Raw genomic sequence first — 183,023 nt, 5'->3', positions numbered from 1 at the left:
CTCGTTGTACTTCCCATTGTAGCACGTGTGTAGCCCAGGTCATAAGGGGCATGATGATTTGACGTCATCCCCACCTTCCTCCGGTTTGTCACCGGCAGTCTCGCTAGAGTGCCCAACTGAATGATGGCAACTAACAATAAGGGTTGCGCTCGTTGCGGGACTTAACCCAACATCTCACGACACGAGCTGACGACAACCATGCACCACCTGTCACTTTGCCCCCGAAGGGGAAGCTCTATCTCTAGAGTGGTCAAAGGATGTCAAGACCTGGTAAGGTTCTTCGCGTTGCTTCGAATTAAACCACATGCTCCACCGCTTGTGCGGGCCCCCGTCAATTCCTTTGAGTTTCAACCTTGCGGTCGTACTCCCCAGGCGGAGTGCTTAATGCGTTTGCTGCAGCACTGAAGGGCGGAAACCCTCCAACACTTAGCACTCATCGTTTACGGCGTGGACTACCAGGGTATCTAATCCTGTTCGCTCCCCACGCTTTCGAGCCTCAGCGTCAGTTACAGACCAGAGAGCCGCCTTCGCCACTGGTGTTCCTCCATATATCTACGCATTTCACCGCTACACATGGAATTCCACTCTCCTCTTCTGCACTCAAGTCTCCCAGTTTCCAATGACCCTCCCCGGTTGAGCCGGGGGCTTTCACATCAGACTTAAGAAACCGCCTGCGCTCGCTTTACGCCCAATAAATCCGGACAACGCTTGCCACCTACGTATTACCGCGGCTGCTGGCACGTAGTTAGCCGTGGCTTTCTGGTTAGATACCGTCAAGGGATGAACGTTCTACTCTCATCCTTGTTCTTCTCTAACAACAGAGTTTTACGATCCGAAAACCTTCTTCACTCACGCGGCGTTGCTCGGTCAGACTTTCGTCCATTGCCGAAGATTCCCTACTGCTGCCTCCCGTAGGAGTCTGGGCCGTGTCTCAGTCCCAGTGTGGCCGATCACCCTCTCAGGTCGGCTATGCATCGTTGCCTTGGTGAGCCGTTACCTCACCAACTAGCTAATGCACCGCGGGTCCATCCATCAGTGACGCAAAAGCGCCTTTCAACTTTCTTCCATGCGGAAAATAGTGTTATACGGTATTAGCACCTGTTTCCAAGTGTTATCCCCTTCTGATGGGCAGGTTACCCACGTGTTACTCACCCGTTCGCCACTCTTTTTCTTTCGGTGGAGCAAGCTCCGGTGAAAGAAAAAGCGTTCGACTTGCATGTATTAGGCACGCCGCCAGCGTTCGTCCTGAGCCAGGATCAAACTCTCATAATGATTTGTTTGAACGATCCAAAGGATCGTTAAGCTCATAAATTAAAACTTTTGCTAGCTATTGCTTGCATGTATTTGCTTCATAAAATGAAGCGTCCTACACATTGGTTCGTTTGCTTGCTTTGTTCAGTTTTCAAAGGTCTACGTTGTTGTGTTAGCAACTTTTATATCATATCAGAGTGACAAGTGATTGTCAACACTTTTTATAAAAGTTTTTTCGCTTGTTGTTTTTCAACAACGTTGCGGCTGCCTTAGCAACTTAATCATCATAACAAATGATTTGTTATTTGTCAACAACTTTTTTTAATTAATTTGTTGTCATATCAACAACGATTAATCTTTTTAAATTTGCGACTTCGTTATAATATCATCTGTATTCTTGTGCGTCAAGCTTTTTTTTCAAAAAAGTTTTTTGACCATCAAGGTCATTTGGCACATGTAATAATATACCAACTAAACAGCTATCGGTCAATCATTTTCTATTTATTTTTTTGATATTTCCCAAAGCCGTTCAATCGAAATCATATGGTATCTATCGTTCGCTATTTACGCGTTTTCTTTCCAATTTTTCTTATATAAACGGCGCTCTTTTTTAATTCACAATAGAAAAAAACCGTCCCTCATTTGAAAAGGCAACGGCTTTTTGCATATTTATCGCATGGTTGGGAATAATAAGACATCCCGAATGGATTGGGCATCTGTCAACAGCATCACTAGGCGATCAATACCGATTCCTAATCCACCTGTTGGCGGCATACCATATTCTAACGCTTCTAAGAAGTCTTCGTCCACCCCATGGGCTTCATCATTTCCTGCTTCGCGTTCTTTTTCTTGTGCTTCGAACCGTTCTCTTTGATCGATTGGGTCATTCAACTCTGTAAATGCATTGGCAAACTCTCTTCCAACGATAAACAGTTCGAAACGATCTGTAAAGCGGCCATCTTCAGGATTTTTCTTCGCTAACGGAGAAACTTCTACTGGGTGGCCGAAGACAAATGTTGGTTGCTGCAATGTTTCTTCCACGAATGTCTCGAAAAATTCATTAATGATATGGCCGACAGACATTGCTTTGGTAATTTCTACATCATGGGTTTTTGCCAATTGACGTGCTTCTTCAATGGTCATCGGTTGCCAGAAATCAACACCCGTTTGATTCTTGATGGCGTCTACCATATGGATGCGGGCAAAATCGCTAGCTAAATCAACGGTTTGTCCATCATATTGAATCGTTGCTGTCTGCAATACTTTTTCAGCAGCATGACGGATGATACCTTCAGTTAAATCCATCACATCTTTAAAATCAGTATAGGCAGTATACGCTTCTAACATGGTAAACTCAGGATTATGCGTTGTATCAATTCCTTCGTTTCTGAAGACACGGCCAATTTCATAGACTTTTTCCATACCGCCGACAATCAACCGTTTCAAATGTAATTCTAACGCGATTCGCAAGTATAAATCGATATCTAATGCGTTATGATGCGTAATAAACGGACGTGCAGCTGCACCACCTGCTTGATTATGCAAGACTGGTGTTTCAACTTCAATATAGCCATGACCATCTAAGTACCGACGAATTTCACTGATGATCAAGCTCCGTTTCATAAATCGGTCAAAGCTTTCTTTGTTGCTGATCAAGTCAAGATAACGTTGACGATAGCGTTGTTCGATGTTTGTCAGTCCATGGTATTTATCTGGCAAAGGACGCAATGCTTTTGATAAGATCACGATTTCTTTGGCTTTCACTGTTACTTCTCCCGTGTCAGTTTTCATGATTTCACCTGAGACGCCAAAAAAATCACCTAAATCGGCATGTTTGAACACTTCATATGGTTCATCGCCCACTTGATCTTTGCGTACATAGATTTGGATTTGGCCTTCGCGGTCTTGTAAATGCGCAAAACCAGCTTTCCCTTTTCCACGTTTGGTTACAATCCTGCCTGCTATGCTGGCAGAAAGATTCATTTCAGCTAATTCTTCTTTGGTACGTTGATCAAACAACGCATGTAACTCGGCAGAATTATGGGTGCGGTCAAATCGCTTCCCAAAAGGATCGATACCTTCTTCCCGTAATTTGTCCATCTTTTCACGGCGAACCAGCATTTGATCATTTAATTCTTCTTGTGTTTGTCGTTCCTCTGTCACGAGTTTTCCTCCATTCTTAACTTGCGCTTCCTTCTTATAATGCCAATGAACATCTAAAAAATCAAGCCGAACTTTTGAATCAGCTTGATTTATTGCGTATTTAGGAAGGATTTGCTGCTTCTTGCACTTCTGTTTTCTCAACAAAAGCGTCTAACAAATCAAAGATCGTTTGTTTCTCTTCTGCTTGATTGATTGCTGCTTTCACTTTCGCTGCTCTCGAAATGCCTTTTAAGTAATACGCAGCATGTTGTCGAAATTCTCTAGCGGCAATTGCTTCCCCTTTTAAATCGACAAGACGATCAAGATGTAGTTTAGCGGTCGTGATTTTTTCCCTTGCAGTCGGTTCGGGCAAGAGCACACCTGTTTCTAAATAATGCTTGGTTCGATGGATCATCCAGGGATTTCCTAAGGCAGCTCGACCGATCATGACTGCATCTGCACCGACTTCTTCCAACATACGCTTGGCATCTTCTGGCGTTTTGACATCACCGTTGCCCATAAAAGGAATCGTCAATTGTTCTTTGACCTTTTTCAAGATATCCCAATCGGCTGCCCCTTCATACATTTGGACTCTGGTACGACCATGCATGCCGATAGCTGCGGCTCCAGCGGCTTCCGCTGCTAAAGCATTCTCTACCGCAAACACATGCGCATCGTCCCAGCCGATCCGCATCTTGACTGTAACAGGTTTATCAATAGCACTGGAAACAGCATGGACCATTTCATATACTTTATCAGGATCAAGCAGCCATTTAGCCCCCGCTTCTGCTTTGATGATTTTGTTTACAGGGCACCCCATATTGATATCAATAATATCCGCTGTGGTATTCTCAGCAACAAATTGAGCCGCTTCAACTAAAGAGGCTTTATTGCCGCCAAAAATCTGGATACTCAATGGATGCTCCGTTTCATCGATGAATAGCATCTCTAAGGTCTTCTTGTTCCGTAATTGAATGCCTTTGTCGCTAATCATTTCGCAGACAACCAATCCGGCCCCAAACTCTTTGACTGTCACACGAAAGGCAGCATTTGTGATGCCCGCCATCGGCGCAACAACGACGCGATTGGGAATATCAACTGCACCAATCGACCATGTATGAGAATCTTTCAATTATGCAATCGCCTCTTTCTTTAATTCAGCTAGTTCATTCTCGTCAAAATGATATTTGTTGCCGCAAAATGAACAAACGGCTTCAGCACCATGGTCTTCATCAATCATGGCTTGGATTTCTTTTGCCCCTAAGGTAATGATGGCTGTTGCAAATTTATCCTTGTTGCAATCGCAATGAAATTGGACTGGCATGGTATCTAAAATTTCTACGCCAGCATCAGGCATAAGGGTTGCCAAAATCTCTTCTGGTGTTTGACCCTCATCGATCAAGGTCGATACCCTTGGCAGTTCTTTCAAGCGCGCTTCAATGGCAGCAATGATTTCTTCACTAGCACCAGGCATGATTTGCAACATGAAGCCACCCGCAGCCCGAATCGTATCATCCGTTTCAACCAAGACACTCAAGCCAACAGCAGAAGGTACTTGCTCAGATACAGCTAAATAGTAAGTGAAATCTTCCCCTAATTCTCCTGAAACGATCGGTGTTTGCCCAGAAAATGGTTCTTTCAAGCCCAAATCTTTGATGACGGTGAAAATTCCTTGATCACCGACCGCACCGCGAACATCGATTTTGCCAGCTGCATTCAACGGCAAACTGATCTGCGGATTTTTTATGTATCCTTTTACGTCCCCATGACCATTGCTATCAACAATGATGGCTCCGGCAGGACCATTTCCTTGAATTTTCACAGTTAGCTTGTCGTCCCCTTTTAAGGTACTGCCCAATAGCAGCCCCCCCACCATACTGCGACCGAGAGCAGCAGATGCTGTGTGCCAAGTTTGGTGACGTCTTTGTGCTTCAGCAACAGTTTCCGTGGCGGACACTGCATAAGCCCGAACAAACCCGTCGTAAGCTAACGCTTTAACTAAGTAATCTTTCATGATATATCTCCTTTTTTGTTCATTAGTGAATCATACTAGGAAGTGCCTTTTTTTTCAACTGTCTGTTATCGATTTAAGAAAAGTCTCGTTTATACGAAAGAAAAAGCACCGAGTCTCCTCGATGCTTTCCATTGATTACGCTTTGTCATCCGGCTCATTTGAATCAGACGCTTGGGTGTCTTCGCTATTACGGCGGACATCCTCAAGCTGTTGATCAAAATCTTTGGCTTCATGATGATCACTTGCTTTATCTGCAGCTTGTTTTTCGGCGTCTTTTTCTTCTAACGCACGTTTCGCTTCTTCAAAAGTTTGTGCTTTTTCACTTGGGTATTCTGAATCTTCAGTGCCTTCAGGCATTTTGCCTTCTTCAAACAATGACTTGATTGCTTTGGCATCTAATGTTTCATGTTGCAAGAGTTTTTCAGCGATCAATTTGTGTTGTGCGCGATGTTCTTCAATGATTTCATGGGCTTTTTGGTGTGCATCCATTAAAATCTTGCGTACTTCTTGATCGATTTCATAGGCAACTTGCTCAGAATAAGCTTTCGTTTGACCATAGTCACGGCCGACAAATACTTGATGATTGCCTTCGTATTGTACCGGACCCAATTTGTCACTCATACCATACTCAGTTACCATGCTTCTTGCTAAACCTGTCGCTTGTTCAAAGTCATTTGATGCACCTGTAGACTGAACACCGAAAATAATTTCTTCAGCGGTACGTCCACCGAGCAATCCAACGATTTGTTCAAACATGTCTTCTTTGGTCATTAAGAATTGATCTTCTTTTGGCAAAGCAATCATGTACCCGCCCGCACGTCCCCGAGGGATGATCGTTACTTTATGCACGACCCGTGCACGACTCAAGACCAAACCAACGATCGTGTGTCCCGCTTCATGGTATGCCACCATTTCACGTTCCCGTTTATTGATGACACGGTCTTTCTTCGCAGGTCCCGCAATCACACGGTCTTCTGCTTCATCGATATCTGAGGCATCGATTTTTTTCTTATTGCGACGCGCAGCTACGAGCGCTGCTTCGTTCAAGACATTCTCTAAATCCGCACCAGCAAAACCTGGTGTTTGTTGCGCAACGACTTTCAAATCAACATCATCTGATAGTGGTTTGTTCCGTGCATGGACACGTAAAATCGCTTCACGGCCTTTGACATCGGGACGTCCAACTAAAATTTGACGGTCAAAACGACCTGGGCGCAACAACGCTGGGTCTAACACATCGGAACGGTTTGTAGCGGCAATAACGATGACACCTTCATTGCCATCGAAACCATCCATTTCAACCAACAATTGGTTCAATGTTTGTTCACGTTCATCATGGCCGCCACCCATACCGGCACCACGTTGACGTCCGACAGCATCGATTTCATCGATAAAGATGATAGCTGGCGCATTTTTCTTGGCAGTTTCAAACAAGTCGCGGACACGGCTGGCACCGACACCGACGAACATTTCAACGAAATCTGAACCAGAAATCGAATAGAATGGCACGCCTGCTTCTCCGGCTACTGCTTTTGCTAGTAATGTTTTACCTGTTCCTGGAGGTCCTTCAAGTAAGACACCTGCTGGGATCCGCGCACCTAATTCTACGAATCGACGCGGATCTTTCAAGAATTCAACGACTTCTACTAATTCTTGTTTTTCTTCTTCTGCACCGGCCACGTCAGAGAAACGAACGCGGTTGGCTTTTTTGTCGGCTTCTTTGGCTTTTGACTTACCGAAGTTCATCACACGACCGCCACCGCCGCCACCGCCGCCGCCTTGTTGGCTCATCATCATATAAAAGAAGAAGATAATGATCACGATTGGCAAGAAGCTGATCAATAGAGATAACCAAATACCGCTATTGGATTCTTCCTCGATGGTTGTTTTGACTCCTTCAGCAGAAGCAAGACTTGTGACCTCGCTCAATGTGGAATCATTTGGCAAAATGATGGTTGTGAAACGAGAGGAGCTTGATGAAGAACTGCCGCCTAGAACAGATAAACTGTTGTCATTGCTGATTGTTTGTTCTTCATTGTATTCTCCCACAATGCGGTAGACGCCATTGGCGGGTTGAACAGTAAATTGTTTGACTTTCCCATCCTTTAACTGTTCTGTAAATGTGGAATACTCGATTGTTGGTGTTTGCTGGCTGCCATTTCCGAAAATGAAATAGACGACCATGACCATCGCCAACAAGACTAGTACATAATATAAGGTATTTTTTACCATACCGTTATTTTTCTTATTCATGCGTACCTCCCTGGCTATTTTGTTTTATCAATCCTGACCATTTGATTGTATCACAATTGATTTAGAACAGTCACTAATTTGACTGATAAACACTTGGTTTTAATACGCCAACGTAAGGCAAGTTGCGATATTGTTCTGCGTAATCCAATCCATACCCAACAACAAATTCATTCGGCACATCAAATCCGATATAATCGGCTTCAATATCCACCACCCGGCCTTCAGGCTTGTCCAACAATGTCACGATTTTGACTGACTTGGCTTTGCGGTATTTGAAGAGATCTACCAAGTAAGCCAATGTACGGCCACTGTCGATAATGTCTTCAACGATCAGTAAATCTCGTCCTTCAACATTGGTGTCCAAATCTTTGACGATTTTGACTTCCCCTGAAGAAATCATGGCATTGCCGTAACTGGACACATCCATGAAATCAAGTTCCAAGTAACAATCCATTTCTCGAACGATGTCTGCCATAAATGGCACTGCACCTTTCAGCACACCAACAACTAATGGGTTCTTGTCAGCATAAGCTGTCGTTAATTCCTGACCCAATTCAACACAACGATTTTTGATTTCATCACGTGTAATCAAAACTTTTTCGATATCTTTATCTAGCATAAAGTTCTCCTTCCAACTCTTACTCCTGATATTTATAAAGAAGTATGTAGTGTATTTTATCAGTTTCCGCTGCAATACTCAAATAGGAAAATACATAAGGCAAAAGGGCTACGATCTCTTGTTTTGGTGTGGTGACGACCCAGCTTTTTTCCCGTTGTTCATTTGGCACCTTGCGATCGATAAAAAAGCGACTGACTTTTTTACGCAAGTTTGCTTGCAACTGAACACGGTCCCCCGGTTTGCGTTTTCGAACAAGCAGCTCAGAAGCATAGTCTATCGGTAATTCTTGCGAAAACTCTGACCAATTTGTGATTTTTTTGGGAATTTCGACATCGTCACTAGAAAAATACCCGATCCATTCCGTTTCGGACAGGAACACACCGGTACCTTGCGGCAATCGGATTTCTTTCGACATGGAAAAAGGACCAGCCTGCGGCGCAGCGATGATTTGTTCTAGGTACAATAAATCATAGCTGCGCCGAATCACCCAATGGCCACCGAGGTCTAGCTGCCATTGCCCTTTCTGGGAATCTAACAATCGAATGATCTGCTGCAGCTGCGTGTGTTTCAACTGCGCGTGCTCATCGGTATTGGCTTGCTGTAGCAAGCCCGCAAAAAAATAATAACGGGCAGCTTCTGACAATGGTGGCAATTCCTTTAGTGACATCCGCCATTGGCCTTCATGTTTCGCGACATAGCGTGCCACCCACTCATGCTGCAGTTCATCAATCAATTGCTTGCCGTAGATCATTTCTTCAGACAATTGCTGGAAATGCTGGACCGTTTGGGCATTTTCCCTTTTGAGTACCGGCAGTACTTGGTGCCTGATGCGATTGCGCAAATAGATATCCTGCAGATTCGTTTCATCTTCAAAGGACGGGATTTGATGGACTGCGGCAAACCGCTGAATCTCCTCTTTGGTGAGCGTTAACAACGGCCTGACAAGCACGCCGCTACCAAAGGGTTGTTGCGATCTGATCCCAAATGCATTGCTTAGACTGCCGTCACGCATCATTTTCATCAGCATTGTTTCTACTTGGTCATCGCCATGGTGGGCTGTCAACAAAATCGGATAGTCGTGCAAGTCCATTATCTGCGCAAAAAATGCATAGCGGAATGTTCGTGCGGCCGCCTCGACACCTCGGTCAGGCACGGTTTCCCAGCGACTTTCATAAAAAGAAATCCCACGGTCTGCACAATACTGTCTAAGAAAGCGTGCTTCTTCTTTCGATGCTTCTCTGAGTTGATGATCGACATGAGCAACAGCGAAGGGTTTCTCTGCTGAATCGGCAAACATGTTCTCCATGGCTGTTAAAAGAACCATCGAATCGACCCCTGTGGATACAGCAATCAAATAGCGTGCTTCTTTGCCTGCTGACGCGATCGCCAGCTGACGTCTGACTGTTTCAATCACCATCACTTGCTCTCCCTTCTAACATACTGCAAGAAAGAAAGCTGAAACAAAACAATCTAATGGTTTTGTCCCAGCTTTCGACTAACTTGCTATTCACCTTTTAGTTGCGTCGACCGCCACGGCCGCCGCGTTTTCCTTCAGTGTTGCGGCGTAGTGAAGAAAGACGATCATCACTATCTTTAAGAAAAGAACTCATCAATGAATCGAAGTCTTGTTTATTTGTACTTGCAGGTTGATTGCGTGAAAAAGATTTCTTCGGATTTGGCCGATTGAATTCTTTTTTCGGGTACTCGCGTTTTTCCTCAGGTTTGTCTTCAGCTTTACGGATCGACAAACCAATTTTCCCATCATTGCCAATGGCTGTCACTAAAACGGTGACTTCGTCGCCAACTGTTAATACATCATGAATATCTTTTACAAAGCCATTTGATACTTCGCTGATATGTACCAAACCAGTTTTCCCCTCACCCAAATCAATGAACGCACCAAAATTTGTAATACCAGACACTTTGCCCTTTAGTTTCGCTCCAACTTCGATTGACATATAAAAAATGTTCCTCCTAATTTTAACCCATTTGAAATTCATTCAAACTACTCGTTGCGAGTAGGTATAACCGATCTAATCTTGTGATGCTGTCGTTGACTCGGTGCTATCCCCAGTTGAATCCGCGGTTGTTTCTGTTTCATTGCTATCTGGCAAGACAGGATAGATCTTCTCGTCGTCTTTGGAATAAAACAGTCGGCTGCGGGCTAATTTAGCCACGTATTCATCATCCTTCAACAAGGCTACATCTCGTGCCAAAGCTGCCGTTTCTTTTTCAGCAGCTTCTTGTTTTGCGACTGTTTCTGCCTTATATTCATTCAATTTTTGCAATCGCAATTGATCATTGAATAGTTGAATACCCGCAATGGCAAAGAGCACCAACGCCGCAATGAAAAAAACGGCGAGTCGACGCCGGCGAAAAATAACTTGTCGCCGTTCTTTTTCAAACTGTGCAAATTTCTCTTTCGCATAATCGGTCTGCAACAGTTCTATTTTGTTTTTATCTTTTGACAATTGAACTCGCTCCCGTCGCTACGCTTGTTTTTTACATTATACCAACATACCCATGGCTTGTCTAACTGAAAATGCCGTAAAAATCAAGCATTTTCTGAGATTCTTTCTTCTGAAATGATCTCATACATTTTGGCAGCGTCATCTTTTTTGGTTGACTCATGCAATTCTCTGACTTTGATCTCCAACACTTTATTGCCAAATTGGATCCGCACGGCATCGCCAACTCGGACATCGGTACTCGATTTTGCCAACTTACCATTGATTTGGATACGTCCTTTGTCCGCTACTTCTTTGGCTACGGAACGACGTTTGATGATTCTTGAAATTTTAAGAAACTTATCTAATCTCATGTTTTCCACCTTTTCTCAATATTTTTTTACCAAATGGCACCAATAGCCATTCTCTAATCGTTAACAATTTGATTCTAATGGCTGTCAGGATAAATGTCCCTCCACCGATGACTACACCGCCAATACAGAAGAAAAAAGCATGTACACGGTGTGCCACAGGACCGTTACTCAAGATAGTGGTAAAGGCATAATATGCAAATAAGACACTGGCCATTGCGGCTAAACAAACACATAACTTCTTGCCATAATTCCCTTCAAACCAAAAGCGGTTCAAATCACTGGCCTGTCCTTGCTGTTCTGACCAGACAAAACATACCAGCGTTGTCCCTAATCCCAGCAAGGTGCTGAGACTTGCTCCTACTGTGCCAAAATAAATCGTTAGCGGCCACATGGACACAGCTTTAACCACAAATCCTGCAGCTGCAGCAATCAACCCAAAACGATAGGTATTGCGACTTTGTTGAATACTTTGATACGCCTGAATTGCTGCCATCAACGCAACAGATAACACAAAGAAGACCAATGTCGTATTGCCTGACCCATCCTTAAATAAAGCAAAATTGATATAGGGCAGCAAAATGGCCAACCCGACAGCTGAAGCCGAAGCGATACCGATCGTTAAGCGCAAATACATTTTTGCTGATTTCTCAAAAAGCCCTTGATTTTTGACAGTCAAATATTTCGTCAATGTTGGCAAAAATGTTGAACTCAGTGCCATAGCAATCACCAACCCCAACTGAACCAGCGGTTGACCACGGTCATAGATTCCCTTCGCAATCCGTGCGCTTTGCGCGGGCATTCCTCCTGCATCCAGTGCATTCGTCAACAAAAAAGAATCAATCAGCTGAAATAAAATCAAGAACCCACTGTAGACCGTCAGCAAACCGCCTTCCAACAAGAAGCGTTGTCGCAGTTGACCATCGCTTTGCCTCGTGTCTTTGCTTCTTTTCAGTGAAACCGTTTTGCCGTTGATTTGCCGACTATAATAGCTTAAAATCCGCCAAGCTGCAAGCCCACCGATCAATGCACCGGCCATGGCCATGGTACCCGTTTGATAAATCGTCCAGCCAAAACGCTGAAAACACAGAGCCGCAAGCAATATCACACCTACCCGCAGCAATTGCTCTACGACTTGGGAAACAGCCGTCGGTACCATTTGCAGATTGCCTTGAAAGATTCCCCGATAAAACGTCAACGGCGGTACAAACAAGAAAGTAAAGGAAACCACCCGGATCAGACTAGCCAATTGCGGATCGCCCATCACTTGTGCGATTGGTCCGGCAAAGACAAAGGTACCAAGCCATAACCCCAACGCGGTCCACATCACATAAGGAATCATCGTTTGCAATTTTTCTCTACGTTTCAGAGGATCGTTTTCTTCAGCGACGATTCGAGAAATAAATTGCGGCAGACCCGATAAGGCCAAGGTCATGGCCAATCCATAGATTGGATAGACTTGCTGATAGACATAGAACCCTTCATCCCCCACCAAATTTTGAAAAGGAACCCGGTAGATGGCACTTAAAATTTTTGCAATAAAGGAAGCAATCGTGAGAATAAATGCCCCTTCCATCGTGCGTTTCAGTTGTGATTTCGGCATCTCAACGGTTCCTTTCCTTTAGTTTGCGGATTGATACTTTTGTTCTCGCAAAGCTTTGACAAAATCTTGCACTTCTAATAACCACGCACTTTCTTTCAATGTTGGAGAAAGTTGCAGTTTGATCGTCATTTGTTCACGCTCCACACCCATCGTGGCTTTTAGCTTTGTGGCTTTCAACGCTTCAAATAATTGTTCTACAGAATATTGTTTGGTCCCAACTTTGCTTAAGGTAAAGTGAATCGATTGTTGTTGCTTGCGGATGCTATCCAGCAATGCGCGATCACCATTCATCTTAATCTCACCGACAGTCAGCAAGTGAACAACTTCTGTCGGATATTCACCAAAACGATCCAAGAGATCATCTTGTAATTCATCCACTGCTTCTTGGGTATCCAATTCGCGAATCCGTTTATAGATTTCAATTTTTTGCCGCTCATCTTCAATGTAGGTGCTCGGTAAGTAGGCATCGATGCCAAGATCGATCTCAACAGTTGTCTTTTCGGTTTGGGCATTCTTGCCTTGCTTGCGGGAAACAGCTTCTGACAGCATTTGTGAATACATATCAAAACCAACGGCATCAATGAAGCCATGTTGCTGTGCGCCAAGCAAATTACCCGCACCACGAATTGATAAATCACGCATTGCGATTTTGAATCCTGAACCCAGTTCAGTAAAATCTTTGATGGCTTGCAGCCGCTTCTCGCTGACTTCATTCAAGACTTTTTGCTGTTCATACATAAAGTACGCATAGGCGACACGATTGCTTCGCCCAACACGCCCTCTTAATTGGTACAAGGTGGAAAGGCCCATGTAATCGGCATTTTCAACAAACAATGTATTGGCATTCGGAATGTCCACGCCTGTTTCAATGATCGTGGTCGTGACCAAGACATCAAATTGTCCTTCAATAAAATCAAACAACGTATTTTCCAGTTGGATCTCTGTCATTTGGCCATGGGCATAGGCGATTCTGGCTTCCGGCACCAAAGCTTGAAGTTCTTCGACTTTTCTCTCGATCGTATCAACACGATTATACAGATAAAAGACTTGCCCTCCTCGAGCAATTTCCCGTTGGATTGCTTCACGAACAGCGCCTGGATTCATTTCCATCACATAGGTTTGGATCGGATAGCGGTTTTCTGGAGGTGTCTCGATTACCGATAAATCTCGTACACCCAACATAGACATGTGCAAGGTCCGAGGAATCGGTGTAGCTGTCAAAGTCAAAACATCGACTTGAGAACGCAATTGTTTCAGACGCTCTTTATGTTTGACACCAAAGCGTTGTTCTTCATCGATCACCAATAGTCCTAAATCAGCGAATACGACGTCTTTAGACAACAATCGATGCGTGCCAACTAAAATATCCACTTGTCCTTTTTTCACCTGTTCAATCGTTTCATTTTGCTGCTTCTTCGTCCGAAAACGGCTCAAAACCCCTACATTGACTGGGAAGCCTTCAAAGCGATCCACCATGGTTTCATAATGTTGTTGGGCCAAAATCGTTGTTGGCACAAGGAAGGCTACCTGCTTGCTTTCTTTGATGGCTTTGAAGGCAGCACGTAACGCAACCTCTGTTTTCCCGAACCCAACATCACCGACCAACAAGCGGTCCATCGGTTTTTCTTTCTCCATATCTCGCTTGATTTCTGCGGTACTTCGCAACTGATCATCGGTTTCTGAATAGGGAAAGGCATCTTCGAATTCTCTTTGATAGGCGTCATCCGGTTGGAAAGCAAAGCCTTTCTCTGATTCTCGCTTGGCATACAGCAAAATCAAATCATCGGCAATATCTTCAATTTTTGCGGTCACTTTGCGTTTGGTTTTGGCCCACTCACTGCCGCCGAGTTTATTGATTTTGGGTGTTTTCGATTCTGATGCCACGTATTTTTGGATCAGATTCAGCTGAGTGACGGGAATGAAGAGCTTGTCTTCATTTTGGTAAAGGATCGTCATATAGTCTTGGTGGACGCCATCGACTTCTAACGTTTCCATGCCTATATATTTCCCAATCCCGTGGTTCGCATGAACGACATAGTCACCAGTTTTTAGTTCATTATAACTCTTTAAGCGTTCCGCGTTGGTGACATTTTGGCGACGGGTCCGCTTTTTGTTCATTTTTTGGAAAATCTCTTTTTCGGTCACAACGACCAATTTGTCTTGGGGCATCTCGAAACCGCTTTGTAAGGTTTCGATGACGATCTGTGTTCGCCCAGTAAACAATCGATCTTGCGCAGTCTGAACCGCATAAATATCATGATCCCGCAGATCTTGCTCTAACTTTTTGGCCCGTTCTTGATCACTGACTAGAAAAATCACCGTTTGCTGTTGTTTCTCCCAACGGTCGACTTCCACTTTCAACAAGCCCATTTGGCTGAAAAATTGCTGCATTGGTCGATATTGGAATTGATGAATCGCTTGGAAACGAGTATTTCCCATCCCTTTTTGGAACAAAGAGAAGAAACTCGTTACAAAGGTTTCTTTTTGGATCAATTGATGCACATCGATACCAAAATGTTGCTCTGAAAAGACCCGCAATTCAGCGAGTTTTTGGGTATGCCATTCCGCTTCTTCCCGTTCGATTTCACGATTGGTTTCCATGATCCGGGCATAGTCATCAATCATCAGTAGCGCATCGTTGGCAAAGTAATCCAAAATACTTGTTTCTTTATTATACAAAAGATCCGCGTAATAGCGCGCGTTTTCACCAGGAATGCCCGCTTGCCATTCAGCAGCCAACTGACCAAAGTAATCTTGGAGGAAACTGCGATCAACTGCTTCTTTTGTGACAGCCAATCTTTTAGTCAACAGTTCTTGAATGCGGGTTTGACCGGTAGCCAGATCTTCTGCTGAAAATACCAATTCTGATGTCGGTAAAATCGTCACCTGATCAAGAGTTTCCACAGAACGCTGTGTTTCCACGTTGAAAGAACGCATCGAGTCGATTTCTACATCGAATAACTCGATCCGTATTGGGTAGGCTGCGCTTATTGGATAAATATCTAAGATACTGCCGCGGATGCTGAACTCTCCGGGTTTACCGATCATGGATTGCCGTTCATATCCCATCAGCACCAATTGCTGCGGCAAAGCTTCTAGTTCGATCTCATCACCGACTTGCCACTGGAATTGATTGGCCTGCCAAGTAACCTTGGTAGGTAAATATTTCCTCAATGCGGCTACTGGCAATACATAAATACCCGCTTTGCCTTGGGCGACCGCGTTTAAGGCCGTCACTCTTTCTTCACGGGCTTCTGGCGAAGAAAACGCCATTTCAGCAGACAAGACTTCATCTACAGGAAACACGTAGACGTCTTCAACCACATTGCGCAAATCTTCTGCTACTTGATTGGTATAGTATAAATTCGGTGTCACCACGATGACTTGTTTCTGAAACGACTGATAGGCTCCGGCGATTGCTACTGTTTTGGCAGACCCTGCCAAGCCAGTCAGCAATTGGCGCGGTGCGCCATTTTTCAGCTCGGTATGCCAAGCCGCCACAGTCGGTAGTTTATTGATTAATTCGATAACGTCCATTTTGGCCTCCTTAATTAAATCGATTCATTGTGGCAATAAAGTCGCCATTGGTCAAGTAATCGATACTAGCTTCAACTGCTTTGTCGATACTGCCAAGAACAATTGGCAAGTCCTCTTTGCCAAAAGGGCTAAGCACATGATCAACCACTGTCCGTCCAGGCAATGGGCGATCGATACCAACTTTGATTCGATCAAACACCGTCGTATTCAAATGGGCAATGATACTCTTGATGCCATTGTGTCCGCCAGCACTGCCTTTTTGACGTAAGCGGATTTTGCCCAATGCCAAGTCGAGGTCATCATAAACGACGACCAATTCCTCAGGGTAGACACCAAAATAGGTCATCAACGGCCCGACTGCCCGTCCTGATTCGTTCATAAATGTTTGGGGTTTGACCAATAAAATCTTTTCGCCATTCAAAAAAAAGGATGCTACCTCTGCCTCAAATGCAGAACCTTTAAAAGAGGCTTGATGCATCTGTGCTATAGCATCCACTACCATAAAACCAATATTATGTTTTGTTTGTTCATATTTTCTGCCGGGATTTCCCAGACCAACGATCATTTTCATATGTGCGTACACTCCATTGCTTAGATTCATATGTAAAGTTTATTTAGTTCATTTTATAATTTTTTTGCGACAAACACAAAATACTGGGCATACAATGATGCCCAGCTGTCTTAACGACTTCATTATAACACGAAATTGACTGTTATGGTTACGCTCTCTTGCTCACTTTTTATCTTTCTTAACAAATCTTAATGAAAGCTTGATATAGCTAGATTTTGACCTAATAACAAAGAAAGCATTTACAACTGAGACAGTAATATTTTGTGTAACATTGTTGTGCAAATCACATGACAAATGTTGTTGGAAGTGTTAGGATATTAGCGTGTAAAACAATAAGTGGAAGGAATGATACACAGATGACTGCAAAAACAAACAAAAAAGATCACCAGAAGGTAATTCTTGTTGGAGACGGTGCGGTTGGTTCTAGTTACGCATTTGCGTTAGTGACACAAAACATTGCGCAAGAAGTCGGAATCATTGATATAAATACAGCAAAAACAGAAGGCGACGCAATTGACTTGTCACACGCTTTGGCATTTACTTCCCCTAAAAAAATCTATGCGGCTTCCTATGCTGATGCCCACGACGCAGATTTAGTCGTTATCACAGCTGGTGCACCTCAAAAACCAGGTGAAACGCGTTTAGATTTAGTTCATAAAAATTTAAAAATCAATCGTGAAGTTGTTACGCAAATCGTTGACTCAGGTTTCAATGGTATTTTCTTAGTTGCCGCAAACCCAGTAGATATCTTGACCTATTCAACTTGGAAATTCTCAGGTTTCCCTAAAGAACGTGTCATCGGTTCTGGTACTTCACTAGACTCAGCTCGTTTCCGTCAAGCATTGGCTGAACTAGTTGATGTAGATGCGCGTAATGTCCATGCCTATATCTTGGGTGAACACGGCGACTCAGAATTCCCAGTTTGGTCACATGCCAACGTAGCTGGTTTGCAAATTTATGAATGGGTCAAAAATAACCCTGACATCGATGAAGAAGCCATGGTCAATTTGTTCTTTAGTGTCCGTGACGCAGCATACACGATCATTGAGAAAAAAGGTGCAACATTCTACGGTATCGCTGTTGCGTTAGCACGTATCACTCGTGCCATCCTAGATGATGAAAATGCAGTCTTGCCATTGTCTGTTTATATGAACGGCGAATATGGCTTGAAAGATATTTATATTGGTGCACCTGCCGTTATCAATGCCCAAGGGATTCAAAAAGTCATCGAAATTCCATTGACTGATGCTGAAAAAGATCGGATGGCTGCTTCTGCAAAACAATTGCAAGATATTCTTGATGAAGCATTTGCGAAGCTAGACGCAGAAGAAAAAGCATAAATCATTTCATAGATGATGTTGAAAAAACACGGGAGATGCTGCGCACCTCTCGTGTTTTTCACTATCTCACTGTCCAAACTACTTACTTTAAGATAGTTTAAGAATTCTCTATTTTTCAAGAAACTTTCATTAGTGTAGTTCGTTTTCAATCTGGAATATGGTATCATTTAAACGTTCTTATTATTTATTATGCCATTGAAAAAAAGGAGTAATCGAATGACGCGTTCGAACAAACATAGCAATACAAACAGCAAAACGAAGAAGATCATTCTGATCGTCTTCGCAGCCTTACTCGTAGTGATTGCTGGTGGTTATACCTACCGAAGTACATATTATGCAGATCGATTCTTACCCAATACCAAAATAGACGGAATTGATATCAGTGATAAAACCATCGCAGAAGCCAATACACTTTTGCATGACCGGTATTCTCAAGAAGATTTTACGATCAAAGACGGCGATAGCGAATGGAAAACTGTTAATCTGGCTCAATTTGGTTTGCAAACAGACTTTACAGATGAATTGCAATCATTGAAAAATGATCAAAATCAATGGAGCTGGGGTATCGCTTACGTATCTGCAGCTGAAGAAACCGACTTAGACAACGTGTCAGTTGACCAAGATACCTTGACTGCTGAAACAGAAAAAATTCAGACTGAATTAGAAACCTTGAATGAAGACCGTACCAAGTCAGCAGATGCAACCTTAGAAAAAGGCGAAGACGGTTTTTCTATCAAACCAGAAGTTGTCGGCGATGCCATTGATGTTAATCAGGCCATTGCGGATTTGCAAGAAGCCATTGTTGCCGGTGAAAAAGAATTAGACTTAACAGCTTACGAAACCAAGCCAACTGTCACTTCAGATGATGCAGATTTGACCAAAGAAATGGATGCTTTGAATAAGATTGCCAAGGTTACAGCAACCTACTCCATCAATGGATCAACCTTCCAGATCCCAACGGATACCATCATGGATTGGTTGTCGTATAAAGATGGCGAAACAACGGTCGATGAAGACAAAGTACGTGCGTATGTCAGCGACCTTGGCGGCAAATACAATACCAGCACCAACTCTTCCACATTTAACAGCACCAAACAAGGTGAAGTCAGTGTTCCCGCTGGCACGCTGAGTTGGACGATCCAAACGGACACAGAAACGGCGGCCTTGATCGATGCATTGAAAACAGGCGAAGATTTCACTCGTTCCCCTGTGGTCCAAGGAAGCGCGGATGCAAGTTCTCCCTTATTCGGAGATACCTACATTGAAGTCGATTTAAAAAATCAACATATGTGGTATTACAAAGACGGTGAAGTCGTCTTAGAAACAGATATCATTTCTGGGAAGCCAAAGACGCCTACCCCAACTGGTGTCTTCTATGTCTGGAAAAAAGAAGAAGATGCAACATTGACCGGGGAAGACTATGCCTCTCCTGTTGACTATTGGATGCCGATCGATTGGTCAGGCGTTGGGATCCACGATTCCGACTGGCAAACTGAATACGGCGGCGATCTATGGAAGACCCGCGGCTCTCACGGATGTGTCAATACACCACCAGGCGTAATGAAAGAACTTTACAGCAAAGTAGAAGTTGGTACGCCTGTTATCGTGATTTAAAGAAAAATATAATTCAATATAAAAACTATCAGTAACTGTATAGTGATACCAAAAAATTAGACTTTTATGGAGTGGGAGAAATCCACTCCATTTTTTGTACGGTAAAACTAACTATTTGACTGAATTTTGAGGAATTCCAGAAAATTGAATAAAATTCAGCATGTTCAGTTTCTGTTTGATAAAACTCCATCGTATTTAACGTGAATGGACAGAATAGTTCTGATTTTGACACCTTCTCAATGAATCTTTTACTTCAAGATAATCTTTAACGACTTTCAGTGTAAACTTAAAACTATATTTGCCATAAAAATAGCGACTTCCAAAAGTTAGATTTTGGTCTAACGTTTGGAAGTCACTTTACAGACAGCATTTGTCCCGTCGGATATTTTTTAGAATACTACTAATGATAAATTAACGCAAAAAATATTATATAGAATTCTCTAGGGAATAGTCACAATTTCACTATTTGGGGCTACAGGTGCCGTTGTCAACCTTCCGGCATAATTATAGTCACCACTTAATCCTAGCCACCCGTTCGACCTTGATACTGCAAGTATCCTCTCCATTGATACCCATTACGCCATTGTGTGTGCCAAACCTGAGATCCTTGATGTGACTTATAGTTAACAGAAAAATAATCAATCGTCATTCGAGCTTGAATTTCTTCATATAGATTTTCTTCTATACTTACATCATTCGAAATATCATTACTAGCTATTGTTTCAGCATTGATATTTAATCCTCCATAAAACAATCCTCCTAAAGTTAAAATACTAAACGTCATCAATGTGAATTTCTTCAATAAAAACACTTACTTTGCTTATTTTCGACAAAATTGTCAACTAAATAATACCACAGCAGGTAAGCGTTTGCAATAATCAGAAAACTTTAAAATCATATGTGAAAAATATTTTCCCGACAATCCTATCTTCCGAAATAACTCCAAATTCTCTACTGTCTATAGAATTCAAGCGATTATCTCCTAACACAAAGAAACTTTTTTGAGGAACTTCAAGTTCTATTGATTCTTTATCATTCAAAAAATCAGTATTTTCAGGATAAGTTATGAGATATTCTTCTTCTAATAATTTGTTATTAATCTTTATTTCATTATTCGTAAACACCAATTTATCTCCTGGTGTACCTATAATTCTTTTAACATATATCTTTTGATCGTATTCAAAAATTATGATATCCCCTCTACTAAGATTAGAACTAATTTTTAAAGCAAATGCTCGATTTCCAGAATTTAGAGTTGGCTGCATAGAACTTCCTTCAACTTTAACTGGTGTTATAAATAAAATTCTAAGGATGACAAAGATCAATAACATAATATTCTACTATATTTTCATGTATCAACTCCTTTCTTGGCTTTCTATTTGAAAAAAATTTTATCATATGAATCTAATTATATCTGAAACCCCAACTATTAAAACATTTTATCAAATTTTTTTGAATTTTGACTTGAAATCGTTATCGCTAAAACAGCAACCAAGATCACGGATACCAGCCAAATCGTATGATGAAACAGGATGGTTCCCAGTAAGCTGCTCAAGACCGCACCGACGAAAAAGCCACCGATGATCAAGGCGATCGAAATGATTTTTGGTGTCACTGTCGTGTCTTTTTTGAACAAACGCAGATACAGATAATCTGCAAGTGACCGCAGATTCCCCGTTGTCATCGTAGTGGCGTATGGCATACCAGCTAATTTGCGATAGGCCGCATACTGGATCGCGGCGAAAAAAGACAAGCCCGCATCTACCGTCACATTGGGTAAACGCTGAGCAAAACAGCCTAAGATGAATATCCCAATCGCTTCAAAGATCAAGGCCGCATTTTGCCAAACGATCCAGCCCCCCGTTGGAAAGTGATGTTGCAAATAATTGGTCACCACAATACCAAACAAGAATAGCGTGATTGGCGGCAAATAATGCATGGCTTGCGAAAAGTTGCCCGTCGATAAATTGATGCCCAATAAGATGACATTTCCTGATTGCATGCTGGCAAATACTTCCCCATGAAAGAGATAGGTATATGCATCTAAGAAGCCGCCTGCCATGGCCAAAAGGATACCCACTGGCAAACTTTCATGGACCACCACTGTGGCTGCCTGTTTTGTTGAATTGCTCATTTGTTTTTGCATAAATCGTCGCCTCTACTCTTTTTCACAGTTTGATCGTAATCACTAGTACCTATCTTACCGTTTACGTTTTTTTTGGCGCCATAGACACACGAGCCAACAAATCAAAACAGCTGTCAATGCACCGGCAGAATCTAACATCACGTCTTGAAATAAAGGTGTTCGTCCACCTGTCAACATTTGGTGGTACTCATCGATCCCTGCATAGCCGGTGGCCGCCAGCCATGCAAAGAATGCAGCCAACCAAAACGGCACCTTGCGATAGACCAAGACAAAAAACAGACTCCCGCTCAATAAAAAATAAGTGAAAAAATGAGCGCCTTTACGGATAAAAAATTCAACAAAAGAAAAATAACCTCTCGCATCAATACTGACTTCTGATCCAGCATATGAAAAAGAAATGCCTGACAACCACTCTTTAAAGGGTTCATCCTTTAGCAGGCGGGACAATAGACCTATCTGTGATTGCTGCTCATAGGTCTGAGAAGAACTAATGAATAGCACCGCAATCACGGCTAAGGCCACAAAAAAATAGAAGTTTGAATCTTTCAGTAACTTTTTCATTGTTTTCACTCCTCATTTTCTTATCTTACCATTTCCAATGATTGATGCAACCACTTTTCTTGAGTTATGCTATACTTGAATAGGTTTAACATATTAAAGGGGGTTTGATAGGGATGACCTATTCAATCAATTGGAATCTTGAAACGATTTTTCCAGGAGGCAGCCAATCCAAAGAACTTCAAGAACGGATGGCCCTTCTAACAGAACAAATCAACAACTATCGGACAGCTGTCGATGCATGGACACCCGGTGGTGCTGATACAGCAGCTGGTTTAGCCAACTTACTGGATGCATCAGCAACGATCAGCCAAGGCTTTTCTCAGTGCGGAAGTTTTATCAACGCGTTGCTGTCAGCCAATGTCAACGACAATCAAGCCAAGCTATTGTCTGGCGATTTGTATGCAAAATTACCAGCATTACAAGCTGCGCAAACTGTTTTTTCTAAGAAATTGACAGAAATTTCTGAGGATCATTGGCAAGCATTGCTGTCAGCGCCTGCTTTAGCACCAGTGGCCTTTCGCTTAAGTGAGATCCGGCGCGATGGCAAAGAATTACTGTCAGAAGCTGAAGAAACAATCATCAACACCCTTAGTCTTGATGGCGTGAATGCATGGAGTCAACACTATGATACGATTGTGGCAGGAATTGAGATTCCCTTTACGCAAAAAGATGGATCAACAATCACCTTGTCTGCTGGTCAAGCCTTCAACAAAATGATGGGCGATCCTGATGCTGAAGTCCGAGCCCAATTATTCGATACCTGGGAAAAAACCTGGGCAGCAAAAGAAGATCTATTCGCAGATACCTTAAATCATTTGGATGGGTTTCGACTATCGACATTCAAATTGCATGGTGTGACTGACTATTTGAAAGAACCTTTAGACTATAACCGTCTGCAAAAAGAAACGTTAGATGCTATGTGGGGGACGATCCAAAAAAATAAACAACCGATCGTCGACTTCTTGACCCGTAAAGCCAATCTTTTCGGCAAAGAAAAAATGGCTTGGCAAGACCAAGATGCACCGATCATCTTAGGTGATATGGAAGAAAGAACGTATTCTTTTGATGAAGCGGCTGATTTTATCTTGACCAATTTCCGCAAATTCAGTCCAAAAATGGCGGACTTCGCGCAAAAAGCCTTCGAGAACAGCTGGATCGAGGCTGAAGATCGGCCAGGAAAACGGCCTGGCGGTTACTGTACCAGCTTGCCTGAAACCAAAGAGTCGCGTATCTTTATGACTTATAGCAATTCCGTCAACGAAGTCGCGACGCTGGCCCATGAATTAGGTCATGCTTTCCACAGCAGCGTCTTATGGGAATTGCCAGAATTGAATCGCAATTATGCAATGAACGTGGCTGAAACTGCCAGCACATTTGCTGAATTGATCGTAGCGGATGCCACGCTGAAAGAAGCCACCACCAAAGAAGAAAAAATCAATTTGCTCGATGCCAAGATGCAAAATGCGATTGCGATGTTCATGAACATCCATGCCCGCTTTATCTTCGAAAACAGCTTCTATCAAGCCCGGCAAGAAGGGTTGGTGTCACCTGCTCAAATCACCGAGATGATGACAGCGGCCCAAAAAGAAAGTTATGCTGACGGACTATCCAGCTATCACCCTCACTTCTGGGCTGCAAAACTGCATTTCTTTATTGATGACGTGCCATTTTATAACTTCCCTTATACCTTTGGCTATTTGTTTAGTATGGGAATCTATGCTTTCGCCAATCAAAAAGGCGCTAGTTTCGAAGAAGAGTATATCGCGCTTTTACAAGACACTGCTTCAATGACTACAGAAGACTTGGCCCAAAAACACTTGGGTGTCGATTTGACGCAACCAGATTTTTGGCAAGCAGGTATTGATATGGTCTTGCAAGATATCAACAACTTCATGGAATTAACAGAAGAATATGTATAAAAAAAACGTTGCAGATCAGCCTGCAACGTTTTTTTTTTTAGGTATTCAGTAATGTTAAGCCGATCGTCAAATACCCCGCATATAAACACCAAATCAAATAAGGCACAAACAAATAGAGGGCTTTTTTGTCAACGCGGGCAAAGAGGACCATGCAGACAATCACGGACAAAATCAGCAAAATGATCACGACTGTTCCAGCCCAATATGCCTGCCAGCCAAAAAAGACGATACTCCACAAAAAATTCAATACTTGTTGGATACCAAAAAAGAGATAGGCTTGTTTCTTGAAGAGCGGATTGACTTTTGCGGTAATCAAGAAATACAACGCCGTCCCCATAAAGGCATATAAAATAGTCCAAACGATCCCAATAATACTACCAGGGGGTGCTAAAAATGGTTTATCCATCTGCCCATAGACACCTGCAATATCCCCTGCAAATAGACTAGAAATCATACCAGTTGCTTCGATGCCAATCACGCAGACGAGCCAGAGAATCACTTTCATCTTGTTCACTCCTTCCTTTTATTTAATGGTACCATTGAAGGGTGTAAAAGAGGGCTCTTCATGCTTACAATGCATTCTCAGCCTTGCGGCGGGCACGGTCGATATATTTGTATAACGCACCAAAACGTCCACGATACCCTTTTTGCCAAGGCTTTTCTTTGCCGCAGAAATGCAACAATGCAGTATGCTCAATCACCCAGTCCAACCGCCATTCACCGAAACTGATTGTTTCATAGGTCCGATTTTTGCGCACATCATAATTATAGATGTGATCTGGTACGGCAAGGATCCGGTCACCATATAAGCCGTTCAAAATATCTTGATCCGGTAAAAACAAATTCAACTGATTCTTTTTGATAAATGCTGCAATTTCCGCTTCTTTGACTTCGGTTCTTAATTGCTGCAAATTCATCAGCAAGACACCAGAATTGAAATAACCCTCCGATTCATAATTACCTAAGCGAACCTTGTTCAATACGTTGGTGACTTCTGTCAATTTGGCATGGCTGGCAGCTGCATAAAGCGCCTCGCCTAATGGCAATTCATAAAGGGGCGTCAAATCATTGATGCACAGAATATCTGCATCCAAATACAAAATCCGCTCTAATGACTTTGGCAAATAATTTTGGGCCAACAAACGATAATAGATGGATTCGGGATAACGATCACTAACGGGGGCCTCTTTGAAGATTGACCCCGAGCCAATGACCACTGGATGATACTGCATATCAAATTGTTTGCAGAAAAACTGCAATTCTTCCGTTTTGAGCAGTGCTTGCTCTTGTAAGACGTAAACATTGATTGCTCTTTTGGGGGTATGTTGTCTAATGGAATACAACGTCGTTTTTAATTGTTCACTAAATCGATCATCAATCGCAAAAAGCAAATGCATTGTTTGACCACTCCACTTCTAAAGACGAAATAACTGATCATAATCAGCCAAATTTCTTTTTCTGTTTCTATTTTTATTTTTAGTATACCCGATTCCTTCGATTTTGATAAAAGATACAAACAGCAAAAAAGATGACAGCAGCTACATCATGTAACGATTGGCCTTAGCAGCAACCTTACGGGTGTCTCTTATCTGTCATCTTCTATTTAATTAAAATCCATTCTGATCGGCGACTTCTTTAAACCAGTGACCCGATTTTTTGATTGTTCGCTTGGCATCATTTGCCAAGTCGACAGAGATAAAGCCGTAGCGGTTTTTATAGGCATTGGTCCATGACCAGTTGTCCATACACGTCCACATATGATACCCTACACAATTGGTGCCTTCTTGAATGGCTTGATGCACGTACTTCAAATGGTCGCTGACAAACGCAATCCGATAATCGTCTTCGATCACCCCTTGATCGTTGATAAAGCGCCCTTCTCCTTCAACACCCATGCCGTTTTCGGAAATATAGCATTTGATATTGCCATAATTTTCCCGCGTATTCGTCAAGATATCATAAATACCTTTTTCATAAATTTCCCATCCGCGATAGGGATTCATTTTTTTGCCCGGCATATCATAGGTGTCAAAATAGTCGTCCGGCATTGGCCCGTGGCTATGATCCATTGCTGATTCTTTGGCTTTGATTCGTCGTGGCTGATAGTAATTGATCCCTAATAAGTCAACTGTATTCTCTTTGATCGTTGTCAGATCTTCTGCTTGCATATCTGGGCACATATCTAATTCCTTGATGATCGTTACCAACTCTTCTGGAAACGTGCCTTTGACAGCAGGATCCAAGAAGGAACGGTTAAAGAAGGCATCCGCAATAGCAGCTGCTTTCACATCTTCAGGATTATTGGCATCCCGCGGATAGCTTGGCGTTAAGTTCAAAATGATGCCAATCTCCCCACCAAGATCCATTTGATGATAGGCAGCAATTGCTTGTGCACTGGCCAAATTTTCGTGGAAACCAACTTGAACAGCCTGTTTCATATTGATTTCATTTGGATAGTGGAATTGATACAAGTAGCCGCCTTCCACTGGCACGATTGGTTCATTATGGGTAAACCATTTTTTGACACGATCCCCAAATAAAGTAAAACAAGTTTTGGCAAATACTACATACGCATCGACAGTCTCGCGGTTCAACCAGCCGCCTTTTTCTTGTAATGCCATGGGCATATCGAAATGATACAAGTTCATGAATGGTTCGATGCCATTGGCGATCAATTCATCAATATAGTCATTATAAAAAGCAACGGCGCTTTGATTGACTTCCCCTGTGCCTTCTGGAATCAAACGACTCCATTGGATAGACGTACGAAATGAATTGTGCCCAGTCGCTTTCATCAATTGAATATCTTCTCGATAACGTTTGTACACCTGTGAGGTATCACTAGGTCCCACACCATCGAAAAATTTCCCTGGTTCTTCTTGATACCAATGGTCCCAAATACTAGGCCCTTTGCCATCCCCTTCATATGTGCCTTCTGTTTGTGGGCCACTAGCCGCTGACCCCCACCAAAAATCTTTTGGAAATTGATATTCCATGATCGTCACTCCTCATTTTTCTTTGTTAAGCTAAGCATAAAGGAAGCCTTTACAAAAATCAATCCTTTTTTCATAAAATGTATAGACATTTAAAATAAAACGTGATACATTGTCTATGTAATCGATTGCAACAAGACATTTTAAGGAGTGGTAGTAATGAATGGTTTTATGGATAAACTTTCTGAAAAGATTTTGCCGCTAGCCAATGCGTTAGGACAAAACCGCTATTTGACAGTATTAAGAGATGCATTTATGCTGTCTTTTCCGATCACCATGTTCGGATCGATCGTTGTAGTATTAAACAATCTACCTTTTTTCAGTGATGCAACAAAAGGAACATTAGGTACACTATTTGGTAATGGACAAAATGCAACAATGAGTATTATGACCGTCTTTGTCACCTTCGGTATTGGCTATTATTTATCGAAATCTTATGATGTTGAGGGCATCTTTGGCGGTGCTGTTTCATTTGCTAGTTTCTTGATTTTGACCCCTTTCTTTATGACAACTGAATCTGGTGAAACCATTTCTGGTGTCTTATCATTGGATCGCTTAGGTGCAAAAGGCATGTTTATCGGGATGCTGGCTGCTTTTCTTGCAGCGGAAATCTACTGCCGCATTACCAAACGCGGTTGGCAAATCAAGATGCCTGATGGTGTCCCACCTGCAGTGTCTAAATCATTTGCAGCGTTGATTCCAGCCATTATCACATTGACTGTTTTCTTAGTGATCAATGCAATCATGACGGGCGTGTTCAATGCCAACCTTCATGATGTTGTGTATGAAGTGATCCAAAAACCATTGACTGGTTTAGGCAGCAGCTTGCCTGCCACTTTATTGGCACTCTTCTTCGTTCAATTCTTATGGTTCTTTGGTCTTCATGGCCAAATCATCGTCAATTCTGTGATGGATCCGATTTGGAATACATTGATGTTAGATAACTTGGAAGCGTATCAAAATGGGGATGCTTTGCCTCATATCGTTACTAAACCATTTATGGAAACCTTCACTGTTGGACTAGGTGGATCAGGTATGACCTTGGCAGTAGTGATTTTGATGGCTTTTGTTCTAAAGAAAAAACAATACCGCGATGTAGGCCGTTTGGCGTTAGCACCTGGTATTTTCAATGTCAATGAGCCAGCGATCTTTGGTATGCCGATCGTATTGAATGCTACGATTCTGATTCCTTGGGTTGTCGCACCGTTAGTTGTGACAACACTGAACTACTTGGTAATGGCTGCTGGGTTGGTACCTGCACCAACTGGTGTTTCTGTCCCATGGACAGTTCCGGTTGTCTTTAGTGGCGTCCTTGCAACCAATTCATGGTTAGGTGGCTTACTGCAAGTGATTGATGTTGTCATCGTTGGTATGATCTGGTATCCATTCTTACGCGTATTGGATCGTCAAGTTGAGCCAAGTATTGAGCAATAGTCTCCCACGAAATTGATGATTTTTCTGATCAACTGTCGACTACTTTCACTTAGTCGGCAGTTTTTTATTTGTGGTAAAAAATCGACGATTGTCGAAACTACTTTTTTCAGCTATACTTCTCTCGAGGTGATTAGATGTCAAAATACCAAGAAATTGCTGCTGTTTTGCGAAACAGAATCAAAAATAAAACCTATCCGCCTGATAGTTTACTGCCCAATCAGATTGATTTAGTGGCAGAATTTGGTGTCAGCCGCATGACGATCAAAAAGGCGATTGGCATCTTAGCAATGGAAGGGCTTGTCTATGCACAGCGGGGATCTGGAACCAAAGTGCTGAATCATCCATTTGTCGATAAAGATACCACCACGCTGACGATCTATGAAGGATTGTCCAAAGAGATGGCCAAAGCTGGGAGAAAATTGACCAGTGACGTAATCGATTTTCAAGTAGCTTTTCCCAACAAAACAATTCAAGAAAAACTCATGTTGAAAGAAGAACAACCTATCTATTCGATTGTTCGGTTACGAATCCTCGAAGATCAACCATTTATTTTAGAGCACACCTATATGCCGGTGCATCTCGTACCGAATCTGAAGCGCAGCCATTTGGAAACATCCATCTATGACTATGTAAAAGGCGACTTAGGGGTGCAGTTTGCAGGCGCTTATCGGACGATTTCTGCTGATAAAAGTTCAGCTCTCGACCAAAAGTATCTGCACTGTCACGATGACGATCCTGTACTTGAGATCCAACAAATCATTTATCAAAAAGATGGTCAACCGATCGAGTTTTCCCGCAGCCGTAATCGCTATGATATGCGGGCCTATTCTTTCTTGGATATCCAAAACTAAAGAACGTTCTCGCCGCTGTATATAATCCGCGACGAAAACGTTCTTTCATTATACCCTTGATAGACGCGGAAATGTTAGCAAATCATCCACTGTCACAATGTCTGGTAGTTGGTATGCATTGGCTGGGAACGGTTCTTCCAGCAACTTGACAGCAGTGAAAGCCGCAACCTCTGCAGTCATCTTTGCTTCTTCTTCACCATACAGAATCATATTGTGGGGATCGTTTACACGCCCATCCGAGACTTTGACCACAAACTGCTGACTGCCAAACAAGCCTTTTTGCATCAACCAAACCAACCCCTACCAGACGACGGCTCTTATCAGGTGTAGGTAATTGGCTGACGGCCATTAAAAAATCACTATTGGCACTAATATCTACATAATCGATCCCTGCTTCCTGGCAATTGCGTACAAAGTGGGTTTGATTTTGATCTAGACAAACGATCACCATATCAATGTCTGTCAACTGTGGGAATGTATTTTCTTTTGTGATGTCTACTTGACGAGTGGCCAAGGCAGGGGTAAATGTCTGCGCAAAAGTGGCCATTTTTTCTAGATTCCTGCCCATTAAGACGACTGGATACCCTCGATCTACTAACATGTTGACAATCACTTGGCCTACTTGGCCATGGCCACCTACAACGGCAATCTGCTTCATTTATTTTTTCTCTTTTTGTTGTGATTCATCGTTTACCAAAGCAAAATAGGTAAAAAAAAAAAACAGACCTTCGACCATTGGCTGAAGGTCTGAACATGGTTCATTATTTACTGCGAATAGCAATCAAGCTTTGACGGGCTTGAATCGTTTTAAGCGCAATGCATTGAGCAATACAGAAACAGAGCTAAAGCTCATCGCTGCACCTGCAATCATTGGATTCAATAACGGGCCGCCAAACAGGTGCAGCAGGCCCATCGCTACGGGTATGCCCATGACATTATAGGCAAAGGCCCAAAAGAGATTTTCTTTGATATTCTTGATGGTTGCACGGCTTAATTCGATGGCTGCTGGCACATCCATCAAGTCGCTACGCATCAAGACGATATCTGCTGACTCGATCGCCACATCGGTACCCGAACCAATCGCAATACCCACATCTGCTTGTGCAAGAGCCGGGGCATCATTGATCCCATCGCCAACCATCGCTACTTTCTGACCTGTTTGCTGCAATTGGACGACTTGTTGCGCTTTATCTTCCGGCAAAACATCACTGATGACTTGATCGATACCCACTTGTTTGGCTATGGCTGCAGCCGTTTTGGCATTGTCTCCTGTGATCATCGCGACTGTTAATCCCATCGTATGCAAACGGTCGATTGCTTGCTGACTGCTTGCTTTGATCGTATCTGCCACAGCAATTAGACCAATTGCTGCACCACCTCGTGCAACATACATGGGTGTTTTGCCATTTTCTGCTAACTGCATCGCTTGCACTGATAAGTCGTCCACAGAAATGGCTTTTTGCTGCAACCACTTTTGGTTGCCCAATACTATGTCTTCCCCTGTAATGATTCCTTGGATCCCATGTCCAGGGATTGCTTCAAATTCTGAGACAGGCAATAACTGCAATTGTTGCGTGTTTGCTGCTGCCACAATGGCTTCTCCTAAGGGATGCTCCGATCCTTTTTCAACGGATGCCGCAATCTGTAACAGTTCGGATGCTGTATGACCTGAGACCGGTAATATGTCTGTTACCGCCGGCTTGCCTTCTGTGATCGTTCCTGTTTTGTCAAAGACGATCGTTGTGACGCTTCTCGCCGTTTCCAGCGCATCCCCGCTTTTGATCAGAACACCGTTTTCCGCTCCTTTGCCAGTGCCAACCATGATTGCCGTTGGTGTGGCTAAACCCAGTGCGCAAGGACAAGCAATCACTAATACAGAAATTGTGATCGTTAACGAGAAGATCCATGATTCTTGCCCTAGGAAAAACCAAGCCAAACCAGCGAAAAGCGCTAAACCAATCACGATTGGGACAAAGACGCCGGATACTTTATCCGCCATACGGGCAATGGGGGCCTTTGATCCTTGGGCATTTTCAACAAGCTGAATGATTTGTGCCAATGTTGAATCATTGCCAACAGTGGTGGCTTGATATTGAAAACTGCCATTCTTATTGATACTGGCTCCAATGACTTTGTCTCCTGCTTGTTTCTCAACAGGCAGACTCTCACCTGTGATCATCGATTCATCGATTGCGGATTTGCCAGTGGTGATCACGCCATCTACAGGGATCTTTTCTCCCGGACGGACAACCAGTAAGTCTCCCGCGACAACTTCTGCAATGGGTATTTCCATTTCTTGCGCATTCTGACCAGTTCCCCGCAGGACTCGGGCTGTTTTCGGCGCAAGGTCCATCAGTTTTTTGATTGCTTCTGATGTTTTGCCTTTAGAAATGGCCTCCAAATATTTTCCTAACGTAATCAAAGTCAAGATCACCGCCGCGGATTCATAATAGAGATGCATGGCATAATGCGTGGTACCCAGATAAACCATGATCGTGCCATATAGACTATACAGGAAAGCTGCACTCGTTCCTAAGGCCACCAATGAATCCATATTCGGATGGCCTTTGCTTAACGCTTTGAAGCCAGTCTTATAAAACGGGCTGCCTACTATCATTACAGGCATCACCAATAAAAGCTGCATTGTCACAAATGTTGCTGAATTGGTCATTGGTGCCAAAAATCCGGGTACGGGCAAGCCAACCATTTCCCCCATTGCCAAATAGAACAATGGTACAGTAAAGATCGCTGATAGCCAAAAGCGGCGCCACAGTTGCTGCAGCTGGCTTGTTTGATCATCTTGCGTTGCTTCCTTGGCAGTTTGTGCTTCATACCCAGCATCCTTCACAGCGGCTAGGATCTCTTGTGGATTCATGGTTTGATCGTATTCCACTGTCAGCTTTTCTGTTGCTAAATTAACAGCAGCAGATTGAATACCCGGTACACGTCGAACCGCTTTTTCAACTGTTTGGACACAAGATGCACAGGTCATCCCTTTGATGAGGAATACTGCCTCTTGCTGTGAACCTATCATTTGGTACCCAGCATCTGCGATGGCTTGTGCCAACTGCTCTTCCTGAACTTGTTGTTCATCGTAGCGGATATGTAATTTTTCCGTCGCTACATTCACACTGGCTGTTTCCACACCTTTCAGCTTACGCGCTGTTTTCTCTACCGTTTGGGCACATGAAGCGCAAGTCATCCCTTTGATTGCATAATTGGTGTCAATCAAGATGATCTCCTCCTTTAAACATATTTATTTTCGTTTCGTTTACAAATGTAATCATCTACTCTTACTTTACCTTTATCGTTTACACTTGTCAACGATTATTCACCAAAAAAGCACGCTCACGAAGAACGTGCATTGTATTTGATTAAACATGTACCTTGATCAAGATCAAGCGTTTTGTCCATTTTCTTTGATCAGTGATTGGTACCAATAAAAACTATCTTTTTTGATTCGATCTAATGTACCATCTTGTTTTTCATCTTGATCAACATAGACAAAGCCATATCGTTTTTGATAGCCATTCAACCAGCTCAATAAGTCAGTAAATGACCATGTGCAATAGCCTAATACCTCTGCGCCATCCGTGATGGCTTCTTTGATGGCATGGACATGTCCGGCTAAATAATCGATCCGATATTGATCATGAACTTGTTTATCTGCAGTCAATTGATCGTATTCACCTAACCCATTTTCTGTGATGATGACAGGAATGCGGTATCGACTCGTGATTCGGCGCAATGCCACCCGTAAGCCTTGCGGATCAATCTCCCAATCCCAGTTCGTGCGTTCAACAAAGGGATTCTCCACTTTTTTGAACATACCCGGTGTACCTGTCTCTTCACTGCTGCCTTTTTTACCGGTGGTATTCATTTTACCAGCACCTACGCCGTCTAATGGATTGAAGGCATTTGTAGATGTTTGGTAGTAGTTGATGCCCAGAAAATCAGGTTTTGCAGAACGAAGCAAGTCCAGATCGCCTTCTTCGATGGTTGGTGCGATCCCTTGCTCTTGCAGATAGGTGAAGGCCGCTTTTGGATACTCTCCCCAAAGATAGACATCTAACCAATAATGCGCCATCAAGTCTTCAGCGTTCTCAGCCGCTAAAATATTTTTGGGATCACTGTTGATTGGATAATTCGGAGAATACGCAAAGCTTGGTCCGATTTTACCCGGTATCGCCAGTTCATGAAAGGTATTGATGACCGTCGCATTGGCAAGATTGGCAATGTGATTGACTTGGTACATCCGTTTTGGATCGGTCACTCCTGGCGGATGTACCGCTAGCAGATAGCCTAATGAAGTAAAGATATTTTGCTCATTCAGACTAACCCAATACTTCACTTTGCCGTGAAATGCTTCAAATAAAACCGTTGCATAATTATTGAAATCAGCAATGATTTCCCGTGATTCCCATCCGCCATAAGCTTCTTGCAAAGCTTTCGGCAAATCCCAGTGATACAACGTGACCATTGGTTCGATTCCTGCAGCCAGTAATTCATCGATCAATGCCAAATAAAAATCTAGTCCAGCTTGGTTGACTTTCCCACGGCCCTCAGGGAAGATCCGTGTCCAAGCGACTGAGAAGCGATACGTCTTCAATCCTTGTTCTTTCATCAGTGCGACATCTTCTTTGAAACGATGATAATGATCGACAGCGACATCACCATTGGTCCCTTCGAAGGTTTTTCCGGGAATCCGTACAAAATCATCCCAGACGGAAGCGCCTTTGCCATCTGTTTGCCAAGCACCTTCTACTTGATACGCAGCCGAAGCTGAACCCCATAAAAAGTCTTCGGGGAAATGTTTCAATTGTTTGTGATCCATTGTTTGCCCTACTTTCCGATTGATGATAACCCTTACTTGGTAAGTATACCGATTAATCATTGATTTGTCTTGGTTTATCCAAACAAAGACCACAAATCCCTCGAAAAAGTCTAGACAAATGGATCCTTGCGTCTATTGTTCGAATTGCGCTTGATACAGTCCAGCATATTTTCCGCCTTTGTTAAGTAGCGTGTCATGGGTTCCTTGCTCAACGATATTGCCTTCTTCCACCACCAAAATCAAGTCGGCATGGCGAATCGTTGACAATCGGTGGGCAATCACAAAGGAAGTTTTGCCTTTCATCAACGCTGTCATTGCAGCTTGGATCCGCAACTCTGTTTGGGTATCCACATTAGATGTTGCTTCATCTAAAATCAACAGATCCGCGTCTAACAACATCGCCCGCGCAATCGTCAGCAATTGTTTTTGTCCTTGAGAAATACCGGTACCGTCTTCTGAAATCACAGTTTGATAGTGATGGGGCAATTTTTCAATAAAGTCATGGATATGGGCTGCTTTTGCCGCGGCTTGGACTTGTGCCAGCGTGGCATCGGTTCTGCCGTATGCCAAGTTGTCAAAAATCGTCCCCGTAAATAACCACGTGTCCTGTAAGACCATCGCATAACTGCGGCGCAAGCTCTCACGGGAAGCTTGCCGAATATCATGACCGTCCAAACGGATCTCTCCGCTATCAGGATCATAAAACCGCATCAGCAGGTTCACGATCGTGGTTTTGCCTGCCCCAGTTGGCCCAACGATCGCGACCAAACTGCCTGGTGCTACTTCTACTGTTACATCCCGGATGATCGGCCGATCTGGTTGATAACCGAAAGACACATGGTCAAAGGAAACTTGTCCCGTTACATGATGAAACGAATACGCATCAGGGACGTCTGATACTTCCGGCGCTTCATCTAACAAGCGAAAGATGCGTTCTGCGGCAGCTAATGCCGATTGCAGATCACTAAAAATATTTGCCAACTCATTGATTGGTCCAGAGAACTTGCGGGAATATAACACAAATGACGACACATTCCCTAATGTTAAACGACCATACAAAAAGAGCAAAGCCCCAAAGATACTAATCAACGACAAGGAAATATTATTGATAAAATTGATCGAAGGTCCCGTCATACTGCCATAGTACTCCGCATTGTAATAGGCATCGACAGCTGCTTGATTTTTTTCATCAAAGCGTTCAATGGTTGCTTCTTCTTGGTTGTACAACTTGATGGTTTGCTGACCTGAGATAATCTCTTCCACAAAGCCATTTAACTCGCCTAATTTCCGTGAACGGCGACTGAACAACGGTTGAAATTTCCCCATCAAGAAACGAGTCAACATGATTGAAGCAGGTACTGTGACGACAAATATCAATACAAGCAGTGGTGAAATCAGAAGCATCATCACGAATGAGCCAATGATCGTGACCAAACTGCTTAATACTTGAATGGCATCGCTGGCCAACGAGGTATTGATGGTATCGACATCATAACTGACACGACTGATGATATCCCCTGTCGCAACCCGATCAAAATAACCAACTGGCAATTCAGTGATTTTGTCAAAAATATGTTTGCGCATCGTTGCCACGACCCGCTGGCTCAACCGAATCATCAGTAAAGAAATGATATAACTCAAGATTGAGGATGCGAGATAAAAGACCAGCATCAGCCCACAGTAAAAGAAGACTTTTTCAAACAAGACTTTCCCCGGCCCAAACTGGATTGCATCAATCGCATAGCCCGAAAGTAATGGACCAACCAGCGCAAATAGATTACTCGCCATCATCAAGAACGCGGCAAAAAACAAAAGCCCTTTACTGTCATATAGATATCCCCATAAACGCAGCAATGTTTGTTTGCTATTCTTTGGTTTTTCTGCTGCTTTGCGATTAGCCATTGACGACACCCCCTGTTTGACCTTGATAAATTTCGCGATAAATCTGATTGGTTGCCAACAAGGAAGCATGGGTCCCAAAGCCATTCATCATCCCGTCCTCCAGCACCAGAATCTTATCCGCATGCTGGATCGAACTGATACGCTGCGCAATCAAAATCGTGGTGGTTTGTTGGAACGCTTCTTTTAACACACGTCGTAATCGGGCATCGGTTTGATAATCTAATGCACTGGCTGAATCATCTAAAACCAATATCTCCGGATCGCCAGCCAATGCGCGGGAAAGCAAGACCCGCTGTTTTTGACCGCCGCTGAGATTGCTGCCTTTGGCATGCAGTTGATGAGCAAAGCGTTCCGGCAACGTCGCAATAAATTCTTTGGCTTGCGCCCGCGCTGCGGCTTCTTCCAGTTCTTCCTTCGTAAAACGTCGGCCAAAGGCAATATTTTCAGCAATTGATTCCGCAAATAGAATATCTTTTTGCAAAACGATGCCAAAGAGTTGATGCAATGTTTCAGCGGGAATCGTACGGATGTCACGACCGCTGATGCGAATCTGGCCATTAGAAGGATCATAGAGCCGCAGCAATAATTTCACGATCGTCGACTTACCGCTGCCCGTTGCGCCAATGATTCCTAGCGTTTCACCGGGCAACAAAGAAAAATCGATATCCTTTAGCACTTGATTGCCATTGGGGTAGGTGAATGACACATGATCAAACACGATATGGGCCGCTTCCTCTTTGATTGGCCCATCAATGACCTTCATATGCTCCGGCAAGCGCAAAACTGCTTGGATACGATCCGCTGAAGCCAATCCTTTCGACACGATCACAAAAATCCTCGTGATACTCAGCATTGCATTTAAAATAATTGTAAAATAAGTCAAAAAAGCAATGATCACACCTGATTGGGTCAACCCTTGATTAACGCGAAAGGCGCTGACGACGATCACCAATGTCAAGCCAATGTTCAAAAAAAGGTCCATCAATGGCGGCGTCGCAGCCATGGTCCGATTGGCATGTGTTTCAGCAGCAACGACGTCTTGATTGACTTGCGCAAAGCGTGCCTTCTCCACATCTGCTTTCGACAATGCTTTGATCACTCTGGCACCAGTCACATTTTCCCGCACTGTCCGCACCAGTAAATCGACTTGTTGCTGCAAGGCAGCAAACAACGGAATACCCCGTTTGGAGATCAATACAGCCGCCATCAATGTGAAGGGCAAGATGCCAACTAAGACCAGGGTCAACACTGGGTCAAGGGTAGCTGTGATCATGATGCCGCCAAGCAACAAGATAGGCGCCCGAATACCTAATCGCTGACTCATCCCGATTGTTTGATGAATGTTGTAGGTATCTGTGGTCAGACGAGATACCAAGGAAGGTACACCAATTGATTCGATTTGCGGAATCGATAAGTAACTCACCTTAGCAAACAAATCATGGCGGACCCCTCCAGTGGTATCTCGGGCAACACTAGATGCCATTCGATTGGCGACAATGTTGGTCACCACCGCAACCACAGAGCATAGCAGCATAACTCCGCCCCAGAGGAAAATCTGATCCACTTTTTTTGTAGGGATCACAGTATCTATGATGTAAGCCAAGATCCAAGGTAAAAGCAGATCCATCAATGAGCCGAAAAACTTGATGCTAACCCCCAATGATATCCGGCCAATATACGGTTTGATATAATCCTTGAGCAGATTCATTTTTCCACCTCGGCTTTTTCTAAGAGCTGTTGCGATTTTTCTTTGACAACTGCCAATTGTGCCAGTAATTGTTTTTGTTCTGCATCGGAGAAATCAGCCATGACTTGGGCATTCCAGCTTTGCAGCATCTCTTGAATAGCCGGTATCAAGGCAAGTGTCTTATCCGTGGGATAGACGGACAGTTGGCGACGATCCTCTAGACTCGTCTGTCGGATCACAAAGCCTTTCTCTTCTAAAACAGCCAATTGGCGCGCGACATTGCTTTTGTTAACAAAAATCAGTTTCGCTAATGCTTCTTGACTGATGCCAGGATTGCGGTAAATATTCAATAAATACGTATGATGCATCGCCCCTAAGTCATATTTTCTTAGTTCTTGTTCACGATACAATGTTGCGAGTCGAGCAATATGATTGATTGAACGAATGATGGCTTCCATTGAACAACTTCCTTCCAACTATTTTCTTGCTTTCTAGTATAAAGAAAAATCGTTGCGAGCGCAACGATTGGGTTTTTTCTAACCTATGACAGCCATCATAGGTTAGAAAAAACCTCTGCAGCAAGCCGCAGAGGTTCGATGATCTTAGACAATCCTTCGCTATTTATTTTTCTGGCAGTGCCACCACCAACCAGCATAACCGATCGGTAAAAGCAGCCAAGCGGCCATCGTGAGCCATAACGCACCATCAAAGTACCAAGGGGCATCATAATCAACCACCAAGACGTTTGCGCCAATTCTTTGCTGCAGGGTCACCACACCGATCGTGCTTAATTGAATATCATCGCGTGTTAAAGACGTCTGATTCAGCGTCAACTCCGTATAGCGGTAATTGATGATCGGTACTTGTACCCAATCAGCACTATCTCCTTGCCAGCGCAAGGTGAGTTTGCCATCTTCTACTGATTTGACGACCGTATTGTTGCCTTCTATGATTTGTTTCCCATACGCATCATACTTGTTCTCTGTTGTTTCTTGATAGATAGGGACATAATCTGGTGTTGACCGTTGGTATAGATCCAACGCCAATGATTTATCGGTTGAAAAATAAGCAGCTTTCAGCTCCGCTGCAGAATCAGTGCCTAAATAGGTATGGTTCCGCAAAGTCACTGCCGCTTCATCAGAGCGCCAATCCAGCATTTTGTTTGTGGTCTGGATCAGCACTTGACCGCTGCTAAGAACGACCAACGCAATCACCCAGATTGGTTTTACCAACTGCTGGCCACGGTAATAAGGGGCAAGCAGACACAACCCCGCAATGATCAAAACAGTTGCTGGCACAAAGAATCGGAAGGGAAACTGGATCAGATTGATCAAACCATTGTCTAAACTACCCAACCATGTCCAAGGAATAAAGTTCGTGGCCAACACAAAGAAAATCGCCGCTACCCAAGTCAGCAACTTCATGTCACCAGCCAGTTTTGGCCAAACCTTCAATTCTCCGCAGAAAAACAAGCCGCAGACAAGCGGCAACAAGATTGGCGTTGACCACCAGTAGCTGCTCGTGCCAGTAATGGTATTGTTTTGCATATTGTGATTGATAAATGGCGCCAATAATTGATTATGCAAGTAGAGATCTGCCATCCCCAGCCAAATGTTGGCGGTCAAAAGCAAGAAGAGCCCGATCGCCCCTGACAATTTCCATAGCAATTGTTTTTTTGCTTGCGCTCCTTCTCCGCCAAAGAATGCCCGGAGAAAGAAAGGCACATACATCAAGACCAGCATGATACTTGAGAAAACATGGATCTGAAATAAGACGGCCACGGATACCCCGACAGCGAAGGGCCGCAACTTCTTTTCTTGTCCCAATGCAATCAAGGGAATCAAACATAATGGCAAGACAGCTGCACCCCAGGCCGAAAACCCTTGCCGTTCGATCCAATATTGGACCGAATACGTCGACATATAAAAAACACCCATCGCTGTTGCCAGCCACCCATTGACGTTCAGTTTCCGCAATAAACCGAACATCGACAACCCAGACAATAGATACAACAAGCCATTAGACAGGAGTTGATACTGATACCAAGAATGGCTCAACAAGACCAGCAATCCTTGGAAATAGGCAAAGAATGGTCCATATAAGGCATTGACGATCCTACCCGATTGCTGAAACCCATAAATCGACAAAAAATATTGAAAATTGCCTTCTTTGATCTGCTGACTCGTCTCATAAAAGCGATTAAAGTGGAACACGACATCAGAACCTAGAATCATGCCTCTGCCAATGATTTGCGGCAACAAAAAAACGATGCTCATTGCTATCAAAATGCCCACTTGACACATCAGTGGACGCTGGTTTACATTTCTCACAAAAAAACCTCCCTGCACCTTTTCAGTACGCTCATAGAAAGAGTACCAGATAGTCGCAAGAAGGTAAAAAATGATACTTAGTGAAAAGGGATACATGGGGAAAATTTAATATTTTGTAGATTATTTATCATTTTGATGACTGCCCCCAGCTTTTATTGGGTAATGGTTTGCCAACTTTCCAGTAATTCAGCCAGTAATCCAGCCACATGTTCCGTCGGCTTAGGATCTTTCTGAATATTGGCTTGCACCAATTCATCATACATGAAGCGATATAATTGATCCAATTCGGCCGCAATCGCGCCGCCCTGTTCGGTATCCAATGAATAACGCAGTTCTAATATAATATTCTGGGCTTTGGTCAATTGCTGATGGGCTTGGGCAGGTTGTCGATCATTGATCGCCATCTGGGCCAATTTAACATGTTTGACTGCCGCCTGCAGCAGCATTTCAATCAACTTATTGGGCGAGGCGCTCATCACTTGGTTTTGTAAATAATTGTTTTGCATTTGCTGATAATTCATCTTGTCATCCTCACTTATAAATCAAATTCCACGAAAGCTGCGCCCTCTTCTTGTTGTAAATAGGTTTTGACTAAATTGTTCGGCCGGTTCAAACGGGCCAGTTCTTGTTTGATCACTTGCTGTTGTGCCTTGAGTTGTGTCAAAAAATCTTGATAGGCCATCATCACTTGCCGAGCCAAAGCTACTGTCTCAGGACTATGGACTTGCGTATCTTTCATCGCCGCAATGATTGATTGATTTTGGGCCATCAACATCGAAGCTTCTTCAACTGATCCTTGCCATTGGACAAAACCAGTCAAAATTTGGGTCAAACGCGTATCAATAGAAACAAACGGTTCCATGAAAAACTCCTTTCTAACAGTAGATAGCATGTAGATGATTACGAACTAGAGGTGGTCGAGAATTGACTCGTCAAATAGCTCAACTGACTTTCCGCCTCCATCATGACTGTATCTAATTTGGTAAACATCGTGACGTAACGCTCTTTTTTCATGGCTAAAATATCATCAAAGCGCTCGATTTGTTTGTTCAAGTCTTTGATCGTTGAATCATAGGTCGCCGATTTTGTCGCAATCACACCTTTATTGGTAGATGTATTGACGACATAGCTATTGGCCAATTCTTTCAAAGCCAATGTATAGCCACTTTCAGTTGTCGAAGACGTGCCGTCTGCTGCCGTGGTCTTGGTTGATCCATAGAAGAAAGATTTGACTGCCGCAGGATCTGCAGCAATGGCTTCTTTTAATTTGGTCGTGTTTAAACCAAGAGTCCCTTCATTATCAACATTGGAAATCCCCAATTTATTTGGCGTCAAAGTCGACCCACTGACGGAAGGGATCGTGATCAAGTTTCTTAATTGCGCTTGCAACCTTGTCAATGCACTATCACCGACTAATGCGCCTGTCGTATTGTCTTCACTGCTGGGATCACCGACGGCTAGTTTTTCGCCAATGAAGCTCATTAAACTGTTGTATTGATCGACCAGTCCTTGAACGGCATCCACGATTTTAGCGGTGTCATTTGTTAGCGACAACGTGACATGTTCATCGCTTTTTTTGGCCAATGTCAAGGTGACACCGTCAATGACATCGGTCACACTATTGCTGTCACGAGAAATGGCCAAACCGTCTAACTCGAACAATGCCGGCTGGCCTTGGGTGGTGGTGGCAGTGGCGCCAATCCCTAATCCTTCAACCGCATCCCCGTCCACCAAAAAGGTTTTGTCGCCCATTTTGCTGTTGGTCAAAATCAACCGATTATCAACGATACTCGCTGCAATCGACGTGGTCTTGGTTTGTTCATTGATTTTTGCCGCGACTTCTTTTAAGGTATTTTCGCTGGTGATAGCAATCGTGGCGGAAATGGCTTGTCCCTTGTCATCTACTTCAGCACTGGTTAGCGTCAATTGTCCACTAATATTGAGTGCTGTCGTACTGCTGTCAGCCACTTTACTCCCTGTGACCTTTGTCGCACTTGCCAATTGATTGACCTTCAAATCATACGTGCCTTCTGGCGCATCTGTTGTTCCTGCAATAGAGGTGATACTGCTATTGGAAGTCGTGACTTTCTTGGTTTGATAGGCATCAACTTTTTGCAACGCTTCAACCTTGGTCAGAAAGTTGGTCAAGCGGGTACTGATATCACTCCAGGCTGTTTTTTGGGCAGTGATGGTCGTGATCTTATTTTGTGCGCGGGTTTTATTGACGGAATCAGCTGCCAATAAACTCTCGATATCATCTGATGTGATGCCTGAATAACTGCCTAGTGTGGTACTGATCCCTGAACTACTGGTGACACTTGCCATGTTTTCATCCCTTTCGATCGACAGCAATGCCCATGTCATCCCAGATCTTGCCGATAACATCTAACATATTGGCTGGCGGTATTTCTTTGATGACTTCTTCCGTTCGCATATCAATGAGCCGAACCATGGTGCGGCCGGTCCGTTCATGGACTTCGTAAGCCAATTTCATGTCTTTGCCTAATAATTTATGATTGACAGTTTCTACCGAAGCCTTGATGGCCGCTTGGTCTTTGGCGGAGAAGTAGTGGATTTCAGTTTCCTTCTGCTTTTCTTCACTATAATCGCTAGCGGTCTGCACTTGATTGCCTTTGATCGGTTCAATGGGGGTAACAGGGGTGACTTTGGTTACGCCCTCTACAGAAAGGGGATCGATTGTCATGCGACATACCTCTTTTCTCATTTAAGTGGACAGATAATATAGGTGTTCTATGTAAACAAGAACTGTCCTTCCCCGAGACAGTTCTTGTAGGTAAATCGTGAAAAGATCTTATCCTTGTAACAAGCTCAATACGCTGTTAGGCATAGAGTTTGCTTGTGCCAGCATAGATGTTGCTGCTTGAGAAAGGATATTGCTCTTCGTAAAGCTCATCATTTCTTGTGCCATATCTACGTCGCGGATGCGTGAGTTGGCTTCAGAGATATTTTCTTGAGTTGTACTTAAATTGTTAACAGTATGCTCCAGTCTGTTTTGAGCCGCACCAATCGCAGCTCGTTGATCTGAAACTTTTGAAATTGCATCATCAATTTTTGTGATTGCACTATCTTTAGAGATAGCTTCTTTACCTTCTTTCGTTGATGCTAAAGCATCAATAGCGGATTGATAATCTGCTTTTGCTTTTACAGCTGCCTCTTTTACTTCATCACTAGCATCTGCTTTAGCTGCCGCACTATTAGCATCACTTAAAGTCGTTGCTAAAGCTTGAATATCATCATCTTCGGAAACTAATTTAGAGAATTCAGATCCTTCTTCATATTTATCAGCTTGTAATAAACTCACATTTTTTACGCCCAAAGTTGATGAATCCATATTTCCAATTTTTACACTCATCGTTTGATTGGCATTTGCGCCAATTTGAAATGTAAATGTTTGCGGAGATCCATCTGCATCACCAGTTAGAAGACTCTTTGTGTTAAATTCTGTTGTCGTACTAATACGATCAATTTCATCTGATAATGCTGTATACTCTTCTGTGACTGCATTACGATCATCGTCAGTCAATGTACTATTGGCGCTTTGCACTGCCAAGTCACGCATACGGCCTAAGATGCTGTGGGTTTCGTTTAAGGCACCTTCAGCAGTTTGGATCAATGAAATACCGTCTTGGGCATTGCTTTTGGCTTGTGTCAAACCACCGATTTGGCCTTTCATTTTTTCTGAAATTGCTAATCCAGCTGCATCATCGCCAGCTTTGTTGATTCGTAAGCCTGAAGATAATTTAGATAGAGATGCACTTTTTGATGCATTGGCGCTGGTTAAGCTTGAGTACGTATTTAATGCTGAAACATTCGTATTGATTCTCATGTATAGTTCCTCCTAAATGGTTTTATTCGCTAAGGTTTCCCTCTGATACTGATTATCGGCAGAAGCAGGCGGAGGTTAAGTCTTTTTTCGAAAAAAATAAAAAACTTTCACCAAAAGTGAAAGCCCATTGTTGCGTAGTTAATTCATATAATCCAAAATCGACAGCTGCATGATTTTGGTGCCCATTGCTAGCGTTGCTTGATAGGCGGTCATTTGATTCTGGTACTCCATGTACTTCTCGGCGACATCGACATCTTGCTTATTGGATAAGGTTTCAGTCAAATTCAACTGTTCGGTTTCATTGCGATCAGCTGCTGCTGACAACCGATTATACAAGGTACCGATCTGCGCCCGCACATTGACGATATTGTTGGCATAGGTATCATGGGCAGCCAATAGATCCCCGCTTAATGCATCCTTGTCGTCACTGCGTAACGCAGACAATAAATCATTGAAATAGGTACTGAGATTTTCAGGATCCGTCGCCGTGCCGGTCTCATTCAGCAAACGACTGCCATCTGCCAAAAGATTGACGGATACGCCGCTGGCGATTTCTCGCGGCAAATCTTGGCTGGTCCCATTATATTTGATACCAACAATGGCATCATTTTCCTTGATTACTTCAAAAGGCGCGGTGGTGGTATTGGTACCGCTGAAGAGATAACGGCCATCAAAATTGGTGTTCAATGACTCGACGATGCCACTGATTTCTTGTTCGATCTCAGATTGATTGGCTTTTAATTCATCGCTGCCGGCCGTGGCATTCGCTGAAGATTGGATCAATGAGCGAATCCGCAACATAGAAGTACTGACACTGTCTAATGTTGAATCCTGTGCTTGGGTCCATGAAATACTATCGGCGATCGTGTTGCTGTACGTCTCATTTTTGCTCAATGAGACGGTCAGATCCATGATTTTTGATACCAGCAAAGGATTGTCTGATGACTTGCTGACTTCCTTCATACTAGAAATCTGGTTGAGGGTCGTTTGGACTTTGGAGGCGTTGGTACCGAGATTACGCATAAAATCACTATATGTAATATTGTTTGAAATCCGCATAGTATTACACTCCTGTCCGGTTGATCAAGGTATCCAACATTTCCGACACCACTGAGATGATGCGGGCATTGGCTTGGAATCCTTGTTGAAAACGAATCACATCTGACATTTCTTCATTGATCGATACGCCAGAGACGGATTGATTTTTGTATTCTAATTGATTCAGTAAAGACAATTGCGCACTAGCTGTGTTATCGGCTTGCTGCTTGGAAATACCATTTTTGGTCACAATACTATTGAAATAGCTATTGGCAGTCATGCCAGATGTCGCATTGCTAAACTGCAGTGTCGTTGGATCAAAAGAAGCCACTGTCGTTTCAGATAGCGGAAAATCCAACTTTGTCGTACTTAATTTTGCCATGGCAGCAGCTCTGGTTCCATCCCCTGCTGCGTCTGTCATACCGGCCTTGACCAAGCTAGGATTGTCTAATAATGTTTGGCTGACACTGATTGTCGTCGCGGTCCCGGTGTCATCGGTACCTAGGTCAAACAAGCCACTGGTACTTGAAGTACCGCCAGTAAAGACCATATTCATTGCTTTGGCAATGGTTGTCGTGAATTGATTCAATTCATTAAGACGGGTACTGATTTCTGCAGCTGATGCCTGTAATCCGCCAATCGCACCTTCCTTGATGGCTAATTCACTGTAGGCCGATCCAGTGTCGGTAGTCTCACTCAATAAGACAGTCCCTACTGGGTAAGTGCCGCTGATGGTTTCCGAAGGGTTCAATGGATTGCCGTCTTTAGACACCAGCGCGCCGGCATCAGATTGCCCAACGACCACACTTAATGTGTTGCGGGTATCGGCATTCAAAATCGTTTGTCCACTGATAGAGACAAACCCGCGACCGTAAGCATCCGTCGTCGTTTCAATACCAGCTAAACCAGAGAGGTCTTTCAATAAACTGTCGCGGGTATCCAATAAGTCATTGGGCGTTCCCCCACTCGTCGTCAATCCATAAATCTGTTCATTCAGTGATTGCAATTCTTTGACTTTTTCGTTGAAATCTAAAACTGATTTTCCGATGGTATCTGTCGTATCGCTTTGCAATTGGGTCATATGGGTCGCCATTTGATTGACCGTATCGGCAAAGGTACTGCTGTTTTCTAACACTAACGTTTTGGCTGTATCCAATTCTGGATTGTTTGCCAATGCCGTCCATGAATCGAACATGGTGGTCAATTGACTAGACAAGCCGTTATCTGAAGGCTCATTCATGACACTTTCTAATTGGCCTAAAATATCCGCTTTTTGTTCATAATATGTATAGGTTGAATTGGCATTTCGTACTTGACCGATCACAAAGTCATCCACGATCCGCACCACACTGCCGACCTTGACACCCATGCCCAGACTACCGACACCGGCGATATTGTAAGAAGCTTCCGCTTGCAGATTGACCCTTTGGCGAGAATAGCCATCGGTATTTGTATTGGCAATATTGTGGCTGGTAGTTTGTAATGCTGCCTGATTGGCGGTCATTCCGCGGGTAGCAGTCCCTAAGGAACCAAATAATCCTGTCATCCTTTTACTCCTTACATGTCTTGATCAATGATCGCTGTGGTAACACTGGGTTTCGTTTGGTATTTTGAATACGTATTGGCTGGCGTTTTGATATTGGCTTTGACCGCCTCCATCAACACCGTTTGAAAACTGATGGCTTGTTCCGTCAGCAAAAGGTTTTCCTGCTGTTGGATCTGAATATCGGCAACCAAGGCTTGAATCGCTGTCGTGATTTCCCCTTCATATCCGGAGAAAATGGCCATAAAGGTTGATTTTTTCTCAACAAGCGCCGGTAACTGGGCCGCTTGGTTTTTGATCAAGATATCTTTTTCCTTTTTTAACAATCGGAAAAATTGCTGCAAATGGCGTTCAAATTCGCGACTTGTCATCTAATCGACCTGCTTTTCATGCGCCAGCATTTTGTCAGCGATGGTTTCAGCAGATACTTGATACGTGCCTGCTTTAATGGCTTGTTTTAATTCAGCCACGCGGGTACTGCGGCTGGCTTCTTGGCTCGTACTTTTTTGCATAGCTTGGGCTGTTTCGGATAATTGAACATCGACAGTCTTTTTGACTTCTGCGGCGGCTGGTTTGCTTTGTTTGACAGCCTCTCTTTGAATGGCTTTGTCAGCGTAATCGGCATAACCTCTTTCGATTTTCATAGATATTCCTCCGTTCTCGTTCTTCTACCCTATACTATCGGATAAAACACAAAAAAGTTAAACCATTTTGTTTTACTTTTTTGTGTTTTATGCAATTTAATGTAAATTATGGATCCGTTGTTTTTGGGAAAGGATGTTGGTGATTCTGACACCAAAGTTTTCGTTGATGACTACGACCTCGCCAGTCGCAATCAATTTGCCATTCAATAAAATCTCTAACGGCTCATCTGTCAACTTGTCCAGCTCAATCACTGAACCAGTATTAAAGGACAAAATTTCTTTGATTGATTTTTTGCTGCGACCTAAAATGACGCTTAAATCTAATGGAACATCCAAAATTAGATCCAAGTTATCCCCTTCATTGACAGCTTTTGTCGATAACGTTTGAAAGGCAGGTTTGCTGACCTCTACTTGGGCTTTTTCAGCTGTTGCTTCTGGCGTTGGGACAGTTTCAGGCGTTGTGTTTACTTGAATTGGTGTTTCACGTGTAACAACCGTTGCTTTGTCAGACAACATTGCATCGGCGATATCATTGACCACATGATCCGTAAAAATCTGCATGATCTCACTTTCAATCAGGCCTTCTACTCGTAAGGAGAATGAAATACAATAAATCTCTTCTGCAGCATCAATTGCGTCATAGTCAATATTGGCTGGTGTTTCCCATAATTTAACGATTGGCGGCAAGATATCGACTTTGCGGCTGATCATTGTGGCCATAGAAGTTGAGGCTGTCCCGATCATTTGATTCATCGCTTCTGCTACGGCACTCAATTCTAATTCTGTAAATTGGGTATTGGTTGTTTCGCCCGTACCGCCCATCATCAAATCAGCGATCACGATTGCGTCTTTGACTTCAAGAAGCATCAAGTTACTGCCTAGCAATCCTTCTTTGAATTCAACGGTCGTTGCAACTTTCGGTGCGGTCAAATCTTGCAATACTTCGCCAAATTTGATTTTGGCGACTCTCGGTGTGGTGATACTGACACGACGGTCTAAGATCGAGGACAAGGTGGTGGCCGCTTGCGACATCGAAATATTGCCGACTTCACCGATGATATCAACTTTTACTTGTTCTTCAAGACCGGTGGGTTGTGCTGGCGCGCTTTGGCTCAACAAGGCATCGATCTCTGCTTGGGTCAAACTTTCACTCATTATTCTTGCTCCTCTTCTAACTTGTCTAATAGTTCAATCGCCAAACGTTCATTTTGCTGACCAGGTTTGGCCCGGAAAAACGGTTTGCCGTCGATATATGTATCTAATGGCTCACTGATTTTTTTGTTTAATTGGATCACATCGCCGGCTTCTAGATGGATAAACTCTGACAGATTCATCTGCGCATGCCCCAAAAGGACTTCAAGATTCAATCCCACACCATTTAAACTCCGCTGCAACTCGCGACTGTCTTCTTGACTGACTGGCTGGTTGCTGTCGAACCAATTGCGAAAACTCAACTTATCGATAATGCCTTCGAAAAAGACATACGGTACACACAAGTTGATAAAGTGTTTCATTGGCTTTTTGTCAATAAGGACTGATGGAAAAAATCTAAGGGTAACCAAAACAGATATCTAATAAATCTGTTTTGGTTTTTTTGTTATTTCACTTCAATTAAATGATTGATCAAATAAATCCGTATTCTCATGTTCTCAAATGATTTGAATCCGTAGGATACTCTTTTCAATGTTTTGATATGTGTATTTTTCGCTTCGATTTTACCATTAGAATAAGGATAAATCATTGCATTACGTATGCCTTCTTCATATTTAAGTAAGTTTTGTAGTTTCTTCCTAAATTCTTCGTCTAAACTTTCAGGGAGGTGTTCCAGTAATTAAAAAAATAGACTATGATCCTTATCTCTAAAGGCATCTGCTAAATCGTGAAATGCTTCATACGCTTCCCTAAGGGAAGAAGAAAACGTAAGGAGTCTATCGATCATCATTGTCTCTGTAAGAAGTGGAAACTTAGGTGCACGAAAACTACGCCAAGACTTATATTCTGAGTGATTTATATTCTGTCTATTTTTTGTTAGGGAACGCCAATTTACTTTAAGCTTCTGTGCTTCATTTTTAAATCCTTTCTTCTGCAGCACCTTCATTGTTTTTACACGAAAGTCTTGAAATGCTTTATTCATGTGTTTAACGATATGAAATCGATCAATAAAGATTTTGGCATTTGGAAGTACTGTTTTTGTGAGTTGAAAATACGCAGCGTTCATATCTGTTACTAAAAATTTCACTTGATCATTGTTCGTACACTTTTCAAAATAGGCTGTTAATCGCGGTAACTTACGTGTAGGTAAAATATCAATCAACTGTCCACTTTCTCCATCTGCGCAAATAAAACTCATTTTGTCTTCAGATGAAGCATGTGACCGAAATTCATCAACCATCAATACTTCGGGAAGAATCTTTTTAGAATTGCTGGGTACATAGCTTTTTAGACTCCTTAGTATTCGAATAACCGTAGATAAAGAAACACTGCAATGCTTAGCAATGAAACTCAAAGAAACTTTATCTGTTAGAAAAGAAATGATTTTGTATCTTAAATGACTAGCAATGGAATGTTTTGGAAGAACAAAATAAGATTGTGCAGTCCAATATGTTCTGCAGTTTTTACATTTGTATCGCTGCTTTTTTAAATGCATAACCCTCGGCATATGATTAAATTCGTCAAAACGTATGGTAGTCATCTTTTTCCCGTTTTTTACAATGACTGTCTTACCAAATCCGTCTTTCACAGTAGATCCGCATGACCTACAGGCTTGTGGGCAAGGAGATAGTGTTGCATTTATTACTATGCGTTGCTTTTTGTTTACGGTCTCGTAAGAGACATCTGTAATCTCCAAATTTTTATCTGTAATTCTCAACAATTTTTTGATAGAATCATTCATATAGCATATCGTCCTCTCAGTTGTTTATTTTGTCGTGATTTAATCATACTAGAGAACGATATGTTTTTTAATATCTAAAATGAAAATAGGACTGGTGAATCATTTTTTGATTCATCAGTCCTTTAAAGTATAGAGCCATTATTATAACCCTTTGATGATTTCTTTTTCCTCATCGGTCAACGAGAAATCAAAAATAGCTAAGTTATCTGCTTGATGTTCAGCCGAATGTGATTTAGGAATGACAACCACGCCGCGTTCGATTTGGTATCGCAATACCACTTGACTCCAAGACTTTTGATGATGGTCGCCGATTTTCGTCAACTGTTCTTTTGCTGAATCAGAGATTCTAGAAAGTGGACCCCAAGCTTCAGGAACAACCTGCTTCTCCAACGAATAGCCGATGATACCGTCATTCCATTTACCCGGATGTGATTCAATTTGATTGACTGCAGGTTTGATCCGACTGTGATCTAACAAATAGCTTAACTCTTTTTCTTGAAAATTCGATACACCGATGGCTTTGATGATACCGCGGTCTACATAAGCTTCTAAGACAGCCCAGACAGCAGCGATTTCCTCCACATTATCCCAAGGATGATGGATCAAGTATAAGTCGATCGTTTCGGTCTGCAAAGCAGACAAACTTGACTCAACTGCTGATTTGACCGATGCAGCATCTTTTGTATATTCTGGCGTGCCAGGTATTTTCGATGTGAGGAAAAATTCACTGCGGTCGATCCCGCTCTCCAGAATCGCTTTCCCCACGACAGCTTCATTTCGATATGCGATGGCCGTATCGAAATGTCGATAGCCTGCTTTGATCGCCGCTGCTAATTCAGTCGTATCGCCGTTGATCGTTCCTTGGTAATCTTTGTTTTCTTTGCCAAAGGTATTTGTGCCGCTGCCAATCACCGGAATATCAATACCAGTATTCAATTCAATTGTTTTCATGATGCATCCTCCTTGTCCTTGATTATGTACAGTCTATCAAAAAAGTACCCAGATGATAACCGAGAACACTTTTGTTAACATATGTGCTTATTTTTTTACGCTTGTATTGCATTTATAGCTAATCAACACTATACTAAATAGTATAGCACATTAGAGGAAGAGGGTGACACATTGGAATTGACACCACGCCAAATGAAAATGATCGAGATCGTGAAGGAACACCAACCCATCAGCGGTGAGGCAATTGCCAAACAATTTGGTCTGAGTCGCGCGACATTGCGGAATGATTTGTCTATTTTAACAATGACCGGTCTATTGGATGCGCGACCAAAAGTGGGTTACTTTTACACGGGGCAACCGGTTGAACCATTGTTATTTGATAAACTGTATCATATCAACGTATCCGAAATCATGATTCCACCATTGATGATTCTGCAAACTATTTCGGTCTATGAGGCAGTGACGACCTTATTTATGTATGATGTTGGCTCGCTATATGTCAAAAATGAGGCAGATGAATTGATTGGCGTTCTTTCACGGAAAGATTTACTGCGCTTTTCAATCAGTGCAACAGCGCCCGAAAAGACACCTGTCGCCATGATCATGACGAGAATGCCAAACATTATCACCATCACACCCAAGGAAACGATTTTGACAGCAGGGACACTTCTCAGCAGGCATGAGATTGATACACTGCCCGTCATCGATCCCGAACAACCAAAGAAAGTTATCGGAAAAGTGACCAAGACACGTATCATGGACTTCTTTATTCAAGCTGGTCATGACAGTGAACATCCATCATTTTAAAAAGGAGCAAACACATGGAACATATTCGGTTGTATTTGATTTCAGACTCAGTTGGCGAAACGGCACAAAAATTGATTGCTGCAGTTTCCGCCCAATTTCCAACGATTGATTTATCTGACATTCAATTGTTTCCATTTACCAAAGATGAAGACAACTTGACTGAGATACTCAAGGACGCATTACTTGAGAAAGCCATCGTCGTCACTACATTAGTCAACAAAGAGCTCGTAGCTTATGTCCAATCATTTGCACAGCGTACTGGCTTGCAGTACGTGGATCTGATGTCACCTTTGACCCATTTGATCGAAACAAGTGTCGGGATTCCTGCAGTGCAAGAACCTGGTGCCCTCCATCGTTTGAATCAAGCCTACTTTAGCCGCGTTGCAGCAATGGAATTCGCAGTTAAGTATGATGACGGCAAAGACCCCCGTGGCTTTCTTGAAGCGGATCTGGTTTTACTAGGTGTGTCACGGACGTCAAAAACACCATTGAGTCTCTACTTGGCCAATCGTGGATATAAGACAGCCAATCTGCCGCTGATTCCGGAAGTTGCTTTGCCTAAAGAGATCCATGACCTCGATTCTAGGAAAATGGTTGGCTTGACGACGCACGCTGAAAGTTTGGCAGCCATTCGCCGTTCACGAATCGTATCACTTGGTTTGAAAGAAGATACCCTTTACACAGATCTAGATCGAATCAAAACTGAACTTTCTTATGCAGAAGAATGGTTCCAAAAACTGGCGATTCCAATCATCAATGTCAGCCAACGATCGATTGAGGAAAGTGCCTTATGGATCGAAGAAGGCTTAAAAGGTATATCCTATGACTGAAGCAGATAGACTGGAAAGTTTGACAGAGATTATCAATTTGGCTGCCATTCAACAACTACCCAAAGCAACCGAACACTTTGTCAGCGATCTGCATGGCGAGTACGAGGCTTTTGACCATATACTGCGTAATGGTTCCGGCAGTATCCGCGAAAAAATCGTCACATTGTTCGTCGACAGTTTATCAGCTGCTGAGCAAACTGAGTTGTGCTTTTTGATTTACTATCCTGAAGAGCTATTAATGGAAAAGCATTTAGATGCACAGGACTGGCAAACACTGATGGAGCAATTGGTGGCAGTCGCCCGATATACATCCAGCAAGTACACCCGTTCAAAGGTCCGTAAAGCGTTGCCGCCTGCATTTGCCTATATTTTGGAAGAACTGCTGTACCAATACGACGCTGATTTCAACAAAGAGGCTTACTACAATGCTATTTTTGAGCAGATCATTGCATTAGATACTGCACCGCTCTTTTGTAAAGAATTGGCATTTTTGATTCAGCGTTTTGTCGTTGATCATTTGCATGTCCTAGGTGATATCTACGACCGTGGGCCCGCACCAGACAAAATCATCGACCGTTTAATGGCTTTTCCTTCTCTTGATATTCAGTTAGGCAACCATGATATTTTATGGATCGGCAGCTTTTGCGGATCTCTGCCTTGCTTAGCCAATGTACTGCGGATTGCAGCTCGTTATGGCAATTTACATTTGCTGCAAGATAGCTATGCCATCGATTTGTCTCGTGCAGTTGCGTTTAGCCGCAAGTATTATACAGAAAACCAAGCTTTCTATCCGCGACACGCCGTTGATGCCTTATCTGCCGAACAAAAAGAAGAAGCCATGCTGCTACAACAAGCCTTTGCGATCATTCAGTTTAAACTAGAAGCAGCAGTCATTCAAAGGCGACCAGAATTTGCTATGGACGATCGCTTGTTGCTCCATCTAGTAGATGCCGATCGCCAGACCCTGCATATCGATAAAGAGTATCCTTTAATCAACGCGTGCTTTCACACTGTGGATCCAAACGACCCTTATCGTCTGACCAAAGAAGAAGAAATGATTATCAACGACTTGATGGCACAATGCCAAGCATCCATTCGTTTGAAACAACATCTGCAGTTTTTAACAGAAAAAGGAACACTATTTCACCAATCAAACGGGAACCTCCTATTTCACGGCTGTATGCCTTGTCAGGAAAACGGTGATTTTATGGCTTTTATCTTTGGCGGAACAAGCTATCAGGGGAAAGAATTAATGCTTTTTTTCCAAGACTGTTTGACAGCAAGCTTCGCAGCCCCCCACATTCAAGATGACTTGGCGACTGACATGATTTGGTACTTGTGGTGCGGAGAAGGTTCATCATTATTTGGCAAAAAAGCCATGAAAACTTTTGAGCGCTATTTCATTGCCGATCCTATGACCCACCGGGAGCAAAAAAATGCCTACTATACCTTGCGGGAAGAGGAAGATTTTTGTTGTCGCCTGCTAGAAGCGTTCGGATTACCCGCAACTGGTCATATCATCAATGGCCATACACCAGTCAAAGTCCGAAAAGGGGAAACACCCATCAAAGCCAATGGCAAGCTATTGGTGATCGACGGCGGATTGTCTCGTTCCTATCAGTCTGTCACTGGTATCGCCGGCTATACTTTGTTGTCAAACTCTTTTGGCATGACACTTGCTGCCCATCAATCCTTCACAAATCGCAAAAAAGCCATCGACGCGCGCATCGATATCGTGAGCCATAAAAGATTGGTGGTCCGTCAAAGTGAAAGGATCTTAGTTGCACAAACAGATATAGGTGCCCGATTACAAAAGGAAAGCAGCGCTTTGATTGATCAAATCAAATAGCAGTACCACCAACAATCATCCTGTTAGTGGTACTGCTATTATCATGTTTGCCAGTGCTTCCCTTACAATTCTTTAGAGCTGTGAAACGCCTTCAGTTTTTCTAAAGCCTGTAAAACAAAAATCAATATCAAAATCGCCAAAGCCAATAACAGTGTATCCAGTCCTTTTCCCTGCGCCAATAACAATTCTCTTAAAATCGCTGTAATGCTGATCAAAATCAGATAACGCACCGGTATATGGTGTCCTTCCTTTACATACCGCAACAACATCAAAATGATTTCTAATAAAATAAAGAGTGTAGCGATCTCTTCAATCAGCAAAGAAAGATCGCTGACTTCGCTCAATGGAATCACATGGAGCACAATTTTATAAATAGCTTCTGCCATAACGACTAAAACGAGTAATACCAACAACCCTAGCATTATGTCAACGATCACACTGATCATTTTTTCAAAATGTTTGAAATACCTTCCCATACGACGCCTCCTTTCAGGTTATTATAGCGAAAAATACGTGATTTTCTTCCAGATATGCTTAAGAATCACTCATTTTTTTCCATCAAAAAAACACCTGACCTGCATACTTCTTTGTATTGACTTGATTCAAAGATAGAAGGAATCACCGGACAAGGTGCTTTTTTATTTATTTACATTCACTACAGTCTCATGCTGATTCTTTGCGTTTGAAGAGACAGATTCGTTTTGATTGTCAATGGCTACATCAGAATTACCCGTGTTTTCCTCGACTGCTTCTTCACTGCTAGAAGAGCTTGTGGAAGGTTCTACACTAGAGCTGCTGGAAGAACTAGACTGAGATGTGGTTTCCTGCGTTTCTGATGTACTAGATGAACTGCTGGATGTACTCGTAGAAGTGGATGACTCACTCTCTGGTACAGAAACACTGCTAGAAGGTATGACACTGCTCTCTTCTTGAGATATTGATGTGCTCTCTTCATTCGTAGAGACACTGACCGACTCAGACGACTGCTCATAAGAGGAAGTATCTTCACTCTGCGTATTCGTATGGATTTCACTATAGGTACTGACACTCGCTTCATAATAAATACTGCTGGAGCCCGTTGTATCAACAGTCGTGCTGCTGGCTGTTTGAACAGGCGCTTCCGAAGAACTACTGGAGGAGTTACGCACGAAAGGTGCTGCTACGAACGCATTTGCATCTTGATTGATGGCCATACTTAAAAAGACGGCAACGCCGCAACTTACAAGCGCCGATTGTAAATGCAATTTAAATTTCATCGTATGCCCCGCCTCTCTCCATTTTGATGGCTAGAACTTCATGCAACAATTTGTCTTCTACATATCATTATACAAAAAAAGCCCCTCGTCAACAAATTAAGTTTTGTTGTCAAATATGTCACAAACTCTTTGATGGACCTGTTCAAGAAAAAAAACAAGTATCTGAAGCCAGGTAACGGCTACTAGATACTTGCATAATCGGCTTATTTCTGGCTGATGGACAGCGATTGATTACAAATTGCGTAAATGGTTGGGATCATGAATCGGCGCTTCGATATCACTATCGCCTAAACGCGGCGTTGGTTCCACTGATTCATCAGGAAATGCTGTTTCTCCCGGAAGTGGTGTATCGATCGTTGCTGCTTCATGCTCTGTTACTTTATCCATTGGACGATAGTCGTGGACCCCTACAACAAGTTTACCTTGTTCAATATCGCTGCGATACCCAAATAACGGATCATCCTCATCATCACCAAATGCGTGATCACCGAAAGAAAATGCATCTTTGATTTTTTCCCAAAGCGATCGGTCATTGTCATCAGCAGTTGTTGTTTCAACGTCTACATCAGGTATCGTATCCAAGTCAAATTGATCGATCACTGTCTTGTTTGCAAATACCACAATATCGTCTTTACTGTATCCTTCAGCTGCTAATTGTTCAATCACCGGCAATACTTCTGTGCGCGTATCGTAACTACCAATAATCGTTAGGTTTCTCTTTGTCATTTGAAATCCTCCTTATTATACTTACGTTTCGCTCAATATGATGTAGTAGTTTACAGTTGAATCATCAACTGCGCTACACCTCTATTGTAACGCAGGATAATAGGATGGAACAAATGATTTGATTGCGCTTACTCATCGTTCATTCAACAAGTGATCACCTCAGCTTACGTGTTACTGATGCAACAACAGCCATTCAGTATAAGCAAAGACAAGCGGTCCGATTCCTTTGGCATCATTTTCAACAGCTGGCTCGGAAATATAATAAGCGAAAGAGCCATCCCTTTCCTTGTAGGCTCCTTTTCCTGGCATGCCACCCAATCCTGCAACCAAACAGATGTCCTTTAGAGAAAAACCTTCATGTGTTTCAATTAGTTTCCGCGCATGCAAGCTAGTCAGGATTTGTTCTCCGCGTACCCCATATTCTTTTGACAGTAAGCCCGTCCGATAGCCTTTCATCATCACATACGCCAGTGCTGCTGAACCACTTGTTTCCAAATAATTCCCCGGCCGCTTGCCGGCATCGGTCACTTGAAAGAATAAGTGAGATGCTTGGTCTTGAAAAGGAAGCAATGCTTCTAATAATGAACGTAAATATACTTGTAATTGCTCTTGTTCCTTTTTCCATGTCCCAGTCTGTTTAAGGAAAGCGGCTGTATCGACTAAAGCCATCGCAAACCAGCCTATCGACCTTGTCCAAAAGTGCGGACTGCAACCTGTTCGATCATCCGCCCAAAAAGCCAACTTGCTGCAATCATATCCATGATAGTAAAGCCCCGTCGCGCTATCTCTCATTCTTGCTGCCACCGTTTCGAATTGCAGCATCGCTTCACCGATCGCTGGCTGCTTTTGATAGCGTACTTCATACATCACGGAGAAAGGCTGGACCATATATAAACCATCTAGCCAAACTTGTTGCGGATAAATCAATTTATGCCACAAACTGCCTTCTGATGTCCTAGGCTGTAATTGAACTTGTCGATAGAGATTCTCGATGGCCTTACGATACTTCTCCTTTTTGGTGATGTCATACAGTTGAAACAAGACTTTGCCTTCATTGATGGCATCGCTATTGTACGTACTTTCTTTAAACCCTAGCGGATGACCTGCTTCATCAATATAAAAATCAATAAAGTGTTCCATAAAATTCAGATATTTTTCATCCTTAGTCACTTGATACATTTTCTGTACAGCCAACATCATACAGCCATCGATATAACTCCATGACAATGGTTGATCTTCCAGTAGTGCCTCTTGATTCCAAATGGGTGCCTGTGGTGACGACTGGTCTAACAACTGATCGAAATAAAGTGCTATTTTTTCCAAGCGGATTCTCCTTTTCTAGGAAAGCTGAACAAGTTTGGTGTGGGTTGATTCTTCATGTCCGCCTGCTTTCCCAAAAAATAACGGAACACAAATAAAGAAACAACTCATCACTTTACATAAAATTTCTCGTTGGATGATCACCGCCACGGACACATCTTTTCGGTAAGGATCCGTCGACACGATGGCTAAATGAAAGAATGCTTTCCCCAGTGTTTGGTGATTTTGCATAAAGGGATACTGTAAGCCAAAATACAATGCGCCCATCAGAACAATCGCGATGCATACTGCCGCAAAATCATTCGGTACAAGATGACTATAGAGGGGCAGCACAAAAACAAATATCAAATAAATCGTGATGATACCCATCACAAAATCAATCAACTGCGCACAAATCCGTTTGAACATCATCCTCTTTTCCCTCACTATTCTTTACTGCCTGTCGATGCGACACCATCCACAAAATAGCGTGAACCCATAAAGAAAATTGCAATCATTGGCAACAGACCCAAACAAGATGCAGCAAATACGCGTCCATAGGATACCATCGCTTCACCATCCAACAACTGTTTAAGGGCGACGGAAAGAACGGTCTTGTCGGAACTATTCAGATAGATCAACGGTCCTTGAAAATCATTCATCCCCCACATGAAACTAAGCAATGCGACTGTAATCAGGATTGGCTTGATCACAGGAATAATGATCTTAAAAAGAATTTGTAATTCATTACAGCCATCCATGACCGCTGCTTCATCCAATTCTTTCGGAATCGTCCGCATGAACTGAATGATCATGAAGACAAAGAAGGAAGAACTCGCAAAAATATCCGCAACATATAAACTAGCAAAGGTATCAAGGAGCCCTACCTCACGATACAACAGATACAACGGAATCCTAAAGGCCAGTTCCGGCATCAACAATGTCACAATGACCGCGCCAAAAACAAACTTTTTCCCTTTAAATGATTTGCGGGCAATCACGTAGGCTGTGATCACACAAGAAAGAACGGTAAAAATTGTTTTGGGAATCAGAAACTTTAACGTATTACCAAAAAAGAACCAGATTGAGCGATCTCGTGTCAGTTGCCACGCATCGGCAAAATTCGAAGTGACGACCCGATCTTTGGGCGGGAAGATACTTAAACTGCCAAAAATATCTCTATTTTCTTTAAATGCAGAGCCAATCATCCATAGCAATGGATAAATCAAGATGATCCCTACCAACACTAACAAACCATACCGAATGATTTCATTGACACGCCTGCGGGATTTACTCATCTCCATCTCTATTCCCCCTAATCATTGTAGAATACCCATCGGTTGGATGATTTAAAAATAATCACCGTGAAGATACCGATAATAACAAGCAATATCCAAGTCAACGCACTCGCATACCCGTAATTCCCATTTTGGAATGCTTGATCATAAATATACAGGTTTAAAAAGTAAGTGGTTTTGTTTGGTCCGCCTTTGGTGATCAGATAGGCGGAATTGAACTCTTGAAAGGCCTTAACCAATACATTGACCGCATTAAATAGAATCACAGGTGTAATAATTGGCACAGTAATACTGAACAATTGGCGAATTTTGGACGCCCCATCCATTTCAGCTGCTTCATATACTGTTTTGGATACCCCTTGCAAAGCAGATAAAAAGATCAACATCGTTGAACCAAATTGCCATGTTTTCAAAATAATCAATGTAAAAATAGCAAACTGCGGATCTTTGGTCCAATTGATTGCGACATCACCACCGAACGTGAATACACTTAAAACAGTATTGACAGGACCATTCACATCAAACAGCATCGACCATAAAATGGATACTGCAACATTTCCCCCCAGAATCGAGGGAATATAATAAGCGGTACGAAAAAAATTAACGCCTTTTAGTTTAAAATTCAAAATGGCTGCAACGGCAAAGGAAACAAGTACAACAGCTGGTGTGCCAATCAATACATATTTGATCGTTGCAAAAAAACTGGCTGTAAAGGTATCATCTTTGGTAAATATCTCAATATAATTTTGTAAGCCAATGAATGTTGGATCACCTAATATAGGATACTCCAACAAACTATAATAAAAGGACACTATGATCGGATAGACTTTAAACACTAAAAAGCCAAAGATCCATGGCAATAGCATCAAATAGATCGTCCAGTTTGTTTTCTTTAGTGACTTCAACATGTTCCTTCCCTCTTTTCATTTTTGTTCGTTCAAAATCACGCACTTTGTGATTCTCACAAGGATCCATAGAATAAAAAAAGGAACGACTTCAGGAAAACGTCTTCGTTCCTTTTTTGTGCCTACTCTTGATAATATTTATCAAGCGCCGCCTGTTGTTTATCAATAAATTGTTGGGCCGCTTCATCTGCGTCAAACTTGCCTGTACGGTATGCTTCATAAACTGTATACCGTTCACCACGAACATTTTCATCTTCAAAATAAGGATCTAATACAGTCTGCTCATACTGATCCAATTTTTCATACCCTTGCGCAACTGCGCCTTCAACCAACTCATTGTCTACTTGATAGTCGTAAGTGACACTATTGCTTGAAATACCTAGTGCATCACCTGAAGCTTTCACAGCTGCTTCATTGGTAAAAAGGAATTCAATAAATGTTGCTGCAGCTTCCGGATGCTTGGTATTGCGAGAGATGGCGTAGCCAAAATTCGGTTTCACATAAATGTTCGGTTGGGTATCTGCATCTATTTGTAAGAAATCGCCAACGACCATTTCATCCATTGCATCCCCGCCCTTATAAGAAGCAGTCCATTTAGCAAGTGAGTTCGCCCATTCATAGACGGAACCTGCATTGCCTTCGACCCATTGCGGATTTGATTCAGTATCGATTGGGCTTGTTTGCGCAAAGTTAGGCAATGCCCCGGCATCTTCCAATGCTTTATATTTTTCTAAGACAGCTTTGACTTCATCAACGGTATAGTTGACAGTACCCTCCGTTTGCATGATTTTTCCGGTATAGTTGTATAGCATTTGAGCAATAAACAAATCTAATGAGAACTCGCCAACGTTCATATAGGCATATTGATTGTCCTCTCCAGTCGCAGTGTTGTCTTTTGCGATCACTTCAGCTGCTGCCAGCAAGTCGTCATAGGTCAACGGCAAATCTAACCCATTTGACTGATACAACTCCTGGTTCATTAGGGGTACACGACCTGTCATCCCGTGAGGAACTGCGGCTTGCTCTCCGTCCACTTGCATGGATTCTAGGTATGAACGCTCCCAATTGCCCAACGTAAGATAGTCGTTTACTTCGTTAAGATCCAAAAAGATATTTTTCCCTTTCCCAAAAGAAAACAACCAATTATAGTTGACCTGCATCACATCAGCTTCTGTTTTCCCAGATAGTTGCGTCAACGTTTTTTCTTGCCAACCATCCCATGCACCGTATTCAACTTGAACCGTGATATTCGGGTGTTCCTCTTGGAAAAGATCGACCACGTCTTGCATTGCATCATGCCGGTTGTCAGCCCCCCACCATGAAAACTTGATGGTCACCTCCTCTTCCAATGGATCACTCGCTGTATCACTTTCCCTTGTGCCACTTGTTGTGTCATTGCCAGACCCGCAGCCTGCAAACAACACCGTGCTGAAAAGACCGACAACGATTACTTTAAGATGCTTTTTCTTCACTTTTGTTTCCTCCTTCACTTTATGCACACGTTATCATTTTTAACGAAATGTATTCGCTTACTTGATTCTAACGAATAATATTTCTCCCAACAATAGGTGAGAAATATTTGCACAAATATGTGATAGTTTTCGGCCATTTTTATACTATTTTGATTTTAAATCCACAGCAAAAGTGCTTTTTTTCACAAGTCAAAGATTGTTCTTTTCTCGTAAACTTTTCTTATAATTGCTTTTCTTTTTGCGATATTGTAAAGGAGAGGTTTCTGTATATTTATTAAACACACGATTAAAATAAGTAATATGATGAAAGCCCGTCAAGATAGCAATATTGGTCAAACTTATGTCGGTATCTTCTAGTAAACGCTGTGCTTCCTTGACACGATAGATATTGGCATACTCTGTGATCGTATATCCTGTTGCATTCTTGAATAACCTGCAAAGATGAGACTGATCAATATGAAAATCTTCTGCTATCTGCTGGACGGATAGACGTGTGGCCAGATGGCCGCGAATATATTGTTTGATTTGATCGATTCGTATATCTGATACTTGACCCGCTGTTTTCAGCGGCCCAACAACGAGCTTGCGCTCTTGCATACGTTGGATCATTAAACATAATTCTATCAATTTTACACCAACGAACTGTTGATAACCTTGTTTTTTTTCTATTACTTCCTCTGCTATATTCTTGAATAGTTGATGCATCGTTTCTTGTTGATCGAATGGTATTTGTATCAATCCATGATAGTCTTCGAAAAAAGCAACCAAATCATTGCCTAAATAATTGGAAACCGCTTTAAATTTATCAGCTTCTAAAAGCAGAAGTATCCGATCGTGATAAAGATGCTTATGTGAATAGGTATGATGAATACTTTGGGGCTTGATCAATACCAAAGACCCGGCTTGCGCATGGTACTCTTCCTCATCTATGAAGAACGACCGATGCCCTTCAATATAATATTGTATTTCGCACTCAGGATGCCAATGATGGATCATGTCATACTTGTGTGCACGAACAGCCCGATCCGTAGCCAGCCCATCCATCATGCCTCGATAAATGATTTTCTTCAATAGTCTTCACCCCTTACACTTTTTCTATAGTTTGACGAAAAAAAAGCGCTTAGTCAATGACTAATACGCTCTTTTGGCTCTATTGTATAGTGTGTTCTCACTCTTTTTGTAAAACGCATCGCTTATTTCGCTACGACCAATTTCTGTCCTACATAAATGACATTGCTGCTTAATTTATTCCAAGAAGTGATCGTGCTGATACTGGTGCCATATTTTTGTGCCAATGCCCATAAACTATCGCCAGATTTTACTGTGTGATAAGTCGTATTTGAACTACTGGAGGTACTTGATGTGTTTGTAGAACTTGATACAGTCGAAAGATACGCACCGCTGACCCAGCCTTTGCCTGACACATAATACCATTTATTTGTTCCATTGACTGTTGTACCGGTCTTAGTGGCTGTGGCAGTCACTGTTGTCCCTTTACTCAAAGAACCGGTAATCGAACTGCTCGTTGACGCATCCGAACGAATATTCAGCGTATCAGTGGTTTTCATTTTTTGATTGATTGTTGATGATGCACTCGATGAGCTAGACGCATTTGAAGAGGAACTGACACTCGTGACATACGCGCCACTGATCCACCCTTTGCCTGACACGTAATACCATGTCTTACTGCCATTGACTGACGTCCCTGTTTTGGTTGCTGTAACAGTCACCGTCGCACCCTTCGTTACTGCCGCAACAACACTACTGCTCGTTGAGGCATCCGAGCGAACATTCAATGCAGCTGTGGTTTTCATTTTTTGATTGATTGTTGTATTGCTGCTTGAATTATTACTTGAACTATTACTTGAGCTGTTATTTGACGTATTCGTTGTGACTTCTGTCAGATAAGCGCCACTGACCCAGCCTTTGCCAGATACATAGTACCAATTTTTGTTGCCATTGACTGATGTACCCGTTTTGGTCGCTGTTGCCGTCACTGTCGTCCCTGAAGATAGTGACCCAACCACCGTACTGCTGGTTGAGGCATCCGAACGAATATTCATTGCAGCTGTAGTCTTCATCTGTTTATTGATCGTTGTCCCACTGCTCGTATTAGTGCTCGAGCCGCTATTACTACTTGAGGTATCGCTGCTGATCTTGGTGACATATGCACCGCTGACCCAGCCTTTGCCTGAAATTTTATACCAAGTCGTATTGCCATTCACTGCAGTTCCTGTCTTGGAAGCTGTGACACTGACGGTTGTATTTGCCGCCACAGACCCAGTAATCGTTGCACTCGTTGATGCATCTTGACGTATATTCATCGCAGCCGTCGTCTTCATTTGTTGACTGATTGCTGTTTCATCTGAAGATACACTATCGTTGCTTTCATTACTATCGTTATTGCTGCTTGTGTCATATTGCGTCAGATTATACGTAGAGATCAAATTATTTAATTTGCTTGCGTATGATGTATCCGTAGCATACCGACCTTGTAGCCATGCAGTTGCTTGCGTATAAGAAGTCGTATTGCTTTTCCACGCACCGCTGTAATAATAATTGCCACTAGAAAAACTTGTGGTTCTCAATACATATGCATTGTCTTGGAAAGACTCCTTCAATGAAGGATACTTGCGGAATTTTGCACTGATGACATAATAATTGCCTGAACCATCATCTTCATATGTGTTCATCGTCACTGATTCACCGTTGTAACTACCTTTGATGCCAAACATATTATTGGCCGTAGTTGTCAGTGTCGAGGTACCCCACCCCGATTCTAAGATCGCTTGTGCCATCATCACAGAGGCATACAAATCATTAGCGGCAGCTACTTCGGTTGCATGACTACTGATTTGATTGATAAAGCCTGTAGTATCAATCGCTGTTCTTGCTAGTAATGCGCGACTGATCGTTGGGATAGACGTTGTTTCCGTCGTGTCTGCTGTCTCACTAGTTGCCGTATCTTCTGTGATTGTCGATTCACTGGTTTCAGTTGATTCTACTGTCTCAGACACACTGGTCTCCGCTTCAGTTCCAATCGTTGCTGTCGTATCTGATTGCACATTTGTTTCAGCAACTGCCGTTGAATCAGTTGTTGAATCATCCGTTGTCGCTGCTGTACTTTGTGCAGCGATTTCTGCTTGAGTATCCGTCGTTTCCGTTATGGACGTTTCGGCTGCATGTCCTAATGCCGGGATTAATGTTGACCCCGCAACGAGCGTAGTCGCCATCGTGATACTTTTTTGGGTATATTGTGTGCGTTTAAGGCGTTGCTCTAGCCGGCGCCGTTCTTTACGTAATGTCATTTAATCCCTCCGAAAATCCACTTTTTAATCTTTTTTATTGTAACATGAATTATTAAAAAAGGGGGGATTAATACGAACAAATAATGAACCAATTGTAATACATTCTCATAGAACAGCCATTTTTACATTCAAAAAAAAGGACCTGTACGTGATTCGTACGGGTCCTTCTTTCAACTCAATGGTAAAAATCAAATCGACCTTTCGCCAATACTTCTTTGACGCCGCCAGTTTGATATAATGAGCGATCCATAATGGCTTTTTTGACAAATGAAGCTGGATAACCTTTGACAGCCATTTTTCCAACGAGTCCAAAGGCATGGGTGTTGCCGATCGATGCCACAGAGCCTAGTGATTCAAAGTGGAAATCAATGGGTTGTTCTCCGTTCATTTGGCGTAAGATATTTTTCGCCGCATGTTGTCCCATCTTTAAGGCAATCTGAGCAGTGGTAGGATAGGGACGATTGGTTGCTGGATCTAAGACAGCAGACACATCGCCAACAACGTACACATGATCATGTTCTGGATCTGTCAATGTTTGGTTGACCATTACACGACCTCTTCGTGCAGAGAATGCTGAGTCCGCCATCACATGACTGCCGCTAACCCCTGTCGTCCAAATAATCGTTTTGGCACTTAAGGCTTCTGTCGCACCAGATTCTACATCTGTTTGGTAAATCACTACGCCTGGTTTGATTTCTTTGATTGGTTTGCCCGTCAAGAAGTTGACGCCCCACTTCACCAAGTTGCTGATACCATAATCAGATAATTTTTCTTCAAACATCGGCAACAAGCGTGTCACGGCTTCTACACAATATAGTTTGATTTCTTCTGGTTTAACACCTGCTGCTTTCGCAAAGGTTTTGCGGTTTTCGACCAATGAACCCAGTAACTCAATGCCGGTAAAACCTGCGCCACAGACTACGATTTTTAGTAAGTCTGGATTTTTGGTTTGTTTGTAGTCTTGCATTTGTTTCAATAAATGATGATAGATTGCTTCTGCTGAATCAACATCCACCATTTCTAATGCATGTTCTTCAACACCTGGGATGCCGAAAGATTCTGATTCAAAGCCTAAAGCTACGATCAAATAATCATAGGTACTTGTTGTTTGGTCTTTGAAGGTGATCACTTGTTGGTCACGGTCAATCGTTGCGACTTCTTTTTGGACAAATGTCGTTTTATTTGTCTTCACAACATCCATAATAGGATAACTGATACGATCGCGGGGTTGCGTGCCCGCTGCGACTTCATGGAGATCCGTTGCTTCATAATGATAATCGTTTTTGTCGATCAGTGTGATATGAAAATCTCCTTTTGCTCCTTGTAGTACGTGTAAGGCACGCAAACCAGCGTATCCTGCGCCTAAAATGACAACTTCCTTCATGTTTCTTTACTTCCTTTCTTTCTATCACAAAATTATAAAATCAAACCTAGAGCAAACGTGATCACTTGCACTGAGGCACCGACCGCTAAGATCCGAACCGCACAAATGAAGGTTTCTCTTTTGATTTGTTTTTCCATTAATCGTTTTGTCTGTTTCCAGACAAAAGGTGCCACCAAGAAGGTCAAAACCATTGACCAGGGGGCAATAGCCAAAATAGCAGAGACAGCAATAGCGACAAAAGCAAGGATATTCATCGCCGCAAACAGCCGTAATGCCAGAGGTTTACCAAGATAATGTACCAATGTATAGCGATTGTTCTTTTCATCTTCATCCAAATCACAGATATTGTTGGCCAACATCAGATTGGCGATCCACAATGTATTGGGTAAAGAGACCAAGAAAATACTGCCGATGGTAGCGGTATTCCATTCGAAGACCTGATAAGCGTTTAAATACACACAGATCAAAGAAATCATAAAGCCCATGGTAAAGCCTGAGAAGAATTCACCTAATGGCAAACTTGACAATGGCCGTGGACCTGAGGAGTAAAAGATACCAACCAAGTAACAATACAACCCCATCCAAAACAACGGCCAGCCAACAACGATCGCTAAGCCGATCCCCATCAACGCTGAAACAGTGATCATCGTTACCATCAACCAAAAAACCAGTTTGACGGATAATTGTTCCCGACCAATGATATTGGTTTTTTCTTTATAGTCATGGACTTCTGTTGCATGGTGATAATCATTGTAATTGTCTAAAATATCGACTGCCATATTGAAAATCAGCATCGCCGCAAAGTACAACAAGACATACCCTAAATGAATCGACTGATAATTATACCAGCTATAGCAAATACCGATAAAAAAGGGCAAAATACTCGCCGTTTTTGCTTTAAATTCTACAAGTTCTAAAAATACTGAGAGAGTCACAAATTCACCTCCTTTAAAAAGTGCATTAAACTAGTCAACCGTCGCGCTTTAAGCTAGAATAAGGGCTGAATGACTGTTAGAAAGGGTTATACTATGTTTGACTTTTGGATCGATTATCCGACGATCGATGAACGATTGAAAACCGTTTGTTCGATCATTGAAGAACGTGTCACTGTACGTAACAAAGAAATACAAGATGTTTTGATCGACTTTACTTATTCAGGTGGAAAAATGCTACGGCCCGCACTCTTTTTATTGTTTGCTGACTTAGGCGATCCCCATTATAAAAAAACCGACCAACTAACGAAAATTGCTGCCTCTTTAGAAATTTTGCATATGGCCACTTTGATCCATGACGACATCATTGACGACTCCCCATTGCGGCGCGGTCGCACCACTGTCCAAGCAAAATATGGAAAAGACATTGCTGTCTACACGGGTGACCTTTTGTTCACCCAATTTTTTGAGTTACTGATTGACAGCATGAACGGATCACCGTTCCTTATGACCAATGCGCAAGCCATGAAGCGCCTGCTTTTAGGAGAACTGGATCAAATGCATACCCGCTACAACGTCAATGAAACCGTTGAAGAGTATTTACAAAGTATCAACGGCAAGACAGCCGAATTGTTTTGGCTCGCTTGTCTGGAAGGCGCCCATTTTGGCGGTCTCTCCGAAGCAGATCAACAGCTTGCTGGCGAGATTGGCCGTGACATCGGGATTGCGTTTCAAGTCTTTGATGATATCTTAGACTATACATCTGATAGCGGGACATTGAAGAAGCCAGTATTGGAAGACCTTGCACAGGGTGTTTACACGTTGCCTTTGTTGTTTGCCAAAGCGCAAGCACCAGAAGCTTTTGCCCCTTATCTCAACAAAAAAGACACATTATCTGTTGAAGAGGCCAAAGAAGTTGCTGCCCTCGTTCACACCTATGACGGCGTCCAAAAGGCTACCGATTTTGCGATTGGCTACACGCAAGAAGCGCTTGCTGCAATCGATCAACTCCCAGATACACCTAGTAGAAAAAAAATCCGCTCATTAACAGAATTGCTATTGCAGCGCGACTACTGATCAAGGATGCGTCCATCTTCACGATGGACGCTATTTTTTTTAGATCCGACCTTGATCAATCGCTAGTAATTGTTGGAAATGGGCATTTTCAGCGGCAAGTTTCGCGGGTGATCCGCTCATGGTCAGCTGGCCATCTTCAATGAAAATGACCCGATCCATCATCGAAATCCCTTGTAAATGATGCGTGATCCAAATAATTGTTTTGTGATCCAAAACTTGAAAGAAGGTTTCTAATACCCCTTGTTCGGTAATAGGATCCAAGCCAACTGTTGGTTCATCCAATAAAATAATTGGTGTATCTTTTAATAAGATACGCGCCAGAGCCAATCGATGCCGTTCGCCACCAGAAAAACGCAACCCCGCTTCATCGACCATTGTTGCCAATCCATCCGGCAAAGAAGATACCATGTCCTTCAATCCTACTTGATCTAACACTTGCCACACATCTTCTTCAGAAGCAGCCTCATTCCCGATCCGCAAATTATTCAAAATCGTAGTATGGAATAAGTATGGGCTTTGATTGATGACGCCGATTACCTCACTGATACCATCACCAAAATCAGCAACAGGCTGCCCATTGATCAAAATGCTGCCTTCTGTCGGTATCAAATCCCCCCGCAGCAATGAGGCAAAGGTACTTTTCCCCGAGCCACTGCGACCCAGAATCGCTAATTTTTGATGGCCAGCAATCGTCAAGTCTAGCCCATGAAGCACTTCTTTTCCCTCAGGATAATGGAAATGCACATCTTTGACGGTCAATTCCACTGGGCCTTCTGGCTTCACAGCATTTGCTGCAAGAATCGCAGCTTGTTCTTCGGGCAGTGCATTGAAACGATCGATGGAATCTTTATAGACATTGGTTTCCTGCGCCGCACTCGGCAGGGGTGCAAAGGCATCGATCAATGGAAAGACACACAACACAAAGGCCGCAATCCAGTTGGCCAATCCGCCATACACACCTGGGAAACGGCTGCTTGCCCAAACAAGCAATGCCACAGCAATCACGCCAAAGGTGCCTTGTAAAAGAAAGTCGCGACGGCGGTCAAACTGTTTGATTTTCTCGTCTATTGTACGCAAGTCAGCTTCTAATGCTTTATGCCCCGCCACATATTCTGTCCCTCGTTGGGAAAAGACCCAGTCGGAGACACCCAAGACATTGTCTGTCAGTGTGGTATATAAATGGTTTTTCATTTGTTTCTGCTTTTCTTGTCGTGCCCCATTGACCACAACAGACCACAATGGCAGCACAACGACCACGATACCTAGTAATAGCAGCATCACTATCGCAAACCACCAAGAAAAATACCCCAATCCGATGATCAAAAAGACATAAAGGATCCATGCAATCACCGTCGGAAAAATCGTCCGCAAGTATAGATTTTGGATATGGTTGATGTCCTCAGCCAATAATCCTAAAATGTCTCCGGTACGATGCGCTTGTTTAAAGAATATCGCATCCTTTTCCACAACATTGTAGAGCTTTAAGCGCAAATTTGAAGTCATACGCAAGACCCAGCTGTGACTCGTCAATCGTTCTAAATAGCGGAAGACCGGACGCCCAATCCCAAAAGCCCGTGTCAATACGATAGGGATATAGACCAACAAGATATTTTCAGGAATAGAAGCGGAACGACTGATCAAAAAACCAGAATTGAACATTAAGGCGCCACCACAGAAAAAGGTCAGAAAGCCTAGGAACAACGCCAAAGCCAATACATTTTTGTATTTCGTTAAAAACGGTTTGACCCATGCATCGGTTTTTAATGACTGGAATAAACCAATTTTATTCAATTTGTTCCCTCCTCATCCCACGAACCAAGTCAGTAAACGCGCCTTGTTTCGCTTGTAATTCTGCCAATGTACCACGTTCCACGATTTGTCCTTGATCCATGACAATAATCTCATCCATCTCTTCCATCCAATGCAAGCGGTGCGTAGCAAAGAAGACCAAGTGATTCTCCATCAGCGGCAACATCCGCGCTTTCAACGCCACTTCTGTTTCAATATCTAAATGCGCTGTAGGTTCATCAAAGAGCAAAATTTTCCGCTCTTGATCCAAAAAGGCCCGAGCCAATGCAATCCGCTGCGCTTGACCGCCACTCAAATGCCGCTCTCCTTCACCAAGCATCGTAGCCAACCCTTGCGGTAATTCATCCACCAAGGCCGTCAATCCTGCCACTTCAATAGCGGCTAAAACCTGTTCTTTCGTTGCAGTCGGCTGATAGAAGGCCACATTTTCTTGCAGCGTCATCCGATAAATATACGGATTTTGCGGAATATAAATCAATTGTTCTTGCCACTGCGCTTGGCGCAATGCTGTTATCTCTGTCCCATCAATCGCGATCTCACCAGACTTCGGTACAAAAAAGCCGCTCAATAGATTGATCAACGTCGATTTCCCTGAACCACTCAGTCCGATGATGCCGATTTTTTTAAAACCAGTCACGGACAAATCGATGTCCGCGAGGGCTGTTTTCTCTTCATAATCAAAAGAAACCCCAGATAAAGTCAAATTGGTTTGCTCTTGCCAACGAGGAACAGAAGCTGCTTCAATAGCTGCTTCTGGTTGGTTCAAAATCTCAGTGACTGCTGTCATCGCATTTTTACCATCTAACGTTGCATGGTAGTCACTTGAAAAGTCACGGATCGGCAAGAAATACTCAGGTGCCAGAATCAAAATCGTCAACGAAGGAAACAAGAAAATCCCTTCATTGATCAACCGAAGTCCCAGCAAAACAGCAACGACTGCAATCGATAATGTGGTAAAGAAATCCAACGCAAAGGTTGATAAAATCCCAACTTTCAACGAAGCCATCGTCGCTTTTCGGAACCGTTCACTAGAAGCAAAAATGCTCTTCCCATATTTCTGGCTGACCCCAAACAACTTCAATGTATCGATGCCTCTCAAGGTATCAATGAAGTGATTGGACAACAGCTGAAACGTGCGATACTGTTTTTCGGCTTTGCTTTGGGCTGCATAACCCAGAATGATCATAAAAATAATGATCAATGGAAAGACTAAGAGCAAAACCACGCCGGATGCCCAATCAAGATAGAATACCAACGCCAAAATCACCCATGGAATGATTGACATATTCATGATTTTTGCCAGAATCAATTGCAGATAATTCTCTACTTGGTTGATTCCTTCCAAAAGCATGGTGGTGATATTTCCTGTTCCTTGCTGTTGCGCAATTTGTGGTCCTACACGAAAGAGCTTCTCAAGGAGTTGATCTCGCAAAGCCGCCGCTTGTTGGTAACTATAGGTATCCAATTTTTGTGCCCGCACATAGATCACACCTTGTCGTGCAATAAACGAACAAAAGAACAGTAGAATCCAGCCCCACTGTTCCTTTAAAGGATGTCCTTCCCATAAGCCAGTAATGGCACTTGCCAATCCATAGGCCTGTCCGATAATAAAGAGAGCTTGCAGGAAAGATAATCCTGCGAGCAATCCCAATAATTGTTTCATTCCAGGGAGTTTCATGATCTGTTTGTCAATCATTTATATCCCTCCAACGCCCCCGTATGCTTGATCCGTTTCCGGAAAACATAATAACTCCAAGCGGTATACGCCAAGACAAAAGGCAAAATCGTTAATGATAAATAACTCATGATCTTCAAGGTATATCGACTGGATGATGCATCAGCAATCAGCAAATCATAACTTGAATCCAATGAACTGATCAGCACCCTTGGGAACAGTCCCGTGAAAATCAAGACCACCAATGCAATCAATGTGAAGCCGCTGGCTAAAAAGGCGGTCATTTCCATGCCTTTAAAAACACCGACATTCGCTAAGACCGTCAATAAGACGATAACGATCAACAAACCCAATGTCGTCGCAAAGTGAAGGTCAAAGAAATCTGTTTGGTAATATAACATAACCGCAAATACCACCAAGCCGACATACAAAATACCATAAAAAATGCTTGCATAATTACGCGCCCGTGCGCGAATTGGTCCTTCTGTTTTCAAGGCAATGTAGTTCAAGCCATGCAAATAGCACAGTAACGTCATCGCAATACCGCCAACGACAGAAAACGGATTGACATAATCAGTAAAGGTCGCCATCATATTGCCGTCCGCATCTAATGGCATTCCTTGGATCAACGCAACAAACATCAATCCGAAGAAAAACGGCACCATCGTACTGCCAATCGTCAACGTCCAATTCCAGATATTCTTCCGCTCTTTCGGGAAGTTGGCCCGAAACTCGAAAGACACACCACGAATGATCAGACCCACTAGAATCAACAATAAAATCAAGTAGAAACCACTAAACAAAGAGGCATACCAATACGGAAACGAGGCGAACATCGCCCCACCAGCTGTCAGTAACCACACTTCATTGCCATCCCAGACTGGCCCAATCGTTTGAACGATTTGATCTTTCTCGTCTTCATTGTGCGCCAACGTTTGTACAGACATCCCGACACCAAAGTCAAATCCCTCTAAGAAAAAGAAACCTGAGAATAAAATCCCAATCAACGTAAACCACAATAATTGTAAACCGGTCATTCTTGGAACGCCTCCTTGTCAAATGGATCTTCATAATCATTCTGGCTGATTTCGCCAAAGGCGTCTTTTTCAGGACCATGGTTCATCTCACGTCTGACTAAGTAGATCATAGCTGCACCCATCACACTAAACAGTAAGAAGTATACGGTGTTTGAGATCATCAATGACGTAGCAGAAACATTTGGTGACACACTATCCTCAATCGTGAACAAGCCATATACAGTCCAAGGATAACGACCCAATTCAGTAATCAACCAACCAGCCGTATTGGCCATAAATGGTGTGAATAAGGTAAGACCTGTCACCCAAAGCATCCAACGTTTGTCAAAGAGCCACGGTTTTTTCTTGCGGGTGAAGAAAAGACCCAAGCCAGAAACCAGCAGCATCAACGCACCGAATCCAGCCATCACACGGAAACTCCAGAATAAGGTATTGACCGGTGGGTAATAATTACGTTCCCCGTACCGGGTAATCAAATCTTGATTAACGGTATCCATCCCATCGATGGATCCAAATGGTTCATTAAAAGCCAAGATACTCAACATATATGGAATCGACACGCCAAATACTTGATAGTGTTCCGCTTCATTTGCCCAAGCAACCACGGTCCATGCAGCTGGACTGCCAGTATCTTCATAGGCACCTTCCATCGCCGCAAATTTCATTGGTTGTTCTTCTACTAAATATTTCATTTGTTCATCCCCTGCAAGCAACACAGTGAATGAGCCGAATAAGGCAACGGCAAAACCGATACGCATAGATTTCTTGAAGAAATCACGATCGATATCCTCCTCTTTTTTCAATAAACGAAACGCGGATAATCCAGCCACAATGATTCCGCCCATAGCGATCGCCGCAGTGATTACGTGGAGAAATTCATACCAAACTTGCGGATTGGCCAATAACGCACCGAAATCGGTCATTTCTGCCCGACCATTGTTCAGCGTGTAGCCAACTGGATGCTGCATAAAGCTATTGGCCGCTAAAATCCAAAATGCAGAAAGCATCGATCCTAAGGTAACCAGCCAAAAGAAAGTCGCATGCAGCTTCGGACTGACACGATCCCACGTAAAGATCCATAATCCCAAGAAAGTTGACTCCAAAAAGAACGCCAACAATGCTTCCAATGCCAGGGGGGCCCCGAAAATATCCCCAACAAATCGTGAATAATCTGACCAATTCATTCCAAATTGGAACTCTTGGATGATCCCGGTCACTACACCGACAGCAAAACTCAAGAGAAAAATATTGCCCCAAAACTTCGTCATGCGTTTATATTTTTCATCTTTTTTGATTACATATAATGTTTCCATAATTGCCACAACGACGCCCGTTCCAATTGAGAACGGCACAAAAAAGTAGTGAAAAATCGTCGTCATTGCGAACTGGATCCGTGCTAATGTCACAATATCCATTTTACATCCTCCTATTTCTAACCAAACAAATAATAATAATTCCAATGAAAGAAAAATTCCAATTACGAATATACTCCTCCCATGCTAAAAAAAGAAGCAACTTGCTTGCTATTATTGATTTTTAATCACTTCCTTTCTGATTCTTAAACATAAGGCGGTTTCATAGGCATGTCAATCGTTTTCTCACAAAAAAACCTACTATTTATGTTTCTATTTTAGCATCAATAATTGGTAAATACCAATTATTGACACTTTGTCACTTCTACCCTATTTAACACTCTTTTTACTCAGAAAGCAACGGGTCATTTAATAAAATTCCAGGGAAATTATCATTCAGTACCAATTGCTTCAATTCTTGGTATTCTGCCAACTTGCCTGTCAGGCCCAACATTTCCAAAAAGTTCAATGTTTGATCCATACAAGCTTCTGCGCGGTCCTCTTTCTTTAACCAAGCCACCCATCCTTCATAAAAGGGCAAAAAGACTGCCTCTTGAATATGTTCCTCCCTTGACACTCGCTTACGCCAAAGACGCAATGTTTTTTCCGCGTAGTCGGTTTTTTTGAAGAAGCAAAAAACTGAAAATACCGTCGCGAATGTTTCATATAGAATGTCTTGATTGCCTGATAGTTTGGAAAATTGATCACTCTTTTTCATTGCCAATTGTAAGCACCGCCACAGTAAGGGTGCTTCCATAGAAACTGATACTCTTGCAAATAATCGTAATTCATACACACCCCACGTATCGGTATTGAGTAGATATTGTCTGGCGCCAAATAAACAATCACTATACTTTTCATATGCTGCCAACGTCGGCAATCCACTTAAGATATCTTGCTTCATCAAAAAGTCAAAACGGAACAACTGCAATAAATGATCCAGTTCTAAAGAGTAGTGTTGTTGATGATATAGTAGTAATTTTTGATACTTTGCTTCTAATGCTTCTAATTCCTCTAAACGACTAACTGGTCCCATTGCAACGACATACGAGCGGATTTCTGCCTGTTTTATCGAATGTGTTTGTCCCGTTTGCAACAATTGAAATTCATCAAATCTAACTTCTAATTTGTCTAATAACAAATGAAACCGCTCGCAAGATATCGTGGTTTTCTCATTCTCAAATTGCGACAGCAAGGACAAAGACAACTGTTCATCCACTAGTTCCTTCAATAATAATCCTTTACTCTTACGGATTGCTTTGATCGTTGCACCATAACTTTTCATCTGATCCACCTTCTTTTTCAATATATTGAAATTTGAACATCCTCTATCCAATTCAGCGGTATGCTCTAATTATCTTATAGAAACGAGGAAGACGCTATGGTTATCAACAAAAAGCAAGAAATGCTTCACGTGAAACATCTAAAAAAAGCATATAAAGACAAAGAAGTCTTACTAGATGTCAATGTAACGATCCACGCCGGGAAAATTTTTGTTCTCTTGGGTGCAAATGGGGCCGGCAAAACGACCTTAGTCAACATACTGACCACGATTACACCTTTCGACAACGGCACTGTTTGGATCAATGGTTGCGACCCAAAAAAGGATACTGCAGCGATCCGAGAACAAATCAGTTTGACCGGGCAGTTCTCGGCCGTGGACGCAGAATTAACAGGCAGAGAAAATTTACAAATGATCGCAGACCTGCGTCATATCGACCATAAAAAAGCCACGATTGATGACCTCTTGCGCCGGTTTGATCTGGAAGAAGCCAGTTCACGACTAGTGAAACAATACTCTGGCGGCATGCGTCGTCGACTAGATATCGCCATGAGCTTTATTGGCAGCCCCACCCTCTTATTCCTAGATGAGCCCACCACCGGATTGGACCCGCAAAATCGGTTGGCTACGTGGGAAATGATCAAAGAATTGGCCAATCAAGGACGCACGATTTTTTTGACCACCCAATATCTTGAAGAAGCCGAATTTCTAGCAGACAAAATCGCGATTTTACACGAAGGCAGAATTATCGTAGAAGGGACACCGCAACAAATCAAAGCATTGTCGCCAACCAATCAGATGACCGTCACTCTCTTGGATAAACAATCCCTTGATGTGGTGACCAATTATCTGAAGGATCATGCTGTGTCCATTGATGAAGCCAATCTTGCAATCAGCTTTCCCATCAATGCCAGCTTCAAAGAAGCATTTATGCTCCTGCAGCAAATCGATCAATTGCCCGTCACCATCACAAGTTTTAATCAAACGAGTGCAACTTTAGAAGATATCTTCTTATCCCTTGTAAAAGGAGGAACCTCATGAAAACACTTAGCGAAACCAACACATTGTTCAAACGCAACCTACTCCTGTCTATTCGTAATATGGAGGCGTTATTCAGCGGCATTTTGACCCCGGCTATTTTGATGATTCTGTTCGTTTATGTCTTTGGTGGTGCTATGGATGTCGGCAATACCGATTATGTGGACTTTGTCGTACCTGGGGTCTTGGTCCAATGCATCGCGCAAAGCGCATCCGCTGTGGGTGTCATGGTCAATCAAGATTTACAGACCGGAATGGTCACCCGTTTGATTACCTTGAATATCGCCAAATCAGCCTACTTGAATGGGCATGTTTTGGCTGCTGCCTTACGCAGTTTCTTGAGTACATTGGTGGTTTTACTCGTTGCATTAGTGATCGGCTTTCGACCGCAAGCCAGCGTGATTGAATGGTGTATCGCCCTCTTGTTGATTTTTTGCTTCACAATTGCGTTTACTTGGCTGTCTGTATTATTCGGTATGATTGCCAAAAGTCCTGAAACAGCCGCTATGTTCACAGTTCTGACGACGTTGTTGCCCTATCTAAGTTCGGGTTTTGTCCCTACTGACAGCATGCCCAACGCATTGGCTCTTTTTGCTGAATATCAACCAATGTCGCCAATCATCCACTCTATCCGTGCATTGATGCTGCAACAACCGCCCGCCCCATTACTGCAAGCTTTCTTATGGTGCGCCGTTATCACATTGGCCAGCTGGTTCATGGCAACTGCTGCCTATCAACGTAGGGTGCGTAGAGGATAAGTGTGGGGTAAGTTATATGCGCATAACTGCATTTGAACTGCATTCAAACTTTCATTTTTATCTCAATATTTTTTTGTCTATAGAACGACCAGTGGAAAAAACGACATTTCTAACCCTATTGAATGAAATATCGAAAGTTTTTCCATGCAAGCATTCATTTCTACAGTAAAAACAGGACCCAGTTAAACAAATTGTTTAACTGGGTCCTGTTTCATTTTTGAATAGATTATATCCAGATCAATCTTATCTACCCAAGAACAAATAGTGCCATCTTTTGCATCTATAATTAATCCAGCTTCTCACCGTTTGTTGCAATCACTTCTTTGTACCAATCAAATGATTTTTTCTTAGAACGATCCATCGTTCCGTTGCCTTCATCATCAAAATCGACATAGATAAAACCATAGCGCTTACTCATTTCTCCTGTTGATGCACTCACGAGATCAATACAACCCCATGGTGTATAGCCAATCAAGTCAACACCGTCTTCGATTGCTTCCCCCATTGCTTCAATGTGGCGACGTAAATAGTCAATCCGATAGTCATCTTCGATCACACCATCTTCATTGAAGGTATCGATAGCCCCCAAGCCATTTTCTACAATAAATAAAGGTTTTTGATAACGATCGTATAATTCATTTAGTGCAATCCGTAATCCCTCAGGATCGATTTGCCAGCCCCATTCACTCGCTTCTAAGAATGGATTGCGGACACCACCTAGCAAGTTGCCTTGTACTTCATCCACTTCTTCAGTCGTCACATCAACAGCCGAAGACATATAATAGCTGAATCCAACGTAATCGACCGTATATTGTGCGATCAATGCCAAATCCTCTTCGGTAATATCCAGATTTTTGCGATCCACACCATACTCTTTATACAGGCGATCCGTAAATGCTGGATATTTACCACGGACTTGAACATCCGCACAATAATAATTAAATGCTTGGTTATGGATCAACGTCGCCGTTTGATTGATTGGATTGGCATCAATACTATACGTCGTTGCATAAATGATCATACAGCCAATTTGGATATCAGGATTTAATTCATGCCCGATCTTCACTGCTTTGCTACTTGCCACAAATTGATTATGCCAAGCTTGAACCACATTCGTAAAATTATCCGCACCTGTACTGTTGACCATTCCTTGGCTCAATGCGGAAAAATGGAACGCTGAATTGATTTCATTAAACGTCATCCAGTATTTTACTTTACTGTGGAATCGTTCTAACACGACCTTCGCAAAACGCTCATAGAATGCAATCAACGCACGATTTTTCCATCCGCCGTATGCTTTTGCCAAATGCAATGGCATTTCATAGTGAGAAATCGTGATCACAGGCTCAATATCATATTTCAGACATTCATCGATCAATGCATCGTAAAAAGCTAGTCCTGCTTCATTAGGTGTTGTTTCATCTCCTTGCGGAAAAATCCGTGTCCAAGCAATAGAGAAACGATAACTTTTGAAGCCCATTTCTGCAAATAGCGCAATATCTTCTTTAAAACGATCATAATGATCGATTCCACGATGATTGGGATAAGTATACGCAGCTTCATCGATCGTCCAGTCAAAGGTATCACTACCTAAGATGGCTAAACGCTGCTTGCCTCCTGGCATTGCGTCTGCAACAGATAGCCCTTTGCCATCTCGATCAAACGCACCTTCTAATTGATTGGCAGCCGTCGCGCCGCCCCATAAGAAATTCTCTGGAAATTTTGTCATCTTCGATACTCCTTCACTTATCTTATTTTGTTCCGACAATGCTTCAATATCTATGCAGCACTATCATTTCAACCGCAGAAACACCCAGAAAAAAATAAAAAACCTAAATAAGAGCCGCTACCAAGAGCGTTATCTTATTTAGGTTTTGCCTGATCGAGTCAGTAACAATCCAACGTGGGTTTTCTTGGGTTAACTATACCATGATGTGGGTGGATTGTCATCTTAAAATCGCTTACTTTCCTTAGAATTCTGACGCTTTTTGTTTAGACTTTAACTGAAATTATGCCAGAATCAAATAGTCTCTGCTGATGCTTTGATTGTTTCAGCTCGATCAGATTGTGCTTCTGCTTCAGCGGCTGCTTCTGATTTCAATTTTTCTTTGTCTAAGATTTTAACAAACGGTATATATAATACACAACCTGCTAAGACACATACTACTTGCAAGACAGCGATTTGCCAGCCGCCCGCCAAAAATCCATTCAAGAAGATTGGTGTGCCAAATGGTACTTGTACACCGCTCAAGCGAGGTGCGATTCCACTCCAAATAGCGAGATAAGCAATAAACGCTTGAACCAATGGTGTTAAAATAAATGGAATGGCCATAATTGGGTTCAAAATCAAAGGCAGACCAAAGATCATTGGCTCATTGATTGTGAATAGACCTGGTACAGCGCTTAGATTTGCCACAGTTCTGGATTGTTTAGATTTGGCAATCAACAGAATAACAATTACCAATGATAAAGTTCCGCCCGCACCGCCAATTCCAGCGAATAAATCATAGAAAGATTTGCTCAAGATATTTGGCAACTCCGAACGTGCCACTCCAGACGCCAACGCGTCCATGTTTTCAACGTCCATTGGCAAGTATAATGCTGTGATAAAACTACCTACAACTAATGAGCCATGAATCCCGAAGAACCAAAGAACCATTTGAATCAAGATAATGAACAATAGGGAACCAACACTTGAAGATAAACTTTGCAACGGTAAAGCTAAAATTTGATAAATAAAATCAGAAAATGAGCCATAAGCCGTAAAACTAAATGCCCAGCTAACAATAATTGCGATAAATCCTGTGATAATAGCTGGAATCAAACCAGCAAACGTATCCGTTACAAATTGCGGAACACCGGCAGGCATTTTGATTGCAATATTCTTTTCTAGAATCAAGCAATAAATTCTTGCAAATACCAACCCGCAAATCATGGCCGTAAATAATCCTTGTGCACCCAACTTACTCATGTCTAAAGTTGTGGTTTCTTCTAAAGTCACTAAAGGTGTCATCATCAAAAAGGCAAACAACGAAACAATTCCTGCTGGCACAGCGGATTGTTTAAACTCTGTTGCCAATCGGTGCCCTACTAAAAAGGCAGCATAGACTGAAATGACACCAACAGTCATACTATAACCTACTGAAAAATAGCCACCAATATTGATAGATGTAATAAAGTTGGTCCATCCCTGTATAGGCAATACTGCCAGCAGCAAAGCAATTGAACCAATGATATTGATTGGCAATGTTGCCATCAATCCGTTTGAGATTGCTTTTAAATAGCGATTATTAGAGATTTTATCTGCAAAAACTAAGACATTATCCATATATTTTTCCATTTTTTTCACTCCTTATTTTCTATGATCAACAGGACATCTTCTTGGCATGTATGTGGTTTAAATACAGTGGTTGTTTCTGTAACACTATAATTTGGTTTAAAGAATCTTCTTTCTTTTAAATCAATGAGTGTCACGTTGCTTATTGGTATATTACGCAAACGAATGGTGGTATTACTAGGTAGATAAAGCAATGTATACACTTGATCTACTGTTTGTGCCATACGAATGTGGTCATTTGCATCAACCAAATGTTGCTGACATGGGATCAATTGTTCAATTGCTAATAATTCAAATAACTGCTTGATAAAACCATAATCATTGGCCCCAGGAAATTGTAATGCTTCTGACCATATCATCGGGCTGTCGAATGCTTCTCCAATATCTTCAGCAAAAGCCGCTTCTTGTGTTTGCCAACTCCAAATGCCATGAGCGCCATAAGTAATCCCGGCTGATCCGCCTGATAAGATCGATTGCCACGCCGCTTTTCGAACATCCTTTTGCCCAAAACGGCCATATACTTGTCTAGCAAAACCCATTTGCTCATAACAAGGCTCTGAATTGATGATCGGTAGTTGTGGCTCCAACTGATAAAAATGTTCTGCTAATGTATAAGGCATATCTAAGAATGAACTATTGTGCCCTGATTGATATAAGAATACATCTAAATGCGGTAAGATCAATGTTGGAATCTCCTTGAATCTTCCTTTGATATGAATCGTTTTTAATGTCTCTGGTGAGTTTTTTTCAAAATAATCAAACGCTTCCAAATAAGTATCGATTGTTTCTTGGGTTGGGAAATCTGTATCCCCTCCAATAAAATATAATGGCTGAAATACATCAAATGTATCAATAACTTGTTGATAATAAATTTGTCGTTTCGCTTGCGGAATGACATTGATACTGCCATCAAGCTCACTTGCCCATGTGCCCGCAACATAATTAGACCATAATACAACAAGTGCCAATGTGAATCCTTTTTCATCTGCTATGCGGCAAAGCCGTTGTGCTCTTTCAAAATAGTCATTATTTGTCTGACCAAAATCAAATTTCTTTCCTTCAACCGGGTAAGGCAATAAATCGAATGCCCCTTTACTGCGATCCCATTGTGGAAGAATATTAATTTGAATGGTATTAAACCCCTGCTCTTTACGCTTATCCAAATACGTGATCCACTCGTTTTCTTGGATACTCGTAAATGTACTCCAACAGGTATCTGCAAGATAGAAGAAATGGCGGCCATCTCTTAATAAGGTGCGCTTATTTTGACTAACGGTTAATTTCAATTGATAGTTCCCCTTTCTTATGATTACGCCTTACTCAGGCGAATCAATATACGTACGAAGCCAGCCTTCACATAATGTAAACCATTGTGCTACGTGTGGATCCAAGTGGCTTGCCTTTCTGGCAGTCGTACGATCCCCTAGTGCCAATCCATGCTCTCCTTTTTCAAAGATATGCATTTCAAAAGGGCGTTTTTTTTCTCTTAATTTAACCCCAAGTTTCAAGGAATGGTCAACATCGACCAATACATCTTCTGTGGTGTGCCAAATGAACATCGGGGGCGTCCATTCATCTACATAGTGCAAAACATTCATTTGCTGAATCATTGTATCTGTAGGCTCTTTAGCCCCGAAGAACCGTTCATTTGCTGTCAACGGATGCGCAATCACCGATGCGGCAAATCCTAACTCGTCGGGTGCAAAAGCTTTTTCTTGATAGACAAGTGGGTACCCTGCAATCGCTAAATCAACTTTAATGTCTTCACTCTTTATGCCTAACTTTGAAGCAAGTAAAGGATCATGCCATCTAGTCGCCAGTTGCAAGGCCAAATGACCTCCTGCAGAAAACCCGCAAACAATGATCTTCGTTTCATCAACAAGCCATTCATTCGCGTGTGCGCGAATGTATTGAACAGTTTGTGCTGCCTCTACTAATGCATGCTGCGGCACATTCTTTACCTGGTCCCCAGTTGTATACCAGAGAACAACACTATTTAGCCCTATACTGTTGAATTTTAGCGCAATAGCTTCTGCTTCACGATCGCTTGTGAACGCATAACCTCCTCCTGGGCAAACAATGACTATCGGTCTTTTCTTTCCCACGTTGAACTCTTTCGATTGATGTAGCAGATACGTATCGACATATGCCGTATCATTGATCCGAAATCCTGTTGTATCCATGATCCCCCTCCTTACTCACCTTCCAAAGCTATCGACAAATCAATTAACCGTTTCCATTTTTCATATTTCAAACGAATCGTCGCCTGATCGGCTTTCGGTTGGATCCGTTTTTGTTGCCAATGATGCGCTTGTTGCTGTGGTTTAGCCATTGACATAGTCCCAATCGCCGAAAATTCTTCCACTTCGCTAACGACGACTTCTTTGTGCAGCAAGGTGGCCAATAACGTCATTAATCCAGTATTCTTTGACATGCCGCCGTCAATCATGACCTGATTGATCATACGTCCAGATACTTCTTCCATCACATCGATCACGGCTTTGATTTGGAAAATTGTGCTTTCTAGAACTGCCCGCAATAAATCGTTTTGAGTTGACGTTCGCTTCATTCCCAAAAAACTGGCTGTCATTTGATTGTTCCAAAATGGTGCCCCCATCCCTTGTAATGCAGGAATGAAATAAATGGCTTCATCACTGTCTTGATCCAATATTTGGTCGCAAATAGCTGTCACATCCTGCAATGGTGCAATATGTTCACTAAACCAGTTGATAGCATCGCCGCAAGAGCGGATGATTCCTTCTAATGCAAAAGCTTGGTCATGTGCTGTTTGCCAAGCCGTGGTGGTCAAGATACGTTGATCTCGCAACTGATTCTGCTGTTGCACTTGCATCATGATCGAACAACCTGTGCCCATCGTGATTTTGACATCACCGATATCGGTGCATTCTTCCCCAAATAACGCAGCTTGCGAATCAGCCATAACTCCTTTGATTGGTATGCCTCGGTAATACCCAAAACTGGCATCTGCTGGATTCAGCATAGGCAAATCAGCCAAATCAATGCCGAATAAGTCAATCAACTCCATATCCCAATCCAATGTTGAAATATTATACAACAATGTACGGCAAGCATTGCTTGCTTCTGTCGCGAACACTTTGCCTTCAGTCAAATGCCACAAGAGCCAACTATCCATGGTGCCGATCGCCAAATCACCACTCCCAGATTTTTCTTTGATTGCTGTAATCTCGTTGACTAACCATTTTATTTTGGTGCCTGAAAAATAGGGATCAATTTTCAAACCTGTTTTTTGATTGATCATTGGTTCAAGCCCCTTGGCAAGCATTGATTCACAAATCGCAGCACTGCGATTACATTGCCAAACAATCGCATTGTATAGCGGTTTCCCCGTAGTGCGGTCCCATGCTATAATCGTTTCTCTTTGATTGGTGATCGATAGTGCAGCAACCTCAGCTGGTGTAATCGCTTGTTCTGAAAAAACATCCGCTAAAAGCGCTTGCACATTATGCCAAATATCAAGGGGGTCATGTTCGACCCACCCGACTTTTGGATAAATCTGCTGATGTTTCTTGTCTTTTCGATAACGTATTTTGCCATTTTCAAATAAAAGCAATTTGGTACCAGACGTACTTTGATCTAAAACAATGTGGTAAGGTTTATCCATCTCACCCTCCAATAAACGTTTTTGCTGTTTTGGCAATCGACGCACCATCTAAGCCATAGTGGGCAAATAATTCCGGACCAGAACCTGTAATCAATGCTTCATCAGGAAAGGCCACGATTTTTTGGCGGATTCCTGTTTCTGCTGCCAACACTTCCGCAACTGCGGCGCCTAGCCCATTATACAGACTGTGTTCTTCTACTGTGACCACAATACCTGTCTTCTTAGCGACACGTAATACGGCTTCACTGTCGAAAGGTTTCAAAGAATGAACGTTCAGTACTGTTGCTTTGATTCCTTCCTCAGCAAGTATCTCAGCGGCATCCAGTGCTTGTCTGACAGTTTCTCCCGTTGCAATCAAAGTGATATCCTCGCCAGACCGCATTTCCACAGCTTTTCCAATTTCAAATGGATAATCAGCAGAAGCATAGCAGTCTTCTACAGGATTTCTCCCCAAACGGATGTAGGCGGGTACGTCTGATTGTGCCAGTGCTTTGAACATTTGGATGGTTTCAAAGCGATCAGCTGGCAGCAAAACCTGTAAATTAGGAATAGCACGGGCAACTGCGATATCTTGCAAGGAATGATGACTCATCCCTAATGCGCCATAACTAACACCACCGCTGATACCAACCAATTTAACGTTTTTGTTTGAATACGCAACGTCGACTTTGATTTGTTCAATGCTCCGCATACTTAAGAAACAAGCAGGAGATGCCACAAATGGACGCTTGCCCATATGTGCCAAACCAGCAGCAATACTGACAATATTTTGTTCCGCAATGCCTACCTCAACGATTTGTTTGGGCAATGTACGAGCAAAATCAGCCAATGAAGCTGAACCTCGAGAATCGCTGGTCAACACAGTAATCGCTTGATTTTTTGTACCTTCTTCAATGAGTATCTCACACATTGCTTGACGGTTTGCTACATTATTCTTCCCCATTACGTAAGACCTCCATCTGCGCCTCAATTTCTGATAGTGCTTGCGCCAGTTGTTCTGCCGTCGGTACTTTATGATGCCAATGGGCTTGATTCTCCGCTTCCGAGTAGCCTTTGCCTTTAATTGTTTTTGCAATCACCATTTTGGGTGTATCTTTTTTATTGGGTTGCGACAAAACCTCGACCAAAGCAATCATGTCATTGCCGTCAACCACATGTACATCCCAGCCAAACGACCGCCATTTGTCATCTAATGGTTCTACCGACATCACATCCTCCGATGCGCCAGTAATTTGCAGCCCATTACGGTCAATGATTGCCGTCAAATTATCAAGTTTGTAATTCGCAGCTGCCATTGCACCTTCCCATACAGACCCTTCAGCGAGTTCTCCATCTCCCAATAACGTATACGTGTGATAAGGACGCTGATCAAGCTTCCCAGCTAACGCAATCCCAACAGAAACTGGCAACCCATGTCCTAAAGAACCGGTATTCATTTCAACGCCCGCAACTTTATTGTTGGGGTGACCAATCAAGCGTGAATTGAGTTGAGAAAATGTCTGAAGTTCTTCTTTTGTCAAAAAACCTTTGTCTGCCAAAACAGTCCACAATACTTCAGCCGCATGTCCTTTGCTTTGAATGTATTGGTCACGATCGATCATATCAGGTTTTGTTGCATCAATGTGCATCACTTGATAATACAACGCAACGAGGATATCTGTACAAGACAAGTCAGAACCGGTATGCCCTGTTTTGGCATGATAGATCAATGACAAAACTTCTTTACGAATCTCCAATGCTTTTAATTTTAACGCAGTGATTTCCATAGTTAATCCCCTCTCAAATACGCTTTAACATCCTCTTCGATTGGATCATAGAAGTCAGGTTGAACGCCCAAATATTTACATGCTTCATATAAAATTGGTACAACATTTTTTCTAACTGCAGCCACATGATGGATATAAGGTCCTTCAACTAATTTGAACTCTAAGCGATTTAAATTATCAAATTCCAGGTACAAATACGTTCCTTGGTTATAAGGCCCATCAATCCCTTTTCCGGTACCCATTAGTAATGAATATTCCCCATTGTCCCCATCAAATCGACACAACGTATATTCATCCTTAATGGCACGAAACGCCACCGAACCAGGATAATCAAACACAAAATGGCGTTGTGGTAAAATCGGCTTCGTTTCTGCTGTTGAATAAGCAAAGACACCTAAGTGCTGCAGCAATTCACCGTTTTCATTTTCAGGATGCCGGCAATTCACATCTGCGAAAATCGCTCGATGCTCCCCTAATGAAGCCGCTTCGATCAATAACTCTGAAATTGCACCATGGACATCGGTTTCACAAACAAATGGGAGTCCTTCTTCTTGCAATAAAGACAATGAAGCATAGGGCAAAATACCAATCTCATCTTGCAACGCTGTCCAACATTGAATGACACCGGCATTACAGCCATAAGTCTGACACAAACTTTGCAAAGCAACCTTTAAGGCTGCAACCATCTCTAGGTCTTTTGCAGAAATTTGCACTTCCGTATTGGCTTCAAAATAGTTGATGACCGCTTGTACGTCTTCTGCTCGTGTCTCTTTGATCTTTTCAATTTCTTGGACCAATTCTTTGATTGGGACTGGCGATAAAGAAATATTGAATCTTTCCAACAATTCTCCTTCATTGCAAATCACTGTCCAAAAATCAAATGGTCGTGGTCCGACTTGCAAAATACGGGTTTGTTTAAAGGTTTTGACAACATTGCAGACTTTAATGAAATCTTGCAAGCCACGAGCAAATTCTGGTGAATCAATATCAGAATTTTTTACGTAGGTAAATGGTACTTTGAATCGACGTAACACTTTACCAATCGCGAATAGTCCACATTGGGTATCTCGCAAACGGGATCCATCTGCTGCTGGCGTTTCATCTTTTGGCCCCCACAATAAAACAGGGACATCCAACTTTTTGGCTAGACGGGCGCAGGCATATTCGGTGCCGAAATTTTCATTGGCAATAAACAAACCATCTATTTTTGCGGCTTTGAACTTTTCAGCGATTTGTTCAACGCCCTCATCATCATAAAGCAGACCATCCTCATTGATGTTCAAAATATCAACATAATCAATCGCTAATTCATCCATTTTTTCACGAGTTAAATTCGCATATTCAATGGCTGCTTCTGCACTAAAAAGATTTCTGCGTGTAGGGGCGAAACCAATTTTTACTTTATCCATAAAACCTCTCCTATTTTTATTTATTTAGCTAAATATTTATTTCTTTTACAATTCGTTCTAAGTGTCGAAATCTGAATTCTTCTTCTGTCAATAACACAATTTTTTTATCTGGAAAAGCGGCGGTTACTTTTTCCAGATTGAATCGGGTATGAGGCGCCAACAGTAAATAATCGCATCCTTTTCCCGACATGAAGATTTCTGAAAACGGGGCGGAATGAATCGCTACCGCCTTCTGATCACCTACCTGCTCTTTTAATGCTTGTATAAGAAGCGCAGTAGATAATCCAGTTGTACAAAAAAGACCAATCGTTGTCATCCAGACACTCCTTAAAATGTAATCCCTTACTTTTTACACACTTACTATATCACAAGCTAAATATTTTGCAAGACTTTTAGATAAATATTTTTGTTTAAAAACTAAAAAAGACTAAACACTTTTTACATGTTTAGTCTTTTTTTATTTGAATGCTCTCTCGTTCAACGATAGTTGTACCCAAAAGCATTTTGATATGATTGGTGTCTTCCGTTGTGATTTTCTCTATTAACCGCCGAACCGCTTGCCTGCCAAGATACACTTTGTCTACTTTGACAGTCGTTAAAGGCGGGCTGCAAAACTCAGCCAGTGGAATATCATCAAAGCCAACAATGGTCACTTGATTAGAACTCTGGATTTCTTTGATTGCTTTCATCGCACCAATGGCAATGTTGTCATTGACCGCAAAAAAAGCGCTAGGCAATGGGCGATTGTCTGCAACCATTGATTCCAAGTATATTTTCATATCTTGGTATGAACCTTCTAACGTCGGTTCAACGAGTGCTTCAGTTTCTTCATAGTGGATCAAGTCATGATCTTGGATGGCCTGAAGAAATCCTTGCTTACGTTCTCGAAAATTATTGATTTGAAATGTCGAATTGATAATCCCAATATCGCGATGACCTTTGGCAATCATTTTTTCTACGATTTGATAGGCACTGTCTCGATTATTGATTGCAACAAAATCAAAGTCTTGTGCATTAAACACCGTATCTAAAATAACAAGAGGAACACCAATATCTCGAAACGCATCTAAATCTGCTTTTTCCAATTCCGTCCCTAAAAGCAGCAATCCATCTGCCATTTCTGGGCGAATCGTATCCATGGGTTCTTCATTCAATGCCAATGTTGTATGGGAAATCACCAACTCATATCCTAAGGTACTGCATTCCATTTCGATTCCACGAATCAATTCAGAAAAGAACGGTGTATCCCCTACTACATTCCCTTGCTTATTCATAATGACAAACTTTATTTTTTGATTCTCAGTTTTCTTGATTTCCCGTTGATCAAAATAGCCCATGTCTCTCGCAATTTTCAATATTGCTTGCCGTTTTTGTTCGCTGATTCCTTTGCGATTATTGATAGCATTGGAAACTGTACCACTAGATACACCAGCTTGACGGGCGATATCGGAGATAACAACCTTCATATATCCACCACTTTCTCATGTCAGTTCACATAAATTATAGCAAAGTAAACCCTTTTTTACTACAAAAAAGCTAAAACAAACTAAATAATTTAGCTTGTTTTAGCTTTTGCTATCTTAGCCTTCTACTTCCGACGCATTTTCACCCATATCATAAAATGCAGCGGTGCAAGAAGCGTCTCTTCTGCCATACGTGCTTCAGGCCCTGCCGCAGTTGTATCTGCAACAAGACACCAGTGATCATTCTCGTTCGTCTCAGGTAAATTCAATTGCCACGCTTGTTCACTGCTATTTGCAGCCACTATCATTGATTGCCATGGATGCGTTGAATCATCATTCGGGATTTCATAAGCAATCACATTCTCAGCATTCGTAGTCAAAAAGGTCATTCTCATTGCAGAAGCTGTGGTCTGATCACGCAATGGCGCATAGTTTTGGCGTATTTGCCATAATCCGCGATAGATAGCTCGCAATTCTTTGAATTCTTTTGCCCGTTGCCAATCCAATTGATTGATTCGAAGCGACGAACGGAAAGAATTTTCATCGCCTTCTTTGGTACGGCCAAATTCTTCACCTGCTTGTGTTAAGACCGCTCCTTGACTTGTAAATAGTAGGGCTGCGGCTAATTTGTTACGGGCAAGAAGCATGTCGTCTTTCCCATAAACACGTTGTTTATTTTCAGGGGTCATTGTCGCCACCAATTTATCCCAAAGTGTCAAATTGTCATGAACTGATGCATAGGCGATCACTTGCTGCGGTGATTTGGCCCAACGATTGTCTGCATGATGGTCATCATAACGCGGGCTGCCTTGAATTGCAGTCGCTAAATCATGAAGATAGAAGGTTTCTTTTGCTTGAGGACGACCGTTCATTCCTTGAATGAAGGCACCATCCGTTTCTTCAAACACATCCCCTTTGATACTGTCTCGCAAATCATCGCTAAATACAGCAATACGTTCATCTAATGCCCAAACATTACTTTTATTGGCGGGAATATTTGGGGCCATGATTTGATTGCTGCCAGCATCCCAAGGTTCGCCATATAGAATCACATGTTCAAATCCTTCCTCATCCAAACGCTGGCGTAGTTGATTCATGGTATCTACATCATGAAGACCCATCAAATCAAAACGAAAGCCATCGATATGGTACTCTTTGGCCCAAAATAGAACAGAATCATGGATAAACTTACGCATCATTTTGCGTTCAGAAGCAGTTTCATTGCCACACGCCGAACCATCTGCGAAATCTCCTGCGTTATTTTGTCGGTAATAATAGTCAGGCACTGTCAAATTAAACCACGATTGCTCCGTAATCGCTGTATGGTTAAAAACAACATCCATCACAACGCCGATATTTTCTTGATGCAGTGCTTGAATCATTTGTTTGCATTCACGAATACGCGCAGCGGGATCAAACGGGTCAGAAGCATATTTGCCTTCAGGGACGTTATAATTTTTGGGATCATAGCCCCAGTTATAGGTTTCGGCGGTTTCGTCATTGTCATAATCAAATATTGGTAATAAGTGTACATAATTAATGCCCAATTCTTTCAGATAAGCCATGCCCGTAGGTTGTTGTGTATCATTGACAAGATGCGTGTGCTTCTCAGTAAATGCCAAATATTTGCCACGATTCTCGCTTGAAATACCACTATCCGGATCACTGCTGAAATCTTCTACATGTAATTCCCAAATGTAGGCATCTGTGGATGCAGCAGGCACTGTATAGCTTGTATCTTGCCATCCCTCCGGATGAATCTTACTTACATCAAGAATCGCACCGCGATTTCCGTTGACTCCGACTGCTTTTGCATATAAGTCAACAGATTCCACCGTTTCATCGCCTCGGGTGATTCCATATGTATAAAATAACCCTTCGACATCTTCGTTCGTCGTTACAGACCAACAATTATCTGCTTGTGTCATCGGTAATGTCATTATTTGGTCAGCATTACCTGCCTCACCGCTTTGATAAATCTTCACTTCCATCGCATCCGCTTCAGGTGACCAACATTTGAAGGTTGTCTGATCCTTTTGAAACGTAATGCCTAAATCATTGCCTTGATACGTATGTTCTTCTAAAAAACCGATTCGTTTATCAATTTGAATTTTCTTTACTCCATAAATACCTGTATGTGCCAATATATTCTCTCCATCCTGCCTCTATTCATATCTTAGATCTTTCCTTATTCTACCTTCTCATATTTCCTAAAAAAAGCCAACAGTAAACCACACCGCACGTACATCCAACCACTTATGCCGAAAAAACAAGCACTATATAATCCAAAAACAAATAGATTGGGTGATAATAACATCAATAAAAGCGGCAGTAATGTGACACTATGCAGCAAAATTGACCTAAAAGGATGCATGATCAATAGCTTGATATCATTGATTAAGATCAATCGCAAACGATTGTTATACCGCGCGAAAGAAAAAAATGTACATTGGAAAAGATGCGCACAAATAAGGGTACTGATACTTAATCCAATGATCCAACCATTGAACAATTGATCCATTTGTATATAATACAGCCAATTCACGCCTAATAGCCAAACAAATAATACCAACCCGATCCATACCAAGTTGCTTTTGACAAATGACTGTCGAAATACATGAAAAAAACTAGGCACAATTGCTACTTCTTTTCCTTGAATCAATTGAATAAGGACATGAAATCCGGCAGTTTGAGCGGCACCAATCGTGACGATTGGTATACTACTCAGCAAAAGCAGCGCATTTAAAATAAGCAATTGCCCAAATTTACCCAATATTCGCGCGAACCACCGATCAGAATGAAAAAAATAAATCATTGTCATTTACTCCTTTACTGAACCAACAACAATCCCTTGAACAAAGTATTTTTGCAACAGTGGATAAATAATCAACAACGGCACAACAGCAACAACTATTTTTGCAGCATTTAAATTCCGATCCGATACAGCAAGTAAGCTTTGCAATTGTTCGGAAGTTAGATTTCCTGCTCGTTGCATCGTTTCAGCGATATTGACTGACAGCGATTGAATGTAGGTCATCAAAGGATAATTTTCGGTTTTTGTCATATATATCAAACCGCTGAAAAAATCATTCCAACTCCCTACGATACTAAACAAAGATACTGTAGCCAAACATGGTAACGACATAGGAATATAAATACGTGTTAAAATTTGCAACGGATTGGCCCCATCAATGCGGGCAGACTCCTCCAACGATTTTGGAATACCGCGAAAAAAATTCATGACTAAAATCACACTGCCGATTGGTACCGCACTTGGCAAAATCAAAGCCCATATCGTATTTAGCAAACCTAAATTCCGCACAACCAGATAGGTAGGTATCATGCCACCGCTAAACAACATTGCAAATACCATGAAGCCCATCAACACGCGACGCAGACGAAACACTTTTTTTGTTTTAGATAGTGGATAAGCCATGGTAACGATCATCACTATATTTAGCAACAGCGAAACAACTACCCGAAACACAGAAATGTTAAAAGAACGCCAAAATTGCTGATCACCCATAATCCGTTCATACGCCGCAAATGTCAAATCGATTGGCCACAAACCAACTTTGTTGGCTGCTACAGCTTGACTACTGCTCAGAGATATTGCCACCACATTCATCATCGGAATCAAGCATGAGAGCGCCAATAAAATGACAATCACGTATATGATACCGTGACGTAAACTGAATTTTTCTTTCATTTGTTTTTTTCCTTTCCTAGAACATCACTCGATCGGTTTTCTTTTCAGCAATCTTGTTTGAGGTATAAATCAATATCAGACCAATAACAGACTTGACCAATCCAACTGCAGTACCCAGACTATAATCTCGACCAATCAACCCAATCCGATAAACATAGGTATCGATAATATCCCCACTTTGGTAGACGACTGGAGAATATAAATTGTAGATTTGATCGAATCCAGCATTCAGAATATTCGGCAAGGATAAAATAGTCATCAAAAGGATAAATGGCAGCATCCCTGGCAAAGTCACATGCCAGACTTTTTTTGACCAACGCGCACCATCCATTGTGGCGGCTTCATATAAACCAGGATCAATCGCTGTAATTGCCGCCAAATAGACAATTGAACTATAGCCAAAACTCTTCCAGACATCTGTACCTATCAGTAACTGAGGAAACAATTGATTACTTCCTAGAAAATTCAAAGGCTCCATTCCGAAATTTTGTAAGATTTGATTGACCGTTCCATCTAGACTAAACAAATTGACAACGACTGAAGCTAAAATTACCCAAGATAAAAAATGCGGGAGATAAACAATCGTTTGAATGGAACTCTTTAGCCACTTTATACGTACTTCATTCAATAATATCGCAAATATAATCGGAACAATGGTATTAAAAATAATTTTCCAAAAAGCGATAAAAATCGTATTTTTTGTCACTAGAAAAATATCAGGCAGACTAAACAAGTAACGAAAATGTTCCAACCCCACAAATTCAGACCCCAACACACCTTTGGCCGGTACATAGTCTTGAAATGCCATCAATAAACCGAACATCGGCCCATAGGAAAAAATCAAAATAAATAGAATTCCGGGAATAATCATTCCTAGAAAGAACAACTGGTCTTTGGCAAATATATGTTTCTTTTTCTGTCTAGCGACTTTCTTCGCTGAAAGTTCCATTTCTTCACTCCTTTGACTTTGACGAAATGATTGGAACCAAAAAACCGATCAAATACTGGAAATCAGTCGCACAGCGCGTTCTATCGATTTCTTTGATCGGAAGTTTGGCACCAGATTAGTTGACGTTACATGAATGCCCTAATCACGGGCATCTACAACCTCTTGCATTTCTGCTAGAATCGCGGCTCCCCCTTGGTTGTTCCAAGTGTCGACATAGGTTTCAAAATTGTCCAGTGATTCTTCGCCAGTAATAAACTTGATAAAGGTTTCTTCTTCAAGTTTCCCCACTTGGGCCCCGTTTCTCTCATTGGCCTCAATGGTATCAAAGCGCGGCGGTTTTACTTCATTCAAGAGACCTTGTTCCCTCACGCCCCCCATCACATTGTTAACTGCCAAATACCTAGAAGCAAATCGAGTCCAATCAACTGGATCTGTATCCTCCGGTGACTCTAATGTCTGCTTGATTTTTTCTGCATTGTCTTTGATAAAGAAATTAGAAATATCCTCTATATCTGTTTTTCCCAAAGCTGCATTAGAGGCCTCTACTGCATCATCGATTTCACTATACGCATTCAAAAATACGACATTCCAAGGGCGAGCTGTGCCATCAACATCGATTTTGGCATACTCATAAATTTCTGGGAAATCAGCTTCAATATCATCTGAATTCGGTACTTCCCCGTATATCAAGTTGATCATTTCCATAATTTTTTCTGGTTCAGAGAATCCTTTGCGTACTACGATATATTGCCCCGTTCCTCGGTTGGCGATTGCATTGACCCTACCGTCTCCATTTTCATTTTCAACAGCATATGGAACAAACTCTGCATTAGGATCATTTTGTTTGGCTTGTACCAAGCCCCAATCAGGCATATGCCAAGGACCGAAAATCACACCAGATTCACCGTTGACCATCATTGCATGTATATCGTCATAGGTACGTGTACCAAATTGTGGATCCATGAAACCTTCATCTTGCCATTCTTTTAGCAATGTCAAAGCTTGTTTCATTTCTGGCGTATTTGACCCATAGAACATCTGTCCTTGCTCATCTTGCAAGTATGATTTTGGATAAGCCCCAAAAGCATTCATAATCGCTGTTCCTGTATATGCTGTCCCGCCATGACCTGGTGAAGACAGCCAAAATGCGAGTGGTAAACCTAATGCTTTACCCGTATTTCCAGGATCATTTTCCTGAAACGCAATCGCTACCTCTTTGATTTCATCTAAAGTAATTGCTTGATTGCCATCTTTGTCTAATTCGATTCCTAGCTGATCCAACCAGTCTTGTCGCAACCAAACTAAATTCGGTCCAAAGTCATCGCTGGTTGAAGGAATTGCCATTAATCGATCATCAAAAGTTGCTGCTTCTAATTGAATACCATCAAAAGAATCATAAATATCTTTCAAAAAATCATCCGCATATTCATCAAATACTTCAGTTAAATCCTCTACTAAATCATTATTGACTAATTCTTCTAATTCATCCCGGCTTCCAACAATCATGGTATCTGGTAACTCACCCGAAGCGATGGCTAAAGACACTTGCCGATCGTAATCTTCTCCATGTGCTTCAAAGGCACTTTCCATTTCAATCCCTAACCGTTCTTTGATTAATCGTGTATAGGCGTTGTCTCCATAAGTATCTCCCTCTGGAAGCTTAGCATTTGGTGCCGTTTGCCGACCAATAGTGATGATGATGTCCCCGTCTTCATTCGTTTTGGCTTCTTCTGATCCGCACCCAGCTAATAGCAGTGCTGAAGAACATAAAGCAGCAAAAGTTGCAATTCTTCTTTTCATTATTTTCCCTCCTTGTTTTTTTGATTCTTCATTATTATACGCAAACGATTTCATTGATGATATAGCACGATTTTCAGATTTATAGCACAATATCGAGAAAGAATAAACCGTTTACAAATATACTGTGTATTTTCTCTGATTTATCCATTATTATGAAATAAAGAAATCAATCTATCCGTTAAGATGAAGAAAAGGAGGACATATGCATGTATCGCTTACTTATCGTAGATGACAGCTTTGATCAAAGAGAGGTGATTAAATTCTTTGTCGCACAGAGGGCTGAAAAATGGCTGATTCATGAAGCCAAACATGGTCGAGAAGGGTGGCTGATGTTTCAAAAAGAACCATATGACCTCGTCATTACGGATGTAAAAATGCCTTTTATGGATGGCCATGAACTCGCCCACTTAATAAAAAACAACAAGCCAGAAACGCCACTGTTGTTTATTAGCGGCTATGAGGACTTTCATTTCGTCAAAAAAGCTTTGCAGCTGCAAGCAGTCGATTATCTACTAAAACCACTCGATCCAGATACATTTAAAGTCCAAATAGAGAAAATATTGTCCATTGTCCACACACAAAAAAGCCAACAAGAACAAAACCAGTTACATGATCGTCGATACTTAAAAGAAACGTTGACAAAGATTTTTTTGGGCCTTCCTTGGGGTAATTTATCAGCTGAAGAGCAATCGATTGCGCAATTTTTTTTAAATGACAATGATCAGTTTACGATTCTTCCTCTGCCCAAGGATACGAACAATCAAGTCCATTTTTTGGCGTCCTTGATTCATGAAGAACCAGATATTGGTTTCATACCCATACATCCGACTCATCTCATATTTTTTGATTCAACACGTTCAATCAAAGAGTCGCTTCTCAAAAAAAAGATCCATACGCTTTTTTGGAACCATTTTCAGATGCACCCTACATTTGTGACGAGTGCACCTATTCAGCATCCATTCGCGGTTTATTCTATTTATCAATCATTATTGTCGTCTTACAAACATTCTTTTTACCCTAACGAAAAGAAACAAACCTGTTTATTGCTGCCAGACCATCACTATATTGTCAAAACTGGTATTCCCTTGAAAATCAGGACCTATATGCAGCAAGGTGATATAAACAAAATGACTCAACTGATTCGAATGGTCTATGCGTCCTTTGAAGCAAGCAGCAGTGAATCCCCCACAACTGCCAAATTTTATTTTGCTACACTTTATCAAACACTCGTTGAAGATGCACATGGCTTGGTGGAAGTTACTTCTCTAAGCCAGGAATTAAATCGGATTTTGGAAGCAGATAGTTTAGAAGCAGCTATGATAGTTGTTGAAGAACTTTTGCAATTTATCAAAGAAAATGTCAATCTGACCGAGGATGGTCACTCAAGCGGCTATATCCGCCAAGTCAAACATTTTATTTTCTCCAATTTCCATCAAGAGCTTAGCTTGGAAATTTTGGCGAAAGAGGTTAATATCAACCCCAATTATTTAAGTGCACTTTTTAGTAAATATGAGGGGATGGGGCTCACAAAGTACATTAAATCCTACCGAATTATGCAAGCCCAGAAAAAACTAAAAAACAGTTCATACAGTATCCAGTCAATTTCAAAACAAGTAGGATTTAATCACTACTCTTATTTTTGTAAAACTTTTCGGGAAATCGTTGGGATGACCCCTGATGCTTATCGGAAGAAAGGACTTTAAATGCTATTCAAAACAAAGCAACTCTTCAAAAATGTGCACTTTCAAAAGAAAATCATTTTGATTTCTCTTCTTTCCAGTATTATTCCATTGATTCTCTTGACTATCATAGGCGTATTTGTCATCCAGTTTTTTATACAACAGCAGGAAAAAAGTGCTTATGAAGATAATGTAACAAGTATTCGGTATCAATTAGAAACAAAGATTAACAGTTATCAAGATAGTTTGCTGTTTTTAGCAAATAATGCAAGTCTGATTCAAGAACTGTCGAAGCAACGTTTTTCAAATTATAGTCAATATGATTTATACAAAAATACAGTGGTACCTTTATTTCAAAGTGTCACGTTCCAAAAAAATGATATCCAAAAGATTACGCTATTTACATCGCTTGATTTATACGACCATGGAGAGTATGTGAAACAAATCAATGAAGAAAGTATTGTACATTTATTTGATCAGCAGAAAACAACTGATGTACGTAGTTATTTTGATGAAGATAATCAGTTGTTATATTTTTATACAACTATCTTTTTGAAAGGCAATTCCATTGATACACAAAATTTTCTCGTTTTAACGATTGAACCAAGCACGCTTTTCACTCATCTGAATGCAATATCAAATGAACCCTATGACTTGTTGATCTATTCTGAGTCCGATCATCTAGTTTATCAATTTGAACGTCTGACTCAACAAGAAGCACGACAGAGCAACCAGTTGATTAAACCTGCGGCATTAGACACCGACCCGATTATCCTGAATAACCAGTGGCGGGTTGTGTTTGTAAAAACCGCACAAACAGTTTTTAGCAGTACATTTTATTTGATCACTGCTGCAAGCGTGCTTTTTTTGATTGTATTGATTTTTCTCATCATATCCAGTTGGTGGTTAGCTAAAACCGTTGTTCATCCGGTGAACGCGCTAACCAAACAAATGGCCTCATTCTCTATGGAACATTTAAAAATTAAAGATTTTTATGAATCAACAGATGAAATTGGTCAACTTTATACAAACTTTCAGCAAATGCTTGATCAGATTCACAAATTGATCAATGAAGTTTATCAAGCTGAAATCAAGCAAAGGAAATACGAGCTACGTGCTTTACAGGCACAGATCAATCCACATTTTTTTTATAATTCATTGGCTTTGATCAGTAATACTGCAATGATTCATCGACAACCAGAAATTAGTGAGATGGCCCATCTCCTCTCCCATTTCTATCGACTTAGCTTAAATCAAGGGAATAGCCGCTTAACGGTCCAGAAAGAATTGGCGCTTACAATCACGTATGCCAAAATTCAACAAAAGATGCATCATCACTCTTTTGATCTGCAAGTATCTATTGATGAACGAACCAAGGAGTATGACATGATCAATTTATTACTGCAGCCCTTTGTTGAAAATGCAATTTTCCATGGAATCGACCATATAGAAGATGACCGACGTGGTGTTTTGACCATCCGCAGCTACTGCTCAGATCACCATTTGCTATTTGAAGTTCATGATAATGGTCCAGGGATGTCGCCAGAACAGCTGAAATCGATCACAGAAAAAACGAACACACATTATGGGATCCATAATGTGTGTCAGAGAATTGCTTTGTATTATGGTGTTGAAAATGCATTAAAAATCACCTCATCACCCGAAAATGGAACACGGGTCCGACTGAAACTGCCCTTTTATTTACCAAAGGTACCAAATGATCAGTTTCCAAAATGAAGCAAAGCAAACAAACGTTATCGAAATATTCTGAACCTTACACCCGCAATTACTCTACTACTCATCCCACATAATCAATCCAGCATCAATCAATGACTGTGGGATAATATCTTTATACGCTGTTTTGGGATCCACGATTCTGCGGTACCAATAGTCCTGAGTGTCTTGCATAAATGACGGCAGATCCATCATGTCGACTTTTTTTGGATACGTCAAAATAAGTCCCACAAAAAAAATCAATGCTTCATCATGGATTTTACGTATATCCTTGCATGATGCGTTTGCAAACACCTCAGATTGATTGATCGATTCAACAAAATAATGATACGAATGGTCTTGGACACAGTGTCCACAACCGATATTTTCCAAAAATAATGCGTAAAACAAATATTGATTCCGACAAGCAAATGCATAATAGTTAAACCAATAACTATACAAAGCATCGACATTCCCCATAGCGGGATTGGTTGTTTTATGGATATCCAAGAAGACATCAGCCACCATCGCTTCTTTAAATTGTTGCATACTTGAAAAGTTCAAATAAATGGGTTGCGTCGATGTACCCGCGTATGCAGCGATTCCTCTAACTGTAATTTTTTTGGTATAATGCTCGGAAATATATTTTTTAAGGCACAAAATCAAGTAGTTTTTTGTAATATTTGCTTTTCTCATTGTTATTTACTTCCTTTCTTTACAGTCATGGACACGATTCTTTCTCACCTCCTCATACAAATCGAGTCGACTGACTATACTGTTTTCTTCCGCCTCTTCCTCACTTGACCTTAAGGGACATCTATCTGTTTTTATCTAACACAATGATTCGTTACTACTACTTTATCAAAAAAGGGAACAGTATCCTATATAAAAATGTCATTTAAAATAAAATATTTTAATTATCATGAATTAATTTTAACTTAAAACAAAAATCTAGTCGGTTCTCATTCCTAAGACTGATTTTTGGCACAATGGGTTGTTCCTCGATACTATGTATTGTATAGTATGGGTATGAAACGGAGGGAAAGCTGTGGATGCACAATTAAAAAAAGGGTTGTTGGAGATCTGTGTGTTGGCTTTTTTACAAAGAGGTGATTCGTATGGGTACGAGATGGTCAAAAATATCTCTCCCTTATTGCCTATTTCTGAATCAACCCTCTATCCTATTCTGAAGCGTTTGGAAACAAGCCAGTCGGTTCACACTTATACAAAAAATCATCAAGGTCGCACAAGAAAGTATTATCAAATCACACCGCAAGGCAACGAACGAATCACTGAATTTCTAACCACAGACTGGCCGCAATTGACAATGATTCAACGGTTTATCAAAGGAGGCGTTTAAATGGAGAGAGTGCAATTTATTAAAGAATTGGCTGCGGAGCTATCTTACAAAACCAAGCCTAGTGAAATACATCAGCTGATCGATTACTACGATGAAATGATCGATGATTTGATAGAAGAAGGATTATCGGAAGAAGAAGCTGTGACGCGATTAGGTAACCCAAAAGATTTAATCAAAGCGCTGCAAACAGAAGAAGAAATCGTGGTCGAGATCCCTCGGCGTTTCCATCCCCTGCTATATGTGATACTGATTTTGGGGTTTCCATTGTGGGGAAGCTTATTACTGGCTGCTATTTTGTTGATGCTAAGTGTACTGCTAGTATTATGGTGTGGTCCACTAACCACCGGACTCATGGGCATAGCAACACTACTAGGGGGGATTGCTAGTGTTGTTTTAAGTCCTTTATTAACTGCAGATGGCCTCTTCCTTCTATTCTCACAATTAGGTGCAGGGCTCTTCTTGTTTGGTTTTGGGCTACTATGTTTGTTAGCAACTTATCGAATGAGCCATTTATTTTCACGCTTATCAATGGCTTGTCTGCTATGGCCTAAACAATTATTGACCAATTACAGAAAGAAGGGCATATAAATGATAACCATTAACAAAAAGTTTCTAGTCTCCGTCAGTCTTGCGTTTATGTTTCTTGGTTTAGTCGTAGGCTTGATTGGTTTTGCCATGAGCGGTTATTCGGTTCAATCCTATCATTTAGATGAACGGCGCTGGTATCAATTGGTAAGTTTCTATACAGAATAAGCAGAAAAGTTCAACTATTTCACCAGGTTGTGAAATAGTTGAACTTTTCTTTTTTTGTGCTGCATATTATTATAAATGTACATCCTGTATCCTATTTCATAGGGTAACCGAAAAAACCCATACCATCCTATGGGTTTTTTTTGTGTATCTTTGAACAACATGAACAGACGCAATCAGCGCATACTTTCATCTCATTACTAGTCTTGCACAGGTTGCGCTTCTTGGATAGTCCCGATTGGAAATAGTCCACGGAAAATCCCGCGAATGATTGGTCCTGCGACAAAAAGTTGCAATGGCAATGCAACTATCACATTTTTTCCGATATTGATCAGCCAATTGATTACGAGTGAATGACTTGGATTGCCATGCATGATGGCACCAAATAATGACATAAAGAAGACCATCCCTGCAATCATCAGTGAAGAGATCAAACCGATTTTCTTCCAAGTGGCAGAATCAGGGGTCAAATATTTAAACGCAAAACCTTTTGCTGGTCCTGATACGATGAACCAATCAAGAATAAATGCAATACAAAGTGCCAATGGCAACTCATTCCAAGCCAATTGGAACGCTTCTATGGATACACCTACTTGGAACATGAGATTATAAACACTCATAAAGTACACCATGAAAAAACACATCAAGGTGGTATAAATCAAACTTTCTTTTTTGTTGATGGGCATAAAAAACTTCCTTTCTTTTTGTGTTACTCGATCATTCTAGCAGAATAAAAATTTTCGTGTAAGCAAAAAATTGTAAATTTTCAAAGAAGTTTTTCATCGCTTTTCAAGCGTACCCCTTGACACTGTTCCTCTGAATCAGTAAAATAGCTATTAGATTAAATCGTACAGATAACAAGCGGTCACGCTTGTCGAGAGAGAGGCGGTTTCTATGTAAATAGAAACGGTCTCTTTTTCTGCGAATTTTTAGAGGTGAATGTATGGAAAACAACAAAAAACTCGTGGGGGCTATCCTCGCAACCGGATTGATGTCATTTGCTGGTGTTTTGATAGAAACAGCTATGAACGTGACCTTTCCTACCTTGATTCAACAATTTGGCATCACGACTTCGGACGTCCAGTGGGTCACAACGATTTATTTATTGGTGATTTCGATCATCGTCCCTATTTCGACTTTTCTTCTGAAGAGGTTTCAATTAAGAACCTTATTCTTAGCCGCCAATATGTTCTTTCTGGCAGGATTGGTGATTGACTTTTTGTCGCCGACTTTTGCCATTTTATTGCTGGGCCGTTTGTTCCAAGGTGCCAGTACCGGTATTGCGCTGCCCTTGATGTTTCACATCATTTTGACTTACTCCCCGTATGAAAAACGAGGTGCAACGATTGGATTGGGCAACTTGACCACATCGATCGCTCCTGCGATTGGGCCGACGTATGGCGGGTTGCTGACAGCCCATTGGTCTTGGAATGCCATATTTTTATTTTTGATTCCGGTGATAGTGATTTCGCTGTTTCTTGGATTATCATCGATCCCCAAAAATACGGCACCGAAAAATGCCACCTTAGATGTACTCAGTGTGCTGTCCATCGTGATGCTCTTCAGCGGATTCTTGCTTTTCCTGAATCAATTGGGCACAATCGCTAGTCTGGTACCGCTGGTTGTGGGCTTCATGGGACTGGGATTGTTCTGGCAACGGGCCAAAGGACCGCATCCTTTGATTCGCTTAGACGTCTTAAAAAATCGAAGCTTCTGCCTCTTTTTATTTGGGTTTCTTGTGTGTCAGTTTCTGCTCTTAGGCGTATCTTTCGTCTTGCCGAATTTTGTTCAAATCGTTTTAGGTAAAGATGCCTTTACAGCTGGTTTGATTATGCTGCCAGGGGCTGCGATCGGTGCAATATTGGCGCCAATTGCCGGACGTTTATTGGACAAAGTTGGTCCTAAAAAACCGATTTTACTGGGTATGGTACTCATCGTCATCGGTTGGTTGGCTTTGGCACTTTTACTCCGCAGTATATTTATTTGGGGATTAGTAGCCGGTCACATATTTTACATGATTGGCATCGGCTTATCCTATAGCAATATGATGACGACTGGGTTAAATAAATTAACACCGGAATCGTATGCGGATGGCAATGCGATTTTCAATACACTGCAACAATTTTCTGGTGCAGTTGCCACGGCCATTGTTGCGACGATCATTAATCTAGCACAAAGCAACGCTGGTTATTTGCAAGGTACGATCATTGGTTCTCAAATCGCTATGTTTGTGCTTTGGGCATTGGTCTTACTCATTCTTTTCTTTATGCTTCACTACTTCTTTCGACCAAAAACCATGACAAAATAAAAAAGTGTGTCGCTGGCTTCAATAGGAAGAAGCCAACGACGCACTTTTTTGTATCCATTTAATTTAATGTAGCAGACCCAATTTGATCTTTTGCTTGAACAGTACCGGTTTTTGCGAGTGAAAGTTGATTGACCTTCTCTGCATTGGTGAAGACTGTTAAAATATCCGTCTGTTTACCAGCTGCTGTGACTGCATCTAGATTCATGACAGCTATTTTTGTGTCAGGTGTCACTGTGTCGCCTTCAGCTACTGTGATCTCAAAAGGCGCGCCTTTTAATTCCACTGTATCTAAGCCCATGTGAACGAGTACTTCAGCGCCGCCAGGCGTTAGAATACCAATCGCATGCTTGGTTTCAAAAATACTGGAGATTGTTCCGGCTACCGGTGCATAAACCGTGCCATCTGTTGGTTGAACAGCAAAGCCATCACCCATCATTTTTTGTGAAAAAACTGGATCTGATACTTCAGTGATTGCGATCACTTGACCGTCTGCTGGTGCATAGAGTGTTTCTTCAGTTGCAGAAACAGCTGATGGTGTTGCAACAGTTGCTTCAGTAGTTGCTGTTTCAGATACATTACCAGCATCTACAAGCGCCAAATCTGGTTCTAATTTATTCAAAAACTTCACTTTTCTCAAAATAAGTGTAAAGACAAAGGTAATGACAATCGTTAACGCCATTGATAAGAAGACCATTGGATAATTTTCGATTTTAAATGATAAGAATCCAGGTAGACCGCCTACCCCAATACCTAATGCACGGGTATTCGTTGCTGTGATCAGCATACCACCAAAAGCTGAACCAATCATTGCTGCAACGAAAGGATACACATACTTCAGGTTGATCCCGAACATTGCAGGTTCTGTTACCCCCATATATGCTGAGATTGTTGCTGGAACAGATACTTGTTCCTCTTTTTTATTGCCGCGATGTAAGAACCAAATCGCAAAAACAGCTGTTCCTTGTGCAATGTTTGATAGCATGATCATCGGCCATAAGTTGGTTGACCCGAAATCAGCAACCAATTGGGAATCAATAGCTAAGGTTGTATGATGTAAACCAGTGATTACTAACGGCGCATATAAGCCGCCGAAAATAAAGCCAAACAACCAGTTAAGCGGTGATGTTAATCCGGCATTCACGACCCAAGAAATGCCTGATCCAATTTGCCAACCGATCGGACCTAAGACCATATGAGCCGCTAAAATAGTTGGTAATAAAGAGAACAAAGGAACAAAAATCATTGATACAGCTTCTGGAATCCATTTACGGAAGAATCGTTCAAGATAAACCAATAAGAAACCGGCCAACATAGCTGGTATAACTTGTGCTTGGTAACCTATTTTTTCAATTGTAAAGAATCCGAAGTCCCACGTATAATTTTGGAGAATGTCTGCAGCACTTGTTGAACTAACAGAGTAAGCATTTAATAATTGCGGTGAAACCAATGTAATACCTAAAACAATACCTAATATTTGTGTGGTACCCATTTTCCGTGTGATACTCCAAGTAATCCCTACTGGTAAGAAGTGGAAGATTGCTTCACAAGGCAACCATAAAAATCCATTGACGCCATTCCAAAATGTAGATGCTTGTGTGATGGTTTGGTCACCTAAAAAGCCTAATGGTACGCCTTCTAAAAAGTTCCGCAAACCAAGCATGAGCCCCCCAACAATGATTGCTGGCAATAGTGGCGTGAAAATCTCTGCTAATGTACCGATAGCACGTTGAACGAGATTTTGGTTGTTCTTTGCGATTGACTTGCTTTGCTCTTTTGAAACGCCTTCAATTCCAGAAACAGCTGTGAAATCATTGTAAAAAGAGGACACATCGTTGCCTATGATTACTTGAAACTGCCCAGCATTGGTAAACATTCCCTTTACACTTGCAATGTCATCGATTGCCTTTTCATCTGCTTTTGACTGATCATTCAAGACAAAACGCATCCGAGTGGCACAGTGTGTGACTGCCGCGATATTTTCTTTACCGCCGACATACGTTAATAGCTTTTCAGCATCATCGTGATACTTACCCATCCTAATAAACCCCTTTCATATACACTTGTATATATATGTTTTAATATCGAGATAATCATAACTGGATATTTTATATTTTGCAAGCGTTTCACGCCGTTTTTTTTAAAATAAAAAATAGAATAGATGAACTACTCCCTATATTCAGCATAATAAAGCCTAAATAATACTATTCATTTTATTATTTATTTAAAATGAACAGAAAAAAAATAAAAAAACAGTCAAGATAAATTGTAAAAGCTTACAAAATAAGATATAATCATTTTGCATGTATAGACAAGTTTAAAGGAGGATATCTACTGTGAATATCATTACATTGTCCGATGCGCAGTGGTTGCTGCAAGAGGCTGATGACAAAGCAACTTCTTTTGCAGGACCGTTATTAGAAAGAGTACAGGCACTTACATCCTATTTAAAGGACACACAATCTGGCGGCATTCTATCAGAAACAGTTGTATTTACCAATGAAGAAGGCACGTTTTCCCTTGATCAATGGTTGACCGAAAAATTAAATCAGCCTTTTGTCTGTGGTACAAAAGAGACATTTGAGGAGAAAAGTGCTGCCATTCCTTGGACACTAGAGTATTACGGGTATACACCGGGCAAAGACGAGTATTCTGTTGAATCATTGCTCACTGTTGGAAATGGTTATATTGGGTTGCGCGGTACTACACCTGAAATGGCGATCAGCGAAGAAAATTACCCTGGTTTATATATTGCTAGCTTGTATAATACTGCAGCTTCAGAAGTTGCTGGTCATACGATCCACAATGAAGATTTTGTCAATGCGCCGAATCTCCAAAAAATGTATATTGCAATCGATGGCGAAGTGATTGATATTGCCCATAATCAAATCGACTCTTTCAAACGAACATTGGATTTGCGGACGGGTTTATTCCAATCAACCGTTGATATCGAGACCAGCAAACAAAAGCGGATCAGAATCGAAACAAAAAAAATCGCAAACATGCAGGATGTGCATCAGTATAGTATCATGTACACCTTTACGCCGTTGAATTTTTCTGGCGCTATCACATTGATCAGTGAAGCAGATGGCGCTGTCTACAACTATAACGTGGCGCGTTACCGCAGTTTGACCAATCAGCACTTGCAAGTGATTACGACAGATGCTGAGGCAACAAAAGCTCATCTGGTCGCAGAAACCACAAACTCACGTATCACAGTCGTCCAGTCTTCTGAACTATTTGCAGACGATATTTCCCTATCAGAGATGACGTCTGACGTATCAGAATCGTCTGTAAAACAGTCCTTGCTCCTGTCTGTTGAAGAAGGACATACGTATCAATTTGAAAAAACTGTCACAGTTGCAGCTTATCGCCCAGACGAAGAACAACCCGCGACCACATGGAATGAGTTGCAACTTCCACGCTTTGATGCAATGTATCAAGAATCGCAACAAGCGTGGCGCACATTATGGCAAGACGCAGCAATTGAGGTTTCAGGAGATTTGATGTCGCAAAAAATGCTGAATCTGCACACGTATCATGTGTTGGTTTCTGCTTCACCAAATGCCTATCAAGAGTCACTTGATGCCAGCATCACCGCACGGGGCCTGCATGGTGAAGCTTACCGTGGTCATATTTTTTGGGACGAGTTGTTTATTCTGCCATTTTACATTGTGCATTTCCCAGATACAGCGAAAGAAATCTTACGTTATCGCTATCGTCGCCTAGCAGCAGCCAAAGCAGATGCCAAAAAAGCCGGTTATCAAGGTGCAATGTTCCCATGGCAATCAGGTCTAGACGGCAGTGAACAATCTCAAGAATTACATTTGAATCCAATCAGTGGTGAATGGAAAGAAGACCATAGCCGTTTGCAGCGTCATGTTTCGTTGGCTATCGCTTACAACGTCTGGCAATATTGGCACAATACCAAAGACAAACAATTTATGGCGGATTACGGCTTAGAATTGATGTTAGAAATTGCGCATTTCTGGCAAAGTGCAGCAACGTGGGATAGCCAAGCACAGCGCTATTTCATCGATAAAGTCATGGGACCTGATGAATTCCACGAAAATTACCCCGATAGCGAAACCGGTGGCTTGAAAAACAATGCATATACCAATATGATGGTTGTATGGTTGTTTGAAGAAATCGATCATTTGCAAGCAGCGATCGATGCCGAAACCTTTCAGACGATTCTACAAAAAACTGAAATGACTGCAACAGATTTAGACACAATGGCTGCTATCCGTACGAAACTAGGTTTAGAGATTGATTCTGAAGGGATTATCGCTCAATTCGAAGGCTATTTCCAACTGGAAGATCTAGATTGGGACCATTATAAAGAAACATACGGCAATATTTATCGGATGGACCGTATTTTAAATGCGGAAGGCAAGAGTGCAGATTCTTATAAAGTAGCCAAACAAGCAGATAGTTTGATGATTTTTTATAATTTCTCTAAACAACAAGTCAATCAAATTTTGACTGATTTGGATTATGAATTACCAACTGATTATGTGGAAAAAAATCTCAACTATTATTTACAACGAACTTCTCATGGTTCTACACTTTCTCGCATCGTCCATGCCCAATTGGCTGCTATGGTAGACAATCAAGAATTGGCTTGGTCATTGTACCAAGAAGCGCTATCTTCCGACTATCGTGACATACAAGGTGGAACGACAGCAGAGGGCATCCATGCTGGTGTGATGGCTGCAACATTGTTTATTCCTTTAACGACATTTGCTGGTATCGATATCAGAGAACAATTGGTCCAAATCACACCTAACTTGCCAAAAGCTTGGGAAGCATTGGCTTTCTCATTGCGCGTCCGAAATGTACATTACCAGATCAATGTTACACATGAAACATTGACAATTACAGTGGATCGCCCTGAAACGATTCTTATCAAAGGTATTGAATATCATTTAGTACCAAATGAACCACAAACAATTACTTACTAAAAGGAGTGCTACAGATGAAAAAAGGTTTTGTATTTGATTTAGATGGTGTCATCACCGATACGGCCAAATATCACTATATTGCTTGGAAAGAATTGGCTGCTGAAATCGGCATCGACATCGACTTAAAGTTTAATGAACAACTCAAAGGAATCAGCCGCATGGATTCTTTAGAACGTATTCTATCTCTAGGAAACAAAAATGATGCTTATACTGAAATCGAAAAAGAAGCATTGGCAACCAAAAAAAATACCCAATATGTACAACTGCTGCAAAGTCTAACGCCAGATGATCTATTGCCTGGTGTCAAAGAATTCTTAGACCAAGCGAAAGAAAAAAACATTCCTTGCGGGATTGCTTCAGCATCTAAAAATGCACCATTTATTCTTGATAAGCTTGGCGTGATGTCAGATTTTGATGCGATCGTAGATCCAGCCACACTAAAAAAAGGCAAACCAGATCCAGAGATTTTTGTTCAAGCAGCGCTTGCATTAGGTATTGATCCTGCTGAAGCAATTGGTTTTGAGGATGCGCAAGCGGGTATTGATGGAATCAAAGCTGCTGGGATGTATGCAGTAGGTGTGTACTCTGGAGAAGAACTTCACGGAGCTGATATCATTGTCGAAAAACTGACAGAGTTGAACATTGACGAATTGCTATCAAAATAGCAGATTGCTTTTCCAAAAATGCCTCGCTATAATAACTTGTGAGGAGGCTGTCGAATGAATAAGTTCAAAGAAATATTTTTAGATTTAGAACAAAAAATCGTGGCCAAAGAATATCCCCCCCATACGTTGTTGCCAAGTGAAAATCAACTGATTCAAACGTATGGTGTATCTCGGGAAACAGTTCGTAAAGCATTAAATCTCTTGAGGAATGCCGGCTATATTCAAAAAAAACAAGGCAAAGGTTCCATTGTTTTGGACCTTAACCGTTTTGATTTCCCTATTTCTGGTCTAACGAGTTTTAGAGAGTTGCAAGAAACCCAGCGCATCCCTAGTGAAACCAAAGTGGTGGAAATCCGGAAAATAGCAGTATCACCCAAACTGCATGAGATTACAGAATGGCCAGTTGCTGCTGAATCTTGGAAACTAGTGCGCCAACGAAAAATCGATGGTGAAGTGGTTATTTTGGATAAAGACTACTTAGATGCCTCGATTATTCAAACTTTGCCGGAGAAACGGGCACAAGTGTCGATATACGATTATTTCGAAAATGATCTAGGGTTAGAGATTGCTTATGCGCAAAAGGAAATTACGGTCGATCCAGTAAATAAAGAATTGCGTGATTTAATGGATCTGCATCCAGATGATCAACACGTAGTCACAGTCCGCAGCTTGGTTTATTTAGAAGATACGCGTTGCTTCGAGTATACAGAATCGATTCATCGCTTAGACAAATTCCGATTTGTTGATTTCGCGCGACGCAGAAAGATTTGATCAAGCAAATCCCTCAAATAAAAGAAGGAAGATCCTTTAAAGGGACCTTCCTTCTTTTCATAAAAAAATGCTAGGCACGATGCCTAGCATTTTTTTATTTCGCGTAATCTGTTGCCCGGGTTTCTCGGATAACAGTTACTTTGATATGGCCTGGATAATCCAGATCATCTTCAATTTTCTTACGAATATCACGTACCAATCGAACAGCGTCTAAGTCGGAAATCTGTTCAGGTTTGACCATTACCCGTACTTCACGTCCTGCTTGGACCGCAAAGCTGGAATCAACACCTTTGAAACTGTTGGCGATATTTTCTAAGTTTTGCAGACGACGGATATAATTTTCTAATGATTCGCTACGTGCACCTGGTCGAGCTGCAGATAGTGCGTCTGCGGCAGCTACCAAGACTGAAATGACCGAAGTGGCTTCGACATCGCCGTGGTGAGATGCGATCGCATTGATCACTGTTGCATTCTCTTTGTATTTGGCTGCTAACTCAGCGCCAATCTCAACGTGGGAACCTTCGATCTCATGATCCAGTGCTTTACCGATATCATGCAACAAACCGGCCCGTTTGGCCAACTGGATATCTTCACCTAATTCAGCAGCTAAAACACCACTTAGTTTTGCTACTTCAATCGAGTGGTTCAAAACATTTTGTCCGTAACTGGTACGGAAACGCAAGCGACCCAAAATCTTGATCAAATCAGGATGCAATGTGTGGGCGCCAACTTCAAATGCAGCTTGTTCGCCGAATTCGCGAATATTTTCATCCATTTCTTTCCGTGATTTTTCAACCATTTCTTCGATACGTGCCGGATGGATACGACCGTCTTGAATCAATTTCTCAAGGGTCATCCGGGCAATTTCACGACGAATTGGATCGAAACCAGAAAGAACGACTGCTTCTGGTGTATCATCGATGATCAAGTCAATCCCCGTCAATGTTTCCAAAGTACGGATATTCCGTCCTTCTCGTCCAATGATACGCCCTTTCATTTCATCATTTGGCAATGAAACGACAGAAACGGTTGTTTCTGAGACTTGATCAGCTGCACAACGTTGGATAGCAAGTGATAACAGATTTTTCGCTTTTCGATCTGCTTCCTCTTTGGCACGTTGCTCTGCTTCTTTGACCATGATCGTCAACTCATGATTGAGTTCTTCTTCTGTTGATTTCATGATCAGTTCTTTTGCATCATCTCTAGACAAAGCAGCGATTCGTTCAAGTTCTTGCTGTTGTCCATCGATTAAGTTTTCTACTTCTTTTTCTCGCTCGTCAATTAATTGTTGTTTCTCACTAAGTCTGCCTTCTTTATCTTCAAGTGAGCGTTCTCGTTTTTCCAAAGAATCATCCTTGCGATCAAGGACTTGTTCTCTTTGGAGTATCCGATTTTCCTGTGATTTTAAATCAAGTTTGCTTTCTTTCAACTCACTTTCAATTTCTGACCGATACTTCTGATTTTCTTCCTTAGCTTCTAACAATGCTTCTTTTTTTAGAGTTTCTGCTTCTTTCTTAGCGCTTTCGATAATCCCAGTTGCTGAATTCTGTGCACCGTTGATTTCTTTCTCATGACGAGATTTCGTCACAAAAACTCCTAATCCAAGACCGACAATTAAACCGATGATAGCGAGGAGAATGTAAAGTAGTTCCAATGAATCCACCTCCATACTATCTTTTTAAATATTTTGTAGTTTTGATAAGTAAATGATAACAAAATTATCAATAGTCTACCGCTATGTGGAAAACCACATAAGTTTATTCTAATGTTTGAACACAAGAGTGTCAACTTTTAAATGATATGCAACGTGCTTTATACATCGCTTTTTACAAAGACAATAACCGTTTGTTTTAAGGAACTGATAACCAAAAAGCCAAACAACAAAGTTGTTTGGCTCGTTTTTATTTGAAGATTATTCATCTAATGGCAATTCATCTTGCCCTTCTTCGATCTCAATCGTTTCACCCGTACCGATACCATAGGCATCTCGAACCCGTGTAGAAACTTCTTGCATCATTTCTGGATGTTCACGCATATAGTTTTTGGCGTTTTCACGACCTTGTCCAATACGATCCCCTTTATAAGCATACCAAGCACCGCTCTTGTCTACGATATCTTTCTCCACTGCCATATCCAACAATTCACCTTCTTGAGAAATACCTAAACCGTACATCATATCTACTTCAGCGACTTTGAATGGTGGCGCCACTTTATTTTTGACTACTTTGATTTTTGTGCGGTTCCCGATGATATCAGTACCTGATTTCAATTGTTCTGCACGACGTACTTCTAAACGAATCGTCGCGTAGAATTTCAACGCCCGACCACCAGGCGTTACTTCTGGGTTACCGAACATGATACCGACTTTTTCACGAATTTGGTTGATAAAAATCGCAATCGTTTTGGTTTTGTTGATCGATCCAGATAGTTTACGCAATGCTTGTGACATCAAACGCGCTTGCAAGCCGACATGGGCATCACCCATTTCGCCATCGATCTCTGCGCGTGGTACTAACGCAGCGACTGAGTCGATCACGACAATATCAACAGCGCCACTGGAAACCAGTGCATCAGCGATTTCTAATCCTTGTTCACCTGTATCAGGTTGTGATAGAAGCAAATCATCGATGTTCACGCCTAGTTTTTGTGCATATTGTGGATCTAATGCATGCTCTGCATCGATAAAGGCTGCAGTTCCGCCATTTTTTTGGACTTCCGCAATGGCATGTAAAGCAACTGTTGTCTTACCTGAACTTTCTGGACCATAGACTTCAATGATCCGACCTCTTGGAAAGCCGCCTACACCTAATGCAACGTCCAACGCCAATGAACCACTTGGGATCGTAGAAATTTGCTGGTCTACTTTCTCACCAAGTTTCATCACGGCACCTTTACCATAGTTCTTCTCAATCTTCTTTAGCGCAGCATCTAAGGCTGCTTTACGATCATCTGCCAAACGGATAATCCCCCTTATATAGTCATCACTTTCGTGTGTCATTCATAAGATAATAATAGCCCTTCTCACATAAAATTGCAAGAAAAAACGAACAAACATTCGCATTACCTTAATAATTCCTTACGTATTAAATCTAAGCCCGCCATAACTGCACTATGCCGAATGTAGGCGCGGTCACGGCTAAAGGTATACACATCACTAGTCACCCCTGATTCGGAAGCTAACGCGATCCACACAGTCCCTTTTGGCTGACCTTCTAAAGGCTCAGGACCTGCAACCCCTGTAAAAGAAACCGCATAGTCCGTCCCTGCTGCTCGCCGTGCTTGTACAGCCATTGCTTCAGCACATGCACGGCTGACTGTGCCATGCTGCGTCAGCAACACTGGATCGATGTCTAAGAGTTTACTCTTCATTGCTGCTGAGTAAGTCACAAAGCCCCCTGGAAAGACCTCAGACACACCTGGAACCGTCCCTAAGGTAGATTGGAACAAACCAGCCGTCAAGCTTTCTGCCGCTGTGACCGTTTTTCCTTTTTGCTTCAATAGATCAACCACAACATTTACGAGTGCGTTTTGTTCTCCATACCCATAAAAGAATCTGCCGACGCGGTTTTGGATCACACTTTCCAATTGATCTAGCTGCTTGATGCCTTGTTTTGGATCCGATGTTTTCACAGTCAGACGCAACGTGACCTCATTGGGCTTCGCGTAAGGGGCTATGGTCGGATTGGTTTGTTCATTGATCAAATCGGCCAGCTCCGCAGCTAATGCAGATTCGCCAATCCCATAATAACGCAAGACACGAGAAATCAACTGTTCTTTTTGGGGGAAGGCACGTTTCAACAATGGATTGACTTGTTCTAATACCATTGTTTTCAACTCGCTTGGCGGACCAGGCAACAGCAAGTATGTATGGGTCTCATCTTGATAAAAAATGCCTACAGCTAAGCCATTGTTATTCGGCAGTGGGATTCCGTCTTTGAAGACGAGGGTTTGCCGCAAATTGTTCTCGGTCATGATACCCTTTCTCGTTTTAAAGAAGGCTTCTAATTGCGCATAACCTGCGGGATCTCTCACCAATTCTTGCCCTACGTGTTGAGCAGTGACCTGTTTGGTCAAATCATCTTCTGTTGGCCCTAAACCGCCGCATAATACAATCAACTCACTGCGCTTGTCGGCAGTGACCAATAACTCTGACAATCGCTCTGGATTATCTCCAACTACACTGTGGTAATAGACATCGATGCCTAGTGCGGCTAATTCCTCTGATAAGAACGTCGCATTGGTATTCACCACCTGTCCTAAAAGTAATTCTGTTCCGACTGCGATGATTTCTGCTTTCATGTTATTGCTCCTTCATATACAAGTACGCACTTGATTGTTTTAACTGACAAAAAAAGTCCAGAAAACTTCTGAACTTTACAATCTTACATTGAGCCTTTAAAGACATCTGTATTTTTGATGAAATAATCGACTCCTGAATAAATGGTGAAAATCAAACATAGATACAACATGATTTGATCCACTGGAATGCCGATCAATGCGAATGGCAAATTGTTGACGAATAAGAATATGATTGCCACCATTTGTGTGGCCGTTTTGATTTTACCTGGCCAAGCAGCAGCCATCACTTCACCGCTTTGTTCTACTAATAGCAAGCGCAGACCAGTTACCGCCAATTCGCGGCAAATAATGATCGATACGACCCATCCTGGTGCTTTGTCTAATTCAACAAGCATGATGAACGCAGTCATGACCAGCATCTTATCTGCTAAAGGATCGGCAAATTTACCAAAATTGGTCACTAAATTTCTTGAACGCGCAATTTTGCCATCCAACCAATCTGTGATACTTGCGGCAGCAAACAAAATCGCTGCGACTAGATGGGTGGTAGGCAACACAACATCTCCCACGGTCATAGTGCCTAAATCAATGGGCAATACCAAGACCAGAATAAATATCGGGATCATAAAAATACGTAAGACGGTTAATTGATTGGGTAAGTTCACGAAATAAACTCCTCTCTCCCGACTATTGTACGTAAAATCAGCCAAAGGTGCCACTGATTTTGCTTCATTGTCGGTTATATATACTTTTTTATTCTGCAGTATCTGCATAACTGATCGTCATATTGACAGTTTTTTGTAGTGATTCATATTGAGGATCAGTAAAATCGACCGTTTGGCCATTGGCTTCAATCGTTACATACTGGCTGGCTCCTAGAGTCAGAACCGCATTGTCGGCACCTTCAGGTAAAGTGGTAGTTTGGGTTTCACCAGCAGTCAATGTGTATTGGTAAACATAAGCACCATCTACTTGCACACCGATCCAGCAACGCCCATCGACACCGGTAAATGTCAATGTCAATGGTGCTTCGGCATCTTTGACATCGATCGTGATTGCAGATTGTGAAGAATTGCTGGCTGTCAAAGTCATCTCTTTTTCGGCAGAACTTTCAGTTGTCGATTCGACAGTACTGGAACTGCTTGCGGTACTACTGGTATTTTCTGTTGAGGAAGAATCAGATGCAGAATTCTCGACAACTAAAGAAGAACTGCCTTGGATCATGGGTGACGCATTGCGGTCTTGCCAAGCCATATACCCCACAATACTAATAATGGTCACAGCGACCAAACCCAATAATATCATCGGCAAATAACGAATGACAAAAGAGCTGTTCTTTTCTGCTACATGTTGTGCTTTGCGAGAACCACTGACTGTTTCCGGTTGCGGTCTTTTAGGTAATGGCGCTGACAATGTTTCTTTGCCGTCAAACACAGCCACCAACTTATCTCCATCTTCTCCAACCGCCGCAGCATATTGACGGATAAATGCCCGCACATAGAAAGTACCTGGCAATTGTGCAAATTGATCTGCTTCGATTGCTTCCAAATAGCGCTTTTGGATTTTGGTCATTTGCTGCAATTCAATCAATGACATATTTTTATCTAAACGGGCTTGCCGTAATTTCGTTCCAATCGTTGTTTCGTTGGCCACTCGCTCATCTACTCCAGTCTTTAATCATCTTAGTCAAAAAAGTTGTTGAATAGAATCCTATTCTTGCTTCCTTCTTGCTTACTAAATATAACATTTTTTTCTAGATTTTTTTTGAAAAACAAGAAAAAAAGTTTTTACTTCAATGCTTAAAGAATACCATAAAAGAAAACCCTTAGACCACGCTGCCTTTAACTCGCAAACAAAATTTAATACTTTTTCTAAAAATTGATGGTTATTCGTAATAAAAAGAATATCTTGACCCAAACTTGATTTGGCATTGATGCTGTTTTATGCCTTCCATCAACTTTCAGGTCAAAGATATTCAAAAATAACGCATATTCAACCCATCTCTATCCGATAGGTGTATTTGATTCTGATGGATACATATAAAAACGACTAAAGGAAGTTGGATCGATAAAAGAGGCTCCCGCTGCTTTGACATCTGCTAAAGTGATGGATTGAATCACTTCTGGCAAGTCAAAGAGTGTGGTATCACCAAATAGACTTTGTGTAAATTGGTTGGCGATAAATTCCAACGAATTCAACGATTGGAAATATTTCCCTAGCATTTTTTTCTTTAGTAAATCTAGATTTTCTTGGTTGATCTCTGGGTCTTCTGCAGCACGTAGCAAAATCTTTTCAACTTCTGCCAACATGTCTTGCGGCGTTTCTGAGTCGCCAGAAAAATCTGCAAAATAAAATCCTCGATCCAAATTCACTTCAAAGCCAAAGGTATCATCGATTGTGCCATCATCATATAAACGTAAATAATTGGCTGATGTAGTGCCGAAGAGCATTTGGAACAATAGATTCAATGCATTCTTGAAGCGCAACAACTCCCGCCCTTCAGTCGGCAGTTTGTCCATCGCGCCTTTGATCCCCAAGACACCCTTTGGACGCATGACTGGCATCTCCATCCGTGACTCTGGTCGAATATCCGCTATAGTCTCTGTCGGATATTGACGAATGATCTCTTTTGCTTCAGGAAATACTTTCTCTTTTTGATTCTCTTTAATCCAAGCCATTGTTTCTTCTGGGTCGATATTGCCTACGATAAATAAGACCATATTGCTCGGGTGATAAAATGTATTGTAGCAAAGATACAAATCCTCGGCGGTGATATCCGCAATACTTGCCACAGTACCAGCAATATCGATATGCAGTGGATGCTTTGGATAGAGATTTTTGATGATCCCAAAGAACTGTTGCCAGTTTGGATCATCATCATACATTTGGATTTCTTGTCCGATGATACCTTTTTCCTTTTCAACGGTTTCCTCTGTAAAATAAGGCGCTTGGACGAAATCAAGCAAAGTTAGTAAATTCTGCTTGATTTGATCTGTCGCTGAAAATAGATAACTGGTTTTGGTAAAGCTGGTAAAGGCATTTGCTGAGGCCCCTTGCTGACCAAATTTTTGGAAGACATCACCGTCTTCTTTTTCAAACAATTTGTGTTCAAGGAAATGGGCAATGCCGTCCGGAACTTGTGTCAGTTCATCTGGCTGATACCCAAAATGATTGTCAACAGAACCATAATTTGTGCTAAACAGCCCATATGTTTTATGAAAGTCGGCTTTTGGCAATAAAAATACCTTGAGGCCATTGTCTAATACTTCTTCATAAAGCGTTTCATTGATTTGTTGATAGACTTTTTTATTCATGCGCTGCCTCCTTATCTAAAAAGAATATTCCTTGCAAGTGCACGTGTTGTGCCAGGCGTTTAACATCAGCGATGCTGACATTTTCCAGACGCTGCATAAATGTGTCTTCGGTCATCTCAGAACCTGGTACCCATTGATTCAAGTAGGCGGTCTCGATCAATGCTTGCGGGTTATCCAATGATAGCAAATATTGATTTTTCAGCATAGCTTTTGTCTGCGCGAGTTCTTCGGCAGTGACCTCCCCTTGTTGCAAGCTTTGCAATTGTGCCTCGATCAATTTGAAGACTTGGTCGCGGTTTTGACCATCAATGCCTGTTTGGACGGATAGATAGCCACGGAATGTATCGATGCTGCTTGACGCATAGTAGGCTAAACTCGCTTTTTCTCGCACATTCATAAACAATTTAGAATGAGGAAATCCGCCAAAAAGACCATTGAAAACCATAAACGCGATCCGATCCGCTTGATCGTAATACACATCTGTGTGGTAGGCCAAATTTAATTTGGCTTGCGTGATCGGTTCTCTAATCATTTTTTCTCGTATTACATTTTCCGCTGGTTGTTGATAGAAGACAGCAGTTTCTTTGCTTGTCCGATCGGTAAAAGGCAGTTGTTCAAAGAGCGACTGAACCGCCTGTTCTTCTACATCGCCTATCACAAAAATATCGATTTGATCCTCATTGATCATGGCCTGATAGGTTTGATATAAATCAGCTGCCGTGACCTCGGTCAAATCTTCAGGTCTGCCAAAACTCGGATACTTTTGGTGGGGATCATTGGCGAAGTATAATTCTTGCAGTGCCAATGAAGCCAGCGCTTGTTTATCTTCCACCACACTCTTCATGTAGGAAATCAAATTGTTTTTTTCCGTGGTAAAGTGTTTTTCATCAAAGCGATTCCCTTGTGCATTGGGATGAAACAGTACTTGTTCAAGAAACGCTACGGCTTCTGAGAGCAGAGTAGTATCCGCTACGTATTTTCCGTTGACCAATGACATCGCAGCATTGACCTGGTGAAGATTGCCTCGTTTATTGACATTCATACCGAAGCTAGCTCCGTATAATTCAGCCAATTTACTGCTGAAGGCTGTTTGGGTCGGATACGCGAAACTCGTTGTTTCTAACAGACTCGTTAACAATGTGCGCTTGGCTGTCTGGGCGACATCTAATGGCGCAGTGAAACGGACGAACATCCGAATCGTTTTGTATTTTTGTGTTGGCAATACCGTCAAGCGGACGCCTTTTTTTAGTTCGATGGTCATATGACACCCCTTCTCATAACAAAGATTATCTTCTCAATTATAGCATAGCCCGTCTCATTTCTCCTTGAAACAAGGGATGTCTTTGATTCGCGAGCGTTTTTTTTTAACATTCCTCGCTTTTTCGCTATACTATGTATAGAGTTTAGGAGGGAAATGTTATGATCAAAGAATTTAAAGAATTTATTTTGCGTGGCAATGTCATCGATTTAGCGATAGGGGTTGTGATTGGGAGTGCCTTTACTGCTATCGTGACGAGTTTAGTTGAAGGATTGCTGACACCGCTCGTGACGTGGGTATTGTCTCTATTTGGCAGTGCAGATGCCTTTGCAGGTCTTGTTTTATCACCAAAGGAAAATGTTGTATTTGACTTTGGTCAAGTGATTAATGCTCTTATTACATTCTTGATTACAGCTTTTGTTTTATTCTTGATCGTCAAAGCAGTCAACAAATTACGCAACTTGCATCCTCAAGAAGAGGAAGAAGTAGCGCCAGAAATCACTGCTGAAGACTATTTAGAAGAAATTCGCGACTTATTAAAAGCACAGACAACTGGCACTTTGCCAAATGAACAATTGGATCAGTTATTTGATACCAAAACAGAGCAATAAACAAAAGAATCCTTTCCCACTAGAAGCGTTCTAGTTGGCGAAGGATTCTTTTTTCATGCGGATATGCAAGATACCATCTTCTTCATAGGGTGCACTGATTGATTCAAAGCCATACTGGCCATAATATCCCGCCAAATGCGCTTGTGCTTCGATACGGATCTCGCGCATTGGATAAAGGGTCTGAATCTGGTGCAAGATTGCTTGCAGCAAGCGATGGCCTTCTCCTTGACCGCGATACGCTGGTGCAACAAGCACACGCCCAAAATGGACGACCTCATCTTGTAAAAAGATACGGGCATAAGAGATGATCGTTTCTTGCTCATCGGCGGCCCATAAATGATAGGCTCTTTGATCGATGGCATCGATTTCTTGATAAGCACATGCTTGTTCTACTACAAAGACAGCGGTACGTACTTGTGCCAACCGGCAAAAAGTATCAGCTGACATTGCACTTAATTGTTTACATACAAACACATGTCATGCCCCCTTTCATTAAAAAACAAAAAAGAGTCAACAATCGTCAACTCTTCTGTCATTACACTGCTTCTGATAAAAATTCAATTTCAACTGTTCTTGTTAAGATATCGGAATAGCTGTAAGAAACGCGTTCAAATGAATTTTCATTTGGATCCAAATCTACGACAAAAACAGAAGGATATGTCTCTGTCAAAACACCGCGACGCTCGGTTTGACGCTTACGTCCAGTTTGAGCAACCAGCATAATCTCACTACCGATACGGCATTCTAAATCTTTCTTGATCGTTGCTAAAGTTGTTGGCATCGCATTCACCTCGAGTAACATCATACCACGAATGGCAGAAAATTTCAAGTTTACCACAAAATAAATGTCGTTTCAATAAGATTTTTATGAACCTTCCATAAAAAGCGTTATCATCTTTGATCTGCCACGATTGAAAGCGCTTTTTATCTTGTCGTAGGGAAGTTTTTCTTGCGCAGCAATTTGTTCAAGTTCTAATCCTTTGAGGAAATTCATTATAACCAATCCTTCAAGTTGGGAAAGTTCTTTCGGGTAACTTGGCAATGCATCATGAATGATCATTTGCGCTTCGATCTGTTCTTTTTGACGATTATTGTCTGTTAAAAAGTGTCCACCTTCATTGGCGATTTTCTCTTCCAATGAGCATGCATCCGCTTGCGCTTTGCGTTTTTGTGCTTGCTGGATACGCAACAGACTGCAGATACGATTTTCGAAGGAGCGCTTGAACAAGACACCGATCGTGGTTCCTTTATCAGGATCATACGCCTTGAGGCACTTATCAAATACGATGCGACCTTCTTGCAGCCAATCATCGAAATCGTAATCTCTCAAGTAGTATTTCTTATAAAGAATTTCTACCACTGGCTGGTATTGTCGAAACTTCTCTTCAAAATAATCCGAGTATTGCCTTTCTGTACTTGCCATTCATGTCACTCCTTTTGTATGTGTTTGAATACAAAAAGAGCGTAACATAAACGGTTCCCCTATCTTCTCATTTGCCAGTTCAATTTTGTCCCTAACTCAAATCATGCAATTTCTTATTCAGCTCTGCCAACTGCTCCGCTGTCCAAGGTGAGTTGCGTCGAAAGTCTTTAAAAGACAGATCTGTTTGATGCTGATGGATATCCTTTTCGGTCTTCTCGATACTTTTATAAAGTTCACGGGCAGATGTCCGTAAGGCACCTTGGGAAAAGATCACCCATTGTTCAGCCAAATCACTCGTTGCTACTGTCACTTGCGTCAAACGGTTGTTTAATTCACCGGCAACGCGCTCAATATAGCTATCTGCCGTTTCCCCTTCTTCGGTGAAAATCACCTCAAGTTGGTACTTCGTATAACTTTGCGTAACACCGGGCACCAGTTGCGCATCAAAGACAACGATTATTTTTAATCCTTCGTATTTTGAATAGTTGGATAAACGATGGAGCAACGCTTCTCTTGCATCTTCCAAACGATCTTGATTTTTTAACAACACAAGTTCCGGCCATGCACCGATCATATTATAGCCATCAACGATCAGCAGGGGATTCTTCATTAAGAAACCCCATTTCGACTCGTGTACGCTTGATACATCAACAATCCAGCAGCAACACTGGCATTCAAACTTTGGACATGCCCAGTCATCGGAATCGTCAACATTTGATCGACCTCTTTTTTGAGTCCTTCTCCCATGCCCCGGCCTTCGTTGCCAATGATCAGACCAACTGAACCTTGGGCATTCCACGTACGATAATCACTACCCGCCATATCAGTACCAAAAATCCAGAAACCGGCTTTTTTTAATTGTTGAATGGCTTGGGTCAGATTGGTTACTCGTGCCACTGGAACATGCTCAACTGCACCAGTAGATGTCTTGACGACAACCGGGGTAATACCGACTGCCCGATGTTTAGGAATAATAACACCATCAATCCCACTGGCATCTGCTGTTCTTAAAATAGACCCAAAATTGTGGGGATCTTCTAGATTATCCAAAATCAGATAAATCGGGTTTTCTTTGGTTTGTTCCAACAACTCATCAAGGGTCAAATATTGATAAGGTGTGATGGCCAATAACATCCCTTGATGCACGCCTTGATCGCTCATAAGATCCAATTTTTGTTTTGGTACCCATTTGACTGGGACAGCTTGTTCTCGAGCTGCTTCCTTCAAGGTATCGATTTTTTCACCGCGGGCATCTTCTGATAAGAATAATTTATTGCCTCGCCCTTCTTTTAAGGCTTCCGTTACGGCGTGGAAACCGAAGACGAAATTATCTTCAACCGCTTCTGTACTTGTTTCCTTTGGCCGATCGTTTCTAGGTTTAGCGTTTTTTTTGTTGGGGCGGTTTCTTTGTTGTTTTTCTCGCATCATCTTCTCCTACTTTCTTAATACACCAAGCTATCAGCTCGTCTAAGCGTTCCTTTTGTTCTGTCAGGTGCAAATACCCGATCAATGATTCAAAGCCTGTAGCAATGCGATAGGTGGTTATATCGGCATTTTTGGCTCCGGTATGACTCTTACTGTTGCGGCCGCGACGGTAAAAATCATATTCTTCTTCTGTTAGTATCTCATCGTCCAGCATTTTTTGGATCAATGCTGCTTGTGCTTTGGCAGAAACATAATGCGTGGCCATATGATGCAGCTGATTGGGTCTAGTTTGTCCTTGTGCCACTAAATAATCACGAATATAGACTTCGTAGATTGCATCACCCACATAGGCCAATGCCAAACCATTCAATTGTTTGTAATCTCTCATGCGTCTCTTCTCCATCTTGTTCCTTGCGCTGTATCTTCCAAAATGATTCCTTGTTCTTTCAACTCATCACGGATTTGATCACTGCGGGCAAAATCTTTGGCATGACGGGCAGCGATCCGTTCATTGATCAACGCTTCGATATCTTCATCTAGTAAGGTATCTGTCACAAAGTAGATACCAAAAACACTTAACCACGCACTGAATTTGGTGACTGCCGCCGCCAAAACAGCCAAATCAATCGTCGGATCTTCTGTGGCTAGATTGATCCATTTTGCCAGTTCATAAACGACAGTGATCCCATTGGCCGCATTGAAATCATCATCCATTTCTGTGATAAACCGCGCTTCAAAATCTGCCAAAACGGGCACTTCGCTGGTTTTTGCTTCATCGGTCCCACGATTTGCTAAGCGGAAACGGGCGTTTTCATAAGTGGTACGCAATTTTTGCAGATTGGTCTCTGCTTCTCTAACGGTCGTTTCACTGTATCTGATTGGTCGCCGGTATTGTGTTGTTGCCAAGAAAAAGCGCAATACTTGAGGGTCGACTTGTTGGATCATATCATGGACCGTCACGAAGTTTCCAAGAGATTTGCTCATTTTTTCCTCTTGTTCCCCAATCGTCACATAGCCATTGTGCATCCAGTAATGCGCAAACGTGTGACCGGTTTTGGCTTCGCTCTGGGCAATTTCATTTTCATGATGCGGGAAAGTCAAATCTTGCCCCCCACCGTGGATGTCAATGGTATCCCCTAAATGTTTGGTGGCCATCACTGAACATTCGATATGCCAGCCTGGTCGTCCCGGTCCCCACGGAGATGCCCAAGAAATCTCCCCTTCTTTCGCCGCTTTCCACAAGGCAAAATCTAAAGGATCTTCTTTGATTTGCTGCTCATCACCGGTACGTTGACTTGCACCTACCTCTAACTCATCGATAGACTGATCGCTCAATTGACCATACGTCGCAAACTTGCGGGTACGATAGTACACATCCCCCTGCACAGGATAAGCATAGCCTTTTTCAACTAGCGCAGCAATAAACGCAATGATATCGTCGATATGATCCATCACTCGTGGATTCATCGTAGCTGGTTTGACATTCAATGCGGCGGTATCTTCATTGAATGCGGCAATAAAGCGCTCTGCGACGGCGGGTGCCGTTGTTTCTAATTCTTTGGCTGCTCGAATGATTTTATCATCGACATCCGTAAAATTCATCAAATAATCCACTTCATACCCGCGATATTCAAAATAACGGCGGATCGTATCAAATGAAACGGTACTGCGGCCATTGCCGATATGGATATAGTTATAGACAGTTGGTCCGCACACGTACATCTTCACTTTATTAGGGACTAATGGCTGGAATTCTTCTTTTTGACGTGTCAGTGTATTATAAATTTTTATCATTATGGATAACCTTCTTTCCTTTGATTCGTGCGACTTGTGCAGGAATACCGACAGCCGTTGCATCTGCTGGGATATCAGTCAATACAACTGCACTCGCCCCGATTTTGGCCCGTTCACCAATAGTCACTGGCCCTAAAATCTGCGCATGGGCGGATATAAATGCCCCTTTTTTGATTGTTGGATGCCGCTTGCCGCGATCCTTGCCCGTACCGCCTAATGTCACGCCATGGAATAAGACGACATCATCTTCTACGATCGCTGTTTCACCAATCACAACACCCATGCCGTGATCAATAAACACCCCTTGGCCAATCTGTGCCCCAGGGTGAATCTCAATCCCTGTAAGCATACGCCAAAATTGGGCGGTCACTTTCGCAATGAAATACAAGTGATGGCGAAATAAAAAGTGCGCCCAGCGATGCCAGAATAGTGCATGAAATCCTGGATACGTCACCACGATCTCCAATGTTGAACGTGCAGAAGGATCATATTGTTTTGTTGCCGCGATTGCTTTTTTGAACCAAGTCATCTTTTCACCTGCTTTATGCGCGCTTTATGTACAAAAAAAACGTCTTTCAAATAAGTTTCCTTATCCAAAAGACGCTTTCCTGCGTGGTCCCACTTTTGTTTGCAGACAATAGCCTGCCTCAAAGCGGGTAACGTCCGCTAGGCCGTCTTTGACTTGCGCCAAAGCCACTCATAGGTGCATTTCCCATCCTTTTATGATCACTTGCACCACCCGTGATCTCTCTAAAATAAAAGCAACAGTACTTCGTCTATTCAATGTGTTTATAATACGTTATTTAAATGATCAAGGGCTTTTTCTTTCCCTAATAATTCAACAGTATCTGGTAATTCTGGTCCGTGGGTTTGACCTGAAACGGCTACACGGATCGGCATGAACAAGTTCTTGCCTTTGATGCCTGTTTCTTTTTGAATCTCTTTGATTGCTGCTTTGACAGCCGCCGCTTCAACAACTGGCAATGCACTCAATTTTTCTTTGAATGCTTGTAAGACAGTCGGTACTGTCTCACCTGCCAATACTTCTTTTGCTGCATCATCTAAAACAGGATGTTCTTCAAAGAATAAGTCAGATAAATCAACGATTTGCGCGGCATAGCTCATTTGTGGTTGATACAATGAAACGATTTTTTGCAGCCAATCTTGTTTATCAGCAGCAGTTGCTTCATCGATCCGACCAGCTTTGACTAGATAAGGCACACACATAGCTGTTAATTCTTCCAAGTCCATTTGTTTCATATATTGATTGTTGACCCATTCTAATTTCTTCGCATCAAATGCAGCCGGAGATTTGCTCAAGCGTTCTGGATCGAAGATTTTGATCAATTCTTCTTGAGAGAAGATTTCTTCTTCCCCAACTGGCGACCAGCCTAATAATGCAATGAAATTGAACATTGCTTCAGGTAAATAACCAAGTTCGCGGTATTGTTCGATAAATTGTAAGATCGATTCATCCCGTTTGCTTAATTTTTTCCCAGTTTCGCTGTTGATGATCAGTGTCATATGACCAAATTCTGGTGCTTGCCAACCAAATGCTTCGTAAATCATCAATTGTTTTGGTGTATTCGCAATATGATCGTCTCCACGCAACACATGAGTGATTTTCATATGGTGGTCGTCGACTGCAACGGCAAAGTTGTAAGTCGGCATGCCATCACGTTTTTGGATGACAAAATCACCACCAACATTGTCTGATTCAAAGACGATTTCACCTTTGACCATATCTTGGAATTTGTATTCAGTATTACGAGACACACGGAAGCGAATAACCGGCTCTAAGCCTTGCGCTTCTTTTTCAGCTTGTTCTTCAGGCGTCAAATTGGCACATGTGCCGCCATAATGTGGCATTTCACCACGGGCTCTTTGGCCTTCTCGTTCAGCTTCCAGCTCTTCTTCTGTACAATAGCATTTATAGGCACGGTTGCTTGCAAGCAATTGATCGATCAGCGGTTGATAAAGCTCTCCGCGTTCTGATTGACGGTAAGGGCCGTAAGCACCTGGTTCAGCAGGGGATTCATCCCAATCCATTCCTAGCCATTTCAGGTTTTCTAACTGGCTTTTTTCACCGTCTTCAATATTTCGTTTTTGATCCGTATCTTCGATGCGGATGATAAAATCACCATCGTTGTGACGGGCAAATAAATAGTTGAATAAAGCCGTCCGGGCATTGCCGATGTGTAGATGTCCTGTTGGACTTGGCGCGTAACGTACACGTACTTTCGTCATTGTTTTCCTCTTCCTTCATCTAATTTTCAAACAATAGCTATTGTTTGAACGCATATTGGTCTGTTTATCAAACATATCAAAAAAAACAGGACCCTCAGCTAGAATTGTACAATCAATAGGCAAAATAGTAAAGGCAACTGGCATATTTTACGCCAGTTGCCCTCAATTACTTCTCTGTCTTTGCTGTATCGTGGTTATCGATCCCGCGGCCTGAATGCGCCGGTTTTGCAAAAATCATTCGTCCTGCAGCCGTCTGCAAGGCACTCGTCACAACCACATCGATATGTTCATTCATGTAATGCTGCCCATCTTCAACGACTACCATGGTTCCATCATCAAGATACGCAACCCCTTGTTGCCGCTCTGTACCAGCTTTTACAACTAGGACGTGCATATTTTCTCCAGGAATCACAACCGGTTTGACTGCATTGGCCAGCGCATTGATATTCAAGACCGGTACATTTTGAAACTCAGAAACTTTATTCAAGTTATAGTCGTTGGTGACCACAACGCCATCCAACAGCTTGGCCAACTTGATTAGTTTGCTGTCCACTTCGGAAATATCTTCAAAGTCGCCTTCATACATCTCAACTTCGATGCCATCTTCTTTTTGCAGCGCGTTTAAAATATCCAAGCCTCGACGCCCGCGTACCCGTTTCAAGCTATCGCCAGAATCAGCGATATATTGTAACTCATAGAGGACAAAATTGGGAATCAGCAAAACACCTTCTAAAAAGCCAGTTTTTGCAATGTCATAAATACGTCCATCAATGATGACACTTGTATCTAATATTTTGTATTTATGAAAATGATCTGCGATTTTTCGTTCTAACATTTGTTGTTCTTCTTGGGTGTCTGTTTTCTTATTTTTCGGTGCAAAGACTTTCTTCCATTCTTCGATTCGTGTCGTACCGATTTGGAACCCTAGATACCCTAATAATGCCATGACTAAAATCGGTGCGATCCCATTGATAAAGGGAATATCCCAGTTATAAAAAGGAATCGATACGATGACACCAATCATCAAGCCGATAATGGCACCAATTGCGCCAAACAGCAAATAGGTCAAGCTCAATTCACTTAGTTTTTCTTCGATTTTACGAATACCAGCTGCAATATATTTGGCTAATAGCAAAGATAATAAAAAGAAAATAAGGGCTCCAAGCAAACTATTAGTAATATTATTGTTCAGCCATTGATTTCGGTCCTGCCCAATGGTCTGCCATGCAACAGGCATCAATGAGATCCCTAAACTTGCACCTGCCAGCACCATGAGTGCGGTAATGACTCGATTCTGCATATAATTTCCTCCATGCTCACATGTTTTTTACTTCAATTGCCTTTGAATTGGCCATTGTTTGCTGCTATTGAAAGGGAACATCGGCAAGAACCAATGAAGCCATGAAGCGGCTGATTCTTGCGAATATTCACATACATTCAACGAAAGACTTTACGTAGGGTTTCAGACAATGTGGACACACCTTCTACTACAATGCCTTTTGGCGGTTTCCAGCCAGTTAAATTGTTTTTTGGCAAATACACCTTGGTAAAGCCTAATTTTTGTACTTCTTTCACCCGCTGCTCAATGGCATTGACCCGACGAATCTCACCGGTCAAGCCGATTTCACCAATAAAGCATTCGGTCGGGCTTGTGCCTTTTTCTTTGTAACTAGAAGCGATACTGATTGCGATCGCCAAATCGATGGCTGGTTCATTCAATTTAACACCACCCGCCGCTTTTAGGTAGGCATCCTGGTTTTGTAAGAGCAAACCAGCACGTTTTTCCAATACAGCCATGATCAGTGACACGCGATTGAAATCTAAACCAGTCGTTGTACGCTTGGCATTGCCAAACATCGTTGGGGTGACTAAAGCTTGAATCTCGACCAATATTGGTCGACTGCCTTCCATCGCCACAACGATAGCAGACCCGGTTGCGCCTTCTAAGCGTTCTTCCAAAAAGACTTGTGATGGGTTGGCCACTTCTTTCAGCCCACCTTCTTCCATCTCGAAAATACCAATTTCATTGGTGGAACCAAAACGATTTTTGACCGCCCGCAAAATGCGGAAACTATGGTGTTTTTCACCTTCAAAATACAGCACTGTATCCACCATATGTTCTAACATCCGCGGTCCTGCGATCGATCCTTCTTTGGTCACATGTCCGACAATGAAAATTGCGATCCCATTGGTTTTGGCTAACTTCAACAATTCGGCTGTCGTTTCTCGTACCTGACTGACACTGCCCGCAACACTCGTGATATCTGGTTGTGTCATAGTTTGGATCGAATCGATGATTACATAATCAGGTCGGATCGTATCGATAGCTTTGCTGATTTCAGACATATCTGTTTCGGGATAGAGATAAAATTCGGTATCGATCGCACCCAAGCGTTCTGCCCGCATTTTGATTTGTTCCGCACTTTCTTCTCCAGAAACATAAAGGACCGTACCGCCAATAGCTGCCAATTGTTGCGACACTTGCAACAGCAATGTTGATTTCCCGATTCCTGGATCGCCGCCAATCAATATCAGAGAACCAGGCACTACACCGCCACCCAATACCCGATTCAGTTCTGCTAAACGGGTTTGGACCCGTGGTTCTTTCTTCGGGATGACATCTGCGATTTTCGTTGGCTGCATCCGTTGGCCAGTCAATGTGGTCCGAACTCTGCGATCGACGTTTTCTTGGATCACTTCTTCGACCATGGCATTCCAGCTGCCGCAATTGGGGCATTTGCCCAAATATTTAGGCGAACTATACCCGCAGTGTTGGCAGACAAACTGACTTTTTGCTTTTTTTGCCATTTATTTCCTCCCCAAATGATTGTGAATCAACGCGTTGCCTCTGATTATTGGTCAGAAGAGCCAAAGCCACCTGAGCGGCTGCTCGTCGTTACATCTTGATCTGCTTTTAAGAAAGACAAGAAAATACCTTGACCGATGCGTTCACCTTTTTTGATCACGACATCTTTAGGTCCAAAGTTGCTGAACTGAAACATAATGTGACCTTCATTATCAGCATTATTATAATAGTCGCTATCAATGATCCCGACACCATTTGTCAATAACAAAAAACGCTTCAATGGATTGCTGGAGCGATTGGTCAATTGCAAGTACTCGTCATCCCCCATATACGCTTTGATGCCTGTGGCTATAAGTGTTGGTTTGAAGTGCTTTTCATTTTCTTTGTCAAAGAGTGCTTTCACGCCATCAATGACGCCAGCTTTCCAGATGCTGGGAATCACTATATCTTCAGCTGCTTCAAAATCATAGCCGGCGGCATGATGTGTTGCCCGCTGCGGCAAGTTGATATTTTTTTCTTGATATGCAGTAATGATTTCAAATCCTCGTAATTTCATAACTTCCTCCAATAATAAAACATATAGTTATTTTAGCATAGGAAGGCTGATTTTCTGCATGTAAAACATAATTATCGCAAAGTCTTTACAAATTCTTCTTATCCAATCAATAAAATGTGAAAAAAGAGCATGACGAATCAGTCTTTTGCTAGTACAATAGTAAAAATATCAAAAAATGAGGCGGTGACCCATGCGGGAATCATTACAACACAAAAAGCGGATCGTCGTTAAAATCGGGACCAGCTCCTTGATTTATCCAAATGGCAATATCAATTTGTCGGGCATCGATGAACTGGCATTTGTCTTAACTGATCTGCAAAATCAAGGAAAAGAGATTATTCTGGTATCTTCCGGTGCAATTGGAGTCGGTATGAACAAATTGAACTTGAAAGAGCGTCCAAAAGAAATTCCAGAACAACAAGCAGTTGCTGCTGTCGGTCAATCTGAATTGATGACGATCTATAACCAGCGGTTCCAAACGTATAGTCAGCAAACAGCACAATTATTACTGACCCGTGATATCATTGAGTTCCCCCAAAGCCGAGAAAATGTTTGTAATACGCTTGAACAACTCATCGCCATGGGAATCATTCCAATCATCAATGAAAATGATACTGTTGCAGTCGACGAATTGGATCATTTGACCAAATTTGGTGACAATGATCAATTGTCTGCGATCGTTTCACAATTGACCCATGCGGATCTGCTGATCGTGCTGTCAGACATTGACGGCTTTTATTCTGCGAATCCCGTCAGTGATCCCTCAGCAATCTTGTATGATGAAATCAACAAGATTACACCAACACTCTTATCGCAAGCTACTGGAAAAGGCAGCCCTTACGGCACCGGGGGAATGACGAGTAAATTAAAAGCTGCCCAACGCATCTTGTCTAGCCAAGGGCAAATGATTCTTGCCAATGGCAAACACCCCAAAATCATCTTTGATGTATTGGCAGGAAACCAAATAGGCACTTACTTTTTTGAAATAGAGGAGGACAATAGATGATCGATTTAACGACAATTGGTGCAAACGCCCGAAGAAGTGCCCACGAATTGGGTCTGCTTTCAACCAAAAGCAAAAACGCGTTATTGTTGCACATGGCAGATGCGATTGAACACAACACCGATGCGATTCTTGCGGCGAACGAGCAAGACCTCGCGGCAGCAAAACTACAACCTATCAATCAGACAGTACTAGATCGTTTAACTTTGACTACTGCGCGTATTTTGGAAATGGCCAATGGGATGCGAGAAGTTGTCCAATTGCCTGATCCAATTGGGCGCGTTGATCAAATGTGGCGCAATGCCGATGATCTATTGATTGGTCAGCAAAGAGTACCTTTGGGTGTGATCGGTATCATTTATGAAGCCCGTCCGAACGTGACCACTGATGCAGCCAGTCTATGTTTTAAATCAGGCAATGCCGTGATTTTACGCGGCGGCAAAGAAGCCTTTCATTCCAACCAAGCGTTGGTCACTATTTTGCAGCAAGCTTTGACTGACAACGGTGCTTCTCCTGATGCTATACAATTCATTACCGATACTAATCATGAAACAGCTGCTGAAATGATGCGCTTGAATGCTTATATCGATGTCTTGATTCCTCGAGGCGGGGCTGGATTGATCAAACGGGTGAAGGAAACAGCCACCGTTCCTGTGATCGAAACGGGTACTGGTAATAACCATGTTTATGTCGATCAAGCTGCTCAAATCCCGATGGCTTTATCGATCGTGGGCAATGCCAAAACCCAACGTCCTTCAGTCTGCAATGCGATTGAAACGATTTTGGTCCACGAATCTGTCGCCGCGGACTTTTTGCCGCAATTGGCTGAAGCATTCGCAGATCAAGTTGAATTGCGGGCAGATGAGAAAGCCCGTGTCTTTTTGCCCCAAGCCAAAGCAGCTACTGAAGAAGATTGGGAAACAGAATTTCTAGATTATATTTTGGCGGTCAAAGTCGTTGCTTCACTTGATGAAGCCATTACACATATCAATCGTTACAATACAAAGCACTCGGAAGCAATCGTTACAGATGATTACTTTGCTTCGCAACGCTTTTTAAAAGAAGTCGATGCGGCAGCTGTATATGTCAATGCATCAACACGCTTTACGGATGGGTTCATGTTTGGCTTTGGTGCCGAAATCGGTATCTCTACACAGAAATTGCATGCAAGAGGACCTATGGGCCTTGAAGCATTGACCTCAACGAAATATGTGATCTACGGTGAAGGTCAGATTCGTCCATGATCTCCGTCTTTTCATTCACATAAAAGCCGCATCACGACCTTCATCGTGATGCGGCTTTTGACTATTTGATGGTATCCTCCGCTAAATCTTGAACAACAAATGTCAGTGGGTCAATAGCGAATAATATCTGTAATATCTGATTGGTTTGGGCAAAGGTTTGTGCCACAGTCAACTTTTTGGGACAAGTGATTGTTTGCTCGTCAGTCGCAAATAGCAGATTGCGGAACGTCTCGTTAAAGCGCACTTCTTGTGTTCCTTTACGATATATCAGCCCTTCCTCTTCTTCCAACCACAACTGTGTCTGCCACCCATTGATCTGGGCGATGGGCATGACCAAAGCCCCGCAGTCCAGCTGCTCTAGTGCGTATTCCCGACCATTGTCTAAAGCCATAGTAAAGGATTGTAGTTCAAAAGGAACACAGGCATTACAACCGCCTTCGGTCATCACTTGCTCGCTTTTTATGATTGCCTCCATAAGACTTACCTCCTTTGTTTTGTCATGTTTAGTTTATCACAAATCCTCTGGCTGATGACGGAGAAATAATTCCGCCTAAAGTACGATGTGTGAAGATTCATTTCTTGGTATGCTATGGATAAGTTAAAAAACCTTTAGGAGGCTCCATTATGAATACACAAAGTTTATTAGGCAAAATCGTTGCTGTCGTGGCCGTTTTGATTTTAGCATCAGCCGTTCTTTCCTTGGTTCTAGGCTTGATTGGCGGCTTGATCGGTTTGATTTTCCGTTTTGGGATTCCTTTACTGATTGCTATCTGGATCGTCCGTTGGTTGACTGCCGTTCGTCAACGCCCAAGAAAGTATTACCGTTGATCCCTTTAAATACAAAAACCAGTGGTATCTGCATCCCCCTTGCAGATACCACTGTTTTTGATTATCCTAACGCAACATCCAAAATCATCATCAAGATAAAGCCTAGCATAACACCAAAAACCGCAAAATGACGACGACTGGTCAGCGTTTGCTGTGCCTCCGGGATCAGTTCTTCCACAACCACATAAATCATGGCTCCTGCCGCAAATGCGAGGGCATAGGGCAAGACAGCGGACATACTGGTGACCAATAGGGCACCAATCACACCTGCGATCGGCTCTACGATTCCTGACGCCTGACCATAGACAAACGCCTTTTTACGACTTAGTCCTTCTTGCCTTAGCGGAATCGATACCGCTGCACCTTCTGGAAAGTTTTGGATACCGATACCGATTGCTACCGAGAGAGCGGCCAAAATAGCCGCTCTGGGATCATCTGCACTGGCGGCCGCCCCGAAAGCGACACCGACTGCCAACCCTTCTGGAATATTGTGCAAGGTAATTGAAAAGACGAGCAATATCGTTCGCTTGAGATGACTTGGCAGTCCTTCTGTTTCATGGTTCGGTCCAAAATGCATATGAGGCAATGTTTTGTCTGCTGCATATAAGAACAAACCACCCAAACCAAAACCAATACTGACGACAAGCCAAGGAATATCCCCATTTTCTTCGGCACGAGCAATCGCTGGATCAAGCAAAGACCAAAAACTAGCCGCGATCATCACCCCCGACGCAAAGCCCAACATTGTATTCAACACATTTTTATTGATATCTTTGAAGAAAAACACCAAAGCAGCCCCTAATGCGGTCATCGCATATGTAAATGCTGTACCTGCCAATGCCTGTTGCCAAGGGGCCAAACTGACGAGCCAATCAACCATTTTCCATCCTCCTTATAAACACTTCTTAGACATACTCTAGCACAGGAGCAGAATCGGTTCTAGTCTCAAGCCAAACCGTTGCCCCTTTTTTGCTTGCTTTGTTCGTGAATGCCGTTTTAATCCACATGTTTACTTGAAAGTTTCAACATTCATCGCTATAATGCTAGGAGACTCCATGTCAATCTATATAAAGTGAGGAAAAAAATTGATTACAGTAAGTGATGTAAGTTTGCATTTTTCAGACCGCAAACTATTTGACGATGTTAATATTAAATTTACGCCTGGTAATTGTTATGGTTTGATTGGTGCAAATGGTGCTGGAAAATCAACTTTTTTAAAAATATTATCTGGTGAGATCCAACCGTCAACAGGCAATGTTTCTTTAGGCCCTGATGAACGGATGGCTGTCTTAAAACAGAACCATTATGACTATGAAGACTACGCAGTGATTGAAACAGTCATCATGGGCCACAAACGTTTATATGAAGTCATGAAAGAAAAAGATGCCATTTACATGAAGGAAGATTTTACCGATGAAGATGGGATTCGTGCCGCTGAATTAGAAGGGGAATTCGCTGAACTGGATGGTTGGGAAGCAGAACCAGAAGCTGCGGTTCTTTTACAAGGATTGAATATCCCTGAAGAATTGCACCACGTACAGATGAAGGAATTGACAGCAGGTCAAAGAGTCAAAGTCTTGCTGGCACAAGCATTATTTGGTAAACCTGATGTTTTGCTGCTGGATGAACCTACCAATGGTTTAGATATCCAATCAATCAATTGGCTTGAAGAATTTTTGATCAACTTTGACAATACCGTTATCGTTGTCTCCCATGACCGTCACTTCCTAAACAAAGTATGTACCCACATGGCGGACTTAGATTTCGGTAAAATCAAGCTATTCGTCGGAAACTATGACTTTTGGTTAGAATCTAGCCAATTGGCTACAAAACTACAATCACAATCAAATGCAAAAAAAGAAGAACAAATCAAAGAGTTGCAAGACTTTATTGCACGATTCAGCGCCAACGCGTCTAAATCAAAGCAAGCAACGTCTCGTAAAAAAATGTTGGACAAAATCACACTTGATGATATCCAACCTTCCTCTCGCCGTTATCCTTTTGTTGGTTTCAAACCAGAAAGAGAAATCGGCAATGATCTCTTACAAGTAGACAATGTCAGTGTGACGATTGATGGCAAGAAAATTCTCGACAATATCTCTTTCACATTGAACAAAGACGATAAAGTCGCTTTTGTAGCCAATAGTGATATTACGACCACCACTTTATTCAAAGTGATTATGGGCGAGATCACTCCTGATACCGGTAGCGTACGTTGGGGTGTAACGACTCAACATGCTTATTTGGCAAAAGATACCTCCAACGAATTCAATACTGATATGCCAATCGTTGATTGGTTGCGCCAATACGCAGGTAAAGAAGAAGACGATAATACCTTCCTACGCAGCTTCTTAGGTCGTATGCTCTTCTCAGGTGATGAAGTGTTGAAACCAGTCAACGTCCTTTCCGGAGGCGAAAAAGTCCGTTGTATGCTATCTAAACTTATGTTATCGAAAGCCAATGTACTAGTCTTGGATGATCCAACCAATCACTTAGACTTAGAATCGATCACTGCCTTAAATGATGGGTTGATGGCCTTCACTGGCTCATTGTTGTTTGCTTCTCATGACCACCAATTTATCCAGACATTAGCAAATCGTATCATTGCGGTTTCTAGTAATGGTGTCGTCGATCGTGCGGAAACGACCTATGATGAATTCTTGGAAAATAAAGATGTGCAACAACGTGTCAAAGAACTAAACGAGTAAAACCAACAAAAAAGCCATTGCCTCCTGTTTTTTCAGGAATCGCAATGGCTTTTTTATCCTTCATTTGATATTACACACCAGCTATGCGCTGTGTCCCAAAAGAGAAGACCGCAAGACACCCGTATCCCGTATGACTCGAGATCGTAGGACCTAATGGATAATGATAAATATCAACATCCGGCATTTTTTCGCGCAAGCTTGCGATGACTTTTTCCGCCGCTTCATCGTCTCCAGCATTTGCCAAATAAACAGTCTTTGTTTGAGTTGCTTGCAAATTGGCAATCGTGCGTTCTACGATGTGTTGAATCGATTTGTTTCTGCCTCTCACCTTATCGACATTTCGCAATTTTCCGTCCGTATCAACAGTGATGATCGGTTTGACATTCAATAAACCGCCGATTGCCGCTGCAGTTTTAGAGATACGTCCTCCCCGTTCCAGTTGTTTCAAGTCATCCACTGTCACCCAAGAATCAATTTGCATTTTGTGTGCTTCGACCCATTGACTCACTTCCATCAATGACGCACCTTCCGCTTTACGTCGTGCCGCTTCAGCAACCAAAAATCCTTCACCTAAACTTGCTGATTTCGTGTCGATCAGAGAAATTTCAACTGTTTCGTATTCTTCTTTCAACAACGCTACGGCTTGGACCGCGCTTTGGAAAGAGCCGCTCATTCCAGATGAAAAGCCTAAATACAAAATAGGTGTCCCTGCTTCAACGTATGGACGGAAATATTCCATATAGCGGCCCACATTGATTTGCGACGTAGTTGGTTGCGCATGTTCCTTCAGTTTTGCTAAAAACCAATCCGTATCAAAGGATTGACCCATATCATCTGTATATTCTTTCCCCTCAAGTTCAATTACCATTGGAATAAATGCGACATCCAGTTCAGCCAGTCGTTCCGCAGGTAGGTCACAACAAGAATCAGTTATCATTTGAAACATGATTCCACCCCTTTCATATGATTTATTATAGCAAAAAAAGCACAAGACAAAAGCATTTCTCTTGCGATGAAGCAAATGAAACAAACGTTTTTTTGCTTATCTGACTAGATTCTTGCTTTGTCTTGTACTGTCCGTTCATTAAAACGGGTCTTTTTTAGATTTGTGCCCAAACACTTTCTAAAATATTGGTTTGATTGCGGTCTGGTCCAACTGAGAAAGTCGAAATACGGACACCCACTAATTCTGATACACGATGCACATAATTACGGGCATTTTCAGGTAAATCTGCCAACGTTTTGCACCCTGTTATGTCTTCAGACCAACCAGGCAATTCTTCATATACTGGCTTGCAGCGATTTAACTCTTTCAGACTTGCAGGGTAATGATAGATTTTCTCTCCGTCCAATTCATACGCAGTACAAATCTTAACTGTATCTAAGCCACTCAATACATCGATTGAATTCAGTGATAGGTTGGTGATGCCTGACACACGTTTTGAATGACGCATCACAACGGTATCGAACCAACCGACACGGCGGGGACGCCCAGTTGTCGTTCCATATTCACGACCGACTTCACGAATTTGTTGACCTGTTTCATCAAATAGCTCTGTTGGGAAAGGACCGTCCCCCACTCGAGAGGTATAAGCTTTACAAACACCAACTACTTTGTTGATTTTTGAAGGGCCAACGCCACTACCGATCGTCACGCCACCAGCAACTGGATTAGAAGATGTGACAAATGGATACGTTCCTTGGTCAATATCCAACATTACCCCCTGTGCCCCTTCAAACAATACCCGTTTGCCTGCATCTAAGGCATCATTTAAGATCACTGATGTATCTGTGACGTATTGCTTGATTTGTTGGCCGTAGGCATAATACTCTTCAAAGACATCATCAAAATCAATCGGTTCAGCATCGAACATTTTGACAAATTGACGATTCTTTTCTTCCAAATTGATGCGTAAGCGTTCTTCAAAAATCTCTTTATCCAATAAATCTGCGATTCGAATACCGACCCGCGCCGCTTTGTCCATATAGGCTGGTCCGATTCCTTTGATCGTCGTACCAATTTTGTTCTCACCTTTTGCATCTTCTTGCAACTGATCTAATTGGATATGATAAGGTAAAATAACATGTGCACGATCAGAAATCTTTAAATTTTTTGTTATTATATTATTTTCTTTCAAGTATGCTAACTCTTTTACAAGTGATTTAGGATTGACGACCACGCCATTTCCGATCACGCTGATTTTGTCTGCATAGAAAATTCCTGAAGGAATCAAATGCAATTTATAGGTCACACCGTCAAATTTAATCGTATGTCCCGCATTGTCGCCACCTTGATAACGTGCAATGACTTCCGCGTTTTCACTCAAAAAGTCTGTGATTTTTCCTTTACCTTCGTCGCCCCATTGTGTACCTACTACTACTACAGATGACATAAAATGACCTCTTTCTTTGTTTAATGCATTCCTTATGTATTGTAACAAGTTTCGCAACGGCTTTCAATCTAAAATCGAATATTCAATTGTATTTCTCATTTTTTAAGGTTAAAAAACGAACTATTTTTTATCCGACAAAAAAAATATCGTTTAAAAACGAATAAAAAAAGGCACAGCCTCTTTTAAAGGTGTACCCAATCTTGTGTAGCTTGCTCATTGAGCTTTAGTTGACTTGTCTCGTTGGTCTATAATGAGAACCATTGATCATCCAAAGTCTGTGCGCGGTGATACCGAAGAAAACTTGTTGTATTCTTTGATAAACAACAACTCAACCGTGCCACGGGCACCACTCCGGTTCTTCTCGATAATGACTTCTATGACATTGTTGTCTTGCTGCTCTTCTTGGTTATCATCTTCGCCTTCTTCACTGCGGTAATAATCATCTCGGTATAAAAAGGCTACGATATCCGCATCTTGCTCGATGGATCCTGATTCCCGGATATCACTCAACACAGGGCGTTTATCTTGTCTTTGTTCCACGCCCCGCGATAATTGAGAAAGTGCAATAACAGGTACTTTCAATTCTTTCGCCAATTTTTTGAGTTGGCGGGAAATCTCAGATACTTCTTGTTGCCGATTCTCACGACCCGTACCTTCAATCAACTGCAGATAGTCAATCAAAATCAAGCCAAGATTGCCTTTTTCTTGAGCCAATTTTCGGCAACGGGCACGTATTTCTGAAATTTTGATCCCCGGTGTATCATCGATATAGATACTGGCATTGGATAAACTCCCCATTGCCACGATCAAATTACGCCACTCTTCTTCTGACAATTGCCCAGTTCGCAAATGACCAGCTTCAATTGATCCTTCAGCACACAACATCCGATTGACTAACGATTCGGCCCCCATTTCCAAACTAAAAATAGCAACAGACCGATCTGTTTTAGTTCCCACATTTTGCGCGATATTCAACGCAAAAGCTGTTTTACCTACGGCGGGACGGGCAGCAAGAATAATCAATTCTTCTTTTTGCAAGCCTGCCGTCATTTTGTCTAATGCAGGGTAACCTGTTGGCAGTCCTGTGATTTCTTCATTATTTTGCGCCAGTTGATCAATATTTTCAATCGTCCGATTCAAGACATCTGCGATTGATTGGAAACCATTGCTGTTTCGCTTTTCTGATACTTCCAAAATACTTTTTTCTGCTTGATCAATGATGGATTGGACATCTTCGTCTTGTTCAAACCCTTGTGTGACGATCCTACTGGCAGTTTGGATTAAGTTACGCAAAGTAGCTTTATCATCAACGATTTTCGCATAATAAGCGATGCTGGCTGCGGAGGGTGACGCTTGACTGAGTTCAGTTAAGTACGTTAATCCGCCGACATCTTCCAGACTACTGCTCTTTTCGATCTCCGCTTTCAGCGTGATCAAATCGATGGCTTCACTGCGGTCATTCAATTGAATCATTGCTTGAAAAATAATTTGATGGCTTCGACGATAAAAATCTTGCGGTGCAATGACTTCCATTGCATCGATAATCGCTTCAGCATCTAAAAATATTGCACCCAGTACCGCTTGTTCCGCTTCTATATCTTGTGGAGGGACTTGGTTCTGCCACGCTTCATTCATACCTTTCGCTCCTCATCTAGTGTCCATTTATTCTACAAGATAACCCTATAAAGTACAAGGGACCTTTGTGACCTTCCCTGAAAAAGACCCAACATTTGACTGTTGGGTCTTTCCCTTATTCTTGGACCGTATGAACATTGATGGTCGCAGTTACTTGTGGATGGATCTTTACTGGTACTTGTGTGAAGCCTAATGCACGAATCGGTTGGTCTAACTCGATTTTGCGTTTATCCAATTTGATTTTGTATTGTTTATTCAATGCGTCAGCGATTTGTTTCGAAGGGATTGAGCCGAACAAACGACCATCTTCACCAGCTTTGGCTTGGATCTTGACCACTGTTTCTTCTTTTTCAAGAACTTCTTTCAACGCTTGTGCTTCAGCGAGGATTTCTGCATCTTGTTTCTCTTTGGCTTTTTGCTTGCCTTTTAATTCTGCCATACTTTCATTATTGGCCGGTTTGGCATAGTTGTTTTTGATCAGAAAATTTTGGGCGTAGCCATTCGGTACTTCTTTGATCTCGCCTTTTTTGCCTTTACCTTTTACATCTTGTAAGAAAATAACTTTCATCTTGGTCACTCCTTGTTATTGATCATGATTGATTAATTCATTGCGTAGTCGATGCTCCACCTCATCGATATTGCTTCCTTTGATTTGGGTTGCTGCGTTGGTAAAATGGCCACCACCCCCCAAGGCCTCCATCACCGTTTGGACATTGACCTTGCCCGTGCTGCGGGCACTGATCCCAATCAAGTCTCCTGGTTGTTTGGTGATCACGAAGGCAGCGTGGATGCCGTTGATAGACAATAATGTATCCGCAGCTTTGGCTACTGTCACACTATCATACACGCGATCTTCATCTGCTGCAGCGATTACGATATCTTCTTTAAAATGTTTGCTTCGTGATACCAATTCACTGATCATCAGATAAGAATCTAAATCTGTACTGAGCATATATTGAACCAAAGATGTGTCTGCACCTTGATTTTTTAGATAACCGGCTATATCAAAGGTACGGCCAGTCGTACGCACAGTAAAGTTTTTGGTATCCACATAGATACCAGCTAAAAGTGCGGTAGAGATAAACTTAGGCAATAATGACTTACGGGCTGCCCGGTATTGAATCAATTCTGCTACCAGTTCTGCTGCAGAAGAAGCAGTCGATTCAATGTAAGTCAGTAATGGTTTGTCAGGAAACTCATCTCCACGACGATGGTGATCGATCACAGCAATTTTTTCAAATGCGTCATAGACAGCTTGAGAAATCGACATCGATGGTTTATGATAATCCACCATAACTAAAACGCTATCGTCATTTGAAAGATCGATTGCTTCATCAGCGGAAATCACGAGTCGTTCAAGATCAGGATACTTCTTTAATTCCTCAAGGGCACGCTCAATATCCGCTGTGATTTCTTTAGGATTCAAGATGATATAACACTCTTTGTCGCTCATCATTGCCATATAGGCAACACCAAAGGCAGAGCCTAAGGCATCCATATCAGGATAACGGTGTCCCATGATAAATATCCGCTGATTCTCCGCAAAAATCTTTTTGAGCGCTGTACTCATTGCTCGAGAGCGAACACGCGTTCTCTTTGGTGTACCATCGGTATTCCCCCCAAAGAATTGCGGTTTGGCATCTTCGACTGCCTCTCTCAACACAACTTGGTCACCACCTCTGACTAAAGCCACATCGAGATTATTTTGGGCTTCTTCCCCGATCACCTCAAAAGACTCTTGACCATAAGCAATACCCATACTGATCGTCAATGGCAAATCATTTTTTTCAGCCACCTGTCGCACGCGGGTCAAAAATTGAAATTTGTCTTCTTTCATCCGATCAATATCAGAATCCTTCGCAACAAAAAGAAAACGCTCTGAATTGATACGTTTGTAAAAAACACTGTTTTCACTTGCCCAATCAGAAATCAGCGTTGTAATCAGCGAGTTCAAATAAGATACTTGCTTATCGTCTTTTTTTTCAATCAAATCATCATAGTTGTCAATTGAAATCAACCCAATTGCTGCCATTATTAAACCCCTCAATTTTTCTCCCAGTTTGTACTCTTTCGTTATCCTATTTTACCACAGTTTAAGAAATTAGGCGATGATGCAAAAAAATGTTTCACGTGAAACGTGAAATTCTGATTAGTAGCAATTTTATATATCTTGTTCGTTATATTTACGAACAATAAAATAACGCTCAACAAGTCAAATAATAGAAAAAAATGACAAACCTCTATATAGAAGCTTGTCATTTGCTGTCGATTTATTCTTCGCCTACGAATGGAAGTAATCCCATAATACGTGCGCGTTTGATTGCAATGGTAAGTTTGCGTTGGTTTTTCGCACCAGTACCAGTTACACGACGTGGTAAAATTTTGCCACGTTCTGAAATGAAACGTTTTAGTAATTCAATATCTTTATAGTCGATATGTTCGATATGGTTAGCTGCAATATAGTCTACTTTACGACGTTTGCGTCCGCCTCTTCTTTGTTGTGCCATCCTATTTCCCTCCTATCAATTTCTTAGAATGGTAAATCATCGTCTGAAATGTCGATTGATGCGTTTCCGAACGGATCAGAGTTGTCGCGATCAAAATTTGGCATTCCTGATGGTTGAGAGGATTGAGTTTGATTGGTTTGATTGTGACCAAATCCAGAAGAACTGTTAGAACTATTTGCGTTATACGTATTATTGCTATTCCCGTTATTATCCGTTTTTCTTTGCTCTGAAGCATTTCTAGACTCTAATAATTGGAAGTTATCAGCAACAACTTCTGTTACATACACACGTTGACCTTGCTGGTTATCATAAGAACGTGTTTGAATCCGTCCTGTAATACCTAGCAATGTACCTTTGCGCGCATAGTTTGCCATGGTTTCAGCTGGTTTTCTCCAGATAACACAGTTGATAAAATCAGCTTCGCGTTCACCACTTTGGTTGGTAAAATTACGATTTACCGCCAAAGTAAAGGTTGCGACACCCGTGCCATTAGATGTGTAACGTAAATCAGGATCTTTGGTTAATCTTCCTACTAGTACAACATTATTAATCAAAGTTCATCATCTCCTCATCGCTTTTGTTTCACGTGAAACAATATTATGCTTCTTCTTTGACAATCATGTGACGGATAATGTCATCATTGATTTTTGCAAGACGGTCAAATTCGTTGATTGCACTTGCAGTTGTTGAAGAAGAAACTTTAACGATGTGATAGATACCCTCACGGAATCCATCCATTTCATACGCTAGACGGCGTTTTTGCCAATCTTTAGACTCGATAACTTCAGCGCCGTTATCAGTTAAGATTGAATCAAAACGTGCGATCAATGCGGATTTAGCTTCTTCATCAATGTTTGGACGAATAATGTATAAAATTTCATATTTCGTATTTTCCATTGATTTTTCACCTCCCTGTGGACTTTGGCCCCTAGTTGACTAGGAGCAGAGAGAGTGGCCTGGTTAGACTACTCACAAATAATTATTATACACTTTTTACATCCAAGTTGCAAGTTGTTTTTATTGGTGGACGACCTTATCCCTTACATAATGAATTACGCCACAAAGTATGACTTGCATTAAAAAAAATCGATCTCACTGGAAATGAGATCGACTTTTATATTTCATCATCAAATGCGCTTATTCTTCACTCTCTGTTGGTGACTCTTGACTATCAACAAGCTCTTGAACAGCTTCTATGTCTGCAGCAGTGTCTGATACTTGATCAGTCGTCGCTTCTTCCATTTCTGGTTCAGGTTCAACAGTGGCCATCGTTACAACTTTGGCCTCATTTTCCATTTTCATCAAACGGACACCTAATGTTGAGCGACCTGTTTGTGAAACAGAGGATACATTGAATCTGATCAAGACACCTTTATTGGTGATGACCATGATATCTTCATCTCCGGACACCGTTGCCAAACCAGCCAATGGACCGTTTTTAGGCGTGATATTCGCCGTTTTGATTCCTTTACCGCCTCGACCTTTGATTGGATACTCAGAGCCCTTAGTGCGTTTGCCATAGCCGTTTTCTGTGATCACTAAGACTTCACTGTCTTCTTTGATCACGGCAGCACCGACAACATAATCTTCATCTCTGAGACGAATCCCTCGCACACCGGCAGCCGTTCTTCCCATATCACGGACCAATGCTTCTTGGAAAGTAACAGAGTAGCCTTTGTGGGTACCAATAATCACTTTGTCTTCCCCATGGGTTTCAATCACATTCACAAGTTCGTCGTTTTCCTTCAAACCGATTGCGATCAATCCGTTGGCGCGAATATTGGCAAAAGCGGTCACTGAGGTCCGCTTAACGATTCCTAAACGGGTAGTAAAGAAGAGATAGCGCCCTTCTTGTGGTCCGCCAGATGCTGAAATGATTGCTTCGATGCGTTCACTAGAATCAATCCCTAGCAGATTGATGACCGGAATTCCTTTGGCTGCTCGACCGTATTCTGGAATTTCATAGCCTTTTGCTTTATAGACTTTTCCTTTGTTGGTAAAAAATAGCAGTGTATCATGGGTCGAACAAGAGATCAACGTACGCACAAAGTCTTCATCATGGATGCCCATACCTTGAACACCACGTCCGCCGCGTCTTTGGGCACGAAATTCTGAATTGGCTACCCGTTTGATATAGCCATTGTTGGTTAAAGTGATCACGATTTCTTCTTCTTCGATCAAGTCTTCATCTTCAAGACTCAGTACTTCACCCACCAATAATTCTGTCCGTCGGGCATCCCCAAAGCGTTGTCCCAACTCTTGCAATTCTGTTTGGATGATTTCTAATACCCGTTGTGGATTGGCCAAAATATCTGTTAGATCAGCAATCAATGCCAACAAACCTTGGTATTCATTCTCGATTTTGTCCCGTTCCAAACCAGTCAAACGACGCAAACGCATATCTAAAATAGCTTGTGCCTGACGTTCAGATAATTCGAAACGCTCCATCATCGTTGTTTTAGCAATATCATCAGAAGCTGAAGCACGGATCAAAGCAATGATTTCATCGATATGATCCAAAGCAATCCGCAAGCCTTCCAAAATATGGGCCCGCGCTTCCGCTTTACTTTTGTCAAATTGTGTCCGTCGGGTCACCACTTCTTGTTGATGTTCGATATAATTCTCTAAAATACGTTTCAGACTGAGTATTTTAGGTACACCTTTTTCAATAGCCAGCATATTAAAGCCGAATGATGATTGTAAAGCAGTCATTTTGTACAAGTTATTCAAAATCACTGAAGCACTAACATCTCTGCGGACATCAATCACGATGCGCATCCCTTCACGGGAAGATTCATCTCGTAAGTCAGTGATTCCTTCAATTCGTTTGTCACGATGAAGTTCGGAGATCCGTTCGATCAATTTGGCTTTATTGACCATGTAAGGCAATTCTGTGACCAAGATTCGTTCTTTGCCATTTGGCATCTCAGTTACTTCGACTTTCCCACGGACAGTGATCGATCCTTTACCTGTTTCGTAGGCGCGACGAATACCTGATTTCCCCATAACGATCCCGCCAGTTGGAAAGTCGGGACCAGGCAGTACTTCCATCAATTCGCTCGTCGTCACTTCAGGATTCTCCATCAATAAATCAATGGCTGCAATGACTTCATTTAAGTTATGAGGTGGGATATTGGTAGCCATTCCCACCGCGATCCCTGTGGTTCCATTGACCAATAAATTCGGGAAACGTGCAGGCAAGACAGCTGGTTCCCGCTCTGTGTCATCATAGTTGCTTTGGAAATCAACGGTATCTTTATTGATATCTCGCAACATCTCCATCGCCAATTTACTCATACGGGCTTCGGTATACCGCATAGCAGCGGCACCGTCACCGTCGACAGAACCAAAGTTACCATGGCCGTCAACGAGCATATAACGGTAACTGAATGACTGTGCCATCCGTACCATTGATTCATAAATCGCGCTATCTCCATGGGGGTGATATTTACCCATTACGTCCCCAACGATCCGGGCAGATTTTTTGTGGGGTTTGTCTGGTGTCACACCCAATTCATTCATCCCGTATAAAATTCTGCGGTGCACGGGTTTTAAGCCGTCTCGTACATCTGGTAAAGCCCTTGCTACGATAACACTCATCGCATAGTCGATAAAGGACTCACGCATTTCACTCGTCAGGTTGACGTCATGAATATTTTGTTTTGCTTCACTCAAGCTGTTTCCTCCTCTGCGATTGACTAGATATCCAAGTTTTTCACGTAATGTGCGTTTTCTTCAATGAAGGCCCGTCGCGGTTCTACGCGATCACCCATCAACATTTCGAAAATTTGATCGGCTTCAATGGCATCATCAACACTGACACGCAGCATCATCCGATTATCTGGATCCATTGTAGTCTCCCATAATTGGTGATCATCCATTTCTCCCAGCCCTTTATATCGTTGGACTGTTGGTTTAGGTGTTGCTGGTAAAGAAGCAATCTTATCTTTCAAATCTTGCTCTGCGTTCTTTCCAGGTTGGATATAATGAATATTTTTCCCTTGTTTGACACCATATAAAGGTGGTTGAGCAATATATACATAGCCTGCTTCCACGATTGGACGCATGTAACGATAAAAGAGCGTCAATAACAAGGTACGGATATGGGCGCCATCGACATCGGCATCCGTCATGATAACCAATTTATGGTAACGCGCTTTTGAGACATCAAAATCAGCACCAAAACCTGTACCCATAGCAGTAAACAATGAACGGATTTCTTCATTGGCCAAAATCTTGTCCATGCTGGCTTTTTCGACATTCAATATCTTCCCGCGGATCGGTAAAATCGCTTGAAATTCCCGACTGCGACCTTGTTTTGCAGAACCGCCAGCTGAATCTCCTTCGACGATAAATAATTCGCATTTTTCAGGATCCTTGCTCGAACAATCGGCCAATTTACCTGGTAAATTACTGATTTCCAACGCACCTTTTCTTCGCGTCATTTCGCGGGCTCGTTTAGCTGCCTGCCGTGCTTTCGACGCCAATAACCCTTTTTCGACGACTTGACGGCCGACTGTTGGGTTTTCCATCAAGAATTTGGTGAAATGTTCTGAAAATAGACGATCTGTAACTGTCCGTACTTCAGAATTCCCTAATTTGGTTTTGGTTTGTCCTTCAAACTGCGGATCTGGATGCTTGATTGAAATGACAGCAGTCAAGCCTTCACGCACATCTTCCCCTGTCAGATTCTCATCATTTTCCTTCATCACTTTTGATTTGCGGGCATAATCATTGATTACCCGTGTCAAAGCTGTCTTAAAGCCAAACTCATGGGTCCCACCTTCATAGGTATGGATATTATTGGCAAAGCTCAACAAGTTGCTGTGGTAGCTATCTGTGTACTGCAAAGAAACCTCTACAGTGATGCCTTGTTGCTCCCCTTCAAGATAGATTGGTTCTGGGAACAAAGCCGTTTTGCTGGCATTCAAGTGTTCAACATAACTTTTGATCCCACCATCATAGTGGTATTCTTTCAACACAGGTTTTTCGCTGCGTTTGTCTTCAATCGATATTTTCAGTCCACGGTTCAAGAAAGCCAATTCTCTGACACGTGTCGCTAATTTGTCAAAATTGAACTCTGTAGTTTCCGTAAAGATCTCTGGATCTGGGAAAAAGTGCACAGTTGTCCCGTGACGATCTGTTTCACCAATGACTTTTAAATCATCTACCACTGCACCTCGGTGATATTCTTGGTAGTAAACTTTGCCTTCTTTGTAGACTTTTACATCTAGTGTGGTTGACAATGCGTTGACGACGGAAGACCCTACCCCGTGCAAACCACCGGATACTTTATATCCGCCACCGCCAAATTTACCGCCGGCATGCAAAATCGTAAAGACAGTTTCAACTGCTGGTCGACCGGTTTTGGCTTGAATCCCAACGGGAATACCCCGACCGTCATCGACAACGGTAATACTATTATCTGGTTCAATGATTACTTCAATACTGGTCGCAAAACCTGCCAATGCCTCATCGATTGAGTTATCAACGATTTCCCATACTAAGTGGTGTAATCCTTCAGAACTGGTCGATCCGATATACATCCCAGGACGTTTACGAACAGCTTCTAGGCCTTCAAGTACTTGGATCTGACTGGCATCATAGGCTTTGGCCCGTTCAACTAAGCTTTTTTCTTCTTCTGTCATTCAGTCTATTCTCCTTTGATATGTCCTTGCTCTACATAAAAAATCTCTGCTTCAACAGACATTTTGTCTTTTACATGATCTAATGTGGTGGTTGTCAGAAATGTCTGGACTTTACCTTCGATCGTCGACAATAAATGCAGCTGCCGAGAATCATCTAGTTCACTCATCACGTCATCTAACAACAATACTGGATATTCACCCGTTTCTTCTTTCATCAAGTCGATCTCGGCTAATTTCACGCTTAAAGCGGTGGTGCGTTGTTGTCCTTGGGAACCAAATGTCTGGACATTTCTTTCGTTGATCAAGAAATCTAAATCATCTCTATGAGGACCCACCAACGTCACTTGTCGAAATCGTTCACGGTCTTTGACTTGTGCCAATGCTTGCGTGAAGTATTGCTGGATAGCTGGTAAAGATTGAGCCGTTGCAGGCACATTCGATAAATAATCAATTCGCAAGATTTCTTTTTCTTGGCTGATTTTTTGATGAAGGGCATTCGCCCAGTATCCGAGGCGTTCAACAAATCGCTTTCTAGCTAAAATGATTTTGCTGCCAAAATCAATCAACTGTTCCGTCAACACCTCTAAATACACTTCATCGCTTTGTTTTTTTTCATACAGTTGTTTTAAGTATTGATTTCTTTGTTTCAAGACTGATTGATATTGGACAAGATCATACAAATAAATAGGGTCGATCTGTCCAATTTCCATATCAAGAAATTTGCGACGGACTTGGGGACTGCCTTTGACTAAAGACAAATCTTCTGGCGCAAATAAAATGACATTCAATTGTCCTATGTAACTACTCAATTTCTTTTGTTCAATATGGTTGACTTTGGTTTTGCGCCCTTTTTTGGACAAAAATAGTTCTAAAGGTATCGTAGAACGGCCTCTATCCACCAGTCCAGAAACATAAGCACCATCCGTTTCCCAGCGAATCAATTCTTGTTCGCTGGATGTCCGGTGACTTTTGGTCATAGCCAACACATAAATACTCTCAAGAATATTGGTTTTTCCTTGGGCATTTTCCCCTAAAAAAATAATCAGGTTTTTATTGAAGGATAGCTGCAATTCCTGATAGTTGCGATAGTTTTTGAGCTGCAACTCATTCAGCCGCATGATTATCTTCTTTCTTGGCCATAAAAAAAGTACCCTCATCAGGCAGCTCGATCATCATTCCCGCATATAATTTGCGGCCTCTTCTATTTTCAGGTTCGCCATCCACTAGAACGGTTTGCTCCGCTAAATACCATTTTGCTTGGCCGCCGCTGCCGATGACGTTGACTTCTTTCAACATTTGTCCAAGGGTCATGTATTCTGTTTCCAAAAAAATTTTCTTTTTCATAATTTCCCTCAATTCCGTCACAGAATGTGTACTTCTATTATACTCTTTTTTGCTTCAGAAAACAAATTCATCGGTATATTTTTGATTCTCAGAAGACTTACTCTTTTTAGATAAAAAGCAAGCGAAAATAGAAAAAGGGGCTTAAAAACGATTTTAAGCCCTTTAAACAGTTTTATTCATTTTCAACGTAAATTTCAGTGATTTTCAAAATCGGTGAAAATCAGTTGGTCCGAACAGGTGTGATCAATTGGATAAAGTTGCCCTTGCTTTCTGTTGGTTCTAAGGTGAATGGACGGATTGCTGAGATAAAGCGAATCACAATACTTGTATCACCGAAGGCCCGTAAAGCAGCTTTCATATAGTCAGGATTGAAAGAGATCTCTAAGGGATCCCCTGTTACGGATGCAAAGTTCAAGTCTTCTTCCACTTTACCGATTTCGGGAGAATTTCCGTATAAAACGACCGCTTCTTCAGAAATCGCCAAACGAACGATGTTGTTGCGCCCTTCATGAGAAAGCAATGATGCCCGCTCAATCGCTTGTAAAAGTTCAGGGACAGAAAATTCGATCTCGGTATTGAAACTTGAAGGAATCAAGCGGTTGGTATCAGGATAGGTGCCTTCTAGCAAGCGTGAATAAAATTTCATTGTTTTGGTCTGGAACAATACTTGATTATCCATAATGCTGATTTGGATGGCTTCTTCTTCATCTGTCAATGAACGAGAAAGCTCCGTTAAACTTTTTCCAGGAATCACAATATTGAACGTTGTATCTCCGCTGTCTAAAGGAATCACCCGTTGACTCAATCGATGAGAGTCCGTAGCGACAGCCAATAGTTTTTGATCTTCTAAAACAAAATGGACCCCAGTTAAGATTGGGCGACTTTCATGTTGTGAGACGGCAAAGACCGTTTCACTAACAATTTTATTCAGAATATGTCCAGGAATCTCGATTGCATTTTGGCTTTCGACAACTGGCAAATGTGGATAACTATCTGCATCTAACCCATTGACAGTAAAATTGGCTTTTCCAGAAGTGATAGCTACTTGATTATTTTCCAATACTTCTAACGTTAATGTACTTTCTGGTAAACGACGAACGATCTCACTGAAGAAACGGGCTTGTAAAACAATGGCACCTGTTTGTTCGATGTTCATTTGCGCTTTTTCATTATCAGCACTTAGAAATGTTTCAATCGAAATATCTGCATTGCTGCCAGTCAATGTCAATCCTTGTTCCGTTAATGTGATTTTGACACCAGTTAAGATAGGGATTGTCGTCTTTGTTGAAATAGCGCGTTGCACAGTTTGTAGTTCTTGCATGAATTCTGAGCGATTTAAAGTTAGTTTCATAACGGGACTCCTTTAATTTATAGTTATTAAATAAAAGTAATAGTAGTAATAGGCTTGTTAGTAATGTGGATAACTTTGGTTTAACGTGATACCACCAACGAAAACGCCTGTGAATAACTTGTGGAAAACTTTTGGCTTTTTATTTTTATTATCCACAGCTTAACTGAAGAGAATATGTTTGATTTCAGCAATCTCATTTTTGATCGTAGTATCCGTTTCAACGAGATGTTGGATTTTTTCATGCGCATGAATAACGGTCGTATGGTCCTTACCACCAAATTCCCCACCGATTTTCGGCAATGAACTGTCCGTGAGCTCTCTTGAAAGGAACATTGCAATTTGTCGTGGAACGACGATGCCCTTGACGCGTTTTTTGCCTTTTAAATCGGTCACATGAATATGATAGTATTTAGCGACTTCTTCTTGAATTTGTAAAATGGACACTTGAGTAGAACCATGGCTTGATTTCAATGCTTTAATGGCTTCAGCAGCTAAACTTGTTGTGATATCAGAATTTTGCATCGTCGCAAAAGCTTGTACTCTGACTAAGGCCCCCTCAAGTTCTCGAATATTGGAATCGATTTGTCCAGCGATATAACTCAATGTATCATCCGGGATCTCCAATCGCTCTGCTTCAGCTTTTTTGCGCAAAATAGCCGTTCTTGTTTCTAGATCTGGCGGCGTAATATCGACGGATAATCCCCAAGCAAAGCGGGAAACCAAGCGTTCTGGTAACGTAGGGATCTCATTAGGCAGACGGTCACTGGTCAATACGATCTGTTTATTGTTGCGGTACAACTCTTCAAATGTATTAAAGAACTCTTCTTGTGTTCCTTCTTTGTTGACAAGAAATTGGATATCATCAACCAGCAACAGGTCGACATTGCGATATTCATTGCGAAAATCTTCCATTTTGTTTTTTTGGATCGATGTGATGAAATCATTGGTAAAATTTTCACTACTGACATATTTTATTTTGGCTGTTGGTCGTTTTAACAGCATTTGATGACCGATCGCATGCATCAAATGGGTTTTACCTAAACCAACGCCTCCATAGAAGAAAAGTGGATTATAAATAGACCCAGGATCTTCAGCAACGACCAAGGCAGCAGCATGGGCCATTTGATTGCCTTTTCCGATGACAAAGGTATCAAATGTATATTTCTCGTTCAAAATGGTTTTAGGCGGCTGTTCGGGCGTGCTGTTTTTTTGCAAAGCCGCAGGTGTTTTTAGGGCTTCCGCTTCTTCGACAGTCACAAAACTAGGAATCAATTCTTCACCAGTTCTCATAAATCCCATTTCAACGATTTTGGCAGCTAGATTTTTTTCCCAATAAGATTTATGAAGATCGCTGGGTACTTCGATCAGCAGCTGATTTTTTTCAAAAGACAAGACATTGGCAGTTTCGATCCAAGCGCTGTAACTGGCTGGATTTAACTCTTCTTTAAAGGATCTTTGCAGATCTTGCCAAATAGAATCAGCAGATGGCATAAATTGTCCTCCCATAACTAAAAATAGATATAACTAAAATAGCACGGATTGCAAAAGTTTTCCACAGATTAAGTTAAAAAAGGTTAGAAAAAAATACTTTTCCACACCAGAGGATAAAAATAAAGGAGAGATGCACATATCCAAAAAAGGGTTTTCCACAGCATGGTTATTTCTGTTGATAAGTGAATTTTCCGAAAGGTTATCCACACGATAATACCCAATTGATACGTTGATAGCAAAGGGATTACTAGAAGTTATCAACAGCGAAAAAAAAGAATGTGGATAAGTTTTAGACACCATGTTTATTTGTGGAAAAGTGCAAAGGAACGTTGGGGAAAAAGTTTTCCACAAGATTGGATTATAAACAGCTAATACACGTCTTTTACGAAGATTGTGGATAAAAGAAGCCGAAATTAGCATAACTTGTTATTGACAAAGTAGTACTGGACTAGGTATACTATCAAAGTATGTCTGTGCGCATAAGCAAGCTGCTAATGGAGGTGGAAATATATGAAAAGAACGTATCAACCAAATAAACGTAAACGTCAAAAAGTTCACGGATTCCGTAAACGTATGAGTACTAAAAATGGACGTCGTGTTTTAGCTAGCCGTCGTCGTAAAGGCAGAAAGGTTATTTCTGCATAAGCCACTGTTTGCCAGTGGTTTTTTTTTATGCCGTTTTTGCGGAATTTAGTGCCTGACGAATCGCAAATATGGTATGATTGACGAGTGAGTGGTTACGTATCCAATGACGTAACAGAGCATAATCGAAAGAAGTGAAGGAACCGAGATGAGAAAATCTTATCGTGTAAAATCAGAGCAAGATTTTCAAAAAGTTTTCCAGTCAGGGAATTCTTTTGCAAATCGGAAATTCGTGGTCTATGTCTTACCTAAAGAGCAGCCGCATTTTAGGGTCGGCCTATCTGTTGGAAAGAAAGTCGGCAATGCTGTCAAACGAAATGATGTGAAAAGAAAAATTCGCGCGAGTTTGACCGAGATGAAACCGCGTATTTCACCAACAATCGATTTTATCGTTATTGCGCGACCAAGTACGGCAACTTGTTCGTCGAAGGAAATCTATTCGAACTTGGCGCATGTGTTGAAACTTGCGAAAATCATTCAGTAATAGAAAGGAATTAGTTACGTGAAAAAAGGAAAACGCGTCTTACTGCTATTGGGAGTTCTTTCATTAGTAGTTGTTTTATCTGCCTGTGGTGCAACAGGGGAAGTCAATGCACAAAGTACAGGGATCTGGGATCGTTATGTCGTCTATTATTTTGCAGAAGCAATCAAAGCATTATCATTTGGTAATGCCGGAATCGGGATCATTCTCTTTACGTTGATCATCCGAGTGATTTTGATGCCGTTGATGCATTTTCAAACAAAGAGCATGCGCAAAACCCAAGAATTGCAACCAAAAATCAAAGCGTTGCAACAACAATATGCGTCTAAAGACACTGAAACACAAAGCAAATTAAAAGAAGAAACCCAAAAGCTATATGCAGAACACAATGTCAATCCATATGCCGGGTGTTTGCCTTTATTGGTTCAAATGCCGATCTTGATGGCGTTATGGCAATCGATTTCTCGCGTCCCTGCTTTGCAGGAGGGGAAGTTTATGTGGTTGCAATTAGGCGATCATGACCCATACTTCATCTTACCGATCTTGGCAGCACTCTTTACTTTTGCTAGTACGTATTTATCTAGCATGAGCCAAGTGGAATCAAATGCGAGCTTGAAAATCATGAACTTTGCGATGCCAATGATGATTCTGTTGATGGGGATCAATATTGCCAGCGGGCTATCCTTGTACTGGGTCGTGTCAAATGCCTTCCAAGTGGTACAAACGCTGATCTTGAACAATCCATTCAAGATTCGTCAAGAACGTGAAGAAGCAGCCCGTAAAGAACGAGAACGGGAACGGGCATTGAGTAAAGCAATGAACCCTAAGAAAAAACGCAAAAAATAAAAAGGAGGCTGCACTGCAATGCCGATTTATGAAAGTCTTACAGTAGAAGAAGCGATTCAAGAAGGATTGCAAGTTCTTGGATTGACCAAAGATCAAGCAATGATCGATATACTTGATGAAGGTAAAAAAGGATTTTTGGGCATGGGAAAAAAACCTGCGCGGGTGTCAATTGAAAAAGCGTTCGTCCAACCTGAACCAATAACTGATCCAGAACCAGAAGCAGTCATTGAACAGACATCTGATACAGATGCTATCGTTGAGACAGTGACTGAAGGCCAAATCTCTGAGCAAGCACAACAAAAGACAGAGTTGTCCGATGATGAAGCTTTGGCTCAATTGGGACTCTATTTGACCAATATTTCAAACGCATTGCAGGCACCGGCTTTTGTCAAAACTGTACGTCAGGATGGCTTGATCGTATTTCAACTAGAGACAGACAAACAAGGTATCTTGATCGGTAAGCACGGCAAGACCTTGAATGCGTTACAATATTTGTCACAAGTTTATATTCATCGCATCGCCAAAAATAAACTGTCTGTCGTCATCAATGTAGGTGATTATCGGGAAAAACGACAAGCGATCCTTGAGCGTTTAGCCAGCCGGACCGCTGAAAAAGTCAAACGAACAGGCCGTCCGGTATTCTTAGAGCCGATGCCAGCCTTTGAGCGAAAACAGATCCATTCGGTGTTAAGCAAAGATACAGGTGTTCAGACACATTCTGAAGGGGACGAACCGTATCGCTATCTCGTTGTAGAACCAACAGCCAAAAAAATATAATTAAAAGCGGCAAAGGCTTGATTGAAGGCCTTTGCCGCTTTTCTTATTCAAAAGTGATTTGACAAGCGATTTGAAACCAAGTATTCTTGACACAAATCATTCTTATCAAAGTCAACATACGCTACGTAGGTCATACTTTGGTAATAAAAAAGAGTCCAGCCGCGGACTCTTTTTTTTGTTATCCGCCAATCGTCGATTGCGTAAATTGCACGACTGTTCCATAGGCAAAAATTTCTAGAAACGTTTTGTCGCCTTCAACGATTCGATCGTGCTCGAAATGACAGTTGATGACTGCATTCGCGCCATAACGATGGGCTGTTTCTTTCAAACGCAGCGTCACATCAGACATCAATTCACTAAGGTCAATACTTGTGTCAAAAAGATCCACTTCGATTTTATCCGCCGCGAAGACGATATCTCGTACGATATAAGGTCGATTGACATTTCCAGTTGATAAAATGATTTCTTTGATACGGGATGACGTATCTGTGTGTTTGGTCGTATCCATAAGCGTTCCCTCGTTTCATTCTTTTCTTATATTCTAGCTTTTTTTGCACTTATATGCAAAATTTAAAAGTTTTCCAAGAAACTTGCGATACAAAGGAAAATATGCTAATCTATTCACAGAATTTAATTGACAAGCAGTCAAAGTGCGAAGTCTACTCGTTGGGTTCAATCAACGGGTGGAGTGGGCACTTTTTTTTATGGAAAAAATAGGAGGCGCTAGAATATGGCGAATATTACGCAAGAATTTGACACGATTGCTGCGATTTCAACTCCACCAGGAGAAGGGGCAATCAGTATTGTCCGTTTAAGCGGCGACCAAGCCATTGCAATCGCTGATCGGATCTTTACCAGCAGCAAATCGCTGGCAGAAGTACCTAGTCACACCATCCATTACGGTCATATCGTAGACCCTGTGGAAGAACGCTTAATGGATGAAGTCATGCTATCTGTTATGAAACAGCCGCGGACCTTTACCAGAGAAGATGTTGTTGAAATCAATTGTCATGGTGGAATCGTTGTCGTCAATCAACTGTTGCAGTTGGTGTTGCGCCAAGGTGCTCGACTAGCAGAACCTGGTGAATTTACCAAACGTGCTTTCTTGAATGGTCGTGTCGATCTTTCTCAAGCGGAAGCCGTAATGGACTTGATTCGGGCCAAAACGGACAAAGCGATGAATTTGGCCATCAATCAATTGGATGGCAATCTATCACAGTTGATTCGTCAATTGAGACAAGATATCTTGCAAACGTTGGCGCAAGTAGAAGTCAATATCGATTATCCAGAATATGATGATGTTGAAGAATTAACAACGCGTCTGTTATTGGAAAAAGCCCAAATGGTCAAAGCGCAGATCGAAGGTTTACTATCGACCGCGCAACAAGGGAAAATTTTGCGCGAGGGGCTCAGTACCGCAATTATCGGTCGCCCCAATGTGGGTAAATCAAGTTTACTGAACCATTTGCTCAAAGAAGAAAAAGCGATTGTGACAGATATTGCTGGGACAACCCGCGATGTCATTGAAGAATATGTCAATGTACGTGGTGTGCCGCTGAAATTGATCGATACAGCAGGGATTCGGGACACAGAAGACATCGTTGAAAAAATTGGTGTTGAACGCAGCCGCAAAGCTTTGCAAGAAGCAGAATTGATTTTGTTGGTTCTTAACCAAAGTGAAGCTATCACGCCGCAAGATCAGCAGTTGTTAGCGTTGACGAAAGGGGCGCGACGGATCATTTTGTTGAACAAAACCGATTTGCCTGCCCAAATCTCGCCAGAAGAACTAGCAGCCTATAGCACAGATGAACCAGTGTTCTCAGTCTCTGTTTTGACCAATGAGGGATTAGAGCAATTGGAGCAAGCCATCGCGGATCTCTTTTTCGGTGGTAAAACCACCGAAAAGGATGCTTCTTATTTGTCTAATACCCGCCACATCGCATTATTGGAAAATGCTGCGCACTCTTTATCTGAAGTGATTGAAGGGATAGAAGCAGGGATGCCGGTAGATTTGGTACAGATCGATCTGACCCGTTGTTGGGATTATCTAGGAGAAGTAGTCGGAGATAGTGTGCAAGATGAGTTGATTACCCAATTGTTCAGTCAATTTTGTTTAGGAAAATAAAGTCGCCAACAGTGCGCAAAGGAGAAATACATGCAAGAATATCAAGCAGAAAATTATGATGTGATCGTTGTTGGTGCCGGTCATGCGGGCTCAGAAGCAGCACTAGCTGCCAGTCGAATGGGTGCCAAAACGTTGTTGCTGACAATCAATTTGGATATGGTTGCTTTCATGCCGTGTAATCCGTCGGTAGGGGGACCTGCCAAAGGCGTCGTTGTAAGAGAAATCGATGCTTTAGGCGGAGAGATGGGCAGAAACATCGACAAAACCTATATTCAAATGCGGATGCTCAATACTGGTAAAGGTCCAGCCGTTCGTGCATTGCGGGCCCAAGCAGACAAACATGCCTATGCTGCTGAAATGAAACATACCATTGAGCAAGAAGCCAATTTGACGCTGCGCCAAGGCATCGTTGAAAAATTATTGGTAGACAATGGACAATGCCATGGTGTTGTTACCTCCACTGGTGCGCGCTACGAAGCGGCTGCAGTTGTGATCACAGCCGGAACTGCTTTACGCGGGGAAATCATTATCGGTGAGTTGAAATATTCATCGGGTCCGAATAACTCCCAACCCTCTATCGGTTTGGCCGATCATTTGAAAGAGCTGGGCTTAGAAATTGCCCGTTTTAAAACAGGTACACCGCCACGGGTCAAATCAAGTACCATCAATTATGATGTGACGGAGATCCAACCGGGGGATGAACAACCCAACCATTTTAGTTACAGTACGCCAGATGAAAACTATAATCAAAACCAAGAACCTTGTTGGTTGACGTATACCAATGAAGGGACGCATCAAATCATTCAAAATAATCTGCACCGGGCACCAATGTTCACGGGAATCGTTGAAGGGGTAGGCGCAAGATATTGTCCATCTATCGAAGACAAAATCGTCCGTTTTGCTGATAAATCACGTCACCAATTGTTTTTGGAACCGGAAGGCTTGCATACAGAAGAAGTCTATGTACAAGGATTATCCACGTCAATGCCAGAAGATGTTCAAGTGCAAATGCTGCACTCAATTGCTGGGTTAGAACAAGTTGAAATGATGCGGACAGGCTATGCCATTGAATACGATGTTGTCGTACCTCATCAATTACGGCCAACACTTGAAACCAAAGTCATTGAAAACTTATTTACAGCCGGTCAAACCAACGGCACCAGCGGCTACGAAGAAGCAGCTGGTCAAGGACTGATTGCCGGCATCAATGCTGCGTTGAAGATCCAAGGCAAAGAACCCTTTATTATGAAACGCAGTGATGGGTATATCGGTGTCATGATCGATGATCTGGTTACCAAAGGGACCAATGAACCTTACCGTTTGTTGACATCAAGAGCGGAATACCGCTTGTTGCTGCGTCATGACAATGCAGATCTGCGGTTGACTGAAGTCGGTCATCAGATTGGTTTAGTCAAAGAAGCACAATACGCAAGTTATCTAGCTAAGAAAGATGCTGTTGAACAAGAAATGCTGCGATTGAAAAAAATTCGCATCAAACCAACACCGGCAATCCAAGCGTACTTGACGGAAAAAGGCACTGCGACTTTGAAAGATGGTGTCCTTGCCTATGATTTCTTACGGCGCCCAGAAGTGACTTATCAAGAGATGTTGGCTTTTATTGAAGCGAATGATGCATTGAAACCAAAAGAGATCGAACAAGTTGAGATCCAAATCAAATATGAAGGGTATATCAAAAAAGCCCTTGAAAAAGTCGATAAATTAAAACGGATGGAAGCCAAACGAATCCCAGAGATGATCGATTATACAGCAATCAATGGCTTAGCCACGGAAGCCAAACAAAAATTGCAAAAAATCCAACCTGAAACGATTGCCCAAGCCAGCCGCATCAGCGGGGTCAACCCAGCGGATATTAGTATTTTAATGGTCTACATCGAACAAGGAAAGATTGCGAAAGTTAAAGAATAACCAAAAACATGAAGACAAACCAAGATCGCGTAAGCAATCAATAGGGATGTCTTCATGTTTTTTTACTTATCGCGATAATCGATTTCTTGCTGCTTGGTGCCGTCTTGTTTATAAATCGTTAAAACAGACTGCTTGTTTTGGGCGATTTCTTTGCCTCTAGTCACTGCGTCGTCTTTATGATCGAACTGATCACTGGCGCGTTCGGCGCCTTTAGAACGGACTTCCCAATGGTCTTCTTGATATTGTACGGTTACAGCGGCATCCATTAACTTCTGCGCATTTTTGTTGATAGCATGTTTGTCATTTTTTTGCGGATTTTTTTCTTGGTGAAACGCCTTTTTTTCGTCAGCTGTTGCATCATCGAACCATTTCTCGGCTTGACTGGTGGCAATCGGGATGGCGCGGTCATCGTTATAGCCGTCTGCTAACAAGGCGTTGGCAATTGAAATGGCTTTCTTGCGGATCAGTGGATCGAGATTTTTCATTGAAACAGGATAATCATCTACATTCCATGGCATATCGGTTCCTCCTCGAATGATCATTTCTTTTATCTCTTAGTGTACTGGCTTCTGAAAAAAAGGGAAATGATATGCTTTCCCATACATTTGCAGCCCTTTCTTTTTCCATAAAACACGAAGAAGCATTTTCTTTTTGGTTATACAAGCGTTATATTTCCCAAAAAAATTCGAATGGTTTAGAATTTTAGTATAGAGTTAAGGAGGTCGTACAAATGAGTGAACCTATATTGACTGATCCACGGGATATTTATCACACTGACAAATTCAGCAAACAGGAACAAGATACGCCTGCTTTACAAGACGAGATGCTGCCGGAACCAGATTGTGGTGAAGAATCTTATGTTGGCACGCAGCAATTGGAAAATCGTCGTGTCTTGATCACTGGCGGTGATTCAGGGATTGGGCGTGCTGCAGCGATTGCATTTGCCCGAGAAGGTGCTGATATTGCATTGCATTTTTTCCCGGGTGAAGAAAAAGATGCCAAAGAAGTCGCCCACTATATTGAAGAAGCTGGGCGCAAAGTGATTTTGCTACCATATGATCTGCGAGATGAAAGTGCCCCGCAAGAAATCATTGATAAAGCAGTGGGTGCTTTAGGTGGTTTGGACACGCTCGTGTTAAATGCAGCGCAACAGATCACCCGCCCATCGATTGCCGAATTACCGATCGAACAAGTAAAAGATACCTTTATGGTCAATATTATTTCGATGTTTGCCTTGGTCAAAGCAGCAGAACCTCATTTACCTGCTGGCGGTGCAATCGTGACTACAACATCCGTTCAAGCTTTCAGTCCAAGTGCTCATCTGATGGATTATGCAGCTACGAAATCAGCGATTGCGAGTTTTACAGTTAGTTTGGCGAAACAGTTTGCTGAAAAAGGGATTCGTGTCAATGGTGTGGCGCCAGGTCCAATTTGGACACCATTGCAATTAGACCATGGTCAACCAGAGGATGCCTTACCAGAATTTGGTCAACAAGCCTTATTGAAACGGGCCGGTCAACCAGCAGAATTGGCACCAGTCTATGTCTTTTTGGCTTCAAACAAAGCTAGTTATGTAACTGCACAAATTTATGGTGTTACAGGTGGCGAAGCAATCAATTTGTAAACCACTATGAAATAACGTAAGCAAAGGAGGAGGTGTCATATGAGTAAAGGGTGGAAAATCGTATCGATCGTCATTTCATTGGTCTTTATTACTGTTTTATTGCCAATCGTTTTAATGAGTAATCCTTATATGCAATTACCTTTCGGTTTCGATCGAGATGGCAATGTAGTGTCTTATTTCTTCAACAATTTGTTTATGCGGCAATACATGTTTTGGGTAGCAGCAGTCTTGATCATCTTATTCTTGATAGTGATTCTTGTGATTTTGTTTTATCCGAAAACAAAAACGACCTTTGTTTTGAAAGAAGATAAAGGAACGTTGACCATCGACAAAAAAGCAATCGAAGGACTTGTTCGTACGAAAGTCAACGATAAAGAATTTGTTGAAGGACCAAAAGTATCTGTCAAAGCGACAAAAAATCGGCTATTGATCAAAATCAAAGGTAGATTAAAACGTACTTCGGCATTAGTTGGCAAGACCGAAAATTTAATGGCAGAGATTCAACAAGATGTCCAACGTGTGCTAGGTTCTAGCGAAAAAATCAAAGTTGAAGTCAATTATGCCAATTTTGAGCAAAAAGAAACCCCGGAAAATCCACGTGTAGAATAGGAGGGCTATCATGAACGAAATCCAACAATACAAAATCCCATTGATTTTCGGCGCGATTGGCCTGATCATCGCATTGTTATTTGTTACGATTGGCTTTTTTAAGACATTGCTGATCCTACTTTTAACAGGACTTGGATTCTTATTGGGATTATATGTACAACGTACCGGTATGTTAGATGAATTTCTAAACCGACAATAAATAGGAGGAATATTATATGAGTAATCGAAATGAATTAAACAACGAAAAACCAATCAGTGCACACCCAGATCCAGTCGTGCCGAATACAAATCATCAAGCAAATGATCATTCTGTACCGTTGACCGAAGCGCCAGATCCAGTGGTACCAGGTGCTGAACGAGCAGTCGATCCTAAGCCAAATGGACCTAAGCCAGGGGATCACCCTGCACCAGGCAACCCAAAACCAGGTCATGCAACAGTACCAACACCGCCAAAACCAGGTTTTGAAGGACCTACAGGTGAAGCACCAGTCAATGGCGCATTGACGTATGATGACAAAGTGATCCAAAAAATCATTGGAATCGCCTTGGAACACGTAGATGGATTGTTGACTGTTGACGGCGGCTTCTTTTCAAATATCGCTGAAAAATTGGTCAATACAGACAATGTGACTTCTGGTATCAGTACCGAAGTTGGGAAAAAACAAGTGGCAGTTGATTTAGATATCGTGGTTGAATATGGCCGCAATATTCCAGAGGTCGCTGAACAAGTCAAAGAAGTGATTGAAAGAGAAGTCTCTAATATGACACAACTAGAAGTGATTGAAGTCAATATCAACGTGGTTGATGTGAAAACCGTTGCGGAATATGAAGAAGACAGCGAAACAGTCCAAGACAAAGTATCTTCTGCAGCATCAAAAACAGGTGATTTTGCTTCACGTCAAACCGATAAAGCCAAACATGCGGCTGCTAGAACGTCTGACCGTATCGAAGAATACAATGAGCCACGTGTAAAATAAGCAATAGTTAAAAGGAGCATCGACTCGATCACGTCGATGCTCCTTTTTTTTTGCTGAAAAAAAGCCGACCAGTAAGTTTGGCAGCCTTACTGGTCGAGGAAAAATGAAAAAAGTTTTTTTGGATTGACATCACTATACTGCGGATAACTTAAAGTAAACTTAAAATCGCAATTAAGCCAATTTAAAAAAGCGTAAATTCTCTTTTTTCCCGTTGTCTGACCTTGCAACAAGGTACTTTTTGCGTTAAAGTAGGAATTAGTCTGTGAAACATTTTCTGTTTCACGAAATAGAAAGGATCCACTATGCAGCCTGAAGAATTTCAACACGCATTAGCCAAAAAAGGTATTGACTTAACACCAGCGCAAATGGAACAATTTTCTGCCTATTTTCATTGTTTGATCGAATGGAATCAAAAAATGAATTTGACCGCGATCACGGAAGAAAAAGACGTGTACTTAAAACATTTTTTTGATTCTGTCGCTTTAGCATTTGAAACTGATCTCACGACAAATAGTCATTTGTGTGATGTCGGATCAGGTGCTGGTTTTCCAAGTATCCCTTTGAAAATCGTTTTTCCTAAATTAGAGATCACGATTGTCGATTCATTGAACAAACGCATCACATTTTTGCAAAATCTAGTTGCGGCTCTCGGTCTGCAAGGCGTGCATTTGTACCATGATCGTGCCGAAACCTTTGGACAAAATTCGCAGTTTCGTGGGCAATTTGATTATGTGACGGCCCGCGCTGTTGCTAGATTGAATGTCTTAGCTGAATTATGTTTGCCATTGGTAAAAAAATCAGGCTATTTTTATGCCCTGAAAGCGGCCAAAAGTGAAGAAGAGTTTGTTGAAGCCAAACCAGCGATCTCACAACTTGGCGGCAAATTCATCACAGAAAAAAGTTTTTCATTGCCTGTCAGCGGTGATGAACGACATGTACTGATCATTCAAAAAACCAAAGAAACACCAAAGAAGTTTCCACGTAAACCAGGTACGCCAGCGAAACAACCAATCAAGTAGGAGGAAAATCAATGGCTCGTATTATATCAGTTGCAAACCAAAAAGGCGGTGTCGGCAAAACAACGACGACTGTCAATCTTGGTGCAAGTTTAGCGTTTGTCGGTAAAAAAGTCTTATTAGTCGATATCGATGCCCAAGGAAATGCCACCAGCGGTGTCGGTATCCGCAAACCAGACGTAGAAAAAGATATTTATGACGTCTTAGTCAATGAAACACCGATCGTCGAAGCAATTCTGCCAAGCAGCCGCGAAAATTTGGATATTGTTCCAGCTACGATCCAATTGGCAGGTGCCGAAATTGAGTTGACTTCGATGATGGCACGAGAATCACGCCTTAAATCAGCACTTAATGAAATCAATGAGCAATATGATTATATTTTCATTGATTGTCCGCCTTCATTGGGCCATTTAACAATCAATGCATTTACCGCCAGTGATTCGATTTTGATTCCTGTCCAATGCGAATATTATGCGTTAGAAGGGTTGAGCCAGTTGTTGAATACGGTTCGTTTAGTCCAAAAGCATTTCAATCCAGAATTAGAAATCGAAGGTGTCTTGTTAACGATGTATGATGCCCGGACCAATTTGGGTGCTGAAGTCGTTGAAGAAGTGCGTCGCTACTTCCAAGAAAAAGTGTATGAAACGATCATTCCACGGAATATACGTTTATCTGAAGCCCCTAGCCACGGACTGTCGATCATTGATTATGATCCACGTTCTAAAGGAGCGGAAGTGTACCAAACGTTAGCAAAGGAAGTGTTAGCACGTGAAGAATAAAGGCAAAGGATTGGGTCGCGGCATTGATGCCTTGTTTCAAGACCTGCAAGGATTAGAAGAAGTCGATATCAAGACCGAAAAAGTCGTTGAGCTTCCCTTGAATGAATTACGTCCGAATCCATATCAACCACGAAAAACCTTCGATGAACTTTCTTTGCAAGAATTGGCCAACTCGATTCAGCATGCAGGGGTCTTCCAACCAATCATTGTCCGTCAATCAACGGTCAAAGGCTATGAGATCATTGCAGGTGAACGTCGGTTTCGTGCGTCAAAATTAGCAGGAAAAGAAACGATTCCAGCGATTATCCGCAATTTTGATGAAGAAGCGATGATGCAAGTCGCCGTTTTGGAAAATCTGCAAAGAGAAGACTTGAATCCGTTAGAAGAAGCCGAAGCCTACGATATGTTGATGAAAAACCTCAAGTTGACACAAGCCGAAGTCGCTGAGCGTTTGGGCAAAAGCCGTCCATATATTGCGAACTACTTACGTTTGCTCACATTGCCTAAACTTGTCAAAGAAATGGTGCAAGACAATCGCTTATCTATGGGACAAGCCCGTACGTTGTTAGGATTGAAAAACAAAGATCAAATCTTGAAATTGGCCAACCGCTGTGTGAAAGAAAACTTTACGGTTCGTCAATTAGAGCAATTGGTCTCTGAAATGAATGATACCAAAAATGAAAAGAAAAAAGTGCCGCGCCTGATACGCGAGAAACCTTATTATTTGCGTGAAAGCGAAGACCGTTTAATGGATAAATTCGGCACGAATGTAGAGATTCGCGAAAAAGAAGGCAAAGGGAAAATCGAAATCGAGTATTTGTCTCAAAAAGATTTGACCCGTATATTAGATTTGTTGAATATTCAATTTGATGAAGCTTGAGGTGATAAAGAATGTATGATCTTGGGGATATTGTCGAAATGAAAAAACCACATGCCTGCAAGGCAAATCGGTGGGAAATCATCCGTATGGGTGCCGATATCAAAATCAAATGTACCAATTGCGGTCACATCGTGATGTTGACCCGACGTGATTTTGATAAAAAAATGAAAAAAATTCTAGAAAAAAAAGAGAAAGAGTGAAGTAAATTATGGCGTTAACAGCCGGAATCGTCGGTCTACCAAATGTAGGCAAATCGACTTTATTTAATGCAATCACGAAGGCAGGCGCAGAAGCCGCTAACTATCCCTTCGCAACGATCGATCCCAATGTAGGCATGGTGGAAGTACCAGATTGGCGCTTGCAGCGATTAACAGAATTGGTTCATCCTAAAAAAACAGTACCAACGACTTTTGAATTTACGGATATTGCCGGTATCGTACGTGGCGCGAGTAAAGGTGAAGGACTAGGGAATCAATTTTTGAGCCATATTCGCCAAGTAGACGCTATTTGTCACGTTGTTCGCTGTTTTGATGATGATAATATCACTCACGTGGAAGGTCGCGTAGATCCGTTAGCAGATATCGATACCATTAATTTAGAATTGGTGTTGGCTGATTTAGAATCTGTCAACAAACGATATACACGGGTGGCTAAAATCGCCAAAACCAAAGACAAGGATGCTGTGGCAGAATTGTCCGTATTAGACAAAATCAAACCCGTTTTAGAAGAAGGGATTTCTGCGCGTTCTATTGAATTTACGGAAGAAGAACAACGCATCGTCAAAAGCTTGTTCTTATTGACGACGAAGCCTGTGCTTTATGTGGCTAACGTTGCTGAAGATGATGTGGCAGATTATGACCACAACGACTACGTCAACAAAGTCAAAGAATTTGCCAATAGCGAAAATGCTGAAGTGATTGTGATCAGTGCGAGAGCTGAAGAAGAAATCGCTGAATTAGAAGAAGAAGATAAAGCTGATTTCTTGGAGGCTTTGGGTATCGAAGAATCTGGATTGGATCAATTGATTCGAGCAGCCTATGACTTATTAGGCCTAGCGACTTACTTTACGGCAGGAGAACAAGAAGTCCGGGCTTGGACATTCCGTAAAGGAATCAAAGCACCGCAAGCAGCTGGTATTATCCATACAGACTTCGAACGCGGCTTTATTCGCGCAGAAACAGTTTCCTTTGAAGACCTAGACCAATACGGCACAATGCAAGCCGCCAAAGAAGCAGGACGGGTTCGTTTGGAAGGAAAAGAATACATCGTGCAAGATGGCGATGTCATGTTGTTCCGTTTTAACGTATAAAGGGCTTTCTTCCTAAGGATTTTGTGGTAAAATGTCCATTGTGAAGAAAACGCGCAGAAGGGAGAATCAATTCATGGAACCAGAAACTCTGCGAAATTATGTTTCCGAAAATCGTGAATTTGAACAACAATTAACAAAACGTAATCAACAATATATTTTTGATTTAAAAAAATCATTAGAAGCCGCCAATCTTTCTGAAGAAGAAAAGACTGTAGCACTGCACGACATACTGCCAGTCCTAGTAAAAGAACAAAAGGGCGGGAAGACAGCTAGACAATTGTTTGGTACGGTGTCTGAACGAACAGAGGCGATCATTAACAAGCCGGTTGTACAGAAAGAATCAGGCCCGTTTCTGATGTGGTTAGACAATACCTTGCTGATCCTTGGTATCTTCGGGCTGATGTTAGGTGTTATGGGTATCTTTACCCGGGGACAAGCACAGCCATATGGCTTATTGACCTTGTTCTTGATGGCGATCTTGGCTGGTTGGGTCTTCTATTTGATGTACAAATACATGTATCAATATGAACGACCTGGTGCTGATAAGAGCAAACGACCTAAGATGTGGAAGATTATCTTGATATTGGTCGGTGCATTCTTATTATGGATCGTTGTGATTTCTCTATCAGCGATGATTCCGGCGCCATTCAATCCACAAGTTGATCCAGTGATTGAAGCGCTGATCGGTGCGGTTGCATTGGCAGCGAAGTATTACTTAAAACGCAAATATAATATTATCAGCAGTCTCTCTGTACCTAGAGGCTAATGAGCAGCCCCGTTGTTTCTCTTTTTATAAAAGAAAAGCAGCGGGGAATTTTTTTGCTTGACAATAGATCTAAAAGACCTATAATAAGCAAGTCGATATATCTAAAAGACTGATATAGATTGCAAAGGAGGTACCTATGTACGATTTATTATTATTAGGGTCACTCGTTGGTGGGGATAAAACCGGTTATAAGCTGCAAAAAATCGTTGGATCTGCATTACAACCTATGCGTAAGGTCTCAAGTGGGGTCTTGTATCCATCCTTGGAGAAGTTAGAAAAAGAAGGATTGATCACGTCAACAGAGCAGCAAGATGTCCGCAAAACCAAGTTATGGCACATTACAGCTGCTGGGACAGCACGTTTTGCCCAGCTGATGCAAGCAGATATTCCATCGGATGCGAAACGAAATGATATGATCCATTTCAAATTACGTTCATTGAATAGTGTGTCAATGCCAGTACAGCTGAAGATTTTGACTGAGTTTCAAAGCTTTATCGAAAGTGATCTTTTATTTTATCAACAAGCACAACAGGATATGCAGGCCCATCGCGTCGAATTTCCTGATATGGCGCCTCGCTTTGATGTCATCGTGTCAGCCTATGATTTAGATATCCAGTTGGCACAAACAAAGCTTTCGTGGATCAATCAACAGATTGAACAACGAACTGCCATTTAACTACAAGCAATTGAATTTATATATAGGAGTGTTGAATCATTATGGACAAAGCGTCAAAAAAATGGTTTTCATTGATTGCCTTATCATTAGGCGTCTTTATGGGTTTGTTAGATGTAACAGTTGTCAATGTGGCATTGCCCACGATGCAAAAAGCATTTGATGCCCCATTCACACAATTACAATGGGTGTTAAATGCCTATACATTGGTCTTTGCTGTTACATTGCTGATCGTATCTAAGTTAGGTGACATGTATGGGCGCAAAAAGATTTTCTTAGGCAGCTTAGTGATCTTTATCGCCGCGTCCGTTTTGAATGGGTTTGCCCCTTCTTTACTGATTTTGGATATTGGTCGTGGGATCCAAGCAGTTGGCGGTGCCGGGATGATGTCCTTGTCTATGGCACTGGTTGCATCAAACTTTGAAGGCAAGCAACGAGGACTGGCTCTAGGTATCTTGGGTTCTGTTATTGGCTTGTCTTCTGCTTCTGGCCCATTAGTTGGTGGTCTATTGGTGGATGCTTTTGGTTGGGAATCTATTTTCTTCATCAATTTGCCGATTGGGATTATTGCTGTATTGATGACTGTGCGCTTTGTAGATGAAACACCTAGTTATGGTCATGAACAAAAAATCGATGTGCTGGGGATGTTTCTTTCAACTGCAGCTTTATTCAGTGCCATCTATGGGCTGATCCAAAAAGAGACCAATATAGATTGGGCATGGACAGATTTCAGAGTTGGCGGCTGGTTGGTGTTGGCGATCGTTTTCTTGGTTCTATTTATTGTCACCGAAGCAAAAGTCAAAGAACCAATGATGAATTTAAAGATGTTCAAAAATATCAATTTTGTCGGTTCCGTCATCGTTGCTTTTGCATTGGGATCCGGTATTTATGCATTCAATACATATTTGACTGTTTTGATGCAAAACTACATTGGCTGGTCGGCATTTGACACAGGCGTGCGTCAGTTAGCGTTATCTGTTTGGTCATTGATTCTAGGTCCAGTTGTAGGTATCTTGGGCAATAAATTTGCCAAAAAATGGATGATTGCTGCTGGATTATTGATTAGCGGGGGCGGTTTCTTGTTCTTGATCGGTCAATTATCACCAACAATGGGTTATGCGCAACTATGGCCAACATTAGTGATGATCGGTATAGCCAACGGAATCGTCAATCCATTGCTGAATTCAGCTGGTCTAGAAGGTGTTGCTCCTCAAGAAATGGGTATGGCTTCAGGACTTTTAAATGTATTTCGTCAATTTGGTACGAGTTTTGGTGTGGTGATTTTAGGGCTAGTCGAAGCCAATCGCTATGCCGAAGTGGTCAATGCCAATGCAGACAATATGAATGTGCCAATCAAACTAACAGATAGCTTGATCAGTGCTGGTCCTTTTTCTGGCCATGAGATTGCTTTTTCTGATACAGTCAATCAAGCGCCTTTCGCAGCTGAATTGCAAAAGACCGTCATTCAAGCTTTTGATAGCGGATTGACCCATATCTGTTATGTTGCAGGTATTGTTGTCGTGATTGGTGCAATCGGGGCAGCCATCTGTATGAGAGAAAATAAGACGGCTGTGTAATCACAACCTAGAATAGTCAGTATTATTTTTGTAGGCAGTCAGACGCATCTGGCTGCCTTTTTGAGAAAACCAAAGCAGATTATGAGAATTCCTATTCTGATTCCTAACGATAAATAAGAAAGCTTTCTGAATGGTTGACTTATGAAAAGAATTTTGATATTTTTTTTAAAATACCTAAAAACTTTAAGGAGTGGTTACAAAAATGTCCAACTGGGAAACCAAATTTGTAAAAAAAGGGTTAACGTTCGATGATGTCCTATTGATTCCTGCAGAAAGTCACGTGTTGCCAAACGATGTGGATATGCGTGTGCAACTTGCCCCGAATATTACGTTGAATATACCAATCATAAGTGCCAGTATGGATACAGTAACTGATAGCAAGATGGCCATTTCAATGGCGCGCCAAGGCGGTCTTGGCGTAATTCACAAGAATATGAGTATTGCAGCACAAGCGGATGAAGTGCGTAAAGTCAAACGGTCAGAAAGCGGCGTGATCATTGATCCGTTTTTCTTAACACCAAGTCATCTCGTGGCGGATGCAGAACATTTGATGAGCAAATATCGAATCAGCGGTGTACCTATCGTGGAAACGATGGAAAATCGTACACTTGTCGGCATCATTACCAATCGTGATATGCGTTTTGTCACTGATTATACAATGTCTATCGCTGATGTTATGACGAAAGATCAATTGATCACCGCGCCAGTGGGTACTTCACTGAAGGATGCTGAAAAGATCCTGCAACAACACAAAATCGAAAAATTACCAATTGTTGATGAACAAGGACGTTTGAGTGGTTTGATCACCATCAAAGATATTGAAAAAGTAATCGAATTCCCCAATGCTGCCAAAGATACCCATGGCCGCCTTTTAGTAGCGGCGGCGGTAGGTGTTACTAGCGATACCTTTGAGCGTGCGCAAGCGTTGTTAGATGCAGGCGCTGATGCGATTGTGATCGATACAGCTCACGGTCATAGTGCAGGTGTTTTGCGTAAAATTTCTGAAATTCGCGGTCAATTTCCAGAAGCGACATTGATTGCCGGAAATGTCGCAACAGCAGAAGGAACCAAAGCCTTGTATGATGCGGGTGTTGATGTCGTGAAGGTTGGTATTGGTCCTGGATCGATTTGTACAACACGGGTCGTTGCGGGTGTCGGCGTACCGCAATTGACAGCTATCTATGATGCAGCATCTGTTGCACGTCAATACGGCAAGTCAATTATTGCAGATGGCGGAATCAAGTATTCTGGAGATATCGTGAAAGCATTAGCCGCTGGTGGTCATGCAGTGATGCTAGGCAGCATGTTAGCAGGTACGGATGAGTCTCCAGGTGAATTTGAAATTTATCAAGGTCGTCGCTTCAAGACATACCGTGGTATGGGATCACTAGGTGCAATGGAAAAAGGCTCAAGCGATCGCTATTTCCAAGGTGGTGTCAACGAAGCCAACAAATTAGTCCCTGAAGGTATTGAAGGACGCGTCGCTTATAAGGGCAGCGTATCTGATATTATCTTCCAACTGATTGGCGGATTGAAATCAGGTATGGGTTATGTAGGCGCCGCTAATCTGCAACAATTACGGGATGATGCCCAATTCATTCAAATGAGTGGAAACGGATTGAAAGAATCACATCCTCACGATGTGCAAATCACAAAAGAAGCACCAAATTATTCTGTGAAATCATAATTGTTTTCACGTGAAACATTAAAAAAGACATCTGTGCCTCACTTGAAGGCGGCAGATGTCTTTTTCTATTCGTTGGATTTTAACGCATCGATCATATTCACATGGGTCAATCTCACATGGGTGACAAACATAACAATGACGGTAAAGAGAATCGTCATTCCTCCTGCCAATGCATAAGCAGGCCAATTGATCACAAGGGGAAAGACCATATTCTCCATTGAGGCTTGCATGAGAATAAAGTCGGTCAAGAAGTATCCTACGGCATAGCCCGCCAAAATACCAAACAATGTAAAGACGATATTCTCCCGTACAATATACATCGTGACTTCCTTATTGTAGAAACCCAATACCTTGATAGTAGATAATTCACGAATCCGTTCTGACACATTGATATTTGTTAAGTTGTATAACACCACAAAGGCCAGTGCGCCAGACAATACGACTAAGATCAAAACAATCGAGTCTAAATTGCCCATTGATTCGTTTTGGGTATTGATTTGCGTAGAGAGGAAAGTTGTATTTTTGACACTATCGGTTTTTAACAATGTGGTAGAGAGAGTTTCTTCTTGTTTTTGGCTCATTGTATCGCTTTTGAGCAATAAGGTATTCGGTGTACTGGTTGAATCAGTCATCGCTTCATAGGTTTCTTGCGATAGGTATAGTGAATTACCTAAGTAGTTTTCGGCGATACCACTGATGTTCACCTCAAAAGATACTTGATCACTATTGTAGAAAGTCAGGGTATCTCCTACATGGATATCATAGAGTTCAGCATATTTCATTGTCAAAACCGCACCTTGATTAGTCAAAGATAACTCCTCACCATCAGGAGAGGTCAAATGAACATACTCTGCGAAAGCATCGTTATCAGCAGGAACCATCAAAGTCAGACTTTGTTTGCCTTGATTCTTTGGCCGAATCTCAATCGTTTCGCTGTTTACCGCTAATGTACTGTTCACTGCTGGATCATCAGCAAGGGTTGTTTCGGCTTTCTCTAACGTAGCGTCTTTGCTATCTGCCAGCGTCACGACTGCTTGATAATCGGTGATTGGTCCAAATTGTTTGCTGGTGACGGAGCCTAGGGAATCTTTCAAGCCAACCCCCGCGACCATCAATCCTGTACATCCAGCGATGCCGATGATCGCCATGACCATACGTGATTTGTAGCGGAAGATATTTCGAAAGCTGACTTTTTGATTAAAGCTTAAACGAGACCAGAGCGGGGTGATTCTTTCCAAGAAAATCCGTTTTCCTGGTTTTGGCGCCCGTACTTGCAACAATTGGGCTGGTTTTTCCCGTAATTCTTTGATCAAAACAAAAAGACAGGCACCAAGTGCTGCAATCAAAAAGGCGCCCGCGGCTAAAATAATGGGGGACCAAACATAATATACACGAATCCCATCCAATAAATAGCGATCACTCGATAGGAAATAAATCAAACGGGGCAGCAGTTCAGTTCCTAATACGGCTCCACTGACGATACCAATCGTGGAAGAGAGTAGGGCATAAATCAAATACTTGATTGAGATTTCCGCTTTTCCATAACCTAATGCTTTTAAGGTCCCAATCTCTTTCCGGTTTTCTTCCACCATTCTCGATAACGTTGTAAAGGTGATCAATGCAGCGATAAAGAAGAAGAAGACGGGGAAGACATTCGCAATAGCTGCGATTCGATCAGATAACCCACCATATTCTTGGAAACCAGGATTGTCCTTCCGTTGGTTATAGAGATAGGTTGGTTCTTCCAAGTCATCTAAGTCAGCGAGATTGTCTTGAATGGTTTGTTGTGCGTCGTCCAATGTTTCTTGTTGTTCGTCTAAAGTTTCTTGCTGCTGTGCCAATTCTGCCTTGCCTGCAGTGATTTGACTGTTGAGGGCGGCTTGTTGTGCTTGCGGTAATTGGCTTAAAGCCGCTTCTTGTTCATCAAGCTGTGCCTTTGCATCATCTAATTGCGTTTGGGCGTCATCCAGTTTTGCTTGATTGTCCGCTAGTTCGTCTTGCGCGGGTGTGATATCTTCCATGGCATCTGCTTTGATTTCAGCCAAGCGCGCTTGTGGACGATCGGCAAAGAGTGCTTCGATTGATTCTTGGTGGCTGTCCATCTTTTCAACGTATGCATCCCCGTAGGTTTCCAATGTTTGGACATCATCAAAGGCAAAATACAGGATCGATTTGACATCCATAGTAAAGTTGTTTTCCGGTACATATGCGAAGTAAGAGACCACACCGCTGCCGACATTGGCATAGCCGCGTTCGGCGACACTAATATAGATGGGTGAGTCTGCAAAACCAACGATTGTGTAGGTTTCATTCGACAAGTTATCCGTATCCTCGAATGTATAGGAATCACCTAGGTGATAGCCATAATTTTTGGCCTCAGTATCTAAAATGATTTCGTTCTTCTCTTCAGGTAAGCGTCCTTCTTTGACCAAAAGCTGGTTCAATGACTGTTCTTTATTGTAGGAGTTGACTTGAACGACTTCATCGCTGTTTACGGCTGCATAAAACTGATAGGCAGATTCGACAGCCGCATCCGCTTTTGCTGCAACATCAAGGTCTTCTTCAGTGAGACCCATCGTGGATGTGACTTGCAGATCCGCCAATTGTTGCCCATCTACGTAGGCGCTAGCTGAATGATTCAATATGGGTCCAGTCGCTTTCACACCGACAAAGAGAAAAGTACCGAGAAAAATAATCACGGTAATGGCAATGAAGCGTCCTTTTGATTGAGTGATTTCACGGAAACTGGCTTTTAAATAGGTTTTATTTTTCATCATTGCCTCCTACCAAACGATATCGTCGATAGAAATCGGCTCTTTATTTTCTTCAATTGATCGTACAGTAGCATCATTGATATGGATCACGCGATCAGCGATGGGTGCAATGGCACTGTTGTGGGTGATGATCAATACCGTATTTCCGTTTTCACGACTGGCATTTTGCAAGAGTTTCAGCACTTGCTTCCCAGTTTCAAAATCTAGAGCACCTGTTGGTTCATCACAGAGTAGCAATTTAGGATTCTTCGCCAATGCTCTGGCAATCGATACCCGTTGCTGCTCGCCACCAGAAAGTTGAGCGGGAAAATTGTTTTTGCGATTTTCTAAGCCCACTTGTGCAAGGACTTCATCAGGATCAAGGGCGTTAGGTGAAACTTCTGTCGCCAATTCAATATTTTCTTTGGCAGTCAGATTCGGTACCAAGTTATAAAATTGGAAAACGAATCCGACATCTTTGCGGCGGTATTCTGTCAATTGTTTGTCTGAGAACTGGGCGATGTCGACTTGGTCAATAATGATTTGTCCTTCGTCGGGGGAATCCATACCACCTAAAATATTTAAGACAGTTGATTTTCCGGCACCACTAGGACCCAAAATAACGACCAATTCGCCTTCTTCAATCGAAAAAGACAGGTGATCGTTCGCAGTGATTGTCGTCTCACCCATTTGGTATCTTTTACATTCGTTCTTTACTTCAACATAACTCATTCAATAGCCTCCATCTAATAAACACGTGTTGATTTAATCACATGGTGTTAGTATACTAGTAAAGAAAAGCGGGGGCAATCCTCAATGCTTATGTGAATGTTATGAAATAGACAAATAAAGAGAATGTGTTGGCTAGGAAGGAGTATCTAATGGCTGGAGTAGCGGGGAATCGCCGAACAATATATTCAAAAAATGTGATCAGACAAGCATTTCAAGAGTTACTATTAGAAAAAGAATTCGAAAAAATCACCATTAAAGAAATTGCAGAACGGGCAGATATCAATCGAGGAACTTTTTATAAATATTATAAGGATACAGCGGCGTTGCTTGAAGAAATCGAAACTGAATTGGTTCGTGAGATTTCAGGTAACTTGCAACAAGAAAGTCTTTCCCTTGATTTATGGTTATCAAAGTTGCTGACAATCCTATATGAAAATCCAAGTACGACTCATTTGATTTTGTTGAATAATAGCCATTTATTGAATCTGTTAATGACTGAGATCAAACCAGAAACATTCAAACGCTTTGCGCTTTATTTCAAAGAAGCGACGACCGAAGAATTAGAATTATGCTTGAGCTATTTCGTGTGTGGGTCGATTGGACTGATTGAACACTGGTTAAAAGCATTTCCTGAGATGGCGCCAGATGCTGTAGCAGCATTGCTGATTCAAATATTTACCACAAATGTGTATGAAAGAGAATAGAACAAACAAACGCCGAGATGTCGATCCTCGGCGTTTGTTTGTTCTATTCAACTAAGCGTTCATCCGACATACCGAAGTATTGATGCAGCGGTCTTTGTTCTCCATTCAATAATTGATCTACAGTGACGAACGTATAGCCTTCTTCTTTGAGCATTTTAATAATACCCGGCACAGCTTTTACAGATTCTGGATGAATATCATGAATCAAAATAATAGCACCATTAAATACATTCCGTTTAACGACAGCATTGATTTTGCCAGGGTCTTTTGATTTCCAGTCTTGAGAATCAATATCCCATTGAATGATTGGCATACCGATCGTTTCTGTACTTTGCTTGTCGATCGCGCCATAGGGTGGTCGTAAATTTCTTGGTAGTGTACCGGTCGCATCAAAAATTGCTTTGTCTGTTTTGAAGATTTCTTCTTTCAAGTCCTCGGTTGATAATGTGTTCAACTGAGGGTGAGAATAGGAATGACTAGCTATTTCATGTCCAGCTTCAGCAACTTTTTTCGCGGAATCAGGATATTGCGCCACCATTTGACCGAGCATGAAGAAGGTCGCTTTGACATCGTTTTGTTGCAAAATATCGAGTAAATCTAAAGTGGAGGAATTATTCGGTCCATCATCGAAAGTCAGTGCGACATACTTTTTATTTTGGTCCAATACGGGTAGAGCATCTTTGACGCTTTCTGGTTTTACCAAATCGGTATCAATAAATGCAGCGATATCTTTATAATCCAGTGTGATTTTGTCGACCCCAGTTTGGTTTTTGGGTAATTCAATCGTTAATTTTTCTGGCGCATAGGTCATTTTTGAATCAAAAGTGATGCGATCCATACTCAACACAGCATCAATGATTTTATCGGGATCATCTGCTTGATTTAGAATCTTTTGTTGAATCACTTGTTGGATGCCTAAAAGACTCCCTTGATCTGGAATCAAATCTTTCATAGTCAGAACAGCATTTGTTTTTTCAGAGACATAGATAGAAGACTCAGATAAGGTATCTGCATCTTGAAATTTTTCGGTTTCTCGGTTCCAAACGTAGCTGTCGGCCTGTAAAGAATAAACGGAGACCTTGGAAGACACAGCCTTCGATTTGATTTGAGCAATCGTGACGCGTTCCTTATCCGTGTGTTTTTTGTCTAGTTTTTCAACCAATGCTGTCAGCTTGCTAGTTGCATCATCAATAGGGAACTTACTGTCATCTTCTGGTCGATAGATCACTTCTTTGCGCGCACCTTTGGATAAGGACTGACTTTGGGTAGCAAGTCCATTCTGTGCTTGTTGCTGGGCAATGTCATCTAGCAAAGAGCTAGCCGCAGCTTCATACTTTGCTTGCGCAGCCTTTTCTTGCTGCTGTAATGTGTAGGTGATATAACCAGCCGTTGCAATAATCACAATGATCAATAATGCAACTAAGCTGAAAATATATTTTCCATAAAGTGTTTTCTTTTTTTTCGTCAAGTGATTCGACTTATCTGAGTGCACCTCAGTATTTATTTTATTTTCAGTAGGACTAGTTTGATTCTGACCCTTGGCTAAGTCAGTAGTTTTCTTGTGTAAATCACTCCGACGAGCATATGACTTTTTATCAGGCATTTGGCTTACTCCCTCCATCTAACATCATAAAGTAAACCAACCGTAACATAATTGTAATATTCTTTCAACGCTCCTGATTTCTTTCTTAGTGGAATTAAAGAAACGTTGCTTTTTTCTAATATAACATCTGAAAAAAACGATAGTTTTTTTATTGTTGATCAATGGGAGCGGATTTATTTATGGCTGTGCGTTGTCTATTAGAAAATCGTATAGAGTAATGGCGCAATCCATGTCAATAAAAAAACTATGGCTGCGCTTTTGGCAGTCATAGTTCAGATTTATGCTTTTTCGATTTTGGTTAAACCACCCATATAAGGTACGAGTACTTCAGGTATCGTTACACTGCCATCTTGGTTTTGATAATTTTCTAAGACGGCTGCTACAGTTCGTCCAACAGCTAGGCCAGAACCATTCAACGTGTGCATGTAGTGGATTTTTCCTTCTTGGTCACGGTAACGGATCATCGCACGACGGGCCTGGAAGTCTTCACAATTTGAACAAGAACTGATTTCACGATAGGTATCTTGTGCTGGAATCCAGACTTCTAAATCATAGGTCTTAGCCGCTGAGAAGCCCATATCACCAGTACATAAAGCCATGACGCGGTATGGTAAGTTCAATTTTTGCAAAATATCTTCTGCGTTACCGGTCATTTTTTCTAATTCCTCATAAGAATGTTGGGCATCACTAAATTTGACCATTTCTACTTTGTTGAATTGATGTAGGCGAATCAAGCCACGGGTATCTCGACCAGCACTGCCGGCTTCCGAACGGAATGAAGGGCTGAGCGCTGTAAAGTAGACGGGAAGTTGTTCGCCATTTAAAATCTCACCATTATAGTAGTTGGTCAGTGGCACTTCAGCAGTTGGAATCAATGTTAAGTCGGTATCTGCCAATTGGAAAACATCTTCTTTGAATTTTGGGAATTGACCAGTACCAAACATTGACTGGCTGTTGACGATGTAAGGAGTCATCATTTCCGTATAGCCATGCTCATAAACATGCTGATCGAGCATAAAGTTATACAATGCACGTTCTAAGCGGGCCCCTAGACCTTTGTAATAGACGAATCGGCTTCCTGAAACTTTGGCGCCGCGTTCAAAATCTAAAATGTTTAGCGCTTCAGCAATTTCCCAATGTGGTTTTGGTTCGAAATCATAGCTTTTGGGTGTTGACCAGCGTCTTACTTCCACATTATCGTCTTCATCTTTACCAACAGGCACTGATTCATTCGGTAGATTAGGTAATGTCGTAGCAATATGCTTGATTTCTTCATCGATTGTGTCAATCGCTTCATCTAATTGCTTGATTTGACTGCCCACTTCTTTCATTTGAGTGATTTTATCTGTCGCGTCTTCCTTGGCCCGTTTCAAAGCAGCTATTTCGCCAGATACGTCATTGCGTAATTTTTTTAATTCCTCTGTTTTGACCAATTGTTGTCGGCGTTGTTCATCGAGGGTCAAGAAGTGTTCAAGAATTTCTGCTTTTATACCTCGAGTTGCTAGTTTTTGCTGTACTTCTTCAAAGTTTTGGCGAATCATTTTTACATCTAACATGATTAATTCCTCCTTTTTTGTATACAAAAAATGGTTACTCCGATCCCTTGTTGCTTGGGACGAAATAACCATTCGCGGTGCCACCCAAGTTCAGCTTCAGCTGCCCTTGATACTCGTATCGTGAGTCGACGATTTTTCTTTCGAAAAATACACGTCAAAGAACTGGATTCTATCCGTTTGATCACTGATTTTCACCATCCATCAGCTCTCTGAAGAAAAAACGCATATACTAGGTTCTGTGTTTATATTATTTACCATAGCATAACGAAAAATAACTTTTTCGTCAACCATAGTTCTGTGTTGAGGACAGATTGTTGCGCGTCAACGGCAAGTGGATAATGAAGGAAGTCCACTCAGGTGTGGAGTTTGCATAGATATAGCCGCCATGTAAGGCAACGATACTTTGGGCGATCGCCAACCCTAAACCAGTACCTCCGGTTTCTTGAGAACGAGATTCCTCTACTCGATAAAAACGGTCAAAAAGGGAATCTAAAGCTTGTTTGGGAATCATTTGCCCATTGTTTTTGACGGTCAGAATTGCTTCAGTCCCAACTTTTTCGACTTCCATGCGTATCGTGTCTGCACCCTTACCATATTTCAGTGCATTAGAAAGCAGGTTGTTAAAGACGCGTACTAATTTTTCGGTATCGCCGTCCATTTCGATGTGATTAGGACGCGTATATGTTTCGATTTTGATTCCTTTGCGGGTTGCCTCCAATTCAAAGTCCGCAGCGAGTTGTTCAACAAATTGTGCCATGTCGAAGGAGACTAAGTTGATAGGCACACTTGGTTGGCGCACTTTGGTATACTCAAACAAATCGTCTACCAACGATTTCATTTGTTTGGCTTTCACATAGGCCGTATGGGTATATTTTAGTAGTTCTTCCTCAGAATGGTATTGACGATCTTCAATCAGTCCTAAATAACCAATGATCGATGTCAATGGTGTGCGAATGTCATGACTGACATTGGTAATCAATTCATCTTTGGATTGTTCAATTCTTCGTTCGTCTTGAATCGCAGCTACCGTACTATCAACGAGGACATTGATATTTGACACCACGCGATTCAGATCACCTCTTAATTCAAACGGAATTCGGTGGTCGTAATTGCCTTCAGCAATGTAATGCAACTCGCTGATGATGTGACGCAATTGCATTTGATGATACCTACGGATCAAACGCCAATACAAAACGATGACATCCAAAAAGAAAAACAAGGGCAGAATGAAATTACGACCGCTCCTAAAAATATCCGTATTGAAAGCATCTGTAAAGGCAGTCTTCGATTCATAGATAGCTTCGACCAAAAGAGGTGAGTTTTCTCGCACAGAAGTACCCACGACAATTATCGCGACATTTAATAGAAGTAAAAGGACAACGGTGATGATTCCTTCAGCAAAAAGTTCGCTGATTTCTTTGGAAGTCAGGGTAATACGCTTCTTCTTTTCAACGGGTTTACTTCGCATCTATTTTGTAGCCAACTCCCCACACTGTTTGAATGACTTTCTCACCATCAGTTGCTTCTTCAATCTTATCTCTTAAATGACTGACATGAACCATGACAGTTTTCGCAGAAACGACACTTTCTTGTTTCCACACCCGCTCAAAAATCTCATCTGCACTAAATACACGGTTGGGATGAGAAGCAAGCAAATACAAAATACCAAACTCCAGAGCAGTTAATTGAATCTCATTCCCATCAATCGTCTTCACTTCATGTGAATCACGATTGATGATCAGTGAGCTGACTTCTAATATTTCCGGTTGATTAGAAGGAGTTTGCATTTTCGTTCTTCTTAATAATGATTTTACGCGGGCCATTACTTCTAAAGGATTGAAAGGTTTAGTTACATAATCGTCTGCGCCAGCTACCAATCCACGAATCTTATCCATATCAGTTGTTTTTGCTGTTAACATAATAATAGGGATTTGGGATTCCTTACGCAGTTCTTTGACGACCTGCATACCGTCCATTTCGGGCATCATGATATCTAAAATCAGTAGTTCAATATCAGCGGTGGTTCGAATTTTGGATAAGGCTTCTTTCCCATCATACGCTTTGACCGCCTCATACCCTTCATTGTGTAAATAAATACTCAATAGTTCAACAATCTCTTTATCATCATCAGCTACCAATATCTTCATATGTATCCTCCTAGGAACAATATTCTTTTCTCCATTTTAGCAAATATTCAACAAAATGAACAAATTCAGACTTAAATTTATAAGAATGATAGGAATTAAAACAACTCAAAAAAGAAAACACGAACATTACGAGAGCAGAAGAGAAGATTCGCATTGATTAACGAACAAAAAGGATAAAATAATTGCGCATCAGCTTTGGAAACGCACTAACTAGAAACGTTGTTCTATCAAGCGTTTTAGGGTTGACGAATAGGATGAAAGTTGGTATATTATTACATGTGCCAAATAGCTACTGGCTTCAAAAAACTTTTTTGAAAAAAAGCTTGACGCACGAGAATACAGATGATATTATAACGAAGTCGCAAATTTAAAAAGATTAATCGTTGTTGATATGACAACAAATTAATTAAAAAAAGTTGTTGACAAATAACAAATCATTTGTTATGATGATTAAGTTGCTAAGGCAGCCGCAACGTTGTTGAAAAACAACAAGCGAAAAAAACTTTTATAAAAAGTGTTGACAATCACTTGTCACTCTGATATGATATAAAAGTTGCTAACACAACAACGTAGACCTTTGAAAACTGAACAAAGCAAGCAAACGAACCAATGTGTAGGACGCTTCATTTTATGAAGCAAATACATGCAAGCAATAGCTAGCAAAAGTTTTAATTTATGAGCTTAACGATCCTTTGGATCGTTCAAACAAATCATTATGAGAGTTTGATCCTGGCTCAGGACGAACGCTGGCGGCGTGCCTAATACATGCAAGTCGAACGCTTTTTCTTTCACCGGAGCTTGCTCCACCGAAAGAAAAAGAGTGGCGAACGGGTGAGTAACACGTGGGTAACCTGCCCATCAGAAGGGGATAACACTTGGAAACAGGTGCTAATACCGTATAACACTATTTTCCGCATGGAAGAAAGTTGAAAGGCGCTTTTGCGTCACTGATGGATGGACCCGCGGTGCATTAGCTAGTTGGTGAGGTAACGGCTCACCAAGGCAACGATGCATAGCCGACCTGAGAGGGTGATCGGCCACACTGGGACTGAGACACGGCCCAGACTCCTACGGGAGGCAGCAGTAGGGAATCTTCGGCAATGGACGAAAGTCTGACCGAGCAACGCCGCGTGAGTGAAGAAGGTTTTCGGATCGTAAAACTCTGTTGTTAGAGAAGAACAAGGATGAGAGTAGAACGTTCATCCCTTGACGGTATCTAACCAGAAAGCCACGGCTAACTACGTGCCAGCAGCCGCGGTAATACGTAGGTGGCAAGCGTTGTCCGGATTTATTGGGCGTAAAGCGAGCGCAGGCGGTTTCTTAAGTCTGATGTGAAAGCCCCCGGCTCAACCGGGGAGGGTCATTGGAAACTGGGAGACTTGAGTGCAGAAGAGGAGAGTGGAATTCCATGTGTAGCGGTGAAATGCGTAGATATATGGAGGAACACCAGTGGCGAAGGCGGCTCTCTGGTCTGTAACTGACGCTGAGGCTCGAAAGCGTGGGGAGCGAACAGGATTAGATACCCTGGTAGTCCACGCCGTAAACGATGAGTGCTAAGTGTTGGAGGGTTTCCGCCCTTCAGTGCTGCAGCAAACGCATTAAGCACTCCGCCTGGGGAGTACGACCGCAAGGTTGAAACTCAAAGGAATTGACGGGGGCCCGCACAAGCGGTGGAGCATGTGGTTTAATTCGAAGCAACGCGAAGAACCTTACCAGGTCTTGACATCCTTTGACCACTCTAGAGATAGAGCTTCCCCTTCGGGGGCAAAGTGACAGGTGGTGCATGGTTGTCGTCAGCTCGTGTCGTGAGATGTTGGGTTAAGTCCCGCAACGAGCGCAACCCTTATTGTTAGTTGCCATCATTCAGTTGGGCACTCTAGCGAGACTGCCGGTGACAAACCGGAGGAAGGTGGGGATGACGTCAAATCATCATGCCCCTTATGACCTGGGCTACACACGTGCTACAATGGGAAGTACAACGAGTCGCGAAGTCGCGAGGCTAAGCTAATCTCTTAAAGCTTCTCTCAGTTCGGATTGTAGGCTGCAACTCGCCTACATGAAGCCGGAATCGCTAGTAATCGCGGATCAGCACGCCGCGGTGAATACGTTCCCGGGCCTTGTACACACCGCCCGTCACACCACGAGAGTTTGTAACACCCGAAGTCGGTGAGGTAACCTTTTTGGAGCCAGCCGCCTAAGGTGGGATAGATGATTGGGGTGAAGTCGTAACAAGGTAGCCGTATCGGAAGGTGCGGCTGGATCACCTCCTTTCTAAGGAATATTTCGGAAGACTACACATCGTTTGCCTTTGTTCAGTTTTGAGAGGTTTACTCTCAAAATTAGTATTGTTCATTGAAAACTGGATATTGAAGAAATCAAAACAAGTAACACACACCGAGTTGAACAAAAAAGAGTTTTTTAATAAGTTCAACGCTTATTTTAGTCAAGTAACCTTCTATCGCTAGAAGAAGTGCTTGAAAAACCGACCGTAAGGTCAAAGGTTAAGTGAATAAGGGCGCACGGTGGATGCCTTGGCACTAGGAGCCGATGAAGGACGGGACTAACACCGATATGCTTTGGGGAGCTGTAAGTAAGCTATGATCCAGAGATTTCCGAATGGGGGAACCCAGCATCTTTTATAGGATGTTACGTCTGTGTGAATACATAGCACAGTCGAGGTAGACGCAGAGAACTGAAACATCTAAGTACCTGCAGGAAGAGAAAGAAAATTCGATTCCCTGAGTAGCGGCGAGCGAAACGGGAAAAGCCCAAACCAACAAGCTTGCTTGTTGGGGTTGTAGGACTCCGATATGGTAGTCCATTCAGATAGTCGAAATACTTGGAAAAGTATGTCAAAGAGGGTAAAAACCCCGTAGACGAAATTTGGATGACACCTAGGAGGATCCTGAGTACGGCGGAACACGAGGAATTCCGTCGGAATCCGGGAGGACCATCTCCCAAGGCTAAATACTCCCTAGTGACCGATAGTGAACCAGTACCGTGAGGGAAAGGTGAAAAGCACCCCGGAAGGGGAGTGAAATAGATCCTGAAACCGTGTGCCTACAACAAGTTAGAGCCCGTTAATGGGTGATAGCGTGCCTTTTGTAGAATGAACCGGCGAGTTACGATAGCATGCGAGGTTAAGTTGAAGAGACGGAGCCGTAGCGAAAGCGAGTCTGAATAGGGCGATTGAGTATGTTGTCGTAGACCCGAAACCATGTGATCTACCCATGTCCA

161 protein-coding genes, 2 rRNA genes, 2 pseudogenes and 4 other annotated features are annotated in these 183,023 nt (G+C 42.0%); of the genes and pseudogenes, 47 read left to right on the top strand and 118 right to left on the bottom strand.

Annotated features, from left to right (window positions below; genetic code table 11):
* Positions 1-18: 18 nt before the first annotated feature.
* Positions 19-311 (bottom strand) — a sequence feature (16S ribosomal RNA rRNA prediction is too short).
* A 60-nt stretch (positions 312-371) separates the two neighbouring features.
* Positions 372-1,264, bottom strand: a sequence feature (16S ribosomal RNA rRNA prediction is too short).
* A 656-nt stretch (positions 1,265-1,920) separates the two neighbouring features.
* The 12 genes from lysS to pth all read right to left on the bottom strand — a co-directional run bounded on the left by lysS (position 1,921) and on the right by pth (position 16,808).
* On the bottom strand, positions 1,921-3,414 hold the full coding sequence (gene lysS / locus A5886_RS00815) for a lysine--tRNA ligase (RefSeq protein ID WP_086273217.1): 1,494 nt from the start codon (positions 3,412-3,414) through the stop codon (positions 1,921-1,923).
* Between the two features lie 100 nt (positions 3,415-3,514).
* Positions 3,515-4,525: a tRNA dihydrouridine synthase DusB gene (dusB, locus tag A5886_RS00810; protein WP_086273216.1), complete on the bottom strand. Its 1,011-nt coding sequence runs from the start codon at positions 4,523-4,525 to the stop codon at positions 3,515-3,517.
* Entirely contained in the window at positions 4,526-5,407 is an 882-nt protein-coding gene (gene hslO, locus A5886_RS00805) for an Hsp33 family molecular chaperone HslO (RefSeq protein ID WP_086273215.1), read from the bottom strand. It lies immediately after the preceding gene.
* A gap of 135 nt (positions 5,408-5,542) precedes the next feature.
* Positions 5,543-7,660, bottom strand: a complete 2,118-nt coding sequence (gene ftsH, locus A5886_RS00800; protein ID WP_086273214.1) for an ATP-dependent zinc metalloprotease FtsH — start codon at positions 7,658-7,660, stop codon at positions 5,543-5,545.
* Positions 7,661-7,733: 73 nt separating this feature from the next.
* Positions 7,734-8,279: a hypoxanthine phosphoribosyltransferase gene (gene hpt, locus A5886_RS00795; RefSeq protein ID WP_086273213.1), complete on the bottom strand. Its 546-nt coding sequence runs from the start codon at positions 8,277-8,279 to the stop codon at positions 7,734-7,736.
* 19 nt (positions 8,280-8,298) lie between these two features.
* A complete protein-coding gene (tilS, locus tag A5886_RS00790) occupies positions 8,299-9,696 on the bottom strand; it encodes a tRNA lysidine(34) synthetase TilS (RefSeq protein WP_086273212.1) in 1,398 nt (465 codons plus the stop codon).
* 97 nt (positions 9,697-9,793) lie between these two features.
* Positions 9,794-10,237: a S1 domain-containing RNA-binding protein gene (locus tag A5886_RS00785; RefSeq protein WP_086273211.1), complete on the bottom strand. Its 444-nt coding sequence runs from the start codon at positions 10,235-10,237 to the stop codon at positions 9,794-9,796.
* A 75-nt stretch (positions 10,238-10,312) separates the two neighbouring features.
* The gene (locus tag A5886_RS00780) at positions 10,313-10,750 is read right to left on the bottom strand and encodes an FtsB family cell division protein (protein ID WP_086273210.1); all 438 of its coding nucleotides are present in this window, start codon (positions 10,748-10,750) and stop codon (positions 10,313-10,315) included.
* Positions 10,751-10,833: 83 nt separating this feature from the next.
* Positions 10,834-11,100, bottom strand: coding sequence for an RNA-binding S4 domain-containing protein (locus A5886_RS00775; protein ID WP_086273209.1), 267 nt, complete (start codon positions 11,098-11,100; stop codon positions 10,834-10,836).
* Positions 11,087-12,700 carry a polysaccharide biosynthesis protein gene (locus A5886_RS00770; protein WP_086273208.1) on the bottom strand — a complete coding sequence of 538 codons (1,614 nt, stop codon included), beginning with the start codon at positions 12,698-12,700 and terminating at the stop codon, positions 11,087-11,089. The genes A5886_RS00775 and A5886_RS00770 overlap by 14 nt, the downstream gene beginning before the upstream one ends.
* 18 nt (positions 12,701-12,718) lie before the next feature.
* Entirely contained in the window at positions 12,719-16,237 is a 3,519-nt protein-coding gene (gene mfd / locus A5886_RS00765; RefSeq protein WP_086273207.1) for a transcription-repair coupling factor, read from the bottom strand.
* Between the two features lie 10 nt (positions 16,238-16,247).
* A complete protein-coding gene (pth, locus tag A5886_RS00760; protein ID WP_086273206.1) occupies positions 16,248-16,808 on the bottom strand; it encodes an aminoacyl-tRNA hydrolase in 561 nt (186 codons plus the stop codon).
* Between the two features lie 356 nt (positions 16,809-17,164).
* On the opposite strand from pth, the gene A5886_RS00755 reads away from it, so the two are divergent.
* Together A5886_RS00755 and A5886_RS00750 are read left to right on the top strand one after the other, a co-directional pair.
* Positions 17,165-18,148: an L-lactate dehydrogenase gene (locus A5886_RS00755; protein ID WP_086273205.1), complete on the top strand. Its 984-nt coding sequence runs from the start codon at positions 17,165-17,167 to the stop codon at positions 18,146-18,148.
* 216 nt (positions 18,149-18,364) lie between these two features.
* On the top strand, positions 18,365-19,762 hold the full coding sequence (locus tag A5886_RS00750; RefSeq protein ID WP_086273204.1) for a L,D-transpeptidase family protein: 1,398 nt from the start codon (positions 18,365-18,367) through the stop codon (positions 19,760-19,762).
* 523 nt (positions 19,763-20,285) lie between these two features.
* On the opposite strand, the gene A5886_RS00745 is transcribed toward A5886_RS00750, so the two are convergent.
* From A5886_RS00745 to A5886_RS00730, 4 genes are all read right to left on the bottom strand, one after another.
* Positions 20,286-20,564 carry a hypothetical protein gene (locus A5886_RS00745; RefSeq protein ID WP_143353746.1) on the bottom strand — a complete coding sequence of 93 codons (279 nt, stop codon included), beginning with the start codon at positions 20,562-20,564 and terminating at the stop codon, positions 20,286-20,288.
* 76 nt (positions 20,565-20,640) lie between these two features.
* Positions 20,641-21,093: a signal peptidase I gene (gene lepB, locus A5886_RS00740; RefSeq protein ID WP_086273202.1), complete on the bottom strand. Its 453-nt coding sequence runs from the start codon at positions 21,091-21,093 to the stop codon at positions 20,641-20,643.
* Between the two features lie 98 nt (positions 21,094-21,191).
* Positions 21,192-21,908, bottom strand: coding sequence for a YoaK family protein (locus A5886_RS00735; RefSeq protein WP_086273201.1), 717 nt, complete (start codon positions 21,906-21,908; stop codon positions 21,192-21,194).
* Between the two features lie 54 nt (positions 21,909-21,962).
* Positions 21,963-22,469: a VanZ family protein gene (locus tag A5886_RS00730; protein WP_086273200.1), complete on the bottom strand. Its 507-nt coding sequence runs from the start codon at positions 22,467-22,469 to the stop codon at positions 21,963-21,965.
* Between the two features lie 113 nt (positions 22,470-22,582).
* Between A5886_RS00730 and A5886_RS00725 the strand changes: the two genes are divergently transcribed.
* On the top strand, positions 22,583-24,388 hold the full coding sequence (locus A5886_RS00725; RefSeq protein WP_086273199.1) for a M3 family oligoendopeptidase: 1,806 nt from the start codon (positions 22,583-22,585) through the stop codon (positions 24,386-24,388).
* A 37-nt stretch (positions 24,389-24,425) separates the two neighbouring features.
* On the opposite strand, the gene A5886_RS00720 is transcribed toward A5886_RS00725, so the two are convergent.
* The 3 genes from A5886_RS00720 to gmuD all read right to left on the bottom strand — a co-directional run bounded on the left by A5886_RS00720 (position 24,426) and on the right by gmuD (position 27,387).
* On the bottom strand, positions 24,426-24,893 hold the full coding sequence (locus tag A5886_RS00720) for a TspO/MBR family protein (RefSeq protein WP_086273198.1): 468 nt from the start codon (positions 24,891-24,893) through the stop codon (positions 24,426-24,428).
* Positions 24,894-24,957: 64 nt separating this feature from the next.
* Positions 24,958-25,785 carry a glycosyltransferase family 8 protein gene (locus A5886_RS00715; protein WP_086273197.1) on the bottom strand — a complete coding sequence of 276 codons (828 nt, stop codon included), beginning with the start codon at positions 25,783-25,785 and terminating at the stop codon, positions 24,958-24,960.
* Between the two features lie 210 nt (positions 25,786-25,995).
* Positions 25,996-27,387 (bottom strand): 6-phospho-beta-glucosidase GmuD, encoded by a 1,392-nt coding sequence (gene gmuD, locus A5886_RS00710; RefSeq protein ID WP_086275949.1) that lies wholly within the window; start codon positions 27,385-27,387, stop codon positions 25,996-25,998.
* Positions 27,388-27,540: 153 nt separating this feature from the next.
* Here gmuD and celB point away from each other — a divergent pair, with 153 nt between their 5' ends.
* Both celB and A5886_RS00700 read left to right on the top strand, forming a co-directional pair.
* Positions 27,541-28,815, top strand: a complete 1,275-nt coding sequence (celB, locus tag A5886_RS00705) for a PTS cellobiose transporter subunit IIC (RefSeq protein ID WP_086273196.1) — start codon at positions 27,541-27,543, stop codon at positions 28,813-28,815.
* Between the two features lie 134 nt (positions 28,816-28,949).
* The gene (locus A5886_RS00700) at positions 28,950-29,666 is read left to right on the top strand and encodes a GntR family transcriptional regulator (RefSeq protein WP_086273195.1); all 717 of its coding nucleotides are present in this window, start codon (positions 28,950-28,952) and stop codon (positions 29,664-29,666) included.
* A gap of 48 nt (positions 29,667-29,714) precedes the next feature.
* Here the strand turns inward: A5886_RS00700 and A5886_RS15990 are convergent, their stop codons facing one another.
* The 21 genes and pseudogenes from A5886_RS15990 to A5886_RS00600 form a co-directional block, all read right to left on the bottom strand.
* Positions 29,715-29,846: a hypothetical protein gene (locus tag A5886_RS15990; RefSeq protein ID WP_256926115.1), complete on the bottom strand. Its 132-nt coding sequence runs from the start codon at positions 29,844-29,846 to the stop codon at positions 29,715-29,717.
* A 13-nt stretch (positions 29,847-29,859) separates the two neighbouring features.
* A complete protein-coding gene (locus tag A5886_RS00695) occupies positions 29,860-30,324 on the bottom strand; it encodes a saccharopine dehydrogenase NADP-binding domain-containing protein (protein ID WP_256926114.1) in 465 nt (154 codons plus the stop codon).
* Positions 30,325-30,447: 123 nt separating this feature from the next.
* Positions 30,448-32,898 (bottom strand): heavy metal translocating P-type ATPase, encoded by a 2,451-nt coding sequence (locus A5886_RS00690; protein ID WP_086273194.1) that lies wholly within the window; start codon positions 32,896-32,898, stop codon positions 30,448-30,450.
* Between the two features lie 165 nt (positions 32,899-33,063).
* Positions 33,064-34,500: a glycoside hydrolase family 1 protein gene (locus A5886_RS00685; RefSeq protein ID WP_086273193.1), complete on the bottom strand. Its 1,437-nt coding sequence runs from the start codon at positions 34,498-34,500 to the stop codon at positions 33,064-33,066.
* 132 nt (positions 34,501-34,632) lie between these two features.
* The gene (locus A5886_RS00680; RefSeq protein ID WP_086273192.1) at positions 34,633-36,402 is read right to left on the bottom strand and encodes an ABC transporter ATP-binding protein; all 1,770 of its coding nucleotides are present in this window, start codon (positions 36,400-36,402) and stop codon (positions 34,633-34,635) included.
* Positions 36,395-38,110: an ABC transporter ATP-binding protein gene (locus A5886_RS00675; RefSeq protein WP_086273191.1), complete on the bottom strand. Its 1,716-nt coding sequence runs from the start codon at positions 38,108-38,110 to the stop codon at positions 36,395-36,397. The genes A5886_RS00680 and A5886_RS00675 overlap by 8 nt, the downstream gene beginning before the upstream one ends.
* Complete coding sequence (locus A5886_RS00670; RefSeq protein ID WP_086273190.1) at positions 38,107-38,547, bottom strand: MarR family winged helix-turn-helix transcriptional regulator; 441 nt, start codon at positions 38,545-38,547, stop codon at positions 38,107-38,109. The genes A5886_RS00675 and A5886_RS00670 overlap by 4 nt, the downstream gene beginning before the upstream one ends.
* Positions 38,548-38,706: 159 nt before the next feature.
* Positions 38,707-40,515, bottom strand: coding sequence for a putative glycosyltransferase family protein (locus A5886_RS00665; RefSeq protein WP_086273189.1), 1,809 nt, complete (start codon positions 40,513-40,515; stop codon positions 38,707-38,709).
* Positions 40,516-40,571: 56 nt separating this feature from the next.
* Positions 40,572-40,940 carry a flagellar export chaperone FliS gene (gene fliS / locus A5886_RS00660; protein WP_086273188.1) on the bottom strand — a complete coding sequence of 123 codons (369 nt, stop codon included), beginning with the start codon at positions 40,938-40,940 and terminating at the stop codon, positions 40,572-40,574.
* 14 nt (positions 40,941-40,954) lie between these two features.
* Entirely contained in the window at positions 40,955-41,281 is a 327-nt protein-coding gene (locus tag A5886_RS00655) for a hypothetical protein (protein ID WP_086273187.1), read from the bottom strand.
* A 38-nt stretch (positions 41,282-41,319) separates the two neighbouring features.
* A complete protein-coding gene (gene fliD / locus A5886_RS00650) occupies positions 41,320-42,744 on the bottom strand; it encodes a flagellar filament capping protein FliD (protein ID WP_086273186.1) in 1,425 nt (474 codons plus the stop codon).
* Positions 42,745-42,748: 4 nt separating this feature from the next.
* On the bottom strand, positions 42,749-43,123 hold the full coding sequence (locus tag A5886_RS00645; RefSeq protein WP_256926111.1) for a flagellar protein FlaG: 375 nt from the start codon (positions 43,121-43,123) through the stop codon (positions 42,749-42,751).
* A 108-nt stretch (positions 43,124-43,231) separates the two neighbouring features.
* Entirely contained in the window at positions 43,232-44,266 is a 1,035-nt protein-coding gene (locus tag A5886_RS00640; protein WP_086273184.1) for a flagellin N-terminal helical domain-containing protein, read from the bottom strand.
* Between the two features lie 138 nt (positions 44,267-44,404).
* Positions 44,405-45,325, bottom strand: coding sequence for a flagellar hook-associated protein FlgL (gene flgL, locus A5886_RS00635; protein ID WP_086273183.1), 921 nt, complete (start codon positions 45,323-45,325; stop codon positions 44,405-44,407).
* A gap of 4 nt (positions 45,326-45,329) precedes the next feature.
* Positions 45,330-46,850 (bottom strand): flagellar hook-associated protein FlgK, encoded by a 1,521-nt coding sequence (gene flgK, locus A5886_RS00630; RefSeq protein ID WP_086273182.1) that lies wholly within the window; start codon positions 46,848-46,850, stop codon positions 45,330-45,332.
* Positions 46,851-46,861: 11 nt separating this feature from the next.
* Positions 46,862-47,218: a hypothetical protein gene (locus A5886_RS00625; RefSeq protein ID WP_086273181.1), complete on the bottom strand. Its 357-nt coding sequence runs from the start codon at positions 47,216-47,218 to the stop codon at positions 46,862-46,864.
* Positions 47,219-47,491 carry a flagellar biosynthesis anti-sigma factor FlgM gene (gene flgM / locus A5886_RS00620; RefSeq protein WP_086273180.1) on the bottom strand — a complete coding sequence of 91 codons (273 nt, stop codon included), beginning with the start codon at positions 47,489-47,491 and terminating at the stop codon, positions 47,219-47,221.
* 96 nt (positions 47,492-47,587) lie between these two features.
* Complete coding sequence (gene fliY / locus A5886_RS00615; RefSeq protein WP_086273179.1) at positions 47,588-48,646, bottom strand: flagellar motor switch phosphatase FliY; 1,059 nt, start codon at positions 48,644-48,646, stop codon at positions 47,588-47,590.
* Positions 48,646-49,005: pseudogene (locus A5886_RS00610) on the bottom strand (FliM/FliN family flagellar motor switch protein); the annotation flags it as partial. The pseudogene A5886_RS00610 and the gene fliY, both read right to left, overlap by 1 nt.
* Positions 49,006-49,088: 83 nt before the next feature.
* Positions 49,089-50,384: pseudogene (locus tag A5886_RS00605) on the bottom strand (ISL3 family transposase).
* A gap of 141 nt (positions 50,385-50,525) precedes the next feature.
* Positions 50,526-51,335: an aldo/keto reductase family protein gene (locus A5886_RS00600; RefSeq protein WP_086273178.1), complete on the bottom strand. Its 810-nt coding sequence runs from the start codon at positions 51,333-51,335 to the stop codon at positions 50,526-50,528.
* A 171-nt stretch (positions 51,336-51,506) separates the two neighbouring features.
* On the opposite strand from A5886_RS00600, the gene A5886_RS00595 reads away from it, so the two are divergent.
* From A5886_RS00595 to A5886_RS00585, 3 genes are read left to right on the top strand one after another with little or no spacing between them, the layout of a single operon-like run.
* Positions 51,507-52,142: a helix-turn-helix transcriptional regulator gene (locus A5886_RS00595; RefSeq protein WP_086273177.1), complete on the top strand. Its 636-nt coding sequence runs from the start codon at positions 51,507-51,509 to the stop codon at positions 52,140-52,142.
* A gap of 14 nt (positions 52,143-52,156) precedes the next feature.
* Positions 52,157-52,972, top strand: a complete 816-nt coding sequence (locus A5886_RS00590) for a pyruvate, water dikinase regulatory protein (RefSeq protein WP_086273176.1) — start codon at positions 52,157-52,159, stop codon at positions 52,970-52,972.
* Positions 52,965-54,821 (top strand): fructose-1,6-bisphosphatase, encoded by a 1,857-nt coding sequence (locus tag A5886_RS00585; protein ID WP_086273175.1) that lies wholly within the window; start codon positions 52,965-52,967, stop codon positions 54,819-54,821. Before A5886_RS00590 ends, A5886_RS00585 begins: the two co-directional genes overlap by 8 nt.
* A 62-nt stretch (positions 54,822-54,883) precedes the next feature.
* On the opposite strand, the gene A5886_RS00580 is transcribed toward A5886_RS00585, so the two are convergent.
* From A5886_RS00580 to A5886_RS00525, 12 genes are all read right to left on the bottom strand, one after another.
* Positions 54,884-55,297 carry a phosphate-starvation-inducible PsiE family protein gene (locus tag A5886_RS00580; protein ID WP_086273174.1) on the bottom strand — a complete coding sequence of 138 codons (414 nt, stop codon included), beginning with the start codon at positions 55,295-55,297 and terminating at the stop codon, positions 54,884-54,886.
* Between the two features lie 162 nt (positions 55,298-55,459).
* Positions 55,460-56,077, bottom strand: a complete 618-nt coding sequence (locus A5886_RS00575; protein ID WP_086273173.1) for a hypothetical protein — start codon at positions 56,075-56,077, stop codon at positions 55,460-55,462.
* Between the two features lie 231 nt (positions 56,078-56,308).
* A complete protein-coding gene (locus tag A5886_RS00570; protein WP_086273172.1) occupies positions 56,309-56,803 on the bottom strand; it encodes a general stress protein in 495 nt (164 codons plus the stop codon).
* Positions 56,804-56,974: 171 nt separating this feature from the next.
* Complete coding sequence (locus A5886_RS00565; RefSeq protein WP_086273171.1) at positions 56,975-58,126, bottom strand: glycoside hydrolase family 88/105 protein; 1,152 nt, start codon at positions 58,124-58,126, stop codon at positions 56,975-56,977.
* A gap of 15 nt (positions 58,127-58,141) precedes the next feature.
* The gene (locus A5886_RS00560; RefSeq protein WP_086273170.1) at positions 58,142-58,534 is read right to left on the bottom strand and encodes an RDD family protein; all 393 of its coding nucleotides are present in this window, start codon (positions 58,532-58,534) and stop codon (positions 58,142-58,144) included.
* A gap of 14 nt (positions 58,535-58,548) precedes the next feature.
* Positions 58,549-59,406 (bottom strand): carbohydrate ABC transporter permease, encoded by an 858-nt coding sequence (locus A5886_RS00555; RefSeq protein ID WP_086273169.1) that lies wholly within the window; start codon positions 59,404-59,406, stop codon positions 58,549-58,551.
* An 11-nt stretch (positions 59,407-59,417) separates the two neighbouring features.
* Positions 59,418-60,308, bottom strand: a complete 891-nt coding sequence (locus tag A5886_RS00550) for a carbohydrate ABC transporter permease (RefSeq protein WP_179189943.1) — start codon at positions 60,306-60,308, stop codon at positions 59,418-59,420.
* Positions 60,309-60,427: 119 nt separating this feature from the next.
* Positions 60,428-61,777 (bottom strand): ABC transporter substrate-binding protein, encoded by a 1,350-nt coding sequence (locus A5886_RS00545; protein WP_086273168.1) that lies wholly within the window; start codon positions 61,775-61,777, stop codon positions 60,428-60,430.
* A gap of 189 nt (positions 61,778-61,966) precedes the next feature.
* The gene (locus A5886_RS00540; protein WP_086273167.1) at positions 61,967-62,848 is read right to left on the bottom strand and encodes a helix-turn-helix domain-containing protein; all 882 of its coding nucleotides are present in this window, start codon (positions 62,846-62,848) and stop codon (positions 61,967-61,969) included.
* 122 nt (positions 62,849-62,970) lie between these two features.
* Positions 62,971-65,085: an SH3 domain-containing protein gene (locus tag A5886_RS00535; protein ID WP_086273166.1), complete on the bottom strand. Its 2,115-nt coding sequence runs from the start codon at positions 65,083-65,085 to the stop codon at positions 62,971-62,973.
* 175 nt (positions 65,086-65,260) lie between these two features.
* Positions 65,261-66,469, bottom strand: a complete 1,209-nt coding sequence (locus tag A5886_RS00530) for an NAD(P)/FAD-dependent oxidoreductase (RefSeq protein ID WP_086273165.1) — start codon at positions 66,467-66,469, stop codon at positions 65,261-65,263.
* 32 nt (positions 66,470-66,501) lie between these two features.
* Positions 66,502-67,404 carry a prenyltransferase gene (locus tag A5886_RS00525; protein ID WP_086273164.1) on the bottom strand — a complete coding sequence of 301 codons (903 nt, stop codon included), beginning with the start codon at positions 67,402-67,404 and terminating at the stop codon, positions 66,502-66,504.
* A 93-nt stretch (positions 67,405-67,497) separates the two neighbouring features.
* Between A5886_RS00525 and A5886_RS00520 the strand changes: the two genes are divergently transcribed.
* Entirely contained in the window at positions 67,498-68,478 is a 981-nt protein-coding gene (locus A5886_RS00520; RefSeq protein WP_086273163.1) for a polyprenyl synthetase family protein, read from the top strand.
* A 39-nt stretch (positions 68,479-68,517) separates the two neighbouring features.
* Here the strand turns inward: A5886_RS00520 and cydC are convergent, their stop codons facing one another.
* The 5 genes from cydC to A5886_RS00495 form a co-directional block, all read right to left on the bottom strand.
* Positions 68,518-70,269 carry a thiol reductant ABC exporter subunit CydC gene (cydC, locus tag A5886_RS00515; protein WP_086273162.1) on the bottom strand — a complete coding sequence of 584 codons (1,752 nt, stop codon included), beginning with the start codon at positions 70,267-70,269 and terminating at the stop codon, positions 68,518-68,520.
* Complete coding sequence (cydD, locus tag A5886_RS00510) at positions 70,262-71,983, bottom strand: thiol reductant ABC exporter subunit CydD (protein WP_086273161.1); 1,722 nt, start codon at positions 71,981-71,983, stop codon at positions 70,262-70,264. Before cydD ends, cydC begins: the two co-directional genes overlap by 8 nt.
* Positions 71,980-72,999, bottom strand: coding sequence for a cytochrome d ubiquinol oxidase subunit II (gene cydB / locus A5886_RS00505; RefSeq protein ID WP_086273160.1), 1,020 nt, complete (start codon positions 72,997-72,999; stop codon positions 71,980-71,982). The genes cydD and cydB overlap by 4 nt, the downstream gene beginning before the upstream one ends.
* A complete protein-coding gene (locus A5886_RS00500) occupies positions 72,996-74,414 on the bottom strand; it encodes a cytochrome ubiquinol oxidase subunit I (protein WP_086273159.1) in 1,419 nt (472 codons plus the stop codon). The genes cydB and A5886_RS00500 overlap by 4 nt, the downstream gene beginning before the upstream one ends.
* A gap of 283 nt (positions 74,415-74,697) precedes the next feature.
* Positions 74,698-75,636, bottom strand: coding sequence for an Rgg/GadR/MutR family transcriptional regulator (locus A5886_RS00495; RefSeq protein ID WP_086273158.1), 939 nt, complete (start codon positions 75,634-75,636; stop codon positions 74,698-74,700).
* A 96-nt stretch (positions 75,637-75,732) separates the two neighbouring features.
* On the opposite strand from A5886_RS00495, the gene A5886_RS00490 reads away from it, so the two are divergent.
* Positions 75,733-76,674: an ABC transporter ATP-binding protein gene (locus tag A5886_RS00490; RefSeq protein WP_086273157.1), complete on the top strand. Its 942-nt coding sequence runs from the start codon at positions 75,733-75,735 to the stop codon at positions 76,672-76,674.
* Positions 76,671-77,429, top strand: coding sequence for an ABC transporter permease (locus A5886_RS00485; protein ID WP_086273156.1), 759 nt, complete (start codon positions 76,671-76,673; stop codon positions 77,427-77,429). The genes A5886_RS00490 and A5886_RS00485 overlap by 4 nt, the downstream gene beginning before the upstream one ends.
* A gap of 286 nt (positions 77,430-77,715) precedes the next feature.
* Here A5886_RS00485 and A5886_RS00480 read toward each other — a convergent pair whose 3' ends face one another.
* From A5886_RS00480 to A5886_RS00410, 15 genes are all read right to left on the bottom strand, one after another.
* A complete protein-coding gene (locus A5886_RS00480) occupies positions 77,716-79,158 on the bottom strand; it encodes a glycoside hydrolase family 1 protein (protein WP_086273155.1) in 1,443 nt (480 codons plus the stop codon).
* A 291-nt stretch (positions 79,159-79,449) separates the two neighbouring features.
* Positions 79,450-80,769, bottom strand: a complete 1,320-nt coding sequence (locus A5886_RS00475) for a PTS sugar transporter subunit IIC (RefSeq protein ID WP_086273154.1) — start codon at positions 80,767-80,769, stop codon at positions 79,450-79,452.
* Positions 80,770-80,774: 5 nt separating this feature from the next.
* Positions 80,775-82,052 carry a glycoside hydrolase family 140 protein gene (locus A5886_RS00470; RefSeq protein WP_086273153.1) on the bottom strand — a complete coding sequence of 426 codons (1,278 nt, stop codon included), beginning with the start codon at positions 82,050-82,052 and terminating at the stop codon, positions 80,775-80,777.
* A gap of 30 nt (positions 82,053-82,082) precedes the next feature.
* Positions 82,083-82,949, bottom strand: a complete 867-nt coding sequence (locus A5886_RS00465) for an alpha/beta hydrolase (protein ID WP_086273152.1) — start codon at positions 82,947-82,949, stop codon at positions 82,083-82,085.
* An 11-nt stretch (positions 82,950-82,960) separates the two neighbouring features.
* On the bottom strand, positions 82,961-84,409 hold the full coding sequence (locus A5886_RS00460) for an FGGY-family carbohydrate kinase (protein ID WP_086273151.1): 1,449 nt from the start codon (positions 84,407-84,409) through the stop codon (positions 82,961-82,963).
* Between the two features lies 1 nt (position 84,410).
* On the bottom strand, positions 84,411-85,352 hold the full coding sequence (locus A5886_RS00455; RefSeq protein ID WP_086273150.1) for a transketolase family protein: 942 nt from the start codon (positions 85,350-85,352) through the stop codon (positions 84,411-84,413).
* Positions 85,339-86,175 (bottom strand): transketolase, encoded by an 837-nt coding sequence (locus A5886_RS00450; RefSeq protein ID WP_086273149.1) that lies wholly within the window; start codon positions 86,173-86,175, stop codon positions 85,339-85,341. The genes A5886_RS00455 and A5886_RS00450 overlap by 14 nt, the downstream gene beginning before the upstream one ends.
* A gap of 2 nt (positions 86,176-86,177) precedes the next feature.
* Positions 86,178-87,584, bottom strand: coding sequence for an L-fucose/L-arabinose isomerase family protein (locus A5886_RS00445; RefSeq protein WP_086273148.1), 1,407 nt, complete (start codon positions 87,582-87,584; stop codon positions 86,178-86,180).
* 28 nt (positions 87,585-87,612) lie between these two features.
* Complete coding sequence (locus tag A5886_RS00440) at positions 87,613-87,900, bottom strand: PTS sugar transporter subunit IIB (RefSeq protein ID WP_086273147.1); 288 nt, start codon at positions 87,898-87,900, stop codon at positions 87,613-87,615.
* A 130-nt stretch (positions 87,901-88,030) separates the two neighbouring features.
* Entirely contained in the window at positions 88,031-89,050 is a 1,020-nt protein-coding gene (locus A5886_RS00435; protein ID WP_086273146.1) for a LacI family DNA-binding transcriptional regulator, read from the bottom strand.
* Between the two features lie 122 nt (positions 89,051-89,172).
* Positions 89,173-91,191, bottom strand: coding sequence for a type I pullulanase (gene pulA / locus A5886_RS00430; protein WP_086273145.1), 2,019 nt, complete (start codon positions 91,189-91,191; stop codon positions 89,173-89,175).
* A gap of 44 nt (positions 91,192-91,235) precedes the next feature.
* The gene (locus A5886_RS00425) at positions 91,236-91,862 is read right to left on the bottom strand and encodes a DUF624 domain-containing protein (protein WP_086273144.1); all 627 of its coding nucleotides are present in this window, start codon (positions 91,860-91,862) and stop codon (positions 91,236-91,238) included.
* Between the two features lie 6 nt (positions 91,863-91,868).
* The gene (locus tag A5886_RS00420) at positions 91,869-92,756 is read right to left on the bottom strand and encodes a carbohydrate ABC transporter permease (protein WP_086273143.1); all 888 of its coding nucleotides are present in this window, start codon (positions 92,754-92,756) and stop codon (positions 91,869-91,871) included.
* 16 nt (positions 92,757-92,772) lie between these two features.
* Positions 92,773-93,705, bottom strand: coding sequence for an ABC transporter permease (locus A5886_RS00415; RefSeq protein WP_086273142.1), 933 nt, complete (start codon positions 93,703-93,705; stop codon positions 92,773-92,775).
* Between the two features lie 138 nt (positions 93,706-93,843).
* Complete coding sequence (locus tag A5886_RS00410) at positions 93,844-95,505, bottom strand: extracellular solute-binding protein (protein WP_086273141.1); 1,662 nt, start codon at positions 95,503-95,505, stop codon at positions 93,844-93,846.
* Positions 95,506-95,711: 206 nt separating this feature from the next.
* On the opposite strand from A5886_RS00410, the gene A5886_RS00405 reads away from it, so the two are divergent.
* Both A5886_RS00405 and A5886_RS00400 read left to right on the top strand, forming a co-directional pair.
* Entirely contained in the window at positions 95,712-97,208 is a 1,497-nt protein-coding gene (locus A5886_RS00405; protein WP_086273140.1) for a response regulator transcription factor, read from the top strand.
* Positions 97,209-98,921: a sensor histidine kinase gene (locus A5886_RS00400; RefSeq protein WP_086273139.1), complete on the top strand. Its 1,713-nt coding sequence runs from the start codon at positions 97,209-97,211 to the stop codon at positions 98,919-98,921. It abuts the gene before it with no gap.
* Between the two features lie 57 nt (positions 98,922-98,978).
* Here A5886_RS00400 and A5886_RS00395 read toward each other — a convergent pair whose 3' ends face one another.
* Positions 98,979-99,593, bottom strand: a complete 615-nt coding sequence (locus A5886_RS00395) for a TetR/AcrR family transcriptional regulator (protein WP_086273138.1) — start codon at positions 99,591-99,593, stop codon at positions 98,979-98,981.
* 352 nt (positions 99,594-99,945) lie between these two features.
* Here A5886_RS00395 and A5886_RS00390 point away from each other — a divergent pair, with 352 nt between their 5' ends.
* From A5886_RS00390 to A5886_RS15705, 3 genes are read left to right on the top strand one after another with little or no spacing between them, the layout of a single operon-like run.
* A complete protein-coding gene (locus tag A5886_RS00390; protein ID WP_086273137.1) occupies positions 99,946-100,257 on the top strand; it encodes a PadR family transcriptional regulator in 312 nt (103 codons plus the stop codon).
* Entirely contained in the window at positions 100,258-100,845 is a 588-nt protein-coding gene (locus A5886_RS00385) for an HAAS signaling domain-containing protein (RefSeq protein WP_086273136.1), read from the top strand.
* Positions 100,846-101,010 carry a hypothetical protein gene (locus A5886_RS15705; RefSeq protein ID WP_179189942.1) on the top strand — a complete coding sequence of 55 codons (165 nt, stop codon included), beginning with the start codon at positions 100,846-100,848 and terminating at the stop codon, positions 101,008-101,010.
* Positions 101,011-101,207: 197 nt separating this feature from the next.
* Here A5886_RS15705 and A5886_RS00380 read toward each other — a convergent pair whose 3' ends face one another.
* The gene (locus tag A5886_RS00380; RefSeq protein WP_086273135.1) at positions 101,208-101,693 is read right to left on the bottom strand and encodes a DUF2798 domain-containing protein; all 486 of its coding nucleotides are present in this window, start codon (positions 101,691-101,693) and stop codon (positions 101,208-101,210) included.
* Positions 101,694-101,950: 257 nt separating this feature from the next.
* On the opposite strand from A5886_RS00380, the gene A5886_RS00375 reads away from it, so the two are divergent.
* Positions 101,951-103,315, top strand: coding sequence for an MFS transporter (locus A5886_RS00375; RefSeq protein WP_086273134.1), 1,365 nt, complete (start codon positions 101,951-101,953; stop codon positions 103,313-103,315).
* Between the two features lie 58 nt (positions 103,316-103,373).
* Here the strand turns inward: A5886_RS00375 and treP are convergent, their stop codons facing one another.
* Positions 103,374-105,350, bottom strand: a complete 1,977-nt coding sequence (gene treP / locus A5886_RS00370) for a PTS system trehalose-specific EIIBC component (RefSeq protein WP_086273133.1) — start codon at positions 105,348-105,350, stop codon at positions 103,374-103,376.
* 298 nt (positions 105,351-105,648) lie between these two features.
* On the opposite strand from treP, the gene A5886_RS00365 reads away from it, so the two are divergent.
* The 3 genes from A5886_RS00365 to treR are packed head-to-tail and all read left to right on the top strand — an operon-like array spanning position 105,649 to position 109,712.
* Positions 105,649-108,276, top strand: a complete 2,628-nt coding sequence (locus A5886_RS00365) for a glycoside hydrolase family 65 protein (RefSeq protein ID WP_086273132.1) — start codon at positions 105,649-105,651, stop codon at positions 108,274-108,276.
* Positions 108,277-108,290: 14 nt separating this feature from the next.
* A complete protein-coding gene (gene pgmB / locus A5886_RS00360) occupies positions 108,291-108,941 on the top strand; it encodes a beta-phosphoglucomutase (protein WP_086273131.1) in 651 nt (216 codons plus the stop codon).
* 54 nt (positions 108,942-108,995) lie between these two features.
* Positions 108,996-109,712: a trehalose operon repressor gene (treR, locus tag A5886_RS00355; protein ID WP_086273130.1), complete on the top strand. Its 717-nt coding sequence runs from the start codon at positions 108,996-108,998 to the stop codon at positions 109,710-109,712.
* Positions 109,713-109,806: 94 nt separating this feature from the next.
* On the opposite strand, the gene rny is transcribed toward treR, so the two are convergent.
* The 7 genes from rny to yfmF form a co-directional block, all read right to left on the bottom strand.
* A complete protein-coding gene (gene rny, locus A5886_RS00350; RefSeq protein WP_086273129.1) occupies positions 109,807-111,381 on the bottom strand; it encodes a ribonuclease Y in 1,575 nt (524 codons plus the stop codon).
* 243 nt (positions 111,382-111,624) lie between these two features.
* Complete coding sequence (recA, locus tag A5886_RS00345) at positions 111,625-112,668, bottom strand: recombinase RecA (RefSeq protein ID WP_086273128.1); 1,044 nt, start codon at positions 112,666-112,668, stop codon at positions 111,625-111,627.
* 104 nt (positions 112,669-112,772) lie between these two features.
* Entirely contained in the window at positions 112,773-114,011 is a 1,239-nt protein-coding gene (locus tag A5886_RS00340; protein ID WP_086273127.1) for a competence/damage-inducible protein A, read from the bottom strand.
* Between the two features lie 83 nt (positions 114,012-114,094).
* Positions 114,095-114,676, bottom strand: coding sequence for a CDP-diacylglycerol--glycerol-3-phosphate 3-phosphatidyltransferase (gene pgsA / locus A5886_RS00335; protein ID WP_086273126.1), 582 nt, complete (start codon positions 114,674-114,676; stop codon positions 114,095-114,097).
* Positions 114,677-114,764: 88 nt separating this feature from the next.
* Entirely contained in the window at positions 114,765-115,664 is a 900-nt protein-coding gene (locus tag A5886_RS00330; protein ID WP_086273125.1) for a helix-turn-helix domain-containing protein, read from the bottom strand.
* 350 nt (positions 115,665-116,014) lie between these two features.
* On the bottom strand, positions 116,015-117,325 hold the full coding sequence (gene yfmH / locus A5886_RS00325) for an EF-P 5-aminopentanol modification-associated protein YfmH (protein ID WP_086273124.1): 1,311 nt from the start codon (positions 117,323-117,325) through the stop codon (positions 116,015-116,017).
* Positions 117,318-118,586: an EF-P 5-aminopentanol modification-associated protein YfmF gene (yfmF, locus tag A5886_RS00320; RefSeq protein ID WP_086273123.1), complete on the bottom strand. Its 1,269-nt coding sequence runs from the start codon at positions 118,584-118,586 to the stop codon at positions 117,318-117,320. Before yfmF ends, yfmH begins: the two co-directional genes overlap by 8 nt.
* A 158-nt stretch (positions 118,587-118,744) precedes the next feature.
* Between yfmF and mscL the strand changes: the two genes are divergently transcribed.
* A complete protein-coding gene (mscL, locus tag A5886_RS00315) occupies positions 118,745-119,194 on the top strand; it encodes a large conductance mechanosensitive channel protein MscL (protein WP_086273122.1) in 450 nt (149 codons plus the stop codon).
* A gap of 30 nt (positions 119,195-119,224) precedes the next feature.
* Here the strand turns inward: mscL and A5886_RS00310 are convergent, their stop codons facing one another.
* From A5886_RS00310 to A5886_RS00255, 12 genes are all read right to left on the bottom strand, one after another.
* The gene (locus tag A5886_RS00310; protein WP_256926108.1) at positions 119,225-119,668 is read right to left on the bottom strand and encodes a GNAT family N-acetyltransferase; all 444 of its coding nucleotides are present in this window, start codon (positions 119,666-119,668) and stop codon (positions 119,225-119,227) included.
* A gap of 61 nt (positions 119,669-119,729) precedes the next feature.
* Positions 119,730-119,975: a Veg family protein gene (locus A5886_RS00305; RefSeq protein WP_054117044.1), complete on the bottom strand. Its 246-nt coding sequence runs from the start codon at positions 119,973-119,975 to the stop codon at positions 119,730-119,732.
* An 84-nt stretch (positions 119,976-120,059) separates the two neighbouring features.
* Entirely contained in the window at positions 120,060-120,617 is a 558-nt protein-coding gene (locus tag A5886_RS00300; RefSeq protein WP_086273121.1) for a sigma-70 family RNA polymerase sigma factor, read from the bottom strand.
* 91 nt (positions 120,618-120,708) lie between these two features.
* Entirely contained in the window at positions 120,709-121,227 is a 519-nt protein-coding gene (locus tag A5886_RS00295) for an NYN domain-containing protein (protein WP_086273120.1), read from the bottom strand.
* Positions 121,227-122,042, bottom strand: a complete 816-nt coding sequence (gene rlmB / locus A5886_RS00290) for a 23S rRNA (guanosine(2251)-2'-O)-methyltransferase RlmB (protein WP_086273119.1) — start codon at positions 122,040-122,042, stop codon at positions 121,227-121,229. The genes A5886_RS00295 and rlmB overlap by 1 nt, the downstream gene beginning before the upstream one ends.
* Positions 121,996-122,430, bottom strand: coding sequence for a Mini-ribonuclease 3 (locus A5886_RS00285; protein WP_086273118.1), 435 nt, complete (start codon positions 122,428-122,430; stop codon positions 121,996-121,998). Before A5886_RS00285 ends, rlmB begins: the two co-directional genes overlap by 47 nt.
* On the bottom strand, positions 122,427-123,836 hold the full coding sequence (gene cysS / locus A5886_RS00280; protein ID WP_086273117.1) for a cysteine--tRNA ligase: 1,410 nt from the start codon (positions 123,834-123,836) through the stop codon (positions 122,427-122,429). The genes A5886_RS00285 and cysS overlap by 4 nt, the downstream gene beginning before the upstream one ends.
* On the bottom strand, positions 123,820-124,365 hold the full coding sequence (epsC, locus tag A5886_RS00275; protein WP_086273116.1) for a serine O-acetyltransferase EpsC: 546 nt from the start codon (positions 124,363-124,365) through the stop codon (positions 123,820-123,822). The genes cysS and epsC overlap by 17 nt, the downstream gene beginning before the upstream one ends.
* 64 nt (positions 124,366-124,429) lie before the next feature.
* Positions 124,430-124,629 (bottom strand) — a binding site (T-box leader).
* Complete coding sequence (gene gltX, locus A5886_RS00270; protein ID WP_086273115.1) at positions 124,626-126,083, bottom strand: glutamate--tRNA ligase; 1,458 nt, start codon at positions 126,081-126,083, stop codon at positions 124,626-124,628. Its footprint overlaps the feature before it by 4 nt.
* 166 nt (positions 126,084-126,249) lie before the next feature.
* Positions 126,250-127,383, bottom strand: a complete 1,134-nt coding sequence (locus tag A5886_RS00265; protein WP_086273114.1) for a PIN/TRAM domain-containing protein — start codon at positions 127,381-127,383, stop codon at positions 126,250-126,252.
* Between the two features lie 137 nt (positions 127,384-127,520).
* Positions 127,521-128,891, bottom strand: coding sequence for a DNA repair protein RadA (gene radA / locus A5886_RS00260; protein WP_086273113.1), 1,371 nt, complete (start codon positions 128,889-128,891; stop codon positions 127,521-127,523).
* A 44-nt stretch (positions 128,892-128,935) separates the two neighbouring features.
* Entirely contained in the window at positions 128,936-129,445 is a 510-nt protein-coding gene (locus A5886_RS00255) for a dCTP deaminase/dUTPase family protein (protein ID WP_086273112.1), read from the bottom strand.
* Positions 129,446-129,635: 190 nt separating this feature from the next.
* Here A5886_RS00255 and proB point away from each other — a divergent pair, with 190 nt between their 5' ends.
* Positions 129,636-130,451 carry a glutamate 5-kinase gene (proB, locus tag A5886_RS00250; RefSeq protein ID WP_086273111.1) on the top strand — a complete coding sequence of 272 codons (816 nt, stop codon included), beginning with the start codon at positions 129,636-129,638 and terminating at the stop codon, positions 130,449-130,451.
* Positions 130,448-131,692, top strand: a complete 1,245-nt coding sequence (locus A5886_RS00245; RefSeq protein WP_086273110.1) for a glutamate-5-semialdehyde dehydrogenase — start codon at positions 130,448-130,450, stop codon at positions 131,690-131,692. Before proB ends, A5886_RS00245 begins: the two co-directional genes overlap by 4 nt.
* A gap of 61 nt (positions 131,693-131,753) precedes the next feature.
* On the opposite strand, the gene A5886_RS00240 is transcribed toward A5886_RS00245, so the two are convergent.
* Positions 131,754-132,167 carry a DUF4809 family protein gene (locus A5886_RS00240; RefSeq protein WP_086273109.1) on the bottom strand — a complete coding sequence of 138 codons (414 nt, stop codon included), beginning with the start codon at positions 132,165-132,167 and terminating at the stop codon, positions 131,754-131,756.
* Between the two features lie 149 nt (positions 132,168-132,316).
* Between A5886_RS00240 and A5886_RS00235 the strand changes: the two genes are divergently transcribed.
* A complete protein-coding gene (locus A5886_RS00235) occupies positions 132,317-132,520 on the top strand; it encodes a hypothetical protein (RefSeq protein WP_086273108.1) in 204 nt (67 codons plus the stop codon).
* 61 nt (positions 132,521-132,581) lie between these two features.
* On the opposite strand, the gene A5886_RS00230 is transcribed toward A5886_RS00235, so the two are convergent.
* A complete protein-coding gene (locus tag A5886_RS00230) occupies positions 132,582-133,400 on the bottom strand; it encodes a ZIP family metal transporter (protein ID WP_086273107.1) in 819 nt (272 codons plus the stop codon).
* Positions 133,401-133,605: 205 nt separating this feature from the next.
* Here A5886_RS00230 and A5886_RS00225 point away from each other — a divergent pair, with 205 nt between their 5' ends.
* The gene (locus A5886_RS00225; protein WP_086273106.1) at positions 133,606-135,228 is read left to right on the top strand and encodes an ABC-F family ATP-binding cassette domain-containing protein; all 1,623 of its coding nucleotides are present in this window, start codon (positions 133,606-133,608) and stop codon (positions 135,226-135,228) included.
* A 70-nt stretch (positions 135,229-135,298) separates the two neighbouring features.
* Here A5886_RS00225 and A5886_RS00220 read toward each other — a convergent pair whose 3' ends face one another.
* The 14 genes from A5886_RS00220 to dnaA all read right to left on the bottom strand — a co-directional run bounded on the left by A5886_RS00220 (position 135,299) and on the right by dnaA (position 151,597).
* Entirely contained in the window at positions 135,299-136,174 is an 876-nt protein-coding gene (locus tag A5886_RS00220) for a DegV family protein (protein WP_086273105.1), read from the bottom strand.
* 154 nt (positions 136,175-136,328) lie between these two features.
* A complete protein-coding gene (locus tag A5886_RS00215; RefSeq protein ID WP_086273104.1) occupies positions 136,329-137,621 on the bottom strand; it encodes an adenylosuccinate synthase in 1,293 nt (430 codons plus the stop codon).
* Between the two features lie 264 nt (positions 137,622-137,885).
* Positions 137,886-139,256 (bottom strand): replicative DNA helicase, encoded by a 1,371-nt coding sequence (dnaB, locus tag A5886_RS00210; RefSeq protein WP_086273103.1) that lies wholly within the window; start codon positions 139,254-139,256, stop codon positions 137,886-137,888.
* A gap of 115 nt (positions 139,257-139,371) precedes the next feature.
* Entirely contained in the window at positions 139,372-139,824 is a 453-nt protein-coding gene (gene rplI / locus A5886_RS00205; protein WP_086273102.1) for a 50S ribosomal protein L9, read from the bottom strand.
* 15 nt (positions 139,825-139,839) lie between these two features.
* Complete coding sequence (locus tag A5886_RS00200; protein WP_086273101.1) at positions 139,840-141,288, bottom strand: GGDEF domain-containing protein; 1,449 nt, start codon at positions 141,286-141,288, stop codon at positions 139,840-139,842.
* A gap of 238 nt (positions 141,289-141,526) precedes the next feature.
* On the bottom strand, positions 141,527-141,763 hold the full coding sequence (rpsR, locus tag A5886_RS00195) for a 30S ribosomal protein S18 (RefSeq protein WP_005226367.1): 237 nt from the start codon (positions 141,761-141,763) through the stop codon (positions 141,527-141,529).
* Between the two features lie 23 nt (positions 141,764-141,786).
* Positions 141,787-142,317 (bottom strand): single-stranded DNA-binding protein, encoded by a 531-nt coding sequence (ssb, locus tag A5886_RS00190; protein ID WP_086273100.1) that lies wholly within the window; start codon positions 142,315-142,317, stop codon positions 141,787-141,789.
* Between the two features lie 43 nt (positions 142,318-142,360).
* A complete protein-coding gene (gene rpsF, locus A5886_RS00185; RefSeq protein ID WP_054116884.1) occupies positions 142,361-142,660 on the bottom strand; it encodes a 30S ribosomal protein S6 in 300 nt (99 codons plus the stop codon).
* A 240-nt stretch (positions 142,661-142,900) separates the two neighbouring features.
* Positions 142,901-145,390 (bottom strand): DNA gyrase subunit A, encoded by a 2,490-nt coding sequence (gyrA, locus tag A5886_RS00180; RefSeq protein ID WP_373404595.1) that lies wholly within the window; start codon positions 145,388-145,390, stop codon positions 142,901-142,903.
* A 71-nt stretch (positions 145,391-145,461) separates the two neighbouring features.
* Positions 145,462-147,411, bottom strand: coding sequence for a DNA topoisomerase (ATP-hydrolyzing) subunit B (gyrB, locus tag A5886_RS00175; RefSeq protein WP_086273098.1), 1,950 nt, complete (start codon positions 147,409-147,411; stop codon positions 145,462-145,464).
* A gap of 5 nt (positions 147,412-147,416) precedes the next feature.
* Positions 147,417-148,529, bottom strand: a complete 1,113-nt coding sequence (gene recF, locus A5886_RS00170) for a DNA replication/repair protein RecF (protein WP_086273097.1) — start codon at positions 148,527-148,529, stop codon at positions 147,417-147,419.
* Positions 148,516-148,755 (bottom strand): S4 domain-containing protein YaaA, encoded by a 240-nt coding sequence (gene yaaA / locus A5886_RS00165; RefSeq protein ID WP_086273096.1) that lies wholly within the window; start codon positions 148,753-148,755, stop codon positions 148,516-148,518. The genes recF and yaaA overlap by 14 nt, the downstream gene beginning before the upstream one ends.
* 220 nt (positions 148,756-148,975) lie before the next feature.
* On the bottom strand, positions 148,976-150,106 hold the full coding sequence (dnaN, locus tag A5886_RS00160; protein ID WP_086273095.1) for a DNA polymerase III subunit beta: 1,131 nt from the start codon (positions 150,104-150,106) through the stop codon (positions 148,976-148,978).
* A gap of 159 nt (positions 150,107-150,265) precedes the next feature.
* Positions 150,266-151,597 carry a chromosomal replication initiator protein DnaA gene (dnaA, locus tag A5886_RS00155; protein ID WP_086273094.1) on the bottom strand — a complete coding sequence of 444 codons (1,332 nt, stop codon included), beginning with the start codon at positions 151,595-151,597 and terminating at the stop codon, positions 150,266-150,268.
* Positions 151,598-152,107: 510 nt separating this feature from the next.
* Here dnaA and rpmH point away from each other — a divergent pair.
* The 4 genes from rpmH (at position 152,108) to jag (ending at position 154,343) form a co-directional block, all read left to right on the top strand.
* The gene (rpmH, locus tag A5886_RS00150; RefSeq protein WP_002356012.1) at positions 152,108-152,242 is read left to right on the top strand and encodes a 50S ribosomal protein L34; all 135 of its coding nucleotides are present in this window, start codon (positions 152,108-152,110) and stop codon (positions 152,240-152,242) included.
* A 145-nt stretch (positions 152,243-152,387) separates the two neighbouring features.
* On the top strand, positions 152,388-152,723 hold the full coding sequence (gene rnpA, locus A5886_RS00145; RefSeq protein ID WP_086273093.1) for a ribonuclease P protein component: 336 nt from the start codon (positions 152,388-152,390) through the stop codon (positions 152,721-152,723).
* An 18-nt stretch (positions 152,724-152,741) separates the two neighbouring features.
* Complete coding sequence (locus A5886_RS00140) at positions 152,742-153,566, top strand: YidC/Oxa1 family membrane protein insertase (RefSeq protein ID WP_086273092.1); 825 nt, start codon at positions 152,742-152,744, stop codon at positions 153,564-153,566.
* 18 nt (positions 153,567-153,584) lie between these two features.
* Entirely contained in the window at positions 153,585-154,343 is a 759-nt protein-coding gene (gene jag / locus A5886_RS00135; RefSeq protein WP_086273091.1) for an RNA-binding cell elongation regulator Jag/EloR, read from the top strand.
* 178 nt (positions 154,344-154,521) lie between these two features.
* On the opposite strand, the gene A5886_RS00130 is transcribed toward jag, so the two are convergent.
* Positions 154,522-154,851: a heavy metal-binding domain-containing protein gene (locus tag A5886_RS00130; RefSeq protein ID WP_086273090.1), complete on the bottom strand. Its 330-nt coding sequence runs from the start codon at positions 154,849-154,851 to the stop codon at positions 154,522-154,524.
* A 222-nt stretch (positions 154,852-155,073) separates the two neighbouring features.
* Between A5886_RS00130 and mnmE the strand changes: the two genes are divergently transcribed.
* Both mnmE and mnmG read left to right on the top strand, forming a co-directional pair.
* Complete coding sequence (gene mnmE / locus A5886_RS00125) at positions 155,074-156,468, top strand: tRNA uridine-5-carboxymethylaminomethyl(34) synthesis GTPase MnmE (RefSeq protein WP_086273089.1); 1,395 nt, start codon at positions 155,074-155,076, stop codon at positions 156,466-156,468.
* Between the two features lie 30 nt (positions 156,469-156,498).
* On the top strand, positions 156,499-158,394 hold the full coding sequence (gene mnmG, locus A5886_RS00120; RefSeq protein ID WP_086273088.1) for a tRNA uridine-5-carboxymethylaminomethyl(34) synthesis enzyme MnmG: 1,896 nt from the start codon (positions 156,499-156,501) through the stop codon (positions 158,392-158,394).
* 62 nt (positions 158,395-158,456) lie between these two features.
* Here mnmG and A5886_RS00115 read toward each other — a convergent pair whose 3' ends face one another.
* On the bottom strand, positions 158,457-158,912 hold the full coding sequence (locus tag A5886_RS00115; RefSeq protein WP_086273087.1) for a DUF2188 domain-containing protein: 456 nt from the start codon (positions 158,910-158,912) through the stop codon (positions 158,457-158,459).
* A gap of 212 nt (positions 158,913-159,124) precedes the next feature.
* Between A5886_RS00115 and A5886_RS00110 the strand changes: the two genes are divergently transcribed.
* From A5886_RS00110 to guaB, 13 genes are all read left to right on the top strand, one after another.
* Positions 159,125-160,018: an SDR family oxidoreductase gene (locus A5886_RS00110; RefSeq protein WP_086273086.1), complete on the top strand. Its 894-nt coding sequence runs from the start codon at positions 159,125-159,127 to the stop codon at positions 160,016-160,018.
* A gap of 39 nt (positions 160,019-160,057) precedes the next feature.
* A complete protein-coding gene (amaP, locus tag A5886_RS00105) occupies positions 160,058-160,627 on the top strand; it encodes an alkaline shock response membrane anchor protein AmaP (protein ID WP_086273085.1) in 570 nt (189 codons plus the stop codon).
* 10 nt (positions 160,628-160,637) lie between these two features.
* Entirely contained in the window at positions 160,638-160,826 is a 189-nt protein-coding gene (locus A5886_RS00100; RefSeq protein ID WP_086273084.1) for a DUF2273 domain-containing protein, read from the top strand.
* 16 nt (positions 160,827-160,842) lie between these two features.
* On the top strand, positions 160,843-161,604 hold the full coding sequence (locus A5886_RS00095) for an Asp23/Gls24 family envelope stress response protein (RefSeq protein ID WP_086273083.1): 762 nt from the start codon (positions 160,843-160,845) through the stop codon (positions 161,602-161,604).
* A 302-nt stretch (positions 161,605-161,906) separates the two neighbouring features.
* A complete protein-coding gene (gene rsmG / locus A5886_RS00090; RefSeq protein WP_086273082.1) occupies positions 161,907-162,623 on the top strand; it encodes a 16S rRNA (guanine(527)-N(7))-methyltransferase RsmG in 717 nt (238 codons plus the stop codon).
* Between the two features lie 11 nt (positions 162,624-162,634).
* Positions 162,635-163,399 (top strand): ParA family protein, encoded by a 765-nt coding sequence (locus tag A5886_RS00085; RefSeq protein ID WP_086273081.1) that lies wholly within the window; start codon positions 162,635-162,637, stop codon positions 163,397-163,399.
* A complete protein-coding gene (locus A5886_RS00080) occupies positions 163,389-164,279 on the top strand; it encodes a ParB/RepB/Spo0J family partition protein (RefSeq protein ID WP_086273080.1) in 891 nt (296 codons plus the stop codon). The genes A5886_RS00085 and A5886_RS00080 overlap by 11 nt, the downstream gene beginning before the upstream one ends.
* Positions 164,280-164,290: 11 nt before the next feature.
* A complete protein-coding gene (locus A5886_RS00075) occupies positions 164,291-164,479 on the top strand; it encodes a DUF951 domain-containing protein (protein WP_086273079.1) in 189 nt (62 codons plus the stop codon).
* 8 nt (positions 164,480-164,487) lie between these two features.
* Positions 164,488-165,588 carry a redox-regulated ATPase YchF gene (gene ychF, locus A5886_RS00070; protein ID WP_086273078.1) on the top strand — a complete coding sequence of 367 codons (1,101 nt, stop codon included), beginning with the start codon at positions 164,488-164,490 and terminating at the stop codon, positions 165,586-165,588.
* Positions 165,589-165,661: 73 nt separating this feature from the next.
* Entirely contained in the window at positions 165,662-166,354 is a 693-nt protein-coding gene (locus A5886_RS00065; RefSeq protein WP_086273077.1) for a DUF1129 domain-containing protein, read from the top strand.
* A gap of 136 nt (positions 166,355-166,490) precedes the next feature.
* Positions 166,491-167,030 carry a PadR family transcriptional regulator gene (locus tag A5886_RS00060; protein ID WP_086273076.1) on the top strand — a complete coding sequence of 180 codons (540 nt, stop codon included), beginning with the start codon at positions 166,491-166,493 and terminating at the stop codon, positions 167,028-167,030.
* A 41-nt stretch (positions 167,031-167,071) separates the two neighbouring features.
* Positions 167,072-168,604: an MFS transporter gene (locus tag A5886_RS00055; protein ID WP_086273075.1), complete on the top strand. Its 1,533-nt coding sequence runs from the start codon at positions 167,072-167,074 to the stop codon at positions 168,602-168,604.
* 202 nt (positions 168,605-168,806) lie between these two features.
* Positions 168,807-170,291, top strand: a complete 1,485-nt coding sequence (gene guaB, locus A5886_RS00050; protein WP_086273074.1) for an IMP dehydrogenase — start codon at positions 168,807-168,809, stop codon at positions 170,289-170,291.
* A 65-nt stretch (positions 170,292-170,356) separates the two neighbouring features.
* Here guaB and A5886_RS00045 read toward each other — a convergent pair whose 3' ends face one another.
* Positions 170,357-173,065: an FtsX-like permease family protein gene (locus A5886_RS00045; protein WP_086273073.1), complete on the bottom strand. Its 2,709-nt coding sequence runs from the start codon at positions 173,063-173,065 to the stop codon at positions 170,357-170,359.
* Positions 173,066-173,074: 9 nt separating this feature from the next.
* On the bottom strand, positions 173,075-173,776 hold the full coding sequence (locus A5886_RS00040; protein ID WP_086273072.1) for an ABC transporter ATP-binding protein: 702 nt from the start codon (positions 173,774-173,776) through the stop codon (positions 173,075-173,077).
* Between the two features lie 149 nt (positions 173,777-173,925).
* Here A5886_RS00040 and A5886_RS00035 point away from each other — a divergent pair, with 149 nt between their 5' ends.
* Positions 173,926-174,480 carry a TetR/AcrR family transcriptional regulator gene (locus A5886_RS00035; protein WP_086273071.1) on the top strand — a complete coding sequence of 185 codons (555 nt, stop codon included), beginning with the start codon at positions 173,926-173,928 and terminating at the stop codon, positions 174,478-174,480.
* Between the two features lie 43 nt (positions 174,481-174,523).
* Here the strand turns inward: A5886_RS00035 and A5886_RS00030 are convergent, their stop codons facing one another.
* The 4 genes from A5886_RS00030 to croR all read right to left on the bottom strand — a co-directional run bounded on the left by A5886_RS00030 (position 174,524) and on the right by croR (position 179,786).
* Positions 174,524-176,083: a polysaccharide deacetylase family protein gene (locus A5886_RS00030; protein WP_086273070.1), complete on the bottom strand. Its 1,560-nt coding sequence runs from the start codon at positions 176,081-176,083 to the stop codon at positions 174,524-174,526.
* A 278-nt stretch (positions 176,084-176,361) separates the two neighbouring features.
* Positions 176,362-177,639: a serine--tRNA ligase gene (gene serS / locus A5886_RS00025; RefSeq protein ID WP_086273069.1), complete on the bottom strand. Its 1,278-nt coding sequence runs from the start codon at positions 177,637-177,639 to the stop codon at positions 176,362-176,364.
* Between the two features lie 52 nt (positions 177,640-177,691).
* Positions 177,692-177,891 (bottom strand) — a binding site (T-box leader).
* A 31-nt stretch (positions 177,892-177,922) separates the two neighbouring features.
* Positions 177,923-179,107, bottom strand: coding sequence for a sensor histidine kinase (locus A5886_RS00020; RefSeq protein ID WP_086273068.1), 1,185 nt, complete (start codon positions 179,105-179,107; stop codon positions 177,923-177,925).
* Complete coding sequence (croR, locus tag A5886_RS00015) at positions 179,097-179,786, bottom strand: response regulator transcription factor CroR (RefSeq protein WP_086273067.1); 690 nt, start codon at positions 179,784-179,786, stop codon at positions 179,097-179,099. Before croR ends, A5886_RS00020 begins: the two co-directional genes overlap by 11 nt.
* A gap of 711 nt (positions 179,787-180,497) precedes the next feature.
* Between croR and A5886_RS00010 the strand changes: the two genes are divergently transcribed.
* Positions 180,498-182,057: ribosomal RNA gene (locus tag A5886_RS00010) — 16S ribosomal RNA — on the top strand.
* Positions 182,058-182,285: 228 nt separating this feature from the next.
* A 23S ribosomal RNA gene (locus A5886_RS00005) occupies positions 182,286-183,023 on the top strand; the annotation flags it as partial.

Source organism: Candidatus Enterococcus testudinis, assembly GCF_002140915.1.
In the GTDB taxonomy this organism is placed as follows: Bacteria; Bacillota; Bacilli; order Lactobacillales; family Enterococcaceae; genus Enterococcus_D; species Enterococcus_D testudinis.
Note: the sequence above shows the minus strand (reverse complement) of the source record. Positions and strands in the feature narration are given on the sequence as shown.

What these genes read in the sequence shown, in the direction of transcription:
- hslO (WP_086273215.1), bottom strand. Translation starts at nt 5,407, where the DNA reads ATGAAAGATTACTTAGTTAAAGCGTTAGCTTACGACGGGTTTGTTCGG.
- ftsH (WP_086273214.1), bottom strand. Translation starts at nt 7,660, where the DNA reads ATGAATAAGAAAAATAACGGTATGGTAAAAAATACCTTATATTATGTA.
- hpt (WP_086273213.1), bottom strand. Translation starts at nt 8,279, where the DNA reads ATGCTAGATAAAGATATCGAAAAAGTTTTGATTACACGTGATGAAATC.
- tilS (WP_086273212.1), bottom strand. Translation starts at nt 9,696, where the DNA reads ATGGTGATTGAAACAGTCAGACGTCAGCTGGCGATCGCGTCAGCAGGC.
- A5886_RS00785 (WP_086273211.1), bottom strand. Translation starts at nt 10,237, where the DNA reads ATGTCAATCGAAGTTGGAGCGAAACTAAAGGGCAAAGTGTCTGGTATT.
- A5886_RS00775 (WP_086273209.1), bottom strand. Translation starts at nt 11,100, where the DNA reads ATGAGATTAGATAAGTTTCTTAAAATTTCAAGAATCATCAAACGTCGT.
- A5886_RS00770 (WP_086273208.1), bottom strand. Translation starts at nt 12,700, where the DNA reads ATGCCGAAATCACAACTGAAACGCACGATGGAAGGGGCATTTATTCTC.
- mfd (WP_086273207.1), bottom strand. Translation starts at nt 16,237, where the DNA reads ATGGACGTTATCGAATTAATCAATAAACTACCGACTGTGGCGGCTTGG.
- pth (WP_086273206.1), bottom strand. Translation starts at nt 16,808, where the DNA reads ATGAAAATGATCGTTGGTCTGGGAAATCCCGGCAGAAAATATGAACAA.
- A5886_RS00755 (WP_086273205.1), top strand. Translation starts at nt 17,165, where the DNA reads ATGACTGCAAAAACAAACAAAAAAGATCACCAGAAGGTAATTCTTGTT.
- A5886_RS00750 (WP_086273204.1), top strand. Translation starts at nt 18,365, where the DNA reads ATGACGCGTTCGAACAAACATAGCAATACAAACAGCAAAACGAAGAAG.
- lepB (WP_086273202.1), bottom strand. Translation starts at nt 21,093, where the DNA reads ATGTTATTGATCTTTGTCATCCTTAGAATTTTATTTATAACACCAGTT.
- A5886_RS00735 (WP_086273201.1), bottom strand. Translation starts at nt 21,908, where the DNA reads ATGCAAAAACAAATGAGCAATTCAACAAAACAGGCAGCCACAGTGGTG.
- A5886_RS00730 (WP_086273200.1), bottom strand. Translation starts at nt 22,469, where the DNA reads ATGAAAAAGTTACTGAAAGATTCAAACTTCTATTTTTTTGTGGCCTTA.
- A5886_RS00725 (WP_086273199.1), top strand. Translation starts at nt 22,583, where the DNA reads ATGACCTATTCAATCAATTGGAATCTTGAAACGATTTTTCCAGGAGGC.
- A5886_RS00720 (WP_086273198.1), bottom strand. Translation starts at nt 24,893, where the DNA reads ATGAAAGTGATTCTCTGGCTCGTCTGCGTGATTGGCATCGAAGCAACT.
- A5886_RS00715 (WP_086273197.1), bottom strand. Translation starts at nt 25,785, where the DNA reads ATGCATTTGCTTTTTGCGATTGATGATCGATTTAGTGAACAATTAAAA.
- celB (WP_086273196.1), top strand. Translation starts at nt 27,541, where the DNA reads ATGAATGGTTTTATGGATAAACTTTCTGAAAAGATTTTGCCGCTAGCC.
- A5886_RS00700 (WP_086273195.1), top strand. Translation starts at nt 28,950, where the DNA reads ATGTCAAAATACCAAGAAATTGCTGCTGTTTTGCGAAACAGAATCAAA.
- A5886_RS15990 (WP_256926115.1), bottom strand. Translation starts at nt 29,846, where the DNA reads ATGACTGCAGAGGTTGCGGCTTTCACTGCTGTCAAGTTGCTGGAAGAA.
- A5886_RS00695 (WP_256926114.1), bottom strand. Translation starts at nt 30,324, where the DNA reads ATGAAGCAGATTGCCGTTGTAGGTGGCCATGGCCAAGTAGGCCAAGTG.
- A5886_RS00685 (WP_086273193.1), bottom strand. Translation starts at nt 34,500, where the DNA reads ATGGATCACAAACAATTGAAACATTTCCCCGAAGACTTTTTATGGGGT.
- A5886_RS00680 (WP_086273192.1), bottom strand. Translation starts at nt 36,402, where the DNA reads ATGGCTAATCGCAAAGCAGCAGAAAAACCAAAGAATAGCAAACAAACA.
- A5886_RS00675 (WP_086273191.1), bottom strand. Translation starts at nt 38,110, where the DNA reads ATGAATCTGCTCAAGGATTATATCAAACCGTATATTGGCCGGATATCA.
- A5886_RS00670 (WP_086273190.1), bottom strand. Translation starts at nt 38,547, where the DNA reads ATGGAAGCCATCATTCGTTCAATCAATCATATTGCTCGACTCGCAACA.
- A5886_RS00665 (WP_086273189.1), bottom strand. Translation starts at nt 40,515, where the DNA reads ATGTATCCCTTTTCACTAAGTATCATTTTTTACCTTCTTGCGACTATC.
- fliS (WP_086273188.1), bottom strand. Translation starts at nt 40,940, where the DNA reads ATGAATTATCAGCAAATGCAAAACAATTATTTACAAAACCAAGTGATG.
- A5886_RS00655 (WP_086273187.1), bottom strand. Translation starts at nt 41,281, where the DNA reads ATGGAACCGTTTGTTTCTATTGATACGCGTTTGACCCAAATTTTGACT.
- fliD (WP_086273186.1), bottom strand. Translation starts at nt 42,744, where the DNA reads ATGGCAAGTGTCACCAGTAGTTCAGGGATCAGTACCACACTAGGCAGT.
- A5886_RS00645 (WP_256926111.1), bottom strand. Translation starts at nt 43,123, where the DNA reads ATGACAATCGATCCCCTTTCTGTAGAGGGCGTAACCAAAGTCACCCCT.
- A5886_RS00640 (WP_086273184.1), bottom strand. Translation starts at nt 44,266, where the DNA reads ATGAGAATCAATACGAATGTTTCAGCATTAAATACGTACTCAAGCTTA.
- flgL (WP_086273183.1), bottom strand. Translation starts at nt 45,325, where the DNA reads ATGCGGATTTCAAACAATATTACATATAGTGATTTTATGCGTAATCTC.
- flgK (WP_086273182.1), bottom strand. Translation starts at nt 46,850, where the DNA reads ATGACAGGATTATTTGGTTCCTTAGGGACTGCTACCCGCGGAATGACC.
- A5886_RS00625 (WP_086273181.1), bottom strand. Translation starts at nt 47,218, where the DNA reads ATGACAAGTCGCGAATTTGAACGCCATTTGCAGCAATTTTTCCGATTG.
- flgM (WP_086273180.1), bottom strand. Translation starts at nt 47,491, where the DNA reads ATGAAAATCGAAAGAGGTTATGCCGATTACGCTGACAAAGCCATTCAA.
- fliY (WP_086273179.1), bottom strand. Translation starts at nt 48,646, where the DNA reads ATGAGTGAAAGTTTGACCCAAGCAGAGATCGATGCCTTGTTGAGCCAA.
- A5886_RS00600 (WP_086273178.1), bottom strand. Translation starts at nt 51,335, where the DNA reads ATGAAAACAATTGAATTGAATACTGGTATTGATATTCCGGTGATTGGC.
- A5886_RS00590 (WP_086273176.1), top strand. Translation starts at nt 52,157, where the DNA reads ATGGAACATATTCGGTTGTATTTGATTTCAGACTCAGTTGGCGAAACG.
- A5886_RS00585 (WP_086273175.1), top strand. Translation starts at nt 52,965, where the DNA reads ATGACTGAAGCAGATAGACTGGAAAGTTTGACAGAGATTATCAATTTG.
- A5886_RS00580 (WP_086273174.1), bottom strand. Translation starts at nt 55,297, where the DNA reads ATGGGAAGGTATTTCAAACATTTTGAAAAAATGATCAGTGTGATCGTT.
- A5886_RS00575 (WP_086273173.1), bottom strand. Translation starts at nt 56,077, where the DNA reads ATGAAATTTAAATTGCATTTACAATCGGCGCTTGTAAGTTGCGGCGTT.
- A5886_RS00570 (WP_086273172.1), bottom strand. Translation starts at nt 56,803, where the DNA reads ATGACAAAGAGAAACCTAACGATTATTGGTAGTTACGATACGCGCACA.
- A5886_RS00560 (WP_086273170.1), bottom strand. Translation starts at nt 58,534, where the DNA reads ATGATGTTCAAACGGATTTGTGCGCAGTTGATTGATTTTGTGATGGGT.
- A5886_RS00555 (WP_086273169.1), bottom strand. Translation starts at nt 59,406, where the DNA reads ATGGAGATGAGTAAATCCCGCAGGCGTGTCAATGAAATCATTCGGTAT.
- A5886_RS00550 (WP_179189943.1), bottom strand. Translation starts at nt 60,308, where the DNA reads ATGTTGAAGTCACTAAAGAAAACAAACTGGACGATCTATTTGATGCTA.
- A5886_RS00535 (WP_086273166.1), bottom strand. Translation starts at nt 65,085, where the DNA reads ATGACATTACGTAAAGAACGGCGCCGGCTAGAGCAACGCCTTAAACGC.
- A5886_RS00530 (WP_086273165.1), bottom strand. Translation starts at nt 66,469, where the DNA reads ATGAAGGAAGTTGTCATTTTAGGCGCAGGATACGCTGGTTTGCGTGCC.
- A5886_RS00520 (WP_086273163.1), top strand. Translation starts at nt 67,498, where the DNA reads ATGTTTGACTTTTGGATCGATTATCCGACGATCGATGAACGATTGAAA.
- cydD (WP_086273161.1), bottom strand. Translation starts at nt 71,983, where the DNA reads ATGATTGACAAACAGATCATGAAACTCCCTGGAATGAAACAATTATTG.
- cydB (WP_086273160.1), bottom strand. Translation starts at nt 72,999, where the DNA reads ATGACCGGTTTACAATTATTGTGGTTTACGTTGATTGGGATTTTATTC.
- A5886_RS00500 (WP_086273159.1), bottom strand. Translation starts at nt 74,414, where the DNA reads ATGGATATTGTGACATTAGCACGGATCCAGTTCGCAATGACGACGATT.
- A5886_RS00495 (WP_086273158.1), bottom strand. Translation starts at nt 75,636, where the DNA reads ATGAAAAGTTATGGTGCAACGATCAAAGCAATCCGTAAGAGTAAAGGA.
- A5886_RS00490 (WP_086273157.1), top strand. Translation starts at nt 75,733, where the DNA reads ATGGTTATCAACAAAAAGCAAGAAATGCTTCACGTGAAACATCTAAAA.
- A5886_RS00485 (WP_086273156.1), top strand. Translation starts at nt 76,671, where the DNA reads ATGAAAACACTTAGCGAAACCAACACATTGTTCAAACGCAACCTACTC.
- A5886_RS00480 (WP_086273155.1), bottom strand. Translation starts at nt 79,158, where the DNA reads ATGACAAAATTTCCAGAGAATTTCTTATGGGGCGGCGCGACGGCTGCC.
- A5886_RS00475 (WP_086273154.1), bottom strand. Translation starts at nt 80,769, where the DNA reads ATGGAAAAATATATGGATAATGTCTTAGTTTTTGCAGATAAAATCTCT.
- A5886_RS00465 (WP_086273152.1), bottom strand. Translation starts at nt 82,949, where the DNA reads ATGGATACAACAGGATTTCGGATCAATGATACGGCATATGTCGATACG.
- A5886_RS00460 (WP_086273151.1), bottom strand. Translation starts at nt 84,409, where the DNA reads ATGGATAAACCTTACCACATTGTTTTAGATCAAAGTACGTCTGGTACC.
- A5886_RS00455 (WP_086273150.1), bottom strand. Translation starts at nt 85,352, where the DNA reads ATGGGGAAGAATAATGTAGCAAACCGTCAAGCAATGTGTGAGATACTC.
- A5886_RS00450 (WP_086273149.1), bottom strand. Translation starts at nt 86,175, where the DNA reads ATGGAAATCACTGCGTTAAAATTAAAAGCATTGGAGATTCGTAAAGAA.
- A5886_RS00445 (WP_086273148.1), bottom strand. Translation starts at nt 87,584, where the DNA reads ATGGATAAAGTAAAAATTGGTTTCGCCCCTACACGCAGAAATCTTTTT.
- A5886_RS00440 (WP_086273147.1), bottom strand. Translation starts at nt 87,900, where the DNA reads ATGACAACGATTGGTCTTTTTTGTACAACTGGATTATCTACTGCGCTT.
- A5886_RS00435 (WP_086273146.1), bottom strand. Translation starts at nt 89,050, where the DNA reads ATGAAGGTTGTTATCTCCGATATCGCCCGTCAAGCTGGTGTATCTAGT.
- A5886_RS00425 (WP_086273144.1), bottom strand. Translation starts at nt 91,862, where the DNA reads ATGATTTATTTTTTTCATTCTGATCGGTGGTTCGCGCGAATATTGGGT.
- A5886_RS00420 (WP_086273143.1), bottom strand. Translation starts at nt 92,756, where the DNA reads ATGAAAGAAAAATTCAGTTTACGTCACGGTATCATATACGTGATTGTC.
- A5886_RS00415 (WP_086273142.1), bottom strand. Translation starts at nt 93,705, where the DNA reads ATGGAACTTTCAGCGAAGAAAGTCGCTAGACAGAAAAAGAAACATATA.
- A5886_RS00410 (WP_086273141.1), bottom strand. Translation starts at nt 95,505, where the DNA reads ATGAAAAGAAGAATTGCAACTTTTGCTGCTTTATGTTCTTCAGCACTG.
- A5886_RS00405 (WP_086273140.1), top strand. Translation starts at nt 95,712, where the DNA reads ATGTATCGCTTACTTATCGTAGATGACAGCTTTGATCAAAGAGAGGTG.
- A5886_RS00400 (WP_086273139.1), top strand. Translation starts at nt 97,209, where the DNA reads ATGCTATTCAAAACAAAGCAACTCTTCAAAAATGTGCACTTTCAAAAG.
- A5886_RS00395 (WP_086273138.1), bottom strand. Translation starts at nt 99,593, where the DNA reads ATGAGAAAAGCAAATATTACAAAAAACTACTTGATTTTGTGCCTTAAA.
- A5886_RS00385 (WP_086273136.1), top strand. Translation starts at nt 100,258, where the DNA reads ATGGAGAGAGTGCAATTTATTAAAGAATTGGCTGCGGAGCTATCTTAC.
- A5886_RS15705 (WP_179189942.1), top strand. Translation starts at nt 100,846, where the DNA reads ATGATAACCATTAACAAAAAGTTTCTAGTCTCCGTCAGTCTTGCGTTT.
- A5886_RS00380 (WP_086273135.1), bottom strand. Translation starts at nt 101,693, where the DNA reads ATGCCCATCAACAAAAAAGAAAGTTTGATTTATACCACCTTGATGTGT.
- A5886_RS00375 (WP_086273134.1), top strand. Translation starts at nt 101,951, where the DNA reads ATGGAAAACAACAAAAAACTCGTGGGGGCTATCCTCGCAACCGGATTG.
- treP (WP_086273133.1), bottom strand. Translation starts at nt 105,350, where the DNA reads ATGGGTAAGTATCACGATGATGCTGAAAAGCTATTAACGTATGTCGGC.
- pgmB (WP_086273131.1), top strand. Translation starts at nt 108,291, where the DNA reads ATGAAAAAAGGTTTTGTATTTGATTTAGATGGTGTCATCACCGATACG.
- treR (WP_086273130.1), top strand. Translation starts at nt 108,996, where the DNA reads ATGAATAAGTTCAAAGAAATATTTTTAGATTTAGAACAAAAAATCGTG.
- rny (WP_086273129.1), bottom strand. Translation starts at nt 111,381, where the DNA reads ATGGAGGTGGATTCATTGGAACTACTTTACATTCTCCTCGCTATCATC.
- A5886_RS00340 (WP_086273127.1), bottom strand. Translation starts at nt 114,011, where the DNA reads ATGAAAGCAGAAATCATCGCAGTCGGAACAGAATTACTTTTAGGACAG.
- yfmH (WP_086273124.1), bottom strand. Translation starts at nt 117,325, where the DNA reads ATGAATAAAAAAGTCTATCAACAAATCAATGAAACGCTTTATGAAGAA.
- yfmF (WP_086273123.1), bottom strand. Translation starts at nt 118,586, where the DNA reads ATGACCATCGAACTAAAAAAAGGCGTCCGCTTGACGGTATTGCCAACA.
- mscL (WP_086273122.1), top strand. Translation starts at nt 118,745, where the DNA reads ATGATCAAAGAATTTAAAGAATTTATTTTGCGTGGCAATGTCATCGAT.
- A5886_RS00305 (WP_054117044.1), bottom strand. Translation starts at nt 119,975, where the DNA reads ATGCCAACAACTTTAGCAACGATCAAGAAAGATTTAGAATGCCGTATC.
- A5886_RS00300 (WP_086273121.1), bottom strand. Translation starts at nt 120,617, where the DNA reads ATGGCAAGTACAGAAAGGCAATACTCGGATTATTTTGAAGAGAAGTTT.
- A5886_RS00295 (WP_086273120.1), bottom strand. Translation starts at nt 121,227, where the DNA reads ATGAAGAATCCCCTGCTGATCGTTGATGGCTATAATATGATCGGTGCA.
- rlmB (WP_086273119.1), bottom strand. Translation starts at nt 122,042, where the DNA reads ATGCGAGAAAAACAACAAAGAAACCGCCCCAACAAAAAAAACGCTAAA.
- A5886_RS00285 (WP_086273118.1), bottom strand. Translation starts at nt 122,430, where the DNA reads ATGAGAGATTACAAACAATTGAATGGTTTGGCATTGGCCTATGTGGGT.
- cysS (WP_086273117.1), bottom strand. Translation starts at nt 123,836, where the DNA reads ATGATAAAAATTTATAATACACTGACACGTCAAAAAGAAGAATTCCAG.
- epsC (WP_086273116.1), bottom strand. Translation starts at nt 124,365, where the DNA reads ATGACTTGGTTCAAAAAAGCAATCGCGGCAACAAAACAATATGATCCT.
- gltX (WP_086273115.1), bottom strand. Translation starts at nt 126,083, where the DNA reads ATGACGAAAGTACGTGTACGTTACGCGCCAAGTCCAACAGGACATCTA.
- A5886_RS00265 (WP_086273114.1), bottom strand. Translation starts at nt 127,383, where the DNA reads ATGCAGAATCGAGTCATTACCGCACTCATGGTGCTGGCAGGTGCAAGT.
- radA (WP_086273113.1), bottom strand. Translation starts at nt 128,891, where the DNA reads ATGGCAAAAAAAGCAAAAAGTCAGTTTGTCTGCCAACACTGCGGGTAT.
- A5886_RS00255 (WP_086273112.1), bottom strand. Translation starts at nt 129,445, where the DNA reads ATGAAATTACGAGGATTTGAAATCATTACTGCATATCAAGAAAAAAAT.
- proB (WP_086273111.1), top strand. Translation starts at nt 129,636, where the DNA reads ATGCGGGAATCATTACAACACAAAAAGCGGATCGTCGTTAAAATCGGG.
- A5886_RS00245 (WP_086273110.1), top strand. Translation starts at nt 130,448, where the DNA reads ATGATCGATTTAACGACAATTGGTGCAAACGCCCGAAGAAGTGCCCAC.
- A5886_RS00240 (WP_086273109.1), bottom strand. Translation starts at nt 132,167, where the DNA reads ATGGAGGCAATCATAAAAAGCGAGCAAGTGATGACCGAAGGCGGTTGT.
- A5886_RS00235 (WP_086273108.1), top strand. Translation starts at nt 132,317, where the DNA reads ATGAATACACAAAGTTTATTAGGCAAAATCGTTGCTGTCGTGGCCGTT.
- A5886_RS00230 (WP_086273107.1), bottom strand. Translation starts at nt 133,400, where the DNA reads ATGGTTGATTGGCTCGTCAGTTTGGCCCCTTGGCAACAGGCATTGGCA.
- A5886_RS00220 (WP_086273105.1), bottom strand. Translation starts at nt 136,174, where the DNA reads ATGTTTCAAATGATAACTGATTCTTGTTGTGACCTACCTGCGGAACGA.
- A5886_RS00215 (WP_086273104.1), bottom strand. Translation starts at nt 137,621, where the DNA reads ATGTCATCTGTAGTAGTAGTAGGTACACAATGGGGCGACGAAGGTAAA.
- dnaB (WP_086273103.1), bottom strand. Translation starts at nt 139,256, where the DNA reads ATGAATGAAGCGTGGCAGAACCAAGTCCCTCCACAAGATATAGAAGCG.
- rplI (WP_086273102.1), bottom strand. Translation starts at nt 139,824, where the DNA reads ATGAAAGTTATTTTCTTACAAGATGTAAAAGGTAAAGGCAAAAAAGGC.
- A5886_RS00200 (WP_086273101.1), bottom strand. Translation starts at nt 141,288, where the DNA reads ATGGCAGCAATTGGGTTGATTTCAATTGACAACTATGATGATTTGATT.
- rpsR (WP_005226367.1), bottom strand. Translation starts at nt 141,763, where the DNA reads ATGGCACAACAAAGAAGAGGCGGACGCAAACGTCGTAAAGTAGACTAT.
- rpsF (WP_054116884.1), bottom strand. Translation starts at nt 142,660, where the DNA reads ATGGAAAATACGAAATATGAAATTTTATACATTATTCGTCCAAACATT.
- gyrA (WP_373404595.1), bottom strand. Translation starts at nt 145,390, where the DNA reads ATGCGTGAGTCCTTTATCGACTATGCGATGAGTGTTATCGTAGCAAGG.
- gyrB (WP_086273098.1), bottom strand. Translation starts at nt 147,411, where the DNA reads ATGACAGAAGAAGAAAAAAGCTTAGTTGAACGGGCCAAAGCCTATGAT.
- recF (WP_086273097.1), bottom strand. Translation starts at nt 148,529, where the DNA reads ATGCGGCTGAATGAGTTGCAGCTCAAAAACTATCGCAACTATCAGGAA.
- yaaA (WP_086273096.1), bottom strand. Translation starts at nt 148,755, where the DNA reads ATGAAAAAGAAAATTTTTTTGGAAACAGAATACATGACCCTTGGACAA.
- dnaN (WP_086273095.1), bottom strand. Translation starts at nt 150,106, where the DNA reads ATGAAACTAACTTTAAATCGCTCAGAATTCATGCAAGAACTACAAACT.
- dnaA (WP_086273094.1), bottom strand. Translation starts at nt 151,597, where the DNA reads ATGCCATCTGCTGATTCTATTTGGCAAGATCTGCAAAGATCCTTTAAA.
- rpmH (WP_002356012.1), top strand. Translation starts at nt 152,108, where the DNA reads ATGAAAAGAACGTATCAACCAAATAAACGTAAACGTCAAAAAGTTCAC.
- rnpA (WP_086273093.1), top strand. Translation starts at nt 152,388, where the DNA reads ATGAGAAAATCTTATCGTGTAAAATCAGAGCAAGATTTTCAAAAAGTT.
- jag (WP_086273091.1), top strand. Translation starts at nt 153,585, where the DNA reads ATGCCGATTTATGAAAGTCTTACAGTAGAAGAAGCGATTCAAGAAGGA.
- A5886_RS00130 (WP_086273090.1), bottom strand. Translation starts at nt 154,851, where the DNA reads ATGGATACGACCAAACACACAGATACGTCATCCCGTATCAAAGAAATC.
- mnmE (WP_086273089.1), top strand. Translation starts at nt 155,074, where the DNA reads ATGGCGAATATTACGCAAGAATTTGACACGATTGCTGCGATTTCAACT.
- mnmG (WP_086273088.1), top strand. Translation starts at nt 156,499, where the DNA reads ATGCAAGAATATCAAGCAGAAAATTATGATGTGATCGTTGTTGGTGCC.
- A5886_RS00115 (WP_086273087.1), bottom strand. Translation starts at nt 158,912, where the DNA reads ATGCCATGGAATGTAGATGATTATCCTGTTTCAATGAAAAATCTCGAT.
- A5886_RS00110 (WP_086273086.1), top strand. Translation starts at nt 159,125, where the DNA reads ATGAGTGAACCTATATTGACTGATCCACGGGATATTTATCACACTGAC.
- amaP (WP_086273085.1), top strand. Translation starts at nt 160,058, where the DNA reads ATGAGTAAAGGGTGGAAAATCGTATCGATCGTCATTTCATTGGTCTTT.
- A5886_RS00100 (WP_086273084.1), top strand. Translation starts at nt 160,638, where the DNA reads ATGAACGAAATCCAACAATACAAAATCCCATTGATTTTCGGCGCGATT.
- A5886_RS00095 (WP_086273083.1), top strand. Translation starts at nt 160,843, where the DNA reads ATGAGTAATCGAAATGAATTAAACAACGAAAAACCAATCAGTGCACAC.
- rsmG (WP_086273082.1), top strand. Translation starts at nt 161,907, where the DNA reads ATGCAGCCTGAAGAATTTCAACACGCATTAGCCAAAAAAGGTATTGAC.
- A5886_RS00085 (WP_086273081.1), top strand. Translation starts at nt 162,635, where the DNA reads ATGGCTCGTATTATATCAGTTGCAAACCAAAAAGGCGGTGTCGGCAAA.
- A5886_RS00075 (WP_086273079.1), top strand. Translation starts at nt 164,291, where the DNA reads ATGTATGATCTTGGGGATATTGTCGAAATGAAAAAACCACATGCCTGC.
- ychF (WP_086273078.1), top strand. Translation starts at nt 164,488, where the DNA reads ATGGCGTTAACAGCCGGAATCGTCGGTCTACCAAATGTAGGCAAATCG.
- A5886_RS00065 (WP_086273077.1), top strand. Translation starts at nt 165,662, where the DNA reads ATGGAACCAGAAACTCTGCGAAATTATGTTTCCGAAAATCGTGAATTT.
- A5886_RS00060 (WP_086273076.1), top strand. Translation starts at nt 166,491, where the DNA reads ATGTACGATTTATTATTATTAGGGTCACTCGTTGGTGGGGATAAAACC.
- A5886_RS00055 (WP_086273075.1), top strand. Translation starts at nt 167,072, where the DNA reads ATGGACAAAGCGTCAAAAAAATGGTTTTCATTGATTGCCTTATCATTA.
- guaB (WP_086273074.1), top strand. Translation starts at nt 168,807, where the DNA reads ATGTCCAACTGGGAAACCAAATTTGTAAAAAAAGGGTTAACGTTCGAT.
- A5886_RS00045 (WP_086273073.1), bottom strand. Translation starts at nt 173,065, where the DNA reads ATGAAAAATAAAACCTATTTAAAAGCCAGTTTCCGTGAAATCACTCAA.
- A5886_RS00040 (WP_086273072.1), bottom strand. Translation starts at nt 173,776, where the DNA reads ATGAGTTATGTTGAAGTAAAGAACGAATGTAAAAGATACCAAATGGGT.
- A5886_RS00035 (WP_086273071.1), top strand. Translation starts at nt 173,926, where the DNA reads ATGGCTGGAGTAGCGGGGAATCGCCGAACAATATATTCAAAAAATGTG.
- A5886_RS00030 (WP_086273070.1), bottom strand. Translation starts at nt 176,083, where the DNA reads ATGCCTGATAAAAAGTCATATGCTCGTCGGAGTGATTTACACAAGAAA.
- serS (WP_086273069.1), bottom strand. Translation starts at nt 177,639, where the DNA reads ATGTTAGATGTAAAAATGATTCGCCAAAACTTTGAAGAAGTACAGCAA.
- A5886_RS00020 (WP_086273068.1), bottom strand. Translation starts at nt 179,107, where the DNA reads ATGCGAAGTAAACCCGTTGAAAAGAAGAAGCGTATTACCCTGACTTCC.
- croR (WP_086273067.1), bottom strand. Translation starts at nt 179,786, where the DNA reads ATGAAGATATTGGTAGCTGATGATGATAAAGAGATTGTTGAACTATTG.